The following is a 230,686-nucleotide window of genomic DNA, read 5'->3' as shown; positions in this document are numbered from 1 at the left end:
AGCACATTCATGCTCCCCTGATAGCCCCACACTGGATAACGATGGTGATGATGGCGATCGAAGATGGGAAAGCCGATGCGGATTAGCGGCGTTCCGGTGTCACGCTCGAGATACTTGCCGTAGGTGTTACCGATCAGGAAATCAACCGGCTCCGTGAACAGGAGCGAGCGCATGTGCCAGAGATCCTTGCCCGGGAAGGCGCGGCAGTTTTTACCGAAGGGCGAGCTCGCGAACAGCGCCTGCATCTTCAGCTCCCACGCCTTACTCGCGTTCGTCGACAGCACGTGGGTCGGCTCAGCGCCGAGCTCCAGCAGGAATGCGGCCAAACCATAGCAGAGGTCTGGATCGCCGTAGATCGCGAACTTCTTGCCGTGAACATGCGCGCTGGAATCAGCCATTGCGTCTACCAGACGCCCGCGCTCCTGCTCCAGCGCATTTGGAATTGCCTTGTTGGTGATACGCGACAGTGTCATCAGGAAATCGTCAGTGGCGCTGATGCCCAGCGGGTGATTGAAAGCGACGACCTCCTGATCGTGCCCTTTGATGAAGGACAACGTCTTCTCCGTGCAATATTGCTGCATGGAAATGGTTGCCTTGGCGTGGACGGCGTTCGCGGCATCCTTTAATGTAGTGCCCCCATCATACATGCGGAACTCGCCGTCCGTGGGGGTATCGAACACGTCACTGTTATCCGCGAGGATGGTGTAGCCGATGCCCATCAGCTCGAAGATACGCTTTATCTCACGGACATTCCCGACAGTGTAGCCGTCGAAGCCACCGATGAAGTTGATCGTGTTGTTCGCTTTGCGCTCGAGTTTTGGGGCCGTGCCGGCTTTGCCATCCCAGAAATGCTCGAGGATGCCCTTGAGCGTGTTGTCGTAGCCAGTAACGTGGCTGCCGACGAACGCAGGAGTGTGAGCGAATGGTACGTCGTAGTCCGCTGGGACTGAACCTTTTTCCTTTGATGTTTTGATGAAGGCATTGAGATCGTCGCCGATGACTTCCGCCATGCAGGTCGTGGCGACCGCGATCATCTTCGGCTTGTACATGTTATAGCTGTTGGCAAGCCCATCGGTAAGATTGTTAAGCCCGCCGAACACGGCCGCGTCTTCCGTCATGGACGAGGAGACGCACGAGGTCGGCTCCTTGAAGTGCCGTGACAGATGGCTGCGATAATACGCGACGCAGCCCTGTGAGCCGTGGACGAACGGCAGTGTGCGCTCGAACCCGAGGGCGGCGAACACCGCACCCAGCGGCTGGCAAGCCTTCGCCGGATTAACGGTTAGCGCCTCGCGGGCGAAGTTCTTCTCGCGGTACTCGGATGTCTTGGACCATTCTTTGATGCGATCGACGTCGGCGGGATCATGCGGATTCTCAAATAGCGCCTTCTTCTTGGCCAGCATCTGCTGGTATTCGTCTCCCCGGAAAAGCTCAGAGTGGTCGAGTATGTGTTCGGCGTTCTGTGTCATCATGGCACTCTTTGGGTTCTTGCGTTCGTTCTCCTGCCCTTCCCCTCCTCTGCGGAAAGAAACGGCCCGGGGTCGGCCTTCCTATTCCGCTGCCATGAGGCTCGGCTGCGGAGCGTCCTTCCAAGGCGCGGTGGTCTTCCCCCAGATCGGGGAGTTAATCGCCATGTCCATGTCGCGGGCGAAGATCGCGAAGCCGTCATAGCCGTGGTAAGGACCCGAGTAGTCCCAGGAATGCATCTGGCGGAACGGCACGCCCATTTTTTGGAAGACGTATTTTTCCTTGATACCGGAGCCGACCAGGTCTGGCCGGATCTTTTCGACGAAGCGCTCGAATTCGTAGCCGGTGACATCGTCGTAGATCAGCGTGCCATCTTTGACGTAGTGCTGGGCGGTGCGTTGGTAGTCATCGTTATGCCCGAACTCATAGCCCGTGCCGACAACATCCATGCCGAGGTCCTCATAGGCGCCGATGACGTGGCGAGGACGTAAGCCGCCGACGAACAGCATTACCGTCTTTCCTTCAAGCCGCGGCCGGTATTTCGCGGTCACAGCATCGACAAGCGGTTGATATTTCGCGATGACGCGTTCGGCGCCTTGCTTGATCTTGTCATCGAAGAAGCTTGCAATTTTTCGCAGCGACTCCGCGATTTTGGAAGGACCGAAGAAGTTGTACTCGCACCAGGGAATCCCGAATTTTTCCTCCATGTGCCGTGAGATGTAGTTCATCGAGCGATAGCAATGCAGTATGTTGAGCTTTGCCTTCGGCGTCGCCTCCAATTCAGCGAGAGATCCATCCCCGGACCATTGGGCGATTACGCGTAGGCCCATTTCTTCCAGCAGGATTCGTGACGACCATGCGTCGCCGCCGATGTTGTAGTCGCCGATGATCGCAACATCATATGGCGTCGGTTCAAATTTAGGGCTGGTCTCTGGGGCGCTCTTGTCAAAGATCCAATCCCGAACGGCGTCGTTCGCGATGTGATGGCCGAGCGATTGCGACACGCCACGGAAGCCCTCGCACCGCACAGGCACAATGGTTTTGCCGCCATATTCCTTCGACTTTTCTCGGGAGACCGCCTCGATATCGTCACCGATCAAGCCAATCGGACATTCGGACTGAATGGTGATGCCCCTGTTGAGAGGAAATAGCTCCTGGAGCTCATCGATGAGTTTCGTGACCTTTTTATCGCCGCCGAACACGATGTCCTTCTCCTGAAAATCGGAGGTGAACTGCAGTGTCACGAACGTGTCGATGCCGGTCGTCCCGACGTAGTAGTTGCGCCGCGAGCCCCACGAGTACTGACCGCAGCCGACCGGACCGTGGCTGATGTGGATCATGTCCTTGATGGGTCCCCAGACCACGCCCTTGGAGCCCGCATAGGCGCAGCCGCGGATGGTCATCACGCCGGGAATGGACTTGATATTCGACTTGACGCCACAATCCGACTTCCCCGCCTCGTGAACACTGAGATGCTTGGCGCGCCTTTTGGCGGTCTTCTCGGGGTAGACCGTCAACACCTCATCGATTAGCTGCTTGTTGCGCGCCTTGATCTCTGCAACGCTTTGGGTAGGTGCTCGGCTCATACAGGTTTCCTTTTCGATTGTGGTCTCAACAAGAAGCGACGCTTTTGCGGTCGACCGACGGATTTCCGATCCGGCGTTCAGGTAAGCGTGCAATCTGCGTGGGCGGTCCTACCGATCGCAACTTCGCGACGTTCATGCCGCAGCGGTCGTTCACGATCATGTAGCTCATCTCGGCTGAGCGGTTAGGAGCGTCATGTGTGACGCTGTCTATCGATGACCAAGACGCTTCTCGGTGAAGTCATGCCTGCTCTCCAGCGGTTGGTCATATCGGCTTCTTTATTCACTCGCGTGCGATCACGGGGCATGTCCCTGTGCATGGGATGCAAAGGACTAACAGCCGCCTCCTGCGCAGGGGTCTGCAACGAGTGTGCCAGCGCCGGTTGAATAAAAAAAGCAACGTTTATAGAGCTAGATAGCTGCCGGATGCGGATTGTTATAAACCTGACCCTGTCTGCCACCAACAAGCGTAGCCGCAACGCCCTGTCTGAAACAAAACAATCGGATACGCTCTGCACCAGCGGCGTGGCTGGAGTCTGGCCGCGCCGACGTCACTCCAATGCGCAGCCTTGCTTCGTACGCGCCGATCCAACGATCGCAAACACCATCCGTTCGAAGCGGATTTCAGCGCGGTTAGATGTGCCCATCGTGCTCGCGATCCCACCCCCAGCAAGAATCGCATCGAGCGCTCCACCACCTGCTGCAGATGTCTCCACAAGAACTCAGTTGCCCAGCAGCAGTCCTCTCCCATTTCCGCATGGTCTCTCGCTCCGACGTTCTTTTATTTGATACTGCGGAGAGGCGCGCTCGGAGGGGCGAACAGCTGACGCCGTGGAGAGCACGTAAGCTGATCAATTCCCAAGCAGCGCGGTAGGTTAAACTCCGCAAACGGTCACCCTGGGCTTGCCCGGATTTGAACTTGCCGGCTACGACACAGGGCGCTTCCGCATCAAACAATCTGCAGCTTTTGCGTTCGGCGTAGTTCGACAAAGGGGAACATCGGATTCTGACGCGTCAGACAGTTTGAGCGAATTCACGGAAAGGCCGGCAGCTTCGCAAGTGTCGGCAGTCGAGATAAGGCAGGTCGAATGCGGACCACTGGTCGATTTATCCTTTCTCGTTCCAGGACAGGATCGAAATTCCTTACGCTTACCTCCGTTGCGTGGTGTATCAATCGCCATTGAAACCAGTTTTGCTAACGCGCTCCGCCAGCCTTTTTGCAGAACAGCGCGCCGATGGTCCCCTTGAACGGTATTTTTTTTGCCCAGGTAATTTATGGTAAAAAGGGCCAAGACCTCGGACCGAAGTGCTCAGGTGCGGATTTCACGCACGCAACGTTCGTAAATTGGTGCATCACCACTGTTCCGGCGGTAATAGTGCTTGGGTTCATGGGACTTGCGCTCAAGGACATACCCATCACGGCGCTGTCGAATGCAAATCCTGAGATTATCCAGGTTGCCATTCTGAGCGTTTATATTTCGTGCTGGGCTTACGGGACCAGCATCGACACGAAAATCCAGGGTGGAATCTATGCGGACGACCCACAGGGAGGACGTGTCCGGACCGGATCAATTGCTGCTGTCGCCTTTCTCGCGGTTGTTTCAGTCATTTTGCGTCCTGAATGAGATGGAGGAGAAGTTCACGTTAGAACCGGCCATCGGGCGTGAGGGATCCCGAAAGCCCAGGGGTCGGCGCCGGCGTTCTTCAAGATGATCAGCTTCGGCTTCCGTGACGGACCCTGTTCGTCGATGCCGCGCTTCGCGAGGAATATGAACGGCTCCACTTCGAAAATCGACGCCGCCACAGATCGGTTACTTGCCGCATTGAAGCTCGAGGGAGGGACGAAGAAAGTATCGCCCAATCGCTCATCTTGAACATCACCGAGCACCGGCAGTTCGGGATCGGACTCATCGCTGCCATCGTCGCGCTTTCCGCTTTGATCCGCATGTCCGTTGGACTGGTTGGAATGATTCCACTTGGTACCTTCTGCCAACCATCATCGCCTTCTAGGTTCGGCATCACTACGCCTGGGGCCATCCTGAACCTCGTCTTTGGCTTGACCGCGCTCAGCTAAATTGATTCTCCGTGTCAGTGCCGATTGTCCTCGAAATCCGCATTGGACGCCATGTCACGGCATTCGGTACTTGGGCTGGCGAAGACTCCAGCCGGGATCCCGCTCTAACGATGTCTGCCCTCTGGATGGAAGATGCCCGTCATGCAAGCGGAGATCATCTCCTCCGAATCGATCGCTCTGCCTCGCGCGCCTTTCGCTTCTGTAGGGACGAGTTGGCTGCTGCACTAAGCCGCCGCGTCGGTTCACGACCTAGCGTCAGACCCGTTAATCTTCCCTTTGAGCTTCTCGCGCTCCTGCTGAAGCGCTTCGGTCTCTCGGGCGACCTCGCGTCCTTCGCCCAGTTGTTCCTGGAAACGCTGGCGGGCCTCGGCGAGAACAGCGGGGGCGAAGGATTCAGTAAACCGAATCTCGATTGCAGATTGGGCACTGCAGGGTGAGTTCATGGGCCCTTTTGCCGCCGTCGGGTTAGGTGTCATGAACCCTCCATTTCGGCAGCTCTTAGGCCCGAATAAACGTGATCCGGCCCCCTTCGCCACGCTTCCGATGTGGCTTTATCTTTATTTCGACGTCCTGATCGAACGCCGCCAGCATGCGCAGCAGCTTCTCCACGGAAACCAACTTGAACTGCCCTTGAAGCAGCTTGGAGATGTTGGGCTGCTTCACGCCGACGAGCTTCGCGGCTTCGGTCTGAGTGATCTCCCGCTCCGCCATCAACCGCTTCAGTGTACAATGAGGGCTGCCTTGAGTTGGTACTCGTCCGCGTTCGGGAGGCGGTTGGCGGGCAACTTCTTCCTCGTGCTCATGATCGGGCTGCGTTTGTTCCGTGTTGATAGCTTCCGCGTCGCGCAGGCGCTGCCATGCGAGGCCAGATCGTCCCATATGCGGATCGGCGGCCAAAAGAGCTGCTGATCGGACCGCGTGAAGGTCAATTTGAACGCTCTACCGCGCTCGAGTGCCTTCGGAGTTTTGGCTTAACCTGTTGCGGGTGTGCTCGTCTTGGGGGACGGCATATATCGGCCGGGGACCACATATGTGTGTGCTTAAGAGTATGGACAGTATTCGTGTGCACGCGCCTGCGGAATTCAGCGTAAGACACGCGTCACTTCCATAGAAGAGATTCTGGCCAGTCTGTGAACTCCAACTCGAAGCTACGTAGGCCGGTGGGTTTTGTCGTGAATTTAAGAGTCTTCCCTGAAAGGTCGGCCAATGAACCAGATGCGAATGTGAAAACTGTCGTGCCGGAAGTTGCGACCCCAATGCCTTGCTCGCCTTCCATGCTAGAGAAGTCGGTCGCCTCGGAGAGTTGCCCAAGTGCAACTCCCTCCAGCGCGTGGTGAAATTCCGTGGAGGCCAAGTATGTCCCTTTGTCAGCAGCCCACTCGCTGACCGACACTGCTGTGATCCCCGCGTCGGTCAAGAGACCACCTTCGATCCGGCAGCCATATTGAACGGTGAGAATAATCCGCTCATTCCGAACTCCGGCCGGCTCTCGATCGGCGGCAGTGATCGTGCACGCGTACCGCCTTGTTTCCGCAACCGCCCCCATGCCTAGCCCGATCCACTCGAGAGCGGAACATAGTACAAAAGCGAGAGCGGGTCTTATCATTCGACTGCACCTGATCTGAAAAATCGTTCCCTGCTCTGTACAATCTGACGCTACGGGCGATTCAAGCTCCTTCGATCGCTCTGCCGGATCAACGTTACTCAGGTGACTGCGGTGTCGCAGAAGCGAGGCGAGCGGTATCCCCCGGTAGTGCCCTTGGATGGGGCCGGAACGATTTCAATGTCGGTGCGCAGCGGGCAGCACGTCGGTGAACCAAGGCTATGGGCCGAGCTTTTCAGGTCGGCGGCGGCCATGAGAGGCGCGACGGCCCGCGGCGCCGGGGCGCTACATTCCTGACCCAGGCGCAGGCGCTCTGTGAGCGGACGCTATTTAACGCGGAATGCTCCCGCGGCACAGGTCCCAAAATTTTGCTTCACAATCTCAATGTAAAAGGAAACGTGGCCGAGACGAGCCGTTCAAAGGCAGACTGCCGCTCAAGCAGACGCTCTTCGAGCATCTTACGCTGGAGATCATCTAGCTCGCTTTGAAGCCTTCTGCGACAACGCCAAATGTCATTCCGTACGGATCTGATCTCATTCAAGCGATCGTCAATCGAAGCCATCACGGATACCGTATCCAACTTGAACCAGCCATGGACAAGTGCTCAATCACGTCCTTCCTCGCTAAGCCGCCGATAGATCTCAGGACTTGGGCCATCTGCGGACATGATGTCACGATCTCCTCCCAGCGTGTCCTCTTGTATCGGCGTCTTTCAACGCAAGAGCACGAAGTAGCGGTTGCTCCTGCAGAAGTTCAGCTTATTCTGCCCTCACCGCGCAGGATTTTAAAAGCTAGCAGCAGCCCGTGAGTGGGCCGACTAGGTAATCCAACCAACACCCGCCGGATCACGGGGTCACACTCTGGGCAGCCGCGCCTTTCAGACTTGAGCACGGCAATTGCCATGCCAGCGAACCTCAGGTGGAATTGAAACAAGCCATGTTCGGTTCGGAGGCTCGTCCTTTACGAACGAGCCGGGCTTCGCGGCGGCGGCGCGCCAGAGCGGCCCGGATATGAGTCGGAGAGGCTTCAGTCGGCAGGGCTCGGCGAAATCGTGAACGGTGCGCACCGCCGGGCGCCTCGGCTCAGTGTCTCGGCCAGCTGCGTAGGTCTTGTTACCGCCGTTCCCGCGTGCGGCCGGCAAGCTGGCAAGCGAACTTCACCACAAGCATCTGCGATCACCTCTAGCCGGGCCTGGCGCCTTGTAGCATCTGTGACACTGAATGTAGTGATCAAACCAAGACATCCGCCTTTGTTTGTTCCTCCGGACCCGTTCTACAACTAAATCAGCAACTTGCATCTCGGACGCAACTGGCATCGCAGTTGCTAATTGTCCAACCACACCGTGAGCGCTGAGCGCGGCCAGCGGTGCAAGACGGATACATCAACTTTGCGGGAGCGTATTGGCCACCCAATCGCTCGATGGAGCACCGATGCGGCCACCGGACAGCTTACTGCTTGCGGCACACTTGTTGTTGTCAGATCGACCTTCACGCCGAACGTTGAGGCGCTAGTCTGATCGACCAACAGAAAGGCCGCGATCTAAGCTCAAAGCGAACTCGCGAATCACATAAGCCCCTCAAGCCCGTGCGTGAACGCCGGCGGCGAGCTCCTCAGAGTCGTACATTTTTGATGCAGCCTCGCTTCAGAGGATCCGCTGCATGCTGCGCCGGACCCTCGAGGAGCGCGTGGCATCGCTTTCGACTGTTTCCTTTTCTAACAATCAGAACTAATGAGGCGGTGTATGAACATGTCGATCCCGGAGCTTCGGGTTGTCGCTGAAGCATCTATTTTAGCTATTGGGCTGCTGATGTCGTCAGGAGCTAATGCCGACGATGATCTGATGAGAAACGCCAAGCAGATCTTCCATCCAATCCCCTTGGTCATTCCTGCGGTAAAAAACAATCCGGTGACGCATGGAAAGGTGGAGCTTGGCAAGATGCTGTTCTTCGATCCGCGGCTATCGGCGAGCGGGGTCATTAGCTGCAATACGTGCCACAATCTCGGCACCGGCGGAGTCGATGCCGGTCCGACCTCCGTTGGTCACGGCTGGAAGGTCGGCCTGCGCCGGGCCCCAACTGTCTACAACGCAGTGTTCAATGCGGCGCAATTTTGGGACGGACGCGCCGCGGACCTCAAGGCGCAGGCCACCGGCCCGGTGCAGGCGAGTGCCGAAATGAATGCGACTCCAGATCATGTGCTCGGTATCTTGAACTCAATGCCCGGCTATGTCGTCTTGTTCAAGAACGCTTTTCCGAACGAAGCGAGGCCGGTCACCTTTGAAAATTTTGCGAAGGCGATCGAGGCTTTTGAAGCGACTCTCATTACACCTGCGGCTCCATTCGATCAGTATCTGGAGGGCAATACACATGCCCTCGATGATCAGCAGAAGTCAGGGTTGGCACTGTTTATGGCGAAGGGATGTTCCTCTTGCCACAATGGTATCAATCTCGGTGGACAGGCCTACTTCCCGTTCGGCGTGATGAAAAAGCCGGACGCAAGCGTGCTTCCGGACGCCGATAAGGGCCGGTTTGCGGTCACCAGGGCGGTCGGCGACGAATATGTCTTCCGCGCGGCGCCATTGCGAAACGTCGCGTTGCGAGCCCCTTACTTTCATTCGGGACAGGTTTGGAGCCTGAAGCAAGCTGTTGCCCTGATGAGTGAAATCCAGCTCGGCACCAAGCTTAGCGATAGAGAGGAAAACGACATTATCTCATTTCTGAATTCGCTGACCGGTCGGCTGCCTAAGATCGAATATCCGATACTGCCGACGCGCACCAACACGACACCAAAGCCTTCGATAGATAGATAGCCTTAGCAGCACCGGCCTCATTCCCTGCCGAACAGCAACAGATGCGCTCCAAGAACCCGGGGTCCCGCAATGACGCCAAAATGAATGATCCCCTGCTGTCACTGATAAGCAGGCACATAAAAAGCCGCCCGGCCTCAATGCGAGGCCGGGCGAAAGTCACGCGGGAGCGACGCTGCTTTCCGCATCGTTCCAGCTTTCGTCGGTAGGGAGGACTACCGGCGATCGACTTACGACGAGGGCACTCGCCGTCAAACAACAAGAAGCGGATATCGCTCTGCACAACTTAGCGAGCCGCTTGCCTTCCGCTCCTGTCGTAAACTTCAGGACTTGCTCACCACTTGCCAGCTGTCCGGTTGGCACGGGCAGCGCCTTGATGGAGCTGGGATCCATCGCGCAGGCGGTTTGACTGCCGAGCCCTGAAACTCAACCGTCAGTTTGCCGTCACGCGCCAGTATTTTGGCACCGCCGAATACCCTTCCCGAAGACCGCGAAGGCGCAAATTAGGTATGAAATTCCGCAAGGGCGGTAAAATAGATTGTTGTGATGGGACGCATCCATGGGATGGATAAATGAAGCGATAGGATCGTGGTTCGCGTCGAGCGTAAGTGACTTGGAATATGTCACCTAATCGGTATGGCCGGCATGCGGTCGTCCGCCGGATTCGAGCTTGTCGCCGCTGTATGCGATCGCCTCCGCCGGGGCAAACCGGCATTCGTAGGCGCTGGAAACTTTGGAAGCTCGCAAGGTTATCGCGAGCTCCCAAAGCGCGTTCATCTTATTCACAGATAGGTTGGCGACACGCTCCGTACGATCATGCCTCGGCCCGCAACTCGCGTGCGGCGGCCACCATATTGACGAGCGCGGGACGCACCTCCTCCCATCTTCGAGTTTTCAGTCCGCAGTCGGGATTGATCCAGAGCTGCCGATCGGAAACCCGCTGCCGCGCCAACACAATCAGCTGCTTGATCTCGGCTGCTGCGGGAATGCGCGGTGAATGAATGTCATAGACGCCCGGCCCGATTTCATTAGGATATTTGTAGCTCTTGAAAGCGTCGAGCAATTCCATTTTGGAGCGCGACGCCTCGATTGAAATGACGTCGGCATCCATTGCTGCGATCGCATCGATGATTTCGTTGAACTCGGAATAGCACATGTGCGTATGGATCTGAGTTCCGTCAGCGACAGCGGAGGAGCAAACACGGAAACTGTCCACTGCCCAATCTAGATAGTCCTTCCACTGCGATTTGCGCAGTGGCAATCCCTCCCGCAACGCAGCCTCGTCGATCTGGATCATGGTCGCTCCAGCCGCCTCAAGGTCGATGACCTCGTCTCGGATCGCGAGAGCGATCTGTCGGCATGTCTCGCTCCGCGGGATGTCGTCACGGACAAACGACCAGTTCAGGATCGTCACCGGTCCGGTCAGCATAGCCTTGACGGGTTTTTTGGTCAGAGACTGCGCATGTCGCCACCATTTAACGGTCATGGGCTTCGGGCGGGAGACATCTCCAAACAGGATAGGAGGACGAACGCACCGCGAGCCATAAGACTGAACCCAGCCGTGCTTGGTGAATGCGAAACCCAACAGCTGCTCGCCAAAGTATTGAACCATGTCATTGCGCTCGAACTCACCGTGTACGAGCACGTCCAGGCCGATATCTTCCTGCCAATGCACGGTATGGGCTGTCTCCGCTTTCAGAAGCTGCTCGTACTGCGTGTCATTCAGCGCTCCCCGCGCATGAGCTGCACGCGCATTGCGGACGTCCGCCGTTTGCGGAAAGGATCCGATGGTTGTGGTTGGAAACATCGGCAATGCGAAGGCGACGCGCTGGACGTCGGCGCGCTGGGTGAACGCACTGCGACGGCGACGCATGCTATCGTCGATCGCGGCCATTCGTCCGGCGACGTTCGCACTGTGGATCTTCGGCGATGTTTCGCGGGTGACGGATGCATCCTCTGAGAGCGTGAGTTCATCGGCCACGTCGGCAGCATGGCCAGCCAGCGCTTTGCCCAATATCGAAAGTTCCTTGATCTTCTGCACTGAGAACGCCAACCACGTCTTCAGATTGGGATCGAGATCGATCTCTAGTTCAATGTCGGTCGGAACATGAAGCAGCGAGCAGGAGGGGGCAATCTGAACACGGTCCCTGCCCAGTTTTTTGACCATGGGAGCAAGTTGGTCGAGTAGCGCCGGCAGATTAGAGCGCCACACGTTGCGACCATCAACGACACCGAGCGAGACCACGAGATCTCTACCTGCTCTGGCGACAATCGCGTCCAACTGGTCAGGTGCACGAACCAGGTCGACATGAACCCCGGCAACGGGCAAGGCCAAGACTGTTTCAAGATTGTCGCCGACACCCCCGAAGTATGTGGCCAGCATGATTTTAAGGGCCGGCACGGCCTTAGCGAAATGAGCATAGGCCCGGCGGACAGCGGCCCGAGATGCTTCGTCGACGTCCATCACTAGGCATGGCTCGTCGAGCTGAACCCATTCAGCGCCGCGCGAGGCTAGTTCGCGGAGAACATCGACATAGACGGGGAGGAGTCGATCAAGCAGCGACAGCGGATTGAATGCGGGATTTACGCTTTTGCCGAGCTTCAGGAAAGTGACTGGGCCCACTAGGACGGGCCGCGTCTGATAACCGAGGCTTCTTGCCTCCTCATATTCCTCGATCGGCTTCCGAGAGGCATACTTAAAGATCTGATCCTGGTGAAATTCCGGCACCATGTAGTGGTAGTTCGTATCGAACCACTTCGTCATCTCCTGTGCGGCTACGCCGGGCCCATGCTGAGCGTGACCACCGTCTTGAGCGCCACGCGCCATGGTGAAGTAGGTTTTAAGCGACACAGGACCTTCGTTCCAGCCGTAAACGTCGGGAATGGCGCCGACCATTAGGCTGGTATCGAGCACATGGTCGTAGAGCGAGAAGTCATTCGAAGGAATGACGGTCGCACCGCGGGATTTCTGCCGTGCCCAATTAGCGGCACGAAGTCCACTCCCCGCCTCGAGGAGCTCGGCTTCGCTGGATTTTCCCGCCCAGTAGCTCTCGAGTGCGAATTTGAGTTCGCGTCGTGGGCCGATGCGTGACGTCCCCAGTGTGGCAACGGGAAGCGAAAGGATTGACATAGCTTAGACCCCATGTTGGGGCAAAGGCCATGGCGGACGCAGACAGCGAACATCGCGTGAGCGACAACTGCTTGGCGCACACCGGGACGCCCCGCCCGTGGACGATATCTTGTCGAGGCAGGTCTCCTGGCTCACGGGTCGTCGCTGCTGTCCGGCCTTCCCGAAGCCGCATGGCTTCAGTGACTTCGTTGGACAGCGGCTCGCCGCTTACAGTTGCGGGGGCAGCGCCGGCATTGCACCGGCTTCCCTCTTAGCTCCGGATCAAACGAAATCCGGAGACCGCGACGGCTTGAAATTATGCGCACGAGGATCGATGCGTCAACCTACCGATTCTCGCTGCGACATTGCCCAAGCGATTACGAGCGCACTAGGCGGGTACGACGGTCTTGCTCGCGGCCTGGTGAACACGCCCTGATCCGTGGAGGCTCCGCTTGTGAAATGCATTCGCTCCCTGCTCGCGTAACGGTTGAGCTCCACCACCGGAACGAACCCGGGCCGCTTTCGGTATCTGTGTGATCGCGAGGAGGCGACCTTTTCCGTCAGCAGCTTTTCGAACCTGCGCGTCAGGAAGGTGCGATCATCCTCGGCCGGCATCCGTTTGGTCACAGCCCACGAGGCTCCCTAGAAATTTCGAAAGCCGGATTGCTCCAGGACCGAACGGATGATCAGGTCGGCTCCTTGGTGTTCGGCGGGCCCGCGACCAGGCACGAGGTCGTCCGCCTCCGTGAGGTTGGCCAAGATGATCTTCTCGGTGCACTAGGTGTTCACGTGCTCAGCGACTTTTGCGCCGGCTTCGATGCGTCCGTGGCCGCTCGACGCCGGGTCTGCCTCGCCTCGACTCGCCGCCAGCGACGATAGGCCGTAACGCGGCCGCTGAGCATCGAGGGCCTTGTCCTTGTTCGTGACAAATTCGACGGTGTCCTCCGACAGAGCCCTTTGAGGGGTTCCTCGGCGTCGCTCAGCGTCTTAAGCTGATAACGATGTTAATCGACCTCGATGCGCCCCATGCGGTCGTGGTCTCCTCAAGGTCCCACATCTACAACTTCGTTCGCGAAATCGAGCGATGAGGCCTTTTGGTCGCGGGCTGCCTATCCTGTCTTGGACGGGACACAGGTGTCAGGGACCGGACAGACCACCGCGCATTGCGGCGTGTCGCAATGGCCCTCGCACTCCGTACATTTTTTGGCATCGATAACGTAAATGTCACGCTTCAGACTGATCGCCGCGTTGGGACACTCGAACTCACATGCGCCACAAACGGTGCATTGCGAAGCGACGATCTTGTAAGCCATGCCTTCCGACTCCTTAGGCGAGCGATGCCATGGGCGATCCCTTTCAAATGCCGTGCCAAACGCAGACGCGCTCAATGTTGGGCAATTTGCCCAATTCGGCTGTCCCGGGTCTGAGACCATGTTGCGTCTGCGACAGCAACAGGTCGCTTCAATTTCAGGCTACGAGCCATCGGGCCCTCTTGCGAGAGTCAGTCGCGACTTGACGCTGGAAGCGTCCGTCGGTTTGTTTGGCACGTCAGCGCGGGGGCAAGCGAGGCTGACGCTTCCTCCACCGGCGGCGACAAAAACCCGCGAACGGACGCAGGTCTACGTCGGATCTCGGCAAACCTCCGGTCACACACCCCGACTGGAGGTTTGTGCAAGCCTCGCTCATGGCTGCAACGCTAGCTGCGCGGAGGACTCGCTGGAGGCTTGCCAAAACGGGCTTGTGGTATAACAAGCTTCGGAGGGAAATGAAGTGCTGCGGGACGAGCGACACTGGCCTTGCAGACCGACTGAATTGCGCTCAGCCTCATGCCTGGTGCCGAGTAGGCATGGCGGTGCTCGCGAGCGTCGCTTGGCCGCACTCAGCCACTCGCAACTATTTTGGACGAGCTGGAGCAGGGTTGAAAGATGACTGTGCAAATTGCTTCAGTGGCATGGCTTTTCCGAACAGATGGCCCTGCGCAAGGTCGAAGCCGAGTTCGGCCACAGCGATTAGGTCAGCCTGGCTCTCCACACCTTCGGCGACGGTGCGCACATTGTACTCTTTGGCTAGATCGACGATATGGCGGCACACCGTTCGCTTGAGGGGCCCATTCGCGCAGCCGCCGACGAACTGACGATCTACTTTCAATTTCATGAACGGGAATTTTGTCATCCCCATCAGCTGCGGCCAATTGGCACCGACATTGTCGATTGCAAGGCCAATGTTGTGAAAGCGAACCTCACGCGCAACCTCGACCAGGAGATCTAGGTTCTGGATCGCTTCCACGCTCTCGATTTCAATCGTCAAACCGCCGAAAGCGGCGTGCGACGGCATGCGCCGACAGAGATCGCGTACCGCCTGCGGGTCAATCAGGAATGCTGCCGGGAGATTGATGGAGAGATCGATCGAAGTTTGCTGCTCCAGAAGATACTGCCAATCCTTGATCGCGCGGTCGATCACGAACTGCGACAAGTTCCTAAAATGCGGATCGTGAGATTCCGGGATAAAATAGGCCGGTGGAACAACGCCCCAGGTCGGGTGCCGCATTCGCACATGAGCCTCGGCGCCGCGGCGGCTAAGGGTACACGCGTCAAACTTCGGCTCATACCAGAGCTCAAGCCAGCCAGCGTGTAAGGCTTCTCCGACATGGACCGCGGGACGGGGCGCCGGCTCTCTTGGCAAGAGCATGCCGATCCGATCGCGCAACGTCTCGGCTGCAAACGGCGCCCTGAGCGGCGGCAGCATAGCAAGTCCATATTCACTACCGACCTGCTGCACTGCCGCCATGATGATCGACTCGCGCGCTCCGAACGCCAGCACTCGGCCTGCAAATTCTTCGCGTACCAGTATCTCGAGCAATCGTCCAGGCTCGATGCGGTCCGAGCCAATGCCGAGCAGGATCAGATCAGGGAACTCCGTGCGGAGTACGTGCGGCAACTCGTCAGCAGTCCTGCATTCGCTGATAACAAACCCCATATCCTCCAGCACATCCCGTAGAAAGGCGCGCAGATGCCGCTTGCCGACGGCCAGGCACGCCCGCGGTCGCACCTTACGTTGCCCGAAGATTACAGGTTTCCCTCCGACCAGTTCGGCCTGCCCATGTTCCATCGCAACCACTCCTGTTCCGTGACGGTGCCTTAAACGAGGAGCGAAGGTCCAAACAAGCTGTGCTTCCCGATATCTTTCGATTGTTCGAGATAAGCTTAAGATAGTGCATTGGTGTGCAAAATCTTTCGCGATCTTGCTCAGACGATTTTATCGGACGCACGCGTATGATACCTGTCGCGCTTCGCGCAAGTACGAGTGACGCACGCGAGGTGGGAATCTCTCCTTCGCACGCACCGAGCTGACGCTCTATGGCGCTGCGATCATCGTGGCGCACGATTTATTGAGCGAGTAGTTCGTGAGCGACGATCAGCAATCACTCTTACGAATGTTTGATCGGCATGACCGGCGTGTGCCGTGATATGTTTTCCAATCGAAGGCAGTCCATCATGAGTTCGCAGCTGCTCAAGCCACAGTCGATTCTGAGAACGGCAATGGCTTGCAATTACCTCAGCTCTGTTGCCTATAGCGAGTGTGGACGTGCTGCTTCCTACCGAGCCTGATAGTTGCTCTCAATTGCGTTTTCTGTATCCTCCTGAGCATGAATTTCCCCCAGAGGGCCAGGTCGGGTGTTCGTGTTGGTGCTGAAGGGCAAGGCACGTCCAGCGCGGGCACGGCTTTGCGCAAGAGCGTGCCAGGAGATGAGAACGCGGTCGCAAAAGCGGTCGAAGAGCTACTTTCCGAGTTAGGTGGCCCCGGACCGGAGTTCAGCCTTCAAGGCGCGAAGCAGGCGGCGTTGCGCCTGATTCAGGATCCCGAACAGGGCTTCATTTTTGTCGTTGAGGAACAAGGCACCGGGCAGATTGTAGGGGTAGCTAGCATCTCGGCCGTACAGGCCGTGAGAGCAGCCGGAGCGTACGGCGTGCTTCAGGAGCTATGGATTTCTCGTGACTTCCGGAGCTCTGACTGCGGTCGGCATCTGCTCGAGGCGGTAGATTCGGAGGCGAAGCGACGCGGCTGGCAGATGATTGAGGTTGCGTTGCCTCCGGATGGTTATCCGGCCCTAGAACGGGTACGCCACTTCTACGAGGAGAGGGGATATCGGGTTGGAGGATTGCGCGCGCGCAAGAGGCTCTGACAGTAGTACGACCTCTGCGCCACACACTTAAAGCGCTCTGGGCTAGCGTGCTATCGGTAAAGTCCTTCAAGCAGTAAATCCTGGGCTTGTTGCTTCTCAAAACGAACGCTTCACGCGTGCGTCGCGGCCAAGCATGATCGAGAACCTTGACGCTGATGCGGTGCTGACTCCCACCGCGAGCGGTTACCTCTTCGGCCTTCTTGGCGAGAACGTTCGAAAATATCGGCGATCAATCATTCTGCGTTGTGGGAAGCGATATCGCGACCCGCCCGACCAAAAGGCGACAGGTCGGCGGCGCCCGTTCCGGGCGGAGCCCGACCCAGCATTACGAATCCTTCTTTTGCGCTTCCCATGCAGTGCGATTACCGGCTCTGGTTTGAGATCACCGCACACAAACGCCATCCATTCGTCACCAATTACATTCTCTCGGCGACTGGCTAGCCAGTCGTCTACCACACTCATTCCTGCAGCTTGGTGCGGCGGACCGGCGCGTGAAAAGATTCCGCACCACCTTGCCACTCCTGCTGGCGAATTTCGAGGAAGGTGAGCGAGATCAGCCATCACACTGATCCGGTAGAAGATTCCGTAATGAGCAATGCGCCGAGTGCCGCGTCCAATACGACATTCGTGCAGCTTCCACCCTGCGCAGGACTGGATGCAAGCGGACCGCTTTCGCCGTTTGGCCCCACCGAAGACGTGGCCGAGGGAATCATGCGCGACAAAGAGCCTCCCTTTTTGATCGACCGTCAGTCCGTCAGGACCGCTCGTCGCGAAGACCAGCTGAATCGTCCGACTTTCCCCACGCCATCACGCATCAGCGGTACGCGCCAGATGCAATTGTCGCGCGTCATTGCAACGTACATTACGGTCTCGTCCGGACTGAGCACCAGGCCATTCGGGCCCGGGCCATTAGAAATCAAGCAGTCGATCCGGCCGTCAGGGCACAGTCGAAATGCCCGGCCGGTACGATCGTGCAATCCAGTCTGGCCCTGATCGGTGAAATAGATGTCGCGTTTGGTCGCGATATGCAGGTCGTTGCAGCCTCTGAAGGACTCGGAATTGCGGTGGCCCAGCAACGGCCGGATGGTCCCTCTCTGTCGATCGAGCTCCAGGAGACCGTTGATATAGTCGGACACGAGCACCCGGCCGTCCGGAGCAACCTTCAGACGTTCGGCCAGCCGTCGTATTCGATGATCAAAGACCAGACGCCCTCCGGTGAAATCCGGAAATGCGGCCGAAGGGGATCTCGACGACATAGAGATTCCCGGACTGGTCGAACGACGGTCCCTCGATGAAACAATCTACTGGATATGCCCCGCGGTTCGCGTCTGCCCATTCCGAAGAAACACCCGGGCGACGAAACTCCGCCGGCATCGACGAGAACACGCTGGTCTCCATCAGCTTGGGCGGGTTTTCGAGATGCTTATGATGCGCCTTCCAGCCTGCGACGCGGCTGGCCCTCGTATTTGTAGCCGAACTGCTTGGGCATTGGGCCCTTGTTGCGATCGTTGCGCCCAGTTTGCTCCCAGGCGTGAGCCAGGATTCCGACCGCGCGCGACAAGCAGAAGATCCCCCGCGCGAGCGGAGAGGCGAAGCCCAGTTCGCCGTAAATGACCGCCGTCGCGCCATCGATGTTCATCGGAATGAGCTTGCTCTTGCGCTGTTGCATCACCCGCTCGATCGCGCGAGCGGCCTTGGCATAATCGCCGCCGACACTGCCCTCGTCAGCTGCGGCATCCACCAGCGCCAATAGCGGGGCCGCGCGCGGGTCGACTGGATGAAACCGGTGGCCGAAGCCCGGCAGATATTTGCTGCGGGTTGCGGTGAAATGGTCGATTGCAGCGCCAGCGGCCTGCTCGATCTCTCGCCCTTGGCGCCGTCGCAGCACATCCTCGTAGAGTTCGATAGCCTGCTCCCCTGCTCCGCCATGCACGTCATCGAGCGTGTTGATTGCCGAGGCCATTGCGCCATTCAGGGGCAGGCCGCAGCTCACCGCCATTTGGGCAATTGCAATGGAGGGCGCGTGCGGACCGTGGTCAACGGATCCAACCAGCGCAGCTTGCAGCAGCTGCTCCTGTGCTGGCGTCGGCAGATTGCCACGCAACATCAGCCAGATCATGGCGGGAAAGGAAACGCGGCCTATCAAATCTTCAATTGGATAACCCCGATAGGCGATGCGACCTGGCGCGATATCGCAAATGGAGGTTCGCCACCAACTGGCCGCTTGCTGTCTCAGTTCTTCTTCGCTCATTTCCAGTTCCGTCCTTTCAACCTGCCGATTGCCAACCGACGCAAGCCGTCGGATGTCATGATATCGGTCCGTCCGTGGCTACGCGGACGGGCAGGAAATCAGCCTCTCCTTGCTTTGGCGTCCCGACGGCTCGGCTTGAGACCAGTTGCTCAACCTCCGCATACGAATAGCCGAGCCGCTGCAGCCATCGCTCAGTGTCTGCTCCGAGCGTCGCAGGTGGTGAAGGCACCGAAAACTCCTCATCCAGCCGGAACCCCGGCCGCGTGATTCGTAACGGCTGCGCACCGTCTTGTTCTGGCGCCAAAGTCTCGACGAATCCGCGCTCAAGGACCTGTGGCTGCTGCAACACTTGCGAGACCGTCAGCACACGGCCGGCAGGGACACCAGCCAGATTCATTTGGGCCTCCCATTCCTCAGCGGGCTTGCAACTCAATGCCTTGTTCAACTCCGCGCTCAGCGCAGCGCGGTTGACCTTGCGCATCTCGCGTCCAGCAAAGCGTGGATCCGCCTTCAGGTCCGGTCGGTCGATCAGGTCGCATAGGGCTTGGTACTGCTTCTGCTCGTTGGCGGAAATGTTCAGCGGGCCCGTTGCGGTGCGGAACGTGCCGGAGGGAGCCGCGGTAAAGTTCTCGTTGCCGATGGGCTGCGGCTCGATCCCGGCGTTCAGGTGGTTGGAGACGACCCATCCCATCGCCGCAATGGTGGCCTCGAGCAGGGACACGTCGATGAACCGACCCCGTTGCCTATGCCGCTGGTCGACCAGAGCCGCGGCGATAGCAAACGCAGCAGTCAGTCCCGCAATCGTGTCCGAGATCGGAAAGCCCGTGCGCAGGGGAGCCGAGGCTATATCGCCGGTGACGCTCATGGCTCCGGAGAGACCCTGGACGATCTGGTCATAGGCCGGACGGGCGGACCACGGTCCGCTCTGCCCAAAGCCGGAGATCGCGCAGTAGACCAGACGCGGGTTCAGCCTGACAAGCACATCAAAGCCGAGGCCAAGGCGTTCCATCACCTTCGGCCGGAAGTTTTCGAGCACCACGTCGGCTTCCTTGACCAGTCGCAAGAACACCTCGCGGCCCGCTTCCGATTTCAGGTCCAGTGCAATCGATTGCTTGCCGGCGTTCACAGCAACAAACGAGAGTCCCTGCAGGCGCTCCGCTCTTTGCGGATCCGCGCCGAGGCGCCGCGCCAGGTCGCCGCCGTTCGGATTTTCCACCTTAATGACCTCCGCGCCAAGGCGCGCAAGATGGTAACCGCAGAACGGACCCGCCAACACGTTTGACAGGTCGAGAACGCGGATACCGGCTAGCGGCAGAGACATCTGAAGAGCCTTCTTGTAGGTGATCCAATAGCGAGCGCTTAGTACGCAACTTATTTCAGTTGCTGCGCAGCACGTTCCGCGAATCGATTCGTGAAGGTCTTGATCAGGTCGATCTTTGCGGCTGCGATCTTCGGATCAAAGTCGCCTAGGACAGCCAGCGGGATCTTGGCCGCGTCGATGTCCATCTGACCGGTTGGCGAGAACAGCGCTTTCGACGCGTTGATGATCTCGATGTTCACCTCGCGATTGTCGGTCTTGTATGCAGGAGGCATCGCGTCGACGAGCTGCTCCGCCGTAACCGTGTTGATCCAGCGATGAGTTTTGAACAAGGCGTTGACGAGGCGCTGGACCGTTTCCGGATTTTTGTCGATGAAGGACTGCTGAAGGTAAAGGCACGCGGTCGGATAGATTCCGCCAAAGGCCTGCCTTGAGCCTTCGACCGTGCGCGCATCGAACAGCGGTGTCGCACTCTTCTTGCGCGCGAGAAGGGTCGCAATCGGATCGAAATAGACGAGCGCGTCGATATTCTTGGCCTCGAGCGCCACCATGCCGGGTGCACCACTGCCAACCGCGATGATGCTTACATCGCGCGAGCCCAATCCCGACTTCTTGATGTAGTAGCGCGCCATGGTATCGGTCGAGGACCCCGGCGCCGTGATCCCGAGCTTCAGGCCCTTCAGACCGGCACCCGTCTTGACCTTGTCAGCGAGGTCGCCGCGGACACCGAGCAACACGCCGGGAATGTCATTGAGCAGGAACACGCAGGAAATTTGCTTGCCTTGGGCCTGCATCTGAATGGTGTGATCATAAAAGCCGACGGTCCCGTCCACCGAGCCGCCGATCAACGCCTGCAAAGCCTTCGAGCCACCGGCCTGGAAGTTCTCGACGGTCACGTCAACCCCTTCTTCCTTGAAGGCGCCCAGCTTCACGCCAAGTTCGAGAGGCATATAGTTGAGGATCTGTGACCCCACTGCGATCTTCAATTTTGTCTTCTCGGGCTCGGCGGCATAAGTCGAGATGACCGGGAATGCGGCTATCGCGATGACCAGCATCAGTCGTGGAAAAGCGTGCATGGGAAACTCCATGAGAATGGGAGAGCGGTACGATCAGGCTTCGTGGGCAGGTGCGGGCCGCCAGACCAGGAGCCGTTTTTCCGCGCGGTCGACAATGGCATCGAGAGCAACGACGAAGGCGGAGAGGACGATGATTCCTGCGAACACTCCGGTCGCGTCGAGGACGCCCTCGGCCTGCGCAATCAGGTGCCCCAATCCCGCGGACGAACCGAGATATTCGGCGACCACTGCTCCCATCACAGCCATGCCGACCGACACCCGCAGGCTCGACAGGATCCACGTGGTGGCGGACGGTAGGTAGACATGGCGCAGCAGGGAGGACTTCGATGCACGTAGCAGGCGCGCATTCGCGAGCACGACCGGATTGACCTCGCGAACGCCCTGAAAGGTGTTGAAAAAAGCGACGAAGAGAACCAGCGTCACGCCCAGCGCGACCTTGGAGGTGAGGCCCAATCCGAACCAGATGACAAAAATGGGCCCCAGCAAGATGCGCGGGATCGCATTGAACACCTTGATGAAGGGCTGAAGGACCTCGGCCGCAAACGGGCTTAAGCCCAACCAGATACCAAGCGCCGTGCCGATCCCGATACCAGCCAGGAAAGACAGGACCGTCTCCAGCAGTGTTATGCTGACATCGGTCCAGAAGTCGGCCGTTGACGTCCACTCTCCGATCCTTGCGATGAGTGTCGACGGGGCCGGAAAGAAGAACGGGTCGATCAACCCGGCCCGCACGCCCAATTCCCAGATCAGGATCAGCCCAAGCACGATGGCGAACTGCGTGAGAGCGACCTTACCCCTGCGTGGCATAGCTTTTCTCCACTTCGGCGCCGAGCAGCGACCAGATTTCACGGTAAAGCGCGACGAACTCGTCGGTGGTCTGTAGCGCGGAGAGGTCGCGGGGACGAGGCAGCGTGATCCGGACATCGCCAACCATGCGGCTCGCGGGACCGGCAGACATCACAACGACGCGGTCCGCCAGCGTGATCGCCTCATCGAGGTCATGGGTGATGAAAACCAGTGAGCGCCGGTCCGCCTGCCAGAGGTCGAGCAGGATACGGTGCATGAGGCGACGGGTGTGAACGTCCAGCGCTGAGAAAGGCTCATCCATCAGGACGATCTTCGGCTGCATGATCAGGGTCTGCGTCATGGCGACCCGCTTGCGCTGGCCGCCGGACAATTGGTGCGGATAGCGCTCCTCGAACCCTTTCAAGCCAACCTTGGCGAGCCAGGGCCGCGCCTGTTCGCGCGCTTTCGCGATCGAGCTGCCCTGAAACACCAGCCCGAGGCCGACATTGTCCTGGGCTGTTTTCCAGGGCAGCAGCCCTTCCTGTTGCAGCATGTAGCCGGACTGACCGTTCAGGCCCCTAAGCGATTTGCCGAAAATGCGAACCTCGCCGGCGGCCGGCTTCAGCAGTCCGGTGACAGTATTGAGAATAGTCGATTTTCCGCAGCCGGTCGGCCCGACTACTGCAACGAATTCGGTTTCGCCGACCTGGAGGTTCATGCTTTTCACGGCGGTGAAGTCGCCGAAGCGAATCATCACGTCGCGCAGGTCGACGGCAAGTGCCGGCTGCCCTTCCATTGTTTCGCTCCGCAGAACCTGTTCTAAGCCTCAAAACAGGTAACTGGCGCTACATCCGGTGTCAATTGCATTCTGCAACATAGAACCCAGATGGGCATTGAATACTGGACTTTCTATCCATTCTTGATATCTGTTCTGCACGACAGAACACGATGACGAGGACTGTATCAATGGCAAAGACAGGGGTTGATGCGGTCGGGCGCGCCCTGGCGATCCTCAAGGCCTTCGGCGCTGAGCGCGCAGCCATGACGCTGACCGAGATTGCCGAGGCGACCGACTTCTACAAGAGCACGGTCCTTCGCCTTGCCGCATCCCTGGAAGCGGACGGATTCCTGGTGCGGGGGACCGACCGGCTATTTCGACCCGGACCGGAGCTATGGCGCCTTGGGGCGCTCTATCAGCGTGGGCTGGACCTCGGTGACCTGATCAGACCCTCGCTCCATCGTCTGGTCGAAGCAACCGGAGAGACCGCATCCTTCTACATCGCGGAGGGCGATGAGCGCATTTGCCTTTATCGCGTTAATTCTCCGCGTTCCGTCCGGCATCACCTCGAAGAAGGACAACGATTGCCGATTGATCGCGGCGCTGCGGGCCGCGTTCTTACCGCTTACCGCGATTTTGCATTAGCTGATGGAAAGAAGATCAGAGATCGTGGCTTCTACATCTCGATCGGCGAGCGTGATCCTGAGGTTGCGGCCGCAGCGGTGCCCGTAATCGATGTCTATGGCAAATTGCGGGGCGCGCTCTCAGTCTCCGCCATTCGCACTCGCTTTGATGCAGATGCTCGGAAATCTGCCGTTGAAGTGCTGAAGTCCGAGGCTAAAGCGCTGATTGGTTTGCTGCCTGCAACTGAGCGCTGAGCTACAATGGCAGCGTTCTGTTTATAACGCACAGCTCAGCGGGTGCCGCAATGGCCTCTCCTGAGCGTAGCGCGCATTTCTCGCATTGTTGCGGCCTGCAGATCATCCTCGATCTCGACGCCACCCATCCCTACACGGACATCAGGAGGGAGGCTTCTTCAAGGCTATTACGCTGCTCGTGTGATGTGTGCTGGTGCGCGTGTTCTGGAGCCGTCATGGCCTGACGGCCAAGCTGCGGCGCGCCGACATCGATGCAAGCGCGGTTAGGACGGTTCGCGGATTGTGCGGCCTAAAGCCGGATGGGGTTAGACCGAATCGATTTGGGATTGAACGAAGCCGCTGTCGCGGCGTGCGTGGCGAGGTGGCGTAGATCGCCTCCTGGCTGAGAGGATGTGGGTGTTGGAGCCCCCCTCAGACAGGGTATTGAGATGGCCGATTTGAGCCCTCTTCGCCGCCGCATGATCGAGGACATGACAGTCCGCAATCTGTCGCCGGCGACGCAGCGATCCTACATCGGCGCGGTTTCGAAGTTCAGCCGCTATCTCGGCCGATCCCCTGAGCGGTTGGAGCTGGAAGACGTCCGGGCCTTCCAGGTGCATCTGGTCTCGACCGACATCTCATGGCCGGCGCTGAACCAGATCATCGTCTGTGCGCTACGGTTTTTCTACGGCGTCACGCTCGGCGAGGCGCTCATCCCGGAGCGCATTCCCTATGCGCGAGAGCCCCGCAAGCTGCCGGTCGTTCTCAGCGCCGACGAAGTGGTGCAGTTCCTCGAGGCGGTGTCGAGCCTGAAGAGCCGCGCCGCGCTCACCACCGCCTATGCGGCCGGCCCCAGGGCCTCCGAGGTCGCGGGACAGCGGATCGAAGACATCGACAGCACCCGCGGTGTCATCCAGGTGCGCCACGGCAAAGGCGCGAAGGATCGCAACGTGATGCTGTCGTCCCAACTGCTCGGCATCCTGCGCACCTACTGGCGGCTCGCCCGGCCGCGGCTTTATCTGTTCCCTGGGCGTGACGAAGGTCACCCGATTGATCCGACCGTGTCGCATGCCGCCTGCCGCTCGGCGGTCAAGGCTGCGGGCCTGACCAAGCGCGTCACGCTGCACACGCTGTGCCACAGCTTCGCGACACATCTTCTGGAGAACGGAATCGACATCCGGATCATCCAGGTTCTGCTCGGGCACAATAATCCGTCGTCGACGGCGCGCTACACGCAGGTCGCCAACCATACGATCCGGGCGACCCAGAGCCCGCTCGACCGCCTGTCGCTGGAGGTGACGCCACCGGCATGACAACGGCTCCGGGATCCGGCTTATGCCCCCCCGACGTCCGTCCGCACCGACCCGCCATTGAGACATTGCCGATATCTTGCGCCGGCATGGCGACGCCTATCGTCGTGACCATGCCGGTCATCACGGTCGCGTCGAGCGGCGGGTGATGAGCGCCATTGTAGGGTGCCGAACCGAGGCGCTCGGCGGCCGCGTCGAGGCCCGCAATGACTGCGGCATGACGCGGATCGCCTATAATTCCTGCCGGAATCGGCATTGTCCGAAGTGTCAGGGGCCAGCCCGAGCCGCGTGCCTTGCCGCGCGAGAAGCCGACCTGCTGCCGGTTCCCTACTTCCACGTCGTCTTTACGCTTCCTGCACCGATCGCCGCGATTGCTTTCCAAAACAAGGCGGTCGTCTATGCCATCCTGTTTAAGGCCGCCGCCGAGGCGATGACCGACGCTTGCTGCCAATCCGCGCCGGTTCGGCGCGGAGATCGGCGGCGTCGCGGTCCTGCACACCTGGGGACAAGCGCTAACGCATCATCCCCACATTCACTGTGTCGTGCCGGGCGGCGGCCCGTCACCTGATGGAACACGCTGGATCGCCAGCCGACCGAACTTCTTCCTGGCCGTCAAACCGCTGTCCCGGCTCTTTCGCTGGCTTTTTCTCAAACGCCTGATCGGGGCCTTCAACGCCGGCGCTTTGCGCTTCTTCGGCGATCTTCTCTTGCCGAACTCGACACTTTCGCTGGTCGCATCAAAGCCATGCAGCGCGTCAACTGGGTTGCTTACGCCAAGCGGCCCTTCGGCGGACCCGCACAGGTGCTGGCCTATCTCGGCCGATATACCCATCGCGTCGCGATCGCCAACAGCCGGCTCGTCGCACCCGACAACGATCATGTTGCCTTCACATGGAAGGATTACCGCCAGGACGGCGCGACAAAGATCATGAAGCTCAAGCCCGACGAGTTCATTCGCCGCTTCCTGCTTCATACGCTGCCCGACGGTTTCCATCGCATCCGCCACTTCGGCTTCATGGCCAACCAATCGCGCTGCCAAGCTCGGCCTTTGCCGCGAACTTCTCGATCATGAGACAGCCCCAAACGACAGCCAGCCGCCGCCTGTGGATTTGGAAGCTCAAACCTGGGCCGAAGTTCCTGCCTCTCCCGATTGTGGTGGCGTCATGCGCATCATTGAGCGCTTTCGACACAGCTTCAGACGCTCCAGCCCTCGAACATCACCGTTCCGATGCGACACATCATGAGCCAAGTCATGCCGTGCACGACGATCATCATTCGTCATTTCGCTCCCAGCGTCTCGATCATCGCGGACGATGTCGACTCCGTGCTTTCGCACTCCGCGACAACAACGGTCCGATGCAGCAAAATGCCTATCGCGATCTCCAGTGAAGCGCGTCTGATCTCAACTCTTCCCCGATGCGCACATCTCGTGTCTCTGCCTCACGCGCCGAGCCAGCAGATCGGGCCTTCCGATCTCGAACGTGCTGCATGCTCTGGTCCTCGTCTTCGGCCAGAACGAACTTCAAACTGGATTAAGCCCGAGGGGCAGGGTCAACCACCCACGCCTTCCTCGGCGGTGCAAAATCCATGCGCCAGATTCGTGTGGGCGTCGGCGGCGCCACTACAACGATCGCGTAGTTGCGCCCCAGCGCATCCAGTACGAGGGCAACCTATGGCGTGAGGACACCACGCGGCAATCCTCAGCGCGCGGCAATCCTCAGATGGGCTGTGACGGGCGTCTCTTGGAGACTCGTACGACTCTCACGGCTACTCGCCGTTCCCAGCCGGTGGTCGGCCGCAGTCGACTCTTCTGGCGCGATTTGGCGGATTGTTAGCAAAGTTGCGCGACTGTCCGACCGCCTACATCTGTTCGTCGGAGCCGTGGCCTCTCGCGAGATCCCGTGTCCGTTGCATCGTGCGGGAAAAATATTCGTCGCGCTCGCGGCGCACGCGCTCTTGATGCGCTCTGAAATTCGCGACTCGTTTGCTGATGTGCTCTCGCTCGGAGGTGTCCCAGCTCAACCGCGGGGGAGAATCGGGTGGGGAAGCTTTTGCGATTGGCGCGATGGGTGCTATCAGCTTTGGAATAGGCGCTACGCTCCGTGCGCGTTCTACGAGTGCCGCGGATTGTTGAACCAGCGCCTCCAGTTCCTTCTTCCAGTTCATCTTCCATGTTCTCCGAACGGTCATGGGAGCATGCTAATTTGGTGCGGTACGCTCGTCCAGCTACCCCTTTTGGTAGTTGCGAGGCCGCGGCTTGTCCGCAAAATAGTGGCCGATGAGTCATTTGGGCCGATGAAATTCGCGGCTTCCCTGCTAGGAGAACCCACCCACGTGACCTTCGTCACCCAAGTGACGCAACAGGATGGAAGATCAGAACGATGCGACCTGGGTCAAACCCGTCGGCTGTGCCTGGTCTCTGGCATGAAAGCATGATCGCCCAGGCTCGCCATACTCGAACTCCTCAAGCGAACTACGCTGACGCCGAAGCAGCGGAGATTGTGCGTCAGTGCGCGAATCGTTGCCGGCCCGAATGGTCCGACCAGAACTACTCTACAGTATTGCTCAAATGGGAGACGGGAGTGGCGAGCGGTGTTGTGAAATGCGACGAATGGTTTCGGCTTTCATTCAGCCGGATGGGAGCGGCTGCGGGAAGGGCAGGCAGTCTCTTACGAGCTTAAAGTCGACCCGAGGCGTGGTAAAAGCAGTGCGGAAAATCTGCGTGTCTGATTTCATGTCGTAGGCGTCTGGCCTCAGCCCCCCGCCCAAGTCTGGCGCTTACCTCGGAACGACCCCAGCCGCTTTAAGCACTGGGGTCGTTTCATTTCTCGCCAATTTTCGACGTTTCGCGGGTCCGAATACAAGAGAACGTAGCTAGCGATGCTCGCTAGCGCATCGCCTCTTTGTCCCGTTTGGTAGACGGGTAACAGTCAGTCCGCCCGCTCGTCATAGCGCGATTTGCAGGCGCTCGCGAGCGGCTTATTGGTCGGAAGGTTATCCTCGCCGAACATCCTGGACTGGAGGTGGTGGCGCCGGCGCTGATCAAACCCGATACCGTGCTGCGGCGCGAGTTCAACAGTGTGGACCAACGAAGGGATGGGAAAGCTAAGTAAGGACTCTCGAGTCGAGAGGGCTACGATATCAGGCTATTGCTGCGCGAGCTCCCTTCGCCGGACGTTGGATCCGGTCAAGGTCGCCAGCCTCGAGGGCTCACAACCAGGCAATTCGTAGATTCTGGGCAGGCTCGTCAACCCACTCCATCAGGAGCCTTCGGGGATCTCGGGGAGCACGACGCCGCACCTGCGGCCGCGTTTGTGCATGCGCTCGCCGCGCTCTTTGTTCAGCCACACGCCTGGCGCGTACGCTGAAGCTGCAACCGCGTAGTCGCCCTTCAAGTGCTGGATGATCCTCGCCAGTAATGATAGCTCGTCACGCAGCGGCGATGATCGTTTACCTTCACATCAATAATTGTCGGGGCAGGGCTGGATTGACTTTACCTTAATTGGGCGGGGCCATCTTTGGTTGAGTGCTCGTCCAGTCGCCACGCCATTATGGGATCGCTCTCCGCCCTAGAGCCTCTCGTCCTGGAGGTTGGCAATCCTCTTGGCGCAGCGAACCGGCTAGAACTGAAAATCGAATTTTGAGATGCACGAAGGCAATGCCGAACTCACCTATCGGAATTCCAAGGGGATTTTGCTGAGCCGGGACATTTCAGGCGTCCACCACCGATCCGTGCCCCTCGTAGTCTAATTTATGTAACCGCGGAACGTTTCGTCCATCATTAGGGCTTCGCACGGACCAACATACGGCCCGTTGGCATCGCGCGTTGAAGCCTACTTGGGATTCAAAGCCGGAGCGGCTGCTAGCATCAATGCTAAAGCTCGATCCGTCCTCCTAATTCAGCCAGCGCATGCGACGGCACCTTGAAACATCGCGCTTCCGATCGGCATCAAGCGTCGGCGCCTATCTGGGTCTTACGCCTCGACGCAACCACTCTGGCGAAACTGGGCAAGATATCACGATGGGGCGACCGTCTTCTCCCAACCTACCTGTACGAGGCGGCGATCGTCCTGCTTCATCGAACGAAGAAATGGTCCTCTCTTAAGGCTTGGGGCATGAAGCTCGCTAAGCGGATTGGCATGCGAAAGGCAAAGGTCGCCATCGCGCGCAAACTCGCCATCCCTCCTCACTGTATCTGGGTCTACGGCACATCGTTCGACTGGGGCCAGGGGAAGGAAGCCTGATCCGATCTTGTAGAGTTCCTGGTCCGGTCTGCCGGACTGGCGATGTCCCGCTGGGACCGTGTTGTGGCGACCTCGGTCAATCAGGTGGTGGCGGCTCGTCCGCACTCCGCTGCAAACGTTGAGGCGCCCGACCCCGACATCATCATAAGGCGCTGCGCGACCTCGGAAAGGACCATGATCCCAGCGAAGACCTTAACCAGCCCCGGGCGATCCAATGCACGTATCAGCCGGCCCGCGCCGTCTCCGCAATCCGGACCAGCTCCGACGGCGCGAGCACTACCACCGTGCCGTGGGCGAGTTCAGAAATGTAAGTTTGACAACAAACCGCAATTAAAGGGCCGATTGACACCCAGCGCGCGCGTACGCAGGCGACGCAATGGCGGCTCCCCGGAGATCATGATCCCCGAGCGCCCTGCTAAAGCTGCCGAAGCAGTGCCGGGACATTGTGAGTGAGACCTCCTCTTCGGTGTTGGCAGCTCGGCAATCTGCAGGCCGTCCGAGCGCACGAAAGGCATCACGATGCTATTGCACCGTCCGTTTGGGGGGCGAAGCGCAGCGCCTGGTGGCGGGCGACGCAGCTCTTCGAGTAAGGTCAGGCCCTCTTTCACGATGCCAGCCGGAACGACAGTCCCACTCAGGACGCCAGGAGGACACCGAGTGCCGTTTGTCGTGTGTCAACTATCAACTCTCGCAGTTGATGGAGAGAACGACCCATGCGACCGTAACGATCGGATACCACCGATGCAGGTCGATCAACATCCGGAGAGACGCCCATGCCATGCGGCGCCACGCCCATGGTTGAAAAATGCGTACAAGCAGCGGCTGATCATCGACAAATGAAACGGGCGGATCCTTCGTACAGTGATGTTTAATAATGACGAGTGACGGCACAGAATCTTCGCTCCGCATCTGGCTCGCCGTCATCGTGCTAGGCATCGCCTCGTTTCACATCGTGTTGGCAGAGATAGCACCTATCGGGCTGTTGTCTCAGATTGCTCGCGACCTCGGACGAGATCAGGCAGCGGTCGGGCTCACGGTGGCCCTCTATGCCTGGATCGGTGCTGCCAGCGCTCTGTTGTCGCCCGTTCTGCTTCAGAAGTTTCCTCGCAAGCCGCTAGTCATCGCCTTAACTATTATCCTTTCCGCAACAACGTTTGCGGCGACGATGTCTCACACTTTCGAAGGGTTGTTGCTGGCACGCACGGTGGGCGCTGTCGTTCACGGTTTCTATTGGGCCATTGCGGCTGTGGTTGCGTCTAAGATTGCGCCGTCCCGCAGTATGGGTGTTGCGACGGCAATCGTATTCGGCGGGATCTCGATGGCGACCGTTGTTGGCGTGCCGCTCGCGAACTTCGTCGGTCAGGTGAGCGGATGGCGTGCAGCGTTCAGATTAATTGGCGCCATCGGACTGATCACCTCAGCCCTGATGGTGGCAGTTCTTCCGAAAATGCAGGCCGGGACGCCAGCGGGATGGAGAGAGCTTGGATCAGTCTGCCGCAGGCATGACCTGTTGGGGATCTATGCCGTAACGACATTCATGGCGGCGGCGCATTTCGGGGCGTACACATTTATAGAACCATTCCTCAACGAGATTCCAAACGTTGCCCAAGTCATGATTGGCGCGCTGTTGTTCGGCTTTGGCGGAGCAGGATTCCTGGGGAACATCCTGGCGGGCGTCCTCATCGACCGCTTCATGAAGCCCATCATTACTGCGGGGCTGCTTGCTCTGTGTCTGGCGCTCGTTGGCCTTGGATGGTTTGGTCCCCAGTTGGGGACAGGCCGGGTCCTTGTCTTGCTGGTCATCTGGGGCGCGGCCGTCGCGGCGCTGTTCGCGGGACTCCAGACCTGGATCCTACGCGCCGCCGGTTCGACAGTGATGACTGCTGCCGCGATGCACTCGGCGGTCATCAATTCGGCCATCGGCTTCGGAGCCGTCCTTGGCGCCCAGGTGTTGACTGTAGCCGGCCCATCAGGAGTGATGCTGGCAGCTGGTATGGTCGTCATCATCCCTCTGCTGATAGTTCTCCCGCAAGCGGCCCCAGAGGGTGATCTAAAAAAGGGGGCGTTGCTTGATGGATAACGCCGCAGCCGTGCGCACGGCGCGGATCGCCGCGTGCCCTACCACGAATGTCGCACGAAACCTTCCGCTGGTACGCGAGCTTTGGACCAAAATGTTCGTGCAGCCCGGCGGACCGGTCGAAGGGGGTGAAACACCACGCCAGGCCTTGCCCGAGAACTCGTTGAGGAACTCGGCATCGAAGTTTCTGGCGATGTACGCGAACATCTCGGGGGATTGCGCCGTTGCGGCATTGCGAGGAGCATTCGGTCGAGCGGTCTACCGCACTGCGGGACACTTTTGCACTCTTTCCACACAACAATGTCTCTGTCCTGAGATTACCCCGCATTCTAGCATCATAATTGACGCTACCCGACAGACGGGCAAGCTCGCCTTCTTCATCCGGTGAGCGTCCTCACGCTGGCGTGTGACGCGCTTCTCGATGATCGGTCCTATCGCGCTCAACCGAAGGCACTCTTTGCTGGCTCTTCCGAGGCGCTGCCGAGCAGCTGAGCCATCATCGCCTTCCTGCGCGAAATGAGCAAGCTGATGACGTCTACTTGCGTGCTTTCCTGATTGAGCGCTCACCAGCATCACAATGGCATTCCAGCCAGCGACTTCGATCAATTGCGTCCTTAGACCCACTGGGATCTCAAAGCCATGGTCTAGAACTGGGCTTAGTGTCAATGAACTCGCATGATGGTGCCGAAGACGAGACGCAAGATCGGCGCGGCCTCTAGATCAAGTTTACGCTCTTGAGCGCATTGTGGCAGGTCGCTTCACTCGTTTCGGGATGGCCGTCGCATTGGATCATCGGCCGGTGGTGGGACGTGTCTGCGGATACCCATATCCGCGAACTCGCAGGCACCTACACATCGATGCCCGCGTCGGCCAAAACCACAGGCTCAAGAGGGAGCTCATGCGCGGCGGCCTTCGCATCAACTTCTGACCTCGTGGACAAAGGCGGCGCACTCATCGTTGACAAGAGAGAGGCGCGGCTACGTCCATGATCCAATAGGTGCGTGCACGAAAATCGAGCTGTTCCAGAAGCTCCTAAAATCGGGCTGCAGGGCGGAGGACTCAAAACTGCGGACCGCGGAGCGGCTCGCTAGTTTGGTGGCGGTCGTCTGCCCTCTCAGCTGGCGCGTCCTCTGGCTCATCATGCTCGATCGTACGGCCCGGACGCATCACCGAAGATCGCCTTCACGGACACCGAGATCGTATTGCCCGATGAACTCATCAAGGACGTCGGCATTCAACGAGGTCGCCTTGGAACCCCCGCATTCTACTTGACCGAACTTGCACAATTGGGTGGCGACCTGGCCAGGGCCGCAGATCCGCCACCCGGAAATGTTGTCATCTGGCGCGGACTCTCCAGACACACCGGATCGAACTCTGCGCCGAAATTGGAGCGGTTGGAAATGTCGATAAATGAAGTGTCATCGAACAGTTCCACCGCTGCCGCTTTGGAATCGGCTGTTTGCGCAGTAAGCGCGAGTTTCCGGTGCGCCAACCTGTCGAGTAGATTGACTCGCCGCAACTGAGAAAACGGACTAGTGGCACACCCGATAAAAATCCATTAGCGTTAGGCTTCCTATGTTTAGTTTGCCTGATTTGCGTGTACTGGAAGTCGCGGCCGTCGTCATCGAAGAGGGCAGCATGAGCGCGGCCGGCCTCAGACTTGGCATCACTCAATCGGCCGTTTCACAAGCGATGAAGCGCGCGGAGGCGCATATTGGCGCGTCCCTCGTCCGTCGCGATCGTCGTCCCCTTGGGCCCACGGAGGCGGGGCAAGCTCTGCTCACCCACATGCGCGAGATAACCCTGCGCGTCGGACGAGCTGTCGAGGAAATGCGGGCCGCCGCAGCGCGTCCCGAACGCGAGGACCTTCGGCTCGGGATGATCGACACGTTCGCGTCCACAGTGGGACCACTGTTGGTCCGCAGCCTCATGGCGGGTTCAATCGCGCTTCGCGTGAGCGCATATTCGGGGCTGGTACCCGCGCATGCCGAGGCATTGATGCGCAACGAGATCGATGCAGCTGTCACATCGGATCCAATGGAGGGCGTTGACGAAGTTACCCGCTTACCCCTATTGCGCGAGCCATTCCTCCTGGTAGCACCGATTGCCTGGGCGGATACTCTTCGCGATCGTCCACTGGACGACCTACTACTCGAGCACCGACTTATCCGCTACACCGCGCGTTCGCACATGGGAACGCAAATTGAACGTCATCTCCGGCGTCTAAGGATAGAGCATCCGCAGACGATGTCGTTCGACACGTCGGACTCGCTGCTCTCGATGATCGCCAATGGCATGGGCGTGGCGATTACAGCACCCCTGTGCATATTGCAGGCTGCCGTCCATCGACCGGCGCTCGAAGTCATGCCATTGCCGGCGACCGGCCTCTCGCGCACGATCGCGTTGGTGACTAAGCAAGGCGGATTAGGCACGTTGGCTGCGCGAATAGCGGATGATACTCGTGTGCTCCTGCGGAACTGGACCTTGCCCCAGATCGCGGCTCAAATTCCCTGGATGGCTCGTTCCGTCGGCAGCATCGTGTTGGATCCGCTCGCTCACGAGGACGCCGCCTGCCGGTGCGTTGCGGGTGGCTCCACCCGGACTCTCGACGAACAGTATAACCCTAATTAATCATACTTATCAGCCTCCATAACATCTCCGATCTTAGCTTTAACTCTCGCCCGTCTTCGGAGAGAGTTGTTTGCGTAGCGTCCGAACCCGGGATCAGAGATGTCAGCGACTCGCACCGAAATAGACAGTCTAGGAACGCGCGAGCTGCCGCTGCGCGCCCTGTACGGCTTGGCCTCCCTGCGTGGGAGCGAGAACTTCGACATCTCACTCCAGAAGCTCGGTGATCAGCCGGCACTTCTTCGGGCACTAGCGCGCATCAAGCGCGCTGCCGCGGCGGCGAACCGTGAGCTCGGAGCCCTCGACGCCAAAGTAGCAGGAGCACTAATCGCGGCTGCGGACGAGGTCATTGCTGGTAAACACGATGGGCAGTTTATCATCGATTTGCTCGAAGGCTCCGGCGGTACATCGATCAACATGAACATGAACGAGGTTCTGGCGAACCGGGCCCTGCAAATTGTCGGTGAAAAGCCCGGCCGGTACGACGTGATCCACCCAAATGATCACGTGAACCTATGCCAGTCGACGAACGATGTGCTGCCCTCGGCGCTCAAGTTGGCGGCGCACGAAAGGTCCGGCGATCTGGTGGGTGCGCTGGAACAGGTGGCGGCCGCTCTTTCGGAGCGGGCCATTGTATTCGCTGACGTATTGCGCGTCGGCCGCACATGCATGCAGGCCGCCCAGCCGATGACGCTCGGTCAGGCGTTCGGCGGTTACGCATCAGCGATCAAGCGGCTCTCCTTGAAGCTGTCGGTGGCGCGCCAGGAATTGATGGTGCTTCCCCTCGGAGGTACTGCGATTGGCACCGGGCTCGGAGCAGTGCCGGGCTATCGCCGTGCCGTCTATGGACATCTTGCGGCAATCTTGGGCCACGCCGTACGCCCAGCCGACGACATGTTCGATGCCATGCAGAACGCCGACGTCTTCGCACGCGTGTCGTCGGAAATCCGCATCGCAGCAGAGGTAATGGCGAAAATCGCCTCTGACCTGATCATCCTTTCCTCTGGGCCAAATACGGGGCTTGGCGAATTGCGGTTGCCCGCTCTCCAGCCCGGTTCTTCGATCATGCCAGGTAAACTCAATCCAGTCCTGCCGATGATGATCCAGCAAGTTGCGTTCGCTATCGTGGGCAACGACGCCGCAGTATCTCTCTCAGCGTTGAGCGGCCAACTCGAAATCAATCACTTCGAGCCAGTCATCGCCTCGCGCCTGTTCGATTCGATCGAGCTTTTGACGCGATCGGCCAGAATATTTGCCGACCAATGCATCTCGGGGATCCGGGCAGACCGGGAACGGTCGCTCAGCAACTTGATGCAATCTTCGGCTCTTGCGACCGTGTTCGTACGGCGCCTTGGTTATGAACAGGTATCGACACTTGTGCTTACAGCCGCTGAGCAAATGCGGCCCTTCATCGAAATCGCGATCGACCGCGGACTTCTGAACCGTAGCGCGGTTTTGCAGATGCTGCACGAGAGCACCCGTTATCGCGAGAATGCCGCATGAGCCGCGATTCTGCACTTGCCCTTGTACGCGAAGGGCTCACGAGCATGCCGCGAGTCGATGCACAACGCCAGAGGATCAACCTACGAAGGTCATGCCACAGCCAACTCGCCATCGCCCTGTCTCCAACCCGATGCGGCAGATGAGACGATGCGCCGCGATGGAGAGGCCGCTTGTTCATAGGTCAGTGCTCCGGCCTCTCTTCAAGTCGTGCTTATACTGACGCGCCTGGCCGTAGTGCCAGGGGCAGTGATGGGCAAAGTCAGCAAACACGTAAGACATCGTCGATAACGTATTCTAACCGTTCGCGTGGGGCCGTCCTGGCCTTCGCCAATCTTCACATCCTGTTCGGCCGGTAGCCCGATCAAGATGTGCAAGTTCTCCGATAGCTGGTTACGGCCTGATTCACCTGATGATACATTCACGAGGCGTGATCGAGTCCCGCAGGTTCGAACACGGGCCCAAGTTTTTTCGTTCGTTCTCTGCCGTATTCAAGACGGCACTGAGGCACGCGAAATCCATCCGATGCCGAGAGGCAGCTGCGCGCGTCAGAATCTCATCCGTCGTATCGACTGGGCCCAGCTGAAGTTTCCCCACTCCCAGCCGTTGTTTATGTCGTATGCGACATTCGGTTTGAGTATAAGGTAAGGTCAATCAAGATGCTCTGGCTGTAGGCCTTGTCGATGACCGTGCCAGTGTTTACCTGGTTTGTAGCAAAAGTTAGCATCACCTTTTGTATTGGCGCCTTTGCATTTAGCTGCTTGCCATAGAGTGGCAAAGCGCAAAGGGGGTTCGCATTTCCATTCACCAATTCGGAAACGCCGCATGTTACTGGTGTGACAGTCAGTTCTCGATTGAGATCACCCCCGCTTCACGGCCGACCACATTGCCACTGCCTTGGGGCGCTTCGACTTCCCGCCTTTGGGCGATATCAATGCCGTAAGAGCTGACGCCCTTAATTTGGCCGTTAGGGCGCGCAATCGGGCCGCCAAGCAGTTTGGAGTGGCGATCAGCACGGCGATCGGCTGGATGAAGCGGGTCGATGAGACCGGCAGCGTTGCTCGGGGCCAGATGGGTTGGAAAACCATTACCTTTCTGGCGGCCCTGCGCCATGACCGGATCGACGCGCCATGGTTCATCGAGGGACCAATCATGGCGAGAGCTTCCGGATCTATGTGGAGAAGGTTCTCCTGCCGACCCTTCGGCCCGGCGACATCGTCGTCCCGGACAATCTCGGCAGCCACAAAAGCAAAGCCGTGCGCCAGCTCATCCGCTTCGCCGGAGCAAAGCTCTTCTTCCTGCCAAAATACTCACCCGACCTGAACCCCATCGAACAAGTCTTTGCCAAACTCAAGCATCTGCTCCGCAAGGCAGCCGCACGAACCGTCGATGCGGTCTGCGCCGCCATCGGCGAACTCCTTTATGCATTTACACCCGAAGAATGCGCCAACTACCTCAAAAACTCAGGCTATCGAAGCTAGTCCCATCACGCTTTAACGGCGAGCCTCCCAGGAGGCTAGCGCCGAATGCTCTGTACCTCGATCATATCCGTTCTCAGCTCAACCCGCTATCCCGATCGCTCTTGAGGACCGTGCCGGAGCGCTCGTCTGAGCTCGCCGAACTGGTTGAACATGACGATGAGAGCGATTATTCCGGCGCCAAGCTCTGCGAGCGCTTGACTGGCTAACAGTCCGTTAAAACCCGCTACCAGCGGGAATAACAGTACGGCCGGTATGAAGAGATATCCCTGCCTGGCCAAGGACACAATTGCACTGAGGCGCGCTCTCCCAAATGACTGAAGCATTGCCGTCACGAAACTCTGCACCCCAAACAGTCCAAAGAAGAGATGGAACACGATGCAGGTCGAGACGGCAAGTTCGGTGACGTACTCGTTATCGCTAAATAGGCTCACCAAAGGCCTCGCAAAAATCACAACGGCCGCAGAATACAGCACCGAGAATGCGATCGTCACGAAGAGCATGAACTTCGCAGCCCTCAATATATGAGCATAGTCGCGTGCGCCCCAACCGAAACCCAGGATAGCTTGAGCGCCAATACAGAACCCGGTGATAGGCAGTGCGCCGACCATCAAGATACGCACAGCTATTCCAACCGCGGCGATGGAATCGTCGCCGAACGGCGCAGCAGCTCCGTACAAGAGCATAACGGCAAGAGCAGATAAGATACTCGTCATTGTCGCCGGCGCGCCTACCAACGCGAGCTGTCTGATGCGATCTGCTCGCAATGATATGTGAGATATCCTGACGAGAACCGTCCCGCCAAGCTTCGTAAAATACGCGATATACAGTCCGACAGCAGAGATCTGAGACACCAGCGTTGCGAGGGCTGCGCCTCGCACGCCAAGGTCAAGTGAAAATATGAAGACGGGATCAAGCACAGCGTTCAGGATAAACGCGGTCATCATCACCCACATGCTAAATCGTGTATAGCCTTCGGCTCTTACAATGAACCCGCTGACTGTATTTAGTAGCATCGGGGTGTACCCCAACAAAACCGTTCCCGCGTAGTCAAGCGCCACGGGCATGATGGTTCGGGTAGCTCCGAGCGTTGCAAATATCCCTGGCAGATTTGGAAGCAGAGTGAGGGTGACTGTGATACCGATCGGAGCGGCGAGCGCGAGTGCCGTGCTTGCGCCTCGACTCGCTTCTAGGTACTCACGAGCGCCCAGATGACGAGATATGAACGACGCTGCTCCAACACCGATCCCCTGTCCGGCTGCGGCGAGCAGGACCACGATCGGCAAGGTCATGCTAACAGCTGCGATCGCCTGCGCGCCTAGGGCGCCAACAAAGATCGCATTGACGACCTGCTGCAGCGCATGGATCGATAATCCAACAACAGACGGAATGGCGAGCCGCAGGATAAGACTCAAGAGATTCTGGTCCGATAGATCGACGTGCTGTTTTTTCTTTGGCATCACATTGCGCTTGCTGTCGAGGGCGATTTCTGTATTCGGTCCATTCACGGACGAGTGAACTTTTCCAAATTCGACGATGGCGTACTCAGCGCAATCCTCTCCGGATCTGCTCTGGCACGCCGTGATCGCCTGGATATGTTGACGTTTTCAAAGCTGATTTTTGCCTGGGCATACGCCTCCCGTCAGTTGTAGCGAATACTGACTGAGGTGTTCGAGGGTAGCCCCCAGGTTCTGCTAGTCATATTGTGCCGTTCCGCCCTTTGGTTGAGCATCGTGCCGGTTGCGTTCACTTCTCGGGATGATGATCGGCGGGGAAACGCGGCCAGACCCTAGAGCCTCAAGTTGGTTTTGGCATCTACCGGATCTTGTAGTAGACGCTCCATCATCTGCATGGCACAAGCAATGAACGTGCTCAGAACCACTGTGGTGGTTCGATGATGTCCTGCAATCTGTACACGATATCGGGTTCCTCAGCGCGATCGAGACGAACGGCAGGCTGCCGGCCCCGGCCAGCGTGGTGATTGGATTTGCGTCAGTAAATCGCGCCGCGCTGGCCGTCACTCGCGGACACGAACTGAAAATTCGTGTGGCCGCAACCGGCAGCCTGCCAGACCGGTTCGATGAGCGTGGCTCGGACAATTTCTGCTTCGATCGAAAGACCGCCCTGACGCCGTCGAGCGGCGGGCTATCTCGTACTGCTTGGCTCAGCCGAAATGGCGGCTCAGCGTGCAGTCCCACAAACACTCGGCATCACATGAAGATATCGCAAGCATTTAAGTTCGAGGCAGCGCACCGACTTCCAAACGTCCCGCAGACACATCGCTGTCATCGGGTGCATGGTCATTCCTATCGCGTCGAGGTCGTGCTGAACGGGGCCGTCGATCCGCACACCGGATTCGTAATGGATTTCTTCAACATGGAGGAAGCGTTTGGCCTTCTTATAAAGAAGCTCGATCACCATTGCCTGAACGACGTCCCGGGACTGGAAAATCCGACGGCGGAAAATATCGCCATCTGGATCTGGGAGCACGCGAAACCGCGCCTCGCCCAACTCTCGAGCGTGAGGGTGTACGAGACGACGGATAGTTGGGCGGAATATGACGGGCCCGATCGCTGAATTCAGCGCTCATTTGGGACTGTGTCGATGCGGCGCGCCTGTCGTTCTTCGGCTCAGAAGCGGACTTGCTCGATCTGCGATTCGGCTCTTCATCCGCCTCGCCCGCGGCCAGATTTCCGCGCTCACAGAAGAGCCCTTGGATCCGACGGGAGCGCCCGGTTTGGCTATGATGACACCCATCACGTGACCGCATTCGAAAAGCTTCCGGCCAAACGATTCGGAATCCCGCGTTGTGCTAACCGCCGGAACGATTTGAGGGGATTCGTCCTGAGGAGCGAATTCGATGCTGATTGTACCGGCGAGACGACCCGCCATCCCGGACGCTGCGGCTGGGCGACTTCGTGCTGCAGCAGGTCGGCGCTAGCCGCCAATGCGAGGAGCACGGGTGGATGCAAGATCGCGCAACCCGCATGTGCGCGAGCTCGCCGTAGACATCGCCGTCAATACCCCCCGTTCGACACTTCGACGGGCGAAGCCTCAATTGAAGCTGGCGAGGTGCCGGACTCGCGCGTCCGCGCTGACTGGTCACGGATGCATCCCTTGGCCGACTGGTTATTTCCACCCAGCCGATAGCTGCGGACGTAAACCGGACGAACAGCTGTCCACAGGAACCGATGCCTCGCCCCGCCGCATCCGATTGAGTGCAGTCAGGCCCGCACCGACCGCGGGTTCATCCCGGGAGCCTACGATCCCCAAACCTTAGCCGAAATGGCGGCCGCGCTCGAGCAACCGCCGGACTATCGCGCCTTGCGCCGGCTCGTTGCGCGCCCAGAATTCGCGCGAATTGAATTTCTTGGCAACTATCCTAAGCCTGCAGCACATCAGCGGTCTCTTTTCAGACAGCAAGCGCAGCGCGGTCAGGAAGTGAATAATTCTCCAAAATGGGTACGCCACTCATTCGGGGAACATGGATTCTGTCCCTGTCCCGGACGACGTCAATCTTGCGAGTTATGCTGTCCTGATGTCCGGCAAATCACGTGGCGGTGGCCTGCTCGATCAGGTAACAACAGCATCCGCCTGTCGGAGCAGAAACGGATCCGCGACGCGCTCTTCGCCGAACACATGATTCCCCCCAAGGTTTGCACCACCGGTTTGAAGGTCCGGACGCGCAAGGGCCCGTGAAACCCTCCCAGGCATCCGTCGCTCACCACATCTGCACAATGAAGCGGCCGTTATTTGGTCGCGATGTAGTCCTTCACCTCGGGCAAGCAGTAGATCGAGACGAAGCGCAGCAGCCGCGGATCATCCTTCCTGTCCGCCGCCATGAACTGCAGGCACCCAGTGCGATCAAGTTACCGCGGTCGGCGAGCAGCGCCCCTACGCTAGCGGAGCGATCGAGCAAACCCGAGTTGATCGCTAGGATCATCGCTTGGCCAGGTGGGCATCGGATGCTCCGATGAAGGCGAGCTCGGCGGCGTTCTGGACGTGATCGGAACTCGCGTCGGCGCGGTGATCCGACGCGATCGCGACATAGAGCGCCGGCAGCACGAAAAGCGTGAACAGCGTGCCGATGGACATGCCCGCGACGACCACGAGCCCGATCGAGAAGCGGCTCGCGGCGCCAGCACCCGTTGCGGTCAACAAAGGTAAGAGGCCCGTGACCATCGCCGCCGTGGTCATCAAGATTGGACGGAGGCGGACGCGCGCCGCCATCTCGATGGCCGAGCGGGGATCGAGTCTCTCCTTGAGCTGCAGCTGATTGGCGAACTGGACCATCAGAATACCGTGCTTGGATATCAGCCCAGCCAGTGTCAACAGTCCGATTTGGGTGTAGATGTTCATCGTCGCCAAGCCAAAGAATAGCGGGATTAAGGCGCCGGCGATTGCCATGGGAACGCTGAACATGATGATGAGGGGATCGCGCAGACTTTCGAACTGCGCCGCAAGCACCAAGAAAATGACGATGAGTGCAAACGCAAAGGTGATGACCAGTTTGTTACCCTCCTGCACATATTGACGGGCGTCCCCGAGGAAGTCGTGGCTGAACTCTGCGGGCAGTTTCATTGCCTCGCTCTCGAGGAAGTCCACAGCCTGACCGATCGTGACGCCGGGCATCGGTACGGCTTGGAAGGTCGCGGAGTTGAGCTGGTTGTAGTGGGTGAGTGCGTTCGGATCGGTCGCAGTCTCGATGGAGACCACGGTCGATAGCGGCAGCATCGAGCCCGCCGCTGCCTTGACATAATAGCTCCCAAGTGATTCCGGCGTCAGGCGTTTCTCGCGCGGCACCTGCGGGATCACTTCGTAGGAGCGACCCTGCAGGTTGAAGCGATTGACGTAGTTTCCGCCAAGGAGGGTCGCGAGCGCGCTACCGACGTTCTGCATGGTGATGCCAAGGTCGCTCGCCTTGGATCGATCGACCTTGATTCGCACCCCCGGCTGGTTGAACTCAAGGTCAGAGTCGCTGACCATGAACAGACCGCTCTCGCGCGCGACATCCTTCAGCTTCGACATCTGCTCGTAGATGTACTGGAAACCGAGCGTCGACTTGATCACCATCTGCACTGGTAAGCCGCCCGAACCGCCCGGAAGCGGCGGCAAGCTAAAGGCAAATGCGTTGATGCCTTCCAGTTTGGACAGCTCGGCCTGGACCAGCGATTTCAGAGCGATCGATGAGCGCTTGCGCTCGGCCCAAGGCTTAAGCAACATCCCGGCCATGCCGCCCTGCGGACCGCTGATGCCGTTGAGCACGAAGCGAAAATCCGTCTCGGGAAACTTCTGGAGTGCCTTGTCGAGCTTGGCGCCGTAATAATCCAGGTAATCAATATTGGCGTATTTCGGCGCTTTTGTCAGTGCGAATACGATACCCTGATCCTCCTCGGGTGCGAGTTCCTTGGAAGTATGCATATACAGAAAGGCGACGAGGCCCAGCATGGTCAGCGCAAACAGCCCGGTAATCGGGCGATAGTCGAGCGAGCGGTCGAGCTTGCGGCCGTACCAGCGCGTCACGGCGCTGAACACACGATTCACAAACTTTGCAAACCGCCCCTCTTCAGCGCTCTTCAGGAAGACCGCGCACATCATGGGCGACAGCGTCAACGCGATCACGCCCGACACGATCACCGAACCCGCCAGTGTAAACGCGAATTCGCGGAACAGCGCGCCGGTGAGGCCGCCGAGAAAGCCGATGGGGGCGTACACGGCGGCCAACGTAATCGTCATGGAGAGGACGGGGCCGACGATCTCGCCCGCGCCATTTGTAGCAGCCTGCGCGGGCGACGCACCTTCTTCCATATGGCGATGAACGTTCTCCACCACGACGATTGCGTCGTCAACCACGAGACCGATCGCAAGCACCATCGCAAGGAGGGTCAGCAGATTGAATGAGAACCCTAGCGCCAGCATCATACTGTAGACGCCAATAATGGACAGCGGAATGGTGACGACCGGAATGATGACAGACCGCAGGGAGGCCAGGAACAGGAAGATCACCAACATCACGATCGCGACGGCCTCAAGGAGCGTCTTCTCCACCTCGTCTATCGATGATTGGATGAACTTGGTGGAGTCGTAGGCCACTTCCATCTTCAGCGATGGCGGCAGGCTGCGCTTCATTTCTGGAAGCAGTGCCCGAACGCCTCGCGCTATGTTCAGTGGATTACCTTCTGGGCTCGCCTGCACGGCGACGAAGATCGCGTGTTCGCCGTTCATCGCGACGCTGGCGTTTGTGCTCTGCGCCGCAAGCTCGACTGTCGCGATGTCCTCCATGCGCACAAAGCCGCCGTCGTTGGCTTTGACGATCATGCGCTTGAAGTCATCAACACTCCGCAGATCAGTGTTGACCGTGACGTCGGAGAGAGTGAAATAGCCCTTAGTCTGGCCGGCCGCAGCCTGGAAGTTGTTGGCCGCGATTGCAGCCGAAACATCAGCTGGCGACACGCCGTGGCCCGCCATTCTCGCGGGATCGAGCCATAACCGCATCGCAAAAGTCTGGCCGCCGAGGATGTCTGCTGCTGCGACGCCGTCTACAGTTGACATAATCGGTTGCACCACGCGCGAGAGATAGTCGGAGATCGCGCTGGCCGTCAGTTCTTCGCTGGAGAAGGCGATATACATGACAGCTGTAGTCTGACCGGCAGATTTGGTGACGACCGGATCGTTCGATTCCTTAGGGATTAAATATTTGACCGAGTTGACCTTGGAGAGCACTTCAGTGAGCGCCTCGTTGGGCTCGAAATTGAGCTTGATATAGACCTGGATCGTCGAGGCACCGAGCACCGAGGAGGACGTAATGTAATCAACGCCTTCGGCCGAAGCGAGCGCTTGCTCAAGGGGCGTGGTGATGAACCCCTGGATCATGTCGGCGGAGGCGCCAGGATAAGAGGTTGTGATATTGACGACCGTGTTGGTCAGCTTAGGATACTGCCGGATTGGCAAAACGGTGGCCGCACCAATGCCGGTCAGCAGGATCAGGAGACTGACGACGATAGACAATATCGGACGTTTGATGAAGAGCTCGGTAAATGCCATCGCGATGCTCGCATTCAAGAGACTGACGGAAATTCGCCAGTAAGCCAGGCTACAGCAACAGTCATCAACGCGGCGACTGTGGGTAGGGGCACCTTCTCAGGGTAGAGGCCCCATGTTTCTCTTAAGCTAGCAACCGCCCCGGGGGGCCGGCTCGAACCAGTAGAGCTGAGCCTCTGGGCAAAGCCGCAGACAATGTAAAGAGTCAGCTCCGTCGTAGCAGCCGATGTCCAAGATGACTGGGTCTTGCTTCTGGAGGGAGCACACAATGTGCTGATGGACCTCCAACGCGGAAGTGGGCTGACGTATTTCCATTTAACCTCGTCCCACGCCTCAATGGCAGCAATGCCTTGCAGCACACTTATCAACTCAGCTTAGGATTTCGCGCCGCCCCACCCTTCGGACGATCCAGCTTCGACGCTGAAACTACAGACAAGCCGACGGGCAGCTCAACTCTACAGAGGTAAGCGGGGGATATAGAACGGGTTGCATAACCTATACCAACGTTTGTCGACGAGCGACGCCCGCATGAGCCGCGCGAGACTTGTGATGTTGCTCGAGAGCACAGGCGTTTCCCTTCGGTCTTGTGCTTCACGATGAACCGGCCATCTCGGGTCCGCCCGCAAAGTAAGTGAACCCCAGGAAGGCGAAGGTCTCGGCCACCGCTCGCTGCGCGGCTGACGCGGGAGGGCCGCGAACCGCGCCAAACTCGATCAACCGGGTTTTGTCCGCATGGAGCGTCGGCCAGTCGCGCCTTGAGGGCCAAGAGCATTTCCTGGGTATCTGCCTTGCTCTCGAAGCCGATGACGAAGTCGTGCGCAAAGCGCACGGTCACAACGCGACCGCGTGCATGGCGACCACTCCAGTGGTCGACCCAGAGATCGAGGATGTAATGCAGGAAGATGTTGGAAAGGAGCGGACTGATCCTGCCCTTTGCGGCGTGTGTCTTGCTTCTCGCCGCTCTCAAGAACGCCAGCTCGCAGCCGCAGCTCGATGAGCTGCAGGATACGAGGATCGGCAATCCTGTGCGCCACCATCCGCAGCAGCCACTCGTGGTCGACCGAATCGAAGACACTGGATATGTCATGATAGCCGGATGCAGGGCATCAAGCTCCATCTGAGGATTCCGCCCCGGCCGGAAGCCGTAGGAGAAGCCGAGGAATTCGACCTCATAGGCGGCGCTCAACACCTTGTCCACCGCGCTTTGGACGATCTTGTCCTCTAGCGGCCGGCACACCGAGAGGCCGCCTACCCCCGTCGGCTTGGGGATGTAGACGCGCCGCACCGGCTGTAGCCGGTAGGGACAGTGTGGACCCGTGCCCAGAGATCGCGGATTGGTCCGTGAGCCCCTCTTCGTACTTTGCCTCCGTTATCCCATCGACCTCCGCGCCGGCCTGCCGGCTTTTGTCGGCGAAACGCCCGAAGCAGATCGTCTTTGTCGATGTGGTGCGGCAAGGCTGTGAACCGGTTTGGACATATGGTCGGCATGTTCCCCAAGGAGAAGGCCATGGTTCGCCTCATTGGAGCGGTCCTGCTCGAACAGAACGATGAATGGGCCGTCCAGCGTGCCCGTTACATGACGCTGGAAACCATCGCGCCTTTGAGCGATGATTCGAGCGTCAGCCTTCCGGCTGCCAGCTGACCGGGCCCGGCTCTCTTGCCGGCGAACCGGTTGCCCGAGCGCCAGTTACAGCATGCTGAAAAACACGAGTATTTCTGACAGTGCTTTTCGCGCCCTACTGCGGAGCTCACGAAGACGCGATTGCTAGCTCTTGGAGCCTCGACGCAAGAGCGATCGAACAAGCGGAATAAGAAAAGACCCAATCATCGAAGGCTCCTTGGGCTCGGACCACCGCGTCTGGGCTGAACGTACAGTTCGCCGGGCTCTGCGGCAGCCACTACAATCTGTGGGGAACCGAGGACGGCTCCTACGCACCGGGCACCCGCACCCGCACCCGCACCCGCACCCGATAACAAACTTACGCCGCCGACACCCGCAAGTATTTTTACTCCGCTTTGCTTAGCATTTCTACTCTGGACTACGCGCCTCATCGCCAGGAATGCCCTCACGCACGCTGCGGCACTTGACGAATTTCATTTTCATTCGACGCTGCCGAAGCCAGCATGAGGGACGCGTTGCGAGTAATCGCTGCGGCTTGGCCGTAGCGCAGCGCGGAAATTTACGCTAGCTTCCGCTCGCGAGTTTGCAAATGCCTACCCGCATCCGATCTTTAAGACAACGAGCGACCATTCGACCGCTTGCCCCCTCCCATCCTCAGAGCTGGGATAATCCGGACAATGAGGAAATCTGGTTTGAGTTGGCGCGCGCCATCGGACGTCAGATCGCACGGGATGAAAATCATGGCTCGGGGCAGCCGATGGAGGACCGGCATGACGACACCGTCATCGAAGAAAACGGCCGTAATATACGCGCGCTATTCGAGCGACATGCAAAGGGCGAGCTCGATTGACGGTCAGCTGTTACTCTGCCGCAAGGTCGCATTGCGCAACAACCTCGATGTCGTCGGCGAGTTTGTGGATGCCGCAAAATCTGGTCTTACCGAAGGTGCGCGGGACGGCTATCAGCGCTTGCTCAACGGTGTGCGAAGCCGGCAGTTTGACGTAGTCGTCGTTGAGCATTTCGACCGCTTGTCGCGCGATCCCGCAACCATCCAGCGTCTCAAGCAGGTTTTCGAGTTCAACGGCGTTGAGCTGATGGATCAGAAAGGAGTCTACGCGACCGCCACTGACATTAGCATCGCAAGTCTGTACAACACGATTTACAAGCCGCAGCTCGCCGAAAAGGTTCGGCGCGGCCATGACAACGCTGTTGCGAACGGAAGAATTCCGGGCTCATACGCCTATGGTTATCGGCCGAGGCCGGGCGCGCCCGGCGAGCGCGTAATCGATGAGAACGAAGCAAAGATTGTGCTCCGCATCTTCAAAGAATATGCAGCGGGCCGCTCGACCCGAACTATCGCCGCTGACCTCACCCGCGAAGGCGTGCCCTCACCAGGGGCAACTCGTCACAAGAACAAGGCGGGTCGCACCACCTGGAACCATCAGTGCATCACAGGCGGTCGGCATGGTCGCGGCATTATCGGCAACGAACTATACATCGGCGAGATACATTGGAACGTTCGCTCGACAATTCTTAACCCAGAGACGCAGAAGAAACAGAAGCGCTGCAATCCAGCAGAACGCCACATTATCGTCAAAAAGCCAGAGCTGCGGATCGTTCCGCAAGGGCTCTGGGATCTAGCGCAGAAGGTTCGTAGGGTGCGCGCGGTATCTATGTTCGGACCGACTGGCCAGCCGCGGCGTCGCGCCGTGAGTCCGCGCAACAATGAGCACCCGCTTGCCGGTGTGCTCCGGTGTGGCGTCTGCAATGGCCATATGCGAATCGCTCAATCCTCGCGTAACGGTGCGCCGCGCGCGGCATGCGCGAGCGCGCATCAGCGGGGCACCTGCGAGCACACCCGTAGCTTTGATATGGACGTTCTGCTCGAGGATGCCTCCGAAAAAATCCAGGTGAAATTGCTTTCGCCGAAAGCCATTGAAGAGGCGATGCGTACTTGGAAGGAGGAGCGCAAAAACGATCGGAACAATGGCAGCGAACACAATAAGCTAGAGCGTCGACGCCGCGTATTGACTACCGAGATCGAACGCCTCTCTTATGCCATCGCAAATAGCCGCCGCAAGCCGGACGAATTGCTCAAGCGGATCGATGAGTGCGACCTGGAGCGGGAAAGCGTTGAAGAGCGCTTGCGGCTGCTGGGCGGTGGCGGCGAAAATTTAGTTGGCTTCGATCGCCCGAAATTCAGTGACCGATACTCCTCGGAGGTTAGAAGGCTTATCACCGCGCTCAAAACCAATCCGAAGGCGATCGAAACTCGCATTGCCTTCCGCAACTTGATTGAATGCATAGTAGTGCATCCGGTTCGCAAGCGGATGCCCTACGAATATACGCCCTACCTGAACAGCTCCGCGCTTTACGGAAAGAACCTTTTTCCCGAAAACCGCAGCAAGGAGCGAGAGATCAGCACGTTTGCATACTACGACAATGGCAAGCCAGGGAAATCCGTGTCCTCGTAATAGACGCGGACCTGCATATGGTGGCGGCCGTCGCGGATCTCGCCGTCGAGATGAGCTGTCACGTCGCGAGCCTCTTCGCTTTTCGGTAACTAGCCCGTTTTGCGCAAAAACGGCCGGCTGCGCAAGCGCGGCTAGACCACCGCCGGCCCACGCCCCAGCGTCACCTCGACGATCTCCGGCGGCACGCCGACGCGGAGCGGCATGATGCTGCAACCGAGGCCGCCGGAGATGATGACGTCGCATTTGAGCCGGACATGGCCATAGGCGAGCCGGAGGCCGTGCTGTGGCGGAACCGCCGGCGACCAACCGAGCAGGCGGACCTGGCCGCCATGAGTGTGGCCAGACAGTTGCAGCGCGACGCGGGCGGGCACGCGCGGCGCGATATTGGGCTCATGCGCGAGCAGGATGATCGGCGCGTCGTCGGTGACCTTGGCAAGCGTCGCGTCGAGATCGTCGGCGCCGAAGCGTCCCGTGCTCCGGAAGCGTCGCGCCGGCAGAAAGGCGAGTTGATCGCCAAGGCCGGCGAGCCAGAATGCACGGCCATCCTTGGCGAGCCGCACGACGTCGTTCTCGTAGACGGGAATGCCGGCCGTCTCCAGCGCGCGATGCGCGACCGTCGGCCCGTGTCCAGCCTGCTGGACGATCCTGTCCGCCCAATAGTCATGGTTGCCCATGACGGCATGGACGCCGAGCGGCGCTTTCAGACCGGCCAGCACCTTGGCCCATTCGCTCGCCGGAATGATGCGCGTGACCTGGTGCAGACCGGCAACATAGTCGCCGAGCAGCACGATGATATCCGCATTCAGCGCATTGGTGCGATCGACGATGGCTTCGATCCGCTCCAGCGACATCCAGGGATCGCAGGCATGGATGTCGGCGATCACGGCGATCTTCAGCGGGAAATCCGCCGGCCATTGCCGCGGGGTTGGATGATAGCGGGTGACGCGAAGCCGCAGCACCGGCTCGACGCCGACGCCATAGGCCGCGGTCGATGCGCCGAGGGCGGACAGTCCGCCGATGGAACGGATGAGGTGACGGCGCGTGATCATGGCAGCCTGATCGTGATGCAGCTTGTTGATGCGACCCTATTGAAGCGGAAATGGGGTGCTTTTGTGCAGACCCTCTGCACGAAATCACCGGAAATTCATGACGGCCCGACCGTCCGTACTTGCGCAGATCAGTCGTCGCTCTCGTCGGTGCCGAACAGGCCGAACTGTGCCGCCGCATCGCGCGATGGCTCGCTGATGCCGAGATGGCGAAAGGCGTGCGAGGTGAGCAGGCGGCCGCGCGGAGTGCGCTGCAGATAGCCGCACTGGATCAGATAGGGCTCGATGATGTCTTCGATCGCATCGCGCGGCTCCGACAGAGCGGCGGCCATCGTCTCGACGCCGACCGGGCCGCCGCCATAGTTCTGCGCGATGGTCGTGAGGTAACGGCGGTCCATCGCGTCGAGGCCGGCGGCATCGACCTCGAGCGCGCTCAGCGCGTGGTCGGCAATCTTGCGATCGATCCTGTCGGCATCGGCCGCCGAAGCAAAATCGCGCACGCGGCGCAGCAGCCGGCCGGCGATACGCGGCGTGCCACGCGCGCGTCGCGCGATCTCGTTGGCGCCATCCGCGCTCATGCCGACGTTGAGCACGCGGGCACCACGGGTGACGATGCTTTCCAGCTCCTCGATGGTGTAGAAATTCAACCGGACCGGAATGCCGAAGCGGTCGCGCAAGGGATTGGTGAGCAGACCGGCGCGGGTGGTGGCGCCGACGAGGGTGAATTTCGACAGCTCGATCTTCACCGAGCGCGCCGCCGGACCCTCGCCGATGATGAGGTCGAGCTGGAAATCCTCCATCGCGGGATAGAGCACTTCTTCCACCGCCGGGCTCAGGCGATGGATCTCGTCGATGAACAGCACATCGCGCTCTTCGAGATTGGTGAGCAGCGCGGCGAGATCGCCGGCCTTGGCGATCACCGGGCCTGATGTCGCGCGAAAGCCGACGCCGAGCTCCTTGGCCACGATCTGCGCCAGCGTGGTCTTGCCGAGGCCGGGGGGACCGACGAACAGCACATGATCCAGCGCCTCTCCGCGCTTGCGCGCCGCCTCGATGAAGATGGACAGATTCTTGCGCGCCTGCTGCTGACCGACGAAGTCCGACAGCGATTGCGGGCGCAGCGCGGTATCGCCGACATCATCGCTGCGGCGCTCGGGCGTGACCATGCGGTCGGCCTTGGGATCGCTCACTTCGCGAGCTCCTTCAGGCCAAGGCGAATGAGCTGCGCGGTCTCCGCATTCTCACCCGCGCTGCGCGATGCAGATGCAATGGCCGCGGCAGCTTGCGGCTGGCCGTAGCCGAGATTGACCAGCGCGGAGATCGCGTCCGCCACGGGCCGCGGCGCGCGCTGGTCGTCGACGGCGCCGGCGAGGTGCACGACCGCCGGATCGACATTGGCAAAGGCCGGCGCCTTGTCCTTCAACTCGGTGACGATGCGCTCTGCGACTTTGGGGCCGACACCCGGCGTGCGCGCCACCGCAGCCTTGTCGCGCAACGCGATCGCGTTGGCGAGGTCGGACGGCCCAAGCGTGCCGAGCACGGCGAGCGCGACCTTGGCGCCGACGCCCTGCACGGTCTGAAGCAGGCGAAACCATTCGCGCTCCGGGTCGCTGCGGAAGCCGAACAGCTTGATCTGATCCTCGCGAACATAGGTCTCGATCGACAGCACGGCGGCCTCGCCCGGCGAGGGCAGATGCTGCAGCGTGCGCGTCGAGCAATGCACCTGATAACCGACCCCGCCGACGTCGAGGATGACGAAATCCTCGCCGTAGGAATCGATCAGGCCCTTGAGCTTGCCGATCATAAGCCTGCCACCTTCAGCCGCAGCGCGGTGCTCTGGCGATGATGGGCATGGGTGATGGCGATGGCGAGCGCGTCGGCGGCGTCCGCGGACGGCGGATCGGCCTTCGGCAGCAAAATCTTGAGCATCATCGCGATCTGCTGCTTGTCGGCGTGGCCGGCGCCGACCACCGTCTTCTTCACCTGGTTCGGCGCGTATTCGGCAACACTGATGCCGAACATCGCAGGCGCGAGCATGGCGACGCCGCGGGCCTGGCCGAGCTTCAGCGTCGCGACGCCGTCCTTATTGACGAAAGTCTGCTCGACCGCGGCTTCCATCGGCTTGTGACTGGACAGGACGGCGGCCAGCCCCTCATGGATCGCGAGCAGCCGGCTCGCCAGCGGCAAATCGTCCGGCGGCTCCACCGAGCCGCAGGCGACGTAGATCAGGCGGTTGCCCTCGGCCTCGATCACGCCCCAGCCGGTGCGGCGCAGGCCAGGGTCGATGCCGATGATGCGAACGGGGCCACGAATCGGGAGCGTCGTCATGAGCCAGTGATAGCGGCTGGCCGCCGTGGGGGAAACAGAAACAGAACGGAAGTAACAGGGGAAGTGCCTCCCTACCCGCCCATCTTCGCCAGCAGCGCGTCCGACACCTCGAAATTGGCGTAGACGTGCTGGACGTCGTCGTGCTCGTTGAGCAGGTCCATCAGCTTGAGCAGCTTCTCGCCGGTCTCGTCGTCGACCGCGACGGTGTTCTGCGGTTTCCAGATCAGCGCGGCCTTGCGCGGCTCGCCGAACTTGGCTTCCAGCGCCTTGGCGACGTCGCGATAGCCTTCGGTCGAGGCGTAGATCTCGTGGCCGCCTTCGCTCGAGATCACGTCGTCGGCGCCGGCCTCGATCGCGGCATCCAGCACCGCATCGTCGGAGGCGACGCTGCGGTCGTATTCGACGACGCCGGTGCGGTCGAACATGAAGGACACCGAGCCGGTTTCGCCGAGATTGCCGCCGGACTTGGTGAAGAAGGAGCGGATGTCGGAAGCCGCACGGTTGCGATTGTCGGTCAGCGCCTCGACGATGACGGCAACGCCGCCTGGGCCGTAACCCTCGTAGCGGATCTCGTCATAATTCTCGCTGTCGCTGCCGAGCGCCTTCTTGACGGCGCGCTCGATGTTGTCCTTCGGCATGTTCTCCTGGCGCGCCGCGGTGATGGCGGCACGCAGGCGCGGGTTCATGTTGGGGTCGGGCGTCCCCAGCTTGGCCGCGACGGTGATTTCCCGTGCCAGCTTGCCGAACAGTTTCGACTTCTGGGCATCCTGCCGCCCCTTGCGGTGCATGATGTTCTTGAATTGGGAATGTCCGGCCATGCGTGATCTTCTCTAGGGACTCGTGCGCCAAGGTGAGCGTGGGAAGCGCGGCCTTATAGGCCGCCACCCCACTGGAAAGAAAGAGGCTCTACGACTTTAAGGTAACACCGTACGGGCCCGTGCCTAGATGTCAGGCATCGTTAACCCTGATTTCATTCCAGCCTGCGAAAATAGCCTCCGACCGTCCCGCGACAAGAGAGACCTGATGGCATTCGGACTATTTCGGAAGCGTCTGCCGGACATGGCTGCACCTGCGGCTGCTCCGCAGGCCGCGCAGCCGGCGGCCCATTCCGAGCCTGCCGCGGCCGTCGAAAGCGATTCGGCCAAGGAAATCCTGGAACTGCTGGAACTCGAACTGGGCGCCATGATTCGCCAGCTCGAGCGCGCCGCCAATTCGGTGGCCGGCGGCGCCGAGGCGACCGCCACGACGCTTGCCGCCATTCGCGACCGCACCGACGCCCTGACCGGCCGGACCAACGCCGCGCAATCGAATGCCTCCACCTTCGCCCATGCCGCCGACAAATTCACCCAGTCGGCGCTGGGCATCGGGGCGCAGGTTCGCGAGGCCGGCAAGCTCGCCGACGAGGCCAGCGCCGCGGCACAGGAAGCCCGCGCCAACGTCGATCGCTTGCGCGAATCCTCGGCCGCCATCGGCAACGTCGTCAATCTGATCGCACAGATCGCGCGGCAGACGACGCTGCTCGCGCTCAACTCGACCATCGAGGCCGCGCGCGCGGGCGCTGCGGGAAGAGGCTTTGCGGTCGTCGCCACCGAGGTCAAGGCACTCGCGGTGCAGACCCAGGGCGCGACGGAGGAAATCACCAAGAAGATCGACGCGCTGCAGCGCGACGCCGCCGGCTCCGCGGATGCGGTGCACCGCATCTCGCAGGCGATTGAGGCCATCCGCCCGGTGTTCGAGACCGTCAACGGCGCGGTCGCCGAACAGAACGCCACCACCAGCGAAGTCTCCGGCAACGCGACCAGCGCGTCGCAGTTCATCATCTCGGTCGGCGAAAGCGCAGCCGAGATCGATGCTGCGACCAAGGCGGCCGAGAGCCACGGCGAGAGCGTCGCCAGCGCAGGCAAGGCCGTGACCGCCTTCGCACAGAAACTGAAATCGCGCTGCGCCGTGCTGCTGCGCCAGAGCGAGCACGATGACCGCCGCAAGACCGAGCGGCTGCCCTGCCATCTCAAGCTAAAAACCGCCCGCGGCGTGCTGCCGGTCTACGAGATAGCGATGGACGGCGTGCTGATCGGCGGCGCGGACGCGGGCCGCCTTGCATCGCAAGCCATGGTCGAAGGCACCCTCGAAGGCGTCGGCGCCTGCCGCCTGCGCGTGGTCGAGCAATCCAAGGCCGGTGCCCGCGCGCAATTCGTTAGTCCCAATGACGAGCTCCGCGAGAAGATCGAGGACAGGCTGTGGTCGATCCACGAGGAGAACACGGAGTTTGTCACCCGCGCCATGGAGGCGGGTAATGCGCTGACCGCGATCTTCGAGCAGGCGGTTGCCCGCGGCGAGGTGAAGATCGACCACCTCTTCGACACCGATTATGCCGAAATCGCCGGAACCAATCCGCAGCAGTACCGCACCAGATATCTGGATTGGGCCGATCGCGCGCTGCCGGCGTTCCAGGAAGCCTTTCTGGCGAAGGACCCGCGCATGGCATTCTGCGCCATGGTCGATCGCAACGGCTTCCTGCCGGTGCACAATAGGATCTATTCGCATCCGCAGCGGCCGGGTGATGCCGCCTGGAACACGGCCAACAGCCGCAACCGGCGGATGTTCAACGATCTGGCGGGGTTGGCTGCCGCGCGCAACCTTCGCTCGTATCTGGTCCAGAGCTATGCACGCGACATGGGCAACGGAAATACGGTGATGATGCGCGAGATCGACGTTCCGATCCGCGTGCAAGGCCGGCACTGGGGCGGATTCAGGACGGCCTACAAGCTTTAGTGCGCGCTCAGGCAAGACGCCAACGCGCGAATCACCTCCTAAGATCGATATTGGAATGGGAATGCCGCGGAGAGCCGGCGAACGGCTCTGACTGGAGGACTCTCAAGACATGTCCGTCGTACAACTTGCAGTACTGGACACTGGCTCCAACCGAACGCTTGCCGAACGGCTGATCGATCAGCTCGCCGACCGCATCGGCGGCCTCGGCGTGGAACTGGCTGACATCGCCGGCAACGTCCAGGAAGTCGCAAGCCGCGTCGCGAACCAGTCGGAACGTTTCCACCACCTCCAGGAAACCGCCGAGACGATGGTGTCGGCCAACCACGACATCGCCAATGCGTCACAGGCGGTGCAAACGACCACGTCAGCGGCGGTCGGCGAGATCGCGCAGTCGCGCGGCGCAGTCGACGCCGCGGTCAGCCACATCTCCGAACTCGTTGCAGCCGTCGAACGCATCGAGGCGCGGCTCAGCGCAGTCGGCTCCGCGCTGACACAAGTCGCAAAGGTCTCCGGCTCGATCGAGGCGATCGCCAAGCAGACCAACCTGCTCGCGCTCAACGCCACCATCGAGGCGGCACGCGCCGGCAATGCCGGCCGCGGCTTCGCGGTGGTCGCAAGCGAGGTCAAGAACCTCGCGGAAGCCACCCGCCAGGCCACGCACCAGATCTCCGACACCGTGCGCGATCTCGACGGCCAGATCGAAGGTCTGATCGGCGAGAGCAGCGATGCCTCGCAGCGCGCGAAGACGGCCGGCGAAGGCGCCCAGCGGATCTCCGGCATCATCTCGCGGGTCCAGCAGGGCTTCGCCTCCGTGGAAGCCGAGATCGGCAGCGTCACGCGCGCGGCAACCTCCAATCTCGGACATTGCGACACCGTCATCAGCGAGCTCAACGAGCTCGCCAAGGGCGTCGACCTCTCCTCACGCGATCTCAAGAACGCCGATCAACGCGTGACCAAACTGCTCGACACGTCCGAAGGGCTGATTGCGCTGATCGCCGACAGCGGCGTCGAGACATCGGATGCGCCGCTGATCCGAATTGTCGTCGAGACCGCAAAGCGGATCTCGGACGAGTTCGAAGCCGCCATCGGCCGCGGCGAGATCACGCTCGACCAGTTCATGGACGAGAACTATCGGGAAATCCCCGGCACCGATCCCAAGCAGTACAACACCAACTATGTCGACTTCACAGACCGCGTGCTGCCCCCGATCCAGGACCCGATCCAGAAATCCGATCCCCGCATCGTGTTCTGCGTCGCCTGGGCCAAGGGCGGCTATCTGCCGACGCACAACCCGAACTACCGCCTGCCGCAGGGCAAGGACCCGGTCTGGAATAACGCCAATTGCCGCAACCGCCGCCTGTTCACCGATCGCGCTGTGCAGAAGGCCGCGGCCAACACCAAGCCGTTCCTGCTGCAGACCTATCGCCGCGACATGGGCGGCGGGCAGTTCGTGCTGATGAAGGACCTGTCCTCGCCGATCATGATCCGCGGCAAGCACTGGGGCGCCTTCCGGATGGGCTTTCGGCAGAGCTGAGGGTCGTCGCGACGCGCTTGCGGCGGGGGCGCATGGCCTCCCTGAATCAAAAACCTCGAAAACAACCCCATGCACAGTAGCCGGGGCGAGTAGAATCAACGGCTTAAGCGCCAGATGAATCCGTCGATCCAGGCGCCTCTGAAGCGCCTGCGCCGTCGGGCAAAACAGGCGTATACTGCTATTATTCCGAAATCTCCGTCCCCTCCTCTTCTCCCCTCGCGAGAGAAGCCGATTTCGATAGCCCCGCCCCGCTTTCCGTAGACGGCGCTGGCCGCGCGCTGTACGGCCTTCCGGGCCTACGCTTGGGCGGCCCGGTAGCTGTGCTTGGCAATGAACGGACTACTTCTTTTGCTCGGTGGTCGTCGTGGCGGCCGGGGTGCCGTCGCGAGCGTCCCGTCGCTCGTCGCGTCCCGTACGCCTCTCTTGGCGCCGCTCTGTGCGTCCCGTGCGGCGTTCCTGGCGGCGCTCTGTTCGCCCGCTGCGCCGCTCCTGGCGGCGTTCTGTGCCTGACTTCGGCGCGTCCGCTGGCGGCGTGGTAGGCGCGGCGGCTGGCGCAGTGGTTTGAGCAACAGCCTCTGAGGCCGCCAAAATTGAGGACGAAACCACAAGCCCAAACACCCCTGCGTATCCAAGGAAGGTTAGTGCGTTGCGACGACAGACCTGTTTCGGCTCCGAACGTTCATTCATGGTCAGGCTCCCGGTTGCTGCCCCTTAGAGCATGTCACCAGCGTCGGTGGCCTAGTTATTGATCTGGATCAACTTGGTTCGGTGCTTCGAGCCACGTTGGGATTTCGGCCGATGGGATCGACACTCTCGGAAAGTGAGGGATGACAGTCCCTGCACTGACGATCAGTCCGTCGTTGAATTTGGTTCGCGCAAAATCCTTGGCTGCTGCTTCGCTTTCAAACGTGTTGGTTAGCCGCGGATGTCGCCGTCTTGACAGTGTGCCATCCAGCGGCACTTCAAAAGTGACGTACCAAGTGTGTTTCATGCCTAAAGCCGCCCCGTCGGTACGGTGGCCTATCCCCGCCAGACAAAGCAAAGCCGCCACCGGGACGAAGCGATGGCGGCTTCTTCCTGGCTTGCGAAACCGGCCTTTACCGCCTGGCTCCGACACGATTGACGCCACCATTCGCATTGCCGCCGGCGTTATGACGGACTGCGGCGCGCGCCACCGGGCGGGGCCTGAGCACGACGCCTGCCCGAGCAACGCAACCCGCTGGGTAGGCAGTGTATTGGCAATACACGACCGCATTGGCTGGGCCTGGATTGAGCGTGAGACCTGCAAGGCCCAACAGGGCGCTGGCAGCAATCCCGGCAACAGTCGCTGACCTGATCGAAAGACGCTTGCTCGGATGCATGGCGGACCTCTCTCTTGGAACTTGCGCAACTGAGGCTCATCGCCTTCTCAGGTGCGGCAGAACATAGCGTAGTCGCCGCAGTGGGCGGGTTCGATTGATCTACATCAAGCTCCTGCGCGGAGAGAGCCGCAATCTCGCGAGCGGGGCTTAAGGAATTCATGGAAGGGTTTCTGTCATGCTCCGCTTCATTCTTGCTTCTCTTGCCGCTTTCGTTTTGCTCACCGCCTGCTTGATCCCCGATGATGCCGAGGCTCGGCGCGGCGGAGGTGCCTATCGGGGTGGCGGCGGTTATCGCGGCGGTGCGGTCGCAGTTCGAGGACCGCGAGGCGGCGGCGCTGTTGCGGTGCGCGGCGCAGGCTACCGGGGCTACGGCTACCGGGGCGGCTATCGCGGCTACGGCTATCGGGGCTACGGTGTGGGAGCGGCAGCGGTAGGCGCGGCTGCCGTTGGCACTGCTGCGTACCGCCGCAGTTGCTACGATGCTTACGGAAACTATATTTGCGCCTATTAACCCGTCGACCGCGACTTCCATCGCCTCGCGCTCAAGTCCGCGCCTGATCGAGCGAATAGGCGTGAACGGCGAAGAGCGGGCTTCGGGCTTTAGCCGGGACCGGCTGATAGACGGTGAACGGCTTCGGGCTTCGCATGGCTTGCTCCTGTTGAAGCTCGGGCGAACCCCGAGCTTCAACTTTCAGCCACCGTTAGCGCGTGCAGTAAAACCAAGATTTCGGCTGGAATTCATTGTCCCCGGAATCGTTGCGGTCCGCTGCCGCTGGGTCCAGTCCTGATCGCTCTCCCCGGCCAAGCCGCCGACAGCCGTTTTTCGGCCTATTAAACATTCGGCCGTGCCATTAGGCTCCGGGACCGAGGGGACTAGGATGGCAATGCGGTTTTGCCTGTTCTCACTATCCTGGCGATCCTTTTGCAGGCGGACCTTCGCCGCCCCGCTGGTCGTCGCATTGTTGCTGGCAACACTGGGGCCGGGTCGGGCGGCTGATCCTGAGCCCAAGCGCGTTTTGATGCTGCAATCATTCGGCCTCCGCTTCAAACCGTGGACCGATTTCGCTGAGTTTCTTCGCCCCCAAATGATCAAGCAATCGAAAGTCCCAATCGACTTTCAGGACCACTCGCTGCTAAGCGCCCGTGTGGACGACGACAAGGCGCTCGCACCCTTTATCGTTTACCTCCAAGCATTGTACGGGGCCAAACCTCCCGACCTCATTGTCGCCCTCGGTGCGCCAGCTGCCGAGTTTGTGCAGCGGTATCGCGCTCAGCTTTTCCCCAAGACACCCATGATGTTTACTTCCGTCGAGGCGCGACGGGTCCAATACGACAAGCTGACCGAGTATGACACCGTGGCCGCTGCGGCTCATAATTTTCCTGCCGCCATCGAAACTATTCTGAAGGTGTTGCCCGACACGAAAGTGATCGCCGTCGTGAATGGGGCTTCGCCCAATGAAACATTTTGGCAAGGGGTATTGGAGCGAGAACTCGCACCGTTCAGCGGGCGGGTTGAACTACGATGGTATAACAAGCTGTCATTTGAAGATATCCTGAAAGACGCGGCACATCTTCCACCTCACAGCGCCATCTTCTGGCATCTGATGAGCGTTGATGCGGCGGGTGTTACACATGAGGGCGCTGCCGCATTGCACAGGCTCTCGGCTGCCGCCAATGCTCCCATATTTTCTTATCTTGACGGATTTTTTGATGGCTCGATTGTCGGCGGCTCCATGCATTCGACTGAGAAGGGCATGACTATCGCAGCCGCGGCGGCAATCCGTATTCTAAACGGTGAAAAAGCTGGCGACGTAAAGGTCGCACCCAGCCAATTCGAGCTGCCAAGGTTCGATTGGCGGCAAATGCAGCGGTTCGGGATCAGCGACAGCCACCTGCCGCCCGGCAGCACGGTCTACTTCCGCGAGCCATCGGTGTGGGAACGGTATTTATGGCTGATCGCATCCGTCGTCGCGGTTTTTCTCATACAAGCCGGGCTTATTGCTATCCTGCTACGTGAGCATCGCCGTCGTCAATTCGCCGAAGTACAGTCGCGACAGCGCATGACTGAACTCGCCCACGTTAATCGCTTCGCGACCGCTGGCGAACTGACCGCCTCGATTGCTCACGAGATCAACCAGCCGCTTGGGTCTATTCTGACGAACGCCGAAACCGCAGCCGCGATCCTGCAATCGCAGCGTCCCGATATCGCTGCACTTTCCGATGTCGTTGAACTCAGGGAAATTGTGAACGATATTCTACAGGATGACCGGCGTGCCACCGAGGTCATTCGCAGGATGCGCAGCCTCCTAAAAAAGGCGCCGTTCGAATTGAAGCAACTGGACCTCAATGAGGTTGTGCAAGAGACGGTCAGATTTCTTTTGGCGCTAACCGTCAGCCGAAAATTCGAAATGGTCAACGTGATCACGCCCGATGCGCTACCGATCCTCGGCGACCGCATTCAGCTTCAACAAGTCATTTTGAACCTTGTGCTGAACGGGGTCGAGGCTATGAAGGACACGTCTCACGAAAGCCGCACTATCAGCATCCGGACTGCGCGCGTCGATCAATTCGCCGAGCTATCCGTGTCAGATCGCGGACCCGGCATTCCAGAAGACAAATTGAAACAGGTTTTCGAGCCGTTTTACAGCAGTAAAGCGGAAGGCATGGGCATGGGCTTGTCCATTGCGCGCACCATTATCGAAGCACACAACGGGTTCATATCAGCGAGCAATCGGGAGCATGGCGGTGCCTCGTTCACGATCAGGCTTCCCTTTGTCGCTTGATCCAAAACGGCGCCCGTACGCGGAGACGGACCCCTCACCCGAATGAGCCTGCGTCTACCAGCGTCGCTGCCCTCTCCCACAAGGGGAGAGGGCACAACAATGAGTCGCGGCAATTGATCGCGCCGTCGATCGACTTCCACAATCGCACGACTTTCGTCATCGCATGATTTTGCGCATTCGCACGATCATCTGTGGCCATCAATGACGCTTGTGAGCAAAATGCGTCAGAAAATGACGATTATCATATCAATTAGCCCAAAATTACTGCAGTGATCGCCGCACAAATTCGTGAACGTCATGGCCTGACGCGCTCACTGCGCAAAAATGCATTGCCGGACATGTCGACGCTTCATCGTTTCGCATCGATATGATTATTGTGCGCGCAAATTCGCTTACTAGATCGCCGCAAGCGATCGAGCGAGCAAGGGGATGCATATGGCAACTGTTCTCACCATCAACGGCGAAACGAAATCGTTCGACGCGCCACCTGACATGCCGCTGCTGTGGGTGCTGCGCGACGTCCTTGGGATGACCGGCACCAAGTTCGGCTGCGGCATTGCGCAGTGTGGCGCCTGCACCGTGCACGTCGACGGCAAGGCAGTCCGCTCCTGCGTCTTGCCGGTCAGCGCGGTCGCGAACCGCGCCATCACCACGATCGAGCATGTCGGCAGCACGCCAGCGGGCGCAAAGGTGCAGAAGGCCTGGCTCGATGCCGAAGTGATCCAGTGCGGCTACTGCCAGTCCGGCCAGATCATGTCGGCCGCGGCACTGCTGGCGGCAACGCCCAGCCCTGACGATTCCGACATCGACGCCGCGATGGCCGGCAACATCTGCCGCTGCGGCACCTATGTGCGCATCCGCGAGGCCATCAAGCAAGCCGCCTCCGGCCGTCAGTCGTGAGGTCCGCCATGATCACCGACAAGACTCTTCCTGACGTCTCCCGCCGTGCGGTTCTGACCGGCGGTCTCGCCACCGGCTTCCTGCTCGCCTTCCATCTGCCGCTCCGCGCCGCCGTCAACGAGCCGGAGCAGCCGAAGGACACGACCGACGGCAAATTCGCGCCGAACGCCTTCATCCGGGTCGAAGACACCGGCCGCACCGTGCTCCTGATGCCGCAAGTCGAGATGGGCCAGGGGGTCTATACCTCGATTGCGATGATCCTGGCCGAAGAGCTCGACGCGGATTGGGCAAAGGTTGCGGTGCTGCACGCGCCGCCCAACGACAAGCTCTACGCCAATCCGGCGTTCGGCCTGCAGGCCACGGGTGGTTCGACCTCGATCCGCGCCTGGTGGAATCCGTTGCGCGCCGCCGGCGCCAGCGCGAAGGCGATGCTGGTGCAGGCCGCAGCGGCGCAATGGCAGGTCGAGCCGGCAAGCTGCACGACATCGAAAGGCGAGGTCGTGCATGCCGCAAGCGGCCGCAAGCTCGGCTATGGCGAACTGGCACTGGCCGCACAGGGCCAAACGCCGCCGAAGGACGTCCGGGTGAAGGACCCCAAGGACTTCGTCATCATCGGCCAGCCGCTGAAGCGGCTCGACACGCCGGACAAGGTCAATGGCAAGGTCGTCTACGGCATCGACGCGATCCTGCCCGGCATGAAGATCGCCGCGATCGCCAATTGCCCGGTCTTTGGCGGCAAGGTCGGCAAGGTCGACGACAGCGCGGCGCTCAAAATTCCGGGCGTACGCAAGGTCGTGGTGCTCGAGGATGCGGTCGCGGTGATCGGCGATCACATGTGGGCCGCAAAGAAGGGCCTCGATGCGCTCAAGATCGAGTGGAACGAGGGACCGAACGCGAAGCTCAGCACGAAGGACGTCTGGCAGCATCTGCGCGCCGCCAGCGAGAAGGACGGCGTGGTCGCGAAATCGGTCGGCGACATCGCCAAGGGGCTCGCCAGCGGCGACAGGTTCGAGGCAAGCTTCGAACTGCCGTTCCTTGCGCATGCCTCGATGGAGCCGATCAACGCCACCGTTCACGTCAGGCCGGATGCCTGCGAGATCTGGACCGGCACGCAGATCATGACGCGCGTGCAGTCGGAGGCGGCGAAGGCTGCGGGCCTCCCGGTCGACAAGGTGATTGTCAACCAGCATCTGCTCGGTGGCGGCTTCGGCCGCAAGCTCGAGCCGGATATGGTGGTGGCCGCCGTGAAGATCGCAAAGCAGGTCGACTATCCCGTCAAGGTGATATGGACCCGTGAGGAGGACATCCAGCACGACGTCTACCGTCCGGTCTATCGCGACCAGGTCACGGCGTCGCTGGTCGACGGCAAGGTCGCGGCCTGGAAGTACAAGGTCGCCGGTTCCGCCGTGCTGGCGCGCTGGCTGCCGCCGGCGTTCCAGAAGGGTATCGACATCGACGCGGTCGATGCCGCCGTGGATGCACCCTACGACTTCACCAACTTCCATGTCGAATATGTCCGCGCCGAACCGCCGGCGGTGCCCACCGGTTTCTGGCGCGGCGTCGGTCCGAACAACAACGTGTTCGCGGTCGAATGCGCGATGGACGAACTCGCGCGCAAGGCCGGCAAGGATCCGGTCGAATTCCGCCGCTCGATGCTGACGAAGAATCCGCGCATGCTCGCGGTGCTCAATCTTGCCGCCGAGAAATCCGGCTGGGGCCAACCGCTGCCACCGCGCGTCGGCCGCGGCGTCTGCGTCCAACCGTCGTTTGCAAGCTTCCTCGCCACCGTGGTGGAAGCGGAGATCGACGATATCGGCGAGATCGCGCTCCGCCGCATCGTCTCGGTGGTCGACACCGGTATCGCGGTCAACCCCGACACGGTGAAGGCGCAGATCGAGGGAGGCCTGGTGTTCGGCCTCACCGCCGCGCTCTATGGCGAGATCACCATCGAGAAGGGCCGCGTGCAGCAGTCGAACTTCCACGACTACCGCATGATGCGCATCAATGAGACACCGAAGATCGAGGTCTTCGTCGTCAGGAGCGGCGAGGCGCCCGGCGGCATCGGTGAGGCCGGTGTCAATGCCGGCCCGCCGGCGCTGCGCAACGCCATTTACGCGGCAACCGGCGTCGCGCTGCGGCGCCTGCCGATCGATCGGAAACTGCTGGCTGCGGGGAAAAAGGCATGAGCGGCAAGATGCGTATCTTCACTGGCATCGTCGTGATCGCCATCGTGCTGGCGGGACTCGGCGTCTGGTTCATCCGCGGCCCCCGCCCGCTCGACTTTGCCGGCGGCACCAAGGTGGCGCTGGCGGATTACCGCGCGGGCAAGCCGGCCGGCGTGCCGGCCAAGCTCGAGAAGGCGAGCCTGGTCGAACGCGGCGAATACCTCGCCAAGGCGGCCGACTGCATGGTCTGCCACACCAAGCCCGGCGGGACGGACTATTCCGGCGGGCTCGGCTTCAAGCTGCCGTTCGGCACGCTCTATTCCACCAACATCACGCCGGACAAGGACACCGGCATCGGCAATTACAGCGACCAGGATTTCCTCAACGCGGTCCAGCGCGGCAAGCGCCACGACGGCGCCTGGCTCTATCCGGCGATGCCGTACACGTCCTATACCTACATGACCGACGACGACGTGCTGGCGGTGAAGGCCTATCTGTTCAGCCTGCCTGCGGTGCGCGCGAAGCCGCCGGAGAACACGCTGTCGTTCCCGTTCAACCAGCGCTGGGCGATGATGTTCTGGTCGGCCGTGTTCAATCCGGACACGCGCTTTGCGCCCGATACGTCGAAGAGCCCGCAGTGGAATCGCGGCGCCTATCTCGTGGAGGCGCTGGCGCATTGCGGCGAATGCCACACGCCGCGCAATCTCGGTTTTGCGCTGGACAACCGCAAGAAATTCGCAGGCGCGATCACGGCGGGGTGGCGCGCCTTCAACATCTCCTCGGACAAGGCCACTGGCCTCGGCAGCTGGCGTGACGAGGACCTGGTCTCCTATCTGTCGCTCGGCCATGCGCCGGGCCACGGCTCGGCCTCGGGTCCGATGGGTGAAGCGGTCGACCACAGCTTTAGCCAGTTCGCGCCTGAGGACATAAGCAGCGTCGTCGCCTATTTGCGCAGCGTGCCGCCGCAGACCTCGCCCGACCTGCCCGCAATCACCGCGCCTGTCGCACCCGCCTCGCACAAGGACGGCGTCACGGCGGATGCGCGCGGCAAAATGGTGTTCGCCAGCGCCTGCGCCAGTTGCCATGGCTGGAGCGGCGAAAGCCCGGTCTCGCCGATGGCGACGCTGACCGGCACCTGGGCCGTCAACGACCCCGCCGCCACCAACGTCGCGCAAATCGTGCTGTCAGGCACCAAGCGCGACACGCCGGACGGCGCGCTGTCGATGCCGGCGTTCGGCAACGCCTATAGCGACGACGAGATCGCGGCGGTGGCGAACTACGTGACAGCGCGGTTCGGCGCGAAGGGCTCGAAGCTGACGGCGAAGGATGTTGCGGAGTTGCGGGAGCAGACGGCGGAGTAATTCTCGCGCCGACTGACGCTGCACCCTCTCCCCTTGCAGGAGAGGGTGGCTTCGCGAAGCGAAGCCGGGTAAGGGGTTGTCTCCACGCGTCCAACTCGCATTTGAATTCGCGGAAGCGACCCCTCATCCGGCGCTTCGCGCCACCTTCTCCCACAAGGGGAGAAGGTGCAGCGGGATCTGCCGCTGCAATTCAGCTCAGCCAGAATTTCGGCGTCGTCGGCTCCAGCCTGCCGCCGGCGCGCACCGGCCCAATACGGAGCGCAAGCCCCGTCGCGTCATCCGTCTCGACCGCAACGCCGCTGAGCGTCGCAGCGCCCGTTGCCGGCTCGAAGCGGCCTGAGGGGATCCCGGAGGTGAACCTGCGCAACGGCTCCTCCTTCTGCATGCCGATGATGGAATCGTAGTCGCCGGTCATGCCGGCATCGGTCATGTAGGCGGTGCCGCCCGACAGGATCTGGTGGTCGGCGGTCGGCACATGGGTGTGGGTGCCGACGACGAGGCTGGCGCGGCCGTCGCAGAAGAAGCCGATGCCCTGCTTCTCGCTGGTCGCCTCGCAATGGAAGTCGACGACGATGGCGTCCGCGGCAATGCCGAGCGGGCAGGCGCCGAGCTCGCGCTCGAGGGCCGCGAAGGGATCGTCGAACGGGGTCATGAAGACGCGGCCCAAAGCGTTGACGACGAGCGCGTGCTTGCCGTTCTTGGTCTCGACCAACGCGGCGCCACGGCCGGGCGTCCCGCGCGGATAGTTCGCCGGCCGCACCAGGCGCTCCGCGCGCTCGATGAACACCAGGGCTTCGCGCTGATCCCAGGAGTGATTGCCGAGCGTCACCGCGTCGGCGCCGGCGTCGAGAAACTCCTGATAGATCGCTTCCGTGATGCCGAAGCCGCCGGCGGAATTCTCGCCGTTGACGACGACGAAATCGAGCGACCAGTCCTTGACCATGCCAGGCAGATATTCGGCGATGGCATTGCGCCCGGCACGGCCGACGACATCACCCACGAAGAGAATGCGCAACTTCAGAACTCCGGAAATCGAATACGTCCGATTCCGTTAGCACATAATCCAGCGCCACGTCGTGGGCTAGTGCCGGAACCGCCTTGATCTCCTGCGCTGCAAAAGCGAGCCCGATGCCGACGATGGTCTTGGTTTTTCGCAGATGCGCGAAGGTGTGGTCGTAGTGCCCCGCGCCATAGCCGATGCGATGGCCGAGACGATCGAAGGCAGCGAGCGGCGTCAGCATGATGTCGGGAATGACTTCAGCGGCCCCAGGCGACGGCTCGGGAATGCCGAGCGGGCCGAGCATCAGGCGATCGTTCGGATGGAAGATGCGGAAGATCAGCGCCTGGCCCCGCGCAGTGACGCAAGGCAGCGCAAGCCTGGCGCCCTGCTCGGCGAGCTTCTTCAGCAGCGGCATCGGATCGATCTCGCTGCGGATCGGCGAATAGCCCGATACGATGCTGCCAGGCAGAAGCTGGAACGGCAGCCCGCGCTTGGCGAGCTTGGCGGCGGCGGCGATGCGTTTCTTTTCGCTCAGCGCATCGCGCGCCGCGAGGGCTTTGGCACGGAGTTCGGCTTTGGTGTTGGTCATGCGCGCTTGCTCCGAAGGCTGAGCCTTGCTCCGCCGTCATCACCCGCCTTGTGCGCCCTTGCGCACTGGGGCGGGTGATCCAGTATTCCAGAGACGCCAATGCAAAAACCTCGACAGCGCGGCGCACTGGATGCCCCGCCTGCGCGGGGCATGACACCGAAATCAAACCGCGAGCGTGTCGGGGACGCAATTTCGACAGGCACGAACCAGAAGGAAGAAAAACAAAAGTGCGAAGCCGCGAACGCCGTTGAAGCACTCGATCCCGGAGTTCCCTACGAAAGTAGGTGGGCACCATATGTCCGAGCCCACGGGCTCGGCCAGGGACAGTTCCCTAAAGGATCGATAAGGCCCCGGGGATAATGGCTCCTGACGCGCGTCGCAGCCCCGCTCGGGCAATGTAACAACGATGCTGACGAATCGCCAGCCCGGTGAAGGGTCAGCCGATAGCGATCCCGTTGCCGACGGTCCGGTTCAGGACCTGGGTCGACTTCTCGATGCGCTCGGCGGCAGAGTTCAGTGCGTTCACGACCGCGGTCTGGGTCAACCGGGCGCGCTCGACGGCGGCGTTGCGGAAATCCCGCAATTCGGTCAGCTCCTGCTCCATAGTCCGGATGCGGTTGCCGGCATCGACCAGTTCGTCGCAGACGGTCAGCGCCGCCATCACGGTGAGCCTGGCATCACCGATCTCGCCGAACTTTCCGCGCAGCGACTGAATCCGCGTCTCCAGGCTTTCGGCGAGCTTGAGCAGCCGCACCTCCTGGCCCTCCTCGCAGGCCATGCGGTATTGCCGGCCGTTGATGGTGACGTTGATGTGGCTCATCCGTCCTCTCCGGTATCGAGCACCGAGCGTATCGTGACGATCGCGGAATCCAGCCGATCGGAGATCTCGCGGCTGGAGCGCTCGAGCTTGCGCGCCTTCACCAGCGCGCCGTCGAGCTCATCGGCAAGCCGCGAGCGGTCCGCGCCGAGCGCCTGAATCCGCGCCGCGAGCTCGTTCTCGTCGCGATCGGCATCGCGCCGCCGCTCCACCGCGCTTTCGAGCGAGTCGAGCGCCGCCATGAGCCTGCGGGTCGCGATCTCGATCTCGACGGCCGAGGACTCGGTCATGGCAGAGCTGTTGGATACGCGATCGTTCATGCAGTCAGCGGCGGAACCTGTGGCCTTGCCCTTGGGGTTTTCCTTTGGGCTTTTCCTGGAGCTTGCCGTCCGGCAAAAGACTCGGTTCGGCAAGCGGTTAGAAGCAGAAATTTACGTGGCAAGCTAGGGAATCGCAACGCCGCCGCGAAACCTATGCACTGCTAAGCAACTTTTGCGGCCAAACCGGCGTTTGATTGCCTTGGCCTGTCGGAACCGAGATGCTATCCCAGCCGCGACCCCAGCGGCCGAAAGGCTCCTTCCGGCGCGGCCAAATCCAGCCACAAGCGCCTCATTTCAGACGGATTTTCAGACATGACGCAGGTCGATCACAACCGTATGGCCAATGCGATCCGCGGCCTTGCCATGGACGGCGTCGAGAAGGCGAAATCGGGTCATCCGGGCCTGCCGATGGGCGCCGCCGACATGGCGACCGTACTGTTCACCCAATTCCTGAAATTCGACGTCGCCGCGCTGGACTGGCCGGACCGCGACCGCTTCGTGCTTTCGGCCGGGCACGGCTCGATGCTGATCTATTCGCTGCTGTATCTGATCGGCAGCCCCGAGATGACGATCGACCAGCTCAAGAACTTTCGCCAGTTGGGATCGCTGACACCCGGACATCCCGAGCACGGCCACACCAAGGGCATCGAGACCACCACCGGTCCGCTCGGCCAGGGCATTTCCACCGCCGTCGGCATGGCGCTCGCCGAGAAGATGCTCGCCGCCGAGTTCGGCAAGAAGATTGTCGATCACCATACCTATGTGATCGCTTCCGACGGCGATTTGATGGAAGGCGTGTCGCAGGAAGCGATCGCGTTGGCCGGGCACTGGAAGCTCAACAAGCTGATCGTGCTCTATGACGACAACGGCATTTCGATCGACGGTCCGACCTCGCTTTCCGACTCCGTCGACCAGGTGAAGCGGTTCAAGTCGGCCGGCTGGGCCGCCGAGAAGATCGACGGCCACGACCAGACCGCAATCGCCGCCGCGATCACGCGCGCGCAGAAATCAAACAAGCCGACGCTGATCGCCTGCCGCACCACCATCGGCTTCGGCGCCCCGCACAAGGCCGGCACCAACAAGGTGCACGGCGAAGCGCTCGGCGCCGACGAGCTCAAGGCCGCCAAGGAAAATCTCGGCATTTCGCTGGAGCCGTTCTCGGTGCCCGACGACGTGCTCAAGGCCTGGCGCGCGGCCGGCAGCCGCGGCGCGGCGGCACGACAGGAATGGGAAGCAAGGCTCGGTGAACTCGGCAGCCGCAAGCGCGCCGAGTTCGAGCGTCGCCTGCGCCACGAGCGCCCGGCCGCGCTCGCGAAGGCGGTGCGCGCCTACAAGAAGGAGCTGCTGGAAAAGCCGATGAATGCGGCGACCCGCAAATCCTCCGAAGCCGTGATCGAAGTGATTGCCGGCGCGATGCCGATGGAATTTCTGGCGGGCTCGGCCGACCTCACCGGCTCCAACAACAACAAGGCGAAGTCCGCAACCGCGTTCTCGGCCAAGACGCCGAAGGGCCGCTTCATCCATTACGGCATCCGCGAGCACGGCATGTGCGCGGCGATGAACGGGATCTTCCTGCACGGTGGTTTTGCGCCGAACGGCGCGACCTTCCTGGTGTTCACCGATTATGCGCGGCCCGCGATGCGGCTCGCCGCATTGATGGGGACCGGGGTCGTTTATGTCATGACCCACGATTCCATCGGCCTCGGCGAAGACGGCCCGACCCACCAGCCGGTCGAGCATCTCTCAGCACTTCGCGCCATTCCCAACATGCGCGTGTTCCGTCCGTGCGATTCCATCGAGGTTGCCGAGTGCTGGGAGCTCGCGCTCAACCGCATCGACGGCCCGACAGTCTTGGCGCTGACCCGTCAGAACCTGCCGCAACTGCGCACCACCGCACCGAACGAGAGCCCCTGCCGGTTCGGTGCCTACGAGCTGGTGGCCGCCCAGGGCGAAGCCAAGGCGACGCTGTTCGCCTCGGGCTCCGAAGTGGAGATGGCCGTGGCCGCCCAGAAGCAGCTCGCCGAGCGCGGCATTCCGACCCGGGTGGTTTCGGTTCCCTCGCTCGAGCTCCTGCTAGCGCAACCAAAGGAGCGCCGCGATGAGATCATCGGCAATGCCCCCATCAAGGTCGCAATCGAGGCCGCCGTGCGCTGGGGCTGGGACGCCGTGATCGGCCAGGATGGCGAGTTTATCGGCATGCACTCCTTCGGCGCCAGCGCCCCTCTCAACAAGGTATTCCAGCACTTTGGCATTACCGCCGAGGCCGCGGTTAACGCCGTTCTGAAACGCGTTTCCTGAGAGTTGAGATTGCCGAAAAAAAGGACTACCTAACGTCCCATATGATCAAGCCCCGCCCGGCCGAACCGGGCGTCCGCCCTAAAAAACCCTCGCAGGCGCGCTAGCGCGTTGTGCGGGATGACAACGGTCATTGAAGGAGACGAAACATGGTAGTCCGCGTCGGAATCAACGGTTTTGGCCGTATCGGCCGCAACATCCTGCGGGCCATCGCCGAGTCCGGCCGCAAGGACATCGAGGTCGTCGGCATCAACGACCTCGGCCCGGTCGAGACCAACGCCCATCTGCTTCGCTTCGACAGCGTCCATGGCCGCTTCCCCGGCACCGTGACCGTCGATGGCGACACGATCAGCCTCGGCGGCAACAAGATCAAGGTGACCGCCGAGCGCGATCCCTCGAAGCTGCCCTGGAAAGATCTGGGCATCGACATCGCGATGGAATGCACCGGCATCTTCACCTCGAAGGACAAGGCCTCCGCGCATCTGACCGCCGGCGCCAAGCGCGTTCTCGTTTCCGCGCCCGCCGACGGCGCCGACGCCACCATCGTCTACGGCGTCAACCACGACACGCTGACCCGGGAACATCTGGTCGTCTCCAACGGCTCCTGCACCACCAACTGTCTTGCGCCGATCGCTAAGGTGCTGAACGACCTCGTCGGCATCGAGACCGGCTTCATGACCACGATCCACGCCTATACCGGCGACCAGCCGACTCTCGACACCATGCACAAGGATCTCTATCGCGGCCGCGCGGCTGCGATGTCGATGATCCCGACCTCGACCGGCGCCGCCAAGGCGATCGGCCTCGTGCTGCCGGAACTGAAGGGCAAGCTCGATGGCGTCGCGATCCGCGTGCCGACCCCGAACGTCTCGGTCGTCGATCTCAAGATCGTCGCCAAGCGCGCCACCGATCCGAAGGAAATCAACGAGGCGATGAAGCGTGCCTCCGAGCAGCAGCTCAAGGGCATCCTCGGCTACACCACCGCGCCGAACGTCTCGATCGACTTCAACCACGACCCGCACTCCTCGACGTTCCACATGGACCAGACCAAGGTGCAGAACGGCACGCTGGTGCGCGTGATGTCCTGGTACGACAATGAGTGGGGCTTCTCGAATCGCATGGCGGACACCGCCGTCGCGATGTCGAAGGTGATCTAACTCCACTCTCGTGTCCCGGACGCGATGCAGCGTGAAACGCTGCTTCGCAGATCCGGGACCCATCTAACCGCGGGACTCGCCGCAATTTGGGTCCCGGTTCTGCACGGCGGCACTACGCGCCGCAGTGCGCCCGGGACAAGGGCCTCCGATGACGAACAAATTCCGTACCCTCGACGACGTCGATGTGAAGGGCAAGCGCGTGCTGCTGCGTGTTGACCTCAACGTGCCCATGGAGAACGGCCGCGTCAGCGACGCGACCCGGCTCGAGCGCGTCGCGCCGACCATCACCGAAATCTCCGACAAGGGCGGCAAGGTCATCCTGCTCGCGCATTTCGGCCGGCCGAAAGGGCGCGATGCCAAGGACTCGCTCAAGCCCGTGGCCGAGGCGCTGTCGAAGGTCGTGAAGAAGACCGTCGCCTTCGCCGACGACTGCATCGGCGAGCCCGCGGTCAAGGCCGTTGCCGGCTTGAAGGACGGTGACATCCTCTGTCTCGAAAACACCCGCTTCCACAAAGAGGAAGAGAAGAACGATCCGGCCTTTGTCGCGGAGCTCGCAAAACTCGGCGACATCTGGGTCAATGACGCGTTCTCGGCCGCGCACCGCGCCCACGCCTCAACCGAAGGCCTCGGCCACAAGCTGCCCGCCTATGCCGGCCGCACCATGCAGGCCGAATTGGTCGCGCTGGAGAAGGCGCTGGGCTCACCGACCAAGCCTGTCATCGCTATCATCGGCGGCGCCAAGGTCTCGACCAAGATCGACCTGCTCGAAAACCTCGTGACCAAGGTCGACGCGCTCGTGATCGGCGGCGGCATGGCCAACACCTTCCTGCACGCCCAGGGCGTCGGCATCGGCAAGTCGCTGGCCGAGAAGGATCTCGCCGCGACCGCGTTGCGCATCATGGAAAAGGCCGAAGCCGCCAACTGCGCCATCATCCTGCCGGTCGACGCTACCGTCGCCTATCATTTCGCGGCCAACGCGCCGTCGCACGCCTATGGCCTCGACGCGATCCCGGCCGACGGCATGATCCTCGACGTCGGTCCGCAGTCGATCGCACGTGTCCATGCCGCCATCGACGATGCGGCGACGCTGGTCTGGAACGGACCGCTTGGTGCGTTCGAGATGCAGCCGTTCGACCGCGGCACGATGTCCGCCGCCAAGCATGCCGCCGAGCGCACCAAGGCCAAGAAGCTGGTCTCGATTGCGGGCGGCGGCGACACCGTGGCAGCCCTCAACCAGGCCCATGCGGCCGGTCAGTTCACCTATGTCTCGACCGCCGGTGGCGCATTTCTTGAATGGATGGAAGGCAAGCCCCTGCCCGGCGTCGAAGTTCTGCGCACCAAGTAATCGGTCGGCAAGTCGTCAGCCGCCTTCAAGCAGTGGCCTTGCAGGCCCAAACGGGAGAAAAACACAGATGGCTCGGATCACGTTGCGTCAATTGCTCGACCATGCGGCGGAGAACGATTACGGCGTCCCGGCCTTCAACATCAACAACATGGAGCAGGCGCTGGCGATCATGGACGCGGCCAACCAGGTCGACGCGCCCGTCATCATCCAGGCCTCGCGCGGTGCGCGCTCCTACGCCAACGACGTCATGCTCAAGCACATGATGGACGCGGTGACCGAGATCTACCCGCACATCCCGGTCTGCGTGCATCTCGACCACGGCAACGAGCCGGCCACCTGCATGACCGCGATCCAGGCCGGCTTCACCTCGGTGATGATGGACGGCTCGCTCAAGGCCGACGGCAAGACCCCCGGTGACTGGGGCTACAATGTCGGCGTCACCAAGACCGTAACCGACATGGCCCATCTCGGCGGCATCTCGGTCGAGGGCGAGCTTGGCGTGCTCGGCTCGCTCGAGACCGGCATGGGCGACAAGGAAGACGGCCACGGCGCCGAGGGCAAGCTCAGCCACGACCAACTCCTGACCAATCCGGATGAAGCCGTGAAGTTCGTCCAGGAGACCCAGGTCGACGCGCTGGCGATCGCGATGGGGACGTCCCACGGTGCCTACAAATTCACCCGCAAGCCCGACGGCGACATCCTCGCCATGAACGTGATCGAGGAGATCCACCGCAAGCTGCCGAACATGCATCTCGTCATGCACGGCTCCTCCTCGGTGCCGCAGGACCTCCAGGACATCATCAACGCCTATGGCGGCAAGATGAAGCCGACCTGGGGCGTGCCTGTTGCCGAGATCCAGCGCGGCATCAAGAACGGCGTGCGCAAGATCAACATCGACACCGACAACCGCATGGCGATGACCGGCCAGATCCGGAAAGTGCTCAAGGACAATCCCGAAGAGTTCGATCCGCGCAAGTACCTGAAGCCCGCGATGGAAGCGATGACCAGGCTGTGCAAGCAGCGGCTCCAGGAATTCAATACCGCGGGCCAAGCCTCCAAGATCAAGAAGGTGCTGACCACGGCCGAGATGGCCAAGCGCTACGCCAAGGGCGAGCTCGCCCCGAAGGTGGCGTAAGCTGCTCTATCCTCCCCCTCTCCCCGCCCTTCGCGGGGAGAGGGTTGGGGTGAGGGGCTCTCTCCGCGCGTTGTGCCCTATCAATCGACCTGTACCCCCTCACCCGGATTTTACGCGGCGCGTAAAATCCGACCTCTCCCCGCAAACGGGGCGAGGTAACAGGCCCCTCCCCCCTTACCCTGCGACGAACGTTAACTCGGCATTTGCCCGAGAACGGTCTATTTTCACCGGCAAGGGCAGAATCGTTTTGGGAGGACATCTCGATGAATCTGACTGAGCTGAACAGGATCGCGACCGCCCTGGTCGCGCCCGGCAAGGGCATCCTTGCCGCCGACGAATCCTCCGGCACCATCAAGAAGCGTTTCGACGCGATCGGCGTGGAATCGACCGAAGAGAACCGCCGCGACTATCGCGAGATGCTGTTCCGCTCGAACGAAGCCATGAGCCGCTACATCTCCGGCGTCATCCTCTATGACGAGACGATCTGGCAGAACGCGAAGGACGGCACGCCCCTGGTCAAGCTGATCGAGAGCAGCGGCGCCATCCCCGGGATCAAGGTCGACGAAGGCACCCAAGCCCTGCCGATGTGTCCGGGCGAGCTCGTCACCGTCGGGCTCGACAAGCTCGCCGAACGGCTGAAGAAATATCACGAGCGCGGCGCACGCTTCGCCAAATGGCGCGCGGTGATCGACATCGGCAGTGGCATCCCCTCGATGACCGCGATCAGCGTCAACGCCCACGCGCTGGCGCGTTATGCAGCGCTATGCCAGGCCGCGCAGATCGTGCCGATCGTCGAGCCCGAAGTGCTGATGGACGGCGATCACGACATCGATCGCTGCTATGAGGTGACGAGCCGCGTGCTCAACAAGACGTTCCAGGAATTGCGCGTGCAGCGCGTCGCGCTCGAGGGCATGGTGCTGAAGCCGAACATGGCCATCTCCGGCAAGAAGTGCGCGAAGCAGGCTTCCGTCGAGGAGGTTGCGGAGAAGACGATACGGCTGCTCAGGGCATGCGTGCCCGCGGCGGTGCCCGGCATCGCCTTCCTCTCCGGCGGCCAGTCGGATGAAGAGGCAACGGCGCATCTCAACGCCATGCACAAGCTCGGCCCGCTGCCCTGGGGCCTGACCTTCTCCTATGGTCGCGCACTCCAGGCCGCGCCGCAGAAGGCCTGGTCGGGCAAGGCCGAGAACGTCGCGGCCGGACAAAGCGCATTCAGTCACCGCGCGCGCATGAACGGCCTCGCCTGCAAAGGCGAATGGCAAAGCAGCCTGGAACAGAAAGCGGCCTAGATCTTGTCGAACAAATCTCCTCCGCCGCGCCCGGCGCCGCGCCTTTATCTCGCGACGCCTGTCGTCGACGATCCCGCTTCGCTCCTGGCCGAGCTGCCCGGCCTGCTCGCCGCCGCCGATGTCGCGGCCGTGCTGCTGCGGCTGAAGCAGACCGATCAGCGCACCATGATCTCGCGGATCAAGGCCTTGGCGCCGCCGGCTCAGAAAGCGGGCGCGGCGCTGCTTGTCGATGGCCATCCTGAGCTCGTCGCACGCGGCGGCGCCGACGGCGCGCATCTGCCCGGCATCGCCGCGCTGAAAGAGGCGCTGCCATCGCTGAAGCCCGATCGCATCGCGGGCGTTGGCGGGCTCACGACGCGGCACCATTCCATGGATGCGGGCGAGATTGGCGCGGATTACTTGCTGTTCGGCGAACCCGACGCAAAGGGCCAGCGGCCGTCGTCGCAAGCGATCGCTGAGCGGCTGGACTGGTGGGCCGAGCTGTTCGAACCGCCCTGCGTCGGCTTTGCCATCTCGCTGGAGGAGGCCCACGAATTCGCCGCCAGCGGCGCCGATTTCGTGCTAGTGGGCGACTTCATCTGGGCCGATCCGCGCGGACCCAAGGCTGCGCTGATCGAGGCCGACGCTGCAATCAAGAAGGCTCATGCGACTGCGCTTGCAGACCAGGAGCACGGCTAGCCCCCGACATGAAGCTCCCGCGCATCATCATGCTGGCCACGCTGCTGCTGACGGCGCCCGCGGCCGCGCAGCTCCAGATCACGCCGCCGGTGGCAACGCCGGGCGCTTCGGCCGAGAAAACCAAAGACAAGCCGAAGGCCACGCCGCACACCATCACCAAGAAGAAGGAAGCGCCGCCGGCACCCAAACCTTCAGCCTCCCCCAAACCTTCCGCTTCCCCAAAGCCTGCTCCGGCCGCGACCGTGATTCCGGCGCCGCCGACCGACAACCCCAACGTCGATCTGGTGTACGGCGCCTATCAGCGCGGCCAGTACAAGACCGCATTCGAACTCGCCACGGCCCGTGCCGAAACCGGCGATGCCAAAGCGATGACCATGCTGGGTGAGCTCTATTCCAACGCCATGGGCATCCGACGCGACTACGCCAAGGCGCTGCAATGGTACAAGCGCGCCTCCGACGCCGGAGACCGCGAGGCGATGTTCGCGCTCGCCATGCTCAGGATGACCGGCCGCGGCGGCCCGGTCGACAAAAATGAGGCGGTCAAGCTGATGGCGTCCGCCGCCAAGCTCGGCGAACCCAAGGCGGCCTATAATCTCGCGCTGCTCTATCTCGACGGCCAGACCCTGCCGCAGGACGTCAAGCGCTCCGCCGAGCTGCTGCGCCAGGCGGCTGATGCCGGCCTGCCCGAGGCGCAATACGCGCTCGCGACCTTCTACAAGGAAGGCACTGGCGTGCCGAAGGATTTGGAACGGGCGGTGCGTCTGCTCCAGGTCGCCACGCTGACCGACAATGTCGATGCCGAGGTCGAATACGCCATCGCGCTGTTCAACGGCACCGGCACGCCGAAGAACCAGCCGGCGGCCGTCGCCCTGCTCCGCAAGGCGTCCCGCCAGGGCAGCGCGATCGCGCAGAACCGGCTGGCCTGGGTGCTGATCAACGGCATGGGCACGGCCGTGGACAAGGTCGAAGGCTTCAAGTGGCATCTGGTGGCCAAGACCTCCGGCAAGGGCGATCCGGAGCTGGACAAGCAATTGTCCGATTTGCCGGCCGAGGACCGGGCCAAGGCCGAGGCCGCCGCCAGGAAATGGCTCGGGGCCAAATGACTTGACGTTGAGGCCCCCGCAGGGCACCCCATCCCTCAAACAGGCGCGATTTCGCGCCATTTCCCCCGATCAAGACCGGAAGCTCATGCTATATTCCGCAACTATCAACGTCATGGTCAAGGCCGCGCGCCGCGCCGGCCGCAGCCTCAAGCGCGATCTCGGCGAGATCGAGCATCTCCAGGTCTCGCTGAAGGGACCGGCGAATTTCGTCTCGCTGGCCGACAAGCGCGCCGAGGAGATCCTCTACCAGGACCTCGCCAAGGCGCGGCCCGGCTACGGCTTCATCGGCGAGGAAGGCGGAACGCGCGAGGGCTCCGACAAGAGCCACACCTGGATCGTCGATCCGCTCGACGGCACCACCAACTTCCTGCACGGCATCCCGCAATTCGCGATCTCGATCGGGCTTTCGCGCGAGGGCACGATCATCGCCGGCGTGATCTACAATCCCGCCAATGACGAGCTCTACATCGCCGAGCGCGGCAAGGGCGCCTTCCTCAACGACCAGCGGCTGCGCGTGGCCGGCCGCCGTCAGCTCAACGAATGCGTGGTGGCCTGCGGCCTGCCTCATATCGGCCGCGGCGACCACGAGGAATTCCGTCGCGAGATGACAGCGATGCAGGAGCGCGTCGCCGGCCTGCGCCGCTTCGGCGCCGCCTCGCTCGACTTGGCCTTCGTCGCCGCCGGCCGCCTCGACGGCTACTGGGAGCGCAATTTGCAATCCTGGGACATCGCGGCGGGTCTGATCATGCTGCTCGAGGCGGGCGGAACGATCACCGACATCGATACGCCGGGCGACGCGCTGGTGACAGGCAATGTCGTGTGCGGGAATGAATACGTGCACGGGGAATTGGTGAAGATCTTGCGGAAGTAGGCCGCAGCAGCACGACGGCTCGATCGACGACGGTTAGGAATCGTCGTCCTCATCGTCCTCGTCGGCTTCGTCGTCGCGATATTCACCGCCGATGGTCAGGCCCTCGATCGCCGTGGCGCCTTTCGACTTGATCACCCGGCGGAGCGGGACCGAACTCTCGCTTCGCAGTGCGTCCATCAACTGTTCCGAATGGGTGACAATCCAGATGTCGGCGCGGCGCGATGCTTTGGCGATGAGCCGGGCCAGCGGCGCAAGCAGCGACGGATGCAGGCTGGTCTCGGGTTCGTTCAGCGCAATGAACGGCGGCAGCCGATAGCCCATGAATACCGCGAGCAGGCAGATGTATTTCAGCGTCCCGTCGGATAGTTCATGAGCCCTGAACGGCCGCGGCATATCCGGCAATTGCAGATCGAATTCACACCTGCCATTTTCTTCCCATGCGCGGAGTTCGGCACCCGGGAATGCATCCTGGATCGCGTCCTGCAGGTCGTCGGCGTCTTCCCGAATGACATAGAGGGTCGCCAGGGTGGCAGCCAGATCGTTGCCATCGGCGCTGAGCGAGGGCGTTGCGATCGCCAGACAAGGCTTTCGTATCGGAGACGCCGGATCAGTGCGAAAGTCATGATAGAATCGCCAGCCCAGCATTGCATTTCTGATCAGGTCGATTTCCGGGCATTGCTTGCCATCGGAAAAAGCCGCTAGCGCGGTCTCTGACGGCAGCACCGCATCCTTGTGAGCGTTCCAGGCGCCACTCTCGCCGCGGACGCTGATGAGCGAATTGATCCGCTCCATCAGCTTGACCGTGCGTTTGCCGCGCGTCGTTTCGATCGTTTCGGCCTTGATCATCGGCTCGCCGGAAAACGCCGCCTGAAGCGGGCTGGGAAATCCGAGCTCGATGGAATATCTCATGCCGTCGAATGTCGCCGACAGCCGCAGCCGCCCGTCTTCGCCTCGCTTGCGTATGCCGGACCAGCAGACCGAATTCAAACCGCCTTCATCGGCGATCGTGCGGGTGATCTGACCGGTCGCCGCGTCGCGCAACAGCGACAAGGACTTGTAGAGATTGGACTTGCCGACTCCATTTTCGCCGACGAACACCGACAGTGGATGGATGGGTATGGAGAGCCGCCGAATGGAGCGATAGTTCGAGATCGCAATGTCGGTCGGACGCATCACATGCTCTCAATCGGCGGGCTATCTCCGCATTCGCAGTAAGGTGCGAATACGATGTTTCAATCCAGGGGTGCAGTCTGGATTGAGGCCTCCGAGAAATCAAGCCGACCGATCCGGCGTTCAATGGCCGACTCTCACCAGCGCAAACCCGACGGTCATCATCCGCGAAGGCGGATGATCCAGTATTCCAGAGACGCCGCTCGGATACGGAAAGGCCGCGGGGTACGGCATGCCCCGCCTGCGCGGGGCATGACACCTCACCTTACAGCTTGGCCGGCGCCGGCGGCCCGTACATCTCGCCCTGCTTCGCCGCCTTCTCCCGATCCCCGCCCAGCACGCGCTGCACCGAGACGAAGAACACCGGCACCATCAGCAGCGCCAGGATCACTACCGCGATCATGCCGCCCATCACGACACTGCCGAGCGCCTGCTGGCTGGCGCCGCCGGCGCCATGGGCGATGGCCATCGGCAGCACGCCGCAGATGAAGGCAAGGCCGGTCATCAGGATCGGGCGGAAGCGCAGGCGGCAGGCCTCGATGGTGGCGTCCACCAGCGGCTTGCCTTCTTTTCGAAGATCCTTGGCGAACTCGATGATCAGGATCGCGTCCTTGGCCGCAAGGCCAATGATGGTGATCAGGCCGACGGTGAAATAGACGTCGTTGGGCAGGCCGCGCAGCATCGCTGCGACCACGGCGCCGACGATGCCGAGCGGCACGGTGAGCAGCACCGCGAGCGGAATGGTCCAGCTCTCGTAGAGCGCGGCCAGGCACAGGAACACCACGAATACCGAGAGCCCGAGCAGGAACGGCGCCTGCGAGCCCGACAGCTTCTCCTGGAGCGACTGTCCGGTCCATTCATAGCCGAAGCCGCGCGGCAGCTTGCCGGCGAGCCGTTCCATCTCGGCGATGGCATCGCCTGAAGTGAAGCCGGGTTTCGCCTCGCCGGAGATGCGCACCGCCGGATAGTAGTTGAAGCCGGCGATCTGCGTCGGTCCGCGCGCCCATTCCACGGTGGTAAAGGACGAGAATGGCACGAGCTGGCCGCGGCTGTTCTTGACGTTGTAGTTGAGGATGTCCTCGGTCCGCATGCGGTCGCGGGCATCGGCCTGCACCACGACACGCTGCATGCGGCCGCGGTTCGGGAAGTCGTTGATGTAGTTCGAGCCGAGATTGGTCGAGATCGTATTGTTGATGTCCTCGAAGGTGACGCCGAAGGCGCCCGCCTTTTCGCGGTCGATCACGAGATTGACCACGCCGGCCTCGGGCAGGCCTTCGACATAGACCTTCTGAAGCACAGCGCTCGCATTGGCCTCTGCGATCAACTGATCGGCGGCGCGCATCAAGGCCGGATAACCCTTCTGGCCGCGGTCCTGGAGACGGAACGAGAAGCCCGAGGAGTTGCCGAGATTGTCGATCGGCGGCGGCTGCAGCGCGGAGATTTTTGCGTCGCGGATCGACGACGACAAATCGCGGTTGATGTCGGCGACGATCGCGGCCGCAGAATCCTTCGGCCCGCGTTCCGACCAGTCCTTCAGGGTGATGAAGGCCTGCGCGGTGTTCATGCCCTGGCCGGAGAAGCTGAAGCCGGTGAGGAAGGTGACGTTGTCGACGCCCGGACGCTGCGCCAGGTATTTTTCCACTTTCTCGATCACCGCCTCGGTCCGGCCGTAGGACGAGTCCGACGGCGTCTGCACGTCGGTGGTGACGAAGCCCTGGTCGTCGACGGGCAGGAAGCCGCCGGGCAGATTGACGAAGGCCCAGGACAGGCCGGCGAGCAGCGCGACATAGACCAGCATCAAGCGGCCGGTGCGCTTCAGCGAGAAGCCGACGGTGCGGGAATAACCCTCCTTGCTGCTGTCGAGCATGCGGTTGAACCAGCCGAACACGCCCTTCTTGGCATGGCCATGACCGGCCGCGACGGGCTTGAGCAGCGTCGCACACAGTGCCGGCGTCAGCGACAGCGCGAGGAAGGCCGAGAAGCCGATCGCGGCGACCATGGTCACGGAGAACTGGCGGTAGATGATGCCGACCGAGCCCGGGAAGAACGCCATCGGCACGAACACGGCCATCAAGACCAGCGTGATACCGATGATGGCGCCGGTGATCTGCGACATCGCTTTCCGGGTCGCTTCCTTGGGCGGTAGGCCCTCCTCGGCCATGATGCGCTCGACGTTCTCGACTACGACGATGGCATCGTCGACGAGGATGCCGACGGCGAGCACCATGCCGAACATCGAGAGCATGTTGATGGAATAGCCGGCGAGCAGCAGCGTGGTACAGGCGCCCAGCAGCGCCACCGGCACCACGATGGTCGGAATGATGGTGTAGCGGATGTTCTGCAGGAACAGGAACATCACCACGAACACCAGCACGATGGCTTCGACCAGCGTCGACAACACCTTCTTGATCGAGGCCTCGACCACGGGCGTGATGTTGTACGGAATCTCGTAGCCGATATTGGCCGGGAAGAAGCGAGACAGCTCCTTCATCTTCTCTTCGACGGCGCTCGCGGTCGCCAGCGCATTGCCGGTCGGCGACATCAGCACGGAAAGACCGGCGGTCGGCTTGCCATCGAGACGGGTGTTGAACTGGTAGCTGAGGCCGCCGACCTCGATCCGCGCGACATCGCGCAGCCGCACGGTCGAGCCGTCGGCATTGGCGCGCAGGATGATGGTGCCGAATTCATCCGGGGACGAGAGCTGGCCCTTGACCAGCACCAGCGCGGAGGTGCGCTGGGTCGAGGTCGACGGCTCGGCGCCGATGCTGCCGGAAGCGACCTGCGCGTTCTGCGCGGCAATGGCCTTGTTGACGTCGTCGGCGGTCAGACCATAGCCGACCAGCTTTGCCGGATCGACCCAGACGCGCAGGCTGCGTTCGGTCGAATACAGTGTGGCGCGTCCGACGCCGGGGATGCGGCGGATCTCGCCGAGCACGTTCCGGATCATGAAGTCGCCGAGGCCGACTTCATCCAGGCTGCCGTCGGTCGAGTTCAGCGTGATGATCTGGAGCACCGCGCTGGAGGCCTCCTCGATCAGAATGCCCTGCTGGATCACCGCGCGCGGCAGCCGCGCCTCGACGCGCTTGATGCGGTTCTGCACCTCGACCGAGGCGGCGCTGGTATCGGTGCCCGGCACGAAATTGGCGATGATCTCGACCTGGCCGAGCGAGTCGCTGGTCGATTCGAAATTGAGGATGCCGGAGGCGCCGTTGAGCTCCTCCTCGATCAGCCGCGTGACGCTGTTGTAGAGGTTCTCGGGCGAGGCACCGGGATAGCTGGTCGAGATCGAGATCGAGGGCGGCGCGATGATCGGGTACTGCGCGATCGGCAACAGCGGAATCGAAATTGCGCCGACCAGACAGATGAACAGCGCGACGACCCAGGCGAAGATCGGCCTGTCGATGAAGAAGCTCGCCATGGTCTATTACCGCATCAGCTTCTGGGCGTGCCGGTTGTCGGCGGTCGCATCCGCTTCCGACCAGGATTGCGGCTTGACCTTGTCGCCGGCGGCGAACTTCTGGAAGCCTTCGACCACGACCTTGTCGCCAGCCTTCAGGCCGTCGGTGACGAACCAGATGCCGTCCTGCACCGAACCGGTGCGCACCGGCTGCACCGAGATGCGATTGTCGTCCTTGACGACGAACACCTCGCTGCCGCCGCCGCCATTGCGCTGAATCGCCTGCTGCGGCACGGCGATCGCATCGCTATCGAGACCCTGGTCGATGCGGACACGGACATACATGCCCGGCAGCAATTCGCGCTTGGGATTGCGGAACTCACCTCGCAAGGTCACCTGACCGGTATTGGCGTCGACCTTGGCATCCGAAAACAGCAACTTGCCGTCGAGCGAGTAGAGGGTGTTGTCATCGAGCACGAGATGCACCTTGGCGGCGTCGGGCGCGATGCGCTCGAGGTCACCGCTCTCGAAGGCGCGGCGGAGCTGGTTGAGCTCGTTCACCGACTGGGTGAAATCCGCATAGATCGGATCGAGCTGCTGAATGGTGGCCAGATTGGTCTCGTTCTGGACCGCGAGCGCGCCCTCGCTGACCAGGGCGGCACCGACGACGCCGTCGATCGGCGCGCGTACGGTGGCATAGTCGAGATTGAGCTTTGCGCGCGCGAGATCGGCCTTGCGGCCCTCGACCTCGGCATGGGCCTGGCGCTCGGCCGCGATCGCCTTCTCGTTCTCGGCTTCGGGCGCGGCGCGCTGGCTGGTGAGCGTGGCGATGCGGCGCGCCTGCTGCTGGGACTGCATCAACGCGGCCTCGGCCTTGGCGACCGCAGCCTCGTTGGCCATCACCTCGACCTCGAACGGACGCGGATCGATCCGATACAGTGGATCGCCGGCCTTCACCTCGCTGCCCTGCCGGAACAGGCGCTCGACCACGATGCCGGACACGCGCGGCCGCACGTCGGAGACGCGCGTCGGCGCAATGCGGCCCGGCAGCTCGCGCACCACGGCACGCGGCTGCGGCTTGACGATGACGATGCTGACGTCGGGGTCGTTGGGCTGGGCGGCTGAAATGGCGGAGCTGGATTCGTCGCAGCCCGCCAACAGCGGCGTAAAGGCCGCGAGCATCATTGCAACGCATGCCGATCGCGCGCGAAGTCCTGACATGAAATGGGGTGCCCCGATATTGTTGAAACCGATCACGCTCGGCGCGAGGCCCGTTCTGGGCCATGGCACGCGGCTGATGCGGTCAAAATAGAGCGGACGTGCTGCGACGCAACGCACCTTGCGGGCGGCCCAATGTCACACGGCCTAGGGTGCTGAGTTCACGGCGTTTTTCGCGTCTCACCCGATTGTGAGTCCGGTTCCATCACCGCGTGCTGCGTCAGAAGACCGCAATTACCCCGCCGCCTTCATCCGGTAGTGGCTGACGCCCCACTCGGTTCCGTTGGCATAGCCGAACAGGCCCGAGGTCGCGAGAAAGAACCAGCGCCAGCGTCGCATTCGCTGGGCGGTCTCCTCGCCATGGATGTTGCGTAAGGCCGCCTCGATGGCGTCGCGATGCGCGTCGAAATTTGCGAGCCAGTCGTTGGCGGTGCGCTGATAGTGCGTGCCGCTCCAGCACCATTCCTTCTCGACTGTGAAAATATCGTCGAATTGCCTGACGAGGTGATGGCTCGGCATCAGCCCGCCGGTTGAGACGCGCTGCGCGATCCAGTCGTCGCGATCGGCCCGGTCGAACAGGTGAGAGCCGGAGCGATGAGCGACGATGTGCATGAAGAACCGCCCCTCCGGCGCGAGCCATGATCGCAGGCGTGTCATCAGCTTGCGCCAGTTCATCACGTGCTCGAACATCTCGACCGACACGATGCGGTCGAATTGCCCGTCGGGCGCGAACACGTTGATGTCCGCACAGACCACCCGCAGATTAAGAAGACCGCGCAGCCGCGCCTCTTCCTCGATATGGGCGCGCTGCGCCTGCGAGCTCGACACCGCCGTCACCTTGGCGTGCGGAAACTGCCGCGCCATCCACAGCGACAGCGAGCCCCAGCCGCAGCCGAGCTCGAGGATGGTCTGACCATCGGCGATTGCGGCATGCTCGGCGGTCTGGCGCAGCGCCTCCTCCTCGGCCTCCCGCAAGGTGGTCGCGTCGGTCTTGTAGAAGCAGCAGGAGTATTTGCGGTTGGGGCCGAGCACCTTCGCAAAGAACGAAGCGGGCACCTCGTCGTGCTCGGCATCCGCGTCCTCGGCGATCGGCCGCAGCATCATCCGCCCGGCGAAGGCGGCATCGTCCGCCTCGCCCAGCGCGGACAGGCGCGTCACCGTGCGCGAGCACAGGCGCTGGATCGCCGCGCGGATCACGACATCAGGCAACGGCACCCGTTCGGCAGTCCCGATGATCGCGGACACGACGCTCATGCGACGACTCCGTCTTGGGCGGCGGGTTTTGGCGCCAGGGGAAAAAGTGCGACTTGAACCTGTGGAATGCCGACGATTTGCAAAGTACGTCCTTACCAAAGCCCGGTTTCAGCTTTGGGTTCCCCAGCTCTCCCCGAAATCGGCGCATCCGGCGCTTTTTTTGGGCTGGCGCTGTGCCATAGTGCGCCCCGCAAGCAAGTTAACGGATGATACCGGCCATGCCGCCAGGCGCCTCGCCCCGCTCCTCCCTCGACATCGAATACACCAAGCTTTCCTCGCCCAGCGTCTTCCTGGTGCGGATGCTGGTCTTCCTGGTGCTCTGCACCCTGGTGGGGGTGGTGCTCTACAAGCAGATCATTCAGGCCTTCTTCGCCAATCCCGGGCTCAATGCCCTGATCGGCGGCGTGCTGTTCATCGGCATCATCCTGGCCTTCCGCCAGGTGATCCGGCTGTATCCCGAAGTCTCCTGGGTCAACAATTTCCGCATCGCCGATCCCGGCCTTGCGCCCGCCCGCCACCCCAAGCTGCTGGCGCCGATGGCGATGATCCTCGGCGGCGAGCGCACCGGGCGGATGTCGATCACCCAGACCACCATGCGGCACCTGCTCGATTCGATCGCGACCCGCCTCGACGAGGCCCGCGACATCTCCCGCTACATGACCGGGCTTCTGGTCTTCCTCGGCCTGCTCGGTACCTTCTGGGGCCTGATCGAAACGGTCGGCTCGGTCGGCAAGGTGATCGACGGGCTCAAGGTCGGCGGCGATTCCGGCGCCCTGTTCGACACGCTGAAGGAGGGGCTGGCCGCCCCGCTCGGCGGCATGGGCATCTCGTTCTCGAGCTCGCTGTTCGGCCTCGCCGGCTCGCTGATCCTGGGCTTCCTCGACCTGCAATCGAGCCAGGCGCAGAACCGTTTCTACACCGACCTCGAAGACTGGCTTGCCACCACCGTGCGCGAATATGGCAGCGGCGAGGTGGCTGTTGCCGGCACTGGCGGTGGCATTGCCAGCGGCGAGCTTCAGGCCGTCGTCGAGCGCTTACGCTCCGTGCTCGAGGAAGGCAGCGGCAGCCGCGGCACCACCGCGGCGATGGCGAGCCTCGCCGAAGCCATCCAGGCGCTGGTCTCGCATATGCGGACCGAGCAGCAGATGATCCGCGAATGGGCCGACGGCCAGGGCGAGCAGAACCGCGAGATCCGGCGCCTGCTGGAGCGCATCGCGCGTCAGCCCGAGAAGGGTTAGCGACATGGCACTGGCGCGCGGTCGCCGCGGCGATACCTCCTTCAACTACTGGCCCGGCTTCGTCGACGCGCTGTCGACGCTGGTGCTGTCGATCGTGTTCCTGCTGTCGGTGTTCCTGGTCGTGCAGTTCTTCCTGTCGCAGGAGGTCACCGGCAAGGACAAGGCGCTGGAGCAGCTCAACGCCAAGATCGCGCAGCTCAACGAATTACTGTCGCTGGAGAAGCTCGGCAAGCTCACGCTCGACGACCAGGTCTCGTCGCTGAAGGCCGGCCTCGCTTCGGCCGAGAGCGAGCGCGACCGCATCAAGGGCCTCTATGAGGGGCTCGCCGCGGCCGGCAACGATGCGCAAGGCAAGTCCTCCGAGCTCGGCAAGGCGCTGGATTCCGAGAAGGCGGTTTCGGCCCGGGCGCTGGCGCAGATCGAGGTGCTGAACCAGCAGATCAGCGCGCTGCGGCGGCAATTGGCCGCGCTGGAAGAGGCGCTCGACGTTAGCGAGAAGCGCGACAAGGAATCGCAAAATCGCATCGCCGACCTGGGCTCTCGCCTGAATGTCGCCCTGGCGCAGCGCGTGCAGGAATTGTCGCGCTATCGCTCGGAATTCTTCGGCCGCCTGCGCGCCATCCTCGGCAACCGCCCCGACATCCGCATCGTCGGCGATCGCTTCGTATTCCAGTCCGAAGTTTTCTTCGACACCGGACAGGCGGTGCTGCTGCCCGAAGGCCGCGCCGAGCTCGACACGCTCGCAACCGCGCTGATCGATCTCGACAAGAAAATCCCGAACGAGATCCCCTGGGTGCTGCGTGTCGACGGCCATACCGACGTGCGCCCGGTCAACGGTCCGAACTTCAAGTCGAACTGGGACCTCTCGGCCGCGCGCTCGATCTCCGTGGTGCAGTACCTGATCTCGCTCGGCGTGCCGGCCCAGCGCCTGGTCGCCGCCGGCTTCGGCGAATTCCAGCCGCTCGACACGGCCAACACCGAGGAAGCCTACAAGCGCAACCGCCGCATCGAGCTGAAGCTGACGGAGCGGTAGTGAGCGCCCTCCACCTCCGCCCTTACCGTCCCGAGGACGAGGCCGCCTCGATTGACCTGTGGCATCGCACCTGGCAGCAGGCCTATCCGCAGATCGACTTCGCGGCCCGCCTGGACTGGTGGCGCGAGCGCTGGCGCAAGGAGCTGGTGCCGAAGGCTTCGATCGTGGTCGCGGAGCAGGACGGCGCGCTGACCGGCTTCGTCACCATCGACGGCGACGGTTATCTCGACCAGCTCGTGGTCGATCCCGCGCACTGGGGCTCGGACGCGGCGCGGCTGCTGGTGGATGAGGCCAAGCGCCTGTCACCGGCGGGCGTGACACTGCTTGTCAACAAGGACAACAGCCGCGCCATCCGCTTCTACGAGCGCAACGGCTTCGCGCATGCCGGCGACGAGGTGAACCCGACCTCGGGACGTCCGGTGCTGAAGATGATTTGGCAACCTTAGATTCTGGCGATCTTGATTCTGGACGCGTGACGGCCGTCACGTCGGGATCCCAGGACGTCAGCTAGTCGTTGTGCCCGCAAGTTGCGCCGGCAAGCGGATGGAGATGACCGATGAAATTGAGCGATCTGGCCAAGGGGTCTTCGGTCCTGCTCGGCGTCATCGTCGCCGGATATGTTTCGACGAGCTATGTCGACCAGCACCTCGCCACGCCGGTCAAGACGACGAGTGCTCCGACGAATGGCCTTGGGCCATCGGCCTGCGTTGATGAGGACGGGAGCTGGAAGAACTGGCCATGGCCGAACGTGCCGGCGCTGTCGCCGAAGTGCTGATAAGCAGTGTTGCCGTCAACTCGCCGCGGTGCGCTCTCGGCTCAAGCGGAGTTCAAGCTCGAACTGCCAGCTTTCGGCTTGGCGGATCGCGCGTTGGCTGTCTTCGCGAAGCCGGATCGACTCATCGATCGCTCGCTGCGCCCGCTCCAAAAGTTCGTGGGTTTCCTTGCTGAATGGCGGGGCCATGAGGCGCACTCCCATTGAGGCGGGAGCACAAATCATCTCTCAGGCACCGACGCCTACGGACGAGCCTTTGGCCGGCGATACCTGATTAGGCGCCACATCCGGGGGAACTGCAAGGTTCATCCACTCGGCTCAGGGGCGCGGGCTGCCCTATCCGAAATTCCGGAAGCCCACGATGGGCAATCCGAAACTCAGCACAACGATGACGCCGCTACCAGCGACAACAAGCAGCGCCGCTTTCCACCCCGCAAGGCCGCGCTTTTGCTGTCGAATAGCGAACAGGATGAGGAGGATGAACAGTACCGGACCGATCAGAACAATCATTCACAACACCGTCCACTCCGTCAGCTCAACGAACAACGCCTGCCGCATCGTTCTTGCTAGGAATCACCCAATCGATTGCGAGCAGGCAACTTTCGACGACAATGAAGGCGGCCAGACCGCCGAGCCAACCGAAGAAGACCACGGAAAAGGTAGCAAGCAAGAGCGCGCAGAAGACGTCGGCGACAAGCTTGCCGTTGCGCTCGCCTCGGGTCTGGTCGGCTGTCGAATAAGGCATTTGGCGTCTCCTGGGTCGGCCCGAACCCTAGCTTCAGCAGCCGCGGCCGTCCACTCCCTCCGCGCGCGCCAACGCTGTCCGAAATTCCTGAAGCCAACGACGAGCATTCCGAAACTCATCAAAACGACGACGCCCATGTTCTGCGACAGCCAGCAGCGCCGCTTCCATCGATCACCTTACGATGTGGCCGATTCGAATCGCGCAGCCGATCAGATCGACAAATGTCCGCTATCGACCCGGCTACGAAGGGAGACCATGTGGTGCGACGCTCTCACCAAAAGCTCCGCTGTCATTCCCTGCGGAGGCGGGGAATCCAGTACGCCGCGGCTTATCCCTTGATCCCTTCCGTCTCGGAGTACTGGATCGCCCGCCTTCGCGGGCGATGACACTGTGAGTGGGGCAGCAGTCCGGAGTACTCCGCCTCACGCCCCCTCGAACTGCAACCTCGCCAGCCTGGCATAGAGCCCGTTCGCAGCCACGAGCTCGGCATGCGTGCCCTGCTCGACGATTCTGCCCTGATCCATCACCAGGATGCGGTCGCACGACAGGACGGTTGCGAGGCGGTGCGCGATGACGAGCGTGGTGCGGTGGCGCATCAGCTCTTCCAGCGCGGTCTGCACCAGCGTCTCGCTTTCGGCATCGAGCGCGGAGGTGGCTTCATCGAGCAGCAGCAGCGGCGCATCGCGCAGGATCGCACGCGCAATCGCGATGCGCTGGCGCTGGCCGCCGGATAGCGTCACGCCGCGCTCGCCGAGCGGGGTGTCGAAACCTTCGGGCAGACGGCGGATGAACTCGGCGGCGTGCGCGAGCTCGGCCGCGCGCTCGACCTCGGCATCGGTGGCATCGGGTCGGCCGAAGCGGATGTTGTCGCGGGCACTGGCCGCGAACACGTTGGATTCCTGCGGCACCAGCGCGATACGCGAACGGAATTCGCGGGGATCGGCGGATTTGACCGGCACGCCGTCGAGCGAGATCGCGCCGCTGCGCGGATCGTAGAAGCGCAACAAGAGATGAAAGATCGTGCTCTTGCCGGCGCCGGACGGACCGACGATCGCGACTTTCTCGCCGGGACGCACGGCGAACGACACGGCATCGAGCACATTGACGTCGCGCCGCGCCGGATAGGCGAAGCTGACATGGTCGAAGCCGACTTCGCCGCGCGCCGGCACCGGCAGCGCGCGCGGCGAAGCGGGCGCCGTGATGTCGGGCTGCACATGCAGGATCTCGAACAGGCGCTCGGCAGCGCCTGATGCCGCCGAGATCTCGCCCCAGACTTCGCTGAGCTGGCCGAGGCCGGCCGCGGCGAAGGCCGCATAGAGCACGAACTGGCCGAGCCGGCCCGGCGTGATGGTGCCGGTCAGCACGTCGTGCGAGCCGATCCAGAGGATCGCGACCACGCTTGCGAACACGATGAAGATGATGATGGCGGTGAGCACGGCACGGGCCTGCGTGGAGGTGCGCGCGGCTTCATAGGCCTGCTCGACCTCGCCGCCGAAGCGCTTCTCGGCGAGGCTCTCGCTGGTATAGGCCTGCACGGTACGGATCGCACCGACCAGCTCGCTCGCATAGGCGGAGGCCTCGGCCAGCGTGTCCTGCGCATTGCGCGACAGCCGCCGCACCCAGCGCCCGAAGGCGACCAGCGGCAGCACGATCAGGGGAATGGCGAGCAGCACGAAGCCCGACAGCCGCGGGCTGGTGATCACCATCATCGCCGCGGCACCGAAGAACATCATCAGATTGCGCAGCGCGATCGAGACCGAGGCGCCGACGGAGGATTTGATCTGGGTGGTGTCGGCGGTGAGGCGCGACACCAGCTCGCCGCTGCGCGCGGAATCGAAGAAGGCCGGCGACAGCGACAGCAGATGGGCGAAGACGTCACGCCTGAGATCGGCGACGATGCGCTCGCCGATCGTCATCACGAGGTAGTAGCGCGCGGCACTCGCCAGCGCGAGCACGGCGACGACGGCGATCATCACCGAGAAGTAGCTGTTGATCAGCTCGATGCCCTCAGGCGTCAGGCCGAAATCGATCATCCTGCGCACCGCGACCGGCACCAGCAGGGTGGTCAGTGCCGCGATCGTCAGCGCGACGAAGGCCAGCGCCGCCCGGCCGCGATAGCGGGCGACATAGGGCGCGAGCGCCAACAGCGGCCGCAGCTTCGCGCGGCTCTTCGCCGGCGCCTCGATCAGGTCGGCCTCGATCGACGGGGCTTCCGCGGACCCGGTTTCAAGCCGTTCTACTGCGCTCATGAGATCCGACCAAAAGACAAAGAGAGGTGCTCCGCTCCAGATAGGCCGGGCGAGCGGGAGTGGCAAATCCGGGATGTCCCTTAGGGGGCCGCCCGGTCCCCTACTAAGGCCCTGCAATGGCTTGTTTTACAGGGCCTCGTGGGGTATAGACCGCGCCAAATCCGTCATTCGATAGCCACTCAAGTGAGGCGCCGGGGCGCCGAGGAATTGCCATGAAAGCCGAAATTCACCCGAACTATCATACGATTAAGGTCGTGATGACCGACGGAACCGAGTACCTGACCCGCTCCACCTGGGGCAAGGAAGGCGACACGCTGAACCTCGACATCGACCCCAAGTCGCACCCGGCCTGGACCGGCGGCAACGCGCAGCTGCTGGATCGCGGCGGCCGCGTCTCGCGCTTCCAGAAGAAGTTTTCGGGCTTTCTCAAAAAGGATTGATCCGGCCCCTCGAGGCTGGAGACGAAAACGCCCCCGGAGAGCCGGGGGCGTTTTTTGTTTTGGGGGCGCTCGTCGCAGTGACGGGAGCTTACCGCTCGAACGCCGCCTTCAACGCGTTGAGATGCGGCACCAGCGGGTTGCCGATCGAGGAATGATCGACCGGCGGGGTGTGGATGGTGGTGTCCAGGCGGCGCACGCGAGTCTGGAGGCTCATCGAGCGATGGATCAGATCCTGGAGCTGCGACGGCAGCTTCTCGATGGTGTCGGTGGAGCCGGGATCGGCGGCGGAGAGCTTGACCTTGGTCTTTTCGCGATTGGCCTGGCCCAGCGTCATCTCGCCTTCCTTCACGGCGCGATGCAGCAGCAGCCACGAGGCGAGCTGCATCAGGCGGGTGGTCAGGCGCATGCTCTCGGTCGCATAGGTGAGGCTGACGGCACGATCGAGCGCCTTGGCCTCGGTGCGGCCGGCGCCATCGAGATAGGCGGCGGTCTCCTCGACCAGGTCCATGCCCTCACGGAACAGGACGCCGAACGCCGCAGAATTGGTGAACCGCTCGCTGAGTTGAACGAGAGCGCCTTCGGCTTGCAAACGTTCCATGGTTAACGCCCCTTACGCAACTGTCTGACTGCCCGGCTTTGGCACCGGCTTATGATGAACAAATCATTGCGCGGGCCGGACGCCGAGTCCAGTGACAAGCGCGGATATGGTTTCCGCGGGTCTTTGCCCGGAATTCAACCGGTGCGAGACGAAAAAAGGCGGAGCTGGGCGCAAAAAAAGAGCCGCCGGAAAACCGGCGGCTTTGAAAGTTGATAACAGGGAGGCGTCAAACAGAGTGGACAGGAGCCACTCGGTGTCCAAACGAGGACAGTTCCCAGTCATAAACCCGAAAGCTTAATGTGGAGTAAACGAGCGATTATCTTGAGGGTTCGTTAGCCATGTCGGTCAGTGGCCGAGTGGGCTGCGGAACAAACTCTCCCCGTCGCCCCGGCCTAGTGCGCAATTGCGCACGGGGGCCGGGGCCCATAGCCACAGGGAAAAGTCGTCGCGCGAGCCGGCAACTCCGAGTCTTCGGAAAACTGCTCGCACGGCGTATGGGTCCCGGCCTCCGCCGGGACGACAGCTATTGTTTCGAGGCCTACTTTTTGAAAACGCTGTTGGCCGCATCGCGCGAGGCGCGTTTCTTTGTTGCGGCTTCTTCCAATCTTGCGATCTCGCCCTTGAGGAGCGCGATGCGCTCGGTCAGTTCTTCCACCGACAACAGTGAGAGATCCTGTCCGATGTCATGGCTGATCTTCTTGCGCGGGCGGTCGTCGTCTTCCATCGCCATCCTGGTTCCTCCTGCGTTCGCCTCACAAGCGGCTGAGGCGGTTGCCAGCCTGCACGCCGCTGGCTAAGCAATGGCCTCGTTCCATCCCGCACCTTTGCTCAAGGACACATCATGGACAAGCTGCCCGCGCAAATGACCGTGGTCGCCATCTCGAAACCCGGCGGACCGGAAGTGCTGGTGCCGGAACAACGGGCGCTGCCGCAGCCCGGCCCCGACGAGATCCTGGTCAAGGTGCAGGCCGCCGGCGTCAACCGTCCCGACGTCGCGCAGCGCTCCGGCGCCTATCCGCCGCCGCCCGGCGCCAGCGACCTGCCCGGCCTCGAAATCGCCGGCGAAGTGGTGGCCGTCGGCAGCAACGCCAAGCGGCACAAGATCGGCGACAAGGTGATGTCGCTGGTCGCCGGTGGCGGTTATGCGCAGTACTGCATCGCGCAGGACGGTCAGGCGATGAGCGTGCCGCCGTCGCTGTCGATCAAGGAAGCCGGCGCACTGCCGGAAACACTGATGACGGTCTGGCACAATGTGTTCGAGCGCGGCGCCCTGAAGGCCGGCGAGACGCTGCTGATCCACGGCGGCTCTTCCGGCATCGGCACCATGGCGATCCAGCTCGCAAAAGCTTTCGGCGCCAAGGTGATCGTCACCGTGGGATCGCAGGACAAGATCGATGCCTGCCTCAAGCTCGGCGCGGATCGTGCCATCAACTACAAGACCGAAGACTTCGTCGCCGTGGTCAAGGCGGAGACCAACAATGCCGGCGCCAATCTGATCCTCGACATGGTCGCCGGCGACTATGTCGATCGCAACTATGACGCCGCAGCGCTCGACGGCCGCATCGTGCAGATCGCGACCCTCAACGGGCCCAAGGTCACCGTCAACATCGCCAAGGTGATGGTGAAGCGCCTGACCCATACCGGCTCGACGCTGCGCCCCCGTAGTAATGCGGACAAGGCGGCGATGGTGGCCGCGATCGAGGCGAAAGTGATGCCGCTGTTGCGCGAAGGCCGCGTCAAGCCGCTGATGGACAGCACTTTCCCGCTGGAAAAAGCATCCGACGCGCACCGGCGGATGGAAACCTCGGCACATATTGGCAAAATTGTGTTGGAGGTCTAGGCCAACGGCCCACAGGGCAAGCCGGAAACCCTTTGATTTTCCTCGCTTTCGTGGCATCTATCGCGACGCACCGAACCACCTTGTTCCGTTCGGAAAACGCCGTGCACCGAAGAGCCTGCACCGAAGAGTTTGCGTCGAACGCGGAGAACTGACCTTGCGTCTGATCAGGTGCCTCGCGCCCATAGCGCTGGGCCTCATGATTCTCGTCTGCGCGTTCCCGGCGCGCGCGCTGGACGCTGTCAGCGTCCGCGGTGACGCGCCCGCGATCGACCTCACCGGTGTGCTCGAGCATCAGCGCAGCGACGCCGACCGCATCCAGGTCTCCACCGCGCCCGGCACCGACGGCATCGTCCGCCGCATCGAGGTGCGCGCCCGCGAAGGCGGCCAGAACTGGGTGGTGTTCGCGCTCGCCAACAACACCGACGACCAGCTCGACCGCCTGATCGTCGCCCCGCATTACCGTATCGTCTCCTCGGGGCTGCTGTGGCCCGACCTCGGGCTGTCGCGCATCGCGACCATCACGCCCTCGACCGGCGACCGGCCGGAGCGGCAGGAGAGCCCGACCGCCGACGTCTTCCGCGTCACCCTCGATCCCGGAGCCGTCGTCACCTTCGTCGCGGAGCTGCGCACCGACAAGCTGCCACAGCTCTATCTGTGGGAGCCGGAATCCTACAAGGACAAGGTCAACTCGTTCACGCTGTACCAGGGCATCGTGATCGGCATTTCCGGCTTGCTGGCGCTGGTGCTGACAATCCTGTTCGTGGTCAAGGGCAGCATCATGTTCCCGGCCGCCGCGGCGCTGGCCTGGGCGGTGCTCGTCTATATCGGCGTCGATTTCGGCTTCTGGGGCAAGGTGCTCGACATGTCGAACAACGCCGAGCGCATCTGGCGCGCGGCGGGTGAGGCGATCCTGGCGGCGACGCTGCTGGTGTTCCTGTTCGCCTATCTCAATCTCAGTCGATGGCACGTGCGCTATTCCCACATCACGGTGGGCTGGCTCGCGTTCCTGGGATCACTGGTGGCGCTGGCCCTGTTCGACCCTGCGGTGGCCTCCGGCATCGCGCGCATCTCGCTGGTGCTGATTGCCTTCGCCGGCTTCGCGCTGATCGTCTATCTCTCCACCCACGGCTTCGACCGCGCGGTGCTGCTGATCCCGACCTGGTTCCTGCTGGTGGTCTGGGTGGTCGCGGCCGGCATGACGGTCGCAGGCTCCGTCACCAACGACATCGTCGGCCCTGCCCTGCTCGGCGGCCTCGTGCTGATCGTGATGCTGATCGGCTTCACGGTGATGCAGCATGCGTTCGCGGGCGGCGGCGCCACCACCGGCGTCGTCTCCGACATCGAGCGCCGCGCGTTGGCGCTGGCCGGTTCCGGCGATTTGATCTGGGACTGGGACGTGTCCGCCGACAAGGTCTTTACCAGCCCTGAGACCGAGGCCCTGCTCGGCCTCAAGCGCGGCACGCTGGAAGGCCCGGCCGCCTCCTGGCTCGAAGTGCTGCACCCGCTCGACCAGGACCGTTTCCGCGCCGCGCTCGACAGCGTGCTCGACCAGCGCCGCGGCCGCCTGGTGCAGGATTTCCGCCTGCGCACGCCGGACGGTCACTTCATGTGGTTCGCGCTGAAGGCGCGCCCGGTGGTCGGCTCCGACGGCGAGGTCTCGCGCGTGGTCGGCACCCTCACCGACGTCACCGAGCTGCGCAACGCCGAGGAGCGCCTGCTGCACGATTCGGTGCATGACAATCTCACCGGCCTGCCCAACCGCAAGCTGTTCATGGACCGGCTCGGCGCCGTCGCGCATTTCGCCAAGACCATGCCGACGCTGCGGCCGACGCTGATGGTGATCGACCTCGACCGCTTCAAGCAGGTCAACGATTCCGTCGGCATCGCGGTCGGCGATTCCATCCTGCTGACGCTGGCCCGCCGCCTCACCCGCATCCTGAAGCCGCAGGATACGCTGGCGCGGCTCGCCGGCGACCAGTTCGGCTTAATCCTGCTCTCGGAGCAGGACCCCGCCCGCATCACCGCCTTCGCCGAGACCATCCGCAAGACCATCCGCGCGCCGATCGCCTTCAACGAACGCGAGATCTTTCTCACGGCCTCGATCGGCCTCGCCCTGTCCGATCCGCAAGTTCAGCTCACGGACGAGATCATCAAGGACGCCGAGCTCGCGATGTATCACTCCAAGCGCATCGGCGGCGACCGCATCGACGTCTACAAGTCCGCGATGCGCGCGCGAAAAACCGACCGGCTGACGCTGGAGAGCGAACTGCGCCGCGCCATCGAGCGGCAGGAGCTCACGATCCTGTACCAGCCGATCGTGCGGCTTGAAGACCGTTCGGTCGCCGGCTTCGAGGCGCTGGTGCGCTGGGATCATCCCAAGCTCGGACGCATGGCGCCCTCGGAATTCATCACCATCGCGGAAGAGACTGGCCTGATCATCGACCTTGGCATGTTCGTGCTCGACCAGACCGCCAAGCAGCTCTCGATCTGGCAGCGCGCGATGCGCTCGCGCGAGCCGATCTTCGCATCGGTCAACGTCTCCTCGCGGCAATTGCTGCGCCACGATCTGATCCACGACATCCGCACCGTGCTGTCGCGCTCCTCGGTCGCGCGCGGCACGCTGAAGCTGGAGCTGACGGAATCGCTGGTGATGGAGAATCCGGAGCACGCGGCGCAGATGCTGACGCGCATCCGCGAACTCGGCACCGGGCTGTCGCTCGACGATTTCGGCACCGGCCATTCGTCGCTGGCCTATCTGCAGCGCTTCCCGTTCGACACCATCAAGATCGACCAGTCCTTCGTGCGCACCACCAACCGCGGCACCCGCCCGGTGATCCTGAAGTCCATCATCGCGCTCGCGCACGACCTCGGCATGGACGTGGTCGCCGAAGGTGCCGAGACCGATTCCGACGCGGTCGAGCTCTACCAGATGGGCTGCGAATACGCGCAAGGGTTCGCCTTTGGCGAACCCATGGATGCCGACGCCGCGATGCGCCTGCTCACGGAAGTGCGCCTGGAAGCGGCGAGCTAGCTTCCCTTCGCCTCACCCAGGCCTGCGCCGGTCACTCTTCAGCTTGGTGAACCGCACGCTCGCACCGTCCGGCATCCGCATCGCCTTGAAACCCGCGGCGAGGCAGGCTTCGCGTTGCGGCATCTGGATATCCGGGCTGCGCAGGCTGTCCCACCATGAGGCACGATTCGCCGCGCGCGGCAGGGCCGCGCCGATAATCTCTTCGATCTGTTCATAGGTCAGCACGAATTCCGCCTGCTTCTGCCGCATCAGATAATCGCGCAACGCGTCGTAGTCGTTCACCGCTGTCCTCTTCGCTGGTCGAAGCTCCGCTTTGCCCAAAAACGTGAGCCGCGGAAACCAATTTTTAACTCATTCCGGCAGCGCCGTCCCGGCTTAAACACTACTCAAGCTTTCGGGCGCATTCACTGGTGTCGGGAGCAAACGATGTTGTCTCGATGGCGCGACGTCACGGCCCGGCGGCCATGGCGGCTTTCGGCGAAGCTGCTGATCATCTCGTCCGTGGTGACGGTGATCGGCTTTTCCGCCATTTGCGTCAACGTCATGCTGGACATGCGCCGAGGCGAGGAGGCGCTCGCCCGCCAGACGCTGGAAAACCTGGCGACGACCATCGAGTCCGACGTCAGCCGCAACATCGAGATCTACGATCTGGCCCTTAAGGCGGTCGCCAGCAACATGCTGCTGCCGGAAATCGCCACGGTCTCGAAGCCGATCCGTCACCTCATCCTGTTCGACCATTCGACCACGGCGAGGCATTTCGGCGCGATCCAGGTGTTCGACGCCGATGGCCGGTTGACCATTGACGCCTCGACGCTCGATCCCGTTGTCGTGAACCGGGGCGACGAGGATTACTTCAAGGCCCATCGGGACAATCCGCAAGCCGGGCTCTTCATCAGCCGTCCCATGCTGTTCCGCGGCGCTTATTCGATCGTGCTGAGCCGGCGCATCAGCGATACCGACGGCGGCTTTCTCGGCGTCGTCGCCGGATCGATCCGCTTCAGCTATTTCCACGAATTGTTCGAGCGGCTGAGCCTCGATCCCGACGACACCATCACCGTGCTCAGGCGCGACCGTACCGTCATGATGCGGCGGCCGTTTGATCTCGACGTGATCGGCACGAATCTGGCCGACCGGCCGGTCTGGAAGGCCGAAAATCTGAAGGTCGGCAGCGCATTCGCCGGGCAGGGGCCGATCGACGGCACGCCGCGGCTCTATGTCCGCAGCGGTGGGGCCAGCCCGCTATTCGTGGTGGCAGGTAAGCCACTGAACACCGTGTTCGAGCTCTGGCAGAGGGAAGCCTATCGCATCGGCGCCGTGGTGCTGGCGCTGAGCCTGTTCATGCTGGCATCGACGCTGGTGCTCGCGCGCGAGATCGGCCGGCGCGCCGAGGCCGAGCGCAAGCTCGAGGAGATGGCGACGACCGACGCGCTCACCGGCCTGAAGAACCGCCGCAAGTTCGACCAGGTGATCGACGTCGAATGGCGCCGCGCGATGCGGCAGCAGACGCCGATCGCGCTGTTGATGATCGATGCCGATCACTTCAAGGCCTACAACGACACGTTCGGCCATCAGGCCGGCGACCAGGTGCTGGTCGGCATCGCCATCTGCATTTCCGATTCGGTGAGCCGCGCCGGCGACTGCGCCGCGCGCTATGGCGGTGAGGAATTCGCCGTGCTGCTGCCGGGCACCTCGGTCACGGACGCCCTCCTGGTGGCCGAGAAGATCCGCGCCAAGGTGCAGGGATGGTCCGACGACCACACGAGCTCGACGGTGTCCTGCGGCATCGCGAGCCTCGTTCCCACCACCGGCATGGACTGGCCGATCCTGGTCGCCGCCGCCGACAAGGCGCTCTACGCCGCAAAAGCCGGCGGCCGCAACCAGTCGGTGGTCGCAAGCTTGCCGAAGCTGTCGCTGGTGGCGTGAGGGTTTCGTTCCGTCATTGCGAGCGAAGCGAAGCAATCCAGACTGTCTCCGCGAAGACAGCCTGGATTGCTTCGTCGCTTCGCTCCTCGCAATGACGAGCGGAGCGCTACTGCCCCAAATACTTCTTCATTTCCGCAATGAGCCCGTCACGCAGCTCCGGCCGCTTCAGTCCGTAGGCGATGTTGGCGCGGAGGAAGCCGGGCTTGGAGCCGCAATCATGGCGCTCGCCCTCGAACTCGACGCCGTAGAAGCTTTGCGATCTGGCGAGGCCGATCATGGCATCGGTGAGCTGGATCTCTCCGCCGGCGCCGCGCTCCTGGGTCTCCAGGATCTTGAAGATCTCCGGCTGCAGGATGTAGCGGCCGGTGATCGAGAGGTTGGAGGGCGCGGTGCCCTTGGCCGGCTTCTCGACCATGCCGTCGACCTCGAACATCTTGCCGGTGCGTTTGCCGACGCCGCAGATGCCGTATTGATGGGTCAGATGGTCGGGCACCGCCTCGACCGCGATGACATTGGATTTTTCGCCGAGCTTGCTGGCGGTGTCGATCATCTGCTTCAGGCAGCCGGGCGAATTGAGCACGAGCTCGTCCGGCAGCACGACCGCGAACGGCTCGTTGCCGACGATATCGCGCGCGCACCAGACCGCGTGACCGAGGCCGAGCGGCGCCTGCTGGCGGGTGAAGCTGACGGCGCCGGCCTCCGGCTGGTTCTGCGCCAGAACGTCCTGCTCGGTCTTCTTGCCGCGCGCGGCCAGCGTCGCATCGAGCTCGAACATCCGGTCGAAATGATCTTCGATGACACTTTTGTTGCGGCCGGTGACAAAGATGAAGTGCTCGATGCCGGCTTCCCTCGCCTCGTCATAGACGTACTGGATCAGCGGCTTGTCGACGATCGTCAGCATTTCCTTCGGCATCGCCTTGGTGGCGGGCAGGACGCGGGTGCCGAGGCCGGCAACGGGAAATACGGCTTTGCGGATTTTCATGGGATTGATCGAATACCTGAGGAACACGTGAAGGGAGCGATGGCATCTTGCTAGCTTGTTTGCAGCCGCCAACAAAGGCGGATGTGGGGCCTCATCCTCACAGAGTTAAGAAAAAGGCCACCATCAAAATTTCACCTTTGTTAAGCTGTTGGCAACCGTAACCAGGCCTCCTGAGGGCGGATTTTGGCCGGACAGGTGTGGACATGATGCAATCAATGGCAGGGCTGGCAAAACGGGGCGGGTCCGTGACCGGTGCGACGATGATTGCGACCGCCCTGCTGTTCCCACTTCCCGCCAGCGCGCAGGCTCAGAACGGTTTGTCCAATCTGTTCGGCGGTATTTTCTCCGGCCCGAACCAGGCGCCTTCGCCAGCAGCGCCCGGGCCCAGCGGCGCTCAAACGGGAGTTCAACCTTGGACCGGCGAGGATGGCGCCTCCGGGCATCCGCTGATGACAGCCGCCGCGATCCGAGAGGCCGCGGGTAACTTCAACAATTGCGTCGCAGGCATGTGGCCCGATGCCGCACGGCGCAACATCACGCAGGAAAATTTCCAGCGCTTCACGGCAGGCCTCGCGCCCGATCTGCGCATCATGGACCTGATGGATTCGCAGCCCGAGTTCACCAAGTCGATTTGGGATTATCTCGACATCCTCGTGAACGACAACCGCCTCGCCAAGGGCCGCGAGGTCCTGGCCAAATACAAGGCGCAGTTCGAGGCCACCGAAAAAGCCACCGGCGTCGATCGTTATGTCATCGCCTCGATCTGGGGCATCGAGTCCAACTACTCGACGCAGATGGGCGACCGCAGCGTGCTGCAATCGACCGCGACGCTCGCCTGCATCGGCCGCCGCCAGGCTTACTTCAAGGACGAATTCCTCTCCGCGCTGGAGATCCTCAACCGCGGCGATCTCAGGCCCGAACAATTGCGCGGCTCCTGGGCCGGCGCCTTCGGCCCGACCCAGTTCATGCCGACCGCGTTCAAGCGCTTTGCCGTGGACGGCGACGGCGACGGCCGGCGTGACGTCGTCGACAATCCCTCCGACCTGATTGCGTCGACCGCCAACAATCTGAAGAAGGACGGCTGGCAGGCCGGCCAGACCTGGGGCTACGAGGTCGTGGTGCCCCAAGGCTTCAACTACATGCTGGCCGACCGCGCCAAGGCGATGACGGTAGCGCAGTGGGAGAAGCTCGGCCTCAAGCGCCCGACCAACCAGCCCTTCCCGCATCCAGCCGAGAAGGCCTATCTGCTGGCGCCGGCCGGTGCCCAAGGGCCCGGCTTCCTGATGCTGCAGAACTTCCGGGTCATCATGAAGTACAACCCGGCCGAGGCCTATGCGCTGGCGATTGGCCATTTCGCCGATCGCCTGCGCGGCGGCCAGCCGTTCGTTCAGCCCTGGCCGCGGCAGGAACGGGAGCTGTCCCGGACCGAGCGGCTGGAACTCCAGCAGCTGCTGGCCCAGCGCGGCTTCTACAAGGGCACCCCCGACGGCCAGTTCGGCGGCCAGACCCGGGAAGCCCTGCGCAACTTCCAGGCCTCGATCGGGGTCCCCGCGGACGGATTTGCCTCCTCTGACGCGCTGAATCGGCTGCGCGGGCAATAAAATCGCGCCGAAAGTAACCCTGAACAGGGATTTTGGCCGGCAGTCTTGACCGGGGCGGCGGTTCGCCGTGTATGGGCCAATAATTCTGGGCCGAGAATCTGGGCCCAGAATCTCAAGGATCTGAAGAGAATCTGAAAGAGAATCTGCCCGTTTGGCGCCCGATTCCGTTATTATATCGAGCCTGTCCTGATCCCTATTGCACGTGCCGAGATCGCATGTCGAAGAAGTCCCTGTTCAAGGTGCTGACCGAGACTGGCCCGCTGATCGCGCTGGGGACGGCGCTTGCGATTCTGGTGTCGGTCGCGGGACCCGCCTCGGCGCAGTTCTTCAACTTCCCCGGCTTCGGCGGCCCGCCGCAGCGCTCGGCTCCGCCGCCGCCGCGCAACGGCGGAGGCGGAGGCGGCGGATGGTTCGGCGGCGACTTCTTCGCGCCGTTCCAGCAGCAACAGCCGCAAGCGCCGCGCCAGGATTTTTCGCGCGCACCGGCGCCGGCCAAGCGCGACACCATTCCCGACAGGAACGTGCTGGTGATCGGCGACGCCATGGCTGACTGGCTCGCCTACGGCCTGGAGGACGCTTACACCGAGCAGCCCGACATGGGCGTGATCCGCAAGCACAAGACCACGTCGGGCCTAATCAAGTACCAGCCCAAGGGCGAGCCCTCGGACTGGACCGCTGCTGCGAAAGGCATTCTCGAGACCGAGAAGCCCGACGTGATCGTGGTGATGCTCGGCCTCAACGACCGCATCGCGATCCGCGAGGCGGCAGCACCCGATAAATCGGACAAGGCGACGGACAAGGACAAGAAGAACGACAAGGGCGCGCGCGGCAAACCACCGGCCAGGCCTGGCGATGCCAAGCCCGGCGACACCGCCGCGAAGCCGGATGACAAGCCGGCCGATGCCGACCTGCCGCAGGATGATGCCGACAACGCTGACGCACCGGCGGTCGCCGCGCCCGAGAAGACCGCGCGCAACCCGAACGGCCTCTACGAATTCCGCGACGAGCGCTGGGTCGAGCTCTACGGCAAGAAGATCGAGGAGCTCGCCAACGTCCTCAAGTCCAAGGGCGTGCCGGTGCTCTGGGTCGGCCTGCCCGCCATCCGTGGCCCCAAGGGCACCGCGGACATGCTGTTCCTGGATTCGCTCTATCGCGAAGGCGCGGCCAAGGCCGGCATCACCTATGTCGACGTCTGGGACGGCTTTGTCGACGAAGCCGGCCGCTTCTTGCAGAAGGGCCCGGACTTCGAAGGCCAGATCCGTCAGCTCCGCAGCGGTGACGGCGTCTATTTCACGAAACCCGGCGCGCGCAAGCTCGCCCACTATGTCGAGCGCGAGATCACCCGCCTGCTCGCCGGGCGCTCCGGCCCGATCGCGCTGCCGAGCGAACCGGCGACCCCCGACACCAGTGCCGAACCCGGCAAGCCCGCGCCGCGGCCGCTGGCCGGCCCGATCGTGCCGCTGGTTGCGGCCTCGATCTCGACCGATCAATTGCTGGGTGGGCCGGGCTCACGTCCTGCCGCCGTCGATGCGCTGGCTGCGAAGACGATGGTGAAGGGCGAGCCACTGGCTGCGCCCGCCGGCCGCGCCGATGATTATGCCTGGCCGCGCCGCGAAGTCGGCCGCGAGCAGGCCAAGGGCGATACGCCGGTCGCCACGACGACACCCGATGGCGGTACGCCGGGTGCGGCCGCGGCGATCGCCCCGCCAAAGCTTGCGCCGAAGAAGCCACCGGCGCCGCAGCAACCGGCACAGGCAGCGCCATCGATGCGCGATTTCTTCGGCTTTGGCTCGCCGCCGCCCCCGCCGCGTCAATTGGCGCCGGCGCCGCGCAATCCGAATCCCAACCCTGCGATCCCGCGTCCGCCTGGCAACGTCGGGCGATCGGCGGAAGTGTTCCGATAATTTTCTAAGCTGAGCTCTCGTGTCCCGGACGCGCTGCAGCGGGAAACGCTGCTGCGCAGAGCCGGGACCCAGCTCGTCCGACAGTCACAAAAAGAATGGGCCCCGGCTCGGCAACGCGGCGTACGCGCCGCGCTGCGTCCGGGGCCCTGATGCTTATCGCGCGTTGGCTTTAGCCTAGTAGCGCCAGCGCGGCGGCGGGCGGCGCGAAGGCCGCGCCATCAGCAGTGCCAGTGCAAAGCCGATGCCGCCGGCGACCAGCAGCGCGCCCATCGGGTTGTCCTGCACCTTCTGGGCAATCGCCTGCGAGCCGTCACGCAACGTTTCGGCCGGCTTGTCGTAGGCGTCCTTGGCATAGCTTGCCGCGGTGTCCGTGGCGTCACGTACGGCATCCTTGGCCTGGCCGTAAAGATTCTGCACACTGCCGGCGGCTTCGCGTGCCTTGCCGGACGCCTGTGTCTGCGTATCGCTAGCCAAATCTCCGATAGCGCCTTCCGCGCGTCCGGCGAATTCCTTGGCCGATCCGACAATTCGATCCTTATCCATGATGCTCCTCCTCGGGGGTCAGCCCAAGTAACCGATCAGGAGCGGCGCAGTTCCATCTGACTTGAAATTGGACTCAGAGAATCAGCCCGCCGTCGACGACCAATGTCTGGCCGATGATGTAGGACGACAGCGGCGATGCCAGGAACAGCGCCGCGCCCGCCATGTCAGCCGGGGTGCCCAATCGCCGCAGCGGAATGCGTGAAAGTGCACCTTCGAGCCGCTTGGGATTGTCGGTCGTCACCTTCGTCATCTTGGTGTCGACCAGACCGGGCGCGATGCCGTTGACGCGGATGTCATCTTCGGCCCAGGCCTCGCCCAGCGTCCGCGTTAGTCCGACCGCGCCGGTCTTCGACGCGTTGTAAGCGGGATTGCCCATGGTGGAATGATAGGCCGCGGTCGAGGAAACCATAATCAGCGATCCCCGCGCGTCCCGCAACATGGGATGGAAGCGCGTGGCGCAGGCCATCAGGCTCATCAAATTGACCTCGACGACCTTGCGAAAGCCCGCCATCTCGAACTCGCCGCGGCGATAGAGCACCACGCCCTGTGCGAGCACCAGGATATCGAGCCGATCGAACGACGGCTTGAACGCTTCGACCGCTCCGGCATTGCCGACGTCGAGCTGCGCATAGGAAAGACCGGTGAGATCCGAGCCTTCAGCTTGCGAATATTCCTTCGCGTGAGCACGCGTGCCGCAGACCGCAACCTGCGCGCCCCTGACGCGAAAGGCTTGCGCAATGCCGTTGCCGATGCCGCTGGATCCGCCGACAACCAGCACCTGCTTGCCTGAGAAATCGAGCTCGTTCGTCATCGCTGGCCTCCCTCATTGTCTTGCTTGTTTGACCTGTCTGCGGATCGATGACAGCCTTGTCAATCACAACAAGAACAAGCAGGGCTCAGAGGAAACAGCATGGCCGATTTCAAACAACTCAGCCGATCCGTGAAGGGCCTGACCGTTCTCGTTACCGGCGCGGCCAGCGGCATGGGACGCGCGACGGCGCGCGTGTTTGCCACTGAGGGCGCGAACGTTGCCGTCACCGATTATGACGAGCAGGGCGCGCTGGCCGTCGCGAAGGAGATCGTGGCAAGCGGCGGCGCCGCGAAAGCCTGGAAGCTCGACGTTGCCGACGGCGATAAGATCAAGCGCGTGGTCGGCGACGTCGCTGCACATTTCGGTGGACTCGACATCATCGTCAACAATGCCGGCATCTCCGTGCGCGTCGCGATCGACGACGACGCCTATGAGGAAGCCTGGGCCAAGGGCCTCGCGGTGATGCTGACGGCGCATCCGCGCATCATCCGCGCCGCGCTGCCTCACTTGCGCAAGTCGAAGAGCCCGCGCATCGTCAACATCGCCTCGACCGAGGCGCTCGGCGCCACCGCATTGCACGGCCCCTATTCGGCGGCGAAGGGCGGCGTCGCCAGCCTCACCCGCTCGCTCGCGGTGGAGCTTGGCCGCGAGGGCATCACCGTCAACTGCATTTGCCCGGGGCCGATCCGCACCGCCATCACCGACCGGATCTCGGAAGAGCACAAGACCATCTACGCCAAGCGCCGCACGGCACTCGGCCGCTACGGTGATCCGGAAGAGGTCGCGCACATGACGCTGAGCCTGTGCCTGCCGGCAGCGTCCTTCCTCACCGGCGCGGTCATCCCTGTCGACGGCGGCCTGATGGCGCGCAACGCGTAAGCGGCACCAAAGGTGCGTAGCCTGGATGGAGCGCAGCGCAATCCGGGGTTCTCACATCGCAGGAAGACTCCCCGGATTACGCTTCGCTCCATCCGGGCTACGGGCAGCTATGCGCGCCCAGCGTTGACATCGCTTGTTACGGGAGTAACTTTTTCCTCGACAGAGCGGGACCAACCGCTCGCGGTTCGCGGGAGAAACGTCATGACGATCGCCATCCGGCAGCTTCACAAACATTTTGTCGGCGAGGTCTCGGGCCTCGACCTGCGGCAACCTCTCACCGAGGCCGAGGCGCGCGAGATCGAAGCCGCCATGGACAAATATGCAGTGCTGGTGTTCCACGACCAGGACATCACCGACGAACAGCAGATGGCCTTTGCGCTAAACTTCGGCCAGCGCGAGGACGCGCGCGGCGGCACGGTCACGAAGGAGAAGGACTACCGGCTCCAATCGGGCCTGAACGACGTTTCCAATCTCGGCAAGGACGGCAAGCCGCTGGCAAAGGACAGCCGCGCGCACCTGTTCAACCTCGGCAATTGCTTGTGGCATTCCGACAGCTCGTTCCGCCCTATCCCGGCAAAATTCTCGCTGCTGTCGGCCCGCGTGCTCAACCCGAAGGGCGGCAATACCGAATTCGCCGACATGCGGGCGGCCTATGACGCGCTCGACGACGAGACCAAGGCGGAGATCGAGGATCTCGTCTGCGAGCACTCGCTGATGTATTCGCGGGGATCACTGGGCTTCACAGAATACACCGACGAGGAGAAGGAGATGTTCAAGCCGGTGATGCAACGTCTCGTGCGCACCCACCCGGTCCATCGCCGCAAGTCGCTCTATCTCTCATCGCATGCCGGCAAGATTGTCGGCATGAGCGTCCCCGAGGGAAGGCTGCTGCTGCGCGATCTCAACGAGCACGCCACACAAAGCGAGTTCGTCTACGTCCACAAATGGAAGCTGCATGACCTCGTGATGTGGGACAACCGCCAGACCATGCACCGCGTCCGCCGCTACGACCAGTCGCAGCCCCGTGACATGCGCCGCGCGACGGTGGCGGGCACGGAGCCAACGGTGCAGCAGCAGGCGGCGGAGTAGTTCTCCAGTCGTCCTGGACCAGCGAAGCAGCGCCGATCCAGGACCCATTACCACCGATGTCCAGTTCGGCGAAGGCTGGTGGTTGCCAGCCTGCTTCAACAATTGCAGCCTGGGGTAATGGGTCCTGACCTTCGCCAGGACGACACTGAGGCGCTACGCGTGCCCCGCCTCGTTCGAGAGCATGCCAGGATCGATGCCGATCTTGCGCAGCGCGCGTCCGTATTTTTCGTCGACGTCGTCGCCGAAGATCAAATCCGAATCCGCGTCGCAATGTAGCCAGCCATTGCTCTGGATTTCGGTCTCGAGCTGGCCCGGCGCCCAGCCGGCATAGCCGAGCGCCAGGATGGCGTGCTTGGGGCCGGAGCCGTTGGCGATCGCGCGCAGGATGTCGACGGTCGCGGTGAGGCAGACGCCGTCGTCGATCCGGAGCGTCGCATTCTCGATGTAGAAATCGCTGGAATGCAGCACGAAGCCGCGGCCGGTATCGACCGGACCGCCGCGCAGCACCTTCATGCTTTCGGCATTCTCCGGCAGCTTGATGTGCTCGCCCTTGTTGATGATGCCGAGCTGCTGCAACAGCTCGGGGAAGTCGATGCTGCCGGCCGGATGGTTGACGATGATGCCCATCGCGCCTTCGGCGGAGTGGGCGCAGAGATAGATCACCGAGCGCTCGAAGCGCTCGTCGCCCATCACGGGCATGGCGATCAACAGCTGGCCGTCGAGGTAGCCCGCCGAACTCGGGAGCGCGGGGGCTGGCTTGCGGGTGCTTTCGCCCGTCCTCTTGCCTGTGGGAGCCATCGGTGAAGCACTCCGGTTTCAATTCCTATCCTGATGTCGGGCCGGGCCGCTGTCAAATCAAGGCTTTCAGGGACTTGATTCAAGTGCATCCATCACAAGCAATTCAATGGTTTGCCGCCGGGCGACCCTGTAAAGACGTACCATGCTGACAAGAGTTCCCCGGCGTGCGGCGATTGGCGTCGCGACAACCCTGCTCGCGTCCTCGCTGGCGCTTGCGGTCCATGCCGACGACGCATCGCCGTGGCAGCGCGACGGACATTCCGCGGTGCGGTTGCTGGCAGGATCGCGCAGCGGCGCCGTCCTGCTCGGCGGTATCGCCTTCCAGATCCAGCCCGGCTGGAAAACCTATTGGCGCATGCCGGGCGATTCCGGCGTTCCGCCGCGCTTCGATTTCTCGAAATCCGACAATGTCGAAGCGGTGACGGTGATGTGGCCGGCCCCGCAGAAATTCGACGACGGCGCGGGCGGCCATTCGATCGGCTATCACGACCAGATCGTGCTGCCCCTGCGCATCATCGCCAAGGCGGCCGACAAGCCGGTGACGTTGCGCGCCGAGATCAATTATGCGGTGTGCGAAAAGCTTTGCATTCCCGTCGAGGCCCGCGCCGAGCTTGGCTTCAACAGCGTCGCCTCGACCGAGGACGCCAATTTGCGTGCAGCGCTCGACACCGTGCCCAAACCTGCCGCCATCGGCGATCCCAATCCGCTCACCATCCGCGACGTCAAGCGTGATGGGCCCAAGAATGTGGTGGTCGACGTGGTCGTTCCGGATGCGCGCACCGTCAGTCTGTTCGTGGAAGGTCCGACGCCCGATTGGGCGCTGCCCATCCCGGCGCCGGTCGAGCCCAGCCCACCGGGCGTGAAGCGATTTTCTTTCGAACTCGACGGCCTGCCGCCGGGCGCCCAGCCCGGCGGCGCAGCGCTGAAGTTCACGCTGGTCGGACCGGAGAAGTCGTACGAGTTCAATACCAATCTGGAGTGAGTGGTCGTCCTGGCGTTCGCCCGGACGACATCTTTGATCCAACCGAATCTTAACGAATGGTTGCTAATCCCCAGGGCTACTGCGGCAAGTCTGCCGCAGCATTCGTGTGCGCCTCGGGGATCCTTCGAATTGGCCGTGATGGATGCAGAACCCGCAACGACCGGACCTGCCGGCCTCATCGCGCGGCTGCGCGACAAATTGACGGGCGGGTCGAGCGAAGCGTCGCTGACGCGGCGGCTGGCAGGCACCATCTTCCTCATCCGCGTGATCAGCGCCGGCCTTGCATATTTCTCGCAGGTCCTGCTCGCGCGCTGGATGGGGACGTCGGACTACGGCGTCTATGTCTATGTCTGGACCTGGGTGCTGCTGCTCGGCAGCATGATGGACTTTGGCATCTCGGCCTCCGCGCAAAAGATCATTCCGGAATACCGCAGCCGTGGCGAGCATGCGCTGCTGCGCGGCTTTCTCTCGGGCAGCCGCTGGCTGACCTTTTGCGCCTCCACGCTGGTCTCGCTCGGCCTCGCGGGCATCGTCAAATTGCTCTCGCCCTGGATCGATCCCGCCGAAGTGCTGCCGCTCTACATCGGCTGCATGACGCTGCCCGCTTTCGTCGTCGCCAACACCCAGGACGGCATCGCCCGTTCGCATGACTGGATGCAACTCGGCCTGATGCCGCAATTCATCATCCGCCAGACACTAATCATCGGCATCACGGCTTGCGCCTTCCTGCTCGGCTATCATCTCGGCGCGGTTGCCGCGATGATCGCGAGCGCAGGCGCGGTGTGGATCGCGATGACCGGGCAGATGGTGGTGCTGAACCGCAAGCTCGCCGATCACATCGAGGCGGGCCCCAAGGCCTACGACGTCGGCGGCTGGCTCGCCGTGTCGCTGCCGATCCTGCTGGTCGAAAGCTTCTATTTGCTGCTGTCCTACACCGACGTGCTGGTGCTTCAGCAATTCCGCCCCTCCGACGAGGTCGGCGTCTATTTCGCCGTGGTGAAGACGCTGGCGCTGGTCTCCTTCATCCACTACGCGATGTCGGCGACGACCGCGCATCGCTTCGCCGAATACAACGCGGCTGGCGACAAGGCGCGGCTGTCGGCTTACGTGGCGCATGCCATCAACTGGACGTTCTGGCCGTCGCTGGCGGCGACCATCGTGCTGCTCGCGCTCGGCAAGCCCCTGCTCTGGCTGTTCGGGCCGCAATTCGTGATCGGCTACGACATCATGTTCGTCGCCGCGATTGGCCTCGTGGTCCGTGCCGCGATCGGCCCGGTCGAACGGCTGCTCAACATGCTCGGCCAGCAGAAGATCTGCGCGCTGGCCTATGCGCTGGCCTTTGCGATGAACCTGGTGCTCTGCATCGCGTTGGTGCCGCGCTTCGGCGGCCATGGCGCGGCGGCCGCGACCTCGATCTCGCTCAGTTTCGAGACGGTGCTGCTGTTCTGGATCGTGCGACAGCGGCTCGGCCTGCACGTGCTGGCGTTTGGGAAATAGACTTCCGACTGCCTTCGCGTGCTGCTCTCGGGGAACGGCTGCTTCGAAGCATGCCCGGGAACAACGCGAAACACCTATTTATTGCCAAGGGCACAGCACGATTTTTCTTATTTGGCCCAAGCGGTTGCACCGCAGGGAAAGTTTATTCTACGTCGTATTGCCCAACTGACGAGATAAACCTAAGATTCCCTGGACATGATCGATCCACTCTACGTCGCCTCTGGTTTCGGCGTCGGCCTGCTGGTCGGGATGACCGGCGTCGGCGGCGGTTCGCTGATGACGCCGCTGCTGATCCTCCTGTTCGGGATTCATCCATCGACCGCGGTCGGCACCGACCTGCTCTATGCTGCCGCCACCAAGACCGGCGGCAGCGTGGTGCATGGCTGGTCGCGCAGCGTGCACTGGCCGGCGGTGCTGCGGCTCGCCTGCGGCAGCCTTCCGGCGAGCGCGCTGACGCTGCTGGTGCTCTGGAAGCTCGACCTCAAGAGCGATTCCGAGCGCAATCTCGTCAACCTCGTGCTCTGCTTCGCGCTGCTGCTGACTGCGACCTCGCTGATCTTCCGCAGATCGATCATGGAGCGCTATCGCCGGCGCCTGGAGCAGGTCGATGACCGCGCCACGGCGATCGCGACGGTCGTCACCGGGATCGTGCTCGGTGTGCTGGTCTCGATTTCATCGGTCGGCGCCGGCGCGGTCGGCGTCACCGTTCTGCTGCTGCTCTATCCGCGCCTGCCGGTGGCGACCATCGTCGGGTCCGACATCGCCCATGCGGTCCCGCTGACGCTGATCGCCGGAATGGGGCACTGGGCGCTTGGCGACGTGGATTGGGCGCTGATGGGCGTGCTGCTGTTGGGCTCGCTGCCCGGCATCGTCGTCGGCAGCTTTAGCGCGACGCGCGTGCCCGAGACGGTGCTGCGCCTCACACTCGCCAGCGTGCTGTTCGTGGTCGCCGGCAAGATCATGTTCGCGGAGCTGCACCTGTCCTCGGCATTCGAGACGGCGCTGGCCTGGACGCACTGAACGAAAATGGCGGAGCTCGGCTCCGCCATTCGCCAGCGATCGCGGTCTACTCCGCGGTCCAGCCGCCGTCGATCGACAGATTCGTGCCGGTGATCTGCGCGGCATCGTCGCCGCACAGGAACAGCGCGAGGGCTGCGACCTGCTCGGAGGTGACGAACTCCTTGGTCGGCTGCGCGTCGAGCAGCACGTCGTTGATGACCTGGTCGCGCGTGAGGTTACGGGCCTTCATGGTGTCGGGGATCTGCTTCTCCACCAGCGGCGTCCAGACATAGCCGGGGCTGATGCAGTTGCAGGTGATCTTGCTGGTCGCGACCTCGAGCGCCACGGTCTTGGTCAGGCCGGCGATGCCGTGCTTGGCCGAGACATAGGCCGACTTGAAGGGCGAGGCGACCAGCGAATGCGCGGAAGCGGTATTGATGATGCGGCCCCAGCCCTTCTTCTTCATGCCCGGGACGGCGGCGCGAATGGCATGGAACGCCGAGGACAGGTTGATCGCGATGATCTGATCCCATTTCTCCGGCGGGAATTCCTCGATCGGCGAGACGAACTGGATGCCCGCATTGTTGACGAGAATATCGACCGAACCAAAGCTCTTCTCGCCGAGCGCGACCATCCCGGCGATCTCGGTCGGCTTGGTCATGTCGGCCGGCGAATAGACCGCCTTCACGCCGAAATCGGACTGGATCTTGGCGCGCTCCTTCTCGATGTCCTCCGGCGAGCCGAACCCGTTGATGACGACATTGGCGCCGGCGGCGGCGAAGGCGCGCGCATAGGCAAGTCCGATGCCGCTGGTCGACCCGGTCACGACGGCGTTCTTGCCTGACAGACTACCCATATTATTCGCTCCTTCTTGGCGGGGGCGCAGTGACGTCCCCCGTGAGATCGTAGGTCACCATGGTCTCGCCGGATTGCGGCCGCTCGAGCCAATCCTTGTGGCGCATCGACAGATGCACGTCACGCACGCCGGCTTCCCAATGCTCGACCATGGCGACATGCGAGAAATCGTAATCCTTGGACGAGGATTCGTAGTTCTTGCTGCGGTAGATCAGGTGCACCACAGTCACGGTGCTTTCGCGCGATACCTTGGCAAGGAATTCCACGGAAGGGTCGTTCTTGAGATAATCGGGCAATTTGGAAATCAGGTCGCGCACGGCCCTGCGGGCGTTGTGCACCTGCTTGTTCTTGTCGGTGTTCATCCGCGTGCGGCTCGAGAAGCGGATGTCCTTCTCGCGCTCGGTCGCCTCGAGTAGCGAGGTCGGCAGATCGCCGCGGGCGCTGAACAGGTCGATCTGGAAGATCAGGAGATCGCGGTCGGTCTCGGCGTCCAGCACGTAGTCGAGCGGCGTGTTGGAGGCAATGCCGCCGTCCCAATAATGCTCGCCGTCGATCACGATGGACGGAAAGCCGGGCGGCAGCGCGCCGGAGGCCATGATGTGCTCGGGTCCGATTTTCTTGCCGAGCTTCCTGAACTCGAAATTGTCGAAATATTTGAAGTTGCCGGAGGTAACGCCGACTGCACCGACCGACAGCCGCGTCTTCAGATCGTTGATGCGGTCGAAATCGACCAGACGCTCCAGCGTCTTCTTCAGCGGGGCGGTGTCGTAATAGCTCTCGGCCTGCGGGCTGCCGGGCGGCCAGAGCGGCGCCGGCGGGATGCGCGGCGTGAAGAAGCCGGGCACGCCGAAGGTCGCGATCAATGCGGCGCTGGTCGAGTTGAACAGTTCGCGGCTGTGGTCGCTCTTGCCGATCGGCTTCCACGGCACCGGCGCGGAGACCATCTCCCAGAATTCCTTGAGCCGCTTGACGCGCGTCTGCCCTTCATTGCCGGCGATGATCGCGGCGTTGATCGCGCCGATCGAGATGCCGGCGACCCATTCCGGCTCGAAGCCGGCATGGCAGAGCGATTGATAGGCGCCGGCCTGATAGGAGCCGAGCGCGCCGCCGCCCTGGAGGACCAGGACACGTTGCGCGTTTGCGGGGATTGTTGCGACTTCTGGACTATGATCGGTCATGCGGGAACACTAGCAGATGGCGAGCGACCGTGGCGACAGTCTGCCGCGGCGTCAATGTATCCCGGGATCAAGTCTGGCTTATCGGGCGTCCGTCGAGGCCAGGATCATGGTCCAGAACACCTTGTATTTGGTGCCGGGAGCATAGCCCGCCGCGATGCCTAATTTTGTGACACCGCTCTTGAGCATGTTGGCGCGGTGCGGGGGCGAGTCGCGCCAGCCGGAAAACGCTTCCGCCAGCGTATGATAGCCGGCCGAGACGTTCTCGACCGCAACGGTCGCCGGATAGCCGCCGGCGCTGAGGCGCTTGGCCAGCGGCGCGCGGACGTCGTGGTCCATCTTGTTGGCCGCCGCCATCGCATGCGATTGGGATTCGGCAAGCCGCATCAGTTCGGGGTCGATCACGACGGTGCCGAGCCCGTTGTTCTGTCGGTATTGCGAGATCATGATCGCTGCGGCCTGCGCGTCGAGCTTTGCGCCCGGGACAGCCATATCGGCATACATTGAGGGCTGCTGGACCGGTGCTTCGTTGCCGGCGCAGCCGGCGAGCAGCAAAAGGATTGATATCGCGGCCGCGACGCGCATGAACAGGAGCCCCCAAATCAGGCGCCGTTGTTGCATACCAACCGTGGCTGAAAGGTGAATATTGAGGAAAAATTGACCGGTTGACCCCGCTCAGGCGCCCCCAAATATCCGGTAGCGGCGGGGCTCCAGGCCGATCGTGTCGCCGGCGCGCAGTTCCCTGTCCCGCGGAGCGTCGATCTCGATGGTCTCTCCGCCTGATAATGCCACCTCGGCCCGCTGCACGGGACCGAAATTCCGGACGTGCTGCACGGCGCCCTCGAAGGCACCGCTGCCGGGCGGGCCAACGAGCATGTCGTGCCGCCGCACGAACAGTCTTGACGCGCCAGGCGCAAGCCCATCTGCCGCGAGCTGAAGCGGCCGGTCGCCAAGCCTGATGACGCCGTCGGCGATCAGGACCGGAAGCTCGATGGATTCGCCGATGAAGCTGTGGACGAAGGCGGTCGCCGGGCTCTCATAGACGTCATCGGGCGAGCCGATCTGCTCGATCTTGCCCTTGTCCATCACCACGACGCGGTTGGCGACTTCGAGCGCCTCCTCCTGGTCATGGGTGACGAAGATCGAGGTGACGTTGATCTCGTGGTGCAGCGAGCGCAGCCATTTACGCAGCTCCTTGCGCACCTTGGCATCAAGCGCGCCGAAGGGCTCGTCGAGCAGCAGGATACGCGGCTCGATCGCGAGCGCGCGGGCCAGCGCGATGCGCTGGCGCTGGCCGCCGGAGAGCTGGCTCGGATAGCGGTCGGCGAGCCAGTCCAGCTGCACGAGATCGAGCAGCTCCCTGACGCGCGCACGGATGGTCGCTTCGTCCTTGCGGATCGCGCGCGGCTGCACGCGGAGGCCAAAGGCGACGTTCTCGAACACCGTCATGTGGCGGAACAGCGCGTAGTGCTGGAATACGAATCCGACGTGCCGCTCGCGCGCGCCCTGCGCCAACGCATCCTCGCCGTTGAAAGACACCTCACCGGAATCGGGCCAGTCGAGCCCGGCAATGATCCGCAGCAGCGTGGTCTTGCCGGAACCTGATGGACCGAGCAGTGCGAGCAGCTCGCCGTCATTGACCTTGAGATCGACGCCGTCGAGGGCTGCGAAGCTGCCGAACTTCTTGACGAGATTCCTGACTTCAATGCTCACTTGCGTCATGTCCTTCGTCGAGATGATTTTCGAGAACGGTTTTCGCGACCAGCGTGATCAGCGCCAGCATCGCCAGCAGCGAGGCGATCGCGAACGCCGCGACGAACTGATATTCATTGTAGAGAATCTCGACCAGGAGCGGCATCGTGTTGGTCTCGCCGCGGATATGGCCGGAAACGACGGAGACCGCGCCAAACTCGCCCATCGCGCGCGCGTTGCAGAGCAGGACGCCGTACAGCACGCCCCATTTGATATTGGGCATCGTGACGCGGAAGAAGGTCTGCAGGCCCGAGGCGCCGAGCGAGATTGCGGCCTCCTCCTCCTGCGTGCCCTGCTCCTGCATCAGCGGGATCAACGCCCGCGCCACGAAGGGGAAGGTCACGAAGGTGGTCGCAAGCGCGATGCCCGGCACCGCGAACAGGATCTGGATGTCGTGATCGCGCAGCCAGCCGCCGAAATAGCCCTGCGCGCCGAACAGCAGCACGAAGACGAGGCCCGAGATCACCGGGCTGACCGAGAACGGCAAATCTATCAGCGTGATCAGGAAGGTCTTGCCCGAGAACTCGAATTTTGCAATCGCCCAAGCCGCGACCAGGCCAAAGACGAGATTGAGGCCGACGGAAATTGCAGCAACCAACAGCGTCAACTTGATCGCGGACAGCGCCTCCGGGTCGGTCAGCGCGGCGAAATAAGCGCCAATTCCCTTCGAGAAGGCCTGCGCGAACACCACGACCAGCGGCAACACGACGAAGACTGATAGAAAGGTCATCGCCAGCGCGATGATGACGATGCGGACCGCGCGCGGTTCGGTGCGAAGGTTGTTCCGCGCGGCGGCTGCGTACGCGCGTGCCTTGGCGTCGGATGCCGGGAGTGGGACGGAATCTGCGATCTGCATCGTCATGGCCCCGTCCTCACCGCACCGGAATCCGGCTCTGCGCCCAGCGCTGGAGCCGGTTGACCGCGAAGATAATGACGAAGGACACGACCAGCATGACAACCGCGATGGCGGTCGCATCGGCATAGCGGAATTCGGAGAGCCGGATCACGATCAGCAGCGGCGCGATCTCGGAGACGTTGGGCAGATTGCCGGCGATGAAGATCACCGAGCCGTATTCGCCGACCGCACGCGCGAAGGCGAGCGCGAGTCCGGTGAGCAGCGCCGGACCGAGCGAGGGCAGGATCACGCGAATGATGGTCTGCCAGCGGCTCGCGCCAAGGCTGCCCGCGGCCTCCTCGATCTCTGGGTCGAGATCCTGGAGCACCGGCTGCACCGTGCGCACCACGAACGGGATACCGATGAAGATCATGGCGACGAAGATGCCGACCGGCGTGAACGCCACCTTGATGCCGGCCGCCGCAAGCGGCGCGCCGAGCCAGCCCTTCTCGGCGAACAACGCGGTCAGCGCGACGCCGGCAACCGCCGTAGGTAGCGCGAACGGCACGTCGACGATGGCATCGAACAGCCGCCGACCGGGGAAGCGGTAGCGCACCAGCGCCCAGACGATGATGCTGCCCATCACCAGATTGACGCAGGCGGCTGCGAAGGCGAGTCCGAAGGACACGCGCAACGCATTCAGGGTGCGGCGGCTGGAGAGGATGTTCCAAAACTGCTCGGGACTCAGCTCGAGCGATTTCAGGAACAGGCCGGCGAGCGGAATCAGGATGATGATCGACAGCCAGGATAGCGTCAGCCCCATGGTGAGACCGAAGCCCGGCAATGTCCGGCGTCGTGCTGCGATTGCGCTCACCAGGCCCCCTGTTTAAGCCCCGCCGACAGCGCCCGATCAGTTCTTGTAGATCTGATCGAAGACGCCGCCGTCGGCAAAATGTTCCCTCTGCGCCTTGGTCCAGCCGCCGAAAAGTTCGTCGATCGTGAACAGCTCGACCTTCGCGAAGGAGTTTTCATGTTTTTTGGCGATCTCGCGATCGCGCGGACGATAGAAGTTGCGCGCCGCGATTTCCTGACCTTCCTTGGTGTACCAATATTGCAGGTAGGCATCGGCGACACTACGGGTGCCTTTTTTATCGGCAACCTTATCGACGATCGTCACCGGCGGTTCCGCCAAGATCGAGAGCGGCGGCGCCACGATCTCGAATTTCTCCGGACCGAATTCCTTGAGCGCCAGGTACGCCTCGTTTTCCCAGGCGAGCAGCACGTCCCCGACGCCGCGCTCGACGAAGGTCACGGTCGCGCCGCGCGCACCGGTGTCGAGCACCGGCACCTGCTGATAGAGCTTTCCGATGAAATCCTTGGCCTTGTCCGCCGAGCCGTATTTCTTCTGCGCAAAGCCCCAGGCGGCCAGATAATTCCAGCGCGCGCCGCCTGACGTCTTCGGGTTCGGCGTGATCACGGCGACGCCGAGCTTGAGCAGATCGTCCCAGTCCTTGATGGCCTTGGGATTGCCCTTGCGGACCAGGAACACAATGGTCGAGGTATAGGGCGACGAGTTTTGCGGCAACCGTTTCTGCCAGTCGGCCGTCGTGAGGCCTTTGCCCGCGATGGCGTCGATGTCGTAGGCGAGCGCAAGCGTCACCACGTCGGCCTGCAATCCGTCGATCACGGCGCGCGCCTGCGAACCGCTGCCCCCATGCGACTGCTTGATCTCGACGCTCTTGCCGGTTTCCTTCTGATAGGCACTCGCGAACGCCTTGTTGAACTCGACATAGAGCTCGCGCGTCGGATCGTACGAGACGTTCAGCAGATTGATGTCAGCGGCAAGAGCCGCGCTTGCCAACAAGCCTGTCACGAGCAGTCCTGCCGCGAGCGGAACGATACGACGCATCATGTCCATCTCCATTCACATCAATGACGTCGGCGTCATCGATGGCAGGCATAACTCGGGGCGAAACGCGATTAAGTCAACGGAACCGGATTTTCTTGTTCGTAGCCGGGCAGCGTAACTTTGCTACGAAGTCTTCATCGTGTGGATGCCGCATTCCGTCTTGGCCCGGCCGCGCCAGCGACCGGCACGCTCATTCTCGCCTTCGGCCGTTCTGCTCGTGCAAGGCATACACCCAACCGATAGAAATCCCGACGCGACCAGAGGATGACGCGGCAATTTGGCGCGGGCGAAAATCGCCTCGAGTTCCTCGCGCGAGACATTGGCGAAGGGATTGAATTTCAACCGCGCGCCGTCGTCCTCGACCACCGGGATATCGGCGCGCGAGCTGCCCTGGAAGCGCTTGCGGCCGTTGAGCCATGCATCGAACGGTTTCAGCGCCCGCGCCAGCGGCTCGACCTTGCGGATACGGCAGCAAGCGTCGGGATCGGAAAACCAGAGGTCGCGGTCGGGATCTTCGCGCGACAGCGTCTCCTCGGCAGGCTTGATCGAGCGGACGTCCTTCAGGCCCAGCGTCGCGATCAGCGTGTCGCGATAGGCCAGCGTCTCCTCGAACAGCCAGCCGGTGTCGAGGAAGATCACCGGGATCGCCGGATCGACGTCGGCCATGACCTTCAACAGCGTCGCCGATTCCGTGCCGAAGGACGACACCAGCGCAAGCTTGTCGCGCCCGACCGTCTTCAGCGCAGCGGCGATGATTTCGGCGGGCGAGGCATCGCGCAAGGCGCGATCGAGCTCCTCCGCCGAGGGCAGCGCGGAGACTGAGCTTGACAAAATTGGAGACACGATTGCGTTCACGTGCCGACACCCTCGGAATGACGCAGCTGCATGCGCCGGTGCAGCGCCGTGACGCGGCCATCGCCGGTGGGCTGGTAGAAGACCGAATAGCGCTTCGCGGTCTGCATGAAGGCTTCCGCGTCGGCCTGCTTCTTGACGTCGAAGGAATCGAAGCCAGCGCGCAGCATGAACACGAACTGGTCCCGCAGGATCTGGCCCGTCGCACGCAACTCGCCGCGGTAATTGTAACGCTCGCGCAGCAGCCGCGCCTGGCTGTAGGCGCGTCCGTCGCGGAAGGTTGGGAACACCAGCGCGACGACGGCAATCTTGCCGAGATAGGGCACCAGCTCGGCGATGTCGCGATTGTTCGGCCAGATCACACCGACCTTGCCGGTCCGCTTGAGCAACGCATCCGCCTCGCCGACGAAACGCTCGGCCGGCACCAGAATGTCGCCGCCCTCGGGCAGCGGCGTGTCGACGGCGAGCTTGACGAAGCTGTCGTCGGCGATCTTTCCGCCGTTAACGAGTGGCATAAACGCGCTCCTTGAAGGGTTCGACGCCGAGGCGTTTTACGGTGTCCATGAACAGCTCTTCGGGCCGCTCGCGCAGCGCCAGATAGGCTTCCACGATGTCCTCGACGACGTCGGCGACCTCGTCGAACTTGACGCCGGGGCCGATCAGATTGCCGAGTGCGGCACTCTCGTCGGCGCGCCCGCCGATGGTGATCTGGTAGACCTCCTCGCCGTTCTTCTCGACGCCGAGAATGCCGATATGACCGACATGGTGATGGCCGCAGGCGTTGATGCAGCCGGAGATGTTGATGTGCAACCGGCCGATCAGATTGGCCAGCTCATGATTGGCGAAGCGCCGCGTCAGTTCCTGCGCGATCGGGATCGAGCGCGCATTGGCCAGCGAGCAATAGTCGAGACCCGGGCAGGCGATGATGTCAGTGATCAGATTGACGTTCGGCGTCGCCAGCCCGAGCTTGTCGAGCGCCTTCCACAGCGCCGGCAAGTCACGCTTGGCGACATGCGGCAGAGCGAGGTTCTGCTCGTGGCCGACGCGGATCTCACCGAAGGAGTATTCGTCGGCGAGATCGGCGAGCGCATCCATCTGCTCGGCGGTGGCATCGCCCGGAGGCGCGCCGATCGGCTTCAGCGAGATCGTGACGATGGAATAGCCCTGGGCCTTGTGCGGGGCCACCGAGTTCTTGCGCCATGCCTCGAAATCGGGATCGGCCGCGGCCTGGCGCAGCTCGTCCGGCATGTGCGGCAGCTTCTCGTAGGCAGGATAGGTGAAGCGCGAGCGGATGTCCTCGACCACCTCGTCGTCGATCTGGAGCGAGGAGTTGCGGATGTGCTGCCACTCCTCCTCGACCTCGCGCGAGAACTTCTCGATGCCGAGCTCGTGCACCAGGATCTTGATGCGCGCCTTGTAGATGTTGTCGCGGCGGCCGTACTGGTTGTAGACGCGCAGAATCGCCTCGATGTAGCTGAGAATGTCGCGGCCGTGGACGAAATGCTTGATGGTCTTGCCGATGAACGGCGTGCGTCCGAGCCCGCCACCGACCAGCACCTCAAAGCCGGTCTCGCCCTTCTCGTTCTTGATCAGCTTCAGCCCGATGTCGTGGATCTTGATCGCGGCCCGGTCGTGGTCCGACGCGGTGATCGCGATCTTGAACTTGCGCGGCAGGAACGAGAATTCCGGATGCAACGTGGTGTGCTGGCGGATCAGCTCCGACCAGATGCGGGGATCCTCGATCTCGCCGGGCGCGACGCCGGCCCACTGATCCGAGGTGACGTTGCGCATGTTGTTGCCGGAGGTCTGCATCGCATGGATGCCGACCTCGGCGAGATCGGCCAGCGCATCCGGCAATTCGGCGAGCTTGATCCAGTTGAACTGGATGTTCTGCCGCGTCGTGAAATGGCCGTAGCCACGGTCGTATTTGCGCGCGACGTGGGCGAGCGCCCGCAGCTGGTTCGACGCCAGCGTCCCGTAGGGGATCGCGACGCGGAACATATAGGCGTGCAGTTGCAGATAGACGCCGTTCTGCAGCCGCAGGATCTTGAACTCGTCCTCGGTGAGCTCGCCGGAGAGGCGGCGCTTCACCTGGTCGCGGAATTCCGAGACGCGCTCGTTGACGAGCGTGCGGTCGATTTCATCGTAAGCATACATAAGAAAGCGCCTTAAACCTGAACCGGCTGTCCGATGGTCACGCCGGTGCGGCGGATCTGTTCGCGCAGATTTCCGGGTTCGACCTTGCCGTCTGCACCGACCTGTACCGGCGCGATATAGGGGCCGATCGCGCCGACGTCATCGGCAACGGATTCCGCAAGCAACGCCTTCGCCTCGTCGGAGTTGCGCACGATCGCGGCTTCCGACAGGTCCGCGGACCAGCTCTTGGCGGCGGTGCGGTAAACCACGATGCCGTCCCAGGTGCGGTTGGCGGTCACGACCGAGGGGCCGGCGATCTTGATCTTCTTCTGTTCAAGCGGGGAGGTCATTCGGCTGCATCCAATAGGTCAGAGATGATTTGCTTTGGGGTTTGGCGGCGAAGCGAGCCGGCATGCCGGACCACATCGCCGATGATGAGAATGGCGGGACCGCCGTTGGTCCGGCGGACCAGTTCGGGCAGATCGCGCAGCGTGCCGATCTCGCCTTGCGCATCGGGACGCGTGACGCGGGCGAATACGCCGACCGGCGTCTCCGGCGAACGGCCGGCGGCCAAGAGGCCGGCGCGTATGGCCGGCGCAGCCGTCATGCCCATGTAGACCACGACGGTCATCCTGGCGTCGGTCAGCGTCGACCAGTCCACGACTTCTGCGTCGCGCGCCTTGTGCGCGGTGAGGAAGGTGATGCGCGTTGCTTCGTGACGATAGGTGAGCGGCACCTCGAAATCGGCGGCGCCGCCGAGACCTGCGGTGATGCCGGGAACGATCGAATAGGCAACGCCGGCGGCACGAAGTGCTTCGACTTCTTCGCCGCCGCGGCCGAACACGAAGGGATCGCCGCCCTTCAGCCGCACCACACGCTGGCCGGATTGCGCGGCCTCGATCATGCGCTTGTTGATGGCGTCCTGCCCGATGCCGGGCTTGCCGACGCGGCGGCCGACCGGCACGCGCGTGGTGTCACGGCGGATGCGGTCGAGAATTTCAGGCGAGACCAGCTCGTCATGGAAGACGATGTCGGCATCCTGGAGCGCGCGCAACGCCTTGATGGTGAGCAAATCCGGATCGCCAGGCCCGGCGCCGACCAGCGCGACGGATCCTTCCGGCTTGTCGGCCCGCGCGAACGCGGATGGATCTGAAATCGCCTTGAGCGCTGCGTCCGCCTCGCCTTTGCGGCCGGCCAATACGGCGGCACCGATCGGGCCGTCGATGACGCGCTCCCAGAAGCGGCGGCGCAGCGGAAACTCGGCAATACGTTCGTTGATGGATTTGCGGAAGCCGCCGATGAACTCGGCGAGCTCGCCGATGCGCGCCGGCAGCAGCGCCTCGATCTTCTCGCGCACGCGCCGCGCCACCACCGGCGACGTGCCGCCAGTGCCGACGGCGACCACGACATCGCCGCGATCGACGATCGCCGGAAAGATGAAGCTCGAATGCTCGAGATCGTCCATGACATTGACCGGCAGGCCGAGCGCCTTGGCGCGGACCGACATCGCCACGCCGACATCGCCGGCGCCGGCGCAAACCACCGCGATGATTCCCGAGAGATCGGCGGTCAGCGGATCGGTGGCCGAGATGTCGATACGCGCCGCGTCCTCGGAGCTCAGACCCAGGTCGTGATTGCCATCGATCGCATGCACGCGAATGCGCGCACCGGCAGCGGCCAGCACGCGCAGCTTGGCGCGCAAAAGCTCACCCGCACCGATGAGGACCACCGGACCGGCCTTGAGATCGAGGAACACGGGCAAGAACCGCATACGATACTCGCTTACCCCACATGCGGGGTTGACTGGAATTATTTTCTATATATGTGTCGTTTCAGGCGCGCAAAGAGAAAATTTTTTCTTCTCTCTTGCACCGCAACTATAGAATTTTCGCCTCCAAACGCAAAGTGGCAGAGATGCATCTTCTCAAGGACAATTCCACTGCTGGCGGGCTGAGCAGCCCCGCTCTCGCCGAGCGCGTGCCCGCGCAAGAATTTTCTTCTGACCTTGCCCCGAGCATGGACCATCTCGACCAGCTCGAGGCCCAGAGCATCTACATCTTCCGCGAAGCCTTCGGCCGCCTCAAGAAGATCGCCCTGCTGTGGTCGCTCGGCAAGGACTCCAATGTCATGATCTGGCTGGCGCGCAAGGCATTCTTCGGCCGTCTGCCGTTCCCGGCCCTCCATGTCGACACCGGCAAGAAGTTTCCGGAGATGTATCGCTTCCGCGATCACTACGGCAAGGAATGGGATCTCGATCTGCGCGTCGAGCCCTGCCCGCCGATTGATGCCGTCGACCCAACGCTGCCGCCCGCCGCCCGTTCCGCCGCGCGCAAGACCGAGGGCCTCAAGATGGCGCTCGCCAAATACGGTTTCGACGGTCTGATCGCCGGCATTCGCCGCGATGAGGAGGCGACGCGCGCCAAGGAGCGCGTGTTCTCGCCGCGCGGCTTGGAGGGTAATTGGGACGTGCGCGACCAGCCGCCGGAGTTCTGGGATCATTTCAATGCGTCGCCGCCGCAGGGCGCGCATTTGCGCATCCATCCGATCCTGCATTGGACCGAGTCCGATATCTGGGCCTACACCAAGCGCGAGAACATCCCGATCATCCCGCTGTATCTGTCGCAAAACGGCAAACGCTATCGCTCGCTGGGCGATCAGGACATCACCAATCCGGTCGCCTCAAACGCGTCGACTATCGACGAGATCCTGATCGAACTCGAGCAGACCAAGGTGCCGGAACGTTCCGGCCGCGCGCTCGACCACGAGACCGAGGACGCTTTCGAGCGCCTGCGCGTCGCCGGCTATCTCTGATCAAGGACGCGAGCGTCGTATGAACATGATCGTCACCCCCGCATCGCCCGCCACCCCGAACGGCACCACGCGTCCGCAGGTCCGCATCGTCATCGTCGGCCATGTCGACCACGGCAAGTCGACGCTGGTCGGCCGCCTGCTGCACGAGACCGGCAGCCTGCCCGACGGCAAGCTCGACATGCTCAAGGCCGTCAGCGCGCGGCGCGGCATGCCGTTCGAATGGTCGTTTCTGCTCGACGCGCTCCAGACCGAGCGCGACCAGGGCATCACCATCGACACCACGCAGATCCGCTTCCGCACCAATTCGCGCGACATCGTACTGATCGACGCGCCCGGCCACGCCGAATTCCTGCGCAACATGATCACCGGCGCCTCGCAGGCGGACGGCGCGGTGCTGATCATCGACGCGCTCGAAGGCGTGCGCGACCAGACGAGGCGGCACGGCTATCTCCTGCATCTGCTCGGCGTGAAGCAGGTCGCGGTCGTCGTCAACAAGATGGACCGCGTCGACTTCTCCGCAGCGCGCTTCAAGGAGATCAGCGACGAGATCTCGGCGCATCTGCAAGGCCTCGGTGTGAAGCCCACGGCCGTGATCCCGATTTCCGCCCGCGAGGGCGACGGCGTCGCTGAGCGCACCGACCGCATCGGCTGGTACAAGGGTCCGACCGTGGTCGAAGCGCTTGACCGGCTCGAGCCGGCCCGGCCGCTGGAAGCGCTGGCGCTGCGGCTGCCGGTGCAGGCGATCTACAAATTCGACGATCGCCGCATCGTGGCGGGCCGGATCGAATCCGGCAGCCTGGTTGCCGGCGACGAAATCGTGATCATGCCCGCCGGCAAGATCGCCAGAATCAAGACGGTCGAGAGCTGGCCGGTGACGCCGGTCGCAGGCCGCCAGGGTGCGGGCCGCTCGGTCGGCATCACGCTCGACCGCGAGCTGTTCCTCGAGCGCGGCGACATTATCGCGCATGCCAACAGCGCGCCGCGCGAGACACGACGGCTGCGCGCGCGGATCTTCTGGCTGCACGACAAGCCGCTGGCCAAGGGCGACCAGCTCCTGGTTCGCTGCGGACCGAAGGAAAGCCGTGCCACCGTCGTCGCCATCGAGAAGGCGGTCGATCCCGGTGAGCTGTCGAGCGTCGAGAACAAGGCAATCGGCCGCAACCATGTCGGCGAGATCGACATATCCCTTTCGAATCCGATTGCCACCGATCCCTACACGGAAAATCCGCGCACCGGCCGTCTCGTGATCGAGGTGTCCGGGCGCATCGCCGGCGGCGGTCTCGTGCTGTCGGTCGATGCCGGCCAGCGCGCCTTGCCCGTCGACATCGTGCCGGTGGAATCCGCGCTGCGGCCCGACGAACGCTCCGCGCGCTATCGTCACAACGGCGCCGTGGTCTGGCTCACCGGCCTCCCCGCCTCCGGCAAGTCGACTCTAGCCAAGGCGCTGGAGCGGCGGTTGTTCAGCAATGGCGGCTCACCGATCCTGCTCGACGGCGACACGCTGCGTGCCGGGCTCAACAGCGATCTCGGCTTCTCGGCCGCCGATCGCAGCGAGAACATCCGCCGCCTCGCCGAAGTCGCGACGCATCTCGCCCGTAACGGCCACATCGCCATTGTCGCCGCCGTCTCGCCCGCCCGCGAGGACCGCGCCACCGCGCGCCGCATCGCCGACACGTCGTTCCGCGAGATCTACGTCGCGACGCCGGCGGAAATTTGCGAGGAGCGCGACCCCAAGGGCCACTACAAGAAGGCCCGCGCCGGCACGCTCGCGTCGTTCACCGGTATCGGCACCGACTACGAGCGGCCCGAGGCCGCCGAGCTCGTGATCGACACCTCGACGCGGACGGTCGCCGAGGCGGCGGACGAGATCGAACAGATGCTCAAGACGACCGGCGTGCTGTTCGACGAACTCGTGGACCTCGCCGCGAATATTTGAAGCCGGGCTGCTGCTCCGCTGTCGTCGCCCGGCTTGACCGGGCGACCCAGCATCCCACCGACAGCAGTGATTCAGCCGAGAGGCCGCGGCGTACTGGATTTCCCCGCCTTCGCGGGGAATGACACCGTGCGTGGGCCGCCCACCTCGCCTTGACATTTTGACAACTTTTGGGGGCCTTCTCACGGCCCCGATTTTGGGGCTAATAAGACCCCGAAAGCCGCTCCTTGGAGCGCATTTTGCTGCTGTCGGGTCAAAAGCAGCCAAAAACAGCCATTTCCAACAAGAAAGCCCATCATGAAACGCGTCGACGCCCACGGACTGAAGATCGCTCCCGTCCTGTTCGATTTCATCGCCAAGGAAGCGGCCCCGAAGACGGGGATCGCGCCGGATGCGTTCTGGGCCGGGCTCGCCGCCATCATCAAGGAGCTGGGGCCGAAGAACCGCGCGATGCTGGCGGTGCGCGACACGTTGCAGGCCAAGATCGACGACTGGCACCGCGCCAACAAGGGCAAGGCGTTCGACCTCAACGCCTATACCGCCTTCCTGAAGGAGATCGGCTATCTCCTCCCGGAGCCGGCGACGCAGAAGGTCGAGACCGCCAATGTGGACGAGGAGATCGGCAAGATCTGCGGCCCGCAGCTCGTCGTGCCGCTGACCAACGCACGCTATGCGCTGAACGCGGCGAATGCGCGCTGGGGCTCGCTCTATGACGCCTTCTACGGCACCGACGCGATCCCGCACGATCCATCAGAGAGCGGCAAGGGCTACAACAAGGCGCGCGGCGACAAGGTGATCGCCAAGGCAAAAGCGTTCCTCGATGCCGCCGTGCCGCTGGCGACCGGCAGTCACACCGACGTCACCGCCTATAGCGTGGTCGCGGGCCAGCTCGCGGTGAAGCTGAAGAGCGGCAACGCCACCGCCCTGAAGAACGCCGCGCAATTCGCAGGCTTCCAGGGCGACGCAGCCGCACCGAGCGCGGTACTGCTCGTCAACAACGGCCTGCACGTCGAGGTAAAAATCGACCGCACCAGCGCGATCGGCAAGGACGATCCGGGCGGCGTCGCGGACATGGTCATGGAGTCCGCCGTCTCCACGATTCTCGACATGGAAGACTCGGTCGCTGCCGTCGATGCCGAGGACAAGGTGCTGGTCTATCGCAACACGCTCGGCCTGATGAACGGCACGCTGTCGGCCGATTTCGAGAAGGGCGGCAAGACGCTGACGCGCTCGCTCAATGCCGACCGCAGCTACAAGATGCCTGACGGCAAAGGCGAAGTGAAATTGCACGGCCGCAGCCTGCTGCTGATGCGCAATTGCGGTCACCACATGTTCACCGACGCGGTGCTGGACGACAAGGGCGAGGAGATTCCGGAAGGCTTGCTCGACGCCGCCGTCTCCGGGCTTCTTGCTGTCCATGATCTGAAAGGCAACTCCAAGGTCAAGAACAGCCGCACCGGCTCGGCCTATATCGTCAAGCCCAAGATGCACGGCCCCGACGAGGTGTCGCTGACCTGCGAGATCTTCGACCGCGTCGAGAAGATGCTGTCGCTGCCCGAGAACACGCTCAAGGTCGGCATCATGGACGAGGAGCGGCGCACCACCGTCAACCTCAAGGCCTGCATCCAGCGCGCCTCCAAGCGCATCATGTTCATCAACACCGGCTTCCTCGACCGCACCGGCGACGAGATCCACACCTCGATGGAGGCGGGTCCGATGATCCGCAAGAACGAGATGAAGGCGCAGCCCTGGATCAAGTCCTATGAGGACTGGAACGTCGATATGGGCCTGACCTGTGGCCTGCCCGGCCATGCCCAGATCGGCAAGGGCATGTGGGCCGCGCCGGACAAGATGGCGGACATGCTGGCGCAGAAGCTCGCCCATCCGCAGGCCGGTGCTACCACCGCCTGGGTGCCCTCGCCGACCGCCGCGACGCTGCACGCGCTGCACTACCACCAGGTCAACGTCACCGCGCGCCAGCAGGAGCTCGCCAAGGGCGGCCCACGGGCAAAGCTCGAAGACATTCTCACCATCCCCGTGTCGAAGTCGAACTGGGCGCCCGACGACGTCAAGCAGGAGATCGACAACAACTGCCAGGGCATTCTGGGCTATGTCGTGCGCTGGATCGACCAGGGCGTCGGCTGCTCGAAGGTGCCTGACATCCACGACGTCGGCCTGATGGAAGACCGTGCCACCTTGCGCATCTCCAGCCAGCACCTCGCCAACTGGCTGCACCAGGGCGTGATCACCGAGGCGCAGGTGATGGAATCGCTCAAGCGCATGGCGGTGGTCGTCGACAAGCAGAATGCGGGCGATCCCATCTACAAGCCGATGGCGCCCGCCTTCGACGGCACAGCCTTCAAGGCGGCCAGCGACCTCATCTTCAAGGGACGCGAGCAGCCGAACGGCTACACCGAATACATCCTCACCGCCCGCCGCCGCGAGGCCAAAGCCCTTGGCTGACAACGCCCTGGCTGACAAGGCGGCCTGCCGACCCGACTAGAGCACTAAAAGCCCCGGCTCGCGCCGGGGCTTTTTCGTTGCGCTAGCTAAGCGCCCGGCTAAAACACTGCCAGATATTTCAGCAGCGAGACGATGCCGATGATGATGACGACGACGCGCGCGATCTGCTTGGCACGGCCGTCCATCGGCAGCATGTTGATGAGGTAAAGTACGAGAATGACGACGAGAAAGGTGACGAGTACGCCGACCAGCATCGCTAGGACCCCCCTTTAGGCAAAATTGCTGACAGTCTCCTAACGCGCAACGTCCGGCTTGGTTCCATCGACGCAACCCTCTGCAACTTCTAGTAAATACGTACTTCTACGATCAGCCGGCGGGCCGAAAACTTTACCCTTTTCCTTTCAGATGCGGAAACCGTTTGGGCCCTGAGCCGCAAACGGCATGCGATTGCCTGTCTGACGGGCCCCTTTTTCTGCTGTTGCCGGGGGCGCCTTTTACGAACTTTGTATTGGGAATTGGGGGACTTCGATGCTGAATCGTCTGACCGTATCCGCGCTGCTGAAGGCGGTGATCGCGATCACGTCGATCTGCGTGGTGATCGTGCTCTCGCTCACCGCCTACGAGTCCTGGGATCGCCTGAAGACCGCCAACCGCATCTCGCAGATCGCCGACACGTCCGCCGATCTGTTCAAGGCGATGCACAATCTGCGCACCGACCGCTCGACCACGGTCCGCCTCCTGAATGCGACCGAGCCGATGGACGGCGAGATCGAGAAATATCTGCGCGCGCTGCGCGATGCCCAAATGCCCGCCATGGCGCGCGCGATCGAGCTGCTGCCGGCCATGGACTTTCCGCAATCAGGCACGCTGGTACCGGAGCTTGCGCGCCTCTACAAGCTGCTGATCGAGGAGCAGAAGCAGTTCTGGGAGGATGTAGCCAAGCCGAAGGACCAACGCCGCGCCGGTCTGCCCAAGGAATATATGGAGACAACGCAGGGCCTGCTCGACACGCTCGACAAGCTCTCGAACACGTTGGCCGCCACGGTCAATCACCTGGACGCCGCGATCGACCAGCTGCTGTCGATCAAGCAGAACGCCTGGCTGCTCCGCAACACCGCAGGCGAAGCATCGCTGATCGTCTCGACCGGGCTGGCCGCCGGCAAGATCACGACGGAGGGCCGCTACGCCTATACCCAACATGTCGGCGGCACGAGCGCGATGTGGAAGGCGCTGGAGCTGTCGACGTCCGGCATGCAGTTGCCGGCGGGGCTCGCCTCCGCGATGGCCTCCGCCAAGACCTCGTATTTCGAGCCGCAATATCTGGCCTTGCGCGACCGTCTCGCCGACGCGCTGGTCAAGGGTGAGAAGCCCGAGATGACGGCGAACCAATGGAGCCCGCTCACGGTCGGCCGCATGGCGAGCGCCGTCACAGTGGCAGAAGGTGCGCTCGATGCTGCCAAGATCCACACGCAGGAGCAGCGCGGCGCCGCACAGCGCGCACTGATCGTGCAGCTTACGCTGCTGGCGCTCGCCGTGGGGCTTGCCGTCGGCGCGATCATGCTGGTCAGCCGCCGCGTCATCACTCCGCTCAACACCATCCGGGACGCCATGCTGAAGGTCGCCGGTGGCGACCTTGCCGTCGATAGCGGCTATCTCGACCGCAACGACGAGATCGGCGCGCTTGCCGGCGCGCTGGAGACCTTCAAGCAGCAGGCCAACGACAAGCTCACGATCGAGGCGCAGGAGCGCGAACGCAATGCGGGCGCCTCCGCGCGCCAGCGCGCGGTCGAGACCTATGTCGGCGAGTTCGAGGGCGCGGTGCGCAAAACGCTCGGCGAATTGAGCGAAGCCTCTGGCGAGATGCGCAAGACCTCGGGCGATCTCTCCGCGGTGTCGCGGCAGACCAACGACCGCGTGCAGGTCGCCGGCAAGGCCTCCAAAGACGCCTCCATGAGCGTCGACAGCGTCGCCGCCGCCGCCGAAGAGCTGAGCGCCTCGATCAACGACATCAGTCAGCAGGCCGCGCATGCCGCGGGCATCGCCAGCCGCGCCGTGACCCAGGCGCGCGAGACCGACGGCACGGTGCAGGGACTTCAAAAGTCGGCCGGCCGCATCGGCGAGGTCGTCGGCCTGATCAACACCATTGCGCAGCAGACCAATTTGCTCGCGCTTAACGCCACGATCGAGGCGGCCCGCGCCGGCGAGGCCGGTCGCGGCTTTGCCGTGGTCGCCTCCGAGGTGAAGTCGCTGGCGAGCCAGACGGCGAAGGCGACCGAGGAGATCTCCGAGCAGATCGCCGACGTCCAGAAGGTCGCGGCCGACGCCATCAGCGCCATCCAGACCATCGGCGGCATCATCGGCGAAGTGAACGAGGTCGCGACCGCAATCGCCGCCGCCGTGCAGGAGCAGGGAGCGGCCACCCAAGAGATCACCCGCAGCACCCAGTTTGCGGCGCAGGGCACCAAGAACGTCTCGGACAACATCACCGGCGTCAAATCCGATGCAGACGCTGCTGCCGCTGCCGCCGACAACGTGAAACACGCCTCCGAGATGCTGGAGAGCCAGAGCCGCCAGCTCGGCCATGACGTGAGCGACTTCCTCGGCAAGATCCGGGCGGCATAGCCCACACTCTTGGTGTCGTCCTGGCGAATGCCAGGACGACGTTGAGGCCTATTCCTTCGCCACCACCGGCACCTGGCGGAATCTTGCGCGAACCGACTCGGGCAGCGGCGAGAAATTCATCGCGACGCCGCGGCGGTCGTTGGCATTGCGGCTGGCGACCACCAGGCCGTCCGCGCCCGCGACGATGTCGCCCTTGCGCAAGGTGGGATCGTCGTCGACCTTGACCTGAGCGAGCCCGACCGGATCCTTGCCGTTGCAGGTACAGCCTGCGACAATCTCATTGCGATAGCGGAACGCGTTAGGCAGGTCGGAATAGGATTTCCCCTTATCCGTCGTCGCGTCGTCGATGTTGCCGCCATAGACCAGCGAGGTCTCCGAGGCCGGGCAGAAGCTCTTGCAGGATTGCGCCTTGCTCTCGGAATCGTTTCCCTGCGCCGGGAAATAACGTCCGTCGCAGCCGCGCACGCAATAGGCCGTGCCGCCACCGTAGGAGGCCCGCTGGCGCGGCGGGTCGTAGCGCGGCGTGTCATCGGTCTGGAAAGGCATGCGAATCTCGGGCGCCGGCCGTCCGCGGAAGCCGCCGAACAGCGCCGAGAAAAAGTCCTCCGCATGGGCGGATGGCGTCAGCGCGAGGCCGAAGGAGGCAATGGCGACGAACGCCGCCGCGCCCCCGGCGAGTTTGCCGATCGAACGTCTCTTCATGTGACCTCACTCGACCCTTAGTTCACGGCCGAATTCGAAATGTTCAGCGCCTGCCGGCCTGAGGGCAGCGCGGTCACGGCTGGGCGCTTGCGCACGGAATCACTGCCTTTCGCCATCAGCGGCGCGTTCTTCGGCAGCACGACCACCTTGGCGCCGACATTGACACGGCCGAACAGGTCGGTGACATCCTCATTGGTCATGCGGATGCAACCGGACGAAACGAACTTCCCGATCGTGGTGGGATCGTTGGTGCCATGGATGCGGTATTCGCTCGACCCGAGATACATCGCACGCGCGCCGAGCGGATTGCCGGGGCCACCAGCGACGAAGCGGGGCAGATAGGGTTGGCGCGCGATCATCTCAGCCGGCGGATGCCAGTCCGGCCACTCCGCCTTGCGGCTGACGCTCTGCACGCCCGACCAGGTGAAGCCCTCGCGGCCGACGCCGACGCCATAACGGATCGCGCGGCCCTGGCCGAGCACATAGTAAAGGTAAGTATTGTTGGTATCGATGACGATGGTGCCGGCCGGCTCGCTGCGGTCGAAGCTGACAATCTGCCTGCGCAGGCGATCTGGCAGCGCGGCATCCTCGTCGGGCGCTTGCGCGTTCTGACTTGCATAGCCTTGGTTCGCATAGCCCTGGTTCGCATAGCTTGGGCTCGCATAACCCTGCGAATAGCCCTGGTCCTGCGGGTAAGCCTGATCTTGCGGATAGGTGTAGCCCAGCGTCTGTGCGCTTGCGGCGCCGAACGGCACTGCCAGCAAAGCGGTTGCAAAGGCAAAAGCGGTGATGCGGCGCGGCGATAAGCGGCGTCGGACTGCAGAGAACTTCGTCATGTGCTGCCCCGTGTGGATGCCTGCATCAGGGTGATGCGCTGGTTTGTTCAACGCGGTCCAACCGCTACAAGTTCCGCGGCGGGATGCAGCAGCGACGTCACAGTCAAGCGAGCGCTTCTTCACGAAGCCGCGATGGAACCCGCAGGGCGCGAGGACGTTCTCCCCTGGTCATGGGCGCGAGGACCGAAGTCTCCGTGCCGGAGAGGTATTGTGCGCGTCCTTCCCAGTGAACGTATGACTCCCGGCAATGGCGAAGGCACTCCGCTTCCCGAGAGCCACGGCGAACTCCCGCCGGTGATCCGCCGCACCGAACTCGTCGCCTTCTCGCTCGCCGGACTGCTCCTCATCGCAATCGTCGCGGTGCTCTATGTCGGAAAGGCGTTCTTTCTGCCTGTCGTGATGGCGTTCGTCACCGGCACGATGCTCTCGCCGGCAGCGACCTTTCTGGAGTACCGGAAAGTGCCGCGCGGGCTTGCCGCCGTCTTGATCGTGTTCGCGGTGACCGCCGTGGTCGGCTTCATCGTCGCGCTGATCGCCTCGCCGGCGATGGAATGGAGCTCGCGCCTGCCCGAACTCGGCGCGCAGTTGAAAGACAAGGTCCACGTGTTCGACCGGCCGCTGGCGCTGTGGCGAGAGCTGCAGACGATGCTCGGCGGCTCGGAGGGATTGCCAAGCTTCCAGATGCCGAAATTCGAGTGGGTGCAGCCAACGATTGAATTCCTGTCACCGACCTTTACCGAATTCCTGCTGTTCTTCGTCACCCTGATCCTGTTCATCGCCAGCTGGCGCGACCTGCGACGGGCAATGATCATGACCTTCAGCGATCACGACGCACGGCTGCGCACGCTTCGCATCCTCAACGAGATCGAGGTCCATCTCGGCAACTACCTTTTGACTGTGACCCTGATCAACGTCGGCGTCGGCGTCGCCGCCGGAATCGTCTGCGCCCTCACCGGAATGCCCAATCCGGCTGGCCTCGGCGCGCTGGCGGCCACCCTCAATTTCATTCCGATCATCGGACCGGTGGCCATGTTCGCCATTCTGGTCGTGGTGGGGCTGGTCACCTTCCCGACCGTCAGCGGCGGCCTGATGGCGGCGCTCGCCTTTGGCGGCATCACCTTCCTGGAGGGACATTTCGTCACGCCGACCATCATCGGCCGGCGGCTGGCGCTCAATGCGCTCGCGGTGCTGCTGGCGCTGGCGTTCTGGACCTGGCTGTGGGGCCCGATGGGCGCGTTCCTGTCGTCGCCGCTGCTGATCGTCGCCCTGATCCTGAAGGAGCATCTGTTGCCTGAGGATTCGCCGCAGCTCCCGCAGGACTGACCGGTTTCCGTGAACGGAACTTACACCACGACGAAACGTTTCCCGGCTGTCTCAACCGTCAACAGCCCGGAGCCCCTGATGTCCACCACCAATGCCGAAGCCGGGATGAGAGACTGGACCGACAAAGCCACCAGAGAACGCCTCGAGAAGGATGTAGCAGCCGTGAAAAGCGATATCGCCGCCCTCACTGATCAGATCACCGACGCGCTCAATACTTTTGCCAACTCCTCCAGCAAGCAAGCCCGCCGCGGCTATAGCCAAGCGCGCGAAAACGTGGATTCCGCGATCGACGACATGTCGGAACGCGGCAGCGCGATGATGGGCGCGGCACAGGAGGCCTACGGCTCGATCGAGGAGACGCTGGAGGACGCGATCACGCAGCGGCCGCTCGCGACCGTCGGGCTTGCGCTCGGCATCGGCTTCCTGATCGGCGCGGTCTGGCGTCGCTGAGATCGCGAACGGGTATCGAGACGGTGGCGCAGCGGCGCCGCCGGTGCCGGCTTGTGGGGATCTGAGGAGCAAGACCATGTTTCAGCGCATCATCGACGGGATCAGCGCATCCACCGGCACCACTGTGCGGCTGACCTCGCTGGCAGCAGGCGCGGCGTTCGCACTCTTCATCACCACGTGCTTCCTGTGCGCGGCGGCATTCATTTCGGTGCTCAACAAATATGGTCCGGTGCAGGCCTGCCTCGCCGGTGCGGGCATTTTCTTTCTGCTGACCCTGACCGCGGCGGTGAGCTATTGGGTCTACAAACGGCAGCTGCGCAAGCAAGCTCATATCGCGGCCGAGCGCGCCACGAAATCGGCGGCCTCGAGCATGCTCGCGGACCCCATGCTGCTCGCCACCGGTCTCCAGATCGTTCGCGCCATCGGGATCAAGCGGCTGTTGCCGATCCTGGCGATCGGCGGCGTCGCCCTCGGACTCATGGCGAGCCGCGCTGGCGTACCCGACGAGGCCTCGGCTGAGCCTGCCGAGTAGCAGCTACCGGGTTAGAAAATTTCGTCACGGGTCCCGCGAACGCGTCTATCCAATCGGCACCGGCGGCCCCGCGCCAATTTCGCGCCGTTTGCCTGCGCCATCACGCAAACGCTACTCGGATAGGCAGGCGGTTGCCGCTAAAAGCAGCGCCCCTGATTCCAAAAGCCATTTTTTCGATGAAACCGTCCGTCCAGGCGAACCTCGCCGCATTTCAACACGACCCCCGGCTCTATTTGACGCTCGGTATCGCCAACTGGTCGGTTTTCGTCGACCACATCCCGAACAACGTCGTCAATTTGCTGACGCTGCGCAATTTCGGCTTCAGCGGCGCCGCAGACTTGTTCGTGTTCGTGGCCGGCTATGGCATGGCCATCATTCACGGCAAGATCGCCCTGGAGCGCGGCTACGTCGTCGCGGCGACGCGCATCTTCCAGCGCATGTGGCGGCTCTACGCCGCCTATGTCGTCCTGTTCGTGATCTACATCGACGCCATCGCCTATGTCGCCTCGCAATCGATGGCGCCCGAGATCATCAACGAATACAACATCTCGGGCATCATCGAGCATCCGCTGCGGATCCTGATACGCGGACTGGTGCTTCAGGAAGAGCCGCTGAACCTCGATCTTCTTCAGCTGATGATCCCGCTGATGGCCCTCCTTCCACTCGCGCTGTGGGGGCTGTTGCGGCGTCCGAACCTGACGCTGGCGGCGTCGGTCGCGCTGTACGTTGCGGCGCGCTGGTTCGGCTGGAATTTCCGGGTTTATCCGGACCAGGAGTGGACCTTCAACCCGTTCTGCTGGCAGATGCTGATGGTGCTGGGCGGCTGGTTTGCCGTGACCGGCACGTCGGGCCGCGCGCTGCATGGCCTGTCCTGGCTGCGCGTGCTCGCAGGCGCCTATCTCGTATTCGCGATGGCAATCACGCTGATGCGACATTCGCCGACGCTAGCGGCCTATTTGCCGGATATCGTGCTCAACACCATCACGCCGACCGACAAGGAAGACCTCGCCCCCTATCGCGTGGTCCACTTCCTCGCGCTCGCTTTCCTCGCGACATATCTCGTCCCGGCCGATCATCCCGGCCTGCGACTGAAGCCGCTTCAGGCGGTGATCAGATGCGGCGAGGAATGGCTCGCGGTGTTCTGCGTCGGCGTGTTCCTGTCCTTTGCCGGCCATCTCATCCTGATCACTGGCGCCAATTTGGTGGTGATGCAGATTGCCGTGAGCCTGGCCGGCTTCGCGGCGATGGCCGCGGTCGCATATTACATCGCCTGGTCGAAGCGGCAGGACCTGCCCGCGGCCTTGCGGCAACAGGCCTAACCCGGCACCTTCCGATTCCCCTAGGCCGGCCATTACGGCTGGGCTATGCGGAGCGGCAGCGGATTGCGCGAGGAGGCCGGGCGTGGTGATGGCGAATGGCGGGGGTGAGGGAGCCGACGGCGCGCCCCGGCGCGGCCGGCCAAGGTCGATCGAGACCACCAACGCCATTCTCCAAAGCGCCTATGCGCTGATGGCCACTACCGGCCTTGCCGCCACCACCATTGACGCGATCGCGCGCCACTCCAGCGTCTCCAAGATGACGATCTACAAATGGTGGCCGTCGCGCGAAGCCTTGCTGATCGACGCCTTTCTTCACCATGCCGCGCAGATGCTGCCGCTGCCGCATGCAAGCTCGGGCAGCCCCGCCGCGCGCGCACGCCGCCATGCCGCCGCCTATGCCGAAGCCCTCCAGGGCGAGTTCGGCAAGGTCCAGCTCGCCGTCATCTCCGAATGCATCTCCAAGACCGGCTCGGCGGAGCTGTTCTACGCCCGCTACCTGCAATTCCGCCGCGACGCGCTGATCGAGATGATCGCCGCGGGCCAGAACGACGGCAGCATTCTGGCGGAAGCACCGCCCCAGGATCTCTACGACGCGATCTATGGCAGCCTGTTCTACCGCTACGTCTTCGGCATCGCGCCGATCACGCCGGCCTACGCGCGGACCCTGGTTGACCTCGTGCTGCGGCCGAAGAGCTAGCCTCGAATTACCGCGCAGGCCGGATCGGTGCTGACAGCTTGTCGGTGCGGTCGCGCTCGGTCATGTCCTCGACCGTCTCCATCGGCGCGGTCAGCTCGTAGACATAGGAGACGTCGGTGAAATAGCGCTTGGCGGTGCCGCCGAGCGCCTCGGGCGCGACGCGGTCGAGCAGGATCAGGCCGAAGTCGGAATCGGGGCGGCGCGTCGCTTCGCTGGTGTTGAACTCCTCCCAGCGGAAATAGAAGACCTCGCCGGACCCCTCGTTCGTCACCGTCCAATTGGCAGTGATGTGCGGATGCTTGCCGACAAGCGACAGGCCCTCGTCGGAGTGCGAGGCGAGCTCGAAGAACAGCAGCGACAGACTCTGCGCCGCGCGCGCGCTGACTGCGATATCAGGACCGGTGACGGCGATGCGGTCGGCATGCGGGATGGCGCGCGCCTCGAACAGGCCCTTCAGCTTGACACCCTGCCACTGGCTCTCGCTGAGCAGCGAGACGACGTTGGACATGGCGTGGATGCGGCCGATCAGGAGCTCGCGCGCGACATCGATGTCGGAGCCATGGCGCAGCGTGCGGGTCACGATCGACTGGATCACCGCCAGGATGTTTTTGACCCGATGGTTGAGCTCGTCGATGACAGCCGTCAGCCGGCGCTCGAAGCCGATTCTGACCTGGATTTCCCGGCTGAGCCGCAAATTGTTGTAGGCGACATAGCCGAACAGGCCGCACACCATCGCGGTGATCGCAAGGCCGATCGCCGCCACGATGATCGCAGTCTGCTCGGCGCGGCGCGCCGAATTGGTCTTGGCGTAATAGCCGAGCTGCCAGTCGCGACCACCGAAGCTCACCGTGCGCGTCGCCGACGGCGCCGGCCCATCGGCCGCCGTCGGGCGGGCCGAGACCACGCCTTGATCGTTGGCGACCAACTCGCCACCCTGCCGGCGCGGATCCTTCAGCGCAACCGCGAACAACGACATGTCGTCGTTGGTCAGCATCAGGGAAGAGAGCTCATAGGAAAATGTGATGAAGCCCGCCGGCTCCGTCGCGCCCTCCGGGATGACGGGAGCCGCCACAATGATGCCGATCGACCCGTCGCCACGCAGGAGGGCAACCGGTTCTGAGGCAACCGACCTCTTCTCCACTCTGGCGCGCGCCAGCATGGCGCCGCGCACCTGATCCTGGTCGTAACTGCGGCCGGGCAGCCCCTTGGTCTCGTTGCTGCGCGGCTCGAGATCCATCAGCACATCGATCGGCTGGGTGACACCTGCCGGATCGATCGGCTTGTCCTCATAGCTGCGGATTCGCGGATTGGGGAAGCCGGCGCTCGCGATCGCGGCTTGTGCTGCGGCAAGCTCGTTCGGCTTCAGGCGGGCGACCCAGCCCGCCACCACGAAATCGGTCTTGAAGGCGTAGATGGCCGAGCGCAGCGGCTCGAGCATGTTGGGCTTGAGCACCGACGGCGCCCGGAACAGGCCGGAGGCAACCCGCGCGAGCAGTTCGCGCTCGGTGAGCCGGTCCTGGACCAGGCTCGCATGGACATCGATCGCGCGCGCCAGCGCGATCCGGTCCAGCGCCAGCTCCTGGTCGTGGACGCGATAAGCCGCAAGCCCGGAGAGCAAGGCCCCGAGAAGAGCAATGAAGCCGATGATGAAACCCAGCCGGACCACGCGACTACTCAGGCGAAAGCAGGAGGTCGGCAATAAATACGGAGCATATGGACGCCGCTCGAACGGGCACGTGCCGAAACAGGGTGAACCCCAATCGCCGAGATAATGAAGGAGGAGGCATCGGTACGCAACTTGGTCGCCTGAGAAGCTTAAATCGGCCTGCCGATGGTCCGGCCGAGTTGGATTTGCTCCGGGCACCGGAGGTAATCAATTGCCGTGACCGAAATTTGTTCCGCGGACACGGCTCTGCCCACGGTGTTAACGGGGGGAAACGCCTGCGTTAGGTCGTCGCGCCGGTCAGCCGGCCCGTTTCAAGCCGCCTTTGGCCTCAATGAAGCCGATGATGCGGTCCAGCCCCTGGCTCATCTTCAGGTTGGTCATGACGAACGGCCGCTCGCCGCGCATCCGCCTGGCGTCGGTCTCCATCTTTTCCAGGGAGGCGCCGACATGGGGCGCCAAGTCGATCTTGTTGATGACAAGGAGGTCGGACCGGGTGATGCCGGGGCCGCCCTTGGACGGGATCTTGTCGCCGGCCGCCACGTCGATGACGTAAATGGTGAGATCGGCGAGCTCCGGGGAAAAAGTGGCAGCGAGGTTATCACCGCCGGATTCGATCAGCACGAGATCGAGCCCGGGAAACTTGGCGCGCATATCCGCCACCGCGGCGAGATTCATCGAGGCGTCCTCGCGGATCGCGGTGTGCGGGCAGCCGCCGGTCTCGACCCCGGCAATGCGATCCGGCGTCAGCGAGCCCGAGCGTACCAGGAATTCCGCATCCCATTTGGTGTAGATGTCGTTGGTGATCGCGGCGATGTCGTAGCGCTCGCGCATGGTCTTGCAGAGCAGGTCCATCAGCGCGGTCTTGCCCGATCCGACCGGACCGCCGATGCCGACACGCAAGGGGCCGTGAGATGTAGCCATTGCTTCTTTCCTTTCGTCGCTCTGGCGAAAGCCAGGACCCGTTACCACTGAACCCGATTGTCACGGCACGCTGCAGCCACATCTGTGCATAGCCACGCGCACTCGTGGTTATGGGTCCTGGCTTTCGCCAGGACGACAGTGAAAGCGACGAACCCGCTCAAGATCTGAACAGCCGCGTATATTGCGTCTCGTGCCGCAGGCTGGCGAGGTCGGCGCGAAACGTCGCGCCGCCGACATCGTCCAATGTCGCATTCAGCGCACGATTCGCCGTCGCGGCAACCGCGGCTTCCAGCCTCACCAGCACGCGCTGGCTGTCGGTCTGGCCGAGCGGAATGAGCCGGCTGGCCGCGGAAATCCAGTTCGAGACCAGCGCATGCAGGAAGGCGTGCAACGTCGGCGCCAGCGGCACGCCGTGCATCGCAGCGACCACGCCAACGGCAACGGGATAGACCAGTGGCGTACGGCATGCCGCAACCATGCCGTCCAGCCCGTCTGCATCCCACGCGGCGCGGGCGATGTCGATGAAGGCACGGCCCTGCGATGTCGTCTCCAGCTGCCGCTCGCGCGACGGCACGAAGGCCGCGGCGAGCTCGGCGATATCGCCCAAGGTGTCGCCCTCGCCCGCTTCAGTGGCGCGATAGGCGTGGACCAGAAACGTCGCATCGCAGAAGCCAGAGCCGTCGCGAAGCATCGCATCGAGCCAATCCGCCAGCGACGCGGTGTCGTTGATGTCACCGGCCTCGACCGCCCATTCGATGCCGCTGGAGTAGGAAAAGCCCCCGACGGGAAACGCCGGCGACAGCCAGGTCATCAACCGGTACAGCGCCGCCGCCTCGCACTCCGCGAGGTCGCGGGCCGCGACCGGCTCATTTGTGGTCATGAGCATGCTTGTGGCCGTGGTGATGGTCCGGGTGATCGCAATGCTCGTCGTGGTGGTGATGGTGATCGTGACCGTCGCCATGTGCGGCATGATCATGATGGTGATCATGACCGTGATGATCATCGTGGCCGTGATCGTGATGCGCGTGGTCGTCGTGTCCATGCGCATGTCCGGCATCCGCATAGGCGCCGCCTTCGGGATCGAACGGCGCCTCGATCTCGATCACGCGCGCGCCGAGGCCCTTCACCATGGCTTCGATGACGTGGTCGCGGCGGATGCGCAGGCTCTTGGCCATGATCTGCGTCGGCAGATGGCGATTGCCGAGATGCCAGCCGACACGAATAAGGTGGTGCGGATCGTGGCCGCGGATCTCGAGCAGCGGCTCGGGCGCAGCGACCACCTCGACCAGCCGGCCGTCCTCCAACACCAGCGCATCGCCGCCGCGCAGCGCGACGGCATTCTCCAGGTCGAGCAGGAACTCGAGTCCCCGCGTCCCCGTCATTGCCATGCGGCGGCGGTGCCGATCGTCGAAATCGAGCACGACCGTATCCGCCGGCGCTTCCGCGAAGCGGTGTTGTCCCCTGACCTGCGTCGCCCGGATCATCCGCGTTTACCCCGTTACCGTGTCTCGACCTTCTCGGGCGTGATCACTTCGATCTTCGGCGGCGCCGTAAAACACTTCACCGCGACGCGGCCGAACGTCTTCATGTGCTCCATGGCGCGATGCGGCACCAGCGCCTCGGCATTCTCCCACTGCTCGACGAACACCATCTTGGCGGGATCGGTGACGCTCTCATGCAGATCATAGGCGATATTGCCGGGCTCTTTCCGCGTCTCCTTGATGCAGGCGGTGGCGGCTGCAATGAATTCGGCGCGCGTTTCAGGCTTGATGGTCAAGGTGGCGACGACGTAGATCACGAGAAATCCTCCCGGCTTTTCTTCTGGGCTTCAGATACCGGGCGGGACCTTAGACCAGGCGGGATCGAACGCAAAACCCGGAAAAGCCGCTCCCGGATATGCGACCAGGACATGGTCCTGGGACATGCGTTGAGGCGCTATTTCAGTACATGAAATATCGCTGCGCCATCGGCAGCACCTCGGCGGGGGCGCAGGTCAAAAGCTCGCCGTCGGCGCGGACCTCATAGGTCTCAGGATCGACCTCGATATTGGGCGTGGCGTCGTTGTGGATCATGCTTTTCTTCGAGATTTTTCCGCGGGTGTTCTGGACCGCATAGAGCTTCTTGTCGATGCCGAGCTTACGCGCGAGGCCGCCGGTGATGGCGGCCTTCGAGGTGAACACCACCGAGGACGCGGTGCGCGCCTTGCCGAAGGCGCCGAACATCGGCTGATAATGCACCGGCTGCGGGGTCGGGATCGAGGCGTTGGGATCGCCCATGGGAGCGGCGACGATCATGCCGCCCTTGACGACGCAATCCGGCTTGACGCCGAAGAAGGCCGGCGACCACAGCACGAGATCGGCGAGCTTGCCCTTCTCCACCGAGCCGATCAGCTTCGAAACGCCATGGGCGATCGCGGGATTGATCGTGTATTTGGCGATGTAGCGCTTGACGCGGAAATTGTCGTTGTCCTTGCCCTTGTCCTGCGGCAGCGAACCGCGCTGCTTCTTCATCTTGTCGGCGGTCTGCCAGGTCCGGATGATGACCTCGCCGAGGCGGCCCATGGCCTGGGAGTCCGAGGAGATCATCGAGAGCGCGCCGAGATCATGCAGGATGTCCTCGGCCGCGATGGTCTCCTTGCGAATGCGGCTTTCGGCGAACGCCAGGTCTTCCGCGATCGAGGGATCGAGGTGGTGGCACACCATCAGCATGTCCAGATGCTCGTCGATGGTGTTGCGCGTGAAGGGCCGCGTCGGGTTGGTCGAGGACGGCAGCACGTTCTTCAGCCCTGCGACCTTGATGATATCGGGGGCGTGACCGCCGCCGGCGCCCTCGGTGTGGAAGGCGTGGATGGTGCGGCCTTTGAACGCCTTGATCGTATCCTCGACGAAGCCGGATTCGTTGAGCGTGTCGGTGTGGATCATCACCTGGATGTCGTAGTCGTCGGCGACCGACAGGCAATTGTCGATCGCGGCAGGCGTGGTGCCCCAGTCTTCGTGCAGCTTCAGCGCACAGGCGCCGGCCTTGATCATCTCGACCAGCGCGGCGGGCCGCGAGGCGTTGCCCTTGCCGGAGACGCCGAGATTGACCGGGAATGCGTCGAACGATTGGATCATCCGCCCCATGTGCCACGGCCCCGGCGTGCAGGTGGTGGCGAACGTGCCGTGCGAGGGGCCGGTGCCGCCCCCTAGCATCGAGGTGACGCCCGACATCAGCGCGTGCTCGATCTGCTGCGGACAGATGAAATGGATGTGGCTGTCGAAGCCGCCCGCGGTGAGGATCTTGCCTTCACCCGCGATCACGTCCGTGCCGGGGCCGATGATGATGGTGACACCGGGCTGGATGTCGGGATTGCCGGCCTTGCCGATGCCGGCGATCATGCCGTCCTTGATCGCGACGTCGGCCTTCACGATGCCCCAGTGATCGACGATCAGCGCATTGGTGATGACTGTGTCGGCCGCGCCCTGCCTGTTGGTGACCTGCGACTGGCCCATGCCGTCGCGGATCACCTTGCCGCCGCCGAACTTCACTTCCTCGCCGTAGCTGGTGAAGTCCTTCTCGACCTCGATGATGAGATCCGTGTCGGCCAGCCGCACCTTGTCGCCGGTGGTCGGGCCGAACATGTCGGCATAGACGGAACGCTTTATTTTGACGGACATCACAAGCCCCGTTTGCGTTTGAATTCTGGATCGGTGCTCACAGAGAGGTTCTCGCTGTGAGCACCATGTCGTCGAAGGTCGTATCGAGCCAAGAGTTACCGCCGCGGCAACCAGCGACAACCTGTTCGGCCCAGTCGGTATAATCGACGAGATCGTCACGTTCCTCGGCCGTCGGATCCGAATGTACGCGCGCGCCGATATTGCTGATCTTGTCGGCGATCTTGATCAGCCTGGCGCCAGCCGATTTTTTCGGTGCGTCGAGCACCTGACGCCGCCGCCGCTCCGGCTTCGACAGGCTCATATCGTCGGTGCACTCGTCGACAAGCGACGCGACACGGTCGGAGAATTTTTGCGCGAGCTCCTCGCGCGTGGTGTCGGTGTCCTCGATCGCATCATGCAGCCAGCCGGCTGCAACCAGTTCGGCGTCGGCGCCGTCGGTCGCGGTCGCAAGCAGGTTCGCGACCTCGGCGAGGTGGTTGATGTAAGGCTCATGACCGCGGCCCTTGCGCGCCATGCCGTTGTGACGGCGCGCGGCGAGTTCGGCGGCTTCGGAGACGAGGCGGACAGGTGACAGCATGGCAAAGTCCTCCGTTTTCGCCTCAACCATGCCGCGCCACGCTCGTTCCTGTGGAATTCACAGCTTCCCCATCACGTCGCCGCGGAAGCCGTAGATGGTCTTCTTGCCGGCCACCGCGACGAGTTGGACGTCGCGGGTCTGGCCGGGCTCGAAGCGGACCGCGGTGCCGGCGGCGATGTCGAGGCGCATGCCGCGGGCCTTCTTGCGGTCGAACTTCAGGGCCGGGTTGGTCTCGAAGAAATGGTAGTGCGAGCCGACCTGGATCGGGCGGTCGCCGGTGTTGGCGACCGTCAGCGTCACCGTCTTGCGGCCGGCGTTGAGCTCGATCTCGCCGTCCTGGATGAAGAGTTCGCCGGGGATCATGCTTCGCTCCTACCTGATCGGCTCGTGCACAGTGACGAGCTTGGTCCCGTCCGGAAACGTCGCCTCGACCTGGATGTCGTGGATCATCTCGGGAATGCCCGGCATCACCTGGTCGCGGGTGAGAACCTGCGCACCCGATTGCATCAACTCGGCGACGGTGCGGCCATCCCGCGCGCCTTCGAGGATGAAATCGGAGATGAGCGCGATCGCCTCCGGATGGTTGAGCTTGACGCCGCGATCCAGCCGGCGGCGGGCCACGATCGCCGCCATCGAGATCAGAAGCTTGTCCTTTTCGCGAGGAGACAGGTTCATACGAAATCTCTTCCGTTCACTTCGTCAATTCAACCAGAGCCGCGGCAGCGCCGCGCCGGTGCGCGCCAGCACGGTCATCATGTCTGCGCGCAGACGCGCCGCATCTTGGGCACAGAACCGCGCCATTGCAAAGCCATTCCAGGCGGATATCCCGACCTCGCTGGCGAAGGATTCCGAGGCCTCGCGGATGCGCTCGATCAGGGCCTCGTCGCCGGGCACGATCAGCGCCGTGCCAATCGCAGCGCCGCCCCTGGCCACCGCCGATCGCGCAAGCTTTGCGCCAATATTGCCGTCGAGCCTGACGGTCTCGGCGAACACTAGCTTGCCGCCGCGACGCAGCCGCCAGCGATCGACGAACTCACCCTGCTCCATCCGTTCGCCCATCGCGGTACGGCCGAACACCACGATCTCGCACAGCAGGAGCGAGGCAGTCGCATCGAGGTCTATGTCGAAGCGACGACGCACGCGCGCGCGGTCGAACAGGATCGTCTCCTGCGGCAGCCAGCCGAGATGTGCGCCTGCGGCAACCTTCAGCGCTATATTGAGCTCCGCCGCCTGCCCTGGCGCGCGATAGACCTTTTCCGCGGCCGCCGTCGTCAGCGTCAGCTTCGAACCATCTGCGGCAGCGATCTCGATGTCGAAGCGATCGCCGCCGGCGACACCACCGGCCGTGTTGACGAACACGCCGGAGAGCCCCTCGTCCTCCGGCGAAGGGAAGCGCACGCGCAGGGAGCCGGACTCATGCAATATCCCGCGACGTGTCACACCGTCGCGCGCGTGGACGTCGAAGCGCACCGCGCCGCGGGCACGGTTGGCGTCGAACACCGAAGATGCCGTTAGAACGTCGCTGCGCATCCGCCCCCCAGCCGGTCGCGGCAGAATGGCCTACAGCGCCATCTGGCGGCTGATTTCGCTCGCGTCGAGATTGGAGCGGTCGCAGGTGAACTTCACCGCGCCGCGATCCATCACCGCAAAACTGTCGCCGAGTTCGCAGGCAAAGTCGAGATATTGTTCGACCAGCACGATGGCGATGTTGCCGAGATTGCGCAGGTACGAGATGGCACGGCCGATGTCCTTGATGATCGAGGGCTGGATGCCCTCGGTCGGCTCGTCGAGCAGCAGCAACTTCGGCCGCATCACCAGCGCGCGCCCGATCGCGAGCTGTTGCTGCTGGCCGCCGGAGAGATCGCCGCCACGCCGTCCGAGCATGGATTGCAGCACCGGAAACAGGGAGTACACGTCGTCCGGAATGTGCTTGTCCTCGCGCCTGAGCGGCCCGAAGCCGGTCTTGAGATTCTCCTCGACCGTCAGAAGCGGAAATATCTCGCGCCCCTGCGGCACGAAGCCGATACCCTTGCGCGCGCGCTCATAGGGTTTCAGGCCCGTGATATCGTTGCCGTCGAGCACGATGGCGCCCGAGGAGATCGGGTACTGCCCGACCATGGCACGCAGGAGCGAGGTCTTGCCGACGCCGTTGCGCCCGAGCACGCAGGTGACCTTGCCGGGCTCGGCCGCAATCGACACGCCGCGTAGTGCCTGCGCCGCGCCGTAGAACAGGTTGATGTCCTTGACCTCAAGCATCGCTCAGCGCCCCAGATAAACTTCGATGACCCGCTCGTTGGACGAGACCTGGTCGATGGTGCCTTCCGCGAGCACGGTACCCTCGTGCAAGCAAGTGACCTTGACGCCGAGCTCGCGCACGAATGTCATGTCGTGCTCGACCACCATCACGGTGTGGGTCTTGTTGATTTCCTTGAGCAGCTCGGCGGTGAGATGCGTCTCGACGTCGGTCATGCCGGCGACGGGCTCGTCGACGAGCAGTAGTTTCGGATCCTGGGCGAGCAGCATGCCGATCTCGAGCCACTGCTTCTGGCCGTGGCTGAGGCTGCCGGCGAGACGGTTGCGGGCATCGGTGAGGCGGATCGTCTCCAGCACCTTGTCGATCTGCTCGGCCTCCGCCCGGCTGCCGCGCCAGAACAGCGTACCCTTGACGCTGTGGTCGACATTGAGCGCGAGCAGCAAATTGTCCTGCACGGTCTGGCTCTCGAACACGGTCGGCTTCTGGAATTTACGGCCGATGCCGAGCTCGGCGATGCGGGTCTCGTCCAGTCGCGTCAGATCGGTGACTCCGTCGAACAGCACGGTGCCTTCGTCGGGCTTGGTCTTTCCGGTGATGATGTCCATCATCGTGGTCTTGCCGGCGCCGTTCGGGCCGATGATGGCGCGCATCTCGCCGGGCTCGAGCGTCAGCGAGAGGTTGTTGATGGCGTGGAAGCCGTCGAACGAGACGTGCACACCGTCGAGATACAGCATTGCGGAGGTCGCGCGGGTGTCCATGACGTTCATTGCGCCTCCTCCGCCATTTTGGGTTGGGTGACGCCGTCTTCGGCCGCGGCGCTCGCAATGGTCGCGGCGTCGCGCCTTTCCTTCGACGAGTCCCACCAGGCGTTGAAAGTGCCGACGATGCCCTTAGGCAGCAGCAACGTTACCAGGATGAACATGGCACCCAGCATGAACAGCCAGTAGGGCGCGAGCATGCCGGAGGTGAAGAACGTCTTTGCGTAGTTGACGACGACGGCGCCGAGCGCGGCGCCGACCAGCGTACCGCGGCCGCCGACCGCGACCCAGATCACGGCCTCGATCGAATTGCCCGGCGCGAATTCGCTCGGGTTGATGATGCCGACCTGCGGCACATAGAGCGCGCCGGCGACGCCGGCCATGCAGGCCGACACTGTGAACACGAACAGCTTGTAGGATTCGACCCGGTAGCCGAGGAAGCGCGTGCGCGATTCCGCATCGCGCACGGCGATCAGCACCTTGCCGAGCTTGGACGAGACGATGGCGCGGCAGATCAGAAAGCCGGCGATCAGCGCCAGGCAGCTCAGCGCGAACAGCGCAGCACGCGTGCCCTCGGCCTGCACGTTGAAGCCCAAGATGTCCTTGAAGTCGGTCATGCCGTTGTTGCCGCCGAAGCCGAAATCGTTGCGGAAAAAGGCGAGCAGCAGTGCATAGGTCATCGCCTGGGTGATGATTGACAGATACACGCCCGTGACGCGCGAGCGGAAGGCGAGCCAGCCGAAGGAAAAGGCGAGCAGGCCCGGCACGATCAGCACCATCAGCGCGGCAAACCAGAACATGTCGAAGCCGTACCAGTACCAGGGCAGCTTCGAATAGTTCAGGAACACCATGAAGTCCGGCAGGATCGGATTGCCGTAGACGCCGCGGCTGCCGATCTGCCGCATCAGGTACATGCCCATCGCGTAGCCGCCGAGCGCGAAGAAGGCACCGTGACCGAGCGAGAGGATGCCGCAATAGCCCCAGATCAGGTCGATCGAGAGCGCCAGGATCGCGTAGCAGACATATTTGCCCCAGAGCGCGACGAGATAGGTCGGCACTTGCAGGAACGAACCTGCGGGCAGCAGCAGGTTGGAGAGCGGGATGAGGATGCCGCAGGCCACGACGATGGCAAGGAAGATGGTCGCGCCGCGGTCCAGCGATCGCGTCAGCATGTGAGGGGTCATGCTTCCACCGCGCGGCCCTTGAGCGCGAACAGGCCGCGCGGCCGTTTTTGAATGAACAGGATGATGAGAACGAGGATGGCGATCTTGCCGAGCACGGCGCCGGCGACCGGCTCCAGGAATTTGTTGGCGATGCCGAGCGTGAAGGCGCCGACCAGCGTGCCCCAGAGATTGCCGACGCCACCGAACACCACGACCATGAAGCTGTCGATGATGTAGCTCTGGCCGAGATTGGGGCTGACATTGTCGATCTGCGACAGCGCCACGCCGGCGATGCCCGCAATGCCCGAGCCGAGACCAAAAGTCAGCGCGTCGACCCGCGAAGTGGCGATGCCCATCGAAGCCGCCATGCGCCGGTTCTGTGTCACCGCGCGCATCTCGAGCCCGAGTGCCGTGTAGCGCAGCATCGCGAGCAGAATGACGAACACCGCGAGCGTGAAGACAAGGATCCAGAGCCGGTTATAGGTGACCGTGATCTGGCCGATCTCAAACGCGCCGCTCATCCAGGAGGGGTTGCCGACCTCGCGGTTGGTCGGGCCGAACATGGTGCGCACGGCCTGCTGCAGCACCAGCGACAGGCCCCAGGTCGCCAGCAGCGTCTCCAGCGGACGGCCATAGAGAAAGCGGATGATGCTGCGCTCGATCACGACGCCGAGCGCGCCGGCCACCAGGAAGGCGAGCGGCACGGCGATCAGCAGCGAATAGTCGAACAGGACGGGATAGCGGGTACGGATCACCTCCTGCACCACGAAGGTGGTGTAGGCCCCGATCATCACCATCTCGCCATGGGCCATGTTGATGACGCCCATCACGCCGAACGTGATGGCAAGCCCGATCGCAGCAAGCAGCAGCACCGAACCGAGCGAGAGGCCGTACCAGGCATTCTGCACCATCGACCAGACCGCGAGCGAACTCTGGATCGAGCCGATTGCGCTCGCGGCAGCCTTGGTCACCGAGGCCGGCTGGTCGCCCATGCCGGTCAGCAGCGCCATCGCCTCCTGGTCGCCGCGCGCCTTGATGGTGGCAACGGCTTCGAGCTTCTCGAGCTCGGTGGCATCCGGCTTGAACAACAGGATCGCCGCGCGGGCGTCGCCCAGCGCAGCCTTGACGGATCGGTTGGTTTCCTTGGCGAGCGCGCCATCGACCGCTTCGAGCGACGTCTCCTCATGCGACTTGAAGACGGATTGCGCGGCCTGGAGCCGCGCTCCGATGTCGGGTGACTGCAGCGTCAGGCTGCCGATCGCCGCATCGACGCTGCGGCGAAGGCGGTTGTTGAGGCGGACCGCGCTCGCACTGTCGGGCACGCTGGCCACGGCCTGACCGGTCGTGGCATCGATCGACTTGCCGTCGGTGCCGCTGACGTAAACCTTCTTGCTATCAGGGTCGGCCATGAGCCGGCCGTCCTGGAGCGCGCTGATGATCGGAAAGGCCAGCGTATTGCCGCTGCTTGCGACCACGCCGATCGCCTCCTCCGTGTCGGAATAATCGTCGTTGGCGAATTTGGCGACCGCATCCTCGAACGGGCCGGCCAAGGCCGGCAGTGCGAACGCGATCAGGAAGAACGAGAGCAGGAGCGAACAGAGGCGGGCGGACAAATTGGCTGGCACTGTGAAAGACCCCGGCAGAAAAGGGTGGAGAAGGCGGCGGGATCGCCGCCTTCTCCGATCGTGCAATGGAGCGTCAGATCCGGATCAGGAGCCCGAACCGAGGCACTTGTTGGTTTTGGTGTTGAAGTTACCGCACTTCTTGCCGACCCAGTCGCCGACCAGGTCCTTGGAGCCGTCGAGCTCCTTCGACCAGGCGTCGCCCGCGACAAGACCCGGGGTCTTCCACACCACGTCGAACTGGCCGTTGGCTTTGATTTCGCCAATGAACACCGGCTTGGTGATGTGATGGTTCGGAAGCATCTTGGAGGTGCCGCCGGTCAGGTTCTTGGCTTCGATGCCGGGGAGCGCATCGATCACCTTGTCCGGATCGGTCGACTTCACCTTCTCGACCGCCTTGATCCACATGTCGAAGCCGATCACGTGCGCTTCCATCGGATCGTTGGTCACGCGCTTCGGATTCTTGGTGTAGGTCTGCCACGCCTTGATGAACTTCTCGTTCTCCGGCGACTTGATCGACTGGAAATAGTTCCAGGCGGCGAGATGGCCGAGCAGCGGCTTGGTGTCGATGCCGGCGAGTTCTTCCTCACCCACCGAGAACGCGACGACCGGGATGTCCTTCGCCTTGATGCCCTGGTTGCCGAGCTCCTTGTAGAAAGGAACGTTGGCGTCGCCGTTGATGGTCGAGACCACAGCGGTCTTCTTGCCGGCCGAGCCGAACTTCTTGATGTCGGCCACGATCGTCTGCCAGTCGGAATGACCGAACGGCGTGTAGTTGATCATGATGTCTTCCTGGGCGACACCCTTGGACTTCAGATAGGCTTCCAGGATCTTGTTGGTGGTGCGCGGATAGACGTAGTCGGTGCCCGCGAGCACCCAGCGCTTCACCTTCTCGTCCTTCATCAGATAGTCGACGGCGGGGATTGCCTGCTGGTTCGGCGCGGCGCCGGTGTAGAACACGTTGCGCTCGCTCTCCTCGCCCTCGTACTGCACGGGGTAGAACAGGATGCTGTTCAGCTCCTTGAACACCGGGAGCACCGACTTGCGCGACACCGAGGTCCAGCAGCCGAACACGACCGAGACCTTGTCCTTGGTGATCAGCTCGCGCGCCTTCTCGGCGAACAGCGGCCAGTTCGAAGCGGGATCGACGACCACGGCTTCGAGCTTCTTGCCGTTGACGCCGCCCTTCTTGTTCTGCTCGTCGATCAGGAAGAGGATGGTGTCCTTCAGCGTGGTTTCGCTGATGGCCATGGTGCCGGAGAGGGAGTGAAGCACGCCGACCTTGATGGTGTCGTCCGCGGCTTTCGCACCAGAAATGGAAGCCAGACCAAGCATCAGTCCGGCGGTCGCGGCGAGAACGCCACGGCGGCTAAATGGCGCCGCTATATCGTGAGTGGATTTGCTATGCATGAGTGTCTCATCTCCCTGACGCAGACGTGAAAAACGCTGCGAAACGGCCCCAACGGCCGCCTGCGATTAACGGATTCGCAAGAACTGTGCCATGGATTAGACACCCTTCAACCGATTGTTTTTGCTGGTGAAATTGACAGAAAACGAAGTATCGCACAGGCCGCGCCGCCTAAACATTGAGCAACTCTAATGTATGCGAATGCGGCAGGCAGGTTATTTTCTGAGCAAATTTGTCACTCTGGCTAAATTTCCGGCATAACTATTTCTGCACCGCGATCGCCGTTTCTGTGGGGCGTGCCTTGAAAGCGCCGCCTCAATGTTCCATATGAGGTCGAGGTCTCTTGCGAATCAGGAGACCGTTGCGAGCCGCGTGTTCTTAAGCCCTTACGGGCGTCTGGCTTGCCCCATCCCATCAAGCCATCCGACACCCCAAACACGCAGGTGTCCCACTCGACACCCTTTTGCGCGCGCCGCGCCGAATGCGCCGGGCGCCCGCTTTTGACATGGAAAGAACCCATCTTTTGACTTCGTTTCAGGATTTCGGCCTCGCCGAGCCCATCGCCCGTGCTCTCACCGAAGAGAACTACGTCACCCCCACCCCCATCCAAGCCCAGACAATTCCGACCGCGCTGACCGGCCGCGACGTCGTCGGCATCGCCCAAACCGGAACCGGCAAGACCGCGTCCTTCGCGCTGCCGATCCTGCACCGCCTGCTCGAGAATCGCATCAAGCCGCAGCCGAAGACGACCCGCGTCCTGGTGCTGTCGCCGACCCGCGAACTGTCCGGCCAGATCCTCGACAGTTTCAACGCCTATGGCCGTCACATCCGCCTGTCCTCGACGCTCGCCATCGGCGGCGTGCCGATGGGCCGTCAGGTCCGCTCGCTGATGCAGGGCGTCGAGGTGCTGGTCGCCACCCCCGGCCGTTTGCTCGACCTCGTGCAGAGCAACGGACTGAAGCTTGGCAGCGTCGAATTCCTCGTGCTCGACGAGGCGGACCGCATGCTCGACATGGGCTTCATCAACGACATCCGCAAAATCGTCGCCAAGCTGCCGATCAAGCGGCAGACGCTGTTCTTCTCGGCCACCATGCCGAAGGACATCGCCGAGCTGGCCGACGCCATGCTGCGCGACCCCGCCCGCGTCGCGGTGACCCCGGTCTCCTCGACCGTGGAGCGCATCCAGCAGCGCATCATCCAGGTCGACTTCTCCGCCAAGCCGGCGTTCCTCGCCCAGCTGTTGAAGCAGGAGCAGGTCAACCGCGCGCTGGTTTTCACCCGCACCAAACACGGCGCGGACAAGGTGGTGAAGACGCTCGAGAAGGCCGGCATCCCCGCCAGCGCCATCCACGGCAACAAGTCGCAGAACCACCGCGAACGGACACTCGCTCTGTTCCGCACCGGCGAGATCCGTACCCTGGTCGCCACCGATATCGCCGCCCGCGGCATCGATGTCGACGGCATCACCCACGTCATCAATTTCGATCTGCCCAACGTGCCGGAGACCTATGTGCACCGCATCGGCCGCACCGCGCGCGCGGGTGCCGAGGGCACCGCGATCTCGCTGGTCGCAGGCGGCGAGGAACTCGCCTATCTCCGCGACATCGAGCGGCTGATCAAAGTGGCGCTGCCGCGTGAGGATCGCCGCACCGACGCCGGCCGCCGCGATGCGGGCCCTCCCCCGCAGCAGCAACGACAGGGTCGGCCGGGCCGCCCGGGCCAGCGTCCGCAAGGCGCAAGGCATGGTGAGGGACGCCACGCTGACGGTCGCCGTGCCGACGAAAGGCATGCGGACGGGCGCCACCACAGTGCCGCCAAGCAGGGCGACGGAAGGCCCGGCAGTGGCCCGAAGGCAGCTCCTCGCAGCCGCTCCGGAGGCAAGGCGCATTCTTCGCCAAACGCCCGTCCGGAACAGCGTTCCGCGCATAGCGCCGGGGCGTCTGATGGGATACAAGGCGTTGCCTTTTTACGCCGCGAGAGTCGGCCGAACGGCCAACCGAACCGCAAACCCCATTCGCACTAGCCGTCCACGACCTGGAGAAATTCATGGCTAAGGAAGAGCTGATCCAGTTCGAAGGACTGGTCACCGAAATCCTCCCCGACGCGCGCTACCGCGTGCAGCTCGACGCCGGACACGAGATCGTCGCCTACACCGCCGGCAAGATGAAGAAGAACCGCATCAAGACTCTGGCGGGCGACCGCGTGACGGTAGAGATGTCGCCCTATGACCTCGAAAAGGGCCGGCTGATTTTCCGCCACAAGGACGAACGTCCGAGCGGGATGGGCGGACCTCCGCGTCCCGGACAGCGCGGCGGCCAGTTCCGCCGCCGCTAGCGGGGGCCCAGCGCGCGAGCGCGGACCTGTAATTCCGACGTGTATGCTGATCCGCCGTGACCATCACGGCGGATCAAAAAATCGTGCACGTCAGCATTGTTTTGGGTGTCTGTTTCCAATAAAATGACTTAATCGATTTTCGGCCGGACGACATTAGCATCCACCGGTACAGCCGGTTCAGACACGCTGACGACCCTTCCAAAAATTCGATCTAACCTGTCCGCGCAAGCGGGCTCTGACATTGTGTTATCTGAGAAGGGACTACCCCCATGAGCATGGGAACCGTGAAGTGGTTTAACGCGACCAAAGGCTTCGGCTTCATCCAGCCCGACGATGGCGGCCAGGACGTGTTCGTTCACATCAGCGCTGTGGAGCGTGCAGGCCTCGGCACGCTGCGCGAAGGTCAGAAGATCTCCTACGAGATCGTCGCCGACCGCCGTTCCGGCAAGTCGGCAGCCGACAACCTCCGCTCCGCCGGCTGAGCCTACCGCTTACGGGCCCCGATCGGCTCGAGCGAACCAATCAATGAAAAGGCCGGGCGCGATGCCCGGCCTTTTTTTATTCCAGGATCTGCTCTCGTATTTCAGCACGGCGACTTTACACCCGTGTAAGGAACGCAGGTGACCTGGCGCGGCCGCGTGTAGGAGACATCGCTCAGCGTGATGCCCGTCTTCAGGACGAATTTGACAGAAGGCGTGTAGACGTAACTCGCCTGACTGAAGATAAGGTAGGTCGACGCGATCAAGAGCGATGGCGGAATCATCGAGGTGACCGTGGTGCCAGCTACCAGAGTCGGGGGCGGAGCCGTCAGCGTGGCCTGCGTCGCACCGTTGGCAATGGTGGCGGACTTGCTCCATTGAATCTTGGCGACCTTGCTTGAGTCGATATAGATCTGAAGGACCGTGCCGTTCACGAGCGTAGCGTCGTACGGCATGATCATCGATATGCTTGCCGTGAACGTGTCCTGCATGTCGCCATCGTCGACCGATGTCGACTGCGACGTCAAATCGGACAGAGTCCGTGCAATCATTGTGACTTTGCGATTGATCGCCACGGCCGATGAAAATTCGACGGTCCCGAAGAACATCACCAGCATCAGCGGCACGATGACCGCGAACTCGGTCGCCGCGATCGCACGCGTGTGGGCGACGAAGTCGCGCACGGAGCAACGGGCATTCCTCCAGATATTCGCAATCGCCGGCATCTGTCCGCTCGGATCCATCTGTCTCAGAAGGGTTCGTTCTTGAAGGCCGCGGTCGCAATCAGCAGCCGCTTGTTGTTGCAGCCCATGTTGAAGCCAAGGCCAGTGACGAAGAGCGGCCACTGATAGAACAGCCGCACCACGACGACCTGGTTGGCGGCCCCGGCACTGTACTGCACGCCGGTTGGATTGAAGCTGCAGGAATCACCATAATTGGTGAGGCTCAGCGCTCCGAACGAGTTTGTACTCACGACGTCGACGTAGAGCTTGCTGCAATCCGGGATCTGGCTGCAGACGTAAGCCTTGAACGTCGTTTGCGAGCAGGGTGTGCTGACGCCGGAGACCGCGCAGGCCGTGAGCGTGCCGCTTTACGCCTGCCCGGTCAGCAACACGCGCGCAGAATTTTGCGAGGCACTCTCGAGCACCTGGCTCGCCAAGAACATCAGCGCCGACTCGATGATGGCGAACAGCAACGCAAAGAACATCGGCGCAACGAGCGCGAACTCGACGGCTGCGGAGCCGCGGCGGCTGCCACGAAACCGGCGCAACGTGGCGAGGAGCCTGAATCTCGTAGGTGCAGGCGAAGGCATCAAATTCCCCAGCAGCAGCAATCATCTGCCATGTTCAATAGCGGAAACTGATTGTTTAAGTGTTTCAGGCGATCCGCACCCGGCGGCCCGGGCCGTTAAGAGCGCGTTAACCGCGAACGACCCGGACCAGGGAGACGAGGACACGGAAAGAGAAACTCGCGCGCGTGCGGCGGGCGGGGACGATCCTTGCCCCCAAATCCGCCAATCAAACTTGCTGGTTGGTCTTACTTGGTTCGTCTTACTTGGTTCGTCTTGCTCAGTTCGCCTTAGTCAGTTCGTCTTGGCGCCCGCACCGGCACTGCCGCTCGCCGAGCTGCTCAACGAACCGGCCTGGCTCATCGTGCTGTTGAAGTAGGTGTCGCTGTCGCCGAGCGTCACGCGGCGCTGGCAAAGCGGCGCGCAGCTGTAGGACTCGCGTTCGATCCCGCGATAGACGGTAACGAGCCGGTCGCTCGGACCTTCGACCTGGACCTGGCGGTCGACCAGGATCTCGCCGCCGCGGTCGAGCGCGATGAAATTGGTGGCGCCATAGCCCTTTCCGGTGACGACGATCATGCCGCCGGGCTGGAGCGTGACGTCGGCGATCAGGGGATTGCCGACCACGATGGTTGCCACCTTGCCAGGCAGCCGCACCAGCTTGGCCTGGTCGACATTGACGGCGATGGTATCGGCGGACTCGGCAATGACGGCAGCCGGCGATGCCAGCACCGCTGTCGCAACCAGAAGACAGACGCGCGCATGACGGCGCAGCAGTTGTTTACGCATACTCTTACCCCCGGGACGTCACAAACCGGCAGAAGCGATCAGATAACAGCCGAGCCGGTGCCCGACCCGGCTAACCTGCCCTCAATTCGTGAACGTTCCGCAAACTCTCGGACTATTGTTTGAACGGACTGGCGTTCGCGGCTCTCGAGAACCTAGCGGCGGAACGGATAGGCAAGCTGCCCTCCGATTTCCTTCGGCATGGTGGCTTCATCCTTGCCGTAATCCTGCGGCAGTTGCCCCTCGGGCATGCGGAAAGTGCCGAACAGCAAGTCCCAGATCGGGAACGTGCCGGCAAAATTGGTGTCGCCGCCCTCTGCTAGCGCGGTGTGGTGCCAACGGTGGAACACCGGCGTCGCCAACACATATTTGAACGGCCCGAAGGTCCAGTTCAGGTTGGCGTGCACGAAGGCCGAATGGAAGGTCGTGAACGGGGCGAGCCAGACCATGGCGTTCGGCGAAATGCCGGCCATCAGCAGCACGACGTCGACCGCGATGGTACCGAGCACGAGATTGACGGGATGGAAGCGTGCCGCAGAAATCCAGCTGATCTCCTCCGAGGAGTGGTGGATCGCGTGGTACTTCCAGAACCCACCGCCGTGGAACAACCGGTGCAGCCAGTACAGCATGAAATCGGACAGCACCAGGAACAGCATGGCCTGGACCCAGAGCGGCAATAGCGCCAGCGGGCCGTGGCCATTGTCGTAGAAGGCGATGAGCCCGTCGGCATCATGGATGTTGAAGACGAAGCTCGCACCGACGATCAGAAGGCCGATCCGCATGACACGTGCGAACACCGGAACGATAAACCAGTAGCAGATGTCCGTGACGATCTCCCGCTTGCGCCACCACGGCACGCCGGGATTGCAGGCCCAGACATGCTCGAGCACGGTGAAGACCACCGCGAGCGCGAAGGTCGCGGGGATCACCTTCGCGATGGTCTCGCCAAGCATCAGGGCGATTTCCATGGGCAGGCTCGACATTGTCGCCTCTCTTGCGAATTGCTGGTCCCGCCTACGCGTACTCCCCCAAATTTAAGGGAGGGTGAAGCCGGTGCTGCGCTTGCTGCACATCCGGAACCGGAACGAATTGCAGCTGGCTGCCTTAAGGCGAAATTCACTCTGGCCAGCGGCAAGCGCGTTTGCCCGATCGAATTAACTCTCCCGAAAGAGCTCGGATCTCATGGTCGTTGCGTCAAGCACACCGCCGAACGAGGCGATCCCACCCCAGATGGAGTTTTGTTCATGAAGAACCTGATTGCGCGTTTCGCGAAAGATGAATCCGGCGCCACCGCCATCGAATACGGTCTGATTGCCGCCGGCATCGCGCTGGCCATCATCACCGTCGTCAACAATCTCGGCACCACGCTGAACGCCAAGTTCACCTCGATCAGCAGCTCGCTGAAGTAGGCGATCGATCAACGACTGCAAAAGCCCCGGATTTCCGGGGCCTTTGTTTTTAAGACGGCGAGTTCCAGTGGCGTTGAGCAAGTACAGAACCGATGCCGTGGTCGCGGCGAACGCGGCCGAGGCGGCGCAGACCGGCTCGCCGGCTTACTGGGTCTGCCTGGCCCTGCTGCTTGCGACCGTCGCGCTCGCCGCACGCATCGCCTCCCTCTGGTGAGCACGCCTTCGGCTGGTTCTACCCCTCAAGACCGCCGCCGCCGTTTTCGGTTTGTTTAGCACTGCCGGCTAGAATCCGGCGACGCCAGCTCCGCGGCACACCCAGGCCTCAAGACGCAGCCCATGATCCTCGACCTTGCGCGCCTTCTGCTCTTCCCGGCCCTGATGGCGTTTGCCGCCGCAAGCGATCTCTTCACGATGACGATCTCCAACCGCGTATCGCTGGCGCTGGTCGCCGGCTTTTTCGCGCTCGCTCTCGCCGGTGGCATGGCACCTTACGAGATGCTGGGCCATGTCGGCGCCGGCGCGCTCGTCCTAGTCGTGGCCTTCACCTGTTTTGCGATGGGCTGGGTCGGTGGCGGCGATGCCAAGGTGGCGGCCTCCGTCGCGCTTTGGTTCGGGTTCGCACAGCTGATGAACTTCCTGCTCTACGCCTCGCTGTTCGGCGGGGCGCTGACGCTGCTCCTGCTCCAGTTCCGGCAGTGGCCGCTGCCTTACGGGCTCGCTGGCCAGACCTGGCTCGCGCGGCTGCACGCCAAGGACAGCGGCATTCCCTACGGCATCGCGCTCGCACTGAGCGCGCTGATGGTCTACCCGGAGACCGAATGGGTGAAGGCGATCGACCTCGCTCACCTCGCATTGCGCTGAACGCATCGGGTAAACCCGGCGTTAAGGCGATTTAGATACGCCTCATTAACCATGCTTTGACGAATAGCTGGTCAACTGCCGATTACGGCGGCGTCAGCGTCGCGGCGTTTGTTGGAAAGTGAAGCGTATGAATAGGGCACGCATTGTCGTCCTGACGGTCGCCATCTGCGCCGGCGGTGTCGCCGCGTATCTGGCGAGCGGCTCGGACAATTCTGCACCGCCTCCTGCTCCGGTCGCGCAGCTTCCCACCGTCGACGTCCTGGTCGCGAAAAACGACATCGGCCTCGGCCAGACCGTCAAGCCGGAAGACGTGCAATGGCAGACCTGGCCGTCCGCGACCGCCAGCGCCACCTTCATCCGCCGCAACGAGCGCCCCGAGGGGGTAACCCAGGTCACCGGCTCGATCGCACGATCTCCCTTCATCCAGGGCGAGCCGATCCGGGACCAGAAGCTGGTCAAGGCCGAAGGCTCCGGCTTCATGGCGGCAATCCTGCCCACCGGCATGCGGGCGATCTCGACCGAGATCTCGCCGGAAACCGGCGCAGGCGGCTTCATCCTGCCCAACGACCGCGTCGACGTGCTTTTGACGCGCCGTCTCAAGAACCCGGACCAGAGCAGCGGCGCTCCCGATGTCGTCACGTCCGAGATCATCCTGGCCAATATCCGCGTCCTGGCCATCGACCAGGCTCCCAAGGAGAAGGACGGCCAGAACGCGGTGGTCGGCAAGACCGTCACTCTCGAACTCAATCCTGCGCAGACTGCGACGCTCTCCTCCGCACGCCAGAGCGGCACGCTGTCGCTGGCGCTGCGCAGCATCGTCGATGTCAAGCTGAGCGAGATCACGCTCGATGACTCCGCACAGAAGCGCGAGGGCATTTCAATCATTCGGTACGGTATCCCAAGCTCGACGGCGAAGGCACGATGAGGACTGTCGACATGAAATGCAGGGCGAATTTGGCGACGATGCGAACCCCGGTGGTCCGCGCCCTGTCGTTTTCGGCCGCCGTCGCGCTCGCGCTCAACCCGGTGCTCACCCCTGTGGTCGCCGCCGACTATCGCCCTGTGGCGCAGGCTGCGGCCGACGGTCAGATGAACGCGCGATTCCTCTCGCTCGGCATCGGCAAGTCGATCGTGATCGACCTTCCGCGCGACATCAAGGACGTGCTTGTCGCCGATCCGAAGATCGCCAACGCGGTCGTCCGCTCGGCGCAGCGTGCCTACATCATTGGCGCCTCGATCGGGCAGACCAACATCGTGTTCTTCGATTCCGCCGGCCAGCAGATCGCGGCCTATGACATCGCGGTCAAGCGCGACCTCAACGGCGTGCGGGCCGCGCTGAAGCAGGTCCTGCCGAACTCAGACATCCAGATCGACGGGCTAGGCGACGGCATCATCTTGACCGGCTCGGCCGCGAATCCGGCCGAAGCCCAGCAGGCCAACGACCTCGCCGTGCGCCTCGCCGGCGGCCCCGAGAAGGTCGTGAACTCGATCGTGGTCCGCGGCCGCGATCAGGTCATGCTCAAGGTGACGGTCGCGGAAGTGCAGCGCAGCATCGTCAAGCAGCTCGGAATCGACCTCACCGCCAACCTCAGCTACGGCACCTCGGTCGTCAGCTTCAGCAACTCCAATCCGTTCACGGCTCTTGGCCACAACCTCGTCGACGGCAATAACCTGACCACGAAGTTCGGCGCGGCCCCGTCGGTGCAGGCCACGCTGCGTGCGATGGAGACCGCGGGCGTGATCCGGACGCTGGCCGAACCGAACCTGACCGCGATCTCCGGTGAATCGGCAACGTTCATTGCCGGCGGTGAATTTCCGGTGCCTGCGGGCTATGCGTGCGACCCCACCACGCACGTCTGTACCACCCAGATCAGCTTCAAGAAGTTCGGCATCTCGCTCAACTTCACCCCCGTCGTTCTCACGGAGGGCAAGATCAGCCTGCGGGTAATGACCGAGGTGTCCGAGCTCTCGAACGAAAACGCGATCACGCTGTCCCAGGCCGTGACCTCGACCTCGGTCAACTCGCTCACGGTGCCCTCGATCAAGACCCGCCGCGCAGAAACCTCGCTGGAAATTCCCTCAGGCGGCGCGATGGCGATGGCTGGCCTGATCCAGCAGCAGACCAAGCAAGCGGTCAGCGGACTGCCAGGTCTGATGCAGCTCCCGGTCCTCGGCACGCTGTTCCGTAGCCGCGACTTCGTCAACAACGCGACCGAGCTGGTCGTGATCGTGACGCCCTACATCGTTCGCGCAGTTGCGCAAAAGGACCTGTCGCGGCCGGATGATGGCTTCTCCGCACCGGCTGATCCGCAGGCCGAACTGCTCGGCAACATCAACCGCATCTACGGCGTGCCCGGCCGGACCGAACCGGCCAAGAACTACCGCGGCACCTACGGCTTCATCACCGACTGAGGCGGAACGGGGACTTCATGAAGATCACTAGACCACCCCAGATTCGCAGGCGCGCCATCCACCTCGGCGGCGCGCTCGTCGGCATGGCGCTCGCCCTAGGCGGCTGCCAGCATGACGAAGCGGTCACGGCCTCCATTCCCGACGACTACAAGCAGCGCCATCCGATCGCGATCGAGGAGCAGAATCGTTCCATCGTCGTCTTCGTCGGCCATGCCCGCGGCGGCTTGACCGCCGCCCAGCGCGCCGACGTGATGGGCGTCGCGTCGGCCTGGATGCACGAAGGCACCGGCGCGATCCGGATCGACGTACCGTCCGGCACGCCCAACGCGCGTCCGGTCGCGGACACCATGCGCGAAATCCAGGCAATGCTGTCGGCGGCGGGCGTTCCGCCGCGCGGCATCAACGCCCGCTCTTACACGCCGGACGACAAGCGATTCCTGCCGCCGATCCGCCTCACCTATTCCAAGATCGCCGCAGTCGCGGGTCCCTGCGGCCTGTGGCCGGAAGATATCGGCCCTTCGATGAAGAACAAGAGCTGGTTCGAGAACAAGGACTACTACAATTACGGCTGCGCCTATCAGCGCAACCTCGCAGCGATGGTCGACAATCCGTCGGATCTCGAGCAGCCGCGGCCCGAAACGCCGTCCTACACGCCGCGGCGGACCGCCGCGTTCGAGAAGTATCGCAAGGGAATGCCGACGGCGGTCGCCTATCCTGAGGCCGACAAGGCCAAACTCAGCGACACCGGCAGATGATCAGCTACGCTCGCCAGCCCCAAGAAGATCAGTCCGAGGCATCGCTCCCACCGGTCGAGGAGCATATTGCGCCGGCGCCCCGCGTTTCCGTCCAGGCTTTCTGCGAGACCGTGGAAACGGCGGCCGCCGTGCAGTCAGCCGGCGAAGATCGCCGTCTCGGCAAGGCCCATCTGAAGATCCAGATGGGCGGAATGGCGGCTGCGGTGGAAGCCTACCGCTCGGCCCCCACGCCGAACGTGATCGTGCTCGAAAGCGACGGCCGCAACGACCTCCTGGGCGGGCTCGACCATCTCGCGACCGTCTGCGATGCCGGCACCCGCGTGGTCGTGATCGGCCGCATCAACGACGTCACGCTCTACCGCGAGCTGGTCCGCCGCGGCGTCAGCGACTACGTGCTCGCGCCGGTCGGCGCGATCGACGTCGTGCGCTCGATCTGCAACCTGTTCTCGGCGCCGGAAGCCAAGGCCGTCGGCCGCATTATCGCCGTGGTCGGGGCCAAGGGCGGCGTCGGCGCATCAACCATCTCCCACAATGTCGCCTGGGCGATCGCCCGCGATCTCGCGATGGACGCGGTCGTCGCCGACCTCGACCTCGCCTTCGGCACGGCCGGACTCGACTACAACCAGGATCCACCGCAGGGCATTGCCGACGCCGTATTCTCACCCGATCGCGTCGACACCGCCTTCGTCGACCGCCTTCTGTCGAAATGCACCGACCACCTCAGTCTGCTGGCGGCGCCGGCGACGCTCGACCGGGTCTACGATTTCGGCGCCGACGCCTTCGATTCCGTGTTCGACACGTTGCGCTCCACGATGCCCTGCATCGTCCTCGACGTTCCGCACCAATGGTCGGGCTGGACGAAACGCGCCCTGATCGGAGCGGACGACATCCTGATCGTGGCGGCGCCCGACCTCGCCAATTTGCGCAACACCAAGAACCTGTTCGATCTCCTGAAGGCCGCGCGCCCCAACGACCGGCCGCCGCTCTACTGCCTGAACCAGGTCGGCGTGCCGAAACGGCCCGAAATCGCCGCGGCGGAGTTCGCCAAGGCGATCGAGAGCCAGCCGGTCGTCTCGATTCCGTTCGAGCCGCAGATCTTCGGCTCGGCGGCCAATAACGGCCAGATGATCGCGGAGATCTCGGCCAACCATAAGTCGATCGAGATGTTCCTTCAGATCGCCCAGCGCCTGACCGGCCGCAGCGAAACGAAGAAGCAAAAGTCGTCCCTGCTTTCACCCCTGATTGACAAGTTGCGGGGAAAATAGGTCGCCGCATGGAGTTTTTAAGTGTTCGGTAAGCGTAGCGGAACAGACGCCGACGCCCGGGCCCCGAAGCCCGGTGCCGTGTCGCCAGAGCCTGCCCAGGCTTCGGCGCCCGCCATGTCGCGCGTGCCGCCGCCGCCGGCAATCTCCTCGCCGCCGCTCGCCCCGGCGAAGCCTGCGCCGACCATGGAAGCCCGCCGCTCGGACAATTATTACGAGGTCAAGGCGACCATCTTCGGCGCGCTGATCGAGGCCATCGACCTCGCCCAGCTTGCCAAGCTCGATTCGGAGTCCGCGCGCGAGGAAATCCGGGACATCGTCAACGAGATCATCGCGATCAAGAACATCGTGATGTCGATCGCCGAGCAGGAAGAGCTGCTCGACGACATCTGCAACGACGTCCTCGGCTACGGTCCGCTGGAGCCGCTGTTGTCGCGCGACGACATCGCCGACATTATGGTCAACGGCGCCGACACCGTCTACATCGAGGTCGCCGGCAAGATCCAACGCACCGGTATCCGCTTCCGCGACAATCAGCAGCTCCTCAACATCTGCCAGCGTATCGTCAGCCAGGTCGGCCGGCGCGTCGACGAATCCTCGCCGATCTGCGACGCCCGCCTGGCCGACGGCTCCCGCGTCAACGCCATCGTGCCCCCGCTGTCAATCGACGGCCCCACGCTCACGATCCGCAAGTTCAAGAAGGACAAGCTGACGCTCGATCAGCTCGTCAAGTTCGGCGCAATCTCGCCGGAAGGCGCGGAAATCCTCCAGATCATCGGCCGCGTCCGCTGCAACGTGCTGATCTCCGGCGGTACCGGCTCGGGCAAGACCACGTTGCTCAACTGCCTGACCAACTACATCGAGCACGACGAGCGCGTCATCACCTGCGAGGACGCCGCCGAACTCCAGCTCCAGCAGCCGCACGTGGTGCGACTGGAAACCCGCCCGCCCAACATCGAGGGCGAGGGCCAGGTCACCATGCGCGAGCTGGTGCGCAACTGCCTGCGTATGCGTCCCGAGCGCATCATCGTCGGCGAAGTCCGCGGACCCGAGGCGTTCGACCTGCTCCAGGCCATGAACACCGGCCATGACGGCTCGATGGGCACGCTGCACGCCAACAATCCGCGCGAGGCGCTATCGCGCTGCGAATCCATGATCACGATGGGCGGCTTCTCCCTGCCTTCACGCACCATCCGCGAGATGATCTGCGCCTCGATCGACGTCATCGTCCAGGCCGCGCGCCTGCGCGACGGTTCACGCCGCATCACCCACATCACCGAAGTGATGGGCATGGAAGGCGACACCATCATCACCCAGGACGTGTTCCTCTACGACATGGTCGGCGAGGACGCCAACGGCAAGATCATCGGCCGGCACCGGTCGACCGGAATCGGCCGCCCGAAATTCTGGGAACGCGCCCGCTATTACGGCGAAGAGAAGCGCCTTGCCGCGGCGCTCGACGCGGCGGAAGTGGCGCCCACGACGTGAGCAGGTCAACGCAGCCATGAACATGCAAGTCCTTGCCCTCGCCTTCCTTGCCACCGCCACCGTCGGCGGCCTCGCCTGGGTCTTCCTTTATCCAATGCTGTCCGGGGAACGGAAGGCCGAGAGCCGCCGCGCCTCGATCTCGCGGGCCGAGGCGCCCACGGCCCGCGCCGCCGAGAAGACGCAGCGCTCGCGCCGCGAGCAGGTCGAAACCTCGCTCAAGGATCTCGAGGCGCGGCGCCAGCAGGAGAAGAGCGTACCGCTCAGTGTCCGCCTGTCGCAGGCCGGCCTCGATTGGGCGCCGCAGAAATTCTGGATCGTGTCCGCCGTCGTGGCGGGCGTGCTGTTCGCAGTCGCCTTGTTCATCGGCGGCGGCCTGCTCGGTGCCGCCGGCTTCGCGTTTGCCGGCGGCCTCGGTCTGCCCCGCTGGGCGCTCGGCTTCCTGAAGAAGCGCCGTGAAAACAAGTTCCTGGCCGCCTTGCCCGATGCCGTCGACGTCATCGTCCGCGGCATCAAGGCGGGCCTGCCGCTGTTCGAATCGATCAAGGTGGTCGCCGCCGACGCGCCAGAGCCGCTGCGCTCCGAGTTTCTGTCCATCATCGAGACGCAGGCGATCGGCATGCCGCTCGGCGAGGCCTGCACGCGGCTCTACGATCGCATGCCGCTGCCCGAGGCCAATTTCTTCGGCATCGTCATCTCCATCCAGCAGAAATCGGGCGGCAACCTCTCCGAAGCGCTCGGCAACCTTTCCAAGGTGCTGCGCGACCGCAAGAAGATGAAAGAGAAGATCCAGGCGATGTCGATGGAAGCCAAGGCCTCGGCCGGCATCATCGGCTCGCTGCCGCCGATCGTGATGTTCCTCGTCTACCTCACAACGCCAGGATACATCTCGATGCTTTGGACTCATCCCACCGGCCAGCTCATGCTGGTCGGCTGTGTTGTCTGGATGTCGATCGGCATCATGGTGATGAAGAAGATGATCAATTTCGACTTCTGATGGTGTCTTATGGTAGAGTTCCTCGTTGCGAAACTTCACGACGTCCACTTCATGACGATGCTGCTGGCGGCCATTGCCGCCAGCGCCACCGTCTATACGCTGGTGATGCCGCTGTTCGCCGGCGAGGGCCTTTCCAAGCGCATGAAGGCGGTGGCGAACGAACGTGAGCGCATCCGGCAGCGCGAGCGCGAGCGCCTCCACAAGAGTGAAAAAGTCTCGCTGCGCCAGACGCCGAAGCAGCTCGTCTCGAAGGTCGTCGATGACTTCAACCTGACCAAATGGCTCGCGCAGGAAGCTGCGCGGGACAAGCTCATCATGGCCGGCTATCGAGGCCAGGCGCCCTACATCACCTTCCTGTTTGCCCGCCTGGTTGCCCCGATCGTGCTGTTCGTCGGTTCGGTCGTCTACGTGTTCCTGATCGCGCATATGCAGCAGTCCATGCCGATCAAGATCGGCATCTGCGTCGGTGCGGCCTATCTCGGACTCCAGGCGCCGATGCTGTTCCTCAGGAACGCGATCTCCAAGCGCCAACTCTCGATCAAGCGCGCCTTTCCCGATGCGCTCGACCTGCTCCTGATCTGCATCGAATCCGGCATGTCGGTCGAGATGGCGTTCCGGAAGGTCGCGGTCGAAATCGTGGGCCAGTCGATCGCGCTATCGGAGGAGTTCACCCTGACCACGGCCGAGCTGTCGTATTTGCAGGATCGCAAGGTCGCCTACGAGAACCTCGCGCGGCGCACCGGGCTCGAGGGCGTCAAGTCGGTATGTCTCGCGCTCCAGCAGGCGGAGCGTTACGGCACCCCGCTCGGCCAATCCTTGCGGGTGATGGCGCAGGAAAACCGCGACATGCGCATGAACGAAGCCGAGAAAAAGGCCGCGGCACTGCCGCCGAAGCTGACGGTACCGATGATCCTGTTCTTCCTGCCGGTGCTGTTCGTCGTCATCCTTGGACCGACTGGCATCAAGGTCACCGAGATGCAATGACCTTAGACGTGGACCGCGTACGGTCCGAGGATGCCTTCAAGATTGGAAGATCAAGATCGGAAGATCACGTCTGATCAGTCGGGCAGGCCGAGCGAGGCGACCGGCGTCCGCTTCGGCGCACCACGCCGGACGTCGCTGCGGGTCAACATTTCCTTGAGATAGGCGACATTGGCCGTAGCCTGGTCCGGCGGCAGGTCCGCCTTCACAATAGTCTCGGCTTCGGCGAAGCGGCCCTGGAGACCGACGACAAGACCGAGATTCTGCCGCACCCGCGCGCTTGCGTGCGGCGAGGCATAGGCTTGGCGCAGCGCGTCTTCGGCCTTCGGCAGATCTCTCGACAACATGTAGGACAGGCCGAGATTGGAGAGCACGCCGGGATCGCCAGGCGCGATCTTGAGCGCACTCGCATAGTAGGAGCGCGCTTCCTCGTGACGCCCCATCTGATCGAGCGCGGTACCCTGCACCGAGAGCAGGCGCCAATCCGGGTTATCGGGCGAATGCGCCTTCGACAGCACGTCGAAGGCTTGCTGGAAATTGCCGTTGTCGGAGAGCGCGCGGCCGTATTGGGCCATCAGCGCCTTGTTGCCGGGATTGGCGATGGTCGCCTGCTCGAGCACGGCGGCAGCCTGGGCGCGCTGGCCGTTGGCGCGCAGGGCCTGGCCGTAGGCGAGCGCCGCGTCGGCGTCCTTGGGATTGGCACGATAGCGCTCGCCATAGACTTCAGCAGCGCGCGCGGGATCGGTGGGAGCGGCTTCCGCCCGCGGCCCGACCGAGCCCGTGACGTCGGAGAGTTTCGACATCGCCGTGCAGCCGCCGAGACCCATGGCCACCGCTGCGACCAGCGAGGTGGACGCAAGAAGCCGGGCAAGACTTAACCGTTCACGACTGAACCGTTGACGCATGACGCTTTGACTCTCGAGCCGATTGATCGAGCCGAACGCGCCAGCAATAGACTGTTAACCCTAACGGCCGGTTAATGCTCCCGGCCCGGGCCCGTCACTGCGGCGCCTGCGGCGGCACCTCGCCGCCGAGACCCGCATCGAGGCCGAGCGCCTTCGCCTGCTCGTTCAGGTCCCGCAGCAATTGCAGTCGTTGCCGCGTCTCGATCGCGACATCGATGCCCGGACGCACGACCCTCGGCAATTCGCGTCGAAGATCGTCACGATTGACCAGACGCCTCGCGCGGAGCTCGTCGAGCTGAACGTCGTCGATGCCGAGCACATTTGCAGATTGCTCGATCAGTCGGCGCAGTAGTGACGTCACCGCGGCCTCGACATCATGCTTGCGTGCGGATCTCGAGAACTTGCTTTCCAGATCGGCCCAGACATGAGAGGTCACGAGATAGACGTGGAGCAAATTGGCCCAATCCACCTCGTCGTCGGCATAGAAGGCGCGGCGCAGCAGGAGCCGGCGCGCGAATGCTGCGACCTGATTCCGTTTCAGCGTGGTGCATGCGTCGATCTCGATGCCCGATTGGACGGCCGGATCTCGGGAAAAATCCCGTCCGGCCGGCAGTCTGACGACGCCGTGCGGCAGGTTGGAATCGAGCGGCCTGAAGACACCATCCTTGCGCGGACGTGAGTAGCGGGCGATCGCGAAGCGATACTCTGTGCGGCCGCCATGGGACATCGGGTCGGACATCGGGCCGAAATGGATGACGTTGAAGCCGGCATCGTCACCGGCCTGCCCGGTCGATGACGACAGGACAGGACGTAGATCGTGCGCCAGAATGCTTCAGCGCTCTCGCTCGACGTGGCGCGCGGATCGGGAATCGAATAACGCGTCAGCCCTTCGACATGCCGGTGTCCGTGCAGGACCAGATCGACATTGAGCGATGTCGCCGCTTCGAGGAAGGTCGCGGGCGCGGCGAGATACATCAGCGGCTCGTCGGGCACGCCGAGAAACCGCTTTCCTTCTCCGGTCGCCTGCGGCAGTGGATGATGGTGCAGCGCCAGCACGCGCACGAGGTTTTCCACCGGCTCGGCATAATCGGCGCGGCCGCCCGACCCGAGGCTGCCCGCGAGCTTGACGCTCAGCCGCGCGGAATCCGAAACCATGGCGCTATAGGCGCTCTGGTCGACGTTGCCGCTCACGAGCGTCGTGAGGCTCGCGCGGTTGGAATCCAGCAGCACCAGATCGAGGCCGGCCTGACGGTAGTAGACGCTCTTCGAGGTCCGCGGCAAATGCAGGTAATCATAAACATCGTGGCGACCTGCACGCTGGCTCGGTCGCTTGACGTCGTGATTGCCGGCAATTGCCTGGATGTCGGTGAACAGCCCGGTCTGCCGGAAGGACGCAATGACGGCGATCGCTTCGTCGAGCGCAGGCGGCGCCGGGTCGTCCACGATATCGCCGGTGATCAGCAGGATGCGATCGGGAACATCCGCGAAGTCCGCCATCCTCTCGCGAATTGCGGCATTGAGCGTCTCGATGGTCGCAAGCAGTCGACCAGACCCGTCCAGATGCAGGTCGGAAATCTGTACGATGACGAACGATCTATCCATTTTGCGTCGCTTATTTGCGAATGCCGCGCCGCGCAAACGATGAGAGAAATGCCTTCGACGATCAGGTTCAGTCCGGTATCAATCAGCCCGGGCCATGATGAGCCGGGTAAGAATTGACCCCATCCCCTGTTGTTGCACTCCGTGCAGAACCGTACGACACAATCTAAAATATTGGGCAATAATGCCACAACCGCAGCGCTAGTAAAGCCCTGCGGCCGCTCGCGTGGATCGTGTCCTCGGCATGAGACGGGGCTCGCCCGATGATGGTTTCGCTCACCCGATCAATATTCGATAGCGAGCCTCTTGCGAATTTCATCAATGCGCTTGTCCAATGCATCGAACCGCGCGTGAACGGAGCGGTCGTGGAGATAGAAGACGTAACCGCCGGCAAGGAACGCGAATATCCAATGATGATGCTCGACATAGCCAAAAATCGCCTCGACCGCCTGCCCGATGAAGGTGACCACGCTCCACACAAATTCCATTGCATTTCCTCCCGGCCGGCTTTGTCGTCGGCCGCCGGAGATCTGCACACCTGACGGCCGTTGCCGGAACCTAGCATGGCCCCTTTGCTGCGAGTAGCGGACCGCCGAACGGTGGCAGCAAAGCTGATTGCGGCGGCGGCAAAACTCTGCGAAATCTCGTCCGTTCGTATGACCCGCTCGATCTGACGATCCGGACCCGCCAATGCCTTCTGTCTTCGAGACGTCGCCTACCGCCATCCCGATCACCTTCGTCACCAAGTCGAGCTGGGATCAGGTCGCCGAGGGGCTACCGGCGGCGCAACGCCAGTTCGCCACCGCGAGCGCCTTCACCGCAAAGCCGGGCGGCTATCTCGCGCTGCCCGCGCCCGATGGCGCGATCGCGCAAGTGCTGTTCGGGCTCGAGGACGAGGGTGCAAAATCGCGCGACCTGTTCCGACCGGGCGCCCTGCCCGGCCTCCTGCCGCCGGGCATCTATCGCTTCGCCAATGCACCGCAGGATGCACGGCTCGCCGCACTCGCCTTCGCGCTCGGCAGCTACCGCTTCGCCCGGTACCGCAAGGCCGGTCGCCCCGAGGTCAGCCTCGTTCCCCCCGACGGCGTCGACGCGACCGACATCAACCGCATGGCGGACGCCGCAATGCTGGCGCGCGACCTCATCAACACGCCGGCCAACGACATGGGGCCGGAGGAGCTGGCCGCAGCCGCGCAGGATCTCGCCGCCGAATTCGGCGCGAGCTTTGCCTGCACCATCGGTGACGACTTGAAGACGAATTTTCCGCTGATCCACGCCGTCGGCATGGCATCTAGCCGCGCGCCGCGGCTGATCGACATCGGCTGGGGCGACCCGGCTCATCCCAAGGTGACGCTGGTCGGCAAGGGCGTCTGCTTCGACACCGGCGGGCTCGACTTGAAGCCTTCGAGCGGCATGCTGATCATGAAGAAGGACATGGGCGGCGCCGCCAACGTGCTGGCGCTGGCGCGCATGGTGATGGATGCGAAGCTGAAGGTGCGACTGCGCGTGCTGATTCCGGCCGTGGAGAACGCGGTCGCGGGCAATGCCTTCCGCCCGCTCGACATCTTCACCTCGCGCAAGGGCATCACGGTCGAGATCGGCAATACGGACGCGGAGGGGCGACTGGTGCTCGCCGACGCGCTGGCGCTTGCGGACGAGGAAAAGCCGGACCTGCTGATCGATCTCGGCACGTTGACGGGAGCGGCACGCGTCGCGCTGGGGCCGGATTTACCGCCCTTTTACACCAATGATGAGACGCTTGCCGCCGACGTCGCACGATGCGCGGCGAGGGAGAACGATCCGTTGTGGCGCATGCCACTGTGGCCGCCTTACGATGCGTGGCTGGACTCCAAGACCGCCACCATCACCAACGCACCATCAGGCGGCTTTGCCGGCTCGATCATCTGCGCGCTGTTCCTGCAACGCTTCGTCGAACAGGCCAGGAGCTGGCTGCATGTCGACATCTACGGCTGGACGCCGTCGGCGAAGCCCGCACGCCCCGAGGGCGGCGAGTGCCAGGCCGCGCGCGCGATCTACACATTGCTGAGCGAGCGCTATGCGTGATCCAGAACACGATCTAAGCCACGATCCAAGTCACGATCCAAGATACGATCCAAGGCTGACACCGTCGCGCGGCGACATCGCCGCGAAATACCTCGAAAGCAAGGTGCAGGCGGATCGTTTCGTCACGGGCGAGGAATTCGAGATCATCGAGGCGATCGCGCCCGTGCGCGAGCAGCCGTCGTCGAACGCGATGCTAATGACACAAGCGTTGCGCGGCGAGGGCGTCACGGTTTACGACCGCAACGGCGAAGGCTGGGCATGGGGTCAACTTTCAGGTGACGGCTATGTGGGCTGGCTGCCGGACGCAGCGCTCATGAAGCCCGCGGCCGCGCCGACCCATATGGTCAGTGCTTTACGAACCTTTGCCTTCCCCGGTCCCTCGATCAAGCTGCCGCCAGCAGACACGCTGGTGATGGGATCGAAGATCGCGGTTGCACGCGAGGACGGCAGCTTCGCCGTGACACGCGACGGACACTATCTGCCGAAGGCCCATCTCGCCCCGCTTGGTCATTGCGAGCCGGATTTCGTCGCAGTCGCCGAGCGTTTCGTCGGCACGCCCTATCTCTGGGGTGGCAAGAGCAGCCTTGGCGTCGATTGCTCCGGCCTGGTCCAGATGTCGCTGACATCGGCGGGCATCGGCTGCCCGCGCGACAGCGACATGCAGCAGGCCGGCCTCGGCCGCGCGCTGGAGCCCCATGAGCAAAGCGGCTTGCTGCGCGGCGATCTCATTTTCTGGAAAGGTCATGTCGCCATCGTCCGCGATGGCAGCACCATGGTTCACGCCAATGCGCATCACATGGCAACGGTGATCGAGCCGATCGAGCCGGCAATCGCAAGGATCAAGCAAGCCGGCAGCGAGGTCGCCGCGATCAAGCGGCTCTGACGGAGGCTACGTCGCCGCGGACCCGTTCTCCGCCGTCTCCAGCCGGAACGCCGCCGCAAACAGCGCGCGCGTGTAATCCGTCTTCGGGTTCTTGAAGAGCTCGGCGGCCTGGCCTTCCTCGACCACCTTGCCGCCACGCATCACGATCAGATGGCTGGCGAGCGAGGCGACGACGCGCAGATCGTGCGAGATGAACATGTAAGTGAGATCGCGCCGGCGCTGCAATTCACGCAGCAGATCGACCATCTGCGCCTGAATCAGCATGTCGAGCGCACTGGTCGGCTCGTCCAGGACGACGAAATCCGGCTCCAGCACCACCGCCCGCGCGATGCTGATGCGCTGGCGCTGGCCGCCGGAGAATTCATGCGGATAACGGTGGCGAGTATCCGGTTTCAGTCCGACGTCCTCGAGCGCCTTGACGACACGCTCCTCCCGCTCGCCTCGCGAGAGCTGCGGCTGATGCACGGTGAGGCCTTCGGCGACGATGTCGGCGACCGACATGCGCGGGCTGAGCGAGCCGAACGGATCCTGGAACACGATCTGCATGTCGCGCCGGAACGGCCGCATCTCCTTGAAGCGCAGGCCCTGGATATCTTTTCCCAGGAACACAATGCGTCCGTTCGAGGAGATCAGCCGCAGCAATGCGAGCCCCAGCGTGGTCTTGCCCGAGCCGGACTCGCCGACAACGCCGAGCGTCTCGCCCTTGCGCACGGCGATGCTGACGCCGTCGACCGCCTTGATGTGGCCGACCGTCTTGCGCATCAGCCCCCGCTTGATCGGGAACCAGACCTTCAGGTCGTCGGCTGACATCACCACCGGGGCATCCGGCTGCGGCGGCGCCGGATCCGGCTTCGGCTCCGCGGCGAGCAGGTCGCGCGTATAGGGATGCTTCGGGGTCTTGAAGACCTGCTCGACCGGCCCCTGCTCGACGATCTCGCCCCCCTTCATGACGCAGACCTGGTCGGCGACGCGGCGCACGATGCCGAGATCGTGGGTGATGAAGAGCAAGCTCATGCCGAGCCGGCCGCGGATCTCTGCGAGCAGCGTCAGGATCTGCGCCTGCACGGTAACGTCGAGCGCCGTGGTCGGCTCGTCCGCGATCAGGAGGTCCGGCTCGTTGGCGAGCGCCATCGCGATCATCACGCGCTGGCGCTGGCCGCCGGAGAGCTGGTGCGGATAGCTCTTCAGCCGCGTTTCAGGCTCGGGAATGCCGACCTGCGTGAGCAATTCCAGCGTCCGCCTGCGCGCCTCGGCATTGCTGGTCGGATTGTGCAGCTGAATGATCTCGCCGATCTGCGCCTCGATCGTATGCAGCGGGTTGAGCGAGGTCATCGGCTCCTGGAAGATGATCGAGATGTCGCTGCCGCGAATCTCCCGCATCTCCTGCTCCGACCGGTCGATCAGTTCCTGGCCCTTGAAGTGGATGCTGCCCGAGGGATGCGAGGCATTTGGATAGGGCAAGAGCTTGAGAATCGAGAGCGCGCTGACCGACTTGCCGGAGCCGGACTCGCCGACCAGCGCCAGGCACTCGCCGCGCTTGATCTGGAACGAGACCTTGTCGACCGCGAGCGTGGTGGCGCCCCCCTGGTGGAAGGCCACCGAGAGGTCGCGCACGCTGAGCAAAGGCTGGTTGATCGCGTCCATTGGCTTACCTGAACGTCTTGCGCGGATCGAATGCGTCGCGCACGGCCTCGCCGATGAAGATCAAAAGCGACAGCATGATCGCGACCGAGAAGAAGCCGGAAAAACCGAGCCACGGCGCCTGCACGTTGGACTTGCCCTGCGACAGCAACTCGCCGAGCGACGGCGAGCCGGGCGGCAGTCCGAACCCCAGGAAATCGAGCGCCGTCAGCGTCATCACCGAACTCGACACGATGAACGGCAGGAACGTCATCGTCGCGACCATCGCGTTCGGCAACAGATGCCGGAACATGATGACCTTGTTCGACACGCCGAGCGCCCGCGCCGCCTGGATATACTCGAAATTGCGCCCGCGCAGGAATTCCGCGCGCACGAGTCCGACCAGCGACACCCAGGAAAATAACAACAGGATGCCGAGAAGCACGAAGAAGCCGGGCACCAGCACCGACGACAAGATCAGCAGCAGATAGAGCGAAGGGATCGCAGTCCATATCTCGATGAAACGCTGGAACAACAGGTCGATCCAGCCGCCGAAATAGCCCTGCACCGCGCCGGCCGCGATGCCGACGATGGAGGAGACGATGGTCAGGCAGAGGCCGAACAGCACTGAGATGCGGAAGCCGTAGATCAGCCGCGCCACCACGTCGCGGCCCTGATCGTCGGTGCCGAGCCAGTTGTATTCGAGATCGCGGCAGCTCTTGAGGCCTTTCTTCTCGACGACGGGCTTGCACTGCGCTTCCGTCAACATCCAGGTCGGCCGCGACGGCGCCGGCGTCGGCAGATCGAGATTGTGGGTGTCGTAGGAATAGCGGATCAGCGGCCAGACGATGCTGCCGCCCTTGTCCCTGATCAGCTTCTGCAAATAGGGATCGCGATAGTCGGCCGCGGTTTCGAAGTCGCCGCCGAAAGTGGTTTCCGAATAGGTGACGACGGACGGCCAATAAAGGTGGCCGTCATATTTGATCAGGAACGGCCGATCATTGGCGATCAGCTCGGCGAACAGCGACACCACAAATAGGATCAGGAAGATCCAGAACGACCAATAGCCGCGCCGGTTCGCCTTGAAATTCTGCCAGCGGCGCCTGTTGAGCGGCGACGGCACGAACGGTTTGCGCGTGATCGGCACGGCACTGCCGAGCGGTGACTTCGCAGTGGTTTCGATCGGCGTGGTGGGGGCGGCCAGCGTCATCAGACCTCCCGCGCCTCGAAATCGATTCGCGGATCGATCCACATATAGGTCAGGTCAGAGATCAGGTTGATCACGAGGCCGACGAGCGAAAAGATGAAGAGCGTGCCGAACACCACGGGGTAATCGCGGTTGAGAACGCTCTCGAAACTGAGCAGTCCCAGTCCGTCCAGCGAGAAGATGGTCTCGATCAGAAGCGAGCCCGAGAAGAAGGCGTGAATGAAGGTCGAGGGAAAGCCGGCGATGACGATCAGCATCGCGTTGCGAAAGACGTGACCGTAAAGCACCCGATTCTCGCTGCAGCCCTTCGCGCGCGCGGTCATCACGTATTGTTTGCGGATCTCGTCCAGAAACGAGTTCTTGGTCAGGAACGTCATGGTGGTGAACGCACCGAGCCCCATGGCGATCAGCGGCAGCGTCAAATGCCAGAAGTAATCGATGATCTTCCAATACCACGGAAACTGCGACCAGCCGTCTGACGTCAGTCCGCGCAGCGGGAACCAGTTGAAGAACGAACCGCCGGCAAACAGGATGATCAGGAGGATCGCGAATAGAAAGCCGGGAATCGCGTAGCCAAGTACGAGCACGCTCGACGTCCAGGTGTCGAAGCGCGTCCCGTCCCTGACCGCCTTACGGATGCCGAGCGGAATCGAGATCAGGTAGGTCAGCAGCGTCAGCCAGATGCCGAGCGAGATCGAGACCGGCAACTTCTCCTTGACGAGCTGCAGGACGCTGACGTCGCGAAAATAGCTCTTGCCGAAATCGAAGCGGGCGAAATTCCAGACCATCAGCGCGAAGCGCTCCGGCGCCGGCTTGTCGAAGCCGAACTGCACTTCCAGCTTCTTGATGAAATCGGGATCGAGGCCTTGCGCGCCGCGATACTTCGAGTTGATGGCGTCGCCGCCGGCCCCCAACTGCCCCGGGGCGCGCTGCGCAAAGTCGCCGCCGCCCGAAATGCGCGAGGTCCCGCCGGTGTCCGCGCCCGAGAGCTGCGCGATCACGCGCTCGACCGGGCCGCCCGGCGCGAACTGCACGACGATGAAGGAGACGAAGAGGATCCCGAGCAAGGTCGGGATCATCAGCAGGATGCGGCGGGCGATGTAGGCGCTCATGGCTGCTTCGCCTGCTCGAGCCTGGCGGCCTTGCCGCCATCGTACCACCAGATGTCGGGAGCGCCGACGCCGTTGGCATAACGCGGCGGCTTCTGCGGATGACCGAATTGGTCCCAATAAGCAAGCCGGTGCGTCTTGTTGAACCAGTGCGGCACCCAATAACGGCCGGCGCGGAACAGGCGATCGAAGGCGCGGCAGGCGACGGTCAATTCCTCGCGGCTGTCGGCCGCCATGATCTTCTCGATCATGGCATCGATGGCCGGATTGGCGACGCCTGCAAGATTGTACGAGCCCTTCGTTGCCGCGACCTGCGACGAGAAGAACGAGCGCATGGCGTCGCCCGGCGTTGCCGACATGCTGAAGCGCTGGGTCGTCATATCGAAGTCGAAATCTTCCTGGCGTACCTTGTATTGCACGGCGTCGACGAGGCGCACGCTCGCTTCGATGCCAAGCGTCGCGAGATTCTTGATGTAGGGCCCATGGTGCGGCTGGAACGAAGGCTCGTCCAACAGAAATTCGATCCTGAAGATCTCGCCGTTCGGCAGCATCCTCTTGCCGTCCTTGATCGGCAGGCCGGCCTCGCTCAGCAATCGCTGCGCCCTGCGCAACAGGCTGCGATCCTGCCCGGAGCCGTCGGAGACGGGCGGCGTGAACGGTGCGGCGAACACCTCGTCCGGAACCTGGCCGCGAAACGGCTCCAGCAGCTTCAGCTCTTCCGGCGGCGGAGGCCCATCGCTCGCCATGAGGTCCGAGTTCTGAAATGGCGATACCGTGCGGGCATAAGCACCGTACATGATGGTCTTGTTGGTCCACTCGAAGTCGAAGGCGTCGATCAGTGCCTCACGCACGCGAGGATCCCTGAATTTTTCGCGCCGCGTGTTGATGAACCATCCTTGCGCGCCGGACGGCGTGTCGTCGGGCACGACCTCCATCTTGACGCGACCCTCCTTGACCGCGGGGAAGTCATAGCGGGTCGCCCAGATACGAGCGGTGAACTCTTCGCGGTAGAGATAGTTCTTGCCGGTGAAACCTTCAAAAGCGACATCGCGGTCGCGGTAGAATTCGTAGCGCACGACGTCGAAATTGTAGCTGCCACGACAGGGGGGCAGGTCGGCAGCCCACCAATCCTTGACGCGTTCGTATTCGATGTAGCGGTTGACCTCGAACTTGCCGACCTTGTACGGGCCCGAGCCCAACGGGATATCGAGCGATGTTTCGTCGAAAGCGCGAGAGGCATAATATGCTTTCGAGAAGATCGGCAGACTCGCCACATAGAGCGGCACGTCACGCGCGCGTCCCTTGGCAAAGGTGACGACCAGCGTCGCATCGTCAACGGCTTCCGCGCTGACCATGTCGCGCATCTGCACGATGATCAGCGGATGCCCCTTGGCCTTCAGCGACGTCAGCGAAAACGCCGCGTCGTGAGCGGTAAGCTTGGTGCCGTCATGGAATTTCGCCTCTGGCCGCATGGTGAAGCGATAGACCAGCCTGTCTGCCGATATATTTACAGACCTGGCGGCAAGCCCGTACATCCCGTCCGGTTCGTCATTGGCTCGCACCATCAGCGGCGCAAAAGTCATGTCCATGCCCTGCGCGCCATCGCCTTTGAGGATGAAGGCATTGAGCGAGTTGAAGGTCTGGTAGGACTGGTTGTACGCGCGCACCGACGGGATAAGCGAGAAGGTGCCGCCCTTCGGCGCGTCGACATTGACGTAGTCGAAGTGATGGAAGTCGGCGGGATATTTGAGGTCGCCGAAGGCCGACATGCCGTGGGCCTCTGCAGGCATCTCGGACGCTGTCGCGCCCCGGAGCCAGGCGGCGCTGAACGCGCCACCGGCACCCAAGGCCAGCACATGCCGGCGTGAAAGCTGCGCCATGCGAGAAATGCCCTTCACGACTTCTTTGCGATCCGCGCCGCCTTGTCCGCGTCGTACCACCAAATGAACGGGAAGCCGGACTGACCGTATTTGGGTAATTCCGCCGGCCGGCCGAACCGATCCCAGCGCGCGGTGCGCACCTTCGTATAAGTCCACTGCGGTACGACGTAGTGATTCCACAGCAGCACGCGGTCGAGTGCCTTGGTTGCCGCGACGAGATCGTCGCGACCCTTGGCGTAGATCACCCGCTCGATCAGCTTGTCGACCGCCGGATTCTTGATGCCGGTGATGTTGCGTGAACCGGCGATGTCAGCCGTCTTCGAGGACCAGAATTCGCGCTGCTCGTTACCCGGCGACTGCGACTCGCCCCAGGAGTTAGTGACGATGTCGAAATCCCACTCGCGCGTCCTGTTCTCGTACTGAGTGGGATCCACCGTCCGCACGCTGACAGCAATGCCGAGCCGTTCCAGCGACGGCTTGTAGAACAGCGTGATCCGCTCGAAGTTTGGATCCGAGTTCAGCAATTCAACGGAGAACTGGGCGCCGGTCTTGACGTCGATCAGCTTGCGCTCGCGCACCTCGTAGCCAGCTTCCTTGAACAGGCGCAGCGCCTCGCGCAGATTGTCGCGAACGGCTTCCGGACTGCCGCCGACCGGGTTCGTGTAGGCCGTGGTGAAGACTTCGGGCGGGACCTCGGCGCGGACTGTCTCGAGGATCTCGAGCTCCTTGCCCTGCGGCAACCCGGTCGCCATCAGCTCATCGATGCCGTCGAAATAACTGCTGATGCGCTTGTACTGGCCGTAGAAGATCTGCTTGTTCATCTCCTCAAAGTCGAACGCGTAATTGAGCGCGCGTCGCACGCGCGGATCCTTAAACTTGGCGCGGCGCAGGTTCGGCACGAAGGCCTGCATGACGCCCGAGCTGCGATTGGCGAACTCCTCGAGGATCACGCGTTTTTCGGTGACGGCCGGGAAATCGTAGGCTGTCGCCCAGTTCTTCGCGCTGTTCTCGGTGCGCCAATCGACCTGATCGGCCTTGAATGCCTCAATCGCCACGGTGGCGTCGCGGAAATACTCATAGCGCAGCTCGTCGAAATTATTGCGGCCCACATTGGCGGCGAGGTCGCGCCCCCAGTAATCCTTGACGCGCTCCAGCGCGATCGACCGCCCGGCAACGAATTCCTTGACCCGATAGGGGCCGGAACCTAGAGGCACTTCAAGCGTGGTGGCGGAGACATCGCGCTTGCGGCCCTGCGCATCCGTGCCCTCCCACCAATGCTTCGGCAGGACCGTGAGCTGCCCGACGATCTGCGGCAGTTCGCGGTTGCCCGGCGCGTCGAACACGAATTTTACCTCGCGCTCGCCGACCTTCTCGGCTTTCGTCACATGGCTGTAATAGGCCGAGTACTGCGGGTGGTGCTTCTTGAAGGAATCGAGCGAGAAGATCACGTCATCCGCGGTTACCGGCTTGCCGTCGTGCCATTTGGCTTGCGGCCGCAAGCGGTAAGTCACGAAGGAGAAATCATCCGGATGGCTGACGGCCTCGGCCAGCGCGCCGTACTCGGTCGAGACTTCGTCAAGCGAGGCCGTCGTGAGGGATTCGTAGATGAACGCCACGGCACCGGCGACTTGCCCCTTCACACCGGAGACGACGATGTTGAAATTGTCGAATGTGCCGACGGCGATCTGGCGCGCGACGCCGCCCTTGGGCGCTTCCGGATTGACGTAGTCGAAGCGCTTGAAATCCGCCGGGTATTTGATCTGTCCGAACAGCGACAGCGCGTGCCGCCAGGTGGGCTCGTTGGCGGATTGCGCGTGTGCCACGCCGACGCCGGAAAGGCCCCCTACGGAACCAAGGGCGGGGAGCGTTGCGGCAGCAGTGCCGGTGAGCAGGAGATCGCGTCGGGTAAGGGCCAAATCAACATTCCTGTCTTGAAGGAGGCTACTCCTTTAAGTTCCCAATATAGGCGAGGTTTCGACGGAATATGTTGCTTTTTCCTCATCTTGGAGGGCCAGCTGGCCGATCGCTGCGGCCAAACGCCCGATAACAACGCCGCGAGGCCCGGATAAGCAAACGGCCAGGCTTTTCAGCCTGGCCGCGTACTAAGATCGAAGTCGATAGGCCTTACTTCGCCGCGGTCGGCAGCGGCTTCGGGCTGTCGGAGAGACTGTTCAGGTAAGCGATCACGTCGGCACGCTCGCTATCCTTCGGGATGCCAGCAAAGCCCATCGCGGTGCCCGGGACAGCTGCCTTGGGATTCGCGATGAACTTGTTGAGCGCATCGAAGTCCCAGGTGCCGCCCTTGGCCTTCATCGCGGCCGAGAAGTTGAAGCCGCCGCGGCCCTCGCCAACATGGTCGCCGACGACGCCATAGAGGTTCGGACCGACACGGTTCGGGCCGCCCTTCTCGAAGGTGTGGCAAGCGCCGCACTTCTTGGCAGCGGCGGCGCCCTTCTCGACCGAGGCGGTCTGGAGCAGCTTTTCGATCGGCTCGGCAGCCGCGGCGGCAGCGCCGCCTTCCTTGCCGTGGCCGGCGTCTTCCTTCACGGCGATCTCGAAGCCCGGCTTCTCCGGCATCTTGGGCGAGAACAGCGCACTGGCGGTGAAGCTCGTCACCAGCAGAAGGAGACAGGTGCCGAGCACGGCACCGAGAATCTTGTTCAGTTCGAAAGAGTCCATTTCCGGCCAGGCCCCACACCGCAAGAAGGATCGAGCGGCCCAGTGCGGCCGCCAGGACGAGCCTCGGAGAATCAACGTTCCTTACTGTTTCCCCGAGTTTTGCCATTGAGATATCGGTTTGCCCGGGGTCTGGCAACCCGTATAAGCGAGCGGGCTTCACCCCCGTCCCCACCCCATTTCCCGGCGCGGAAAACGCCCCGTTTCCAGGCCCTTGAACCGATGATCGATCCCCGCATCCTGGTGCTGATTCCGGCCCGCATGGCCGCCACCCGCCTGCCCGGCAAGCCGCTAGCCGATATCGCGGGGCAGCCGATGATCGTGCACGTGATGCGCCGTGCCGAAGCGGCCGGGATAGGCCGGGTCGCGGTCGCAACCGACACCGCGGAGATCGCATCCGTCGTGACCGCCCATGGTGGCGAGGCCGTGATGACCCGCCCGGAGCATCCGTCCGGCTCCGACCGCATCCACGAGGCCATGCAGAAGCTCGATCCGGACGGCAAAGCCGAGATCGTGGTCAATCTGCAGGGCGATTTCCCGACCATCACGATCGACAACATCCGCGAGGTGTTGCCGCCGCTGCAAGACCCCGCCGTGGATATCGCAACGCTGGCGTCGCAGATCCACACCGAGGAGGAGGACCTCGCGCCGAGCGTCGTGAAGGCGATCGGAACCTCGCTCGGCGGCAGACGCATGCGCGCACTTTATTTCACCCGCGCAACCGCGCCGACCGGCGACGGACCGCGCTACCACCATATCGGTCTCTATGCCTATCGCCGTGCCGCGCTGGAGCGCTACGTCCGGCTTCCGCCGTCGCCGCTGGAATTGCAGGAGAAGCTCGAGCAGCTCCGGGCGCTCGAGGCCGGAATGCGCATCGACTTCACCATTGTCGATACCGTGCCCCGCGGGGTCGACACGCCGGCGGACCTGGAAACCGCCCGCAGCATCCTTTCCAAATCCTGAGCCGCTGTTACAAGGCCGAGCATGAGCAAGCTGAAAATCGCATTCCAGGGCGAGCCTGGGGCCAATTCGCACATCGCCATCGTCGAGGCCTATCCCGACGCCGAGCCGATGCCCTGCGCCACCTTCGAGGACGCCTTGTCGGCGATCTCGTCGGGCGAAGCCGATCTCGGCATGATTCCGATCGAGAATTCGGTCGCAGGCCGCGTCGCCGACATCCATCATTTGCTGCCGGCCTCCGGCCTCTTCATCATCGGCGAATGGTTTCTGCCGGTCCGGCATCAGCTGATGGCGGTGAAGGGGACCAGGCTCGAGGACATCAAGAGCGTCGAGAGCCACGTGCACGCGCTCGGCCAATGCCGGCGCATCATTCGCAAGCTTGGCATCAAGCCAATCGTGCACGCCGACACCGCCGGCAGCGCCCGCGACATTTCCGAGCGTAACGACAAGTCCGTCGCCGCGATCGCCTCGCGCCTCGCCGCGCAGATCTACGGCCTCGACATCCTCGCGGAGGACATCGAGGACGAGGCCCACAACACCACGCGCTTCGTGGTGCTCGCGCGCGAACCGAAATGGGCCGCACAGGGCTCCGGTCCGTTGGTCACGACTTTTGTGTTCCGGGTGCGCAATTTGCCCGCCGCGCTCTACAAGGCGCTCGGTGGCTTTGCCACCAACGGCGTCAACATGACCAAGCTCGAGAGCTATATGGTCGACGGCAATTTCTTCGCCACGCAGTTTTATGCCGACGTCGACGGCCACCCCGAGGACAAGGGCCTCGCTTTCGCGATCGAGGAGCTGAAATTCTTCTCACGCGAATTCCGCATCGTTGGCGTGTATCCGGGGCACCCGTTCCGCGCGACGATGGAATAGATTCGTGTCCCGGACGCGCGAAGCGCGAGCCGGAGCACCAGAGCCTTATCCGACCGCCTTAAGCCCGAACGCCTCAGCCAGCAGCGAATATGATTTCTTTCGTGCCTCGTGATCGTACACGGCGGTAATCACCATCAACTCGTCCGGCTTGCTCGCATCGATCAACGGCTGCAGCGTCTTCTGCACGGTTGCCCGGCTGCCGACGAACAGACGGGAACGGTTGCGCCGCATCGAGGCGCGCTCCGAGTCGGTATAGGGATAGGCCAGCGCCTCTTCGACGCTCGGCAACGGAAGATACTGGCCGCGGTCCCGGCGCAGGCGGTTGAGGTCGAAAGACGCGGCGAGCTTTTCGGCTTCGTCATCCGTGTCGGCCGCAATGACGGCGACCGCGAGGATCGCGCGCGGGCTCGCACTCCAGGCCGAGGGCTGAAAACGATTGCGATAATGCACCATCGCATCGATCGCATCGTGGGACGCAAAATGATGGGCGAATGCGAACCCCATGCCGATTTGCGCGGCGAGCTCCGACGAATAATCGCTGGAGCCGAGCAGCCAGATCGGCGGCAACGGCGTATCGTCGGGCATCGCAACGACGTTGTGATAGGGATGGCCCGAGGGGAATTCCCGGGTCTGCCACAGGATCAATTCGTGCAGCCGCTCGAGGAAATCGTCGCCTTCGCGACGGCCGAGCCGGCTGCGCAGCGCATAGGCCGTGGCGCCGTCGGTGCCAGGGGCGCGGCCGAGGCCGAGATCGATGCGGCCCGGAAACAGCGCCTCCAGCATCTTGAAGCGCTCGGCCACGACCAGCGGCGCGTGATTGGGCAGCATCACGCCACCGGAGCCGACGCGGATGTGCTTGGTCACCGCCGCGATCTGCCCGATCATCACGTCGGGCGCCGGGCTCGCGACGGAGGCGAGGTTGTGATGCTCGGCGAGCCAATAGCGGACATAGCCGAGCCCATCGACATGGCGCGCCAGGTCGATGCTGTTGCGCAGCGCCGCGGCGGGCTTTGTGCCGGTGGTGACGACGGAGAGGTCGAGGACTGAGAGCGGGATCATGGCGCGCTAACGTAGTGGAGGGCAGCGCGGCGGCAATGGGAGGGCGCGCAGATCTGACGTGCAGGCCAGGGCCCGCGCGCTCCGGACCCGCGCCGCGGCGTTGGGACAATGATCAATCTGGCAACATGACTTTCATATTGCCCACTCAATATATTGCGCCAGTTAATCCGCAAGTTCTCCCTACATGGCTGGTATATTTATCTTTTTATACCAAACCGAGCTTCCCACTTCGATTCTAAATCACCGAATATTTTATGCCAACACCGCCAAAGTGGGCCACTTCCCATTACCGATGGGCTGTCGGATGCGGCCGCTTTGGCTTATCTTGGCCTTTCGCAATCTAGACCTGACCGCCGGCTGCCAACGACCCGGCGCGCCCTTGGAGAGTGAGTGGTGCCCATGACTGACGCGACAATGCCTGCCCACACCGGCGGGCAAGACGGGTACCTGAAGCGGCCTGCGATTTCCTTCGAGTTCTTTCCGCCCAAGACCGAAGATATGGAGCGCAATCTCTGGGACACCATCAACCGGCTGGCCCCGCTCGACCCGAAATTCGTCTCGGTGACCTATGGCGCCGGCGGCTCGACCCGTGAGCGGACCCACGCGACCATCTCGCGCATCCTGAAAGAAACCGCGCTGCTGCCGGCCGCGCATCTGACCTGCGTCGGCGCCTCCCGCGGGGAGATCGACGAGATCGTCGACCGCTATCACGAGGTCGGCGTCCGCCACATCGTCGGCCTGCGCGGCGATCCCCCGGGCGGCATTGGCACGGCCTATTCCAGCCATCCCGATGGCTACCAGAGCTCCGCCGACCTCGTCGCCGGCATCAAGAAGCGGCACGGCGATATCGAGGTGTCGGTCTCGGCGTACCCTGAGAAGCATCCCGAGGCGCGCGACTTCGACGATGACATCGACACGCTGCAGGCCAAGGTCGATGCAGGTGCGACCCGCGCGATCACGCAGGTGTTCTTCGATAACGACCTCTATTTCCGCTATCTCGACCGCGTGCGCGCGCGCGGGATCAACATCCCGATCGTGCCGGGCATCATGCCCATGCATAATTTCAAGCAGGCTCGCAATTTCGTCACCCGCGCCGGCACCTCCGTGCCGGACTGGTTCGCCGCGAAATTCGAGGGGCTCGACGAAGACGCCGAGACCCGCAAGCTGGTGGCGGCGACCGTCGCGGCCGGCCAGGTGCAGAAGCTGGCGAAGCACGGCGTCGACACCTTCCATTTCTACACCATGAACCGCGCCGATCTCGTGTTCGCGATCAGCCATTTGCTCGGCATCCGCGCCAAGAGCGCGCAGAAGGCGGCTTAAGACAGCATGACCGTATCCACCTCTCCCAAGCGAACCACCCTGCTCAACGCCGCGCGCGAGCGCATTCTCGTGCTCGACGGCGCCATGGGCACGATGATCCAGAATCTCCAGTTCGACGAGGCCGCCTTCCGCGGCGAGCGATTCAAGAACTTCCATCGCGATTTGCGCGGCAACAACGACCTCTTGATCCTGACCCAACCGCAGGCGATCGAGGACATCCACGCCGCTTACTTGCGCGCCGGCGCCGACATCGTCGCCACCAACACCTTCTCCACGACCTCGATCGCCCAGGCCGATTACGATCTCGCCGACATCGTCTACGAGATGGCGCGCGCAGGCGCCCGCCTCGCCGGCAACGCCGCACGCCGCGTCGAGGCCGAGGACGGCAAGCCGCGCTTCGTCGCCGGCGCCATCGGACCGACCAACCGCACCGCCTCGATCTCGCCTGACGTGTCCAATCCCGGCTACCGCGCCGTCACGTTCGACGACCTGCGCAAATCCTATGGCGAGCAGATCAACGGCATGCTCGATGGCGGCGTCGATCTGCTGCTGGTCGAGACCATCTTCGACACGCTGAACGCCAAGGCGGCGCTGTACGCGATCGCCGAGATCACGGAAGAACGTGGCATCGACATGCCCGTGATGGTGTCGGGCACCATCACCGACAAGTCCGGCCGCCTGCTGTCCGGCCAGTTGCCAGAAGCGTTCTGGCATTCGGTGCAGCACGCCAAGCCTGTGACCATCGGCTTCAACTGCGCGCTCGGCGCGGAAGATCTGCGCGCGCATATCGCCGATATCGGCCGCGTCGCCGACACGCTTGTTTGCGCCTATCCCAATGCCGGCCTGCCCAACGAGTTCGGCCAGTATGACGAAACGCCGGAATACATGGCCCGCCTGGTCGGCGAGTTCGCGCGCGATGGCCTCGTCAACATCGTCGGCGGTTGCTGCGGCACCACGCCGGACCATATCGCGGCGATTGCGGCTGCGGTCGCGCCACACAAGCCGCGCATCGTGCCGGAGATCGAACCTCGCTTGCGGCTCTCCGGCCTCGAGCCGTTCATCCTGACCGACGCTATTCCCTTCGTGAACGTCGGCGAGCGCACCAACGTCACCGGCTCCGCCCGCTTCCGCAAGCTGGTCACCGCCGGCGACTACACCGCCGCGCTGCAGGTCGCGCGCGACCAGGTCGAGAACGGCGCGCAGATCATCGACGTCAACATGGACGAGGGTCTTCTGGACTCGGAAGCCGCGATGGTGACCTTCCTCAACCTTGTCGCCGCCGAGCCCGACATTGCCCGCGTCCCCATAATGGTCGACAGCTCGAAATTCTCCGTGATCGAGGCCGGCCTGAAATGCGTGCAGGGCAAGCCGGTCGTCAACTCGATCTCGATGAAGGAAGGCGAGGACAAATTCATTCACGAGGCCAAGATCGCCCGCCGTCACGGCGCGGCCGTCGTGGTGATGGCGTTCGACGAGGTCGGCCAGGCCGACACGTTCGCCCGCAAGACCGAGATCTGCAAGCGCGCCTACGACATCCTGGTGAACCGCGTCGGCTTCCCGCCGGAAGACATCATCTTCGATCCCAATATTTTCGCGATCGCAACCGGCATCGAGGAGCACAACAATTACGGCGTCGACTTCATCGAGGCGACGCGCTGGATCCGCAAGAATCTGCCGGGCGCGCACATTTCTGGTGGTGTGTCCAATTTGTCGTTCTCGTTCCGCGGCAACGAGCCCGTGCGCGAGGCCATGCACTCGGTGTTCCTGTATCACGCCATCAAGGCCGGCATGGACATGGGCATCGTCAATGCCGGGCAGATGATCGTCTATGACGATATCGATCCCGAATTGCGCCAGGTGTGCGAGGACGTCATCCTCAACCGTGACCCCGGTGCGTCCGAGCGTCTGCTGGCGCTTGCGGAAAGATTCCGCGGCAACAAGACTCAGACCAAGGAAGCCGATCTCGCCTGGCGCGAATGGCCGGTGGCGAAGCGGCTGTCACATTCGCTGGTGCACGGCATCACCGAATTCATCGAGCAGGATACCGAAGAGGCCCGCAAGGCCTCGACGCGGCCACTCGACGTGATCGAGGGACCGCTGATGGCCGGCATGAACGTGGTCGGCGATCTCTTCGGCGACGGCAAGATGTTCCTGCCGCAGGTGGTGAAGTCGGCCCGCGTGATGAAGCAGGCTGTCGCCTGGCTGATGCCGTTCATGGAGGAGGAGAAGGCGCGCAATCTCGCCAACGGCATCGGCACGGAAGGCTCCTCGTCCGCCGGCAAGATCGTGCTCGCGACCGTCAAGGGCGACGTCCACGACATCGGCAAGAACATCGTCGGCATCGTGCTCCAGTGCAACAATTACGAGGTCATCGACCTCGGCGTGATGGTGCCCGCGGCCAAGATCGTCGAGACGGTGAAGGCGGAGAAGGCCGACATCGTCGGGCTGTCCGGCCTGATCACACCCTCGCTCGACGAGATGGCGTTCTTCGCCGCAGAATTGCAGCGCGAAGGCCTCAAGCTGCCGCTCTTGATCGGCGGCGCCACCACGAGCCGCGTGCATACCGCGGTCAAGATCGACCCGAGCTATCGCGCAGGCCCCGTGGTGCATGTCAACGACGCCAGCCGCGCCGTCGGTGTTGCGTCGGCGCTGCTGTCGCCCGAGAGGCGCGAGGCCTATGCCGCCGAAGTCCGCGCCGAATACGCAAAGATCTCGGACGCCCATATGCGCGCCCAGGCCGACAAGAAGCGGCTGAAGCTGGCGACCGCCCGCGCCAACCGCGTGCCGGTCGACTTCACCGCGAACAAGCCGGTGAAGCCGACCTTCCTCGGCACCCGAAGCTTTGACGACTACGATCTCGCCGAGCTGGTGCCCTATATCGACTGGACGCCGTTCTTCCAGACCTGGGAGCTCGCCGGGCGCTTCCCTGCCATCCTCGACGACGCCAAGGTCGGCGAAGTTGCGCGCTCGCTCTACGACGACGCGCGCAAGATGCTCGACCTGATCGTCAAGGAGAAATGGTTCCGCGCGCGCGCCACCGTCGGCTTCTGGCCGGCCAATGCGCAGGGCGACGACATCGTGCTCTATGCCGACGAGAGCCGGACCAGGACGATCGCGACGCTGCACACGCTGCGCCAGCAGCTCGAGAAGCGCGAGGGCCGTTTCAACGCGGCGCTGTCCGACTTCGTCGCGCCCGCCAACACCGGCGTGCCCGATTATGTCGGCGGCTTCGTCGTCACCGCCGGCATCGGCGAGGATGTGGTCGCCGACCGGTTTAAGATGGCCAATGACGACTACTCGTCGATCCTGTGCAAGGCGCTGGCCGACCGCCTGGCCGAAGCCTTCGCCGAGCGCATGCATGCCCGCGTCCGCCGCGAGTTCTGGGCCTATGCGCCGGACGAGGCGCTCTCGACCGACGAGTTGATCCTCGAAAAGTATCAGGGCATCCGTCCCGCCCCCGGCTATCCCGCGCAACCCGATCACACCGAGAAGGCCACGCTGTTCGAGCTGCTCGATGCCGAGAACACCGCCGGCGTGAAGCTGACCGAGAGCTATGCGATGTGGCCGGGCTCCTCCGTGTCGGGGCTCTATCTCGCCAATCCAGAGAGCTATTATTTCGGAGTCGGCAAGATCGAGCGCGATCAGGTCGAGGATTATGCTGCGCGCAAGGGCATGAGCGTCGCCGAGACCGAGCGCTGGCTCGCGCCGATTCTGAACTACATCCCGACGCGAGAGGGTGCGAGCGACAAGGCGGCGTTCACGGCAACGCCGGCGAACGACGAGACGTCGAAGGAGCTTGCGTCGCATCCGCCGGGCTGCACCTGCGCGGTGCACCTGGTCTGGCAGAAGAAGCGCGCGGGCGCGGGTTAGGCGCCCTCCAAACAGAAAACGAGAAATCAACCCCATGCACAGTAGGCATGGGGTTGAAAAAGCTCGATAATTTTTGCGGTGTCACCGAATAATTTTTCGATATTACCGAAATTGCTTGCGGCGTCGGGCAAAACACCTGTAACATTCCATCATCGCCGACCGTGCCCGTTTGATACTCCCTCGCCAGTCGCCATCACGGCGCGTGCCACACGTTCGCTGTCGTCCTGGCGAAAGCCATCCATACCGGGTGATCCATTGGTGGCCATCGCAGGCAATACCGAACGACCAATCTTCGCCAAATGACCCGCTGGGGCAATGGGTCCTGGCTTTCGCCAGGACGACATTGGTGAAGCTATGCCTGGCATGTGCTGGGGCAACGCACAGCATCGAACGCAAAGCGCGTTCGCCGCGACCAATGGCGGTCGCCGCCGAAGCGCAGGGGAATCGGATGCTGAACGCCCAACAATTGATGTGGACACAGATTGCCGCCGGCATCGCCGTGCTGCTGTTTGGATTGACGCTGTTCAACCTGGTCCGCATGCGGGGCCGGATGGTGGCGGCGCGGAGCTGGGACAAGGTTGAGGGCATCATCACGGTCTCCCAAGTCGACCAGCCGACGGCGCATTCCTCGGACGATCGGAACGACGCCAAGCCCATCATCCGCTATCGCTATCAGGCCGGCGGCCAGGAGCTGGAAGGCGACAAGATCTTTGTCGGCGGCACCGTCATCACGACGAGGGTCCTGGCCGCAAAACTGACCGGACGCTATCCGGTCGGCGCCCATGTCGAGGTCCATGTCGATCCGAAGCAACCGACAGAGGCGCTGCTGGAGCCTGCCGCCGCGCAGAACGTCGCGGCCCTGGTGGCGTTCACAATGGTGTTCGGCGTCATCGCCGCCACCCTGACCGCGCATTCGTTCGCGGGCCACGTGCTCTACGCCGACAAGGGCGTCCCGCTGTTCGCGTTCGCGGTGCCGATCATCGTGCTCGTGGGCGGGGTGTTCCTCGCCGCCGATTATGTCCGGACGCGCCGGCGGGCGAGCGCCAGCCTGCGCTGGCCGACCGCGTCGGGCAGGGTCACCCATTGCGACGTGATCGAGGAAATCATCGAAGAGAAGACCGAGCACGACAATCGACCGACGACTTCAAAGCTCGTCCACCGCTATCAGGTCGACCTGCGCTACGCCTACAGAGTCGGCAAGCGCGACTTCATCGGCACCGAAGTCGATTGGAACGGCACCATGATCTCCGGCCTGCGCGAGGTCGCCGAAGAGGCCGCGGCGAAATATCGGCCTGGGAAGAGCGTCCAAGTCTATTACGATCCGGACCAGCCCGGACAAGCCGTGCTGGAGGCTGCAAGCCGGGGAGGCGCGCTGGGGCCGCTGATCGGTGCCGCGGTCTGCGCGGTCGTCGGCGGCCTGTTCCTGACGATCCTGATCAAGGTCGGGTTCGCGTAGCGGCGATCACCCCTTCGGCGGTGACAGTGGCTGCACGATCTCCTTGAACGGCGCCAGCGCCTCGCACGCGTCGGCATGCGCCGACAGCGCCGGATAGCGCGATGGCTCGAACAACTGCGGATGGGCCTCGCGGGTGAAGCGGACGACGCAGGCGACCACAATATCGGCGTGGCCGATGCGGTCACCCAGCCAGTACGGCGTGGTCACCTTGGCGCGCTCGGCCTCCAGCGCTTTCAGCACGTCCGCGATCTGCGCCTGGCAGCGCTCGACCCATAGCGTAAGCTGCTCCTTCCGCAGCACGCGTTCGTAGAGCAGGCTCACGGCCTTGTCGCCGAGGCCGGACGCGAGCGCGCAGATGCGCAAGTGATGCCGGCGCTCGGCGCCGGAGCGCGGCAGCATCGCCTTCTCCGGCCCGGCGAGCTCGTCGAGATAATCGAGGATGAACGTGCTCTCGATCAGCGCCTCGCCGTCGTCGAGCACCAGCGTCGGCACGCGGCGCAGCGGATTATAGGGCGCGATCTTGTCGGCGTCGCCGAAGGTCGACCACGGCCTGTGCTCGAAGGCGAGGCCGTAAAGCCGCAGCGCAATCGCGACGCGGCGGACGAAGGGGGAATCATATTGGCCGATCAGGAACATGGTTTTGCGCTCTTCTCTGGCTTTTGGACGAGGCAGGGCCGATCAGTTTCCACGGCAAGGCCGCAGTGGCGCAAGCAAAATCATGGAAGTGGAGCATTGCGCTGCATGCAACGGCGCCGCGACAGCGGCTGCCGGATGCGTTATCAAGGACGGCATCATGACAGCAACAATGGACATCAATCGGGAGCGGATCGCGGCGACCGAGGCCGTCATCCGTCCGCACATACGGCGCACGCCGCTCGTTGAGGCCGATCTCGCCGATTTTGGCCTGCCGGCTTCTCCCGTCACGTTCAAGCTCGAGATGCTGCAGCATTCCGGATCGTTCAAGGCGCGGGGTGCCTTCGCCAACCTGCTGTTGCGCCGGCTGCCGGAAGCCGGTGTCGTCGCCGCATCGGGCGGCAATCACGGCGCGGCGGTGGCGTATGCGGCGCAGCGGCTCGGCATCCCGGCCACGATTTTCGTGCCCGAGATCACCTCGCCGGCCAAAGCCGAGCGTATCAGAGGCTATGGCGCGAAACTCGTGATTGCGGGCAGCCGCTATGCCGACGCGCTCGCCGCAAGCGAAACCCATGTCGCGCAGACCGGCGCCATGGCGGTGCATGCCTACGACCAGGTCGAGACCTTGCTCGGTCAGGGCAGTGTCGGAATGGAGCTGGAGCAGGATGCACCGGGCATTGACACGGTGCTGGTTGCAGTCGGCGGCGGCGGCCTGATCGGTGGCATGGCGGCCTGGAGTGCCGGCAGGACGCGCATCGTCGCGGTCGAGCCGGAGCAGTCGCCAACGCTTCACGCCGCCTTCGCGGCAGGCGCGCCGATCGATGCGCCGGCGGGCGGCATCGCCGCCGATAGTCTCGCCCCGCGACGTGTCGGACAATTGATGTTTCCGATTGCGCGGGCCCATGTCGAGCGGGTCGTCCTGGTCGCCGACGACGCGATCAAGCAGGCGCAGTCGGCCTTGTGGTCGAGCCTGCGCCTGGTGGCCGAGCCCGGCGGCGCCGCCGCATTTGCCGCCTTGCTCTCCGGTCGCTATCGCCCCTCACCCGGCGAGCGGGTCGCGGTACTGGTTTGTGGCGCCAACACCAATGCGGTGAATTTCAACAGCTAGCGAGCTTCGCATGATCTGGAGCGCGTAGCCCGAATGAAAAGGGACGACGGTGCCACGCTCCGTCATTGCGAGCGCAGAGAAGCAATCCGGTATCTCTCGGCGGAAACAGACTGGATTGCTTCGTCGCAAGGGCTCCTTGCAATGACGGGTAGGAGGCAGCTCTGCACTATCCGATGATCGGCATATGCCTCGCCGCCGTCCGCGGCACCGTGCCATCGAGCCGCGGATCGTCGGCGATCTCGATCTGGCGGCGGAACGGGCGGAAGCCGAAGCGCTGATAGAACGCAACGGCCGACGGATGATCGAAGGTGCAGGTGTGCACCCAGACGCGGGACAAATCGCGTGACCATGCGATTTCAAGTGCATGGTTCATCATGAAGCGGGCGGCACCACTGCCGATCAGTTTTGCGGTGACGCCGAAATACACCAGCTCGCACTGGCCGGCCTCGCGAAAGTCCAGCTCCAGCAGGCCTTCATCGCGGCCGTCCACGACAAGCGTATAGACCTCGACGCCCGGCGCATGGATGACGGCAGCGAGCTCGGCATCGTTCATGCGCGCCCGCGAAAACCACAACCACTCCTCGCCGACGCGGCGATGGAGGTCGCGATACCAATGAAGCGCGGGGGTATCGACCTTGCGCAGGGTCCAAAGACCTGATGGAGCGCCGGGCGGATCGGCGCGGCGCGCGGGGCGCGCGGTCATCTCGAGATGGGTAACGACGGCGGCGATCTTGCCGGCGGGGATGTCGGAATAGCCGTCGGGGAGGATCATGGGATGCATCCCTTTGAAGCTGAGCGCCGGCCACACATTCCGGGTCGTCCTGGCTTTCGCCAGGACGACGGCGGAGTTTGTGGATACGCCTCATTCACCGCGGCGTCAGCGTGATCGCCTCCGCCGCCGCCGCTTCGACCGCAGCGCGGCTGTAGAGCAGCGGCACATACTGGCCGGTCGCCCACAGCGGCGCGAGGTCGCGATAGTGGCCGCTGAAGGGATCGCCCGACTGGCCCGGCGTGTTGATGGTGCGGCTCGCATCCCAATTGCCGACGTCGAGCACCATGCGGAACGAGGCGCCGGCGAACAGCTGATAATCGGTGCGGCGGTAGGTCGCCGCGCGCGGCACATTGGCCGCGCCGCCGTAGGCCAGCGGACCGACCGAGAGCTGAGCGGCCGTCGCCTTGTCGGCAAGCGGCATCAGAGCATGGTCGAATTTTGCGACGTGCAGGCGGCCCCAGCGCCAGGTTGAGGAATCGGCCCCGAGCTTGGCCGTCACATCGGCCACCGCGGCGCCGAGGCTGTCGCGCAGGATCTGGTCGCGCGCGGCGGCGGGATCGGAGCCAAACGACGCGTCTGGAGATTCCAAGAAGGCAACAAGCGCCGAAATGCTCGACGCCTCGGGCGCGATCAGGTCGGCGGCCTTGGGCGCCGTGGTCTTCAACAGTACCGGTCCAAGATGATTGGCGATCCAGACCTCGAACACCGCAGCAGCGGCACTGTCGGCGGCATCACGGGCATTCCACGGCTTGAGCAGTTCGAGGCCCTTCTTCACGTTGGCATCGTCCGAAGTGAGCGGCTGCAACAGCTTGACCAGCCGCCGGCCCAGCATCGTGGTGTCGTCGTTCTGCAGATCCATGGCATCGGCCAGCGTCACCTTGCTGTTGGCCTTCAGGACCTCGGTGATACGCTGCCAGCGCGCACTGTCCGCCCATTCGAAGCCGACCTTGCGCTCGCTGACGGGATAATCCGCCGGCAGGTTCATCTGGTTGGCGGTGGCGAGAAAGCCCTGCTTGGGCTGATAGGCCTTGGGCAGTTCGTCGAGCGAGAGAAAACCCTGCCATTCGTAGCGGCCGTCGCCGGGCACCGGCATCAGGCCATCATAGTTGGCGCGCCGCGGCGTCTTGCCGGCGGCGACCCAGCCGATATTGCCCTTGGTGTCCGCATAGACCTGATTCTCCGACGGCGCGCCCCAGCGCCGCATTGCGCCGAGGAATCCGTTCCAGTCCTTCGCGGTCATGTAGTCGGAGGAGCCGAAATAGGCCGAGGTGCCGGGCTCGAACCAGATCGAGCGCACGGCGAAGGCGCGCTTGTTGGCGTCATCGACATAGATCACCGGACCATGCCGGGTGAATTTCAGCTCGAGATCGCGATCGCTCTCGCCTTTCACCTGCTCTTTCTCGTGGACGATGCGCATGTCCTCCCAGCCAGTGCCATAGCGGTACTGGTTGGGATTCTCCGGATTGAGCTCGTAGACGTAGAGGTCTTCCTGGTCGACGTTGAAGATGGTGAGACCGAAGGCGATGGTGGCGTTGTGGCCGATTGAGATGCCGGGCAGCGCCGGCTCGCCCGCACCGATCACGGAGAGGCCGGGCGCATTGAGGCCGACGATGTAGCGCAGCGACGGCACGCTGTGCTCGCGATGCGGATCGTTGGCGAGGATCGGCCGTCCCGTCGCGGTCCGCGACGCCGCGATCACCCAATTGTTGGAGCCGATGGTGTCGCGTTGCTGGTCGGCCTCGGTGAGGTACTTGTCGGGATCGTGCGCGAGTGCGGCCTGGCGATCTTTCGGCGCGGCAAAGGCGACCGGACGCGTTGCCAGATCGTAAGGCGCCAGCACCGCCTTCGGCACGCTGCAGGGATCGAGACCATCGGGAATCTTCGTCGTCCAGGCCGGCTCGAGCTTGACGCGAAACCGATCGGCATCGAGGCCGGCCGCACAGGCGACCAACGAGCGCTTGACCTCGGAGGCGACATTGCGCGTCAGGCCGTGGCTGCGGATGCGGACGATGTCGTCCGCCGTCCACGGATCCGGCCTGGTACCGGCGATCCTGAATTCGATCGGCAGCGGGCGCTTGCCCGCGCGCACATCGGCGACATAGGCGTTGACCCCGGCGACGAATGCCTCCGCATAGGTCCTCCCCTTGGGGCCGTAAGCCGCCCATTCCGCATTCATATCGCCGCGATAGAGAAAGAGCCGCAGCGCCTTGTCCTGTTCGGCATAGGCCGGGCCGAAATCCTTAGCCAGCAGACCAAGTCCGCGCTTGCGCCAGAGATCGATCTGCCAGAGCCGGTCGCGCGCGGCGTTGAAGCCCTGCAGGAAAAACAGGTCGTGCTCATTGTCTGCATAGATGTGGGGGATGCCCCAGACATCGACCAGAATCTGCGCGGGAGCATTGAGACCGGCGACGTCGGTCTTGACCTGACGCGCGCTTCCGAGCGGGTCCGGCTTCTCACGCGCAATGGCGGTCGAGGTGAGCAGCGCGGCGCAGATCGCGGCACCGCAGAGCTTTTGGACGACCCGGTTGAGATCCGTGTTCATTGTCGTTTCTCCCGTTTGTTGTTGTTTGGCGCGTCGTGCGCGCCCGTTATTCGCCCTCGTCGCTCGCGAGCACGCCCTTCACCGCCCTCGTCCATCCCACAAGCTTCCGCTCGCGCGTCGCCTGGCTCATGTTGGGCTTGAAGCGGTGCTCCAGCCGCCAGTTATCGGCGAATTTGGTCGGCTCGGGATAGACGCCGGCCTCGAGGCCGGCAAGATAGGCGGCGCCAAGTGCCGTCGTCTCCTGGATCACGGGGCGATCGACCGGCGCATCGAGCAGGTCGGCGAGGCGCTGCATGGTCCAGTCGGATGCGGTCATGCCGCCATCGACGCGGAGCACGACGCTTGCCACCTCCGAGCTCGGCCAGTCGGCGCGCATTGCGGCCCAGAGATCAAAAGTCTGGTAGCAGACGCTTTCCAGGGCGGCGTGGGCAAGCTCGGCCGGGCCGGTGTTGCGGGTGAGGCCGAACAGGGCGCCGCGCACGCGCGGATTCCAGTACGGCGCGCCCATGCCGACGAAGGCCGGGACGAGATAGACGCTCTGCATGGAGTCCGACTGATCGGCGAGAGGTCCGGTCTCGGCGGCATGCTTGATGATGCCGAGGCCGTCGCGCAGCCACTGCACTGCCGAACCTGCGACGAAGATCGAGCCTTCGAGCGCATAGGTGCGCTTGCCCCCGAGCTGGTAGGCGATGGTGGTGAGCAGCTTGTTCTTCGAGGCCACGGGCGTGGTGCCGGTGTTGAGCAGGGCGAAGCAGCCGGTGCCGTAAGTCGATTTCATCATCCCCGGACGGAAGCAGGCCTGGCCGATGGTCGCGGCCTGCTGGTCGCCGGCGATGCCGCAGATCGCAATGGCGCCGCCGAACAAATCCGGCGTGCTCTCGCCGAAACGGGCGGAGGAATCCTTCACCTCGGGCAGCATCGAGCGCGGCACGCCGATGATCTCGAGCAGTTCGTCGTCCCACTGGCCGGTGTGGATGTTGAACAGCAGCGTGCGCGAGGCGTTGGTGGCGTCGGTGGCGTGGACCTTGCCGCCGGTGAGACGCCAAAGCAGATAGCAATCGACGGTGCCGAACATCAATTCGCCGCGCGCGGCGCGCGCCCGTGCGCCGGGGACGTGGTCGAGAATCCAGGCGACCTTGGTGCCGGAGAAATAGGGGTCGATGATCAGGCCGGTCTTCTGCGAGATCACGGGCTCGCGGCCGTCGGCTTTCAGCTTGGCGCAGATGTCGGCGGTGCGGCGGTCCTGCCAGACGATGGCGCGGTGCACGGCCTGCCCGGTGGCGCGGTCCCACACCACGGTGGTCTCGCGCTGGTTGGTGATGCCGATCGCGGCGATGTCCTTTGCGCCGATGCCGGCCTGCGCGATCGCGTCGCGGCAGACCGTCACGGTCGAGGTCCAGATGTCCTCGGGCTCGTGCTCGACCCAACCCGAGGCAGGGAAATGCTGCGGAAACTCGGCCTGCGCCTTCGCCGCAATGGAAATGTCGCCGCGAAACACGATCGCGCGCGAGGAGGTGGTGCCCTGGTCGATGGCGAGGACGAAAGACATGGAAGCAAACCTTGGGGTTTCTTTGGCGTTTTCCCGGCGTTGTCCGGTGAGGGGCTATTGTGTTTCGCCAAAGGGAGCGGATTAGGGCGGGAAGGTCAAGACGGCTGTCCTCCCACCCTCCCCTGGAGGGCAGGGTGGGCTCGCATGCAGCGAAGCGGAACGCGAACCGGGGCGGGGTGACAGACTATCCGCGAACTTGATGAGCAGCAGCCGTCTCGTCGACGCAAGCGATACCGCCTTTGCGGCTTCACCCCACCCCGCCTCGCGTTGCGCTCTGGGCAACACGAAGCGACCCTCCCCCTCTAGCGGAGGAAAAGTGAAGCGCGCCCGGCGTACAATTGCAAGTAGAACAGAAGTTACGGCGCCGCCGTGGTCACGCCGCCGTCGATGACGATCGTTTGTCCCGTCATGAAGCTCGACGCGTCGGAGGCGAGGTAGGCCACTGCGCCTGCGATTTCGTCGGGTTCGCCGATACGGCGGAGCGGCGTGGTGGCGGTGCGGCGTTTCAGATTCGCTTCGTCTTCCCACAGCGCGCGGGCGAAGTCGGTCTTGACGAGGCCGGGCGCGATGCAGTTGACGCGGACGCCTTTCGGGCCCCATTCGCCGGCGAGCGAACGACACAGCGCGAAGTCGGCGGCTTTCGAGATGCCGTAGGCGCCGATCACGGTCGAACCGCGCAAGCCCCCGATCGAGGAGATGATGACGACTGAGCCGTTGCCGCGGTCGGCCATCTGCGGGATCGCAAGCGCGGAGAGCCAGATGTTGCTCTTTACGTTGCTGCCCATGATCTTGTCGAAGGCCTCGTCGGTGATGTCGAGCAGCGGGCCGTAATACGGGTTGACCGCGGCGTTGCAGACGAGGATGTCGATCTTGCCGTAATGCTTGATCGTGCCGGCGATCAGCGCCTCGACCTCCTGCTTGCGCGCGATGTTGCAGGGGATGACGGTGGCCTCGCCGCCGGCCGCCTTGATGCCGTCGGCGACTGCCTTGCAGGCATCGGCCTTGCGCGAGGAGACCACGACTTTGGCGCCGAGCTTTGCGAGCAGCTCGGCGGAGGAGCGGCCGATGCCGCGGCTGGAGCCGGTGACCACGGCGACCTTGCCGGTGAGATCGAACGGGGTGTTCTTCATTGTTGTTGCTCCGTTGAGCCCGCTTATTCAGACGTCATCGCCTGGCCTGCCCGGGCGATCCAGTATTGCAGAGACGGCGCGGCTAGAAACGAGAAGCCGCAACGTACTGGATCCCCCGCCTGCGCGGGGGATGACAGCGATCTTGTGGCTAGATCAACCCGCCACCGTCCGCCACGCGGCGCTGGTGGTAGTCGGTGTCGCCGAACGAGTTCTCGATCATGGTCAGGCGCTTGAAGTAATGGCCGATCTTCGCCTCCATGGTCATGCCGATGCCGCCGTGGAGCTGGATCGCCTGCTGTCCCACGAACTTCAGCGACTTGCCGATCTGCACCTTGGCCGCGGCAACGGCATTGCTGCGCTCCTTGGCGTCCTCGAAATCAGCAGCCATGGTCGCGAACATCGACATCGATCGCGCCTGCTCGGTGGCGACGAACATGTCGGAGGCGCGGTGCTGCAGCGACTGGAACGAGCCGATCGGCACCCCGAACTGCTTGCGCGTCTTGATGTACTCGACCGTGGTCTTGAGCGATTCGTCCATCAGGCCGACCGCTTCGGCGCAGAGCGCGATGCGGGCTTCGTCGACCACACGCTCGATCAGCGCGAGCGAGTGGTCGGGATTGCCGAGCGCCGCATCGGCACCGATTTCGACGCCGGTGAAGGTGATGTCGGCGGCATGCAGGCCGTCCTGGGTCGGGTACGACTTCTTGGCGACGCCCTTGGCGTCGGCGGGCACCAGGAACACGCCGATGCCGCTCTTGTCGCGGCGCTCGCCCCTGGTGCGCGCGGTGACGATGAGGGTATCTGCGTTCTCGCCGTTGAGCACGACGAACTTCTCGCCGTCGATGACCCAACCGTCGCCCTTCTTCTTCGCCGTCGTGGTGACGTCGAAGAGATCGTAGCGCGAGTTCTTCTCGAGCTGGGCAAAGGCGAGCGTCTTGCTGCCGTCTACGATACCGGGCACATGCGCGGCCTTCTGCGCATCGCTGCCCGCATGGCGCAGGAAGCCGCCGCCGATCACGACAGTTGCGAGGTAAGGCTCGAGCACCAGTGCCTTGCCGAGCGCCTCCATCACGATCATGGTCTCGACGCCGCCGCCGCCGAAGCCGCCATCGGCCTCCGCGAAGGGCAGACCGAGCAGGCCCTGCTCGGCGAGCTTGCCCCAGACCGCTTTGCTCCAGCCGCCCTTCTCCTTCATGTACTTCTTGCGGCTCTCGAAATCGTAGGAATCGCTCAAGAGGCCGTCGATGCTTTCCTTGAGAAGCCGTTGCTCCTCGTTCAGATCAAAATCCATGTTGTTTGCTCTCCGGTATCGATTTCGTCATGCCCGGTCTTGTGCCGGGCATCCACGTTCTTTCGTGGCGCTAGGCGTGGATGGCCGGGTCAGGCCCGGCCATGACGGTGAGTGCGTGTTGATGGTGTACGATCAAAGCCCCAGCACCGCCTTGGCGATGATGTTGCGCTGGATCTCGTTGGAGCCGCCGTAGATCGAGACCTTGCGGTTGTTGAAATAGCTCGGCGCGATCTGGGCGGTCCAGTCCATGGCTTCGTTCGAGCCGTCGTCGCCGTGCACGTCATAGGGTGCCGCGAACGGGCCGATCACCTCCATCAGCAGCTCGGTGGTGGTCTGCTGGATCTCGGAGCCCTTGATCTTCAGCACCGAGGAAGCCGGATTGGGCTTGCCTTTGCCGTGCTTGCCTTCGTCGGCGACGACGCGGAGCTGGGTGAGTTCGAGCGCCTTGAGCTCGATCTCGCAGGCCGCGAGCTTGTCGCGGAAGGCCGCGTCCTGAATGATCGGCTTGCCGCCGGATTCGACCTTGGAGGCGAGATCGCGGATGCGGCGGAGCCGCTCCTTGGAGACGCCGACCCGCGCGATGCCGGTGCGCTCATTGCCGAGCAGGAATTTCGCGTAATCCCAGCCCTTGTTCTCCTCGCCGATCAGGTTCTCGATGGGCACTTCGACGTCGTCGAAGAACACCTCGTTGACCTCGGCGCCGCCGTCGATGGTCTGGATCGGGCGCACCGTGACGCCCTTCGACTTCATCGAGAACACGATGAAGGAGATGCCCATCTGCTTCTTGGCGGACGGGTCGGTGCGGCAGAGGCAGAAGATCATGTCGGCGTGCTGGGCGAGCGTGGTCCAGGTCTTCTGGCCGTTGATGATCCACTTGTCGCCCTTGCGCTCGGCCTTCGTCTTCAGCGAGGCGAGGTCGGAGCCGGAGCCGGGCTCGGAGAAGCCCTGGCACCACCAGTCGTCGACATTGGCGATGCGCGGCAGATACTGCTTCTTCTGCTCTTCATTGCCGAAGGTGTAGATGACGGGACCCACCATGCTGACGCCGAAGGCGAGCGGCTGCGGCGCCGGATAGGACTGCAGCTCCTCGTTGAAGATATAGTGCTGCACGGAGGTCCAGCCGGTGCCGCCATATTGCTTGGGCCAGTGGCTGACGCCCCAGCCCTTCTTGTTGAGGATGCGCCACCACGTCACCATCTCGTCCTTCGAGAGGTGGCGGCCCTCGACCAGCTTGCGCCGCGTATCCGGCGGCACGTTGTCGCGGAAGAATGACCGCACTTCCTCGCGAAACGCCTGCTCTTCTTTCGTGAATGCGAGATCCATCGGATCCTCCTGTGAATGTGTCGTCCCGGCGAAGGCCGGGACCCATAACCACCGGCCTTCGTTGGTTTGCGAAGGCCATTGTTGTTCGCGTGCCACACTCCTGCTGCGGAGTATGGGTCCCGGCTTTCGCCGGGACGACGGTTACTGGACGACGGCTACTGCAACACCTCGAAAAGCCCCGCCGCGCCCATGCCGCCGCCGACGCACATGGTGACGACCGCGTACTTCGCCTTGCGGCGGCGGCCTTCAATCAGAGCGTGGCCGGTGAGGCGCGCGCCCGACATGCCGTAGGGATGGCCCACCGCGATCGCGCCGCCGTCGACATTGATCTTGTCGGGGTCGATGCCGAGCTTGTCGCGGCAATACAGCACCTGCACCGCGAAAGCTTCGTTCAGCTCCCACAGGCCGATGTCGTCGACGGTCAGGCCATGACGCTTGAGCAGGCGCGGCACGGCGAATACCGGGCCGATGCCCATCTCGTCCGGCTCGCAGCCGGCGGAGACGAATCCGCGGAAGATGCCGAGCGGGTTGAGCCCGCGCTTCGCCGCTTCCTTGTCGCTCATGATCACGCTCGCGCTGGCCCCGTCCGAAAGCTGGCTGGCATTGCCGGCGGTGACCGAAAATCCCTCACCGCGCACGGCCTTGAGGCCGGCGAGGCCTTCTGCGGTGGTCTCGGGGCGCGGGCCCTCGTCCTGCGACAGCGTGACGTCCTTGAACGAGACTGCACCGGTGGCCTTGTCGGTCACCGCCATCTTTGTGGTGATCGGCGCGAGTTCGTCCTTGAACTTCCCGCCCTGCTGGGCCGCGGCGGTGCGGCGCTGGCTCTCCAGCGAATAGTCGTCCTGCTTCTCGCGCGAGATGCCGTAGCGCTTGGCGACGATCTCGGCGGTGTCGATCATGGGCATGTAGACCTCGCCCTTGATCTCGAGCAGCGCCGGGTCCTGCGCGTGGAAGCCGTTCATCTTGTCGTTCTGCACCAGCGAGATGGACTCGCCGCCGCCGCCGACCGCGATCTCGACACCGTCGAAGATCACCGAACGCGCGGCGAGCGCGATCGCCTGCAGGCCCGAGGCGCATTGCCGGTCGATAGTGGTGCCGGCGACGGTGACGGGGAGACCGGCACGGAGCAGCGCCTTGCGCGCGATGTTGCCGCCGGTCGCGCCCTGCTGGAGTGCTGCGCCCATCACGACGTCCTCGACCTCCTTGGGGTCGATCTTGGCGCGCGCGACGGCCTCGCCGATGGCGTGGCCGAGCAGGGTTGCGCCCTCGGTGGCGTTGAGCGCGCCGCGATAGGCCTTCCCGATCGGGGTGCGGGCGGTGGAAACGATGACGGCGTCGGTCAAGAGCGATCTCCTGATGCAAGTTGGGTGGCAAGTTGGGCGGATTGTGACGGTTTCTGCCGCTGGCGCAATTCGTGGCGCGACAGCTTTCCGACCGGCGTGCGCGGCAGATCGTGGACGAATTCGACCTCCGCCGGCAATTCGTGCTTGCCGAGCTTGCCGGCGAGCTGAGCGCGCAGCTCGTCGAGCGAGAACGGCTTTGCATCCGTCTTCAGCTTGATGAAGGCTTTGGCGGCCTCGCCGCGGTACTGGTCGGGAATACCGAGCACGATCACCTCGTGCACGCCTGGTATGGTATAGATCGCCTGCTCGATCATCTGCGGATAGACGTTGAAGCCGCCAGAGATGATCATGTCCTTCTTGCGGTCGACCAGGAAGAAATAGCCGTCGGTATCGACATAGCCGATGTCGCCGGTGAGGAAGCGGCCGTCGACGAAGGCCTCCGCGGATCCTTCGGGCTTATTCCAGTAGCCTTTGGTGACGTTCGGGCCCTTGATGCGAATCTCGCCGACTTCGCCCGGCGGCAGCACCTTCGTGGGATCGTCCAGGGAAACGACGTCGAGCTCGATGCCGGGCAGCATCAGGCCGATCGAGCCGGGCTTATCGGGACCTGTGGGCGGATGGCCGGTGCCGGGCGAGCAGGTCTCGGTCATGCCCCAGCCGCTGCGGAGCTTCTTGCCGACTTTGCGCTCGAAGAAACTCGCGATCTCCACCGGCAGCGGCGCTCCCCCGGAGCCGATCGTCGCCAGCGAGGAGAAATCGCGCTTGTCGAGATCGGGAAGTGCTGCGATCGCGATCCACATAGTCGGCACGCCGGGAAAGTAGGTTGCGCGCTTGATTTCGATGTCGCGCATCACCGCTTCGACGTCAAAACGCTGATGCAGCGAGATCAGATTGCCGCGCCTGAGCGAGGACAGCAGCACGACGGTGAGCGCATAGATGTGGAACAGGGGCAGCACGCAGATCACGCGCTCGACGACGTCGCCACGCGTCGCGCGCGACGGCTTGCCCCAGACGTCGTAGATCGACACGGCCGAGGTGAGATTGCCGTGGGTCAGCATCGCGCCTTTGGGCAAGCCGGTGGTGCCACCGGTATATTGCAGCAGCGCGACGTCGTCGGCGCTCACTTGCCGCCACTCTGCCGGCGCGGTGGCGCCCTCGACAAAGGCCTTGAAGGTGACGATGCGGGGATCGCTGGGGATCGCAGCCTGCGGCGTGCCGACCTTACCCCAATTATCGTCCTCGCAGACCACCAGGCGGTCGATCAGGCCCTTCTCCAGGAATTTCAGCGCGGTCGGCAGCAACGCCGCCAGGTTAGAGGTGACGAGCAGGCGCGAACCGGAATCGGAGACCTTGTGCGTCAGCGCGATCTCGCCGTCGAGCGGTGAGAGATGCGCGACGCGGGCGCCGGCCTTCAGCGCGCCGAAGAAATTGACGGGATGGTCCGGCGTATTGCCGAGGAACAGCGCGACCGAACTGTTCTTGCCGTAGCCGGCGCGCAGGAAGGCGGCGGCTGCGCGCTCAGCCATCGCGGCGAGTTCGGTGTAGGTAATCGGATGGTCGCGGAATTCCAGCGCGGTGCGCGGGCCGTACTCGGCGGCGGCTTTTGCCAGCAGATCAGGCAGCGTGCCCTGGACGATGGTGTCGTCCCAGCGCACGCCCTCGGGATAAAACTGTTCGCCGGGATGGGTCATTAGGGGTCGTTACTCTGCAAGGCGGCCGCGACGATGTCGTGTGAGGTGGGCACAAGCGGACCGGCTCCCTTCTCCCTTGTGGGGAAAGGTTGGGGAAGGAGGTGGCCACAAACGCCGGCGCCCGGGGCTGCCCCCCTCCCTGACCCTCCCCCACAAGGGGGGAGGGAACGGAGAGAGCGTTGCCCGGGACGAGACATCACAGCCACCGCCAATCCAATCACGCCGCTTTCGAGCCCGCCGCGAGCGAGGCGAAGGTCTTGCCTTCGGCCGCGAGCTTCTTCAGCAGCGGCGCGGGCTCGAGGCTCGGATCGTTGGTCTCCTTGGCGTAGTAGGAGAGCCGATCGGCGATGTGCTTGAGGCCGACGGTGTCGGCCCAGAACATCGGGCCGCCGCGGTAGATCGGCCAGCCATAGCCATAGAGCCAGACCACGTCGATATCGGACGGGCGCGCGGCAATGCCCTCTTCCAGGATCTTCGCGCCCTCGTTGATCATCGGGTACATCATGCGCTCGAGGATCTCATCGTCGCTGACGACGCGCTTCTTGCGGCCCAAACGAAGCAGCGTCTCATCGATCAGCTTCTCGACTTCGGGATCGGGCAGCGCCGAACGGGAGCCGGCTTCGTATTTGTAATAGCCCTTGCCGGTCTTCTGGCCGAAGCGTCCGGCTTCGCAGAGCGCATCCGCGATCTCCGACTTGATGCCGCGGTCCTTGCGCGAGCGCCAGCCGATGTCGAGGCCGGCGAGGTCACCCATCGCGAACGGCCCCATCGGCATGCCGAACTTCGTCACGACGGCGTCGACCTGCTGCGGAAGCGCGCCTTCGAACAGCAGCTTCTCCGACTGCTTGCCGCGCTGGGCCAGCATGCGGTTGCCGACAAAGCCGTCGCAGACGCCGACCACGGCCGGCACTTTTGCGATCTTGCGCGCGATCGAGACCGCCGTCACGAGGGCATCCGGCGCGGTCTTGTCGGCGCGCACGATCTCGCACAATTTCATGACGTTGGCGGGCGAGAAGAAGTGCATGCCGAGCACGTCCTGCGGACGCTTGGTCGACTTCGCGATCTCGTCGATGTTCAGGTAGGAGGTGTTGGAGGCGAGCACGGCGCCCGGCTTGACGTACTGGTCGAGCTTGCCGAACACTTCCTTTTTCACTGCCATGGTCTCGAACACGGCTTCGATGACGAGGTCGGCGTCGCCGACGTTCTCGATGCCCACGACGCCGTTGATCAGCGCCATGCGCTTCGCGGGCGCATCCGCCGGGATGCCGCCCCGCGCCGCGGTCGCTTCCCAGTTCTTCTGCATGATGCCCATGCCGCGCTTGAGCTGCTCCTCGCCTGTCTCGATCAGGGTGACGGGAAAGCCGGCATTGGCAAAGGACATCGCGATGCCGCCGCCCATCGTGCCGGCGCCGAGGATGGCGACGCGGTTCACGGGCCGCGGCTTGGTCCCTTCAGGAACGCCGGCGATCTTGCTGGCCTCGCGCTCGGCGAAGAAGGCATAACGCTGCGCCTTGGACTGATCGCTGGCGACGAGCTTCAGGAAGCCCTCGCGCTCCTTCTTCAGACCTTCGTCGAACGGCAGGTCGATGGCGTAGCCGACGGCGTCGGCCGCCGCGAACGGCGCTTCCAGGCCGCGCGACTTCTTGGTCATGGCGGCGACCGCATTGGTGAAGATCGAGCGGTCGGCCTTGGCCGCCGCGATCTTGGAGTCGTCGTCACGCAGGCGGCGCAGCGGACGCTTCTCAGCCAGCAGCTTTCGTACGAAGGCTTCGCCTCCGGCGGCCGGGCCCTCGACGATCTCCTCGATCAGACCGTTCTTCAGCGCTTCCGCCGCACCGATCGGATCACCGCCGACGATCATCTTGACCGCGAGCTCCGGTCCAACAGCGCGCGGCAGGCGCTGGGTGCCGCCGGCGCCCGGCAGCAGGCCGAGCTTCACCTCGGGGAGGCCGAGCTTGGCTTCCTTCACCGCGACGCGGAAATGACAGGCGAGCGCGACCTCGAGGCCACCGCCGAGCGCGGTGCCGTGGATCGCAGCCACGACCGGCTTCGGTGAATTCTCGATCTCGGAAAGCACGTCGTTAAGGGCGGGCGGCTTCGGCGGCTTGCCGAATTCGGTGATGTCGGCGCCCGCGATGAAGGTGCGGCCGGCACAGGTCAGCACGATGCCCTTGATGACGGGATCTGCGACCGCCGCCTTGATGCACTCCAGAATTCCGCCGCGAACCGCAGCGCTCAGTGCGTTGACCGGAGGGCTGTCGACCGTGACGATCCCGACTTCGTCATGACGCTCAAGCTTGACCACTTCGCTCACGGTGTCCCTCCTTGGTGGGGTAACTTTGTTCAATTTCGCATTGCGGAATTTAATTCCGCATCTTGACGGCAGGGTTATTTTGAAGCACGTGGCTTGTCAACGACTCCGCGCAAGAAGCAGATCAGGGATGAAGCGTACAGGAAAGAAGACAGCGACCGATCGGAATTTCGTCGTCGCGCTTTCCCGCGGACTTGACGTATTGCGCGCATTCCAGCCCAGCGACGGACTTCTTGGCAATCAGGAAATCGCGGCCCGCACCAATTTGCCCAAGCCGACGGTTTCGCGGCTGACCTATACCTTGACCAAGCTCGGCTATCTGACGCCGGTTCCCCGCTTCGAGAAATATCAGCTTGCGCCGGCCGCGATGGCGCTCGGCTACGCCGCGTTGTCCAATCTCGGCGTTCGGCATTTGTCCGAGCCGTTTCGCGAGGAAATGATGCGTGCGACCGGCGGTGCCGTCGCCATCGGCGGCCGCGACCGGCACAGCATGATCTATTTCGGGCAGAGCCGTGGCAGCGAGACGGTCGGCGTTCAACTGGACGTCGGCTCCCGGGTGCCGATTGCAACCAGCGCGATGGGCCGCGCCTATTTCTGGGCACTCGACGAAGACAATCGCGCTGAACTGTCCCGCGTCTTGCGCGAACATTACGGCAGCCGCTGGCCCAAGATGCGCGACGGCTTGGAACGTTCCGGCGAGACGGTCGCGAAATATGGATTTGCGATTTCGGTCGGCGACTGGCACGACGACATCGGCGCCGCCGGCGTCGCGCTCAGGCTCAACGACGGAACCGGTCCCTACGCATTCAATTGCGGCGCGCCCGCATTCCGCTTCACGGAAGAGCGTTTGATCAACGACATTGGACCGCGTCTGCTTGCGATGGTAAGGAACATCGAAGCGGCACTCGGGGGTCTGATGCCGCATTCCAAAAAAGACGTCAGCAAAAAGCTGAAATCAGGAGGGAAAGTTGCGCGTGTGGCCGAGGGGATCAGATAGCCTTTGTCATCATCGGGAGCGGTTCACATCGCCCCTTCGCTCACTGAACACAGTGGGCGAGACGAGATGACGCAGGCACAGCTCGCGCAGGGGACATCGCCCCTGCTCGCGGTTCGCGACGTCAGCGTCGTGTTCGGCGGCATCGTCGCGCTCAATGGTGTGTCCTTTGACATGCACAAGGGCCAGATCCTCGGCTTGATCGGCCCCAACGGCGCCGGCAAGACCACGCTCTTCAACTGCCTCTCGCGGCTCTACCAGCCGTCGTCCGGCGACATCCTGATGGAGGGCGCGAGCATCCTGACGCGCCCGCCGCACCGGATCGCGGAGATCGGCATCGGCCGCACCTTCCAGAACGTGGCGCTGTTTCCGAATTTGTCGGTGATGGACAATGTCCGCGTCGGCACCCATGCCCGCACCTCCAGCGACATCATCAGTGACTCGCTGCGGCTGGCCTGGGTTCGCCGCAGCGAGAGCGACGTCAACAAGAAGGTGCACGAGATCCTCGCCTATCTCGACCTCGAGGACGTTGCCCACACCGTTGTGTCGGGCCTGCCGTTCGGCACGCAGAAGCGCGTCGAGCTGGCGCGCGCGCTCGCTGCCGATCCGAAGATCCTGCTGCTCGACGAGCCCGCCGGCGGGCTCAACCACGAGGAAGTCCACGTGCTCGGCGACCTCATCCGCCGCATCCGCGACGAACGCCACATGACCGTGCTGCTGGTCGAGCATCACATGGGCCTCGTGATGTCGATCGCCGACCACGTCGTCGCGCTGAATTTCGGCAAGAAGCTCGCGGAAGGCACGCCCGCCCAGGTGCAGGCGGATCCCGACGTCATCAAGGCCTATCTCGGGAGCAAGGACCAATGACGACACTGCTCAACGTCAAGGACCTGCGCGCCTATTACGGCCAGGTCCAGGCGCTCCACGGCCTCTCCTTCTCGCTCAGCGAGGGATCGCTGACCACGCTGCTGGGGGCGAACGGCGCCGGCAAGACCACCACGCTGCGCGCGATCTGCAACATGGTGCGCTCGACCGGCGGCATCGAGTTCGACGGCAAGCCGCTGAATAACCGCTCCACCGAGAGCATCGTTCGGTTCGGCATCGCCCATGTGCCGCAGGGCCGCGGCACTTTCACCACCATGACGGTGGAGGAAAACCTCCAGCTCGGCGCCATCACCCGCAAGGACAGCGCCGGCATCGTCTCCGACATCGAGCGCATGTATGCGCATTTCCCGGTGCTCAAGCAGCGGCACACGCAGCAGGCCGGCACGCTCTCGGGCGGCGAGCAGCAGATGCTGGCGGTCGCCCGCGCCCTGATGCTGCGGCCGCGGCTGATGCTGCTGGACGAGCCTTCGTTCGGCCTGGCGCCGCTGGTGGTGCGCGACCTGTTCGGCATCCTCGGCAAGATCAACCGCGAGGACAAGGTGTCGATCCTGGTGGTCGAGCAGAACGCCCAGCTCGCGCTGGAGCTCGCCGACCAGGCCTATGTGATCGAGACCGGGCGCATCGTGATGTCGGGCAACGCCAAGGACATCGCGAACAACGAAGAAATCCGCAAATCCTACCTGGGTTACTGAGGAGCCGGCACGATGGAGCTGTTCACCAACCAAGTGCTGGCCGGCATCGCCACGGGCGCGATCTACGCCTGCATGGCGCTCGCCGTGGTCATGATCTATCAGGCGATCGACCATCTCAACTTCGCCCAGGGTGAGATGGCGATGTTCTCGACCTTCATCTCCTGGCAGCTGATGCAATGGGGCATCCCATATTGGGCTGCCTTCGTGATCACGCTGGCATTGTCCTTTGTCGGCGGCATCGCGATCGAGCGCATCCTGTTCAAGCCGCTCGCCAAGGCGCCGGTGCTGACCAACGTCGCCGGCTTTATCGCGCTGTTCGCGATCATCAACTCCTCGGCCGGCCTGATCTGGGACTTCACCATTAAGCAGTATCCGACCCCGTTCGGCTCCTCGCCCTTCCTCGGCAGCCAGCTGATCTCGACCCACCAGGCCGGCATGATCGGCGTCACCGTGCTGCTGCTGCTCGGCCTCTACTTCTTCTTCCAGTACACCAAGATCGGCCTCGCCATGCGCGCGGCCGCCTCCGTGCCTGAATCGGCCCGACTGGTCGGCATCAACACGAGCTGGATGATCGCGCTCGGCTGGGGCATGGCGTCCGCGATCGGTGCGATCGCCGGCATGCTGATCGCACCGGTCGTGTTCCTCGAGCCCAATATGATGGGCGGCGTGCTGATCTACGGCTTCGCCGCGGCGGTGCTCGGCGGACTGACCAGCCCGTTCGGCGCCGTGGTCGGCGGCTTCCTGGTCGGCGTCTTCGAGAACCTCGCCGGCACCTACATTCCCGGCGTCGGCAACGAGCTGAAGCTTCCGATCGCGCTCGCGCTGATCATTTCTGTCCTGGTCGTCAAACCCGCTGGCCTGTTCGGCCGGCAAATCGTCAAGCGAGTTTGATCATGAGCGCTGCAGAAGACGTCGTCACGGAAGCCCCGGCCGTCGAGGCGGTTCCGAAGCGGGCGATGACGCTGGGCACGGGCACCTCCCTGTTGGTGCTGGCGGTGCTGTTGATCGTGCCGGTGTTCGTCAAGAACTTCATCATCTTCCAGATGACGATGCTCCTGATCTACGGGCTCGCGGTGCTGGCCTTGAACATCCTGACGGGCGGCTCCGGCCAGTTCTCGCTCGGCCAGAGCGCCTTCTACGCCGTGGGCGCTTATACGTCGGCGGTGCTGATGGAGTACTTCAACGTCAACTATGCGCTGACAATTCCGATTTCCGCCGCGGTCTGCTTCGCATTCGGCTACCTGTTCGGCAAGCCGGCACTGCGGCTGTCGGGCGTCTATCTCGCGCTCGCGACCTTTGCGCTTGCCACCGCGATGCCGCAGCTGCTGAAGCTGAACTTCCTCGAGCACTGGACCGGCGGCGTGCAGGGTCTCGTCGTCACCAAGCCCGACGCGCCGTTCGGGCTGCCTATGTCGCAGGACACCTGGCTCTACTACTTCTCGCTCGCCGTCGTGCTCGCGATCTACATCTTCTCGGTCAACCTGCTGCGCTCCCGGTCGGGCCGCGCCTTCATGGCGATCCGCGACAACGAGATCGCGGCCTCCTCGATGGGCGTCAACGTCGCACTGTACAAGACGCTGGCCTTCGGCGTGTCCGCCGGCATCACCGGCGTTGCCGGCTCGCTTGGCGCCATCGCCGTGCAGTTCGTCGCGCCCGACAGCTACACGATCACGCTGGCGATCTCGCTGTTCCTCGGCATGGTCGTCGGTGGCGTCGGCTGGCTGCCCGGCTCGTTCGTCGGCGCCGCCTTCATCATCTTCGTGCCGAACATGGCGGAGGGCATCTCCAAGGGCCTCTCCGGCGCGGTGTTCGGCGTCCTCCTGTTCGCCGTCATCTACCTCGTGCCGCACGGCGCGAGGCAGATTGCGATCATGGGCCAGCAACTCGTCGGCCGGCTCAGAAAGAACTGACAACCCGTTGATTAAGCTAAGGAGACCCGAATTGTTTTTTGAAAGAACACTGCGAACCGCTGCGCTGGTGACGGCAACGGCGGTCATCACTCTCACCTCCGGCGCCGCATTTGCCCAGAAAAAATACGACACCGGCGCGTCCGATACCGAGATCAAGATCGGCAACATCATGCCGTATAGCGGTCCGGCCTCGGCCTATGGCATCATCGGCAAGACCGAAGAAGCCTACTTCAAGATGATCAACGACAAGGGTGGCATCAACGGCCGCAAGATCAACTTCGTCACCTATGACGACGGCTATTCGCCGCCGAAGGCCGTCGAGCAGGTCCGCAAGCTGGTCGAGAGCGACGAGGTGATCGTCGTGTTCAACCCGCTCGGCACGCCCTCGAACAGCGCGATCCAGAAATACCTCAACGCCAAGAAGATCCCGCAGCTGTTCGTCGCCACCGGCGCCACCAAGTGGAATGACCCGAAGAACTTCCCCTGGACCATGGGCTGGCAGCCGTCCTACCAGAGCGAAGCGCAGATCTACGCGAAATGGCTGTTGAAGGAAAAGCCGGACGCCAAGATCGCGATCCTCTATCAGAACGACGATTTCGGCAAAGACTACCTCAAGGGCACCAAGGACGGCCTGGGCGCCAAGGGCGCGTCCATGATCATCATGGAAGAAAGCTATGAGGTGTCGGAACCGTCGATCGACGGTCACATCGTCAAGATCAAGGCTGCCAATCCCGACGTCCTGCTGATCTACGCGACCCCGAAGTTCGCGGCCCAGACCATCAAGAAGACCGCCGAGTTGAGCTGGAAGCCGCTGCAGATCCTCACCAACGTGTCGATCTCGGTCGGCAGCGTGATGAAGCCGGCCGGCTTCGAGGCCTCGCAGGGCGTGCTGTCGGCGGCCTATGCCAAGGACTCCACGGACCCGCAGTGGGCCAACGACCCCGGCATGAAGAAGTGGAACGAGTTCGTCGACAAGTACATGCCGGGTGCCGACAAGTCCGACACCAGCATGGTCTACGGCTACGGCGCGGCGTCGACGCTGGCCAAGGTCCTGGAGATGTGCGGCGACGATCTGACCCGGGCCAACATCATGAAGCAGGCGGCCTCGTTGAAGGATTTCGCACCGGACACCCTGCTGCCCGGCGTCAAGATCAACACCAGCCCAACCGACTTCGCCCCGATCGCCCAGCTCCAGATGCAGCGTTTCAAGGGCGAGAAGTGGGAACTCTTCGGCGAGATCATCAGCGGCGACATCGCCACGGAGTGACGCTCTGACGCTATAGTCCGACACATCGAGAAGCCCCCGCGAACGAATCGCGGGGGCTTTTTGTTGACGTCCCCCATCAATCTTGTTCAATGCGGCGGCGATCCGTTCCGGGTGGAGAAAGATGACTGCCGTTCGATTTCAGGTTGCGGGCTTTCTGGCCGCATTCGCGTTGTGCACTGCGATGAGCGGCCCGGTCCTGGCGCAGAAGAAATACGACAGCGGCGCTTCCGATACCGAGATCAAGATCGGCAACATCATGCCCTATAGCGGCCCGGCCTCCGCCTATGCGGCGATCGGCAAGGCCGAGGAAGCCTATTTCAACAAGATCAATGCCGAGGGCGGCATCGGCGGCCGCAAGATCAAGTTCATCTCCTACGACGACGGCTATTCGCCGCCGAAGACGGTGGAGCAGGCCCGCAAGCTGGTCGAGAGCGACGGGGTGCTGCTGATCTTCGGCTCGCTCGGCACCTCCACCAACGGTGCCATCCGCAAATACATGAACGAGAAGAAGGTGCCGCAATTGTTCGTGGCGAGCGGCGCCTCGAAGTGGAACGATCCGAAGCAATATGCCTGGACCATGGGCTGGCAGCCGAGCTACGCCAGCGAGGCGCGCATCTACGCCAAGTACATCATGAAGGAGAAGCCGGACGGGAAGATCGGCGTGCTCTATCAGAACGACGATTTCGGCAAGGACTATCTGAAAGGGCTGAAAGAAGGCCTTGGACCCAAGGCCTCGATGATCGTGCTGGAAGATGGCTACGACACGTCGGAGCCGGCAATCGACGAGCACGTCGTGAAATTGAAAGCCTCGGGCGCCGACATCTTCGTCAGCATCACCACACCGAAATTTGCAGCGCAGGCGATCAAGAAGGCGGCCGAGATCAGCTGGCATCCGGTCCACATCATCTCCAACGTCTCGGCCTCGGTCGGCGGCGTGCTCGAGCCGGCGGGGCTCGAGATCTCGCAAGGGATCCTGTCGGCGAGCTACACCAAGGACGCCTCCGACCCGCAATGGAATGCCGATGACGGCATGAAGAAATTCTACAACTTCCTCGCCAAATACGATCCCAAGGCCAACAAGCTCGATGCCGGCGTGGTGTTCGGCTATGCCGCCGCGCAGACCATGGTGAAGGTGCTGCAAATGTGCGGCGACGACCTCACCCGCGACAACGTCATGAAGCAGGCCGCCTCCTTGAAGGATTTCCAGCCCGACACGCTGTTGCCAGGCATCAAGATCAACACCGCAGCCGACGATTTCGGCCCGATCGAGCAGCTCCAGATGATGCGCTTCAAGGGCAAGAAGTGGGAGCTGTTCGGGGACGTGATCTCGAGCGAGCTCGACCACTGAAGCCGCGCAACTCAAACTCGCTCCTGATCGGCTCATCAACTCAAGCGGATGTATCTTCTCGCAGTCGCACACGAGCGCGCGGCCGCCCCTGACTACTAAAGAAGCAGCCTCCGCGACCCCGCCGCAGGGGCTTTCTGTTGTAGGCATCAGGTAAATCGTATTGAATTGCGGCTGCGTCACCAAAAACAGGCAACACAAGAAAAGGGACGCACACACACCAAGAAAATAGGGAGATAGGAATGCCCGCTGTCACCGGCAAACTTGCGGCCGCGTCACTGGCGCTCGCGCTCATTGCGGCCTTGGCCTCCACTGCATCGGCCCAGAAGAAATACGACACCGGCGCGACCGATACCGAGATCAAGGTCGGCAACATCATGCCTTACAGCGGACCGGCCTCCGCCTACGGCATCATCGGACGGACCGAAGCTGCCTATTTCAAGAAGATCAACGACGAAGGCGGCATCAACGGTCGCAAGATCAACTTCATCAGCTACGACGACGCCTACTCGCCGCCGAAAACGGTGGAGCAGGCGCGCAAGCTGGTCGAGAGCGACGAGGTGCTGTTCATCTTCAACTCGCTCGGCACGCCGCCGAACTCGGCGATCCACAAATACATGAACTCGAAGAAGGTGCCGCAGCTCTTCGTCGCCACCGGCGCCACCAAGTGGAACGATCCGCAGAACTTCCCCTGGACCATGGGGTGGCAGCCCAACTACCAGAGCGAGACGCAGATCTACGCGAAGTGGCTGCTGAAGAACAAGCCCGACGCCAAGATCGCCGTGCTGTTCCAGAACGACGATTACGGCAAGGATTATCTCAAGGGCCTGAAGGACGGCCTCGGCGCCAAAGCCGCGTCGATGATCGTCGTGGAGGAGAGCTACGAGACCTCCGAACCGACCATCGACAACCACATCGTCAAGCTGAAGTCGACCGGCGCCGACGTCTTCATGAACATCACGACGCCGAAATTCGCAGCCCAGGCGATCAAGAAGAACGCCGAGATCGGCTGGAAGCCGCTGCACTTCCTCAACAACGTCTCTGCCTCCGTCGGCAGCGTGATGAAGCCTGCCGGCTTCGAGAACGGCCAGGACATCATCTCGGCCGATTATCTGAAGGACGTCTCGGATCCGCAGTGGGCCAATGATGCCGGCATGAAGGACTTTCTCGCCTTCATGACCAAATACTTCCCCGAGGGCGACAAGCTCGATAAGGGCACGATCGTCGGCTATGCCGTGGCCCAGACCCTGGTTCAGGTCTTGAAGCAGTGCGGTGACGATCTCACGCGCGAGAACGTCATGAAGCAAGCGGCGAATCTGAAGGACTTCCGCACCGAGGCCCTGCTGCCGGGCGTGAAGATCAACACCTCGCCGACCGATTTCGCGCCGATCAGCCAGCTTCAACTCGAGAAGTTCAAAGGCGAGAAGTTTGAGCTGTTCGGAGACGTGATCAGCGCCGACGTCGGCGGCTAGCCCCATCAAGGACGCGACGACGGACCCCCCTGCGAACCATCGCAGGGGGTTTTTGCTTGCGCGGCGATTATGATCACGCGATTGCACAATCGAATGATGGCAAAGCCGGCTTACGCTTTGGCGCATGATGCGGTAGGCAGGTGAGCGGCGCGTTCGCCGCCAGTCTTTCCTGTCCGCTCAAGGCCCTTCGTCATGACCGACCGACGCCCCCTGCTCCGCGCGCTCTACGACGCCGCCGTTGCCGCCGCTCATCCGAGCACAACTCTGGCGCCGCACCTGCGGCCCGCGCCAAAGGGACGCGTGATCTGTCTCGCCGCCGGCAAGGGCGCGGCCGCGATGGCCGCCGCCGCCGAGCGGCATTATCTCGACACGCTCGGGCTCGCACCGGAACGCCTCGTCGGCATCGCCACCACGCGTCACGGCTACGGCGTGCCGACGCGCCGCATCCGCGTGGTCGAGGCCGGTCATCCCGTGCCTGACGAAGCCGGCCTGAAGGGCGCGGCCGATACGCTCGCGCTCGCAGCCGAGGCCGGGCCGGACGATTTGCTTCTGGTGCTGCTCACCGGCGGCGGCTCGGCGAACTGGATCGCACCCGTCAACGGCATCAGCTTCGCGCAGAAACAGGCGGTCAACAAAGCGCTGCTCCGCTCCGGCGCGCCGATCGGCGAGATGAATGTCGTGCGCAAGCATCTGTCGCGGATCAAGGGCGGGCGGCTGGCGCGCGCGGGCAAAAATGCCGCCGAGATCGTGACGCTCGCGATCTCCGACGTGCCGCATGACGACCCTTCCGCGATCGCCTCGGGTCCGACCGTGCCCGATCCGACCACGCTCAATGATGCCCGCGCCATCGTCGCCAGGTACAAGCTCGACATCGACGATGCCGTGCGCCGCGCGCTGGAGGACCCCGCCAACGAGAGCTGCAAGCCCGGTGATGCCGCCTTCGCGCGCGCGCATTTCGAATTGATCGCACGTCCGAAGCAATCGCTCGACGCTGCGGTCAAACTCGCGCATGAGGCCGGTTACGAGACGATCGATCTCGGCGCCGACCTCGAAGGGGAGGCCCGCGACGTTGCCGCCGATCACGCCAGGCTGGCGCTTCAGGCCCGCGCGCAGGGCAAGCGGGTCGCGATCCTCTCCGGCGGCGAGCTCACGGTCACCGTGCGCGGCAATGGCCGCGGCGGGCCGAACCAGGAATATGCGCTGGCGCTCGCCGGCCTCTTGAAGGACACGCCTGACATCTCCGCGCTCGCCGGCGACACCGACGGCGCCGATGGCGGTGCCGGCAATCCCACTGATCCCGCCGGCGCGCTGATCGACGCGGCGACGTTCGCGAAGATGGCGGCGCAGCGGCTGCAGCCGCAGGCCTATCTCGACAACAACGACGCGACCACGTTCTTCGAGGCGACGGGCGATCTGTTGCTGCCGGGGCCTACGCTGACCAATGTGAACGACATCAGGGTAATCCTGGTCGACTGACACGGTGGCATCGCCATCCCGCCGGCGCCCCGCGCGGTTCGGCGGACGACATGGTTAACGATCTCTGAATTCTCGTCGGTGTCCTCTTTTCCAGGGGGCGGGCATCGCCGCCCTTAACCTCGCGTTCGCCGCAGTTTCAGGAACATGTCCCGAAATTGGGCGAATTGTCGGGCTGATCTACCGCGAGATGTACGCGCTCTCGCCCGACCAGGTGCACCCGGGCACGCCGATCAAGGACCTGATCGAGCATCGGCTCAAACTGGGCCTGAGCATCGGCGGAGAAGCCGGCGCCTATGTCCGTGCCCGCACCGAGGGTTCGGTCGTCAGTGAGCAGACGGTCCAGCAGTTCGCCGACGGACGAATCATCGCCTACACCATTCATCCCCTGCCCGACGGCGGCGGCATGGCGACGCACGAGGACATTACAGAGCGCGAAGAGCTCAGTCGGCGGTTGCAGGAGCGCAATTTTCAGTTCGACATCGCGATCAACAACATGTCGCACGGACTCTGCTTCTTCAGCGCCGACCATCGGCTGGTGGTCTGCAACACGCACTTTATCGAGATGTACGGCCTGCCGCCCGACCGCGTTCGTCCGGGCACGCCGCTCCAGGAGATCCTCGACCTACGCTACGAGGTCGGCAGCGTGCCGGCGATGACGCGGGAGGAATACGCCAAATGGCGGACCGATGTCGCCATGTCAGCCGAGGCCATGGACAGCATCGTCGAGATGCAGAACGGGCGAACCTTCAAGATCAGGCACCGACCGATGCCCGATCTCAGGTGGGTCGCGACCCACGAAGACATCACCGAGCAGCGCAAGGCGGAATTGCAGATCGCGCATATGGCGCACTACGACGCGCTGACGGACCTCGCCAATCGCGCCCTGCTCGGTCAGCGCCTCAAGCAGGCGCTCGAACAGGGCGGGATGTTCGCGATCCACCACGTCGATCTCGACAAGTTCAAGGCCGTCAACGACACCCTGGGCCACCAGGCCGGCGACATCCTGCTGCAGGATGTCAGCCGCCGCCTCAAGCAGCTCGCGCGCGACAGCGATACGGTCGCGCGCATGGGTGGCGATGAATTCGTGATCCTCCAGACGCCGATTTCCGATTCGAGCGAGGCGGACCTGCTGGCGCGCGACGTTGTCAGGACGCTGAGCGCTCCGTTCGGGCTCGACGGACACCAGACCATTGCGGGGCGCGAGCATCGGGATCGCGATTGCGCCTGGCGACGGCTCGACGCCCGAGCAACTCCTGCACAATGCCGATCTGGCCCTGTATCGCGCGAAAAGCGACGGCCGCGGCATGCACTGCTTCTTCGAACCGGCCATGGGCGAAGAAGCGCAAAGCCGTCGCGGGCTGGAGCAGGACCTGCGCAACGGCCTTGCCGCCGGCCAGTTCGAACTGCACTACCAGCCGGTCGTGAAGACCGACGGCGGCGATATCAGCGGCTTCGAAGCCTTGATCCGTTGGCGACATCCAGGGCGCGGACTGGTCGCGCCGAACAGCTTTATCCCGCTTGCGGAAGAGATCGGCCTGATCGTGCCGATCGGCGAATGGGTGATCCGGCAGGCCTGTGCCACTGCAAGCCGGTGGCCGAACCATCTGCACGTCGCCGTCAATATCTCGGCGGTGCAATTCCGCCAGCCGGGCCTGACGGAGGTGATCGTCGGCGCGCTGGCGGCCTCCGGCCTCGATCCGCGGCGGCTGGAGATCGAGATCACGGAAAGCGTGTTTCTGCAGGACAGGAACGGAACGCTGACGACGCTGCACCAGCTCCGGGCGCTGGGCATCAAGGTCGCCATGGACGATTTCGGCACCGGCTATTCGTCACTGACCTATCTGCAATGCTTCCCCTTCGACAAGATCAAGATCGACCGGTCTTTCGTCAGCGGCGTGGAAAACAATGCGGCATCCCTCAGCATCGTGCGGGCGGTGGCGGCACTGGCGCGCGGGATGGGCATGACGACGACGGCGGAGGGGGTGGAGAGCGAGGAGCAACGGGACCGGATCGCAGCGGAGGGCTGCACGGAAATGCAGGGCTATTTGTTCAGCCCTCCGTTGCCCGCCGAGGAAATCGAGCGCCATTTCCTGTCCGCGAAAACACCTGCCATGCCCGACCGGTTCGCTCTGCGGCATAACCGCCGCCAGCCCGCCCGCGCTTCCGGGTTTGATGCCCGGTCGCCGGGCAATCAACCGTCAAAACTCGTTGGCGATCTTCGAGAGCATCCCGAGCAGGGCTTCGCGGTTGGACGGCCCGAGCAGCTCGTTCAGCCGGGCCTCGTGCTTGGTGGCGACGAGCTTCTTGGCGCGGGCCAGCACGGCCTTGCCCTTGTCGGTCAGCACCAGGATGTGCGAGCGGCGGTCGTTGGTGGAGCGGATCCGCGCGCAAAGGTCGCGGCTCTCGAGATTGTCGAGCATCGCCACGAAATTCGGGCGCAGGATGCCGAGGGTGGAGGCGATCTCGGTCTGGTTACGGCCGGGGTTTTTCTCGACCAGCAGCAGCACGGAGAACTGCGCCGGCGTGAGCTGGAGCGAGGCCATGCAGCGCAGGAAGTTCTCGAACACCTTGAGCTGTGCCCGCTTCAGGACATAGCCGAGCTGCTCCGAGAGCTCGCCGAGCTGGAGGGCTTCGCCGGGCCCGTCGGCCGCGTCCTTGCGGCCCTTGGCTGTGTCGGCGGGTTTTTCTGAAGACTTTTCAGCGGTTTTGGAAACGGTCATCGCCTCATGCTCGCAATCCCGTTAAGTTCGGGAGGATCGTTCGCCACCCTTGATGTTATATTTGATAATTGTTATGGACCATATCAAATATCGTCAGCGCTGTTCAATGGCTGTGAGCGGACCGTCCACCACAATCAGGGGACCGGTCCTGAATCTTTGAGGGGGAGCGTCCGGTCTTGAATACCACCATCATGCTGTTCCTGCTGCAGGACGGCATCACCAATGGCGCGATTTATGCGCTGCTCGGCCTGGCGCTGGTGCTGGTGTTCGCCGTCACCCGCGTCATCCTCATTCCACAAGGCGAATTCGTCACCTATGGCGCGCTGACCTATGCCTCGCTGGCCGCGGGCCAGATGCCGGGCACGGCCAAACTCGCGCTCGCCCTAGGCCTCGGCGCCTTCGCGTTCGACCTGTTCGCCGCGCGCAAGGCGCTGCACGGACGCATGGTGCTGCGCAGCGTCCTCACCAATATCGTGCTGCCGGCCATCGTGCTGGCGCTGACCGTCTACTACGCCGCTCAGAAGCCGCCGGTTGCGGTCTGCATCGCGCTGTCGCTGGTGATCGTGGCGATGATCGGCCTGTTTCTCTACCGCATCGCATTCCAGCCGCTGGCGCACACCTCCGTGCTGGTGCTGTTGATCGCCTCGGTGGGCGTTCACCTCGCGCTTCAGGGTTTGGGCCTTTTGTTCTTCGGCGCCGAAGGCCAGCGCGGACCTGCCGTGCTGTCCGGCTCCTTCACCAGCGGTGCGCTGCGCTTCACCGGCCAGAGCATCACGGTCTATGGCATTACCATCGCCTTCATCGTCGGGCTGTGGCTGTTCTTTGGGTTGACACTTTACGGCAAGGCGCTGCGCGCGACCGCTGTGAACCGGCTCGGTGCCCGGCTCGTCGGCATCCGCACCACGCTATCCGGGCAGATCGCCTTCCTGCTGGCGTCCGTCATCGGCGCACTGTCGGGCATCATGATCGTGCCGATCACGACGCTGTATTACGACTCGGGCTTCCTGATCGGCCTGAAGGGCTTTGTCGCCGCGATCATCGGCGGGCTTGTCAGCTACCCCCTCACCGCCGTCGCGGCGCTGGTCGTCGGCATCGTCGAGGCGTTCTCGTCCTTCTATGCCTCCAACTACAAGGAGGTGATCGTTTTCATGCTCTTGATTCCCGTGCTGCTGCTGCGCTCGCTCGCGGCGCCTGCGGTCGAGGAAGAGAAGGACTGACGCCAAGATGCAGAGCCGGCTCCCCATCCTCATCTTCGCGCTGATCATGGCGGCGATCCCGTTCGTTCCGGGCATGCCCCCATTCTGGATCGTGCTGCTCGACAATATCGGCCTCGCGGCCCTGGTCGCGATGGGCCTCGTGCTGCTGACCGGCGTCGGCGGCCTGACCTCGTTTGGACAAGCGGCCTTCGTCGGCTTCGGCGCCTACACCACCGCGGTGCTGTCGACAACCTACGGCATGTCGCCCTGGCTGACGCTACCACTGTCGCTGCTGGTCAGCGGATTGCTGGCGGTGCTGCTCGGCCTCGTCACGGTCCGTCTCTCCGGCCATTATCTGCCGCTCGGCACGCTCGCCTGGGGACTCGGCTTGTTCTATCTCTTCAGCAAGCTGGAATTTTTGGGAAGAAACGACGGCATCTCGGCGATCCCGCCGCTGTCGATCGGCTCGTTCAAAATGCTCTCGCCCGGCTCGATCTACTACGCGATCTGGGTTGCCGTGATCCTCTCGGCGTTGCTCACGATGAACCTGCTGGACTCCCGCACCGGCCGCGCCATCCGCGCGCTCCGGCGCGGCCATGTCGCGGCCGAGGCGTTCGGCGTGCACACCCCGCGGGCGAAAATGCTGGTGTTCATCCATGCCGCCGTGCTCGCCGGCCTCTCCGGCTGGCTCTACGCCCATCTTCAGCGCGCGGTGAACCCGACGCCGTTCGGCGCGCAGGCGGGCATCGAGTATCTCTTCATCGCCGTGGTCGGCGGCGCCGGCTATGTCTGGGGCGGCGTCCTGGGCGCGGCGCTGGTCGTGGTCCTGAAGGAAGTGCTGCAGAGCTATCTGCCGTTGATCCTGCCCGGCTCGGGCCAGGTCGAGACCATCGTGTTCGGCATCATGCTGGTGGCGCTGCTCCAGCTCGCACCCGGCGGCGTCTGGCCCTGGCTGATGTCGTTCCTGCCCCAGCGTACCAGTGGCAAGAAGCCAGACACTTCGCTGAAACTGGAGCAGCGCACCCGCTCGCCCGGCCAATCCAGCGTCCTGCTCCAGGTCGAGAAGGCCCGGAAACAATTTGGCGGCGTGGTCGCGGTGAACAACGTCTCCTTCGACGTCCAGGCTCGCGAGATCGTCGCGCTGATCGGCCCCAACGGCGCCGGCAAGAGCACCACCTTCAACCTGATCACCGGCGTGCTGTCGGCCAGCTCGGGCTCGATCTCCGTGCTCGGCAACAAGGTCGACAGGGCGCCGCCGCAGGAGATCGTCAAGCTCGGCATCTCCCGCACCTTCCAGCACGTCAAGCTGGTGCCTGATATGACCGTGCTGGAAAACGTCGCGATCGGTGCCCATCTGCGCGGCCATTCGGGGCCGATCTCCTCGATGCTGCGGCTCGACCGCACTGATGAGGCAAAGCTGCTCGCCGAAGCCGCCCGCCAGATCGAGCGGGTCGGACTTGGCGAGCAGATGCATCAGCTCGCAGGCTCGCTCTCACTGGGACAGCAACGGATCGTCGAGATCGCCCGTGCGTTGTGCGTCGATCCGATGCTGCTGCTGCTCGACGAGCCGGCCGCCGGCCTGCGCCACATGGAGAAGGAGCGGCTCGCGACGCTGCTGCGCGAGCTGCGCGACGGCGGCATGAGCGTCCTGCTGGTCGAGCACGACATGGGCTTCGTCATGAACCTCGCCGACCGCATCGTGGTGCTCGATTTCGGCACCAAGATCGCGGAAGGAACGCCGGCCACGATCAAGACCAATCCCGAAGTGATCAAGGCCTATCTCGGAGTGGCGGCATGAGCGCGCTGTTGTCCGTCGCCAACGCCCATGTCGCCTATGGCAAGGTCGAGGCCGTGCGCTCGGTCTCGCTCGAAGTCGGCCAGAACCAGATCGTCACCATCGTCGGCGCCAACGGCGCCGGCAAGACCACGCTGCTCTCCGCCATCATCGGCATTTTGCCGCTGAAAGGGCGTGTTTCATTCGCAGGTCAGGACCTGTCGCGGCTCGACATCGAGGACCGCGTCGCCATGGGGCTTGGCCTCGTTCCCGAGCACCGCGAATTGTTCGTGACCATGAATGTCGAGGACAATCTCGAGTTAGGGGCCTTCCGCATCGAGAGAAGCAAGGCGAAAGCCTCGATGGAGCGGGTCTACACGCTGTTTCCGCGGCTCAAGGAGCGGCGCAAGCAGCTCGCCGGCACGCTGTCCGGCGGCGAGCAGCAGATGCTCGCAATGGGCCGCGCACTGATGGGCGAGCCCAAGCTCCTGATGCTGGACGAGCCGAGCCTCGGCCTCGCCCCGATCATCGTCGCCGACATTTTCCGCATCGTCACCGAACTGCGCGCCGCCGGCGTCTCCGTGCTGCTGGTCGAGCAGAACGCGCAGGCGGCATTGAAGATCGCGGATCAGGCCTATGTCATGGAGCTCGGCGAGTTCGTGCTCAGCGGCAAGGCCAGCGACATCGCGGCGAACGAGCGCGTGGCGGCGAGCTATCTCGGCTTCCAGCACGAAGGCGCGAGTGTGTTGTAGTTTCGAGACGCTTCCTCAAACTCATCTGTCATCGTGCGCAATTGCGCACAGGGGCGGACGATCCAGTATTCCAGAGGCCGCTGTGCTTGAACCGAGGCGCCGCGGCATACTGGATGCCCGCCTTCGCGGGGCATGACATCGGAGGATTCAGGGAGAGACGAAGATCGTGGCCTAGCTTGCCCCCTTCTCCCCCTTCAGCGCCGCCACCTCCGCCTCCAGCTCCGCGATTTTCGCATCCCTTGCCGCCAGCGCAGCTGCCACAGCGCCAGCGTCGAACTTTTGCGGGATGTGCTGCGGGCAGTTCGTGTCCCACGCTTCGATCTTGAACAGGATCACCTGCTCGGGCCGGGCGCGATAGCCCTTCGGCATCAGCGATGTCGTCAGCGCCTCGTCGTCCTCGACCACCCGCGCTTCGCCCCAGATCTTCACCCGGCGGCGATGGGCGTAGTCCATCACGAAGATGTAGGCCTTGGGATTTTCGGATAGGTTTCCCTGCGTGATGTATTGCCGATTGCCGGCGTAGTCCGTGAAGGCCAGCGTCTGCTTGTCCAGCACCTTCAAGAAGCCCTTCGGGCCGCCACGATGCTGGATGTAGGGCTGGCCGTCGGCCGAGGCCGTGGCGAGATAAAAGCTGTTGGCGTCGGCCAGGAACGCCGCGAGGTTCTCATCGACCTCGGTGCGCCAGCCGCGCTGCTCGGCATGCGCATAGCCTTCGCGTGATCCCTTTCGGGTCTGGATCGACTTCACCGCCGGCGTGAACGCCACGTCGCTGGCGTAGGTGTGAGTTGCCGTCATCGGACGATCTCCTGAATCCCGGCGCATCCCCGCGTCTTCGCCATCCAAAATGGACTTTTCGCCAGCTAAAACAATCGGCCCGCTTGACACTTCATCATTGCTGTATATGCAATAATGCCATGGATCGCCTCGAAGCCATGCATGTTTTCGTCACCGTCGCCGACCTGCGCGGCTTCGCGCCGGCGGCACGAAAACTGCGGCTGTCCCCCTCCGCGGTGACGCGGCTGATCGCGGCGCTGGAGGAGCATCTTGGCGCGCGGCTGTTGCAGCGGACCACCCGTCAAGTGACCCTGACCGACGTCGGCACGCGCTATCTCGAGCGCGCGCGTCGCATCCTCGCCGATGTCGAGGAGGCCGACGGCTCGGCACGGGAGGAGCGCAACCGACCGAGCGGGCGGCTGGTGGTGTCGGCGCCGGTCGGCTTCGGCCGGCTGCATGTCGGGCCTGTCATGATCGCCTACCTCAAGCGCTATCCCGAGGTCGCCTGCGAATTGCGGCTGTCGGACAATCTGGTCAATCTCGTGGAAGATGCCGTCGACGTCGCGGTGCGGATCGGCCATCTCGCCGACTCCTCTCTCGTCGCGCGCCAGGTCGGCGAGATGCGGCGGATCGTGGTGGCGACACCTGGCTATCTCAAGCGCCATGGCGAGCCGAAGACGCCGGAGGCATTGCTCGGGCACCAGACCATCGCCTTCGGTCCATCCGCGAACTGGCGCTTCGTGCAGGACGGCCGCGACATCGAGGTGGCGCCGAATCCACGCTTCGCCAGCAACAGCGCCGACGCCGCCCTGCAATATGCCGAGGCGGGCGGCGGCGTGACCCGGGTGCTGGCCTATCAGGCTGCCGAGGGCCTGCGGCGCGGGCGGCTCAGAATCGTGTTGGCGAAATACGAGCAGCCGGCGTTGCCGATCCACATCGTCTACCCGACCTCGCGCCTGCTCTCCGCCAAGGTGCGCGCCTTCGTCGATCTCGTGGTGGAGACCGCGGAGTGGAAATTCGGGTGACGCCCTCACCCCTTCTTCGGCACGACGCGAAAGGTGCCGCTGGCGCGGGCGATCACGGCGCCGTCGGCCTTCGCGAGGCACTGCGCGAAACAGATCGTGCTGCCGGTCTTGATCGCCTCACCCTCGACCGCGAGCCATTGGCCGATCTCGCCGGCGCCGACATAGTCGACCGACAGCGAGATCGTGACCAACGAGGTCGTCCAGCCCGTCGCCTGCGCGCAGCTGTAGCCCATGGCGGCATCGGCCAGCGCCGCGATCAGGCCGCCATGGATCAGCCCGCGCGCGTTGGTGTGCGGTTTCGCCAGCCGCAATCCCACGGTGACGCCGTTGTCGGTCTTCCTGGAGTAAAGCGGCTCCCAGGGATCGGTGAGCGGGGCTTTGCGAAAGTGCGGCTCGAAGCCGGCGGGAATGTCGGTGCTGGTCATGTCCGTCTCGCGTTGGTGGCTCCCGCCATTGAACGCGGCAGACGGGACAGATGCACCACCTACAAAGTTTTAAACGGAATTTGCGTGGGTGTTTGAAAGGAGTGGCGCCGTCGCCCCGCTATCCCTGTCATCACCCGCGAAAGCGGGTGATCCAGTATTCCAGAGACGGTGACGTGATACGGAGAGGCCGCGGCGTACTGGATGCCCCGCTTTCGCGGGGCATGACGGCGCGCCCTAAAACGGCAGCCCCACGTAATTCTCCGACAGCGAGGTCATCGCGGCCTGCGACTGCGTGACATAGTCGAGCTCGGCGAGCTGGATGCGCGCGCCGATGGTGCCGGTGTCGGGGAATTTGTGCAGCATCGAGGTCATCCACCAGGAGAAGCGCACGGCCTTCCAGACCCGCGCCAGCGCCTTCGCCGAATAGGCATCAATGCCGGCGCTGGATTTTTCGTCGTAGAACTCGCGAAACGCACTCGACAGATAATGCGCGTCGCTCGCGGCCAGGTTCAGCCCCTTGGCGCCGGTCGGCGGCACGATATGGGCGGCGTCGCCGCACAGGAACATCCTGCCGAAGCGCATCGGCTCGGCGACGAAGCTGCGCAGCGGCGCAATGCTCTTCTCGATCGAGGGGCCCGTGACCAGGCTGTCGGCGGCGTCCTGGTCGAGCCGGCGCTTGAGCTCGTCCCAGAAACGGTCGTCCGGCCATTGGTCGACGTGGTCGTCGAGCGCGCACTGCACATAGTAACGGCTGCGCCTGGTCGAACGCATGGTGCAGAGCGCAAAGCCACGGGCGTGGTTGGAATAGATCAGCTCGTGGCTGACCGGCGGCGTCTCGGAGAGGATGCCCAGCCAGCCGAACGGATAGATGCGCTCGAACTCCTCGATGGCCGAAGCCGGAACGCTGGCGCGGCTGACGCCGTGAAACCCGTCGCAACCGGCGATGAAATCGCAATCGATGGTGTGGGTGACGCCATCTTTCACGTAGGTTACGCGCGGGTGACCGCCGTCGAAATCCTGCGGCTGCACGTCCTTGGCCTCGTAGACCGAGGTGAGGCCGGCGGCCGTGCGCGCATTCATCAGATCGAGCGTGACCTCGGTCTGGCCGTAGATCATGACCGTCTTGCCGGTCGCAGCCTTCATGTCGATGCGGTGGCGGCGCCCGGAGAAGGTGAGTTCGATCCCTTCATGCACCAGCCCTTCGGCATGCGCCCGTGCGCCGGCGCCGATCTGGTCGATCAGCGCAACTGTTCCCTCCTCCAGCAGTCCGGCACGGATGCGGCCGAGCACATAGTCCGGGCTCTGCCGCTCCAGAATGACATTGTCGATGCCATAATGATGCAGCAGTTGCCCAAGCAACAATCCTGCCGGCCCCGCCCCGATGATTGCGACTTTTGTCCGCAATACTTGCTCCTCCCGATCCTGTAGCCTTTCGGCGTGGCTCGCTTGTCGCGGCCGTCCGCGCACGATAATTATATCATATAACGGTTGGGCAAAAGGGAGTGCGCGGCGGCACGTCGCGCCAGTTCCGGCTTGAACGCGCCGGCCAACTAGATAACATGTTAATTAACGAGACCGGGCCATCGAAGCCCGCCGTCAAAAGAGGGAGAGACGCGTGATGAGGAAAGCCTGTCTGGCGTTGCTGCTGGCAGCAAGCGTAAGCCCTGCGTTCGCGCAGGACAAGACCTTCGATTTGAAGATCTCGCACTGGGTGCCGGCCTCGCATCCACTACAGAAATCGCTGGAGGACTGGGCTGCCGCGGTCGAGAAGGATTCCGGCGGCACCATCAAGGGCAAGGTGTTTCCGGCCCAGCAGATGGGCAAGGCGTTCGACCATTACGACATGGCGCGCGACGGCATCGCCGACGTCACCTATGTCAATCCCGGCTACCAGCCCGGCCGTTTCCCGATCATCGGCGCTGGCGAATTGCCATTCCTGATCTCGGATGCCAAGGGCGGCTCGATGGGGCTTGACGCCTGGTATCGCAAATACGCCGAGAAGGAGATGAAGGACGTCAAATACTGCCTCGCCTTCGTCCACTCGCCCTCCTCCTTCCACTCCCGCACCAAGAAGATCGTGATGCCGGAGGACGTGAAGGGCCTGAAGATCCGCCCCGCCCACGCCACCATGGCGAATTTCGTTACCTCGCTCGGCGGCACCAATGTGCAATCCTCCGCGCCCGAAGTGCGCGACATCATCGAGCGCGGCGTCGCCGATGGCGTCACCTTCCCCTGGGGCTCGCTGGTGCTGTTCGGCATCGACAAGGTGACCAAATACGACATGGAGGCGCCGCTCTACACCACGACCTTCGTGTTCGTCATGAACAAGGACAAGTACAATGCGATGTCCGACAAGCAGAAGGCCGCAATCGACAAGAATTGCACGGTCGAGATGGCGGGCGTGGTCGGCGAGCACTGGGGCAAGTTCGAGGATGCCGGCATCGACAAGGTCAAGGCGGAAACCGGTCACGAGGTCTACAAGCTGACGCCCGAGCAGACCGCCGCCTGGAAGAAGGCCGCCGAGCCGCTGGTGAAGACCTGGTCCGACGGCGCGAAGAAGACCGGCGCGGATCCGGACGCGGCGCTTAGCGAGCTGAAGGCATCGCTGAAGAAGTACAACGCGCTGGCGGAGTAGCTCTTCGTCGAAACACATGCGGCGGCGGGATCATCTCGCCGCCGTTGTTCTGCAGCGGGTCGACACGTGAGGAGCGCAGCGCGCGTCCTCTCCCTCTCTCCCGCGTGAGGATGACGTCTCTTAGGAAGGTCCGATGAAGCGCAGCTGGATGGATCGCGTTATCGATTCGATCGAATGGATCGCAGCGGCCTTCGTCGGCATCGTCGCGCTCGACATCTTCCTGTCGGTGTTGCTGCGCAACACGCTGAACTATTCGATCCCCGATAGTTTCGACATCGGCCGCATGCTGCTCGGCATCCTCATCTTCTGGGGCATCGCCGCGACCTCCTATCGCGGCACCCACATCACCGTCGACCTCGTCTGGGGCAATGTCGGGCCGCGCTACCAGCGCTGGATCGACGTGTTCGCGACCCTGGTGCTGCTGTTCGTCGTGACGGTGCAGACCTGGACGCTGTTCGACAAGGTCCGCGGCACCTACAACGACAACGTCCAAACCTTCGACATGCACATGCCGACCTGGCCGTTCTTCGCGATCGCCTGGATCGGCGACGTCTCCGCCGTGCTGCTGATCGCGATCCGCACCTACCGGTTGATCTTCCATCCCGAAGAGATGCACGACCCCAAGCTGAAGGCGACGGAGTAATCATGAGCACCGATGCCGTCGCCGTTATCGGCTTCGTTTCCCTGTTCGCGTTGATGCTGCTGCGCGTGCCCGTCGGCATGGCCATGGGCCTCGTCGGCGTCTCCGGCTTCTCCTATCTCGTTGGCGCCACGCCGGCGCTGAAGCTGGTCGGCCAGACCTCGATGCGCACGGTGACCGACTACACCTTCGGCGTCATTCCGATGTTTTTGCTGATGGGCTCCTTCGTCAGCAATTCCGGCATGAGCCGCGAACTGTTCCGCGCCGCCAACGGCTTTGTCGGCCATTTGCGCGGCGGACTCGGCATCGCCACCGTCGGCGCCTGCGGCGGCTTTGCCGCGATCTGCGGCTCCTCGGTCGCGACCGCCGCGACCTTCTCCGCGGTCGCTTACCCCGAGATGCGCCGCTTCGGCTATCCGCAGTCGTTTGCCACCGGCGTGATCGCGGCCGGCGGCACGCTGGGTGCGATGCTGCCGCCCTCCACCGTGCTCGCCGTCTACGGCATCATCACCGAGCAGGACATCGGCAAGCTGTTCATCGCCGGCATCATCCCGGGCATCCTGGCGATGACCATGTACATGATCACGATCTTCCTGATCGGTTATTTCCGGCCCGACTTCCTGCCCAAGGGCAAGGAGCTGCCGTGGCGCGAGCGCTTCGCCGGCCTGAAGGACATCTGGGCGCCGGTGCTGCTGTTCGTGTTCGTGATCGGCGGCCTTTACGGCCTGCCCTATTTGCCGCGCTTCACGCCGACGGAAGCGGGCGGCGTCGGCGCCGCCGGCGCCTTCATCATCGGCGTGGCGACCGGCCGGCTCGACCGCGAGAAGATTCTGGCCTCACTGCTCCAGGCGACGCGCACGGCCGCCGCCGTGTTCACCGTGCTGATCGGCGCCTTGATCTTCGGCTATTTCCTCACGGTGACGCAGACCCCGCAAAAGGTGACGGAATTCCTCACCGGCCTCGGTCTCGGCCCCTACGGCGTGCTGGCGCTGATCATGGTGATGTATCTCGTGCTCGGCTGCCTGATGGACGCCATGGCGATGATCATCCTCACCGTGCCGATCATCTTCCCCGTGATCATGCATCTCGGTTTCGACCCGATCTGGTTCGGCGTCATCATCGTCATGACGGTCGAGCTCGGCCTGATCCATCCGCCGGTGGGCATGAACGTCTTTGTCATCAAGAGCGTGGTGAAGGACGTTTCCTTCTCCACCATCTTCAAGGGCGTGATTCCGTTCGTGGCGACAGACCTGGTGCGCCTGGTGATCCTGATCGCCTTCCCGCTGCTGGCGACGTGGTTGCCGACGCGGATGATGGCGCATTGAGGAGGTGAAGCGATGACCACGCCGTCGCTGGAAACCAGATACGTCTTTACCGTCACCGCACGCATCGGCGACGTCGTCACCGCCGGCGAGACCGGTATCGGCATTCGCCGCATCATCCCGATCGTCGGCGGCGAGGTGACGGGTGCGATCACCGGCAAGGTGCTGCCGTTCGGCGCGGACTTCCAGACCATCCGCCCGAATGAGCTGATTGATCTCGAAGCGAAGTACGCGTTCGAAACCGACGACGGCGCCACCGTCTATGTCGAGAACAAGGGCATGCGCTTCGGCCCGGTCGAGCTGTTGCAAAAGCTCAAGCGCGGCGAGCCGGTGGATCCCAAACTGATCTATTTCCGCACCGTGCCGAAGTTCGAGACCGGGCATGAGAAATACCGCTGGCTGATGCAGCACATTTTTGTCGGTTCAGCAGCCCGGCATGCGGACCGCGTCGTGATCGACGTGCATCAGGTGATGTGAGTTCATTGAGAGCACGGGCAAATGTGTATAAATACACATCATGAATAACCGGGAAATTATCTCGGTCCTTCAAAGAGATGGCTGGGTCCAAGTGGCTCAGAAGGGCAGCCACGTCCAGTTCAAGCACCCCCGCGAAGCAGGGCCGGGTCACGGTCCCTCATCCGAAGCGGGACGTCCCTCTCGGAACACTGAAGAGTATTGAAAAGCAATCCGGCCTGAAGCTGAGGTAAGCGCCATGCGCCACTACATTGGTCTTATCCATAAGGACGCCGACAGCGATTTCGGCGTGTCGTTTCCCGATCTGCCCGGCCTCGTGACCGCAGGAACCACGCTCGACGAGGCACGCGACATGGCCGAGGAAGCGCTGGCGCTTCACCTCGAGGGGATGGCGGAGGACGGCGAACCGATCCCAGAGCCTTCCTCACTCGAAGATATCATGTCCAAGCCCGAGAACCGCTCGGGCGTCGCCATTCTGGTCTCGATGAAGGACGATCTGCCGAAGGTCGTGCGCGTCAATGTCACCTTGCCGGGTGATGTCCTGGAGCAAATTGACAAATACGCCGAGGCCCACGGCTACACGCGATCGGGCCTGCTTGCTCAGGCCGCGAAGAAGCTGATGACCGACGCAGCCTGAGGCGCTCCACGTATTGCGCCGAATGCGGCGCCCAATTGGCTGACGTTTTCCCGTTTCGAAGGAGGCTTCGAAGCGCAACGGCGGGACTTCCCTTGTTGACTCCCCCTGAATTCGTTATACAACATAACTATTCTGACAAGGACGCAAATGACACAGGGAAACGCCGAGACCGCTGACGCGGGCGCCTCCGGGCTTTTGAAGATCGAGCGGGCGGACCGGGTTTTGACCGTCGGCCTCAATCGGCCGGCCAAGCGCAATGCGCTCAACGACGGCATCATCCTGGAGATCGGCGAGTGTTTTGCGGCCCTGCCCGAGGATATCGGCGCCGTCGTCATCCACGGCATCGGCGACCATTTTTCCAGCGGTCTCGACCTCTCCGAACTGACCGACCATGATGCCAGTGGCGGCCTTCTCCATTCCCAGATGTGGCACCGGGTGTTCGACCGCATCCAGTACAGCCGCGTGCCTGTGATCGCCGCGCTCAGGGGCGCCGTGATCGGAGGCGGGCTGGAGCTCGCCTGCGCGGCGCATATCCGTGTCGCCGAACCCTCGACCTATTTCGCGCTGCCGGAGGGGCAGCGCGGCATCTTCGTCGGTGGCGGCGGTTCGGTGCGCCTGCCGCGCCTGATCGGCGTCGCCAGGATGATGGACATGATGCTGACCGGCCGCGTCTATTCCGCGACCGAAGGCACCTCCTACGGCTTTGCGCAATATGTCACGGAAGCCGGCAACGGGCTCGGCAAGGCGATGGAGCTTGCGACCAAGGTCGCCTCCAACGCGCCGCTGACCAACTTCGCCGTGCTCCAGGCGCTGCCGATGATCGCGGAGGCCAATCCGCAGACCGGCCTGTTGATGGAATCGCTGATGGCGACGGTGGCGCAGAGCGACAAAGAGGCAAAACGCAGGATCCGCGAGTTCCTCGAACACAAGACCGCAAAGGTGAAGCCGAAATCATGAGCGCGCAGCCGTCCTCTTCCAGCATGGAGCGCGGCGCGAGCACTTCCCCGCTGCGGCCCATTTCGTTCGGCGATCCCGTCGTCAATATCGAGCGGCGCGACGACGGCACGATTTATCTGCGGCCCAAACAGCCGCTCGGCGATTATCCGGCCCGCATCACCGACCGCCTGCATCACTGGGCGAGCGCGACGCCCGATCGCGTCTTCATGGCCGAGCGCGAAGGTGGCCGCGGCTGGCGCAAGATCAGCTACGCCGAGCTGCTCGCCGCGAGCCGGCACATCGCCTCAGGGCTCATTGCGCGCGGGCTGTCGGCGGAGCGGCCGGTCGTCATCCTCTCCGGCAATTCGATCGACCACGCATTGCTCGCGTTCGGCGCGTTCTATGCCGGCATTCCGTTCTGCCCGGTGTCGCCGGCCTATTCGCTGGTATCGAAGGATTACGGCAAGCTTTCCTACCTGATGAAGCTGCTGACGCCCGGCCTCGTCTTTGCCGAGGACGCCGAAAAGTTCGCCGACGCGCTCGCGGCCAACGTCTCGCTCGGCACCGAGATCGCCGCGTCCTACGGTCGCGTGCCGGGCCGCGACGTCACCTTGCTCGCCGACCTCATGGCAACGCCGATCCGCGGCGATCTGGACGAGGTCCACGGCAAGATCGGCCCCGACACCATCGCGAAATTCCTGCTGACCTCGGGCTCGACCGGCAACCCCAAGGCGGTCATCAACACCCAGCGCATGATCTGCGCCAACCAGGTGATGCTGCGCGAGACGCTCGCCTTCCTCAAGGACGAGCCGCCCGTCATCATCGACTGGCTGCCCTGGAATCACACTTTTGGCGGCAACCACAACATCGGGCTGACGCTTTACAATGGCGGCTCGATGTATCTCGACGCCGGCAAGCCGGTGCCGGGAGGCATCGAGGAGACCGTGCGCAATCTCCAGGAGATTTCGCCGACGGTCTATTTCAACGTGCCCAAGGGCTACGAGTCGCTGCTGCCTTATCTGCGCGACGACCAAGGGCTGCGCGCAAAATTCTTCGACCGGCTGCACGCGATGTTCTTCTCGGGCGCGGCCCTGTCGCCGTTCGTCTGGAACAGCCTCGACGAGCTCGCGGTGAAGGAAAAAGGCTACCGCGTACCGATGCTGACCGGCCTCGGTGCAACCGAGACCGCGCCGTTCTTCATGTCGGTCAACCCGCGCACCAGCCGCTCCGGCCATGTCGGGCTTCCCGTATCCGGCAATGACGCCAAGCTGGTGCCGAACAACGGCAAGATGGAAGTTCGTTGCAAGGGGCCGAACGTGATGCCCGGCTACTGGCGCCAGCCCGACATCACCGCAAATTCGTTCGACGAAGAAGGCTTCTACAAGCTCGGCGATGCCCTCAAGCCCGTCGATCCCGATGATCTCAATGCCGGCTTCGATTTCGACGGCCGCATCGGTGAGGATTTCAAGCTCGGCAGCGGCACCTGGGTCAGCGTCGGCCCATTGCGCGCGCGCTTCGTCGCGGCTTGCGCGCCGCTGGTGCGCGACGTCGTCATCGCCGGCATCAACCGAGACGAGATCTCCGCGCTCGTCGTGCTCGATCTCGACGGCTGCCGGCTGATCAACCCGACGCTGCCGACCGACGATCTCGTCGTCGCGACCCGCGACCGGCTGGTGCGCGAGGCATTTCGCGAACGGCTGACCCGCTTTCTCAGCGCGGCCACGGGATCCTCGACGCGGATCACGCGCGCGATCCTCTTGGACACGCCACTCTCGATCGACA

At 63.1% G+C, this 230,686-nt stretch carries 193 protein-coding genes, 1 other RNA gene, 9 pseudogenes and 1 riboswitch (2 of these 204 running past the window's edge); of the genes and pseudogenes, 98 read left to right on the top strand and 105 right to left on the bottom strand.

The genetic code is table 11. The features are described from left to right. Together nifK and nifD are read right to left on the bottom strand one after the other, a co-directional pair. A protein-coding gene (gene nifK, locus ACIPUD_RS24080; RefSeq protein WP_219682981.1) for a nitrogenase molybdenum-iron protein subunit beta crosses the window boundary here: on the bottom strand, positions 1-1,469 show its 5' portion. 91 nt of this gene lie to the left of the window's left edge; only the first 1,469 of its 1,560 coding nucleotides appear in the window; it begins with the start codon at positions 1,467-1,469; its stop codon lies beyond the left edge, outside the window. 81 nt (positions 1,470-1,550) lie between these two features. Continuing rightward, entirely contained in the window at positions 1,551-3,053 is a 1,503-nt protein-coding gene (nifD, locus tag ACIPUD_RS24075; protein ID WP_007600010.1) for a nitrogenase molybdenum-iron protein alpha chain, read from the bottom strand. 1,241 nt (positions 3,054-4,294) lie between these two features. Here nifD and ACIPUD_RS24070 point away from each other — a divergent pair. Beyond that, positions 4,295-4,675 (top strand): hypothetical protein, encoded by a 381-nt coding sequence (locus ACIPUD_RS24070; RefSeq protein WP_446481663.1) that lies wholly within the window; start codon positions 4,295-4,297, stop codon positions 4,673-4,675. 14 nt (positions 4,676-4,689) lie between these two features. On the opposite strand, the gene ACIPUD_RS24065 is transcribed toward ACIPUD_RS24070, so the two are convergent. From ACIPUD_RS24065 to ACIPUD_RS24055, 3 genes are all read right to left on the bottom strand, one after another. After that, positions 4,690-5,043: a hypothetical protein gene (locus tag ACIPUD_RS24065; RefSeq protein ID WP_219682846.1), complete on the bottom strand. Its 354-nt coding sequence runs from the start codon at positions 5,041-5,043 to the stop codon at positions 4,690-4,692. Between the two features lie 323 nt (positions 5,044-5,366). Continuing rightward, the gene (locus ACIPUD_RS24060) at positions 5,367-5,600 is read right to left on the bottom strand and encodes a hypothetical protein (RefSeq protein ID WP_446481662.1); all 234 of its coding nucleotides are present in this window, start codon (positions 5,598-5,600) and stop codon (positions 5,367-5,369) included. A gap of 22 nt (positions 5,601-5,622) precedes the next feature. Next, positions 5,623-6,021 (bottom strand): helix-turn-helix domain-containing protein, encoded by a 399-nt coding sequence (locus ACIPUD_RS24055; protein WP_246648982.1) that lies wholly within the window; start codon positions 6,019-6,021, stop codon positions 5,623-5,625. Positions 6,022-8,468: 2,447 nt separating this feature from the next. Between ACIPUD_RS24055 and ACIPUD_RS24050 the strand changes: the two genes are divergently transcribed. Beyond that, positions 8,469-9,536 (top strand): cytochrome-c peroxidase, encoded by a 1,068-nt coding sequence (locus tag ACIPUD_RS24050; protein WP_446481661.1) that lies wholly within the window; start codon positions 8,469-8,471, stop codon positions 9,534-9,536. An 811-nt stretch (positions 9,537-10,347) separates the two neighbouring features. Here the strand turns inward: ACIPUD_RS24050 and metE are convergent. From metE to ACIPUD_RS24035, 3 genes are all read right to left on the bottom strand, one after another. Next, positions 10,348-12,663: a 5-methyltetrahydropteroyltriglutamate--homocysteine S-methyltransferase gene (gene metE, locus ACIPUD_RS24045; protein WP_446481660.1), complete on the bottom strand. Its 2,316-nt coding sequence runs from the start codon at positions 12,661-12,663 to the stop codon at positions 10,348-10,350. A 99-nt stretch (positions 12,664-12,762) separates the two neighbouring features. Beyond that, positions 12,763-12,962, bottom strand: a riboswitch (cobalamin riboswitch). Between the two features lie 789 nt (positions 12,963-13,751). Continuing rightward, the gene (locus ACIPUD_RS24040; RefSeq protein WP_007600001.1) at positions 13,752-13,955 is read right to left on the bottom strand and encodes a 4Fe-4S binding protein; all 204 of its coding nucleotides are present in this window, start codon (positions 13,953-13,955) and stop codon (positions 13,752-13,754) included. A 580-nt stretch (positions 13,956-14,535) separates the two neighbouring features. Continuing rightward, entirely contained in the window at positions 14,536-15,750 is a 1,215-nt protein-coding gene (locus ACIPUD_RS24035) for an EAL domain-containing response regulator (RefSeq protein ID WP_007605590.1), read from the bottom strand. Positions 15,751-16,366: 616 nt separating this feature from the next. Between ACIPUD_RS24035 and ACIPUD_RS24030 the strand changes: the two genes are divergently transcribed. Continuing rightward, entirely contained in the window at positions 16,367-16,825 is a 459-nt protein-coding gene (locus ACIPUD_RS24030) for a GNAT family N-acetyltransferase (protein ID WP_231171040.1), read from the top strand. Between the two features lie 746 nt (positions 16,826-17,571). On the opposite strand, the gene ACIPUD_RS24025 is transcribed toward ACIPUD_RS24030, so the two are convergent. The 6 genes from ACIPUD_RS24025 to ACIPUD_RS24000 form a co-directional block, all read right to left on the bottom strand. Continuing rightward, entirely contained in the window at positions 17,572-18,081 is a 510-nt protein-coding gene (locus ACIPUD_RS24025) for an SMP-30/gluconolactonase/LRE family protein (RefSeq protein WP_446481659.1), read from the bottom strand. Positions 18,082-18,248: 167 nt separating this feature from the next. Further along, positions 18,249-19,076 carry a citryl-CoA lyase gene (locus ACIPUD_RS24020; protein ID WP_007599998.1) on the bottom strand — a complete coding sequence of 276 codons (828 nt, stop codon included), beginning with the start codon at positions 19,074-19,076 and terminating at the stop codon, positions 18,249-18,251. 55 nt (positions 19,077-19,131) lie between these two features. Next, a complete protein-coding gene (locus ACIPUD_RS24015; RefSeq protein ID WP_446481658.1) occupies positions 19,132-20,397 on the bottom strand; it encodes a CaiB/BaiF CoA transferase family protein in 1,266 nt (421 codons plus the stop codon). Between the two features lie 50 nt (positions 20,398-20,447). Further along, positions 20,448-21,470, bottom strand: a complete 1,023-nt coding sequence (locus ACIPUD_RS24010; RefSeq protein ID WP_007599995.1) for an ABC transporter substrate-binding protein — start codon at positions 21,468-21,470, stop codon at positions 20,448-20,450. A gap of 33 nt (positions 21,471-21,503) precedes the next feature. Beyond that, on the bottom strand, positions 21,504-22,277 hold the full coding sequence (locus ACIPUD_RS24005; RefSeq protein WP_007599993.1) for an ABC transporter permease: 774 nt from the start codon (positions 22,275-22,277) through the stop codon (positions 21,504-21,506). Further along, complete coding sequence (locus tag ACIPUD_RS24000; RefSeq protein ID WP_007599991.1) at positions 22,261-23,052, bottom strand: ABC transporter ATP-binding protein; 792 nt, start codon at positions 23,050-23,052, stop codon at positions 22,261-22,263. Before ACIPUD_RS24000 ends, ACIPUD_RS24005 begins: the two co-directional genes overlap by 17 nt. Before the next feature lie 170 nt (positions 23,053-23,222). Between ACIPUD_RS24000 and ACIPUD_RS23995 the strand changes: the two genes are divergently transcribed. From ACIPUD_RS23995 to ACIPUD_RS23985, 3 genes and pseudogenes are all read left to right on the top strand, one after another. Then, entirely contained in the window at positions 23,223-23,912 is a 690-nt protein-coding gene (locus tag ACIPUD_RS23995; protein WP_007599990.1) for an IclR family transcriptional regulator, read from the top strand. Positions 23,913-24,340: 428 nt separating this feature from the next. Continuing rightward, positions 24,341-25,204, top strand: coding sequence for a site-specific integrase (locus ACIPUD_RS23990; protein ID WP_446481657.1), 864 nt, complete (start codon positions 24,341-24,343; stop codon positions 25,202-25,204). A 64-nt stretch (positions 25,205-25,268) separates the two neighbouring features. Further along, positions 25,269-26,445: pseudogene (locus tag ACIPUD_RS23985) on the top strand (IS91 family transposase). A 616-nt stretch (positions 26,446-27,061) separates the two neighbouring features. Here ACIPUD_RS23985 and ACIPUD_RS23980 read toward each other — a convergent pair. Next, positions 27,062-27,367 (bottom strand): hypothetical protein, encoded by a 306-nt coding sequence (locus tag ACIPUD_RS23980; RefSeq protein ID WP_007599988.1) that lies wholly within the window; start codon positions 27,365-27,367, stop codon positions 27,062-27,064. Positions 27,368-29,135: 1,768 nt separating this feature from the next. Between ACIPUD_RS23980 and ACIPUD_RS23975 the strand changes: the two are divergent. The 4 genes and pseudogenes from ACIPUD_RS23975 to ACIPUD_RS23960 all read left to right on the top strand — a co-directional run. Then, a pseudogene (locus ACIPUD_RS23975) lies at positions 29,136-29,445 on the top strand (transposase); the annotation flags it as partial. Positions 29,446-30,319: 874 nt separating this feature from the next. Next, positions 30,320-31,525, top strand: a complete 1,206-nt coding sequence (locus tag ACIPUD_RS23970) for an MFS transporter (RefSeq protein ID WP_446481656.1) — start codon at positions 30,320-30,322, stop codon at positions 31,523-31,525. Between the two features lie 1,572 nt (positions 31,526-33,097). After that, complete coding sequence (locus ACIPUD_RS23965) at positions 33,098-34,153, top strand: LysR family transcriptional regulator (protein WP_446481655.1); 1,056 nt, start codon at positions 33,098-33,100, stop codon at positions 34,151-34,153. A 99-nt stretch (positions 34,154-34,252) separates the two neighbouring features. Next, positions 34,253-35,653, top strand: coding sequence for an aspartate ammonia-lyase (locus ACIPUD_RS23960; protein ID WP_446481654.1), 1,401 nt, complete (start codon positions 34,253-34,255; stop codon positions 35,651-35,653). A gap of 840 nt (positions 35,654-36,493) precedes the next feature. Here ACIPUD_RS23960 and ACIPUD_RS23955 read toward each other — a convergent pair. Next, entirely contained in the window at positions 36,494-36,763 is a 270-nt protein-coding gene (locus tag ACIPUD_RS23955) for a hypothetical protein (RefSeq protein WP_446481672.1), read from the bottom strand. Here ACIPUD_RS23955 and ACIPUD_RS23950 point away from each other — a divergent pair. Then, a pseudogene (locus ACIPUD_RS23950) lies at positions 36,728-37,131 on the top strand (IS630 family transposase); the annotation flags it as partial. The gene ACIPUD_RS23955 and the pseudogene ACIPUD_RS23950 sit on opposite strands and share 36 nt — an antisense overlap. A gap of 86 nt (positions 37,132-37,217) precedes the next feature. Here ACIPUD_RS23950 and ACIPUD_RS23945 read toward each other — a convergent pair. Then, positions 37,218-38,636 (bottom strand): MATE family efflux transporter, encoded by a 1,419-nt coding sequence (locus tag ACIPUD_RS23945; protein WP_446481653.1) that lies wholly within the window; start codon positions 38,634-38,636, stop codon positions 37,218-37,220. Between the two features lie 706 nt (positions 38,637-39,342). Between ACIPUD_RS23945 and queD the strand changes: the two genes are divergently transcribed. Beyond that, entirely contained in the window at positions 39,343-39,705 is a 363-nt protein-coding gene (gene queD / locus ACIPUD_RS23940; RefSeq protein WP_085361592.1) for a 6-carboxytetrahydropterin synthase QueD, read from the top strand. Between the two features lie 1,362 nt (positions 39,706-41,067). On the opposite strand, the gene ACIPUD_RS23935 is transcribed toward queD, so the two are convergent. Next, entirely contained in the window at positions 41,068-44,172 is a 3,105-nt protein-coding gene (locus ACIPUD_RS23935; protein ID WP_446481652.1) for an efflux RND transporter permease subunit, read from the bottom strand. A gap of 1,477 nt (positions 44,173-45,649) precedes the next feature. On the opposite strand from ACIPUD_RS23935, the pseudogene ACIPUD_RS23930 reads away from it, so the two are divergent. Beyond that, a pseudogene (locus ACIPUD_RS23930) lies at positions 45,650-45,811 on the top strand (IS256 family transposase); the annotation flags it as partial. 749 nt (positions 45,812-46,560) lie between these two features. Further along, positions 46,561-48,264, top strand: a complete 1,704-nt coding sequence (locus ACIPUD_RS23925) for a recombinase family protein (protein ID WP_007599977.1) — start codon at positions 46,561-46,563, stop codon at positions 48,262-48,264. Here ACIPUD_RS23925 and ACIPUD_RS23920 read toward each other — a convergent pair. The 6 genes and pseudogenes from ACIPUD_RS23920 to ACIPUD_RS23895 all read right to left on the bottom strand — a co-directional run. Beyond that, positions 48,237-48,326 (bottom strand): annotated as a pseudogene (locus tag ACIPUD_RS23920) (acyl-CoA thioester hydrolase); the annotation flags it as partial. The gene ACIPUD_RS23925 and the pseudogene ACIPUD_RS23920 sit on opposite strands and share 28 nt — an antisense overlap. Positions 48,327-48,395: 69 nt before the next feature. Further along, entirely contained in the window at positions 48,396-49,313 is a 918-nt protein-coding gene (locus ACIPUD_RS23915) for a metallophosphoesterase (protein WP_247475693.1), read from the bottom strand. Positions 49,314-49,441: 128 nt separating this feature from the next. Beyond that, positions 49,442-50,476 (bottom strand): Holliday junction branch migration DNA helicase RuvB, encoded by a 1,035-nt coding sequence (gene ruvB, locus ACIPUD_RS23910; RefSeq protein WP_018454589.1) that lies wholly within the window; start codon positions 50,474-50,476, stop codon positions 49,442-49,444. A 20-nt stretch (positions 50,477-50,496) separates the two neighbouring features. Continuing rightward, positions 50,497-51,114 (bottom strand): Holliday junction branch migration protein RuvA, encoded by a 618-nt coding sequence (gene ruvA / locus ACIPUD_RS23905; RefSeq protein ID WP_085351777.1) that lies wholly within the window; start codon positions 51,112-51,114, stop codon positions 50,497-50,499. Next, positions 51,111-51,638 (bottom strand): crossover junction endodeoxyribonuclease RuvC, encoded by a 528-nt coding sequence (gene ruvC, locus ACIPUD_RS23900; RefSeq protein WP_018454591.1) that lies wholly within the window; start codon positions 51,636-51,638, stop codon positions 51,111-51,113. The genes ruvA and ruvC overlap by 4 nt, the downstream gene beginning before the upstream one ends. A 71-nt stretch (positions 51,639-51,709) precedes the next feature. Continuing rightward, positions 51,710-52,456 carry a YebC/PmpR family DNA-binding transcriptional regulator gene (locus ACIPUD_RS23895; RefSeq protein ID WP_085351776.1) on the bottom strand — a complete coding sequence of 249 codons (747 nt, stop codon included), beginning with the start codon at positions 52,454-52,456 and terminating at the stop codon, positions 51,710-51,712. Positions 52,457-52,661: 205 nt separating this feature from the next. On the opposite strand from ACIPUD_RS23895, the gene ACIPUD_RS23890 reads away from it, so the two are divergent. Both ACIPUD_RS23890 and ACIPUD_RS23885 read left to right on the top strand, forming a co-directional pair. Next, complete coding sequence (locus ACIPUD_RS23890; protein WP_446481651.1) at positions 52,662-54,410, top strand: methyl-accepting chemotaxis protein; 1,749 nt, start codon at positions 52,662-52,664, stop codon at positions 54,408-54,410. Between the two features lie 109 nt (positions 54,411-54,519). After that, a complete protein-coding gene (locus ACIPUD_RS23885; protein ID WP_446481650.1) occupies positions 54,520-55,944 on the top strand; it encodes a methyl-accepting chemotaxis protein in 1,425 nt (474 codons plus the stop codon). Positions 55,945-56,686: 742 nt separating this feature from the next. On the opposite strand, the gene ACIPUD_RS23880 is transcribed toward ACIPUD_RS23885, so the two are convergent. Continuing rightward, entirely contained in the window at positions 56,687-57,076 is a 390-nt protein-coding gene (locus ACIPUD_RS23880) for a hypothetical protein (RefSeq protein WP_240544094.1), read from the bottom strand. Then, positions 57,042-57,305 carry a hypothetical protein gene (locus ACIPUD_RS23875; RefSeq protein ID WP_368508787.1) on the bottom strand — a complete coding sequence of 88 codons (264 nt, stop codon included), beginning with the start codon at positions 57,303-57,305 and terminating at the stop codon, positions 57,042-57,044. The genes ACIPUD_RS23880 and ACIPUD_RS23875 overlap by 35 nt, the downstream gene beginning before the upstream one ends. 175 nt (positions 57,306-57,480) lie before the next feature. Here ACIPUD_RS23875 and ACIPUD_RS23870 point away from each other — a divergent pair, with 175 nt between their 5' ends. The 5 genes from ACIPUD_RS23870 (at position 57,481) to ACIPUD_RS23850 (ending at position 64,514) form a co-directional block, all read left to right on the top strand. Continuing rightward, positions 57,481-57,816 carry a hypothetical protein gene (locus tag ACIPUD_RS23870; protein ID WP_083926372.1) on the top strand — a complete coding sequence of 112 codons (336 nt, stop codon included), beginning with the start codon at positions 57,481-57,483 and terminating at the stop codon, positions 57,814-57,816. Between the two features lie 367 nt (positions 57,817-58,183). Beyond that, complete coding sequence (locus ACIPUD_RS23865; protein ID WP_446481649.1) at positions 58,184-60,088, top strand: ATP-binding protein; 1,905 nt, start codon at positions 58,184-58,186, stop codon at positions 60,086-60,088. A gap of 435 nt (positions 60,089-60,523) precedes the next feature. After that, on the top strand, positions 60,524-60,988 hold the full coding sequence (locus ACIPUD_RS23860) for a (2Fe-2S)-binding protein (RefSeq protein ID WP_018454596.1): 465 nt from the start codon (positions 60,524-60,526) through the stop codon (positions 60,986-60,988). Between the two features lie 8 nt (positions 60,989-60,996). Then, on the top strand, positions 60,997-63,174 hold the full coding sequence (locus tag ACIPUD_RS23855; protein WP_446481648.1) for a molybdopterin cofactor-binding domain-containing protein: 2,178 nt from the start codon (positions 60,997-60,999) through the stop codon (positions 63,172-63,174). Then, positions 63,171-64,514 carry a c-type cytochrome gene (locus ACIPUD_RS23850; protein WP_446481647.1) on the top strand — a complete coding sequence of 448 codons (1,344 nt, stop codon included), beginning with the start codon at positions 63,171-63,173 and terminating at the stop codon, positions 64,512-64,514. Before ACIPUD_RS23855 ends, ACIPUD_RS23850 begins: the two co-directional genes overlap by 4 nt. Positions 64,515-64,704: 190 nt before the next feature. Here the strand turns inward: ACIPUD_RS23850 and ACIPUD_RS23845 are convergent, their stop codons facing one another. The 5 genes from ACIPUD_RS23845 to ACIPUD_RS23825 all read right to left on the bottom strand — a co-directional run bounded on the left by ACIPUD_RS23845 (position 64,705) and on the right by ACIPUD_RS23825 (position 67,240). Continuing rightward, positions 64,705-65,529: a TIGR00282 family metallophosphoesterase gene (locus ACIPUD_RS23845; protein WP_446481646.1), complete on the bottom strand. Its 825-nt coding sequence runs from the start codon at positions 65,527-65,529 to the stop codon at positions 64,705-64,707. Next, positions 65,507-66,103, bottom strand: a complete 597-nt coding sequence (locus ACIPUD_RS23840; protein ID WP_018454600.1) for a 5-formyltetrahydrofolate cyclo-ligase — start codon at positions 66,101-66,103, stop codon at positions 65,507-65,509. The genes ACIPUD_RS23845 and ACIPUD_RS23840 overlap by 23 nt, the downstream gene beginning before the upstream one ends. 228 nt (positions 66,104-66,331) lie before the next feature. Continuing rightward, a non-coding RNA gene (gene ssrS, locus ACIPUD_RS23835) (6S RNA) lies at positions 66,332-66,491 on the bottom strand. A 48-nt stretch (positions 66,492-66,539) separates the two neighbouring features. Continuing rightward, positions 66,540-66,923 carry a cell division protein ZapA gene (locus tag ACIPUD_RS23830; protein WP_007599950.1) on the bottom strand — a complete coding sequence of 128 codons (384 nt, stop codon included), beginning with the start codon at positions 66,921-66,923 and terminating at the stop codon, positions 66,540-66,542. Further along, entirely contained in the window at positions 66,920-67,240 is a 321-nt protein-coding gene (locus ACIPUD_RS23825) for a DUF4164 domain-containing protein (protein ID WP_026232773.1), read from the bottom strand. Before ACIPUD_RS23825 ends, ACIPUD_RS23830 begins: the two co-directional genes overlap by 4 nt. Between ACIPUD_RS23825 and ACIPUD_RS23820 the strand changes: the two genes are divergently transcribed. From ACIPUD_RS23820 to ACIPUD_RS23780, 9 genes are all read left to right on the top strand, one after another. Beyond that, positions 67,209-67,367 carry a hypothetical protein gene (locus tag ACIPUD_RS23820; RefSeq protein WP_446481671.1) on the top strand — a complete coding sequence of 53 codons (159 nt, stop codon included), beginning with the start codon at positions 67,209-67,211 and terminating at the stop codon, positions 67,365-67,367. The genes ACIPUD_RS23825 and ACIPUD_RS23820 overlap by 32 nt on opposite strands. A 185-nt stretch (positions 67,368-67,552) precedes the next feature. Next, positions 67,553-69,538: a transketolase gene (tkt, locus tag ACIPUD_RS23815; protein WP_446481645.1), complete on the top strand. Its 1,986-nt coding sequence runs from the start codon at positions 67,553-67,555 to the stop codon at positions 69,536-69,538. A gap of 146 nt (positions 69,539-69,684) precedes the next feature. Beyond that, positions 69,685-70,692: a type I glyceraldehyde-3-phosphate dehydrogenase gene (gene gap, locus ACIPUD_RS23810; protein WP_085361601.1), complete on the top strand. Its 1,008-nt coding sequence runs from the start codon at positions 69,685-69,687 to the stop codon at positions 70,690-70,692. A gap of 148 nt (positions 70,693-70,840) precedes the next feature. Then, positions 70,841-72,037, top strand: a complete 1,197-nt coding sequence (locus ACIPUD_RS23805) for a phosphoglycerate kinase (protein WP_446481644.1) — start codon at positions 70,841-70,843, stop codon at positions 72,035-72,037. Between the two features lie 67 nt (positions 72,038-72,104). After that, a complete protein-coding gene (fba, locus tag ACIPUD_RS23800; protein ID WP_018454605.1) occupies positions 72,105-73,172 on the top strand; it encodes a class II fructose-bisphosphate aldolase in 1,068 nt (355 codons plus the stop codon). A 263-nt stretch (positions 73,173-73,435) separates the two neighbouring features. Beyond that, the gene (locus ACIPUD_RS23795; RefSeq protein WP_377828342.1) at positions 73,436-74,461 is read left to right on the top strand and encodes a class I fructose-bisphosphate aldolase; all 1,026 of its coding nucleotides are present in this window, start codon (positions 73,436-73,438) and stop codon (positions 74,459-74,461) included. 3 nt (positions 74,462-74,464) lie between these two features. Continuing rightward, the gene (locus ACIPUD_RS23790; protein WP_446481643.1) at positions 74,465-75,139 is read left to right on the top strand and encodes a thiamine phosphate synthase; all 675 of its coding nucleotides are present in this window, start codon (positions 74,465-74,467) and stop codon (positions 75,137-75,139) included. Between the two features lie 8 nt (positions 75,140-75,147). Next, positions 75,148-76,242, top strand: coding sequence for a tetratricopeptide repeat protein (locus ACIPUD_RS23785; protein ID WP_085351768.1), 1,095 nt, complete (start codon positions 75,148-75,150; stop codon positions 76,240-76,242). Positions 76,243-76,327: 85 nt separating this feature from the next. Beyond that, positions 76,328-77,113, top strand: a complete 786-nt coding sequence (locus ACIPUD_RS23780) for an inositol monophosphatase family protein (RefSeq protein WP_446481642.1) — start codon at positions 76,328-76,330, stop codon at positions 77,111-77,113. A 33-nt stretch (positions 77,114-77,146) separates the two neighbouring features. On the opposite strand, the gene ACIPUD_RS23775 is transcribed toward ACIPUD_RS23780, so the two are convergent. The 4 genes from ACIPUD_RS23775 to ACIPUD_RS23760 all read right to left on the bottom strand — a co-directional run bounded on the left by ACIPUD_RS23775 (position 77,147) and on the right by ACIPUD_RS23760 (position 84,152). After that, positions 77,147-78,286, bottom strand: a complete 1,140-nt coding sequence (locus ACIPUD_RS23775; RefSeq protein WP_446481641.1) for an AAA family ATPase — start codon at positions 78,284-78,286, stop codon at positions 77,147-77,149. Between the two features lie 262 nt (positions 78,287-78,548). After that, positions 78,549-81,701 carry a multidrug efflux RND transporter permease subunit gene (locus ACIPUD_RS23770; RefSeq protein WP_446481640.1) on the bottom strand — a complete coding sequence of 1,051 codons (3,153 nt, stop codon included), beginning with the start codon at positions 81,699-81,701 and terminating at the stop codon, positions 78,549-78,551. A 6-nt stretch (positions 81,702-81,707) separates the two neighbouring features. Continuing rightward, a complete protein-coding gene (locus ACIPUD_RS23765; protein ID WP_085351844.1) occupies positions 81,708-82,901 on the bottom strand; it encodes an efflux RND transporter periplasmic adaptor subunit in 1,194 nt (397 codons plus the stop codon). A gap of 231 nt (positions 82,902-83,132) precedes the next feature. After that, entirely contained in the window at positions 83,133-84,152 is a 1,020-nt protein-coding gene (locus ACIPUD_RS23760; RefSeq protein WP_368508791.1) for an SAM-dependent methyltransferase, read from the bottom strand. A 218-nt stretch (positions 84,153-84,370) separates the two neighbouring features. Here ACIPUD_RS23760 and ACIPUD_RS23755 point away from each other — a divergent pair, with 218 nt between their 5' ends. From ACIPUD_RS23755 to ACIPUD_RS23740, 4 genes are all read left to right on the top strand, one after another. Beyond that, the gene (locus ACIPUD_RS23755; protein WP_018454614.1) at positions 84,371-85,390 is read left to right on the top strand and encodes a flagellar motor protein MotA; all 1,020 of its coding nucleotides are present in this window, start codon (positions 84,371-84,373) and stop codon (positions 85,388-85,390) included. A 4-nt stretch (positions 85,391-85,394) separates the two neighbouring features. Then, positions 85,395-86,423 carry a peptidoglycan -binding protein gene (locus tag ACIPUD_RS23750; RefSeq protein ID WP_018454615.1) on the top strand — a complete coding sequence of 343 codons (1,029 nt, stop codon included), beginning with the start codon at positions 85,395-85,397 and terminating at the stop codon, positions 86,421-86,423. Further along, complete coding sequence (locus ACIPUD_RS23745) at positions 86,423-86,869, top strand: GNAT family N-acetyltransferase (protein ID WP_085361610.1); 447 nt, start codon at positions 86,423-86,425, stop codon at positions 86,867-86,869. The genes ACIPUD_RS23750 and ACIPUD_RS23745 overlap by 1 nt, the downstream gene beginning before the upstream one ends. 110 nt (positions 86,870-86,979) lie before the next feature. Further along, complete coding sequence (locus ACIPUD_RS23740; RefSeq protein WP_018454617.1) at positions 86,980-87,198, top strand: hypothetical protein; 219 nt, start codon at positions 86,980-86,982, stop codon at positions 87,196-87,198. Between the two features lie 15 nt (positions 87,199-87,213). On the opposite strand, the gene ACIPUD_RS23735 is transcribed toward ACIPUD_RS23740, so the two are convergent. From ACIPUD_RS23735 to ACIPUD_RS23720, 4 genes are all read right to left on the bottom strand, one after another. Continuing rightward, positions 87,214-87,384, bottom strand: a complete 171-nt coding sequence (locus tag ACIPUD_RS23735; protein WP_157642917.1) for a hypothetical protein — start codon at positions 87,382-87,384, stop codon at positions 87,214-87,216. 147 nt (positions 87,385-87,531) lie between these two features. Beyond that, positions 87,532-87,705, bottom strand: coding sequence for a hypothetical protein (locus tag ACIPUD_RS23730; RefSeq protein ID WP_162847278.1), 174 nt, complete (start codon positions 87,703-87,705; stop codon positions 87,532-87,534). A gap of 25 nt (positions 87,706-87,730) precedes the next feature. Further along, positions 87,731-87,940, bottom strand: coding sequence for a hypothetical protein (locus ACIPUD_RS23725; protein ID WP_085361611.1), 210 nt, complete (start codon positions 87,938-87,940; stop codon positions 87,731-87,733). 422 nt (positions 87,941-88,362) lie between these two features. Beyond that, the gene (locus ACIPUD_RS23720) at positions 88,363-90,189 is read right to left on the bottom strand and encodes an ABC transporter ATP-binding protein/permease (RefSeq protein WP_085351760.1); all 1,827 of its coding nucleotides are present in this window, start codon (positions 90,187-90,189) and stop codon (positions 88,363-88,365) included. Between the two features lie 212 nt (positions 90,190-90,401). Between ACIPUD_RS23720 and rpmE the strand changes: the two genes are divergently transcribed. Beyond that, positions 90,402-90,629: a 50S ribosomal protein L31 gene (gene rpmE / locus ACIPUD_RS23715; protein ID WP_018454622.1), complete on the top strand. Its 228-nt coding sequence runs from the start codon at positions 90,402-90,404 to the stop codon at positions 90,627-90,629. Positions 90,630-90,717: 88 nt separating this feature from the next. Here rpmE and rcdA read toward each other — a convergent pair whose 3' ends face one another. Together rcdA and ACIPUD_RS23705 are read right to left on the bottom strand one after the other, a co-directional pair. Beyond that, positions 90,718-91,227, bottom strand: coding sequence for a protease adaptor protein RcdA (gene rcdA / locus ACIPUD_RS23710; protein WP_007605503.1), 510 nt, complete (start codon positions 91,225-91,227; stop codon positions 90,718-90,720). 538 nt (positions 91,228-91,765) lie between these two features. Beyond that, the gene (locus ACIPUD_RS23705; RefSeq protein ID WP_007605502.1) at positions 91,766-91,957 is read right to left on the bottom strand and encodes a DUF1192 domain-containing protein; all 192 of its coding nucleotides are present in this window, start codon (positions 91,955-91,957) and stop codon (positions 91,766-91,768) included. A gap of 111 nt (positions 91,958-92,068) precedes the next feature. On the opposite strand from ACIPUD_RS23705, the gene ACIPUD_RS23700 reads away from it, so the two are divergent. Together ACIPUD_RS23700 and ACIPUD_RS23695 are read left to right on the top strand one after the other, a co-directional pair. Further along, the gene (locus ACIPUD_RS23700) at positions 92,069-93,067 is read left to right on the top strand and encodes an NAD(P)H-quinone oxidoreductase (RefSeq protein ID WP_018454625.1); all 999 of its coding nucleotides are present in this window, start codon (positions 92,069-92,071) and stop codon (positions 93,065-93,067) included. Positions 93,068-93,221: 154 nt separating this feature from the next. Further along, positions 93,222-96,098, top strand: coding sequence for an EAL domain-containing protein (locus tag ACIPUD_RS23695; protein ID WP_026232774.1), 2,877 nt, complete (start codon positions 93,222-93,224; stop codon positions 96,096-96,098). A 12-nt stretch (positions 96,099-96,110) separates the two neighbouring features. Here ACIPUD_RS23695 and ACIPUD_RS23690 read toward each other — a convergent pair whose 3' ends face one another. Then, complete coding sequence (locus tag ACIPUD_RS23690) at positions 96,111-96,380, bottom strand: DUF7662 domain-containing protein (protein WP_018454627.1); 270 nt, start codon at positions 96,378-96,380, stop codon at positions 96,111-96,113. Between the two features lie 144 nt (positions 96,381-96,524). On the opposite strand from ACIPUD_RS23690, the gene ACIPUD_RS23685 reads away from it, so the two are divergent. Beyond that, entirely contained in the window at positions 96,525-98,021 is a 1,497-nt protein-coding gene (locus ACIPUD_RS23685; protein WP_446481639.1) for a sensor domain-containing diguanylate cyclase, read from the top strand. Positions 98,022-98,127: 106 nt separating this feature from the next. Here the strand turns inward: ACIPUD_RS23685 and ACIPUD_RS23680 are convergent, their stop codons facing one another. Continuing rightward, complete coding sequence (locus ACIPUD_RS23680; RefSeq protein WP_026232775.1) at positions 98,128-99,003, bottom strand: UTP--glucose-1-phosphate uridylyltransferase; 876 nt, start codon at positions 99,001-99,003, stop codon at positions 98,128-98,130. A 203-nt stretch (positions 99,004-99,206) separates the two neighbouring features. Here ACIPUD_RS23680 and ACIPUD_RS23675 point away from each other — a divergent pair, with 203 nt between their 5' ends. After that, a complete protein-coding gene (locus tag ACIPUD_RS23675) occupies positions 99,207-100,604 on the top strand; it encodes a lytic murein transglycosylase (protein WP_204513300.1) in 1,398 nt (465 codons plus the stop codon). 215 nt (positions 100,605-100,819) lie between these two features. Beyond that, on the top strand, positions 100,820-102,508 hold the full coding sequence (locus ACIPUD_RS23670; RefSeq protein WP_446481638.1) for an SGNH/GDSL hydrolase family protein: 1,689 nt from the start codon (positions 100,820-100,822) through the stop codon (positions 102,506-102,508). A gap of 174 nt (positions 102,509-102,682) precedes the next feature. Here the strand turns inward: ACIPUD_RS23670 and ACIPUD_RS23665 are convergent, their stop codons facing one another. Both ACIPUD_RS23665 and ACIPUD_RS23660 read right to left on the bottom strand, forming a co-directional pair. Continuing rightward, positions 102,683-103,051, bottom strand: a complete 369-nt coding sequence (locus tag ACIPUD_RS23665; RefSeq protein WP_018454632.1) for a CsbD family protein — start codon at positions 103,049-103,051, stop codon at positions 102,683-102,685. 73 nt (positions 103,052-103,124) lie between these two features. Beyond that, a complete protein-coding gene (locus ACIPUD_RS23660) occupies positions 103,125-103,862 on the bottom strand; it encodes an SDR family NAD(P)-dependent oxidoreductase (protein WP_085351756.1) in 738 nt (245 codons plus the stop codon). Positions 103,863-103,961: 99 nt separating this feature from the next. Here ACIPUD_RS23660 and ACIPUD_RS23655 point away from each other — a divergent pair, with 99 nt between their 5' ends. Beyond that, positions 103,962-104,741, top strand: a complete 780-nt coding sequence (locus ACIPUD_RS23655) for an SDR family NAD(P)-dependent oxidoreductase (protein WP_018454634.1) — start codon at positions 103,962-103,964, stop codon at positions 104,739-104,741. Positions 104,742-104,942: 201 nt separating this feature from the next. After that, the gene (locus ACIPUD_RS23650; protein ID WP_018454635.1) at positions 104,943-105,830 is read left to right on the top strand and encodes a TauD/TfdA dioxygenase family protein; all 888 of its coding nucleotides are present in this window, start codon (positions 104,943-104,945) and stop codon (positions 105,828-105,830) included. Between the two features lie 153 nt (positions 105,831-105,983). On the opposite strand, the gene ACIPUD_RS23645 is transcribed toward ACIPUD_RS23650, so the two are convergent. Next, positions 105,984-106,628: a YqgE/AlgH family protein gene (locus tag ACIPUD_RS23645; protein WP_018454636.1), complete on the bottom strand. Its 645-nt coding sequence runs from the start codon at positions 106,626-106,628 to the stop codon at positions 105,984-105,986. Between the two features lie 142 nt (positions 106,629-106,770). Here ACIPUD_RS23645 and ACIPUD_RS23640 point away from each other — a divergent pair, with 142 nt between their 5' ends. The 3 genes from ACIPUD_RS23640 to ACIPUD_RS23630 all read left to right on the top strand — a co-directional run bounded on the left by ACIPUD_RS23640 (position 106,771) and on the right by ACIPUD_RS23630 (position 110,127). Next, positions 106,771-107,610, top strand: coding sequence for a protein-disulfide reductase DsbD domain-containing protein (locus tag ACIPUD_RS23640; protein WP_446481637.1), 840 nt, complete (start codon positions 106,771-106,773; stop codon positions 107,608-107,610). A gap of 138 nt (positions 107,611-107,748) precedes the next feature. Beyond that, positions 107,749-109,107, top strand: coding sequence for a flippase (locus tag ACIPUD_RS23635; protein ID WP_018454638.1), 1,359 nt, complete (start codon positions 107,749-107,751; stop codon positions 109,105-109,107). A gap of 195 nt (positions 109,108-109,302) precedes the next feature. Next, a complete protein-coding gene (locus ACIPUD_RS23630) occupies positions 109,303-110,127 on the top strand; it encodes a sulfite exporter TauE/SafE family protein (RefSeq protein ID WP_018454639.1) in 825 nt (274 codons plus the stop codon). Between the two features lie 46 nt (positions 110,128-110,173). On the opposite strand, the gene ACIPUD_RS23625 is transcribed toward ACIPUD_RS23630, so the two are convergent. The 12 genes from ACIPUD_RS23625 to cysG all read right to left on the bottom strand — a co-directional run bounded on the left by ACIPUD_RS23625 (position 110,174) and on the right by cysG (position 121,391). After that, positions 110,174-110,962, bottom strand: a complete 789-nt coding sequence (locus tag ACIPUD_RS23625; protein ID WP_446481636.1) for a 3-hydroxybutyrate dehydrogenase — start codon at positions 110,960-110,962, stop codon at positions 110,174-110,176. Between the two features lies 1 nt (position 110,963). Continuing rightward, the gene (locus ACIPUD_RS23620) at positions 110,964-112,139 is read right to left on the bottom strand and encodes a DUF3734 domain-containing protein (RefSeq protein WP_204513296.1); all 1,176 of its coding nucleotides are present in this window, start codon (positions 112,137-112,139) and stop codon (positions 110,964-110,966) included. Between the two features lie 78 nt (positions 112,140-112,217). Further along, positions 112,218-112,721, bottom strand: a complete 504-nt coding sequence (locus tag ACIPUD_RS23615) for a CAP domain-containing protein (RefSeq protein ID WP_446481635.1) — start codon at positions 112,719-112,721, stop codon at positions 112,218-112,220. Between the two features lie 90 nt (positions 112,722-112,811). After that, the gene (locus tag ACIPUD_RS23610) at positions 112,812-113,849 is read right to left on the bottom strand and encodes a sulfate/molybdate ABC transporter ATP-binding protein (RefSeq protein WP_377828351.1); all 1,038 of its coding nucleotides are present in this window, start codon (positions 113,847-113,849) and stop codon (positions 112,812-112,814) included. Next, positions 113,839-114,750: a sulfate ABC transporter permease subunit CysW gene (gene cysW / locus ACIPUD_RS23605; protein ID WP_446481634.1), complete on the bottom strand. Its 912-nt coding sequence runs from the start codon at positions 114,748-114,750 to the stop codon at positions 113,839-113,841. The genes ACIPUD_RS23610 and cysW overlap by 11 nt, the downstream gene beginning before the upstream one ends. A gap of 10 nt (positions 114,751-114,760) precedes the next feature. Then, the gene (gene cysT, locus ACIPUD_RS23600; RefSeq protein WP_231190982.1) at positions 114,761-115,546 is read right to left on the bottom strand and encodes a sulfate ABC transporter permease subunit CysT; all 786 of its coding nucleotides are present in this window, start codon (positions 115,544-115,546) and stop codon (positions 114,761-114,763) included. Positions 115,547-115,633: 87 nt separating this feature from the next. Beyond that, a complete protein-coding gene (locus tag ACIPUD_RS23595; protein ID WP_446481633.1) occupies positions 115,634-116,647 on the bottom strand; it encodes a sulfate ABC transporter substrate-binding protein in 1,014 nt (337 codons plus the stop codon). A 108-nt stretch (positions 116,648-116,755) separates the two neighbouring features. Next, complete coding sequence (locus ACIPUD_RS23590; RefSeq protein ID WP_446481632.1) at positions 116,756-117,475, bottom strand: phosphoadenylyl-sulfate reductase; 720 nt, start codon at positions 117,473-117,475, stop codon at positions 116,756-116,758. An 8-nt stretch (positions 117,476-117,483) separates the two neighbouring features. Beyond that, positions 117,484-117,999: a DUF934 domain-containing protein gene (locus ACIPUD_RS23585; RefSeq protein ID WP_446481631.1), complete on the bottom strand. Its 516-nt coding sequence runs from the start codon at positions 117,997-117,999 to the stop codon at positions 117,484-117,486. Then, a complete protein-coding gene (locus ACIPUD_RS23580; protein ID WP_018454649.1) occupies positions 117,986-119,641 on the bottom strand; it encodes a nitrite/sulfite reductase in 1,656 nt (551 codons plus the stop codon). The genes ACIPUD_RS23585 and ACIPUD_RS23580 overlap by 14 nt, the downstream gene beginning before the upstream one ends. An 11-nt stretch (positions 119,642-119,652) precedes the next feature. Beyond that, entirely contained in the window at positions 119,653-119,970 is a 318-nt protein-coding gene (locus tag ACIPUD_RS23575; RefSeq protein ID WP_007599842.1) for a DUF2849 domain-containing protein, read from the bottom strand. Further along, complete coding sequence (gene cysG / locus ACIPUD_RS23570; RefSeq protein ID WP_377791435.1) at positions 119,967-121,391, bottom strand: siroheme synthase CysG; 1,425 nt, start codon at positions 121,389-121,391, stop codon at positions 119,967-119,969. The genes ACIPUD_RS23575 and cysG overlap by 4 nt, the downstream gene beginning before the upstream one ends. Before the next feature lie 245 nt (positions 121,392-121,636). Between cysG and cysD the strand changes: the two genes are divergently transcribed. The 3 genes from cysD (at position 121,637) to ACIPUD_RS23555 (ending at position 126,827) form a co-directional block, all read left to right on the top strand. Continuing rightward, a complete protein-coding gene (gene cysD, locus ACIPUD_RS23565) occupies positions 121,637-122,431 on the top strand; it encodes a sulfate adenylyltransferase subunit CysD (RefSeq protein WP_026232781.1) in 795 nt (264 codons plus the stop codon). A gap of 19 nt (positions 122,432-122,450) precedes the next feature. Next, positions 122,451-124,367, top strand: coding sequence for an adenylyl-sulfate kinase (gene cysC, locus ACIPUD_RS23560; protein ID WP_018454652.1), 1,917 nt, complete (start codon positions 122,451-122,453; stop codon positions 124,365-124,367). Between the two features lie 294 nt (positions 124,368-124,661). Next, positions 124,662-126,827: a malate synthase G gene (locus ACIPUD_RS23555; protein ID WP_446481630.1), complete on the top strand. Its 2,166-nt coding sequence runs from the start codon at positions 124,662-124,664 to the stop codon at positions 126,825-126,827. A 98-nt stretch (positions 126,828-126,925) separates the two neighbouring features. Here the strand turns inward: ACIPUD_RS23555 and ACIPUD_RS23550 are convergent, their stop codons facing one another. After that, entirely contained in the window at positions 126,926-127,081 is a 156-nt protein-coding gene (locus ACIPUD_RS23550; protein WP_007599832.1) for a Thivi_2564 family membrane protein, read from the bottom strand. 274 nt (positions 127,082-127,355) lie between these two features. On the opposite strand from ACIPUD_RS23550, the gene ACIPUD_RS23545 reads away from it, so the two are divergent. Beyond that, positions 127,356-129,449: a methyl-accepting chemotaxis protein gene (locus ACIPUD_RS23545; RefSeq protein ID WP_446481629.1), complete on the top strand. Its 2,094-nt coding sequence runs from the start codon at positions 127,356-127,358 to the stop codon at positions 129,447-129,449. 48 nt (positions 129,450-129,497) lie between these two features. On the opposite strand, the gene ACIPUD_RS23540 is transcribed toward ACIPUD_RS23545, so the two are convergent. Both ACIPUD_RS23540 and ACIPUD_RS23535 read right to left on the bottom strand, forming a co-directional pair. Further along, entirely contained in the window at positions 129,498-130,151 is a 654-nt protein-coding gene (locus ACIPUD_RS23540; protein ID WP_204513290.1) for a DUF2865 domain-containing protein, read from the bottom strand. Positions 130,152-130,168: 17 nt separating this feature from the next. After that, the gene (locus ACIPUD_RS23535) at positions 130,169-130,987 is read right to left on the bottom strand and encodes a L,D-transpeptidase (RefSeq protein WP_377791438.1); all 819 of its coding nucleotides are present in this window, start codon (positions 130,985-130,987) and stop codon (positions 130,169-130,171) included. Positions 130,988-131,197: 210 nt separating this feature from the next. Between ACIPUD_RS23535 and ACIPUD_RS23530 the strand changes: the two genes are divergently transcribed. From ACIPUD_RS23530 to ACIPUD_RS23510, 5 genes are all read left to right on the top strand, one after another. After that, on the top strand, positions 131,198-132,310 hold the full coding sequence (locus tag ACIPUD_RS23530) for an AI-2E family transporter (RefSeq protein WP_026232782.1): 1,113 nt from the start codon (positions 131,198-131,200) through the stop codon (positions 132,308-132,310). Between the two features lie 78 nt (positions 132,311-132,388). Continuing rightward, positions 132,389-132,760: a DUF883 family protein gene (locus ACIPUD_RS23525; protein WP_026232783.1), complete on the top strand. Its 372-nt coding sequence runs from the start codon at positions 132,389-132,391 to the stop codon at positions 132,758-132,760. A 76-nt stretch (positions 132,761-132,836) separates the two neighbouring features. Beyond that, positions 132,837-133,292 carry a hypothetical protein gene (locus tag ACIPUD_RS23520; protein ID WP_018454658.1) on the top strand — a complete coding sequence of 152 codons (456 nt, stop codon included), beginning with the start codon at positions 132,837-132,839 and terminating at the stop codon, positions 133,290-133,292. Between the two features lie 176 nt (positions 133,293-133,468). Further along, positions 133,469-134,611: an OpgC domain-containing protein gene (locus tag ACIPUD_RS23515; protein ID WP_377791441.1), complete on the top strand. Its 1,143-nt coding sequence runs from the start codon at positions 133,469-133,471 to the stop codon at positions 134,609-134,611. A gap of 88 nt (positions 134,612-134,699) precedes the next feature. After that, on the top strand, positions 134,700-135,308 hold the full coding sequence (locus ACIPUD_RS23510) for a TetR/AcrR family transcriptional regulator (RefSeq protein WP_446481670.1): 609 nt from the start codon (positions 134,700-134,702) through the stop codon (positions 135,306-135,308). A 7-nt stretch (positions 135,309-135,315) separates the two neighbouring features. On the opposite strand, the gene ACIPUD_RS23505 is transcribed toward ACIPUD_RS23510, so the two are convergent. The 15 genes from ACIPUD_RS23505 to urtA form a co-directional block, all read right to left on the bottom strand. Next, a complete protein-coding gene (locus tag ACIPUD_RS23505; RefSeq protein ID WP_446481628.1) occupies positions 135,316-136,974 on the bottom strand; it encodes a CHASE domain-containing protein in 1,659 nt (552 codons plus the stop codon). A gap of 297 nt (positions 136,975-137,271) precedes the next feature. Beyond that, entirely contained in the window at positions 137,272-137,895 is a 624-nt protein-coding gene (gene ureG, locus ACIPUD_RS23500) for an urease accessory protein UreG (protein WP_377791444.1), read from the bottom strand. A 157-nt stretch (positions 137,896-138,052) separates the two neighbouring features. Further along, positions 138,053-138,781 (bottom strand): urease accessory protein UreF, encoded by a 729-nt coding sequence (locus ACIPUD_RS23495; protein WP_446481669.1) that lies wholly within the window; start codon positions 138,779-138,781, stop codon positions 138,053-138,055. After that, positions 138,762-139,379 (bottom strand): urease accessory protein UreE, encoded by a 618-nt coding sequence (locus ACIPUD_RS23490; RefSeq protein WP_018454664.1) that lies wholly within the window; start codon positions 139,377-139,379, stop codon positions 138,762-138,764. Before ACIPUD_RS23490 ends, ACIPUD_RS23495 begins: the two co-directional genes overlap by 20 nt. Positions 139,380-139,393: 14 nt before the next feature. Further along, the gene (locus tag ACIPUD_RS23485; RefSeq protein WP_007599815.1) at positions 139,394-139,693 is read right to left on the bottom strand and encodes a putative quinol monooxygenase; all 300 of its coding nucleotides are present in this window, start codon (positions 139,691-139,693) and stop codon (positions 139,394-139,396) included. Between the two features lie 142 nt (positions 139,694-139,835). Then, complete coding sequence (gene ureC, locus ACIPUD_RS23480) at positions 139,836-141,551, bottom strand: urease subunit alpha (RefSeq protein ID WP_018454665.1); 1,716 nt, start codon at positions 141,549-141,551, stop codon at positions 139,836-139,838. 37 nt (positions 141,552-141,588) lie between these two features. After that, the gene (locus ACIPUD_RS23475; RefSeq protein WP_026232787.1) at positions 141,589-142,128 is read right to left on the bottom strand and encodes an HD domain-containing protein; all 540 of its coding nucleotides are present in this window, start codon (positions 142,126-142,128) and stop codon (positions 141,589-141,591) included. Between the two features lie 57 nt (positions 142,129-142,185). Then, positions 142,186-142,491, bottom strand: coding sequence for an urease subunit beta (locus tag ACIPUD_RS23470; protein ID WP_007599812.1), 306 nt, complete (start codon positions 142,489-142,491; stop codon positions 142,186-142,188). A 9-nt stretch (positions 142,492-142,500) separates the two neighbouring features. Next, positions 142,501-142,803: an urease subunit gamma gene (locus ACIPUD_RS23465; protein WP_018454667.1), complete on the bottom strand. Its 303-nt coding sequence runs from the start codon at positions 142,801-142,803 to the stop codon at positions 142,501-142,503. Between the two features lie 24 nt (positions 142,804-142,827). Continuing rightward, positions 142,828-143,658, bottom strand: a complete 831-nt coding sequence (locus tag ACIPUD_RS23460; protein WP_368508799.1) for an urease accessory protein UreD — start codon at positions 143,656-143,658, stop codon at positions 142,828-142,830. Between the two features lie 30 nt (positions 143,659-143,688). Next, positions 143,689-144,384 carry an urea ABC transporter ATP-binding subunit UrtE gene (urtE, locus tag ACIPUD_RS23455; protein WP_007599806.1) on the bottom strand — a complete coding sequence of 232 codons (696 nt, stop codon included), beginning with the start codon at positions 144,382-144,384 and terminating at the stop codon, positions 143,689-143,691. 3 nt (positions 144,385-144,387) lie between these two features. After that, positions 144,388-145,149 (bottom strand): urea ABC transporter ATP-binding protein UrtD, encoded by a 762-nt coding sequence (gene urtD / locus ACIPUD_RS23450; RefSeq protein WP_018454669.1) that lies wholly within the window; start codon positions 145,147-145,149, stop codon positions 144,388-144,390. Continuing rightward, positions 145,146-146,324 (bottom strand): urea ABC transporter permease subunit UrtC, encoded by a 1,179-nt coding sequence (urtC, locus tag ACIPUD_RS23445; protein WP_026232788.1) that lies wholly within the window; start codon positions 146,322-146,324, stop codon positions 145,146-145,148. The genes urtD and urtC overlap by 4 nt, the downstream gene beginning before the upstream one ends. Further along, entirely contained in the window at positions 146,321-147,928 is a 1,608-nt protein-coding gene (gene urtB, locus ACIPUD_RS23440) for an urea ABC transporter permease subunit UrtB (RefSeq protein WP_018454671.1), read from the bottom strand. The genes urtC and urtB overlap by 4 nt, the downstream gene beginning before the upstream one ends. Positions 147,929-148,012: 84 nt before the next feature. Beyond that, positions 148,013-149,335, bottom strand: coding sequence for an urea ABC transporter substrate-binding protein (urtA, locus tag ACIPUD_RS23435; protein WP_026232789.1), 1,323 nt, complete (start codon positions 149,333-149,335; stop codon positions 148,013-148,015). 479 nt (positions 149,336-149,814) lie between these two features. Between urtA and ACIPUD_RS23430 the strand changes: the two genes are divergently transcribed. The 3 genes from ACIPUD_RS23430 (at position 149,815) to ACIPUD_RS23420 (ending at position 152,149) form a co-directional block, all read left to right on the top strand. Beyond that, a complete protein-coding gene (locus ACIPUD_RS23430) occupies positions 149,815-151,356 on the top strand; it encodes a DEAD/DEAH box helicase (RefSeq protein ID WP_051112971.1) in 1,542 nt (513 codons plus the stop codon). Positions 151,357-151,379: 23 nt separating this feature from the next. Then, positions 151,380-151,667 (top strand): translation initiation factor IF-1, encoded by a 288-nt coding sequence (gene infA, locus ACIPUD_RS23425; RefSeq protein ID WP_007599789.1) that lies wholly within the window; start codon positions 151,380-151,382, stop codon positions 151,665-151,667. A 269-nt stretch (positions 151,668-151,936) separates the two neighbouring features. Then, positions 151,937-152,149, top strand: a complete 213-nt coding sequence (locus ACIPUD_RS23420) for a cold-shock protein (RefSeq protein WP_007599788.1) — start codon at positions 151,937-151,939, stop codon at positions 152,147-152,149. A 101-nt stretch (positions 152,150-152,250) separates the two neighbouring features. Here ACIPUD_RS23420 and ACIPUD_RS23415 read toward each other — a convergent pair whose 3' ends face one another. The 4 genes and pseudogenes from ACIPUD_RS23415 to ACIPUD_RS23400 all read right to left on the bottom strand — a co-directional run bounded on the left by ACIPUD_RS23415 (position 152,251) and on the right by ACIPUD_RS23400 (position 155,203). Next, complete coding sequence (locus tag ACIPUD_RS23415; RefSeq protein ID WP_446481627.1) at positions 152,251-152,871, bottom strand: TadE/TadG family type IV pilus assembly protein; 621 nt, start codon at positions 152,869-152,871, stop codon at positions 152,251-152,253. A gap of 23 nt (positions 152,872-152,894) precedes the next feature. After that, positions 152,895-153,458, bottom strand: a pseudogene (locus ACIPUD_RS23410) (TadE/TadG family type IV pilus assembly protein). Positions 153,459-153,728: 270 nt separating this feature from the next. Continuing rightward, the gene (locus tag ACIPUD_RS23405; RefSeq protein ID WP_018454676.1) at positions 153,729-154,223 is read right to left on the bottom strand and encodes a pilus assembly protein N-terminal domain-containing protein; all 495 of its coding nucleotides are present in this window, start codon (positions 154,221-154,223) and stop codon (positions 153,729-153,731) included. Positions 154,224-154,375: 152 nt separating this feature from the next. Next, positions 154,376-155,203, bottom strand: a complete 828-nt coding sequence (locus ACIPUD_RS23400; RefSeq protein ID WP_085351734.1) for a sterol desaturase family protein — start codon at positions 155,201-155,203, stop codon at positions 154,376-154,378. A gap of 261 nt (positions 155,204-155,464) precedes the next feature. Here ACIPUD_RS23400 and ACIPUD_RS23395 point away from each other — a divergent pair, with 261 nt between their 5' ends. The 10 genes from ACIPUD_RS23395 to ACIPUD_RS23350 all read left to right on the top strand — a co-directional run bounded on the left by ACIPUD_RS23395 (position 155,465) and on the right by ACIPUD_RS23350 (position 164,385). After that, positions 155,465-155,629, top strand: a complete 165-nt coding sequence (locus ACIPUD_RS23395; protein ID WP_007599783.1) for a Flp family type IVb pilin — start codon at positions 155,465-155,467, stop codon at positions 155,627-155,629. Between the two features lie 73 nt (positions 155,630-155,702). Then, positions 155,703-155,843, top strand: a complete 141-nt coding sequence (locus ACIPUD_RS23390; protein WP_162496356.1) for a hypothetical protein — start codon at positions 155,703-155,705, stop codon at positions 155,841-155,843. A gap of 122 nt (positions 155,844-155,965) precedes the next feature. Further along, positions 155,966-156,490, top strand: a complete 525-nt coding sequence (locus ACIPUD_RS23385; RefSeq protein ID WP_018454679.1) for an A24 family peptidase — start codon at positions 155,966-155,968, stop codon at positions 156,488-156,490. A gap of 127 nt (positions 156,491-156,617) precedes the next feature. Next, positions 156,618-157,415, top strand: coding sequence for a Flp pilus assembly protein CpaB (cpaB, locus tag ACIPUD_RS23380; protein WP_018454680.1), 798 nt, complete (start codon positions 156,618-156,620; stop codon positions 157,413-157,415). A gap of 11 nt (positions 157,416-157,426) precedes the next feature. Continuing rightward, a complete protein-coding gene (locus ACIPUD_RS23375) occupies positions 157,427-158,902 on the top strand; it encodes a type II and III secretion system protein family protein (protein ID WP_026232792.1) in 1,476 nt (491 codons plus the stop codon). 17 nt (positions 158,903-158,919) lie between these two features. Then, positions 158,920-159,657 (top strand): CpaD family pilus assembly protein, encoded by a 738-nt coding sequence (locus ACIPUD_RS23370; protein ID WP_018454682.1) that lies wholly within the window; start codon positions 158,920-158,922, stop codon positions 159,655-159,657. After that, positions 159,654-160,922: an AAA family ATPase gene (locus ACIPUD_RS23365; protein WP_018454683.1), complete on the top strand. Its 1,269-nt coding sequence runs from the start codon at positions 159,654-159,656 to the stop codon at positions 160,920-160,922. Before ACIPUD_RS23370 ends, ACIPUD_RS23365 begins: the two co-directional genes overlap by 4 nt. Before the next feature lie 21 nt (positions 160,923-160,943). Further along, a complete protein-coding gene (locus tag ACIPUD_RS23360) occupies positions 160,944-162,407 on the top strand; it encodes a CpaF family protein (RefSeq protein WP_026232793.1) in 1,464 nt (487 codons plus the stop codon). A gap of 16 nt (positions 162,408-162,423) precedes the next feature. Then, positions 162,424-163,401 carry a type II secretion system F family protein gene (locus ACIPUD_RS23355; RefSeq protein ID WP_026232794.1) on the top strand — a complete coding sequence of 326 codons (978 nt, stop codon included), beginning with the start codon at positions 162,424-162,426 and terminating at the stop codon, positions 163,399-163,401. A 9-nt stretch (positions 163,402-163,410) separates the two neighbouring features. Next, a complete protein-coding gene (locus ACIPUD_RS23350) occupies positions 163,411-164,385 on the top strand; it encodes a type II secretion system F family protein (RefSeq protein WP_018454686.1) in 975 nt (324 codons plus the stop codon). 74 nt (positions 164,386-164,459) lie between these two features. On the opposite strand, the gene ACIPUD_RS23345 is transcribed toward ACIPUD_RS23350, so the two are convergent. The 4 genes from ACIPUD_RS23345 to ACIPUD_RS23330 form a co-directional block, all read right to left on the bottom strand. Further along, positions 164,460-165,287: a tetratricopeptide repeat protein gene (locus tag ACIPUD_RS23345; RefSeq protein WP_026232795.1), complete on the bottom strand. Its 828-nt coding sequence runs from the start codon at positions 165,285-165,287 to the stop codon at positions 164,460-164,462. 94 nt (positions 165,288-165,381) lie between these two features. Then, positions 165,382-165,756: a hypothetical protein gene (locus ACIPUD_RS23340; RefSeq protein ID WP_018454688.1), complete on the bottom strand. Its 375-nt coding sequence runs from the start codon at positions 165,754-165,756 to the stop codon at positions 165,382-165,384. A gap of 68 nt (positions 165,757-165,824) precedes the next feature. Next, on the bottom strand, positions 165,825-166,889 hold the full coding sequence (locus ACIPUD_RS23335; protein ID WP_446481626.1) for a metallophosphoesterase family protein: 1,065 nt from the start codon (positions 166,887-166,889) through the stop codon (positions 165,825-165,827). A gap of 281 nt (positions 166,890-167,170) precedes the next feature. After that, positions 167,171-167,374, bottom strand: a complete 204-nt coding sequence (locus ACIPUD_RS23330) for a hypothetical protein (RefSeq protein ID WP_018454690.1) — start codon at positions 167,372-167,374, stop codon at positions 167,171-167,173. Between the two features lie 202 nt (positions 167,375-167,576). Between ACIPUD_RS23330 and ACIPUD_RS23325 the strand changes: the two genes are divergently transcribed. Beyond that, the gene (locus ACIPUD_RS23325) at positions 167,577-168,950 is read left to right on the top strand and encodes a leucyl aminopeptidase family protein (RefSeq protein WP_446481625.1); all 1,374 of its coding nucleotides are present in this window, start codon (positions 167,577-167,579) and stop codon (positions 168,948-168,950) included. Continuing rightward, entirely contained in the window at positions 168,943-169,833 is an 891-nt protein-coding gene (locus tag ACIPUD_RS23320) for a C40 family peptidase (protein ID WP_446481624.1), read from the top strand. Before ACIPUD_RS23325 ends, ACIPUD_RS23320 begins: the two co-directional genes overlap by 8 nt. A gap of 6 nt (positions 169,834-169,839) precedes the next feature. Here the strand turns inward: ACIPUD_RS23320 and ACIPUD_RS23315 are convergent, their stop codons facing one another. From ACIPUD_RS23315 to ACIPUD_RS23290, 6 genes are all read right to left on the bottom strand, one after another. After that, positions 169,840-171,477 (bottom strand): ABC transporter ATP-binding protein, encoded by a 1,638-nt coding sequence (locus tag ACIPUD_RS23315; RefSeq protein WP_446481623.1) that lies wholly within the window; start codon positions 171,475-171,477, stop codon positions 169,840-169,842. A 4-nt stretch (positions 171,478-171,481) separates the two neighbouring features. Then, positions 171,482-172,663 carry an ABC transporter permease gene (locus ACIPUD_RS23310; protein ID WP_018454694.1) on the bottom strand — a complete coding sequence of 394 codons (1,182 nt, stop codon included), beginning with the start codon at positions 172,661-172,663 and terminating at the stop codon, positions 171,482-171,484. Beyond that, entirely contained in the window at positions 172,663-173,772 is a 1,110-nt protein-coding gene (locus ACIPUD_RS23305; protein WP_018454695.1) for a microcin C ABC transporter permease YejB, read from the bottom strand. Before ACIPUD_RS23305 ends, ACIPUD_RS23310 begins: the two co-directional genes overlap by 1 nt. Next, a complete protein-coding gene (locus tag ACIPUD_RS23300; protein ID WP_085361625.1) occupies positions 173,769-175,649 on the bottom strand; it encodes an extracellular solute-binding protein in 1,881 nt (626 codons plus the stop codon). The genes ACIPUD_RS23305 and ACIPUD_RS23300 overlap by 4 nt, the downstream gene beginning before the upstream one ends. A gap of 14 nt (positions 175,650-175,663) precedes the next feature. Then, entirely contained in the window at positions 175,664-177,565 is a 1,902-nt protein-coding gene (locus tag ACIPUD_RS23295) for an extracellular solute-binding protein (protein WP_446481622.1), read from the bottom strand. 208 nt (positions 177,566-177,773) lie between these two features. Further along, on the bottom strand, positions 177,774-178,328 hold the full coding sequence (locus tag ACIPUD_RS23290; protein WP_018454698.1) for a c-type cytochrome: 555 nt from the start codon (positions 178,326-178,328) through the stop codon (positions 177,774-177,776). A 219-nt stretch (positions 178,329-178,547) separates the two neighbouring features. Between ACIPUD_RS23290 and ACIPUD_RS23285 the strand changes: the two genes are divergently transcribed. Continuing rightward, on the top strand, positions 178,548-179,288 hold the full coding sequence (locus ACIPUD_RS23285; protein ID WP_018454699.1) for a 3-deoxy-manno-octulosonate cytidylyltransferase: 741 nt from the start codon (positions 178,548-178,550) through the stop codon (positions 179,286-179,288). A gap of 21 nt (positions 179,289-179,309) precedes the next feature. After that, positions 179,310-180,155 (top strand): prephenate dehydratase, encoded by an 846-nt coding sequence (locus tag ACIPUD_RS23280; RefSeq protein ID WP_085351723.1) that lies wholly within the window; start codon positions 179,310-179,312, stop codon positions 180,153-180,155. A gap of 45 nt (positions 180,156-180,200) precedes the next feature. Here the strand turns inward: ACIPUD_RS23280 and ACIPUD_RS23275 are convergent, their stop codons facing one another. Next, positions 180,201-181,214, bottom strand: coding sequence for an LLM class flavin-dependent oxidoreductase (locus tag ACIPUD_RS23275; protein ID WP_446481621.1), 1,014 nt, complete (start codon positions 181,212-181,214; stop codon positions 180,201-180,203). A gap of 399 nt (positions 181,215-181,613) precedes the next feature. On the opposite strand from ACIPUD_RS23275, the gene metF reads away from it, so the two are divergent. The 3 genes from metF to ACIPUD_RS23260 all read left to right on the top strand — a co-directional run bounded on the left by metF (position 181,614) and on the right by ACIPUD_RS23260 (position 187,860). After that, positions 181,614-182,534: a methylenetetrahydrofolate reductase [NAD(P)H] gene (gene metF / locus ACIPUD_RS23270; RefSeq protein ID WP_204513271.1), complete on the top strand. Its 921-nt coding sequence runs from the start codon at positions 181,614-181,616 to the stop codon at positions 182,532-182,534. Positions 182,535-182,540: 6 nt separating this feature from the next. Next, complete coding sequence (gene metH / locus ACIPUD_RS23265; protein ID WP_446481620.1) at positions 182,541-186,404, top strand: methionine synthase; 3,864 nt, start codon at positions 182,541-182,543, stop codon at positions 186,402-186,404. A 448-nt stretch (positions 186,405-186,852) separates the two neighbouring features. Continuing rightward, entirely contained in the window at positions 186,853-187,860 is a 1,008-nt protein-coding gene (locus tag ACIPUD_RS23260; RefSeq protein WP_446481619.1) for a DUF3592 domain-containing protein, read from the top strand. A 6-nt stretch (positions 187,861-187,866) separates the two neighbouring features. On the opposite strand, the gene ACIPUD_RS23255 is transcribed toward ACIPUD_RS23260, so the two are convergent. Beyond that, the gene (locus ACIPUD_RS23255) at positions 187,867-188,496 is read right to left on the bottom strand and encodes a glutathione S-transferase family protein (protein ID WP_368508808.1); all 630 of its coding nucleotides are present in this window, start codon (positions 188,494-188,496) and stop codon (positions 187,867-187,869) included. Positions 188,497-188,653: 157 nt separating this feature from the next. Between ACIPUD_RS23255 and ACIPUD_RS23250 the strand changes: the two genes are divergently transcribed. Continuing rightward, positions 188,654-189,601: a threonine/serine dehydratase gene (locus ACIPUD_RS23250; protein WP_085385090.1), complete on the top strand. Its 948-nt coding sequence runs from the start codon at positions 188,654-188,656 to the stop codon at positions 189,599-189,601. Positions 189,602-189,767: 166 nt separating this feature from the next. On the opposite strand, the gene ACIPUD_RS23245 is transcribed toward ACIPUD_RS23250, so the two are convergent. The 9 genes from ACIPUD_RS23245 to ACIPUD_RS23205 form a co-directional block, all read right to left on the bottom strand. Then, positions 189,768-190,373, bottom strand: a complete 606-nt coding sequence (locus ACIPUD_RS23245; RefSeq protein WP_085361676.1) for a GNAT family N-acetyltransferase — start codon at positions 190,371-190,373, stop codon at positions 189,768-189,770. Between the two features lie 94 nt (positions 190,374-190,467). After that, positions 190,468-192,915, bottom strand: a complete 2,448-nt coding sequence (locus ACIPUD_RS23240; protein ID WP_446481618.1) for a penicillin acylase family protein — start codon at positions 192,913-192,915, stop codon at positions 190,468-190,470. Between the two features lie 46 nt (positions 192,916-192,961). Then, on the bottom strand, positions 192,962-194,464 hold the full coding sequence (gene glpK / locus ACIPUD_RS23235; RefSeq protein WP_446481617.1) for a glycerol kinase GlpK: 1,503 nt from the start codon (positions 194,462-194,464) through the stop codon (positions 192,962-192,964). Between the two features lie 356 nt (positions 194,465-194,820). Further along, positions 194,821-195,594 carry an SDR family NAD(P)-dependent oxidoreductase gene (locus tag ACIPUD_RS23230; protein WP_085351716.1) on the bottom strand — a complete coding sequence of 258 codons (774 nt, stop codon included), beginning with the start codon at positions 195,592-195,594 and terminating at the stop codon, positions 194,821-194,823. A gap of 148 nt (positions 195,595-195,742) precedes the next feature. Then, positions 195,743-196,885, bottom strand: a complete 1,143-nt coding sequence (gene pimD, locus ACIPUD_RS23225; RefSeq protein WP_446481616.1) for a pimeloyl-CoA dehydrogenase small subunit — start codon at positions 196,883-196,885, stop codon at positions 195,743-195,745. A gap of 132 nt (positions 196,886-197,017) precedes the next feature. Beyond that, entirely contained in the window at positions 197,018-198,208 is a 1,191-nt protein-coding gene (pimC, locus tag ACIPUD_RS23220; RefSeq protein ID WP_018454712.1) for a pimeloyl-CoA dehydrogenase large subunit, read from the bottom strand. Between the two features lie 155 nt (positions 198,209-198,363). Then, positions 198,364-199,551, bottom strand: coding sequence for an acetyl-CoA C-acyltransferase (locus tag ACIPUD_RS23215; protein WP_085351713.1), 1,188 nt, complete (start codon positions 199,549-199,551; stop codon positions 198,364-198,366). Continuing rightward, on the bottom strand, positions 199,548-201,242 hold the full coding sequence (gene pimA / locus ACIPUD_RS23210) for a dicarboxylate--CoA ligase PimA (RefSeq protein WP_446481615.1): 1,695 nt from the start codon (positions 201,240-201,242) through the stop codon (positions 199,548-199,550). Before pimA ends, ACIPUD_RS23215 begins: the two co-directional genes overlap by 4 nt. A gap of 217 nt (positions 201,243-201,459) precedes the next feature. After that, positions 201,460-203,556 (bottom strand): 3-hydroxyacyl-CoA dehydrogenase NAD-binding domain-containing protein, encoded by a 2,097-nt coding sequence (locus tag ACIPUD_RS23205; RefSeq protein ID WP_085361633.1) that lies wholly within the window; start codon positions 203,554-203,556, stop codon positions 201,460-201,462. Positions 203,557-203,683: 127 nt separating this feature from the next. On the opposite strand from ACIPUD_RS23205, the gene ACIPUD_RS23200 reads away from it, so the two are divergent. The 11 genes and pseudogenes from ACIPUD_RS23200 to ACIPUD_RS23150 all read left to right on the top strand — a co-directional run. Then, positions 203,684-204,550: an IclR family transcriptional regulator gene (locus ACIPUD_RS23200; protein ID WP_018458483.1), complete on the top strand. Its 867-nt coding sequence runs from the start codon at positions 203,684-203,686 to the stop codon at positions 204,548-204,550. Between the two features lie 66 nt (positions 204,551-204,616). After that, positions 204,617-205,414 carry an ABC transporter ATP-binding protein gene (locus tag ACIPUD_RS23195; protein ID WP_085361635.1) on the top strand — a complete coding sequence of 266 codons (798 nt, stop codon included), beginning with the start codon at positions 204,617-204,619 and terminating at the stop codon, positions 205,412-205,414. Then, complete coding sequence (locus tag ACIPUD_RS23190; RefSeq protein WP_007599709.1) at positions 205,411-206,124, top strand: ABC transporter ATP-binding protein; 714 nt, start codon at positions 205,411-205,413, stop codon at positions 206,122-206,124. Before ACIPUD_RS23195 ends, ACIPUD_RS23190 begins: the two co-directional genes overlap by 4 nt. 12 nt (positions 206,125-206,136) lie before the next feature. Then, on the top strand, positions 206,137-207,015 hold the full coding sequence (locus tag ACIPUD_RS23185) for a branched-chain amino acid ABC transporter permease (protein WP_007599708.1): 879 nt from the start codon (positions 206,137-206,139) through the stop codon (positions 207,013-207,015). A 2-nt stretch (positions 207,016-207,017) separates the two neighbouring features. Then, on the top strand, positions 207,018-208,034 hold the full coding sequence (locus ACIPUD_RS23180; protein WP_026233593.1) for a branched-chain amino acid ABC transporter permease: 1,017 nt from the start codon (positions 207,018-207,020) through the stop codon (positions 208,032-208,034). A gap of 31 nt (positions 208,035-208,065) precedes the next feature. Continuing rightward, the gene (locus ACIPUD_RS23175) at positions 208,066-209,301 is read left to right on the top strand and encodes an ABC transporter substrate-binding protein (protein WP_026233592.1); all 1,236 of its coding nucleotides are present in this window, start codon (positions 208,066-208,068) and stop codon (positions 209,299-209,301) included. 121 nt (positions 209,302-209,422) lie between these two features. Beyond that, positions 209,423-210,649, top strand: a complete 1,227-nt coding sequence (locus tag ACIPUD_RS23170) for an ABC transporter substrate-binding protein (protein ID WP_446481614.1) — start codon at positions 209,423-209,425, stop codon at positions 210,647-210,649. A gap of 239 nt (positions 210,650-210,888) precedes the next feature. After that, positions 210,889-212,118, top strand: a complete 1,230-nt coding sequence (locus ACIPUD_RS23165) for an ABC transporter substrate-binding protein (protein WP_204513262.1) — start codon at positions 210,889-210,891, stop codon at positions 212,116-212,118. A gap of 192 nt (positions 212,119-212,310) precedes the next feature. Next, positions 212,311-213,594 carry a glycerate kinase type-2 family protein gene (locus tag ACIPUD_RS23160; protein ID WP_446481613.1) on the top strand — a complete coding sequence of 428 codons (1,284 nt, stop codon included), beginning with the start codon at positions 212,311-212,313 and terminating at the stop codon, positions 213,592-213,594. Between the two features lie 187 nt (positions 213,595-213,781). Continuing rightward, positions 213,782-214,720 (top strand): annotated as a pseudogene (locus tag ACIPUD_RS23155) (PAS-domain containing protein); the annotation flags it as partial. A 64-nt stretch (positions 214,721-214,784) separates the two neighbouring features. Further along, positions 214,785-215,594, top strand: a pseudogene (locus ACIPUD_RS23150) (putative bifunctional diguanylate cyclase/phosphodiesterase); the annotation flags it as partial. 198 nt (positions 215,595-215,792) lie between these two features. Here the strand turns inward: ACIPUD_RS23150 and ACIPUD_RS23145 are convergent. Next, the gene (locus ACIPUD_RS23145) at positions 215,793-216,314 is read right to left on the bottom strand and encodes a MarR family winged helix-turn-helix transcriptional regulator (RefSeq protein ID WP_085351833.1); all 522 of its coding nucleotides are present in this window, start codon (positions 216,312-216,314) and stop codon (positions 215,793-215,795) included. A gap of 176 nt (positions 216,315-216,490) precedes the next feature. On the opposite strand from ACIPUD_RS23145, the gene ACIPUD_RS23140 reads away from it, so the two are divergent. From ACIPUD_RS23140 to ACIPUD_RS23130, 3 genes are read left to right on the top strand one after another with little or no spacing between them, the layout of a single operon-like run. Continuing rightward, a complete protein-coding gene (locus ACIPUD_RS23140) occupies positions 216,491-217,531 on the top strand; it encodes a branched-chain amino acid ABC transporter permease (protein ID WP_166517483.1) in 1,041 nt (346 codons plus the stop codon). 7 nt (positions 217,532-217,538) lie between these two features. After that, the gene (locus ACIPUD_RS23135; RefSeq protein ID WP_085351706.1) at positions 217,539-219,308 is read left to right on the top strand and encodes a branched-chain amino acid ABC transporter ATP-binding protein/permease; all 1,770 of its coding nucleotides are present in this window, start codon (positions 217,539-217,541) and stop codon (positions 219,306-219,308) included. After that, positions 219,305-220,036: an ABC transporter ATP-binding protein gene (locus ACIPUD_RS23130; protein WP_018458475.1), complete on the top strand. Its 732-nt coding sequence runs from the start codon at positions 219,305-219,307 to the stop codon at positions 220,034-220,036. The genes ACIPUD_RS23135 and ACIPUD_RS23130 overlap by 4 nt, the downstream gene beginning before the upstream one ends. A gap of 171 nt (positions 220,037-220,207) precedes the next feature. On the opposite strand, the gene ACIPUD_RS23125 is transcribed toward ACIPUD_RS23130, so the two are convergent. Next, positions 220,208-220,831 (bottom strand): pyridoxamine 5'-phosphate oxidase family protein, encoded by a 624-nt coding sequence (locus ACIPUD_RS23125; protein WP_446481612.1) that lies wholly within the window; start codon positions 220,829-220,831, stop codon positions 220,208-220,210. A 119-nt stretch (positions 220,832-220,950) separates the two neighbouring features. Between ACIPUD_RS23125 and ACIPUD_RS23120 the strand changes: the two genes are divergently transcribed. Beyond that, the gene (locus tag ACIPUD_RS23120) at positions 220,951-221,835 is read left to right on the top strand and encodes a LysR family transcriptional regulator (RefSeq protein ID WP_018458473.1); all 885 of its coding nucleotides are present in this window, start codon (positions 220,951-220,953) and stop codon (positions 221,833-221,835) included. Between the two features lie 5 nt (positions 221,836-221,840). Here the strand turns inward: ACIPUD_RS23120 and ACIPUD_RS23115 are convergent, their stop codons facing one another. Together ACIPUD_RS23115 and pobA are read right to left on the bottom strand one after the other, a co-directional pair. Then, positions 221,841-222,260, bottom strand: coding sequence for a PaaI family thioesterase (locus ACIPUD_RS23115; protein WP_018458472.1), 420 nt, complete (start codon positions 222,258-222,260; stop codon positions 221,841-221,843). Between the two features lie 234 nt (positions 222,261-222,494). Then, positions 222,495-223,664, bottom strand: coding sequence for a 4-hydroxybenzoate 3-monooxygenase (pobA, locus tag ACIPUD_RS23110; protein ID WP_446481611.1), 1,170 nt, complete (start codon positions 223,662-223,664; stop codon positions 222,495-222,497). A gap of 214 nt (positions 223,665-223,878) precedes the next feature. On the opposite strand from pobA, the gene ACIPUD_RS23105 reads away from it, so the two are divergent. The 8 genes and pseudogenes from ACIPUD_RS23105 to ACIPUD_RS23070 all read left to right on the top strand — a co-directional run. Beyond that, on the top strand, positions 223,879-224,895 hold the full coding sequence (locus ACIPUD_RS23105) for a TRAP transporter substrate-binding protein (RefSeq protein ID WP_085361641.1): 1,017 nt from the start codon (positions 223,879-223,881) through the stop codon (positions 224,893-224,895). Positions 224,896-225,028: 133 nt separating this feature from the next. After that, positions 225,029-225,538 carry a TRAP transporter small permease gene (locus tag ACIPUD_RS23100; RefSeq protein ID WP_007605289.1) on the top strand — a complete coding sequence of 170 codons (510 nt, stop codon included), beginning with the start codon at positions 225,029-225,031 and terminating at the stop codon, positions 225,536-225,538. A gap of 2 nt (positions 225,539-225,540) precedes the next feature. Continuing rightward, positions 225,541-226,860: a TRAP transporter large permease gene (locus ACIPUD_RS23095; RefSeq protein ID WP_018458468.1), complete on the top strand. Its 1,320-nt coding sequence runs from the start codon at positions 225,541-225,543 to the stop codon at positions 226,858-226,860. A gap of 12 nt (positions 226,861-226,872) precedes the next feature. After that, positions 226,873-227,334 carry a DUF3237 domain-containing protein gene (locus ACIPUD_RS23090; RefSeq protein ID WP_446481610.1) on the top strand — a complete coding sequence of 154 codons (462 nt, stop codon included), beginning with the start codon at positions 226,873-226,875 and terminating at the stop codon, positions 227,332-227,334. Between the two features lie 40 nt (positions 227,335-227,374). After that, positions 227,375-227,564, top strand: a pseudogene (locus ACIPUD_RS23085) (type II toxin-antitoxin system HicA family toxin). 5 nt (positions 227,565-227,569) lie between these two features. Then, positions 227,570-227,968, top strand: a complete 399-nt coding sequence (locus ACIPUD_RS23080; protein ID WP_085351700.1) for a type II toxin-antitoxin system HicB family antitoxin — start codon at positions 227,570-227,572, stop codon at positions 227,966-227,968. A 147-nt stretch (positions 227,969-228,115) separates the two neighbouring features. Next, positions 228,116-228,925, top strand: a complete 810-nt coding sequence (locus ACIPUD_RS23075) for a crotonase/enoyl-CoA hydratase family protein (RefSeq protein WP_085361644.1) — start codon at positions 228,116-228,118, stop codon at positions 228,923-228,925. After that, positions 228,922-230,686 carry the 5' portion of a feruloyl-CoA synthase gene (locus ACIPUD_RS23070; RefSeq protein WP_446481609.1) on the top strand. It continues 119 nt past the right edge of the window, so the window shows 1,765 of its 1,884 coding nt (coding positions 1-1,765); the start codon lies at positions 228,922-228,924; its stop codon lies off the right edge, out of view. Before ACIPUD_RS23075 ends, ACIPUD_RS23070 begins: the two co-directional genes overlap by 4 nt.

Source organism: Bradyrhizobium sp. CAR08 (assembly GCF_052871955.1).
This window is presented reverse-complemented; position numbering and strand designations above follow the sequence as displayed.

Coding starts and splice junctions, on each gene's coding strand:
- nifD (WP_007600010.1), bottom strand. CDS start 3,053: ATGAGCCGAGCACCTACCCAAAGCGTTGCAGAGATCAAGGCGCGCAAC.
- ACIPUD_RS24060 (WP_446481662.1), bottom strand. CDS start 5,600: ATGACACCTAACCCGACGGCGGCAAAAGGGCCCATGAACTCACCCTGC.
- ACIPUD_RS24050 (WP_446481661.1), top strand. CDS start 8,469: ATGAACATGTCGATCCCGGAGCTTCGGGTTGTCGCTGAAGCATCTATT.
- metE (WP_446481660.1), bottom strand. CDS start 12,663: ATGTCAATCCTTTCGCTTCCCGTTGCCACACTGGGGACGTCACGCATC.
- ACIPUD_RS24040 (WP_007600001.1), bottom strand. CDS start 13,955: ATGGCTTACAAGATCGTCGCTTCGCAATGCACCGTTTGTGGCGCATGT.
- ACIPUD_RS24035 (WP_007605590.1), bottom strand. CDS start 15,750: ATGGAACATGGGCAGGCCGAACTGGTCGGAGGGAAACCTGTAATCTTC.
- ACIPUD_RS24025 (WP_446481659.1), bottom strand. CDS start 18,081: ATGTCGTCGAGATCCCCTTCGGCCGCATTTCCGGATTTCACCGGAGGG.
- ACIPUD_RS24020 (WP_007599998.1), bottom strand. CDS start 19,076: ATGAGCGAAGAAGAACTGAGACAGCAAGCGGCCAGTTGGTGGCGAACC.
- ACIPUD_RS24015 (WP_446481658.1), bottom strand. CDS start 20,397: ATGTCTCTGCCGCTAGCCGGTATCCGCGTTCTCGACCTGTCAAACGTG.
- ACIPUD_RS24010 (WP_007599995.1), bottom strand. CDS start 21,470: ATGCACGCTTTTCCACGACTGATGCTGGTCATCGCGATAGCCGCATTC.
- ACIPUD_RS24005 (WP_007599993.1), bottom strand. CDS start 22,277: ATGCCACGCAGGGGTAAGGTCGCTCTCACGCAGTTCGCCATCGTGCTT.
- ACIPUD_RS24000 (WP_007599991.1), bottom strand. CDS start 23,052: ATGGAAGGGCAGCCGGCACTTGCCGTCGACCTGCGCGACGTGATGATT.
- ACIPUD_RS23995 (WP_007599990.1), top strand. CDS start 23,223: ATGGCAAAGACAGGGGTTGATGCGGTCGGGCGCGCCCTGGCGATCCTC.
- ACIPUD_RS23990 (WP_446481657.1), top strand. CDS start 24,341: ATGGCCGATTTGAGCCCTCTTCGCCGCCGCATGATCGAGGACATGACA.
- ACIPUD_RS23980 (WP_007599988.1), bottom strand. CDS start 27,367: ATGAACTGGAAGAAGGAACTGGAGGCGCTGGTTCAACAATCCGCGGCA.
- ACIPUD_RS23970 (WP_446481656.1), top strand. CDS start 30,320: ATGACGAGTGACGGCACAGAATCTTCGCTCCGCATCTGGCTCGCCGTC.
- ACIPUD_RS23965 (WP_446481655.1), top strand. CDS start 33,098: ATGTTTAGTTTGCCTGATTTGCGTGTACTGGAAGTCGCGGCCGTCGTC.
- ACIPUD_RS23960 (WP_446481654.1), top strand. CDS start 34,253: ATGTCAGCGACTCGCACCGAAATAGACAGTCTAGGAACGCGCGAGCTG.
- ACIPUD_RS23955 (WP_446481672.1), bottom strand. CDS start 36,763: ATGGCGCAGGGCCGCCAGAAAGGTAATGGTTTTCCAACCCATCTGGCC.
- queD (WP_085361592.1), top strand. CDS start 39,343: ATGAAGATATCGCAAGCATTTAAGTTCGAGGCAGCGCACCGACTTCCA.
- ACIPUD_RS23935 (WP_446481652.1), bottom strand. CDS start 44,172: ATGGCATTTACCGAGCTCTTCATCAAACGTCCGATATTGTCTATCGTC.
- ACIPUD_RS23925 (WP_007599977.1), top strand. CDS start 46,561: ATGACGACACCGTCATCGAAGAAAACGGCCGTAATATACGCGCGCTAT.
- ACIPUD_RS23915 (WP_247475693.1), bottom strand. CDS start 49,313: ATGATCACGCGCCGTCACCTCATCCGTTCCATCGGCGGACTGTCCGCC.
- ruvB (WP_018454589.1), bottom strand. CDS start 50,476: ATGGTCACGCCCGAGCGCCGCAGCGATGATGTCGGCGATACCGCGCTG.
- ruvA (WP_085351777.1), bottom strand. CDS start 51,114: ATGATCGGCAAGCTCAAGGGCCTGATCGATTCCTACGGCGAGGATTTC.
- ruvC (WP_018454591.1), bottom strand. CDS start 51,638: ATGACGACGCTCCCGATTCGTGGCCCCGTTCGCATCATCGGCATCGAC.
- ACIPUD_RS23895 (WP_085351776.1), bottom strand. CDS start 52,456: ATGGCCGGACATTCCCAATTCAAGAACATCATGCACCGCAAGGGGCGG.
- ACIPUD_RS23890 (WP_446481651.1), top strand. CDS start 52,662: ATGGCATTCGGACTATTTCGGAAGCGTCTGCCGGACATGGCTGCACCT.
- ACIPUD_RS23885 (WP_446481650.1), top strand. CDS start 54,520: ATGTCCGTCGTACAACTTGCAGTACTGGACACTGGCTCCAACCGAACG.
- ACIPUD_RS23880 (WP_240544094.1), bottom strand. CDS start 57,076: ATGGTGGCGTCAATCGTGTCGGAGCCAGGCGGTAAAGGCCGGTTTCGC.
- ACIPUD_RS23875 (WP_368508787.1), bottom strand. CDS start 57,305: ATGCATCCGAGCAAGCGTCTTTCGATCAGGTCAGCGACTGTTGCCGGG.
- ACIPUD_RS23870 (WP_083926372.1), top strand. CDS start 57,481: ATGCTCCGCTTCATTCTTGCTTCTCTTGCCGCTTTCGTTTTGCTCACC.
- ACIPUD_RS23865 (WP_446481649.1), top strand. CDS start 58,184: ATGGCAATGCGGTTTTGCCTGTTCTCACTATCCTGGCGATCCTTTTGC.
- ACIPUD_RS23860 (WP_018454596.1), top strand. CDS start 60,524: ATGGCAACTGTTCTCACCATCAACGGCGAAACGAAATCGTTCGACGCG.
- ACIPUD_RS23855 (WP_446481648.1), top strand. CDS start 60,997: ATGATCACCGACAAGACTCTTCCTGACGTCTCCCGCCGTGCGGTTCTG.
- ACIPUD_RS23850 (WP_446481647.1), top strand. CDS start 63,171: ATGAGCGGCAAGATGCGTATCTTCACTGGCATCGTCGTGATCGCCATC.
- ACIPUD_RS23840 (WP_018454600.1), bottom strand. CDS start 66,103: ATGACCAACACCAAAGCCGAACTCCGTGCCAAAGCCCTCGCGGCGCGC.
- ACIPUD_RS23830 (WP_007599950.1), bottom strand. CDS start 66,923: ATGAGCCACATCAACGTCACCATCAACGGCCGGCAATACCGCATGGCC.
- ACIPUD_RS23820 (WP_446481671.1), top strand. CDS start 67,209: ATGGCAGAGCTGTTGGATACGCGATCGTTCATGCAGTCAGCGGCGGAA.
- ACIPUD_RS23825 (WP_026232773.1), bottom strand. CDS start 67,240: ATGAACGATCGCGTATCCAACAGCTCTGCCATGACCGAGTCCTCGGCC.
- tkt (WP_446481645.1), top strand. CDS start 67,553: ATGACGCAGGTCGATCACAACCGTATGGCCAATGCGATCCGCGGCCTT.
- gap (WP_085361601.1), top strand. CDS start 69,685: ATGGTAGTCCGCGTCGGAATCAACGGTTTTGGCCGTATCGGCCGCAAC.
- ACIPUD_RS23805 (WP_446481644.1), top strand. CDS start 70,841: ATGACGAACAAATTCCGTACCCTCGACGACGTCGATGTGAAGGGCAAG.
- fba (WP_018454605.1), top strand. CDS start 72,105: ATGGCTCGGATCACGTTGCGTCAATTGCTCGACCATGCGGCGGAGAAC.
- ACIPUD_RS23795 (WP_377828342.1), top strand. CDS start 73,436: ATGAATCTGACTGAGCTGAACAGGATCGCGACCGCCCTGGTCGCGCCC.
- ACIPUD_RS23785 (WP_085351768.1), top strand. CDS start 75,148: ATGAAGCTCCCGCGCATCATCATGCTGGCCACGCTGCTGCTGACGGCG.
- ACIPUD_RS23780 (WP_446481642.1), top strand. CDS start 76,328: ATGCTATATTCCGCAACTATCAACGTCATGGTCAAGGCCGCGCGCCGC.
- ACIPUD_RS23775 (WP_446481641.1), bottom strand. CDS start 78,286: ATGCGTCCGACCGACATTGCGATCTCGAACTATCGCTCCATTCGGCGG.
- ACIPUD_RS23770 (WP_446481640.1), bottom strand. CDS start 81,701: ATGGCGAGCTTCTTCATCGACAGGCCGATCTTCGCCTGGGTCGTCGCG.
- ACIPUD_RS23765 (WP_085351844.1), bottom strand. CDS start 82,901: ATGTCAGGACTTCGCGCGCGATCGGCATGCGTTGCAATGATGCTCGCG.
- ACIPUD_RS23760 (WP_368508791.1), bottom strand. CDS start 84,152: ATGAGCGTCGTGTCCGCGATCATCGGGACTGCCGAACGGGTGCCGTTG.
- ACIPUD_RS23755 (WP_018454614.1), top strand. CDS start 84,371: ATGCCGCCAGGCGCCTCGCCCCGCTCCTCCCTCGACATCGAATACACC.
- ACIPUD_RS23750 (WP_018454615.1), top strand. CDS start 85,395: ATGGCACTGGCGCGCGGTCGCCGCGGCGATACCTCCTTCAACTACTGG.
- ACIPUD_RS23740 (WP_018454617.1), top strand. CDS start 86,980: ATGAAATTGAGCGATCTGGCCAAGGGGTCTTCGGTCCTGCTCGGCGTC.
- ACIPUD_RS23735 (WP_157642917.1), bottom strand. CDS start 87,384: ATGGCCCCGCCATTCAGCAAGGAAACCCACGAACTTTTGGAGCGGGCG.
- ACIPUD_RS23730 (WP_162847278.1), bottom strand. CDS start 87,705: ATGATTGTTCTGATCGGTCCGGTACTGTTCATCCTCCTCATCCTGTTC.
- ACIPUD_RS23725 (WP_085361611.1), bottom strand. CDS start 87,940: ATGCCTTATTCGACAGCCGACCAGACCCGAGGCGAGCGCAACGGCAAG.
- ACIPUD_RS23720 (WP_085351760.1), bottom strand. CDS start 90,189: ATGAGCGCAGTAGAACGGCTTGAAACCGGGTCCGCGGAAGCCCCGTCG.
- rpmE (WP_018454622.1), top strand. CDS start 90,402: ATGAAAGCCGAAATTCACCCGAACTATCATACGATTAAGGTCGTGATG.
- rcdA (WP_007605503.1), bottom strand. CDS start 91,227: ATGGAACGTTTGCAAGCCGAAGGCGCTCTCGTTCAACTCAGCGAGCGG.
- ACIPUD_RS23705 (WP_007605502.1), bottom strand. CDS start 91,957: ATGGCGATGGAAGACGACGACCGCCCGCGCAAGAAGATCAGCCATGAC.
- ACIPUD_RS23700 (WP_018454625.1), top strand. CDS start 92,069: ATGGACAAGCTGCCCGCGCAAATGACCGTGGTCGCCATCTCGAAACCC.
- ACIPUD_RS23685 (WP_446481639.1), top strand. CDS start 96,525: ATGTTGTCTCGATGGCGCGACGTCACGGCCCGGCGGCCATGGCGGCTT.
- ACIPUD_RS23680 (WP_026232775.1), bottom strand. CDS start 99,003: ATGAAAATCCGCAAAGCCGTATTTCCCGTTGCCGGCCTCGGCACCCGC.
- ACIPUD_RS23675 (WP_204513300.1), top strand. CDS start 99,207: ATGATGCAATCAATGGCAGGGCTGGCAAAACGGGGCGGGTCCGTGACC.
- ACIPUD_RS23670 (WP_446481638.1), top strand. CDS start 100,820: ATGTCGAAGAAGTCCCTGTTCAAGGTGCTGACCGAGACTGGCCCGCTG.
- ACIPUD_RS23665 (WP_018454632.1), bottom strand. CDS start 103,051: ATGGATAAGGATCGAATTGTCGGATCGGCCAAGGAATTCGCCGGACGC.
- ACIPUD_RS23660 (WP_085351756.1), bottom strand. CDS start 103,862: ATGACGAACGAGCTCGATTTCTCAGGCAAGCAGGTGCTGGTTGTCGGC.
- ACIPUD_RS23655 (WP_018454634.1), top strand. CDS start 103,962: ATGGCCGATTTCAAACAACTCAGCCGATCCGTGAAGGGCCTGACCGTT.
- ACIPUD_RS23650 (WP_018454635.1), top strand. CDS start 104,943: ATGACGATCGCCATCCGGCAGCTTCACAAACATTTTGTCGGCGAGGTC.
- ACIPUD_RS23645 (WP_018454636.1), bottom strand. CDS start 106,628: ATGGCTCCCACAGGCAAGAGGACGGGCGAAAGCACCCGCAAGCCAGCC.
- ACIPUD_RS23640 (WP_446481637.1), top strand. CDS start 106,771: ATGCTGACAAGAGTTCCCCGGCGTGCGGCGATTGGCGTCGCGACAACC.
- ACIPUD_RS23635 (WP_018454638.1), top strand. CDS start 107,749: ATGGATGCAGAACCCGCAACGACCGGACCTGCCGGCCTCATCGCGCGG.
- ACIPUD_RS23630 (WP_018454639.1), top strand. CDS start 109,303: ATGATCGATCCACTCTACGTCGCCTCTGGTTTCGGCGTCGGCCTGCTG.
- ACIPUD_RS23625 (WP_446481636.1), bottom strand. CDS start 110,962: ATGGGTAGTCTGTCAGGCAAGAACGCCGTCGTGACCGGGTCGACCAGC.
- ACIPUD_RS23620 (WP_204513296.1), bottom strand. CDS start 112,139: ATGACCGATCATAGTCCAGAAGTCGCAACAATCCCCGCAAACGCGCAA.
- ACIPUD_RS23615 (WP_446481635.1), bottom strand. CDS start 112,721: ATGCGCGTCGCGGCCGCGATATCAATCCTTTTGCTGCTCGCCGGCTGC.
- cysW (WP_446481634.1), bottom strand. CDS start 114,750: ATGACGATGCAGATCGCAGATTCCGTCCCACTCCCGGCATCCGACGCC.
- cysT (WP_231190982.1), bottom strand. CDS start 115,546: ATGGGGCTGACGCTATCCTGGCTGTCGATCATCATCCTGATTCCGCTC.
- ACIPUD_RS23595 (WP_446481633.1), bottom strand. CDS start 116,647: ATGGAGATGGACATGATGCGTCGTATCGTTCCGCTCGCGGCAGGACTG.
- ACIPUD_RS23585 (WP_446481631.1), bottom strand. CDS start 117,999: ATGCCACTCGTTAACGGCGGAAAGATCGCCGACGACAGCTTCGTCAAG.
- ACIPUD_RS23580 (WP_018454649.1), bottom strand. CDS start 119,641: ATGTATGCTTACGATGAAATCGACCGCACGCTCGTCAACGAGCGCGTC.
- ACIPUD_RS23575 (WP_007599842.1), bottom strand. CDS start 119,970: ATGACCTCCCCGCTTGAACAGAAGAAGATCAAGATCGCCGGCCCCTCG.
- cysG (WP_377791435.1), bottom strand. CDS start 121,391: ATGCGGTTCTTGCCCGTGTTCCTCGATCTCAAGGCCGGTCCGGTGGTC.
- cysD (WP_026232781.1), top strand. CDS start 121,637: ATGGACCATCTCGACCAGCTCGAGGCCCAGAGCATCTACATCTTCCGC.
- cysC (WP_018454652.1), top strand. CDS start 122,451: ATGAACATGATCGTCACCCCCGCATCGCCCGCCACCCCGAACGGCACC.
- ACIPUD_RS23555 (WP_446481630.1), top strand. CDS start 124,662: ATGAAACGCGTCGACGCCCACGGACTGAAGATCGCTCCCGTCCTGTTC.
- ACIPUD_RS23550 (WP_007599832.1), bottom strand. CDS start 127,081: ATGCTGGTCGGCGTACTCGTCACCTTTCTCGTCGTCATTCTCGTACTT.
- ACIPUD_RS23545 (WP_446481629.1), top strand. CDS start 127,356: ATGCTGAATCGTCTGACCGTATCCGCGCTGCTGAAGGCGGTGATCGCG.
- ACIPUD_RS23540 (WP_204513290.1), bottom strand. CDS start 130,151: ATGAAGAGACGTTCGATCGGCAAACTCGCCGGGGGCGCGGCGGCGTTC.
- ACIPUD_RS23535 (WP_377791438.1), bottom strand. CDS start 130,987: ATGACGAAGTTCTCTGCAGTCCGACGCCGCTTATCGCCGCGCCGCATC.
- ACIPUD_RS23525 (WP_026232783.1), top strand. CDS start 132,389: ATGTCCACCACCAATGCCGAAGCCGGGATGAGAGACTGGACCGACAAA.
- ACIPUD_RS23520 (WP_018454658.1), top strand. CDS start 132,837: ATGTTTCAGCGCATCATCGACGGGATCAGCGCATCCACCGGCACCACT.
- ACIPUD_RS23515 (WP_377791441.1), top strand. CDS start 133,469: ATGAAACCGTCCGTCCAGGCGAACCTCGCCGCATTTCAACACGACCCC.
- ACIPUD_RS23510 (WP_446481670.1), top strand. CDS start 134,700: ATGGCGAATGGCGGGGGTGAGGGAGCCGACGGCGCGCCCCGGCGCGGC.
- ureG (WP_377791444.1), bottom strand. CDS start 137,895: ATGGCTACATCTCACGGCCCCTTGCGTGTCGGCATCGGCGGTCCGGTC.
- ACIPUD_RS23495 (WP_446481669.1), bottom strand. CDS start 138,781: ATGCTCATGACCACAAATGAGCCGGTCGCGGCCCGCGACCTCGCGGAG.
- ACIPUD_RS23490 (WP_018454664.1), bottom strand. CDS start 139,379: ATGATCCGGGCGACGCAGGTCAGGGGACAACACCGCTTCGCGGAAGCG.
- ureC (WP_018454665.1), bottom strand. CDS start 141,551: ATGTCCGTCAAAATAAAGCGTTCCGTCTATGCCGACATGTTCGGCCCG.
- ACIPUD_RS23475 (WP_026232787.1), bottom strand. CDS start 142,128: ATGCTGTCACCTGTCCGCCTCGTCTCCGAAGCCGCCGAACTCGCCGCG.
- ACIPUD_RS23470 (WP_007599812.1), bottom strand. CDS start 142,491: ATGATCCCCGGCGAACTCTTCATCCAGGACGGCGAGATCGAGCTCAAC.
- ACIPUD_RS23465 (WP_018454667.1), bottom strand. CDS start 142,803: ATGAACCTGTCTCCTCGCGAAAAGGACAAGCTTCTGATCTCGATGGCG.
- ACIPUD_RS23460 (WP_368508799.1), bottom strand. CDS start 143,658: ATGCGCAGCGACGTTCTAACGGCATCTTCGGTGTTCGACGCCAACCGT.
- urtE (WP_007599806.1), bottom strand. CDS start 144,384: ATGCTTGAGGTCAAGGACATCAACCTGTTCTACGGCGCGGCGCAGGCA.
- urtD (WP_018454669.1), bottom strand. CDS start 145,149: ATGAACGTCATGGACACCCGCGCGACCTCCGCAATGCTGTATCTCGAC.
- urtC (WP_026232788.1), bottom strand. CDS start 146,324: ATGACCCCTCACATGCTGACGCGATCGCTGGACCGCGGCGCGACCATC.
- urtA (WP_026232789.1), bottom strand. CDS start 149,335: ATGCATAGCAAATCCACTCACGATATAGCGGCGCCATTTAGCCGCCGT.
- ACIPUD_RS23430 (WP_051112971.1), top strand. CDS start 149,815: ATGCGCCGGGCGCCCGCTTTTGACATGGAAAGAACCCATCTTTTGACT.
- infA (WP_007599789.1), top strand. CDS start 151,380: ATGGCTAAGGAAGAGCTGATCCAGTTCGAAGGACTGGTCACCGAAATC.
- ACIPUD_RS23420 (WP_007599788.1), top strand. CDS start 151,937: ATGAGCATGGGAACCGTGAAGTGGTTTAACGCGACCAAAGGCTTCGGC.
- ACIPUD_RS23415 (WP_446481627.1), bottom strand. CDS start 152,871: ATGCCGGCGATTGCGAATATCTGGAGGAATGCCCGTTGCTCCGTGCGC.
- ACIPUD_RS23405 (WP_018454676.1), bottom strand. CDS start 154,223: ATGCGTAAACAACTGCTGCGCCGTCATGCGCGCGTCTGTCTTCTGGTT.
- ACIPUD_RS23400 (WP_085351734.1), bottom strand. CDS start 155,203: ATGTCGAGCCTGCCCATGGAAATCGCCCTGATGCTTGGCGAGACCATC.
- ACIPUD_RS23395 (WP_007599783.1), top strand. CDS start 155,465: ATGAAGAACCTGATTGCGCGTTTCGCGAAAGATGAATCCGGCGCCACC.
- ACIPUD_RS23385 (WP_018454679.1), top strand. CDS start 155,966: ATGATCCTCGACCTTGCGCGCCTTCTGCTCTTCCCGGCCCTGATGGCG.
- cpaB (WP_018454680.1), top strand. CDS start 156,618: ATGAATAGGGCACGCATTGTCGTCCTGACGGTCGCCATCTGCGCCGGC.
- ACIPUD_RS23375 (WP_026232792.1), top strand. CDS start 157,427: ATGAAATGCAGGGCGAATTTGGCGACGATGCGAACCCCGGTGGTCCGC.
- ACIPUD_RS23370 (WP_018454682.1), top strand. CDS start 158,920: ATGAAGATCACTAGACCACCCCAGATTCGCAGGCGCGCCATCCACCTC.
- ACIPUD_RS23365 (WP_018454683.1), top strand. CDS start 159,654: ATGATCAGCTACGCTCGCCAGCCCCAAGAAGATCAGTCCGAGGCATCG.
- ACIPUD_RS23355 (WP_026232794.1), top strand. CDS start 162,424: ATGAACATGCAAGTCCTTGCCCTCGCCTTCCTTGCCACCGCCACCGTC.
- ACIPUD_RS23350 (WP_018454686.1), top strand. CDS start 163,411: ATGGTAGAGTTCCTCGTTGCGAAACTTCACGACGTCCACTTCATGACG.
- ACIPUD_RS23345 (WP_026232795.1), bottom strand. CDS start 165,287: ATGCGTCAACGGTTCAGTCGTGAACGGTTAAGTCTTGCCCGGCTTCTT.
- ACIPUD_RS23335 (WP_446481626.1), bottom strand. CDS start 166,889: ATGGATAGATCGTTCGTCATCGTACAGATTTCCGACCTGCATCTGGAC.
- ACIPUD_RS23330 (WP_018454690.1), bottom strand. CDS start 167,374: ATGGAATTTGTGTGGAGCGTGGTCACCTTCATCGGGCAGGCGGTCGAG.
- ACIPUD_RS23325 (WP_446481625.1), top strand. CDS start 167,577: ATGCCTTCTGTCTTCGAGACGTCGCCTACCGCCATCCCGATCACCTTC.
- ACIPUD_RS23320 (WP_446481624.1), top strand. CDS start 168,943: ATGCGTGATCCAGAACACGATCTAAGCCACGATCCAAGTCACGATCCA.
- ACIPUD_RS23315 (WP_446481623.1), bottom strand. CDS start 171,477: ATGGACGCGATCAACCAGCCTTTGCTCAGCGTGCGCGACCTCTCGGTG.
- ACIPUD_RS23310 (WP_018454694.1), bottom strand. CDS start 172,663: ATGACGCTGGCCGCCCCCACCACGCCGATCGAAACCACTGCGAAGTCA.
- ACIPUD_RS23305 (WP_018454695.1), bottom strand. CDS start 173,772: ATGAGCGCCTACATCGCCCGCCGCATCCTGCTGATGATCCCGACCTTG.
- ACIPUD_RS23300 (WP_085361625.1), bottom strand. CDS start 175,649: ATGGCGCAGCTTTCACGCCGGCATGTGCTGGCCTTGGGTGCCGGTGGC.
- ACIPUD_RS23290 (WP_018454698.1), bottom strand. CDS start 178,328: ATGGACTCTTTCGAACTGAACAAGATTCTCGGTGCCGTGCTCGGCACC.
- ACIPUD_RS23285 (WP_018454699.1), top strand. CDS start 178,548: ATGATCGATCCCCGCATCCTGGTGCTGATTCCGGCCCGCATGGCCGCC.
- ACIPUD_RS23280 (WP_085351723.1), top strand. CDS start 179,310: ATGAGCAAGCTGAAAATCGCATTCCAGGGCGAGCCTGGGGCCAATTCG.
- ACIPUD_RS23275 (WP_446481621.1), bottom strand. CDS start 181,214: ATGATCCCGCTCTCAGTCCTCGACCTCTCCGTCGTCACCACCGGCACA.
- metF (WP_204513271.1), top strand. CDS start 181,614: ATGACTGACGCGACAATGCCTGCCCACACCGGCGGGCAAGACGGGTAC.
- metH (WP_446481620.1), top strand. CDS start 182,541: ATGACCGTATCCACCTCTCCCAAGCGAACCACCCTGCTCAACGCCGCG.
- ACIPUD_RS23260 (WP_446481619.1), top strand. CDS start 186,853: ATGCTGAACGCCCAACAATTGATGTGGACACAGATTGCCGCCGGCATC.
- ACIPUD_RS23255 (WP_368508808.1), bottom strand. CDS start 188,496: ATGTTCCTGATCGGCCAATATGATTCCCCCTTCGTCCGCCGCGTCGCG.
- ACIPUD_RS23250 (WP_085385090.1), top strand. CDS start 188,654: ATGACAGCAACAATGGACATCAATCGGGAGCGGATCGCGGCGACCGAG.
- ACIPUD_RS23245 (WP_085361676.1), bottom strand. CDS start 190,373: ATGATCCTCCCCGACGGCTATTCCGACATCCCCGCCGGCAAGATCGCC.
- ACIPUD_RS23240 (WP_446481618.1), bottom strand. CDS start 192,915: ATGAACACGGATCTCAACCGGGTCGTCCAAAAGCTCTGCGGTGCCGCG.
- glpK (WP_446481617.1), bottom strand. CDS start 194,464: ATGTCTTTCGTCCTCGCCATCGACCAGGGCACCACCTCCTCGCGCGCG.
- ACIPUD_RS23230 (WP_085351716.1), bottom strand. CDS start 195,594: ATGAAGAACACCCCGTTCGATCTCACCGGCAAGGTCGCCGTGGTCACC.
- pimD (WP_446481616.1), bottom strand. CDS start 196,885: ATGGATTTTGATCTGAACGAGGAGCAACGGCTTCTCAAGGAAAGCATC.
- pimC (WP_018454712.1), bottom strand. CDS start 198,208: ATGGATCTCGCATTCACGAAAGAAGAGCAGGCGTTTCGCGAGGAAGTG.
- pimA (WP_446481615.1), bottom strand. CDS start 201,242: ATGACCCATCCCGGCGAACAGTTTTATCCCGAGGGCGTGCGCTGGGAC.
- ACIPUD_RS23200 (WP_018458483.1), top strand. CDS start 203,684: ATGAAGCGTACAGGAAAGAAGACAGCGACCGATCGGAATTTCGTCGTC.
- ACIPUD_RS23195 (WP_085361635.1), top strand. CDS start 204,617: ATGACGCAGGCACAGCTCGCGCAGGGGACATCGCCCCTGCTCGCGGTT.
- ACIPUD_RS23190 (WP_007599709.1), top strand. CDS start 205,411: ATGACGACACTGCTCAACGTCAAGGACCTGCGCGCCTATTACGGCCAG.
- ACIPUD_RS23185 (WP_007599708.1), top strand. CDS start 206,137: ATGGAGCTGTTCACCAACCAAGTGCTGGCCGGCATCGCCACGGGCGCG.
- ACIPUD_RS23180 (WP_026233593.1), top strand. CDS start 207,018: ATGAGCGCTGCAGAAGACGTCGTCACGGAAGCCCCGGCCGTCGAGGCG.
- ACIPUD_RS23170 (WP_446481614.1), top strand. CDS start 209,423: ATGACTGCCGTTCGATTTCAGGTTGCGGGCTTTCTGGCCGCATTCGCG.
- ACIPUD_RS23165 (WP_204513262.1), top strand. CDS start 210,889: ATGCCCGCTGTCACCGGCAAACTTGCGGCCGCGTCACTGGCGCTCGCG.
- ACIPUD_RS23160 (WP_446481613.1), top strand. CDS start 212,311: ATGACCGACCGACGCCCCCTGCTCCGCGCGCTCTACGACGCCGCCGTT.
- ACIPUD_RS23145 (WP_085351833.1), bottom strand. CDS start 216,314: ATGACCGTTTCCAAAACCGCTGAAAAGTCTTCAGAAAAACCCGCCGAC.
- ACIPUD_RS23135 (WP_085351706.1), top strand. CDS start 217,539: ATGCAGAGCCGGCTCCCCATCCTCATCTTCGCGCTGATCATGGCGGCG.
- ACIPUD_RS23130 (WP_018458475.1), top strand. CDS start 219,305: ATGAGCGCGCTGTTGTCCGTCGCCAACGCCCATGTCGCCTATGGCAAG.
- ACIPUD_RS23125 (WP_446481612.1), bottom strand. CDS start 220,831: ATGACGGCAACTCACACCTACGCCAGCGACGTGGCGTTCACGCCGGCG.
- ACIPUD_RS23120 (WP_018458473.1), top strand. CDS start 220,951: ATGGATCGCCTCGAAGCCATGCATGTTTTCGTCACCGTCGCCGACCTG.
- ACIPUD_RS23115 (WP_018458472.1), bottom strand. CDS start 222,260: ATGACCAGCACCGACATTCCCGCCGGCTTCGAGCCGCACTTTCGCAAA.
- ACIPUD_RS23105 (WP_085361641.1), top strand. CDS start 223,879: ATGAGGAAAGCCTGTCTGGCGTTGCTGCTGGCAGCAAGCGTAAGCCCT.
- ACIPUD_RS23100 (WP_007605289.1), top strand. CDS start 225,029: ATGAAGCGCAGCTGGATGGATCGCGTTATCGATTCGATCGAATGGATC.
- ACIPUD_RS23095 (WP_018458468.1), top strand. CDS start 225,541: ATGAGCACCGATGCCGTCGCCGTTATCGGCTTCGTTTCCCTGTTCGCG.
- ACIPUD_RS23090 (WP_446481610.1), top strand. CDS start 226,873: ATGACCACGCCGTCGCTGGAAACCAGATACGTCTTTACCGTCACCGCA.
- ACIPUD_RS23080 (WP_085351700.1), top strand. CDS start 227,570: ATGCGCCACTACATTGGTCTTATCCATAAGGACGCCGACAGCGATTTC.
- ACIPUD_RS23075 (WP_085361644.1), top strand. CDS start 228,116: ATGACACAGGGAAACGCCGAGACCGCTGACGCGGGCGCCTCCGGGCTT.